This is a genomic window from Pseudomonadota bacterium (genome assembly GCA_016711215.1).
GTDB lineage: Bacteria > Myxococcota_A > Polyangia.
Genome location: JADJTL010000002.1, coordinates 691,561 through 922,246 on the forward strand (window position 1 = coordinate 691,561; position 230,686 = coordinate 922,246).

The window sequence follows — 230,686 nt, forward strand, 5'->3', positions numbered from 1 at the left end:
CGCGCCTGCTCGAGCGCGGCCACCGCCTGGCCGTGCTGGCCATCGACCCGTCCAGCCAGCTCAGCGGCGGCAGCATCATGGGTGATAAGACGCGGATGGAGCGTGTCGGCGCCGACCCACGCGCCTTCGTGCGTCCGTCACCGAGCGGCCGCGAGCTGGGCGGCGTGGCCCAGGCCACCCGCGAGGCGCTGCTGGTCTGCGAGGCGGCCGGCTTCGATGTGGTGCTGGTCGAGACCGTGGGCGTCGGGCAATCCGAGGCGACGGTGGCGGAGATGGTCGACTTCTTCCTGCTGTTGGCGCTGGCCGGCGCGGGCGACGAGCTGCAGGGCATCAAGCGGGGCGTGCTCGAGCTCGCTGACCTGGTGGCGATCACCAAGGCCGACGGTGAAAACGAGCAGGCCGCGCGCCGCGCGCGCCAGCAGACCGAGAGCGCGCTCCAGCTGATGCGGCCGCGCTCCGCGCATTGGCGGCCGCCGGTCGTCACCTGCAGCGCCAGGCAGGGCACGGGCCTCGATGAGCTCTGGGCCCAGGTCGAGGCGCACCGCCAGGCCCTCGAGGCGCAGGGTGAGCTGCAGGAGCGGCGCCGTCGCCAGCAGCTCGCGTGGATGTGGGGTCTGGTCGAGCGCGGCCTCCAGGAAGCCCTGCGCGCCCACCCGGAGGTCCGCGCCAACCTCGGCCCCCTCGAGCGCGCCGTCCTCGACGGGCAGACGACGCCCCTGCTCGCCGCCCAGCAGCTGCTGCGCGCCTTCGGTGTGGCCTCCGACTAGATCACCGCTTCAGCACCTCGCGTTTTCGAAGCCCTCTCCGACAATCGGGCCGCCCGAGGGCACGCTCCACTGCCTCGCTATGGCCCAAAAGCGCAAATAACTCGCCCACCGTCGAAACCTCGGCTCAGATGTTGCTGCGCAAAGGTTGCTAAGGGTGCAGCCAGCGCGGGCGCGACAGGGCAACCACACCAACAGGGGGCTAGCGACAGCCGGGGAGGCAAGAGATGGGCACAGTGGTCGTAGGATCTTCACGAGCCGAGGTGAATCCGCGCAGCACGCTGGGCAGGTGCCGGCGCGCGCCGCCCCGGCCCTCCCGGGCCGTCCTCCTGGCAGCCGGCCTCCTCGCGGCCGCGGGCGTGGCAGAGGCGAAGGTTGTGGAGCTCCCAGCAACGACCTGCTCACGAGCCGAGCCTCGAGGGATTGCCCAGCAGACGCCCTCCCGCCGACACTCGGAACCCAACCTCCTCGCCAGGCGATTTCCGCCGCACGGCACCCATTGGCGTCCGGCGACGCTGCTCGCCCACCCCAAGGGCGGATCGTTTTTGGTGCGCGACGCGGTGCTTGATTCCAGGGCCGGCGGCGCGCGCACGGAGGAGCACGTCGTCTGGCAGGTGGGCTGCTTCCGCGAGCCCAACGGCGCCTTCACCGTCTCCTATTGGCTCCTTGACGGAAGCGCAACCCCAACGGGGCCCATCCAGTACGGGGTCAGCTCCAACCTCCGCAAGGTGTGGGTTGCGGCCGCGGGCGTGGGCATGGCGGGAGCGTCTTCGGTGCAGGCGCAGACGGTCGACGGACGCCCCCCCCGTCAGGGCGATGCTGAGCCCTCCGTGCTAGCGCGCCTTCTTGGTCTCACCGAGGCCTTCAGGGCCGCGAAATCCCGGAAGCCCGGGCCTGTGATGGCCGAATTCATTCACGAGGCAGAGCTAGCCGCACTCACGCCTGCGCAGGGGCATGGCATGCTGCACAGTTGGCGAGGGCCCGAGCAGGCAGCGGCGAGTCACTGACCGGGCTCGTCCGGCCGGGGCCAAAGAAAGGGGCCCGGATCGAGTCGCCGCTGGATGGCGCCCCTTTCCCGATTGCCCTGCCGGCTGGACCCTCGGGGCGCCAGTTGGATCACCGGTCGGCCAGTGCGAGGTCATTCGACCCCACTTCTAAGCTATTGCTATTATGCTGTTTATTCGTCATGCCCGGGAGCGCTTCAGGGTTGCACGTCCCCGTCCAGGATCCGCTCATCGTTCGTATGACCTTGATTTTGCGAGCATAAACAGGTGGCCTGACGATTGCATTCTCTTCGCTACGAGCCGCCTCCCGGGGACGATCGAGATCCACGGTTGGCGGCGATCCTGGGTTCGCCGGATACCGGAGGCCCCTGGGCTGTGGAGGAGGATGTCATGAGGATCTGCAACAGGGACTCCAGACGCAGACGCTGGGGCACGCTGGCTGCCACGCTGACGCTGGCCGCGCTCGGCGCCTGCGGCGGCGCGGGCAACACGCTGGAGCCGCTCGGCTTCGCCCAACTCACCCTCCTCGAGTTCGATACCCGCGACATCACGATGCGCTACACGGATCCCAGTGGCTATGCGATCCAGACGGCGAAGATCCGCTGCGATCTCGTCGGCTTCAGCAACGGGGCGTTGCTCGAGAGCCGCGTCGGCGTGACCGATTTCGAGGGCAAGGCGCGCTTCACGCTGCGCGCACGTAGCGCGACGACCTTCAAGATCGTCTGCACCGCCGACGGCGCCGGCTCCAAGGCCAATGTGCCCGTGTTCATCTCCAAGGAGAACGGCGGCCAGCTCAAGGTCCAGATCAGCCGCAACGCTGCTGCCTCCTCGCTCGTCGCGACGGTCAAGCTGATCGAGAATTATCCGTGCGCCGGCTTCGACCCGTTGCGCTCGCCGGCCGCCAGCGCGCTGGTGCCGAGCTCGACGCGCGAAAACGTCGAGCTGAGCAACGCCGGCGTCGAGGTCAAGTTCGCCGGACTGCGCCCGGCCACGCAATACAGTATCGTCGGCTTCGGCCAGAGCGACGGCCAGACGGTGGCCGCGGGCTGTGTCGACGGTCTCTCGCTGACCCAGGCGGCGATCGACAACAACGTGATGATCACCGCCGTCGTCCGACTCGACGATTGGACGCCGGAGATCAGCGGCAACGCCCTCGCGATCACCACGCAGCTGACCACGGCGCCGCCGGCGTTGAGGGCCGTGGCCGGCTTCTACACGCGCCTCTCCGACGGCGACAACGATCCGGCCGACGAGCTGCTCGGGCGGACCCTTTCGCAGATGACGGGTGTGACGGCCACGCTGGTCCAGATGTACCGCTCGCAGATCGCCATGCTGCTCAGCTCGCCGGCCGAGCGAGCGGGGCGCGATCAGCTGCGCAAGATGGCGCTGGCGTTGAGTCAGGTCGCCAACCTGCAGCTCCATTCACAGATGCAGATTCGGGACGAGTCGGTCAGCTCCGATGGCTTCATCACCGGCGATCTGTCGATTCTGCACACCTTCCTGCGCTTCAGCGCGCAGGTCGGGGGCCAGTCGAGGAGCTACGAGCTGGAGCCCGCTCAGCGCACCCCGCGGGTGGCGACGCTACAGCATACCCAGGCCGATCGGATCTCGATCGGCGCGCATACGATGACGCTGCCAGTCGCCGACACGGTGGTGGGTGGGCTGATGCTCGAGAACCTCGGCAGCGCCAACCTCGAGGATGCGCTGGGCTCGATGGTGCGCTGCGACCGGCTGGCCACCGCCGTGACCGAGATCATCAACAAGAACTTCTACGTCGGGATGCTCGGCTTCAGCGGGCTGATCGACCTCGGCGCCACGCTGCTGACCTCGGCTGCAATCGCCGACCTCTGCAACACCCAGGTCAAGCAGATGGTGGCCGAGCTCAAGTACCAGCTCGACCTGGGGCTCTACGAGGCGCACCTCTACGACGAGATCACGCTGCAGGGCACTGCCGGCGTGTTGATGGAGCCCGACGGTCAGACGATCAAGAAGCTCGCCAGCGGTGAGTGGACCGGCGTCGGCAGCTTCAGTGGGGAGCGGCTGTGAAGCGCGTCGAAGGGGGCCGCGGGCCGCGCTCGCAGCGGGCGCGGGGCGGGTCGGCGCCGGCCGCGCTGCGCCAGCGGCTGGTGGTCGCGGCAGCGCTCGCCGCCACGCTCCTCGCCGCCACGTCCTGCGGTCCGGGCGTGATCGCCGAGTTGGGCGCTCCCCGCGCCAGCAAGGAGATCTGCGGCGACGGGCGCGACAACGATCTGGACTCCGCGGTCGATTGTGCCGACCCGGACTGCGCGGGCGGACCCGGCTGCGGGGTGATCACGGCAGGCCTCGGGATGCCGCTTCAGCCCCCCTGGGCGAGCTGCGGCGAGCTCGAGGGCGATCGCGGCCACACGCCGGTGGATATGATCTGGGCCGTCGACGGCTCGGCCAGCATGGATGACGAGATCGCGAAGGTCGTCCACAACATCAACAACTTCGCAACCTACATGCTCGGGCTGCGCGCGGACCTGCATCTCGTGATGCTGGGCGACAAGCAGTCGGGTGGCCGGGAGCAGCTCTGCGTGCCTCCGCCTTTCGGCGGGCCAGACTGCCAGGACGGTCTGCGTTACCGTCACATTCAGCGCTACGTCGGCAACGACGCCCTGCGCCAGATCCTCCAGCTCTACCCCGAGTACAGCTACTTCTTGCGGCCGAACGCCAAGAAGGTGCTGGTGATCGTCAGCGACTCCAACGCGGACGGCGTGACGCCCGATTGGTTCGACCAGGAGCTGCGCGCCCTGGGCGGCGGCACGATGTTCAACACCTATGTCGTCCACAGCATCGTTGGCTATGGTGAGCGCAGCTCGCTCGGCCATCCACGCGGCTGCCCGAGCGCGGCGGCAGAAGGCACGACCTACCTCGCGCTCAGCGACAAGACCGGCGGCACGAAGTTCTCGATCTGCGCTTCGTTCTGGGATCAGGCGGGCGAGGGCCTGCCGAGTGGCATCTTCGGCGAGCTGGGGCGCAGCGTGGCCGGTCTGGTCGACATCCCCTGCCGCTATGCGCTGCCCACCCTCGACGGTGATCGCGGCATCAACACGGCGCAGATCCAGGTCAACGCCGAGGGCGACGGTGGTTGGGCCCTGGTGCCGCAACACGCCGACGGCTCGGCCTGTAGCGCCAACGCGCCGGGTTGGTACCTCGACAACAACGCTGTGCGCATCTGCCCCTCGGTCTGCAAGGCGCTCTCGGTGGCGCAGCTCAAGCTGCTCTTCGGCTGCACCGACCTCGTACGCTAGCTTTCTGTCCTAGCGCTTTCCGTCGCCGCGCGTTCGAGCCGCCCGAGCAGCGCCACGAGCTGTAGCGCCCCCTCGCGCACCGCCGCGCATGCAAAGCCGGAGAGCTCAGCGCCGTAGGGGAACGCCCGCGCCGGCAGGCGACAGAGCCAAGCCGCGCCGGTGAAGCCATAGAGCTGGCGCGCGAGGGCGATGAGGATGGCCGGGCTCAGGTCATGGCTGAGCAGGTGGCCCTCGCCGCGACGCAGCGGCGTCGCCAGCAGCGGCTCGAGCGTCACGTCGCTAGCGGCGACGTCCGCGTCGAGGATCACCACGACCCGCGCCGCGGCGATCGTCTCGGCGAGCTCGGGTGTTAGACCGGGGACGGCGATCGACTGCAGGTCTGCGCGCGCCCCGAGCTGGTCGAGCACCGCCGCCGCTACCCCGTCGTCGCCGCGCAGGACGTTGCCCACGGCGATCAAGAGGGTGGACGCCGCCATGCGCTCGCGCCTCAGTTGCGCGCGACGCGCTCGAGCAACTGGCCCTGCTGGTCGCGGAGCTCGAGGATCAGCGGCATCTGGCCGAGCGCATGCGTCGAGCAGGAGAGGCAGGGGTCGTAGCAGCGGATGGCATGCTCGACGCGGTTCAACATCCCCTCGGCCGGGGTCTGTCCGCGCACGAAGCGCAGCGCGCTCTGCTTGACCGCCTGATTCATCGCCAGGTTGTTCTGCGCCGTGGCGATCAGCAGGTTGGCCGTGACGATGCGTCCCTGCTCGTCGACCCGGTAGTGATGAAAGAGCGTGCCCCGCGGCGCCTCGCTCACGCCGATGCCCTCCTGGTGATTGAGCATCGCCTTGGCGCGCACGTGCGTGTCCAGCAGGGAGGGGTCGTCCAAGAGCGCCTCGATGCGCTCGACGGCGTGGACCATCTCGATCAGCCGCGCCCAGTGGTAGTGGAAGGAGGCGCAGACGGTGCCAGCGGCATCCCCTGCATGATGGCGCAGCTCGCGCAGCTCCCGATCGGCGCGCGGCGTCCCGGCGGTCCTGGCGACGTTCAGCCGCGCCAGCGGCCCGACCCGATACATGCCGCCCGGGTAGCCCAGCGGCTTGTAGAACGGGTTCTTGATGAAGGTATAGGCCTCCGAGGCCTCGCCGAGATAGGTCGCGTAGCGCTGCGGCGACAGCCCGTCGGCGACGATGTTGCCCTCGCCATCGACGAGGCGGAGCGCGCCCTCGTAGTACTCGAGCTGGCCATCCTCATCGATCATCCCGAGGAAGAGCGAGGGGAAGTCGCCGAGGTGCTCGACCTCTTCGCGGAAGCCGTCGAGCAGCGGGCGGAAGCGCGCGCGCGCCAGCTCCAGCGTCGCATAGGCCTCGGGCAGCCAAGCGCGGGCCTCGTCGCGCGCGGCGAGCGGAAAGGCCTGATTGACGCCGCCAGGGGCCGACCAGGGCGGATGGACGCGGCGTCCGCCGAGCAGCTCGATCAGGCGCTGCCCGAACTGACGCAGCCGAATACCGCGGCGCGCGAACTCGGGGTCGGCGGCGGCCAGGCCGAAGATGTGGCGCGTCGCCGGGTCGGCGTCGAAGCCAAGCAGCAGATCGGGCCCCGAGAGGTGGAAGAAGCTCAGCGCATGCGACTGCAAGAGCTGGGCGTAGTTCGCCAGACGACGCTGGGCCACCGCCGCTGGCGGGATGTCGACGCCGAGCAGGCGATCGCCGGCCTTGGAGCTGGCGAGGATGTGGCTCACCGGACAGATACCGCAGACGCGCGCCATCAGCCCGGGCATCTCCTCGAAGGGTCGCCCCTCGCAGAGCTTCTCGAAGCCGCGGAACTCGGTCACATGAAAGCGCGCGTCGCGCACCGTGCCGTCGTCGTCGAGCTCGATCGTGACCTTGGCGTGGCCCTCGATCCGCGAGACTGGGTCGATCAGCAGTCGACGTGCCATCTCAACCGAACCTCCGCGTCAGCTCCGGCGTGCGTCCCTCGAGCAACGCCACCACCAGGTCGAAGATGCGGTCGGCGGCGGGCGGACAGCCCTGCAGAAAGTGATCGACCCTGACGAGCTCGTGCAGCGGTCGCACGCGGGGGAGCAGCCGCGGCACGACGCCATCGCCGCCCAGGGGTAGACCGGCGACCACCGTCGCCGACTGACGATAGACGCAGTCGAGCACGTCCTCGACCGCGAAGAGGTTGCGCATCGCCGTGACGTTGCCGGTGACGGCGCAGTCGCCGAAGGCGACCAGCACCTTGCTCCGCGCGCGCACGCGCAGCAGCACCTCGAGGTTATCCTCGTTGGCGACCGCACCCTCGACCAGCGTGATGTCGGCCGGGGGGAAGTCCTTGAAGTCGGTCAGCGGCGAGGCGCCGAGCTCGACGCGCTCGGCCAGCGCGAGCAGTCGCTCGTCGAGATCGAGGAAAGACATATGGCAGCCAGAACAGCCGCCGAGCCAGACCGTCGCCAGGCGGGGTTTCCCCGCGCGGTTCACGCTCGCCGGTGCTGCGCTTGTTTGCGCGCTCATTTGCGAATCCATTGGTGCTGCGCGCGGGCGGTGACGATGTACTGCAGGAAGGCGCGGTTCTTGGTCATCTCGCCGACGCTCGAGCCCTTGGCGAAGAGCGCGCCGGTCGGGCAGACCTGGACGCACTTTCCGCAGCTGGTGCAGCTCTCAGCGGAACCCCAGCTCTGGCCCAGATCGGCGATCAGGCGCAAGCTGGCGCCGCGCCCGGCGACATCCCAGGTATGCGCCCCCTCGACCTCATCGCAGACGCGCATGCAGCGCCGGCAGAAGACGCAGCGGTTGAGGTCGAGCGCGAAGCGCGGGTGGCTGGCGTCGACCTGACGGCGCGGGTGTTGATAGCTGACGCGAACGTGGTCGATCCCCAGGCTCGTCGCCAGGTCCTGCAGCTCGCAGTGACCGTTGGAGACGCAGACCGCGCAGACGTGGTTGCCCTCGGCGAAGAGCAGCTCGACGATCAGCTTGCGATGGGCGTGCAGCCGGGCGCTGTCGGTGCGCACGACCATCCCCTCCTCGACCTCGGTCATGCAGGCGGGCTGCAGCCGCGGGCGCTCGTCGATCTCGACCAGACAGAGGCGACAGGCGCCGAGCTCGGAGAGGCCGCCGATGTGGCAGAGGCGCGGGATCTGGATGCCGGCCTCCCAGGCGGCGCCGAAAACCGACGTGCCTGCCACGCCCGTCACCATCTTGCCGTCAATGGTCAGCGTCTTGACGCTCATGCGCGCTCCGTCGCGGCGTCGGCCGCCGGGCTCGCCGTGTCCCGCCGCAGGCCGCGCTCGAGTTCCTCGGGAAAGTAGCGCAGCACGCTCAGCACCGGGTTGGGCGCCGTCTGCCCCAGGCCGCAGAGGCTCGTTTCGCGCAGCAGCGTCGCCAGCTCCTTGAGCAGCACGAGGTCTTGCGCGTTGGCCGTCCCCGCGCAGAAGCGCTCCAGGAGCTCATGCATCTGCACCGTGCCGGCGCGGCAGGGGACGCATTTGCCGCACGATTCGTCGCGGCAGAACTCCATGAAGTAGCGCGCCACGTCGAGCATGCTCGTGGCCTCGTCCATCACGATCAGGCCGCCCGAGCCCATCATCGAGCCCGCGCCGACCAGTGATTCGTAGTCGACGGGTAGATCGAGCAGCCGCTCCGGGATGAAGCCGCCGCTGGGGCCGCCGGTCTGGATCGCCTTGACGCGGCCCCCGTCGGCGACGCCACCGGCCATCGCGTAGACGATCGTGCGCAGCGGCGTGCCCATCGGCACCTCGACGAGGCCGGTATGCGTCGTCTTGCCGGCGACGGCGAAGACCTTGGTGCCCTTGCTCCGCTCCGTGCCGATGCCCGCGAACCAGGCCCCGCCCTCGCGGAGGATCGGCGCGACGTTGGCGAAGGTCTCGACGTTGTTGATCAGCGTCGGCTGGCCCCAGAGGCCCTTCTCCGGCGGATAGGGCGGCCGCGGCCGGGGCTCACCGCGCCCCCCTTCGATGGAGGCGATCAGCGCCGTCTCCTCGCCGCAGACGAAGGCGCCCGCGCCGATGCGTAGGTCGACGCGGAAGCGGAACGCGCTGTCGAGCACGCGCGGCCCCAGCAGCCCCTCGCGCTCGGCCTGGCGAATGGCGCCCTGGAGGCGCTGAATCGCCAGCGCGTACTCGCCGCGGACATAGATGAAGCCATGGCTCGCGCCGACGGCGTAGCCCGCGATCGCCATGCCCTCGAGCACGCGATGGGGATCGCCCTCGAGCACGCTGCGGTCCATGAAGGCCCCGGGGTCGCCCTCGTCGGCGTTGCAGACGACGTACTTGGTCGTTCCGGGCTGTTTGGCGACGAGCTCCCACTTGACCCCCGTCGGGTAGCCGGCGCCGCCGCGCCCGCGCAGGCCGCTGGTCCGCAGCTCCAACAGCACCTCTTGGGGGGAGCGCTCCGAGACGGCGTGAGCGAGCGCGCCGTAGCCGCCCACCGCGAGGTAGGTGTCCAAGCGCTCGGGATCGACGCGCCCCGCGTTCTCCAGCACGATGCGCCGCTGATGCGCGAAGAAGGGGTGACTCGCAGTATCGATCCTCCTGGCGGCGAGCGCGGCTTCGGCGGCCGCGTCCCCCTGCAGCAGCAGGCCGGCCTCGCCCGGCTCGAGCTCGTGGAAGAGGGCGCCATCGGAGTCGCGGCGAACCAGCGGCCCGCGGCTACAGAGGCCGAGGCAACCGGTGCCCTCGACGGAGACCTGCTCGGCCAGGCCCCTGGCCTCGACCTCGGCGACGAGCGCGCGCTTCAGGCCATCGGCTCCGCAGGAGAGGCAGCCGGCGGCGGTGCAGCAGTGCAGCCCTTCGCGAAACCCCTGCTGCCGCTCGAGCTCGGCCGCGCCCCGTTCGTTGCGCTCCTCGGGCGTCATGCTGGAAGTCCGATCGCGTCGAGCGCCACCTCGAGCTGGGCGGGGGTTACGCGCGGCAGGATGCGGCCGTCGACCACCACGGCCGGTGCCAGGCCGCAGGAGCCGATGCAGCGCGCCGATTGGACGCTGAACTGCGCTGGCCCCTCGTCGTCGGCGTCCTTCGCCGCAGCGCAGGCACAGCGGCGGCGCTCGAGGGTCTCGAGCAGCTGCGGTGCGCCCGCCACGTAGCAGGCGGTGCCCAGACAGACCACGGCCGTATGTTGCGCTTTGGGTTCGAGCGAGAAGAAGTTGTAGAAGGTGGCGACGCCGAGCACCCGGCTCGGTGGCAGCTTGAGTTTGAGGGCCACCTCGCGCAGCAGCTCGGGACTGAGGTGTCCGAAGAGCTCTTGCGCCGTGTGCAACACCTCGATCAGCGCGTGGCCAGCATAGCCCTGGCGCGACATCGCGCGCTCGAAGAACTTCTGCCGGTTGTCCCTGACTCCGCCTGCGGCGAGCTCGGCGGTGTTGCGGAGGGGGCGTGTCATCGAGCCTCCAGCGCTCGCGTCGAGTGGGCCGCGCGAGCGGCGACGAGCATAGCGCCTACGGGGCTTTTTGTCCCGGCCCGCCCGTGCCCCGGCCGCCCTGCGTGCGGGAAGCTCGCGCCGCCCTGGCTAGCGCGCTCGCCAGCTCGCCCTGAGCCCCCTTTCTGGCGTGAACCAGGCGCACTCTCGCGAGCTTAGCGGATCCGGCTGGGGATCCGGCCGGCACGCGCCGACGGTCGGTGAGTTGGCCGCCTTGAGCACATAACTAACTGTGATTGCTTTGTTCATCGATTGGACCAGCGATTGCATATCCAGGGAGGAGCAGTGGCCGGCGAAGGCGCGGGGAGCGCAGCCGGCTCCAACCCATGGCCCCGCGGCACGACCAAGCGACGTGCGCGGCGGCTCAGGAGGTCGCCATGATCAGGCGAGCAAGTGGCAAAGGCTGGCGCGGGAGTGTGGCCCTGATCGGTCTCGTGTCGCTGGTTGCGGTGCAGCTTGGCTGCAGCAACGACGACAACGAGATCGAGCCCTACGGCTTCACCACCCTGAACATGCTCGAGTTCGAGACTCGAGAGGTCATGTTCCGCTACTCGAACGACGCCAACCTGCCCGTCGGCAACGCCAAGCTGCGCTGCGACCTCAAGGGCTTCAGCAACGGCGCGTTGCTCGATCGCCGCGTCACCCTGACCGATGCCAGCGGCGTCGGTCGGCTGACGATCAAGGCCAAGTACGCCAGCACCTTTCGCATCGAATGCGACGCCGAGGATGCGCGCGAGAAGGTGTCGATCGCCGTCTACGTCGCCAAGGAGTTCGGCGGCCGCCTGCGGGTGGTCATCTCGCGCAACTCCGCCGCACAGGCGCTGACGGCGCAGGTGATGGTCGTGGAGAATCTCCCCTGTGTCGCCTTCGACCCGCTGCGGCCGCCGGCGCCAAGCGGTGACATCCCGAACGCGAACGTGCCGGGCGTGCCCCTCGACGCCAACGCCGCGACGCTCAACTTCGTCGGACTGCGTCCGAGCGTGGTCTACTCGGTGGTGGCGATTGGCAAGCTCGGCGAGCAGATCGTGGCCGGCGGCTGTCGCGACCAGCTCTCGATGAACCAGGACCAGATCGATCGCACGACGCCGCTGACGACCACGGTCGAGCTCGAGGATTTCGTCGCCGTGCCGCCCGACCCGAGCGCGCTCGTCCTGACGACGCTCTTCGACTTCCAGCCGGTCGTGCTGCGCGGCCTCGGGGGCCTGCTCGAGCGGATGTCTGACGGGGTCAACGACCCCGCCGACTATCTCCTGATGCGCATGCAGCTACGCGACAACAACGGGCTGATGGGCAAGCTGCTGGCTGCCTACCGCTCGGAGGTGGCGACCTTGCTGGCACGCGACGCCACCGCCAGCGCCAACCGCATGAGTCTGCGGCGCATCGCGACCTCGCTGCAGAACGCCAGCAACATCCAGCTCCATACGACGATGCTGATTCGCGATGAGCTGACGCAGGACAACGGCACACCGCGCGGCCAGCTGACGGCGACGCATAAGTTCTTCAAGTTCACGGCCGATCTCGGCGCTGGGACGCAGCGCGACTTCTTCCTGCGCGACGGACAGCGCGTCTTCGGGGGCACCACGCTGCCGCGCCTCGAGGCGACCACGACGATCACGCTGCAGCAGGCGGACCGCATCAGCATCGCGCCCCATGAGCTGACCTTGCCAATCGCCGACGCGATCCTCGGCAACCTGCTGCTCGAGCAGTTCGGTACCGCTCGCTTCGATCAGGTGATCCAGCAGTCCGTGCAGTGCAGCAACGTCGCGACGGTCGTCGATCGGTGGATCAACTCGAACGTCGTCCGGCTGCAGAACATCATTGGCCTGGGCGTCAGCGCGCTGACCCGCATCTTCATCTCGGGGCTCTGCGAGGACGCGATCCAGGACGTGGCGTTGGAGGTCCAGCAGGAGCTGATGCGCGATCTGCAGGCCGCCCGCATCGATGAGACGCTGAAGCTCGAGGGCTCTGCCGGCGTCCTGCGCGCCGCCGACGGTCGCACGATCGACCGCCTCAATGCCGGCTCCTGGGTCGGGATCGGCTCCTTCTCCGGCCGCCGCCAGTAGCAGGCCGCCCCGCGGCGGCGCTCAGTCGCTCTCGCGGGGCCGCAGGCTGCGGAGGCGCGCGCAGAGCTCGTCGCGCATCTCGGCTGGCATCCTCTCCGCGGGCAGCTCGCTAAGCGTTCGGCGGAGCGCCTGAATCGTCAGGCGCATCTGCCGCAAGTAGCGGCGGCACGACCTGCATAGCGCGAGGTGCATGCGGAAACGCAGGCGCTGCCCGAAGGACATGCGCCCTTCGAGGTAGTCGGTGATGACCTCGGTCAGCTCCTTGCAAGTCAGCATCAGGTATTCGATCCGTCGTAGTAGGTCTCGAGCGCGCCGCGCAGCTTCGCGCGCGCCCGGTGCAGCAGCACCCGCTGATTAGTCTCGCTGACGCCAAGAACGCTACAGACTTCGTCGCTGTCACAGCCCTCGAGGTCGCGCAGCGAGACCACCGCGCACTGCTGTGGGGGCAGCTCCTTCAGCGCCTGCTCGAGCCGCTCGAGGGCGGCGTGGCGCAGCAGCAGCCGCTCGGGCGTCTCGTCCTCCCAGCGCCGCGGTCCTCGGCTCCAATGCCCGTTGGCGTCGAAGCGCTGCGGGTCGACCGCGGGCTCTCCCTCCTCGTCGACAGCATCGAAGGCAGAGAAGGGGAGCGAGCGCCCCTCGCGCGCGCCGCGCGTACGCGCGCGATTGCTGAGGATGCGAAAGATCCAGGTCTTGAGGCTCGAGCGCCCCTCGAAACGCTCCAGTCCGTCGAGGACGGCAACCCAGGTCTCCTGGACGACCTCCTCGGCGACGGCGCGGCTCGCGACAAAGGCGGAGGCGAGGCGCAAGAGCGGCCCTTGAAAGCGCTCCAGGAGCTCGACGAAGGCTGCCTCGTCGCGCGCCCGCAGCCGGCTGATCAGCGCCTGATCGGCGGGCGACAGGTTGGGCGCAGCCGCGGCCTGCGTGAGGCCCGGGTCCTCGGCTTCGCCCTCGGCATGCATCTCGCCACCCCCGCGATAGCTCGCGCCTCGCGCCTCATCGAAGGGCCCCTCGAAGGTCTGAGGTCGCCAACGCTAGCACCGGGCCAGCCGCAGTGCACGTCCGCCGCGGTCGGTCAGCGGGCTGAGGCTGTAACGTTTCGCCGCCGCGCTGGACTGTGAAGGGTCAGCAACACGATGCGGCCGCAGCGAGCGCAAGACGCCGCCGGCCCGAAAAGAAAAGGAGCTTCCTCATGTCACTGCGACCCAATGCCCCACGCAGCACGCTCGCGCGCAAGACCCTCTCGCTGGGCAGCCTCGCCATGGGCCTCAGCCTGGGCGGCCTGGGCCTCAGCCTCGGTGGCTGCGCCTCGACCCAAAGCCAGGCCAAGTCAACGCCGGCCGCGGCGGCCAAGGGCGCCGAGCAAAGCTGCGGCAAGGGTGCTGGAATGCAGGGCGCCCCCGGCAAGGGCGGCGAGAAGAGCTGCGGGCAGGGTAGCTGCGGTGCGAGCAAGGACAAGAAGGGCGGCGAAATGGGCGGCGAAAAGGGCGGCGAAAAGAGCTGCGGCCAAAGCAGCTGCGGCTAGGGTGGCTGCCGCTTGAGCCCTGCCATCACCGAGGGGCAGCGCGCGCTGCCCCTGACACGCCCCTCGGTGGGTGCCATGCGTTGGCGCGGCCAAAGTAGGTACGGCCTGCTGGGCCGGCCTGTTGGTGCCGGCCTGTTGGGCCGGCCTTTGGGTGCGGCCTGTTGGTGCCGGCGGGCCGCGCCCAGGGGAGAGGGAAGATGGCAGGCTCCAGGCCTCGGCGACACGATCACGCGGTGACCCTGCGTCGGGGCGTCGGCGCCTTCGGGGTCGGGCTTCGTCGCCCGCACTTCGAGCAGCTCGAGCAACTTACGCAGGCCGTCGACTTCGTCGAGATCGTCAGCGAGAATTTCTTTCGCTTCGGCGGCAGGCCGCGCCAGGTGCTCGAGTCGCTACGCGGGCGGCTGCCGATCATCCCGCATGGTGTAGGCCTCTCGATCGGTGGTCCCGATCCGCTCAGCGAGCGCTACCTCGACGATCTCGACGCCCTGCTGCGTTGGCTCGACCCGCCCTGGTTCTCCGACCACCTGAGCTACTCGTCGGCCTTCGGCGTCGAGTATCACGATCTGATCCCGCTGCCCTTCACCGAGCAGGCCGTGCGCCAGGTCGTGCAGCGGATCCAGCAGGTCCAGCGACGCTTGGGCCGACCCTTCATGCTGGAGAACCCCTCCTACTACCTCCGCATGCCCGGCGCTGAGATGACCGAGGCGGAGTTTCTGACCGAGGTCGTCGAGCGCGCGGACTGCGGGCTCCTGCTCGACGTCAACAACGTCTACGTCAACGCGACGAACCATCGCTATGACGCCGCCGCGTTCATCGACGCGATGCCCACGGACCGCGTCTGGCAGCTACACATGGCCGGGCATGACGCGAGCGGCGAGTTCCTCGTCGACACGCACGGGTCGGCGATCGTGCCCGCCGTGCTGCAGCTCTACGAGCATACGCTGCGACGGCTCGGCCCGACCTGGACGCTGGTCGAGTGGGACCATGACGTTCCGCCGCTCGCGCTGCTCTTGGCGGAGAGCGAGCGCCTATGCGTCACGGCCAGCCGAATCCTCGCGGAACCGCCGGCGGGCGCGGCCCATGCGAGCCCCGCGCCGACGCTCGCGCCTCCCAAGGCCGGGCACGGTCCACCGCCCGACGCCCAGCGCTCGATGCAGACGATGCACGCGCTGCTGCGCGGCCAGACTAGCGCTGAAGCGGCCGCCGCGGTGCTCGGTGCGCCGCTCGTGCGCCTGCGCGCTTACCAGCGCTTCGTGCGGGCGCATGTGCAAGGCGTCCTCGACAAAAACTACCCGACGCTGCGAGCCTTGCTCGGTGAAGCGCGCTGGCAGCCGCTCTGCGCCGCGTACTTTGCTCAGGTCCCCGCGCAGGAAGCCGAGCTCAACGCCGCGGCCGAGCAGCTCCCGGCCTTCATCGAAGCGCAGCTCGCGGCGGGCGCAAGCGCGCTGACTGCCTTCCACGCCGAGCTGGCCCTGGTCGAGTGGGAGGAGTTCGCTGCCTACGTCGACCCCGCGCGCATTCCGGCGCCCGGCGAGCTGCAGCACCTCGCGCTCAACCCGACCTTGCGCGCGTTGCAGCTCCGCCACGCAGTCGGCAGCTTTCTCGCCGACTGGCGCGCCTGGGAGCGCGGCGAGCGGGCGGCTGCTCCCCCAGAGCCCGACGCCACGACCGCAGGCGAGACGGTCTTCGTGCTGCGTGATCCGATCACCCAGGGCTATCGGACCTGTGTCGCGGACGCCGCGTTGCTCTTGGCGTTCAAGGCGGCGCACGATCAATTGACCGTGCCGGCCGCAGCGGCGCTCGCGGGCGTCGATCAGGGCCGCGTCGAGCGGGCCCTCGCCGAGGCCACGGCGCTCGGTGTGCTCGTGGCGCCAACCACCGCACCTGCCGAAGGGCCTGAGGCCTAATGCCTCGGGCCGCATGCCTCGGGCCTAAGCGACAAGCCTAATCGAGCAGCAAGGAGTACTGCGATGCGAAGCAAGAAGGGTGCGCCGGCGCTGCTGGCGCTGGCGGCGTTGTGGACGCTCGGCCTCGCTCCGGCGCAGGCCACGGCGGGCGCCAAGGGGGTGGTCTGGAAGCTCGATACCGTGCATTCCTCCGTGGGCTTCGCTGTCCGACACCTCGGGCTGAGCACGGTTCGCGGCCACTTCGAGGCCTTCGCCGCCGAGGTGCAGGCGGAGGCGCTCACCGGCAAGATCACGGCCCTGCGTGCCACGGCGCAGACCGCCACGATCAACACGGGCAACGCGCGGCGGGATGCGCACCTGAAGAGCGATGACTTCTTCAACGCGCCGGCCTATCCAACGCTGAGGCTCGAGCTTCGTCGCATCAACTGGAAGGGCACCGACTTCGAGGTGCTGGTCGACCTGACGATCCGGGACGTCAGCAAGCCCGTCGTCTTCAAGGGCTCGCTGATCGGCACTCACGACGTCGATTTTGGCGATGGGCGCCAGCGTCGCGCGGGCTATAGTGCGGAGGCGACAATCGACCGGCATGCCTTCGGGCTCAAGTTCGGCAAGCTCGCGGAGGGCGTTGCCGTCGTCGGTGCGCAGGTCAAGATCCAGATCGATCTGCAAATCTCGCGCAGGTTGGGCGCGACGCCCAGTCCCAGCGCGAGTCCCAGCGCCACTCCCACGGTGAGTCGTCTCGGCAAGAAGGGCTAACAGCCCGGCGATCTATTGCTCCCGTCCGACCCGGCAGGTCCTCTCAGAGCCAGGCGAGGAGCTCGTCGAGCTGGTCGATGGTGGCGTCGGCAGGGTGACGGAGGCCGAGCATGAAGACGCCGGCGGCGCGCGTGGCCCCGCGGTCGCTGGCTGAGTCGCCGACGTAGACGGCCTCTGCAGCCGCGACGCCGAGGCGGCTGAGCGCGAGCTGCACGAGCGCGGGGCTGGGCTTCTCAGGCGCCTCGCCGGCCGCCGCGGTGGCCTCGAGCAGCGGCGCGAGGCCCTGCGTCGAGAGGACCTCACGCGCGAGCTGCAGCGGCGTGTTGGTGACGACGGCGCGGCGTAGGCCGCGCTCACCGAGCGCCTGTAACAGCGTCAGCGCGCCCGGCATAAGGCGCAGCTCAGCGAGCTGCTGCGGAAAGGTCTCGGCGTAAAACGCGCTCACGCGCGCCACCGAACACCCAGGAAAGTAGTCGCGTTGATCGGCGTCGGGTCCCTGGCCGAAGGTGCGCGCGAAGGTCTCGAAGTCGACGACGTGCCCACCGTAGCGCTGGGCCCCGAGCACGACCACGCGATGCCAGGCGCGGGCCGAGTCGATCAACACCCCATCGAGGTCGAAGAGCACGGCGCGCAGCCTGGGAGGCCAGCCGCGCGCGGCTGCGGCTGCCGGCCCCGCATCCCGCGCGAGCGGCGCGGCAGGCGTGCTCATGGCTTGGCGCTGGCGCCTGCGCGAGTGCCAAGCGCCAGGGGTGGTCGCGACGGCAGCTCGCGCGCGCCGCCGGCCGCCCAGCGATAGGTGGGAAAGAAGCTGTACTCGTCGCAGTTGTGTCGCGCGTAGAAGTCGACCACGTCGCGCCAGCCCGCGGGATCCTCCAGCGTCTTGCGCAGCGTATCCCAGGGCAGCACGCGGCAGGGCTGCAGCTCCGCGAAGGTATGCCCCGCGCTCGTGCGCTCGGCCATTCGCAGGCGCGGCGGATCGAGGCGGCTGACGTAGTAGTAGCTGAGGGCCGGGAGCTGCATCACCTCGACCCGCTCGACGACGAGGCTATTGGCGTTGCGCAGCAGGCACTCGCTGCGAAACACCTGCTGCCGAGGCTTGAGCGCCAGGGCATTGTGCTCGATCGCCGCCTTGTTCTGGCAGGCGCCGGCCACGCGCGTGTCGATCCGATAGGCCAGGTAGTGCGGGGTGCGATTGGTGATGCTGAGCACGAGGTGCGGTGCCCGCATTCCCTGGCCCTCGGCCCCGACCCAAAGCCGTTTCGTCTGCAGCTGCAGCTTCAGCGAAGGCGTCAAGAGGACGCGCCGGCCCGCGAGCTCTTCCTCGCTGCTCAGCTCGGCGGCTGCGGGAAAGGCCGCGCGCATCGCTTCCGGGTCGGTCTTCGGCAGGTGGTACTCGACGCAGTCGGCCTCGAGCTGGGCGTGGAAGTAGCTCAGCTTGTAGCGGTAGGAGCTGACGGCCTCGCTCTCGGCGTCAGCCGGACCGGGTCGCGGCTGGGGCAGGGGGCTGTTATCGGTCAGCGCCCAGGCGATGCTGATCAGCATGATCCCGAGACTGAGCACACCCCAGGCGAGGCCGACTTGCCGTGGCGTCACCCCTGACCACAGCTCCGCGACGAGCCGCGCCAGGTCCCGCGCGCGGTCCAGGCTGCTGGGAGGCTGGTCGGACGCGTCAAGCTTCAGCGCGGCCATGAATCACTCGCTTCGATCGAAGATGATGCGCCGACGATAGCCGCAAGCATGCTCGGTGAGCAACTGGCCGCCGCTCGATCCGGACGCCGCCCTATCGGTCGCCGCGCGGGCGGCGCCCTGCCCACCTTGCGTTAGCCGGCCAGCGGCCCGACCGTCAGCGGCGGCAGCGACGCCGGCGCGACGGCGCTGGTGCCGCTCTCCCAGGATGGTGTGAGCGCGTGCGAGCGCCGCCGGCCGCGGGTCAGCAGGGGTCCCGCGGCGCCCCGTGGCCAGTGCTGCTCGATGTCCTCGAGGGCAGCGTTGAGCAGCAGCGCGGTAAAGTCCTCGGGCGTCAGGCCGGCGGCGACGGGCAGGCGCAGTCGCCGCGCCCAGGCGCGCCAGCGGGGCAGCGCCGCCTGCGCGACGATCAGCGCGCCGCCCGGTCGGAGCACGCGACGGGCCTCGGCGACGAGGGCCGCCGTCTGCTCGCCGCGCTGGGCCGAAAAGAGCACGACCGCGGCGCAGCGTCCCGGCGCCAGCGGCAGCGCGGCGGCGCCAGCGACGCGGAAGCACGCAATATGCGCAGCCTGCCGCGCCCGACGCCGCGCCGGGCGGCGCAGCGCGCCCCAGAGCAGACCGGGCAGCAAGCGCTCCAGGGCGAGCGCCAACGCCAGCGGTCCCAGCACCAGCACTGGAGCGCGATCGAGCCCGGTCGGCACGACGACCTGCGCTCGCAGCTCGCGGGCCAAGGCCCGCCAAGGGAGGGAGGACATCGGGGCTAGGCGCGCGTCACGGCGCGGCGCCAGTCCGCCAGGCGCGCGGCGCGCTCCGCGCTCGCCGCCTCCGGCTCAAAGGTTCGTTCGGCTTGCCACGCCGCGGCGATCGCCCCCTGGTCGGACCACACACCCGTGGCCAGCCCAGCGAGCAACGCCGCGCCCAGGGCCGTGGTCTCGGTGATCGCTGGCCGCACCAGCGGGTGTCCGAGCAAGTCGGCCTGGAGCTGCATCAACAGGTCATTGGCTGCCGCGCCGCCGTCGACGCGGAAGCTGCCTAGCGCGGCCCCGAGATCGCCCGCCATCGCCTCCGCGAGCTCGCAGATCTGGTAGGCGATGCCCTCGAGCGTGGCGCGCGCCAGGTGCGCCGCCGTCGTTCCCCGGCTCAGCCCGCTGATCACCCCGCGTGCCTCCGGGCGCCAGTGGTGCGCCGAGCCCGACGAGCGCGGGCACGAAGATCACGCCGCCGCTGTCGGGCACGCTGCGGGCGAGCGCCTCGATCTCCTCAGCATGGGCGATCAGCCCCAGGCCGTCGCGCAGCCACTGAACCGCCGCCCCCGCGATGAAGGCGCTGCCCTCGAGCGCGTAGCTGACCTCTTCGCCGAGGCGCCAGGCGACGGTCGTGAGCAGCCCGTGTTGCGAGGGCACCGGCCGCGCGCCCGTGTTGACCAGAAGAAAGGCTCCCGTGCCGTAGGTGCACTTGGCGTCGCCGCGCGCGAAGCAGGCCTGGCCGAAGAGCGCCGCCTGTTGGTCGCCCGCTGCCCCCGCCACCGGAATGCCGTCGGGGAGCCCCGGCACGCCTTGCGTCAGCCCATAGACCTCCGACGAGCTGCGCACGGAGGGCAGCAGGGCCTCGGGGATAGCGAGCGGGGCCAGCAGCTCGGGCTCCCAGCGCAGCCCCTCCAGGTCGAAGAGCAGGGTGCGCGAGGCGTTGCTCGGATCGGTGACGTGCACCGCCCCGCCGGTGAGCTGCCAGATCAGATAACTGTCGACGGTGCCGAAGGCGAGCTCGCCGCGCTGCGCGCGGCTACGTTGTGGATCGTAGCGGTCGAGCAACCAGGCGAGCTTGGTGCCGGAGAAATAGGGGTCGAGCAGCAGCCCCGTGCGCCGGCGATAGAGGGGCTCCAAGCCCGCCGCGCGCAGCTCGGCGCAGCGCTCGGCGGTCCGTCGGTCCTGCCACACGATCGCGTGGTGCAGGGCCTCGCCGCTCGCGCGCTCCCACAGCAGCGTGGTCTCGCGTTGGTTGGTCACGCCGATGGCGGCGATCGTTCGCGCGGCACAGCCGGACGCGGGCAACGCCCGCGCCAGCGCCGCGCCGACCGTCTGCCAGATCGCGCGCGGGTCATGTTCGACCCAACCCGGTCGGGGGAAGCGCTGCGGCAGCTCCTCGGTGGCCTTCGCGAGCACGCGCAGGGCCTCGTCGATGACCAGCACCGTCGTCCCCGTCGTCCCCTGATCAATCGCTACCACGCAGCGCGCCATGCGCTCGTCCCCCTCTCGGTCGCAGGCGCGCTCAGACCGCGCGCACGTAGACGAGCTTGTCGTCGCCCGGGGCGTAGAACTCGGCCAGCCGCGCCTCCAGGGCGTAGCCGGCGCCGCTGTAGAAGCCGCGGGTCGGCTCGTAGCGCGGCTGCGACGAGGTCTCGATGTAGACGCGGCGTCCGCCGCTCGCCGCGATGCGCGCCTCGGCCTCGCGCAGCAGCCAACGCCCGATGCCCTGGCCGCGCCAGCGCTCATCGATCGCGATCCAGTACAAGTCGTAGCTGCCCAGCGTGCAGGCGATCGGGCCGAAGCAGGCATAGCCCAAGCTGGCGCCCTCGCGATCGGCGAAGAGAAACTCGTAGCCGCTGGCGGCGCCCCGTCCGAGGCGCTCCTGCACCAGCTCGACGGCGACGTCGATCTCGTCGGGGCGAAAGAAACCGGTCGAGGTGACGATCGCGCGCACGCCCTCGAGGTCGGCGGGGCGCGGGGCCTCGCGGAGCACAATCCCCGCCAGGCCGGCGCTGGCTGGAGCAGCGGCGCTCACCTCGCGCCGCCCGGGCGCGCCGGCGCCCGCCCGCCAGCGGCGACGATGCGCTCGATCATCGCGTCGAAGCTCAGTCCGGAGCGAGCGGCAGCCGCGGCGAAGCCGGCGTCCGGCGAGAGGCAGGGGTTGGCGTTGATCTCCAGCACCCAGGGGCGCCCCGCCGCGTCGACCCGGAAGTCGACGCGCGCGTAGCCGCCGAGCCCGAAGAGCGCCCAGCAGCGGCGCGCCAGGTCGCTCAGCGCCGTCAGCAAGGGCGCATCCCCCTCCGGGAAGTCGAAGCGGCGCGGCGTGTGGTGATATGCATGCGAGCTGCTGTCCCACTTGGCGCGGTAGTCGACGATGTGCGGCTCGCCGAGAGCGAAGTCCTCGAAGAGGATCTCCGCCGGTGGCAGCAGCGCGCAGCTCGTCGCGTCGTCAGGCGCCGCCAGCAGGGCCAGGTTGAACTCGCGCCCCTCGATGAAGCGCTCCGCGAAGAGCGCCAGCCCGACCGCAGCGGCCCGCGCCGCGAGGGCGTGACGCAGCTCGTCGGCGCTGACCACGTCGACCAAGGCGCCCCGGTCGAGACCCACCGAGCCGTGCTCCGCGATCGGCTTGAGCAGGTAGCGCGCGGCCGGCAGCGCGACGCCCCGCGTGAGCTCGGACGCCGCGAACCAAGGGGGCGTGGGAACGCCGGCGGCGGCCAGCAGGCGCTTGGCGACCAGCTTGTCAGAGGTCTGAAAGATCGCGCTTGCGGCGCAGCCGGTGTAGGGCACCCCGAGGGTGTCGAGCATCGTGGGCACGAGGTGCACCAGGCGCTCCCGCTGAGCCAGGGACTCGACGAGGTTGAAGACCAGCCGCGGCTGCAGCCGCGCGACTTCTTGCTCGAGCGCCCCGAGGTCGAGCCCCACTGCTCGCGTTTGATTGGCGATCCCGCCCGCCCGCAGGGCTGCAGCGACCGCCTCGGCCTGGACGAGCGCGTCCTGCTCGTCGGTGCGCGCCGAGGGCGGGAGCGCGTCGTGAAGAATCAGCACGGGTCCACCAGCCGCTGGCGTCGGCGCTGCAGCGCTCGCGGCGCTGGCGCCAGGCCTCGCTGCTGCTGGCGCCGCTGATCGGCCGAGGTGCCAGGCCCCATCGCCGGCCCCGTCGCGCCCCGGGTCGCGCACGCGTTCGCTGGCCGAGGCGACGATTCGGCCGATCAGCGCCTCGTAGCTCAGGCCAGCGAGCTGGCAGACGATCGGCAGGTCGGAGTGCGAGGGGTGCAACCCGGGGAGCGGGTTCGCCTCGATGATCTGCCAGCCTCCCGCGGCGTCCTGGCGCAGATCGACGCGCCCGCCATCGCGGCAGCCGAGGCCTCGGTAGGCCGCCAGCGCGAGTCGTGCGGCCTGCGCGGCGTCGTCGTCACTGGCCAGGCGGTACTGGCAGAGCTCCTCGCAGAGCTCCTTGTTCTGGTAGGTGTAGGCGCCCGGTTCAGCGCCGGCGAGCAAGGCGACCTCGAGCACCCCGATGACCTCGGCGCGCGGCCCTGTCCCGAGCACGCCGACGGTAACCTCGCGCCCCGGCAGGTAGGGCTCGACGAGCACCGGCTGCGCGAAGTCGACCAAGAGCCGCTTGCAAACGCGGGCCAGCGCCGCCGCGTCGTCGGCGCGTGAGTCCGGCCCCACGCCCTTGCTCGAACCCTCGTGCAGCGGCTTGGCGAAGACGGGAAAGGGCAGCCCGAGGCGCTCTAGATCGCGCTCCTCTGCGATCACCACGAAGGGCGTCGTCGGCAGGCCGAGGTCGCGCAGCACGCGCTTCGCCGCGGCCTTGTCGAGCGTCAGCGCGCAGACCAGGGGGTCGCCAAAGGTGGCCGGAACGCCGTAGGCATCGAGCAGCGCGGGCACCAGCGCCTCGCGGCCGCGGCCGCCGCAGCTCTCGGCGAGGTTGAAGACCAGATCCCAGCGCGCCCCTGCGAGGAGCCGCTGCATCAGCTCGACGGCCCCGCCGATGCGCTCGACCGCGTGACCGTGCGCCGCGACTGCGCTGGCGATCGCCTCGATGGTGCTGCCGCGATCGAACTCCGCGACGGCGGCTTCGGTCCAGCCCCGCGCCAGGTAGTCATCGCGCAGGTCGTAGGTCAGCCCGATCTGCATCGCCTCAGCCCGCCCTATCTCTGGCCCGCTCTAGCGCTGGCGCGCGCGAGCCGCGCCAGCGCCAGCCGCCTCAATCGTTGCCGGGCGGCAGGGGGTCAGGATAACGGTAGGTGTCGCCCTTGAAGTTGCGCAGCACCAGCTCGTCGCCGTCGCGGCCCACCACGTAGTCGGGCGTCAGCGGGATCTTGCCGCCGCCGCCCGGCGCATCGATGACGAAGGCCGGTACGCAGTAGCCCGAGGTGTGGCCGCGCAACCCCTCCATCACGCGTAGCCCCGTCTCTACCGGCGTGCGGAAGTGGCTGGAGCCCGCGATCGGATCCGCCTGGTAGATGTAATAGGGGCGGACGCGGATGCGGACCAATCCGCGCATCAGCGTCTTCATCGTCTCGGGGTCGTCATTGATGCCGCGCGAGAGCACTGTCTGGCTGCCCAGCGGGATGCCCGCGTCAGCCAGCCGACCGCAGGACTGGGCGACCTCGGGGGTCAGCTCGGTCGGGTGCATGGCGTGGACGCTGATGAAGAGCGGATGGTACCGGCGCAGCATCGCGCAGAGCGCGGGCGTGATGCGCTGCGGAAGCACGACGGGGACCTTGCTACCGATGCGAATCAGCTCCAGGTGCGGAATCGCGCGCAGCCTCGAGATCAGCCACTCGAGCCGGTCGTCGCCCATCGTCAGCGGGTCGCCGCCAGAGATCAGCACGTCGCGGATCTGGGGCGTCGCCGCGATGTAGTCGATGGCGCGCTGGAACTGAGCGTTGTTGAAGTGATACTCGCCGGTCTTGCCGACCAGCCGAGCGCGCGTGCAGTAACGGCAGTAGGTCGCGCAGAAGCTGGTGACGAGGAAGAGCACGCGATCCGGGTAGCGATGCACCAGCCCCGGTACGGGCATGGCGTGATCCTCACCGAGCGGATCGGTGAGCTCGCCCGGGCTGACGACGAACTCGCCGCCGACGGGCACCATCGTCCGCCGCAGCGGATCGCGCGCGTCGTCGGGGTCCATCAGGGCGGCGTAGTAGGGTGTGATGCCGACGGGCAGCCGCTCGCCGAGGCGCGCCAACGCCCCGCTCTCGTCCTCGGAGAGCCGGAAGATGCGCTCCAGCTCCTCCCGATCGCGGATGCGGTGCCGGAGCTGCCACTTCCAGTCGGTCCAGTCGGCGTCGCTGACCGCGGGAAAGGCCCGTTCGCGGAAGGCGCGTGCCTTGTCGCCAATGAAAAACCCCGCGCCAGAGGCTGCGGGGTCGACGGCGGCGAGCGCGGGGCGACGGCTGCGCCCCTTTTGCCCGCGAGCAATGGTAAGCGGCGCCTGCAGCGGGTCGGGGTCGGCGTCATCGTCGCCGGCAGGTCGCTTCTGTTGCACGGGGCTCGTGCGTAGAGCATTGAGGGTCCGCGAGCGCATCATGACCATGGTGGCTGTTCTTCCCTTAAGCGCGGCTACCGGGGGATTGAGCGCACGCACAGCTCGCGCCGGCTGCAGGAGCTGCGTCGGAAATTGGTCGATCCAATCGGCATGCACCCTTGATCGCGAATATACTGCTAGCCGATCGGCGCGCAAGTTGTTTTGAGGCTTGCTCCAGGGCAAGCGAGGCAGGGGGGCGAAGCGGTGGAGGCTCTGGACTACGCTGAGGAGACGCGGCAGCTGACGCCTGACGCGCGGATGCTGCACCTGCGCCAATACAAGCTGGTGGTGCTCAACGGCCAAGAGCGCGGGCGGGAGGTCGTGGTGACCCACGACGCGCTCGGCATCGGCAAGGCGCCCGACAACGGTCTGGTGCTCAGCGATGATGCGATCTCGCGCCAGCATTGCGAGATTATCTGGGAGCCGCGCGGCTATCTGCTGCGCGACCTGCAGTCGACCAACGGCACCCGGCTCAACGGCGCCGAGGTGCGCGAAGCGTACCTGACCAGCGGAGCGGTGATCGGCATCGGCGCGATCGACCTGCGCTTTCGCCTGGCGGAGCGCCGCATCGAGATCCTGCCGAGCGAGCACGAACGGCTCGGCGAGCTGGTGGGCCGCAGTCTGGCGATGCGTGAGATCTTCGGCCTGATCGAGCAGATCGCGCCGACCGATGCCACCGTGCTGATCGCCGGCGAGACGGGGACCGGCAAGGACCTCGTCGCGCGCACGCTGCATCGACTGAGCCCGCGCGCTGCCGGCCCCTTCGTCGTCGTCGACTGCGGCGCGGTCAGCGGCTCCTTGATCGAGTCGGAGCTCTTCGGCCATGAGAAGGGCTCGTTCACCGGCGCCACGGCGGCGCGGCTGGGCGCCTTCGAGCAGGCCAACGGCGGGACGATCTTTCTCGACGAATTGGGCGAGCTGAGTCTCGAGCTGCAGCCCAAGCTGCTGCGCGTGCTCGAGCAGCGCGAGTTCCGCCGCGTGGGTGGAAATAGGCCGATCCACGTCGACATCCGCGTGTTGGCCGCGACGCGCAAGAACCTGCGCGCCGAGGTCGAGCAGGGCAACTTCCGCGAGGATCTCTTCTTCCGCCTCTCGGTGGTCCCGCTCTATGTCCCAGCGCTGCGCGAGCGCAAGCAGGACATCCCGCTGCTGGTCGCCGAGTTCGAGCGGCAATTCGCGGCCGGTGCCGGCGCCGTGCCGCCCGAGGCGCTCGAGATGATGCTCAATCACGATTGGCCGGGCAACGTGCGCGAGCTGCGCAATGTCTTCGAGCGCGGGATCTACTTCTCGAAGCAACTGGGTGCCGACGCCTTCGGCCTCACCGATCTCGTACCCTTCGGCTCGACCGCGCTGCCGGTGGCGCACGATCTCAGCTTCGATCCGCAGGCCTCCTACGGCGCCAACAAGCAGCACTGGAATGATGAGCTCGAGCGCCGCTACGTGGCCTGGCTGCTGCAGCGCACCAACGGCAACCTGACCCGCGCCGCGCGCGAGGCCGAGATGGATCGCAAGCATCTGCGCAAGCTGCTGCGCAAATACGGCGTGCGCGGCTGATCGCCGCCCGGTGCGGCGGCGGCGGCGGGCCCCTGCTCAGCCGACGACGCAGTTGCGGCCGGCGCGCTTGGCCTTGTAGAGGTTACCGTCGGCGCGCTTGATGAACGAGTGCACGTCGATCGTCTCACCTTCGATCGTCGCGACGCCGACGCTGGCGGTGACGTTGATCAGCTCGCCCTCGAATTCGACGGGATCGGTGCCAACCAGCCGGCGCAGCTGCTCGCCGAACTCGAGCGCGCCGATGTGGCCAGCCTCCGGGAGCACGACCACGAACTCCTCGCCGCCGTAGCGCGCGATCACCTCCTCGCGGCGGACCCGGCCATGGATCCGCCGAATCAGCTCGCGCAGCACATGATCACCCGTCAGGTGGCCGTGGTTGTCGTTGACCGCCTTGAAGTGATCGAGGTCGAACATCACGAGCGAGAGCGGTCGCTGATAGCGGACGCAGCGCGCCACCTCGCGCTCGAGGTAGTCGAGGAGGAAGCGCTTGTTGTGCGCGTCGGTCAGCGCATCGACGATCGTCATCCGATAGATCGCCTCGTGGTAGTCGGACTCGATGTTGCCGCCGAGCAGGAACTTGAAGATCGTGTTGCCGACCTGGACGAGGTCGCTGTTGCGCAGGGCCTGCCGCTTGACGGGGCGCTCATTGACGTAGGTGCCGTTGGTGCTGTCGAGGTCCTCGATCAGCACCTGATCGCCCTCCTTGCGCAGCCAGACGTGTTGGCGCGAGACGCAGTCGAGGTCGATCTGGATGTGGCAGTCTTGGCCGCGGCCGATGTACATGCTGCTGTCGCCGAGGGGGAAGCGCTTACCCATCAGCGGGCCTGGCGGATAGATCAGGACGAGGCAGGCCTCACCGGCCAGCGCCTCGGGCAGCTTGACAGCCGTGATCCTGGTTTTCCACTCTTCGGCCATCGACTGAACCGTCACCCCGCTCGCAGCATGCGCAGGGCCGCGGACGACCATTGATCATCCGCCGAGCGGGCCCAATGCGGCTACGAGTGTGGCATTGTAGGCTCAGCAGCGGTCGCAGCGCTACTCGCCTCTGCAAGCGCGGGCTCGGCCTCAGCGGGAGGCGAGGGCCTCGGCCGTTGGGCCGTGACGCACCCCGCCCTCGTGCGTGACGGCGCTGGCCGTGAGGATCTCATCCTGCCAGTCGAGCGCGAGCTGGCCGTCCTTGTCGAGCAGCGGCTGCGTGAAGGCGAGCACGTTGCGCGCGTAGAGCTCGCTGGCGTGCTGGGCGAGCGTGCTCGGCAGATTCGTCGGGCCGATGATCGTCACGCCATGGCGGACGATCGTCTGGTCGGCGAGCGTCTCGGCGCAGTTGCCGCCCTGCTCGGCCGCCAGATCGACGACCACGGCGCCCGGTCGCATGCGTTGCAGCAACTCGCTCGGAATCAGCAGGGGCGCGCGCTTGCCCGCGACGAGCGCGGTGGTGATCACGACGTCGGCCTCCGCCACGTGTTGGCCGACGGCCTCGCGCTGTTGCGCGAGCAACTCCGGACTGGCCTCGCGGGCATAGCCGCCCTCGTCTTGCAGGTCGGCTGCTCCGGCGACCGTGATGAACTTGGCGCCGAGGCTCTCGACCTGCTCTTTGACCGCCAGCCGCACGTCCGTCGCCCAGACCTGGGCGCCCAGTCGCTTGGCCGTGGCGATCGCCTGGAGGCCGGCGACACCGGCGCCCATGATCACGACTTTGGCCGACTTCACCGTGCCGGCGGCCGTCATCAGCAGCGGGAAGAACTTCGGCAGGGCGTTGGCAGCGACCAGCACGGCCTTGTAGCCCGCGATGTTGCTCTGCGAGCTGAGCGCGTCCATCTTCTGCGCGCGGGTGATGCGCGGGACGAGGTACATGGAGAAGGCGCTGACGCGTCCCGTGGCGAGCAAGCGCACGGCGTCGAGCTGATCCTGGGGGAGCAGCAGCGAGACCAGGATGGCTCCTGGTTTGAGGAGCTCAGCCTCGTGGCGGCCGAGCGCGGGGTTGTTTAGGGGTCCGCGCACCTTGAGCACGATGTCGGCCGCGGCGTAGCCCGCCGCCGTGTCGCCTTGTAGCTCGGCGCCCGCGCCGCCGTAGGCGCCGTCGGTGAAGTAGGCGCCCTCGCCAGCGCCGCTCTCGACGGTGACGCTGAGGCCGAGCTGCAGCAGCCGGCGCACTGTCTCCGGCGTGCCGGCAACGCGCTGCTCGCCCGAGGCGATCTCGCGGGGAATGAAGACGTTAAGCTTCACGGTGGCCGCTCTCCGTCGTTGGGGTGGGCCCTGGTCGGGGCGAGCACTCGCCCCAATCCCTGCCTTCTCTTGCCACGAAGGCATGGCCAGGGGCAACTGCGCCGCCGCCGCTGGGCTGGCAACAGGGCGGGTCGCTGCGCTAGCGCGTCGCGCGACCTGCCCGGCGGTGCTATCAAAGAGCGATGCCGACCCAACCCGCGCTCACGCTCCAAGTGGCGCCGACGAGGACCGCCAGGTGACCGCTCGCCGCGCTGGCCGCCTGCACCGCGCCGCGGTGTTCATCGCCCTGCTGATGGTCGCGCCGGTCGTGCGCGCCGAGTCCCGGTCGCGCCCTGCCGAGGGTCCGCCGCGCTCGCGGCAGCAGCGTTCGGCGTCCTTCACCGACGCCGCCGCCCAGGAGACCTTATCCGAGCTGGCGCGGGAGTCGCGCGGCAGCACCAAAGCGGCGGTCGCGGCCTGGCTGACCTACTGGACGCCGAACTTCCGCGTGCTGCACCGCGACCGTGCTGCGGCCGAGGCGGTGGGCTTGCAGGCCGAGCAGCTGCGCGACCAGCTCCTGCACCGCTGGACCGGCGAGCGCTATCCGGCGCCGTGGCTCAAGCGCGCGGACCTCTACCTCTTCCCGACCACCGATGAGATGAACGAGATGACCGGCGGCGAGGCCAAGGCGGGGTCGACGCTCGTGCGCCCCTCGCAGCTCTATCGCGGCCGCATCCTCTCGCGGCGCGTCAACGTAGCGCAGGACGACCGACAGCTGCGCCAGGCCACCTTGCCGCATGAGATCACGCACGTGATTCTCGGTGATCTGCTCGGCGGCCAGATTCCCCTCTGGGCCAACGAAGGCGCAGCGGCCGCGGCCGAGGTGGGCGAGAAGCAGGACTACTATGGGCAGGTGCTGCGCCGGTTCTTGCTGCGCCGGCAGCCCTACCGGCTGACCGACCTGCTGGCGATGCAGAGCTATCCCGACGGGCCCTTCAACGCGCTGTTCTATGCGCAGAGCTGCTCGCTGGTGCGGCTGCTGCTGCGCCTCGGCAGCTACGCCGACTTCCTGGGCTTCGTGCGCTATGCTCGCAGCGGCGGCTACGACGCCGCAGTGCAGCAGGTCTACGGTCTGGCCGGCCTGACGGCGCTGCAGCGCCGCTGGCTGGCGGAGCAGCGGGCGCGGCGATGAGCGCGAAGACCAAGACGACGTCCGCTCCCGAGGGCGGGCTCGCCCTTCAAGAGCGACCGGAGGTCCGGCAGCCGCGCCTCTACCAGGTGCTGCTGCACAACGACGACTACACGACGATGGAGTTCGTCGTCGGGTTGCTCATCGAGCACTTCCACAAGACGGAGACCGAGGCGACGCAGATCATGCTGAGCGTGCATCTGAAGGGGGTCGGGGTCTGCGGTGTCTACACCTTCGACCTCGCGGAGACCAAGGCCGCGCGAGCGACCGAGGCCGCCCGGCGCGAGGGGCATCCGTTGAAGTGCACGGTGGAACCCGAGTAGCGCGCAGCCCCTGTCGCCCTGCAGCCGCTCGAGGCCGGGGGCGCTAGACCTTGAGCGAGCGCACCTCGCTGGTCGGGCGACCGGCCAGGCGGGCGGCGAAGGTGGCGGCGCCGAGCACGACCGCGTCCTCTGGCTGAATTCCGCCGGCGGCAGCGACGGGGCCGATCCGCTCGACTTCGCGCTGCACGAAGGGCAGGCGGGTGACGCCCCCCGCCAGCACGATCGCCTTGAGGCGCGAGGGCAGCAGACTGGCGGCGCGGAGCCCTTCGGCGCAGGCCGCGCGCGTGCGCTCGAGGACCGGGCGGAAGAGCCGCTCGACGGCCTCGCGCTGAACCTGCTGGCTGAGCGCATCGGTCGCGGCCGTCGGGCAGGCGCTGCTGACGTCGATCAGCGTGACCTCGTCGGCGGAGAGTCGGCGTTTGGCGCGCTCACAGGTCTGCAGCAGCTTTTGCCAGATCAACCCGCTCGCGGGCAGCTCGATCCCACTGCGGCGCCGCAGCGTCTCGGCCACCGCCGCCGCCAGGGCGTGATCGAGCTGATCACCGCCGACGTCGGGTAGCGTCGCCGTGCCGAGCACCCGGTAGGCCGTGGCGCTCAACTCCAGCACCGTGAACTGAAACGAGCCGCCGAAGTCGTAGACGCCGACCACTTCGCTAGCCCCACGACCGAAGCCATGGGCGAGCGCGGCGGCGAGCGGCTCTGGAATCAGTGCCACCGCCTCGAGCTCGGCGCGCTGCGCGGCGTGGCGCAGGCCCTCACGCTGCGCCGGGCTGGCCATCACGGGAAACGTGAGCACGGCGCGGCGAATCGGCTGGCCGAGCTGTTCGGCGGCGCTTCGCTGCACGTGGCCGAGCACCAGGCCACAGACCTCCGTCGCGCTCACGCGGCGCGCACCCTGCGCGTCCCCCTGCTCACCGATGATCAGCACGGCCTCGCCATCTGGGCCGGGCTCGCAGCCGTAGGGCAACGCGGCGAGCTGGGCCGCCAGCGCGCCGTCCGCGAAGGGATGACCCAAGAGCCGCTTGGCACCGGCGATTACGCGACCCGGATGGTCGAGCTGCAGGCGGTGGGCGTCCCAGCCGACGACCGACTGCCGCTCCGCGCAGCAGCCGAGGCAGACCATCGAGGGATGCTGGGTGCGGCCATGGGCATCGGGAACCGTGTAGACCGTTTCACCGGCGGTTGCGGCGACGGCGCTCAGGGCGCTGCCGAGGTCGATGCCGACGATCGCGCCAACGGCCCCCGCGGGCAGCGAGATCGCGCGACGCGGCGGTGGCGTCGGCGAGCGGTCCAGCGCCAGGGGCCGCCTCGCCGGGCCGCTCGCCGGCGGGGCGGGCGCCTGGCGCAGGCGGGCGATCTCAGCCAGCGCGGCCAGCTCGTTGTGGTAGGTCGCATCGACCTCGATGCCGATGCCTGGCTCCGCCTCGGGCGCTTGCGACCCTGCCGCGTTGACGTGGCGCACCGTCGCTTGAATCGGCACGCGACTGCCATCGGGCAGCTCGACCGCGACCTCGACGCGCGCACCGACGCTGAGCCTGCGATCCGTGCGCAGGAACATCCCGCCGCGGCTGACGTTGGTCGCCGCGAGCTGCTCAGCGCTGGCCCAGTCAGGGCAGCGAATCGTGGCGCGCCAATCGACGGGGAGCCGTGGGTCCTCGCGAAGCGCGGGTCGCGCGTGATCGTCTGGCATCGGTGGCGGGAAGGTAGCATCCTTGCGCGCACGCCGGCCACAAGCGGCTCGCGCGCGCCAGCACGCCGCCCCGGTTCAGCAGCCCCGGGGGATGGTGATCACTCGGGGGCGGGGCCCTCGAGCGCGAGATCGAAGAGCACCTCTTGAGTGTCGATCGCGACGTGCCCCTCGACGCGGAGCACCCACTCGACGTGCGGGCGGAAGGCGAAGCGGCCCTTGTTCCAGGTCAACATCACGCGGATCGCCTGCCTGAGCTGTCGATTGAGCACCTCGGTCAGCACGGCCTCGGTGACGTAGCCGAGCGCGAGCAACGTCGTCCCGATCGTGCCGCGCTCCGCCGTCCGCGGTTGGGCGCGGGCGGTCTCGAGCTGCTCGTGCGTGAGCTTCCCGTCGGCGAGCAGCAACTCGACGACGCTGCTGCAGCCCGAGGCGCGCGCGGCCAGCAGTCGCCCATCGGCCAGGCGCAATACACCGTTGCCGCAGTCGGCGTTGATCAGCAGCGCCCCCGTGCGTTTGGTCGTCCGAAAGAACTCCAGCAGCTGTAGCGCATTGAGGGTGGCGAGGTCGCCGCTGAAGACCGCTGGGTCATCCTGCGTGCGCTCGTGTCCTGCGAAGTCCGTGATCGCCGGCAGGCCGGCGGACGAGCGGGCGAACTCGAGCTCGGAGGTCTGGCTGCGGGCTGCGGCCAGCAGCGTCGCGGGCAGCACCGGGGTCTCAGTCGTCGGCTTCGTCGTCGCGCCCTCGTCCACGGCCGGGCGCAGCCCCGCCCCCTCGCGTCGGCTCGCGCTCGCGCCGCGGGACCGCCGACAGCCTCGCGCCGCCCAGTCGATGGTCCAGGCCTCCAGCGCGCCGACCTGCTCGGCGACCAGCGCGTCGCTCCTGCGCCGAGCCACCTGGACACAGGCTAGCGCGGCGACCGTCGCCGTATGAAGATCCCCGTCCAGCGCTTCGCTGAGCAGCGCGAGCAGGTGACGCTCGGCGGCGTCGAGGTCGCCGAGCTGGAGCAACGTCCAGGCCAGCGCCTCGCGCAAGCGCAGCAGCTCCGGGGTGAGACCGATCAACACCTCGTATTGCTCGACGCGCGCGCGCGTCGCAGGTTGCCCGTGGAGCGCCATGTACTCGGCCGCGATGAAGGGGGGGATGGCGGCGCGGCGCGCGCGGGCCACGAGCCCCAGCCAGGTCCGCACCGTCGCGCTCGCCGGAATCGAACGCAGGCGCTTCTCCGCCTCGTCGAGGTCGCCGTTGGTCATCGCCGCGCGCGCGAGAAAGAGCGCAGGCTGGGGCCAGCGCGGGTCGGCCATCGCGGCGCGTTGGGCCGCAGCAACGCTCGCCGTATTCTCGTAGACCTCTTCCCCCTGGAGCTCTTCGGCAGCGAGGATGCGAGCCTCGACCAGCCACGCCAGCGCCATGCCGCCCCGATCGCCTTCGGCCTCGACGAGGGCCAAGGCCTGACGCAGGCGCTCGCGCGCCGCCGGCGCGCGCCCCTGCCGCGCCTCGAACTCGGCCAGGTGGCAGTCGGTCAGCGCCTGGGCGACGGGATCGAGCGCTCGCGCCAAGCGCTGCGCCTCAAGCAACGCCGGCTCGGCACGCTCTGCATCGTCGAGCTGCGCGCGCGCCAGCGCGAGGCCAAGCCGCCCCAGCCAGCGGAGGGAGGCGCTGACCTCAGGGCTGAGCGCCACGCGCTCGAGCAGGGGCAGCGCCGTCTGGACATCGCCGAGTTGGCTCGACTCGAGCGCGACCAGCAACAGCTGGAAGGCCTCGTCGAAGGGTCCGCCGAGCGGATCCGCGGGCCGTGCGCGCAGCACGACGCCCAGCAGCGCGCCTTGTTCGCGCGCCCGCCCGGCGTCCTGCCGCGCAAAGGTCGAGCGCAGCTCGCGGTGGGCGTGCTCGAGCCACTCGGCGACCAGGCCGCGTTGCTCGGAAAGCAGCCGCTTCAGGGCCTTCTCGTCGCTCTGAACGCTGAGCAAGGCCTTTGAAAAGGTATCGACGGTCTGCATGGCCCCTGACTGCCGAAGCTTGCGATCTGTGCCGGGGCGACGCGTCACGCTGAGCCGCCCCAACACTAAACTGCCGACTCCGCGCCTCTTTGTCGAGATTCTCTACCTTTTCCGCGCGTCAGTTCCCCTCGACCATCGCCGACCTCCGCCGGCCGGCGGAGGTGCCCCTCATCCCGTCCTCGCTGGCCGTGCCGCCGTGGCCTGTCGTAGCTCGGCGGCGATGGCGGCGGCGGCGGCCGCTGCCGCGCTGGCCTCGTAGATCGGTCGCCCGACGACCACATGAGTCGCGCCGGCCGCGACCGCCGCGGAGGGCGTGTCGACCCGAGCGTGGTCGTTTGCGCTGCCGCTGGCCAGGCGCACGCCGGGCGTGACGATCAGCAGGGCGGCCCCGCACGCTGAACGCACCGCCGCCGCCTCGGCAACGGAGCAGACGATGCCGTCGACCCCGCAGGCCTGCGCCAGGCGCGCCAGCCGCACGACCTGCGCCGCCCGCCCGTCCTCGATGCCGATGGCGGCCAGCTCGGCGTCGGGTAGGGAGGTGAGCGCGGTCACGGCAAGGAGCCGCGGGCGCCGCAGGCCCGCGGCGGCGGCGCGATCGGCGGCCGCCACGCAGGCCCGTAGCATCGTCGGCCCGCCGCTGGCGTGGATCGTCAGGAGCTGCACGTCGAGGCGCGCCGCGGCGCTGACATAGTTGGCCGCAGTGTTGGGGATGTCGTGAAACTTTAGGTCGAGGAAGACCTCGAGCCCGCGCCTGCGCACGGCAGCCACCAACGCCGGACCGTGGGCGAGGAAGGCGGCGTTGAGCTTGTAGTAGCCGGCGGAGCCGGCGACAGCATCGGCGAGCCGCTCGAGCGCCGCGCGATCCTCGAGGTCGGCCGCGACGACCAGCGCCTCCGTGCGGCCCGCGTCGCGGCTCGCGGCGGCGGCCTCAGCGGCATCGGCGGCCGCGGGGACCTCGAGCTGCCAATGCTCGGGATCGTCGCGCCAGCGGAGCAGCGACGAGACGGCCGCCTCAGCGAGCTGACCGCGCGCCTGGGCTTCCTGCAAGACCTCATCGAAGGCCACCAGCGCCGCCTGTGCAAGCCCGCTGGCGCGGAAACGCTCCGCTGCTGCCGCCATGCCGTAGCTGAAGATGGCCAGGACCGCGACGACCTCGGCCCCCGCGTCTCGCAACGCCTGCGCCGCGGAGACGGAGGAGCCGCCGGTCGAGATCAGGTCCTCAATCAACACGACCCGAGCACCCGCGGCGAGCCGCCCTTCGACGCGTTTGCCCTTGCCATGCCCCTTGGCGTCGCCACGCACGTAGACCAGCGGCAGGCCGAGGCGCTCGGCGACCAGCGTCGCGTGAGGAATGCCGGCCGTCGCCGTGCCGGCGACGACGGTCGGCCGCAAGGCCTGCGCCTCGATCGCGGCGACGAAGGCCTCGGCGACCTGGCGGCGCGCCGCTGGATCGCTGATCAGGAGCCGGTTGTCGGTGTAGATCGGGCTGCGCAGGCCCGAGGCGAAGGTGAAAAACGGCGGCTGCGCTCGCAGCTCGACCGCCCGCGCTGCGAGCAGCAGCTCGGCCAGACCATTCCTGCGTGGCACGGCAGTGGATCTCCTTTCGGCGCGTCGAGCGTCAGCGCTTCGCGCGGCCTTTGACCTCGCTCTGACCACGACGCTGGCGTTCGAGCGTCCGCATCTCGCGATCGATCGCCGCCCAGCGCGGCTCTTGATCCAACGCGAGCAGCAAGTGCCGTTGAGCCCGGTCGAGCTTGCGTTCCTGGCGCAGAAAGTGGCCGAGGGTCAAGTTGACCAGCGCGCTGCTCGGTTGCTGGCCGAGCAGCCGAGCAGCCAGGCGTTGGGCCTGCTCGCCGAGCTTCTTCGCCGCGCGCGCATCCGCCGCGTTGTACTTGAGCCAGGCGCTGCCGAGGGCGTACTCGACGGCCTCCGGATGCAGCGCTGCCGCGTGTTCGAAGCGCTCCAACGCCGTAGCGGTGTCATCGCGCGTCAGCGCGTCGCGGGCCTGCTGGTAGGCCTGTTCGGCCTCGAGCTGCCGCTGGCGCTCGCTGCTGTCCTGTGCGCCGCTCGGCCGCCGGATACGTGCGCCTTGCAGCAGGCGGTCACGCGCCAGGCGCGCGCGACCGCTCAGCGTATCGAGCTGCTGCTGCAGGGTCGCGCTCGCGTTGTCCGCGGCGCCAAGACCCTTGAGCTCGTCGGTGAGCTGCCGGTAGGCCTGCTCGACCTCGTCGGCGCTCGCTCCGGGCGCTATCCGCAACACCTCGTGATCCGGCCGGCCCGTGATGCGCAGAAAGAGCGCCATCAGGGCCGAGCGCGCCGGTTCCGGCGTCGCTGCCGCGGCTGGGCGTCGCCGGCCGCGGCAGCCGCGGGCATGGTGGCGCCCGGCGTCGGCCCCGCGCTGCCGTCGTCGGGCTGGCCGCCGCCCGCGCCCGGCCCACTCGAGGCGCTGATCGCCGCGTCGTGCAGCGTGACCAGCCCGAGCAGCAAGAGCACGGTCAGCACCTGCCGCGCGTGAATCCGATCGAGCTGCGCCGCGGCGCAGGCCTGGTTCACGGTGCGCTGCCCGGTCAGGCTGGTGACGAAGGCTTCTTCGCGCGCGGTCAGCCCCAGCCGGGCCCGAGACGCGTTCCAACCGTGCTGGCTCAACAGCGCGTAGCCCGCGCCGTGCGGCGCCAAGCCTGCTGCGAGCGCCTCGAGGGGGACCGTCTTCACGCCCTCGACGACGACCGACTCGAGTGCTTGGGGGAACTCGATCACCTCGGCCAGGTGGTCTTCGCCCGCGCTGAAGTCGGCGTGAAAACGCTCCCAGGCGAAGCAGGCGACGATCTTCTCGTGAACCTGCTTGGCGAGCGCCTCCATCACCTCGGCGCTGGTGAGCACCCCGAGCGCGACCAGCGCCTCGCCCAGGCGCATTTGCTCGTTCTCAACGATGTCGCTCGTGATCAGCGCGACGGCCTGCTCGAACTGCTCCCGTGTGATTTTGCCGCTGCTCAGCAGCTGTCGGCCGAGCGTTTGACCGAGGCTCCCCTCCTCGGCAAAGACCGGAATGCCCGCGCGCCAGAGGATCGTGGTTTGCACGCCGCGCGCGGTGAGGCGCAGCCGTCCCGTTTGGCGCTGGACGGCGAGCTGCAAGAGCAGGCGAGCAAAGGCGAGTGCGCCGTCGCCGCTTCCGGTGGGGCTGGCGCCGTGGCGCAGGAGCGCGTCCTCGACCGCGGCGAGCACCTGCGGCATCGGCGCGGGTTGCAGCACGATCAGCTCGGGGCGGGCGGTCTCGTCGAGTCGCGCGAGCTCGGCCCCAGGACCACGCGCGCAGAGCGCCACCAGCGCTGGACCGGCGCCGCCACGCCGCAAGGTCGCGCAGGCCGCGACGTCGGCAGCCGCGGTCGTCGGCTCGACAATGACGACGTCGGCGCGCTCGCGCTGCGCCGTTTCACTGGCGACGGCGATGCTGGCGACCGGCAGCGCGCGATAGCCCTTGTGGGACAGGTACTCGACCAGGCGGGCGCGCGCCAGCGCATCCAGCTGATGGACGACAATCGTGTTGGCCCCGACGGCGGAGAGGTAGTCGGTGGCCACGGCAGCGCTCCAGGGGTCGGGTCACGCAGCGTTCAGCGGCGCTGCTCGGCAACGACCATTCTAATCGATGGACCAGCGAGCTTACCATGCTCGCAATCCGTTGCCGCTCCGCGTACGCTGCCAGCGTCGTGACCCGCTGCGGCACGGCCGACCGCAGTCCCAGGGCCGACCGCAGTCCCAGCCGAGAGCACCAGCGCCTGCGCCGCCTCGTAGCACCGGAGTGAGACTCGCCATGAAAGAGCTCTTCGATCCCCAGACGCTGATCTTCGCCGCGTTGACCTGCACCGTGATCCTGATCACCCTGATCGTCCTCGCCGTGGTGACGCGCCGCGTAGGCTTCCTGATGAGCGAGGTCCAGGGCCTCCGTCGGGAGATGAAGCTGGTTGATGAGGCGTTGCAGACCGTGACCCATGCGCTCGAGCAGATGGGGCGGCAGCGCCAGCGCTGAGCTGCTAGCGCTGAGCGCGATCGTCGTGGAGGCGCCGCTCGGCCGCTCGGGCGTGCGCCTCGAGACCCTCCAGGCGTGCCAGCGCCACGGCGTCGGCGACCACCGCGTCCCCGCCCTCGTCGTCGAGGCGGAGCCAGGTGCGCGTGCGCAGGAAGGTCAGCACCGAGAGCCCCCCAGTCGTGCGCGCTGTGCCACCCGTGGGCAAGACGTGGTTGGGACCGGCACCGTAGTCGCCGAGAACCTCTGCCGCGCGTGTGCCGATGAACAACGCGCCATAGTGTCGGAGTCGCCCTGCCACGGCCGGCGCATCCTCGAGGTGGAGCTGGAGGTGCTCAGGCGCCAGCCGATCGCAGACCGCGACGCCGGCGGAGAGATCATCGACGAGCACGGCGAAGCCATGGGCGAGCGCGACGCGCGCGGTCGGCGCCGTGGGCAAGGTGGCGAGCTGCGCTTCGAGCTCGCCGCGGACCGCGTCGATCAGCGCCGCCTCGGTGGTCACCAGGACCGGCAGCGCGTCGTCGTCGTGCTCGGCCTGGGCCAGCAGGTCCGCCGCGATCAGCGCCGGATCCCCCGTCGCGTCGGCCAACACCACCAGCTCCGACGGACCGGCGAGCATGTCGATCGCCACCCGTCCGGCGATCAGCTCCTTGGCTGCCGTGACCCAGCGATTGCCTGGGCCGACGACGGCCTCACAGGCCGGCACTGGGCCGGCCCCGTAGGCCAGCGCGGCGATCGCCTGCGCACCGCCCGCCGCCAGTAGCGCATCGGCGCCGGCGACGGCCGCGGCGGCGAGCGTCACGGTGGCTGGCCGCGGGGAGGCGACCCAAACCGATGCGACGCCGGCGCTGCGTGCGGTCACGGCTGTCATCAGCACTGACGACGGCAGCGGAAAGCGGCCCCCCGGCGCGTAGCAGCCGGCGCTAGCGAGGGGCGTGACGTGATGCCCGGCCGCGCCCCCCGGCAGCGCGGTCGTCAGCGGTAGCAGGCAAGCGCGCTGCTGCTCGGCGAAGGCGCGGATGCGCGCGGCGGTGCGTTCGAGCAGCCCACGCGCGGCCGGCGCGAGGCCGTGAAGCGCCGCCTCCAGCGCGGCCCGCGGGATCACCAGCGCTTCGTCAGGGCGCAGGTCACCGAGGCGTTCGGCGTGCTCGCGCAGCGCCGGCAGCCCGCGCTGGCGTACATCGTCGACGATGCGGGCTGCGGCGGCGCGGGTGGCAGCGTCGACGGCGTCGCGCCCGAGCGCCGGCAGCTGCTCGGGCGTGAGGGTACGCAGCAGCGTGGTGGTCATCGGGTCGGCGCCTCGTCCGCCGCTGGTTTGGCGTCCCCCGGCCGACGGCTCAGGCGTAGCGCGCGGCGATCGAGCTCGCGCTCGACCTGCTCCAGCGGCACCCCCGCGCGGGCGAGCGCCACCAGCGCGAAGTAGATTACGTCGGCAGCCTCGGCCGCGACCTGCGCCGGTTCGCGGGCGGCAGCCAGCTCGGCGGCTTCCTCGAGCAGCTTGGCGCGGAGCAGCGTCGGATCGTCGAGCAAGCGCCGCGTATAGGAGCCGGCCGGTGCGTCAGCCTGACGTGCCGCCAGCCGGCGCGCCAGCTCGCCCACGCCCCCGCTCGGTCCCCAGCAGGTTCGGGTCGCGTTATGGCAGAAGCCAGCCCCCTGCTGGCGCACGACGAAGCGCAGCGCGTCACGGTCGCAGTCGATATCGATGCGCAGCAGCTCCTGCGTCGCACCCGAGGTCTGGCCTTTGTTCCAGAGCCCGCGTTGACGGGAGTGGTAGACGCCGCTGCGCGTGCTGGCGGCCGCGCGGACGCTCTCGGCGCTGGAATACGTCAGCCCCAAGGCCTCGCCGCGCTCGTCGACGACGACGGTCGGCCAAAGCCCGTCGCTGCGCTCCGAACGGAGCGGCGCCGTGATCGCGTCGGCGAGCTCGAGCTGTCCCTTGTAGAGGGCCATGCCGACCTGGGCATCGGCACCCAGCTGGTCGATCGTGGCGAGCTCTTTCGCCGTCGTCACCCCACCGGCTACCGTGACACGTACGTCGAGCCCGCGCACCGCCGCGAGCACCTGCTCGACGCGCGCGAGGTCGATGCCCTGCATGCGCCCTTCGCTCTCGACGAAGGTGACGAGGAAGCCGCCGACCCAGGGCGCCAGCTCGGCGATGCGCTCGATCACGCTGCGGCCGGTGCGCTTGCGCCAGCCCTCGACCACGACCTCGCCGTCGATCGAGTCGAGCGCGGCGATGACGCGTTCGCGGGGCAGCTCGCGCAGCAGCTCGGGCACGGCCGCCGTGCCGAGGATGACCTTGACCGCCCCAGCATTGAGCCAGCGGCGCGCCGTGGCCAGATCACGAATACCGCCGCCGACGCGGCAGGCCGCCAGCGGCAGCAGCTGCAGCACCAGCGCCTCGTTCGAGCCGCGGCCGAGGGCGGCGTCGAGATCGATCACGGCGATCTCCCCCGCCAGGCGGAAGCGCTCGGCGAGCGGTTGCGGGTCGCCGGCGTCGAGCGCCTTCTCGCGCCCGCCGACGAGCTGCACAGTCTGGCCATCCATCAGATCGATCGAAGGAATGATCACTGCCGCACCGCAATTCCTTGGGCCGCCAGCTCGCGCTTGAGCTGGGCCGGCGTGGTGTCGCCGTAGTGAAAGATCGAGGCGGCGAGCACGGCATCGGCGCCGGCCCGCAAGGCGCTCAGTAGGTGCGCCGGCGTATCGGCGCCGCCCGAGGCGATCACCGGGACGTTGACCGCGCTGGCGATCGCCGCGATCAGCGCGTCGTCATAGCCCGCCCTCGTGCCATCGCGGTCCCAGCTCGTCAGCAGGATCTCGCCCGCGCCGCGCTCGACGGCCTCGCGCGCCCAGGCGACGGCATCGCGGCCCGTGCGGCGCTGGCCGGAGAGCACGACGACCTCCCAGCCCGCGCCCGGATTCTGCGGGTCACGATAGGCTGCGTCGATTGCCAAGACCGTGCACTGCGCGCCGTAGCGCGTAGCGATCTGCGTCAGGACGGCCGGCTGATCGACGGCCGCCGTGTTGACGCCGACCTTGTCGGCGCCCGCTTCGAGCAAGGTGCCGGCGTTGTCGGCGTTGCGCACGCCGCCGCCAACGGTGAGCGGGATCGAGAGCTGCGCGCGGACGCGGCGCACCGTCTCGGCCTGCGTCGCGCGCCCCTCGGGTGTGGCGGAGACATCGAGCACGACGATCTCGTCGGCGCCCTGTTGCTCGTAGGCGGCAGCCTGCATCGCCGGATCGCCGGCGTCGCGGAGCCCTTGAAAGCGCACGCCCTTGACGACACGCCCGTCGCGCACGTCGAGGCAGGGGATGATGCGGACTGTCAGCACGGCGTGCTCCTGCGTCGTTGCTTGGCCTCAGCGCGTCGCGCTGGCCCGCGCGAGCCAGCGCCCGAGCAACGCCGCGCCCCAGGGTCCGGAGAGCTCGGGGTGGAACTGACAGGCGAGCACGGCCCCGCGCTCGAGCGCCGCCACGAAGGGGCCGCCGTGTTCGCTGCGCGCCCAGGCCCAGCCCGGGGGTGCGCTGTCGAGCCGGTAGGAGTTGGCAAAATAGGCGAAGCCGCGCTCGAGCAGGCCGTCCTCGGCCTGCGGCAGGACCTCGTTCCAGCCGAGCTGCGGCACGCGCACGGGCTGTGGGCCCTGCGCCGCCGGCGAGAAGCGCCGCACCGTGCTGGGCAAGACGCCGAGACCGGCGACGCCGGGGCTCTCCTCGCTGCCCTCGCAGAGCAGCTGCAGGCCCAGACAGACGGCCAGCGTGGGCTGCCCGGCGGCGACGCGCTCACGCAGCACGCCCTCGAGCTTGGCCTCGCGCAGCCGCTCCATGCCCGCGCCGAAGGCGCCGACGCCCGGCAACACCACGGCCCTCGCCTCGGCGACTGCCCGTGGGTCCTCGGTCAGGGTGGGCTCGGCCCCAAGACGGCGCAGCCCCGCCAGCACCGAGGCGATGTTGGCCACGCCCGTGCGAACAACCTGAACGACCAGAGGAGCGTCGGGGACCATCAGAGCACTCCCTTGGTGCTGGGCACGGCCTGCCCGCCGCCCGCGCTGCGGGCCACGGCTTGGCGCAGCGCCAGCGCCGTCGCCTTGAAGGCCGCCTCTGCGCGGTGGTGGTCGTTGGCGCCGCGCAGCACGTCGACGTGCAGCGTCGCGCGTGCCGCCACCGCCAGGGAGCTGAGCACGTGGCCGATGTTCTCGCAGGCCAGTCCGCCGAGCACGCCGCGCTCGAGCCCGAGGGAGATGGCCGCGAAGGGGCGCCCGGAGAGGTCGACGACCGCCCGGGCCAGCGCCTCGTCGAGGGGCGCGTAGGCCGAGCCGAAACGCACGATCCCGCGCCGCTCGCCGAGCGCCTGATCGAGCGCGCTGCCGAGGGTCAAGGCGCAGTCCTCGGCGCTGTGGTGATCGTCGACCTGAAGATCGCCAGCGCAGCGCAGCTCGAGGTCGAAGCCGGCGTGCTTGGTCAGCGCGCTGAGCAGGTGGTCGAGAAAGCCGATGCCGGTAGCCACCTCGCTCGCGCCCCGACCGTCGAGCACCAGCGTGGCCGTGATCGCGGTCTCGCCGGTCCGGCGCGAGACGCTGGCGCGGCGTGGTCCGGAGGCGGGGCTGGGCTTCGTGAAGAGCATCGGCGATCAGTCTCGTCAGCGGTCTCGTCGGCTGGCCCTCGGCTACGCTCGAGCACCAGCCGACGGCGCTCAGACCATGCGTCAAAGAGGGGCCGTTTTCAAGGGCGGTGCCGCCGCGTCGAGGAGGCCCGCGAGCTCCTCGACGCGCTCGAGCAGGCAAAGCGCGCCAGCCTCACGCAGGGTGGCGTGGGCCAGCGCGACGTCATCGCCCGGCGCGGCGATGCCGAAGGGGAGGACGCCGGCCGCCAGCGCGGCGCGCACGTCGTCGGGGGTATCACCGATGAACCAGGCCGTGGTGGCCTCCAGCGCGCGCAGGGCCAGTCGCACCGGCGCGGGATCGGGCTTGGCCGGCGCATCCTCCATGCAGACCAAGGTGCGAAAGACGCCGGTGATGCCGTGCTGCGCGAGAAAGCGCTCTGTATCGCGGCGCGGCCGGCCGGTGACCAGTCCCAGCGGTAGGCGCGCGGCCAGCTGCTCGAGCCACGCTCGCGCGACCAGCAGCGTCTCGCTCTGGCGCAGCCCGGGCGCGTCGGCCGTGCCCTGGTAGAGCGCCTCGAAGCGTGCCGTGACCGCGGCCTGCGTGGCCTCGACCCCGGCCGCGCCGAGCAGGCGCCAGGTCAGCTCCCAGTCGTTGTTGGCGTGACCGGCGGCCTTTGCCGCCCTGACCTGCTCGGCGCTGATCGTGATTCCGTAGGTCGCGCCAGTGTCGAGGATCGCGCGCCGGTAGGAGCGCGAGACGTCGGCCAGCACGCCGTCGAGATCGAAGAGCAGCACGGCCGGCAGCGGGTAGGGCCCGGCCATCAGGGCACGATCTGCGCCAGCTGGGTGACGACGATGTCCGTGCCGCCGCGGGCCTTGATCTCGGGGATCAGCCGCGGCAGCTCGTCACGCGGCACGGCCGCCTTGACCGCATAGCCGGCCGCGCCGTGGAGCGGCGCGATCGTCGGTTCGCGCAGGCAAGGCAGCGTTGCGACGACGGCCTCCAGCGCCTCGGCCGTCACATTGACCTCGATCATCACGCGCCGCCGCGCCTCGAGCACCGAGCGCAGCAGCAGCACGAAGCGCTCGATCGCCGCCGCGCGCGGGGCGTCATCGAGCACGCGTGGATGCGCGTAGAGGCGCGTCGAGGAGCGCATCAGCTCGTCGCAGATCGTCAGCCCGTTCTCGCGCAGCGTCGACCCGGTGGCGCTGTTGTCGACGATGCAGTCGGCGTCATCGGGCGGAAAGACCTCGGTCGCGCCATAGGAGCGGACGAAGGTCGCGTCGAGCCCGCGGGCGGCGATCCAGCGCCGCGTCAGCCGCTCGTACTCCGAGGCGACGACGAGGCGCCGCGTCGGCAGCTCGCCCTCGACCAGCAGGGCGCGCGGTACAGCGGCGACGATGCCGACCGGATCGAGGCCGGTGTCGAGCAGCTCGACCAGCTCGGCCTCGAGCTCGGCGACCCAGTCGGCGCCGGCGAAGCCGAGATCGCGCGAGCCGAGGTGCAGCATCTCGACGATGTTCTGCGGCTTGAGCATCTTCGTCTCGAAGCCGGCCAGCGAGAGCGTCGGCCGATAGCTGCGCCCGCCCCCTCGCACATGCACGCCCGCCTCGCCCAGCAGGCGAAACACCCCCTCCTGCATGCTGCCCTTCGGCAACGCCAGTCGCAGCACGGCGCCGGTCTCGTCCTTTGGAGTCTGCTCGCTTCGTTCCATCACTGGCCTCGTCATCAAGTGCCCCGCGGCGCGGCACCCTAGCATATGCGGCGTCAGCACATGTGGCGTCGGGCGCAGCTCGGGCCGCTGGCGCGCGCCGGCTCAGTCAGTCGACGCCGCCGCGGCTGGCTTGCAGTCCAGCGAGACGATCAGCGGAAAGGGCACCCTCATCCCGCGAGGCAGCGGTGGGAGCCACTGCTCGGCGGGATGAGCCCTCGGGCGCGAAGGGCCGCGCATCGGCCCGCGCAGCTCGGCGATCTTCTCCACATGACCGACCGCACAGTCCTGGCCCCAGCTACGCAGCAGCGCCTGTAGCTCGGCGTAGGCAGCGGACGCCTGTAGCAGCTCGAGCACCAGCGCCGCGCTCGCCGCGCCGCGTCGCCCCTGCTGCACGTGGCGACGCCAACCCGGCGAGGCTAGCGCGGCCCGCGCGAGGCGATCGGCAGCCTCCGGATACATCGGCGCAGCCACCGCGGCGACCCGCGGCGCGGCGCCCCCCCGCGCTCGCAGCAGCCGCTGCCAGAGCGCGTCGAGCCCGGCGCGGCGCGCGCTGAAGGGCAGCGGACAGCGCTCCTGCTCGACCTTGAGCCGAAGCGCCGGCTGCTCGGAGCGCTGCTCGACGCCGAGGAAGAGCTCGCAGCCCTCCCGCTCGGCCCAGAGGTAACGGGTCTGCAGCTCCCGCAGGCGAAAGGCCGGGGGCTCGCCAGCCACGAGGGGTCGCGGTGCGAAGAGCGCGACCCCTGCAACCAAGGACGCGAGCAAGGACAACCAGGGCGATGCGGGCTGCTTCATGAGTATCTCTCCGAAGACCCTCTAGCAGCGGCGGCAGCGCCTCGCAAGGCAGCCTGCCGCCGCGCTTGGGCGGCCTGCGAGCCGCTGCGGGCCAGCAGGCGCCTGTGCGTCCGCGCCAGCGTTGGGTCGCCGAGAGCGGTGGCCCCGGCCAGCAGGAGGCTGCTAGTGTCAGCGGGTGCAGCGGCGAGCGACGAGGACAGGGCGGCCGGCGAAAGAGGGCTCTCGCAGGCCGATCCGCGCCAAGCGCGCCTTGACCCAGGTCGGTGGCGCGGTGGCGCGCCGCGGGCAGCCCGGCTGGGCGCAGGCGCTCGAGCGCTGTCTGAGCGTGCGGCCCGCCGCGGGGCTGGAGCGCCTGACGCACGGCTTCCACACCTATCCGGCGCGGATGCATCCCGACACGGCGGCGAGCCTGGTGGCGCTGCTCGTGGCGCCGGGGCAGACGCTGCTCGACCCCTTCTGCGGCGGGGGGACGGTGCTGCTCGAGGCGCTCGCCGCGGGGCGGCAGGCGATCGGCCGCGACCTCAATCCCCTCGCCGTCCGCATCGCCGCGCTGCGCTGCCGCATCACCTCCGACACCGAGCGCCGCGCGCTGCGGGACAGCGCCTCGCGCATCGCCCTGCAGGCGCTGCGGCGCGCGCGGTTGGGGTCTGAACCGGCCGCGCTGCGGACGCCGCTGCTGCTCCCGCTCGCGGATGGCGCCAGCGCGACGCCCTCGTCCGTCTCCTCCGTGGCGCTGGCGCCCTGGCGCCTCGATCTGGCGGCGCTCTTTCCCCCGGTCGTGTTGCTCGAGCTGGCCTGGATCACCCACGGCGTCGCGCAGCTGGACGATGCCTTCGCGCGTGAGGCGCTCGCCCTCGTCGTCTCGTCGCTGCTGGTCAAGCTCTCGCATCGCGTCAGCGACACGGATGCCACCGTCGAGGAGCGGCGCGGCGTGACGGTCGGCACGGCGGCCCGCGCCTTTCGCGCCCGTGCGCAGGAGCTGTCGCTGCAGCTCAAGGGCCTCGCCGGCGCCTGGCGTGGGCTGGGCGGCGCGTCGGGCCTCCCGCGGGCCGGCGACCGCCCGCGCGTCGTCTCGGTCGGCGTCGACGACGCGCGCCGCCTCGCCAGCGTGGCCGATGGCAGTGTCGACGTGATTGTCACCTCGCCGCCCTACCCCAGCGTCTACGACTACGCCGACCAGCACGCCCTGCGCCTGCAGTGGCTCGGTCTCGACGCGGCGCCGCTCGCCCAGGGGGAGATCGGTGCGCGCCGCTCCTTCGTCGACGCGCGCGCCGGGCGCTCGAGCTGGTTGCGCGATGGTGAGGCCTGGGTGCGGGCGCTCGCCCGCGTCTTGCGTCCGGGAGGTCGCGCGGCCGTGCTGGGCGGCGACGGCGCGAGCGCGCTTGGCCCGATACCCTTCGATGGCGACCTCGCGGGTTGGGTCGCGACGGCCGGCCTCGTGATGCTGGCGAGCGCCTCGCAGGCGCGGCGCACCTTCGATCCATCGAGTCGCCACGCCTTCCGCGGCGGCACGCGGCGCGAGCATCTCCTGCTCTTCGAGCGGCCCACATGAAAGCGTTCCCATGCCGGAGGCTTTAGCAGCGTTGCTCGCCGCCGCCCGCGATCCTGGCTATACGCCGGCGGCCGCGGCGCTCGAGCCTCTGCTCGACGCGCTGGCGCAGGTCGACGAGCGCACCGCGCGCGTGCTGGTGCGCGTGCTCGCGCGTCGCGCTGCTGCGGCTGCAGCCTTGGCGGTGGCGCGCTTCGCATCGGCGCCCGCGGCGGCGCGGCCGTGGCTCTGCGAGCTGGTCGGTCGCGTGGCGAGCGAGGCCCGCGATCCGGCGCTCGCCGACGGGCTCGCCGACGGGCTCGCCGACGGGCTCGCCGAGTGGCTCGTCGCGCGACTCGATGACCCGGACGCGCGCAGCCGACGTCGGGCGATCGTTGCGCTGGGCAAGCTGGCCGATCCACGCCACGAGGCGGCGTTGCTGGCGCGTTGGGCGCAGACCACCGCGCTGCCTGAGCAGCGCGCGCTCGCGGCGGCCCTCGGCCGGCTGGGTCGTCAGGCGACGCTGCGGGCGCTGGCGCAGCCGCTGCCGACCGACCCCGAGCTCGAGCGCATCGCCGAACAGGCCCGCGCCAAGGTCGCCCGCGACGCGCTGCGCGCGACGCCCGGCCGGATCGACGACCAGGCCAGCGCGGCGCGGCCACCGACGCTCTTGCTGCACGTCCGCGCGGGGCTGGAAGCGCTCTTGCTCGAGGAGCTGCCCGCCGGACTGGCGCCGCGGCTGCTGGCCCCAGGACGCGTGGCGATCACCTTGCGCGGGCCCTTGCGGCAGCTCTGGGCCGCGAGGACCTTCCTCGACTGCGGCTTCCCACTGCCGCTGCAGCGCCTCGATCCGAGGGCCACGGCGCTGGCGACGGCGGCAGGGGAGGGGCCTCCGGCAGGGGAGGAAGCTGCTCCGCCCGCGCTGCCGGCCTTGGCGACCGCGGTGGTCGAAGCGCTGACCAGTCCGCTCGCGTTGGAGATCTTTCGCACCTTCACCAGCGGCCCGCCGCGCTATCGCCTCGAGTGGGCCCAGGGGGGCGCGCGACGCGCACTGACCTGGCGGCTCGCCGCCGAGGTGACGCGACGCGAGCCCTCGCTGATCAACGACCCGCGCGACGCGCTCTGGCAGGTCGTCGTTTCCGAGCGGGTGTATCGTGGGGCGCCGACGGCGGCGTTGGAGCTGTGGCCGCGCGGGCTGCACGATCCGCGCTTCGACTACCGCGTGAGTGCACTCCCCGCCTCCTCGCATCCGACCCTCGCTGCCGCGTTGGCGCGCGTCGGCGGTGTCGAGCCGGATGACGTGGTCTGGGACCCCTTCGTCGGCGCGGCGACCGAGCTGATCGAGCGCGCGCGCCTGGGCGGCGCCCTGAGGCTCTACGGCACGGATCACGATCCGGCGGCGCTCGAGGCCGCCGCGCAGAATGTGCAGGCGGCGGGGGTGGCGGGGGTCGAGCTGGTGCGGGCCGATGCGCGCACCTGGCGGCCTCCGGAGCCGGTCTCGCTGGTCATCACCAACCCTCCGATGGGGCGCCGGTTGCTCGCCGGTTCGGGCGTCGGCACGCTGCTCCAGGCCATGCTGAGCCAGGCTGCGGCGGCGCTGCGCCCCGGCGGACGCGTCGTGCTGCTCTCGCCGCTGCCCGCGCTCACGCTGCAGCAGGCCGAGCAGGAGGGGCTGCGCGCCACGCGGCGCCAGCGCGTCGACATGGGGGGCTTCAACGCCGAGCTGCAGTGCTTCGTCGCGCGCGGGCGCGTTGCTGCCCGCGGGACGCGAGGACCGGCCGGGCGCTCGGGGCCGCCTGCGGGCCCTGGTGGCGCTCGGGGCCGCGTGCTAAGAACCCGCGCGGAGTCCAGCTAATGCAGCAAAATGGCCGATTCGGTGAGTTTGGCGGCAGCTACGTGCCCCAGATTCTGGTGCCGGCGCTGGAGCAGCTCGAGCAGGCTTTTCTCGCGGCGCAGCAGGACGCGGCGTTTCAGCAGGAGCTTGAGGCGCTGCTGCGCGACTATGCGGGGCGCCCCACACCGCTCTATCGCTGTCGCAATCTCTGCGCCGCGACCGGCGTCAGGCTCTACCTCAAGCGTGAAGACCTCTTGCACGGCGGCGCGCACAAGACGAATCAGGTTCTAGGCCAGGCCCTGCTGGCCCGGCGCCTCGGCAAGACGCGCCTGATCGCCGAGACCGGTGCCGGTCAACATGGGGTGGCGACGGCGCTGGCGGGCGCGCTCTTTGGCCTGCAGACGCAGATTTACATGGGCGCCAAGGACGTCGCACGCCAGCAGCCGAACGTCTTTCGCATGCGCCTGATGGGGGCCGAGGTGATCCCCGTCGAGAATGGCTCGCGCTCGCTGAAGGATGCGATCAACGAGGCGCTGCGCGACTGGGCTCAGAGCTTCCCGACGACGCACTATGTATTGGGCACGGTTGCCGGTCCGCATCCCTTTCCGCTGATGGTGCGCGAGCTGCAGCGCGTGATTGGTCGCGAGGCGCGGGCCCAGCTCCTCGCGGCCGAGGGGCGACTGCCTGACGCCGTGATCGCCTGCGTCGGGGGCGGTTCGAACGCCATCGGTATCTTCTCCGACTTCGTTGACGACGCGGCGGTCGAGCTGATCGGCGTCGAGGCGGCGGGGCATGGTCTGGCGAGCGGGCGACACGGGGCGACCCTGCAGGCCGGTATCCCTGGCGTGCTGCACGGCTCGCGCACGATGCTCCTGCAGGACGAGGACGGTCAGATCATCGAGTCGCATTCGATCGCCGCCGGCCTCGACTATCCGGGCGTTGGTCCCGAGCACGCCGCGCTGCAGGCCAGCGGGCGCGCGCGCTACGTCGGCATCACCGACGGTGAGGCCCTCGCCGCCTTTCGCGCCCTGGCGCGCCATGAGGGGATCATCCCGGCGCTGGAGAGCGCCCATGCGCTCGCCTATGCGATGCAGCGCGCGGCCGAGGTCGCGCCTGAAAGCCTGCTGCTGGTCAATCTCTCCGGCCGTGGTGACAAGGACCTGCAGCAGGTGATGCAGCTCGAGCCCACGAGCGTGGAGGTCGGCCATGCCTGAGCGCTACGCTCCGCTCTTCGAGCGGCTGCGCGCCGCGGGCGAGGGCGCCTTCGTGCCCTTCAGCGTGCTCGGCGACCCCGATCCGGCGACCAGCCTCGAGATCGTGCGGACCCTGGTCGAGGCCGGAGCGGACGCGCTCGAGCTCGGCCTGCCCTTCTCCGACCCCGTCGCGGATGGCCCGACGATTCAGGCCGCCGACGTGCGCGCGCTCGCCGCTGGCACGCGCTTGCAGCACGCCTGGGCCCTGATCCGCGCCCTGCGGGACGAGTTTCCTGCGCTGCCGATCGGGCTCTTGGTCTACGCCAATCTCGTCGAGCGCCACGGCGCGCCGGCCTTCTACGCGACCGCGGCCGCCGCCGGGGTGGACTCGGTGCTGGTCGCCGACCTGCCGACCTTGGAGGCTCCGCCCTACGTCGCTGCGGCCCTCGCGGCCGGGATCTCGCCCGTGCTGATCGCCACGCCGAGCTGTTCCGACACGACCCTCAGCGAGATTGCGCGCCTCGGCGCCGCTTATACCTACGTCGTCGCGCGCAGCGGCGTCACGGGCGCCGACATGACCGCGCCCGCGCTCGATGGCCGACTCCTCGAGCGGCTGGCTGCGGTGCAGGCGGCCCCGGCCTTGCTCGGCTTCGGCATCGCGCATCCCGAGCATGTGCGCACCGCGCTCGCGCTGGGCGCCGCGGGCGCGATCAGCGGCTCGGCGATCGTGCAGCGTATCGAGCGCCACCTCGACGCCCCGAGCGAGATGCTGCGGGTCTTGGCCGCCTTCGTGCGCGAGATGAAGGCCGCGACGCGGCAGGCCGGCTAGGGCGCGGCAGCAGGATCAACGACGATGCAGGCCCTGGTCACCGGCGGTGCCGGCTTCATCGGCTCGCACCTGGTCGAGCGCCTGCTCGCCGAGGGCCATGCCGTGCGCGTGCTCGATAACCTGAGCACGGGTAGGCGCAGCAACCTCGATGCACTGCTCGGGCGCGTCTCGCTGACGGTGGGCGACATCCGCGACGCCGCGCTGGTCAACGCGCTCAGCACCGGCTGCGACTGGGTCTTCCACCAGGCCGCGATCGTCTCCGTGCCGCGCTCCGTAGAGGATCCGCTGGAGACCCATGCCGTAAACCTGGCGGGGACGCTCAACGTGCTCCAGGCCGCCCGGGACCAAGGCGTAGGCCGCGTCGTCTTCGCCTGCTCCGCCGCAGTCTATGGCGATGACGCCGACGGCGACGACGCCGATGGCGATGCCGCGCCGCCGCCGCAGCACGAGAACCTGCTGCCGGCGCCCGCGTCTCCTTATGGGCTGGAAAAGCTGACCGGCGAGCACTACTGCCGCTTGTTCCACCGGCTCTATGGGCTCGAGACCGTGGCGCTGCGCTATTTTAATGTCTTCGGCCCGCGCCAGGACCCGCGTTCTGCCTACTCCGGCGTGATCAGCATCTTCGTCGCGCATGCCCTCGGCGGCACGGCTCCGACGATCTACGGTGATGGCGAGCAGACGCGTGACTTCGTCTACGTCGAGGATGTCGTGCGCGCCAACCTGCTCGCCGCCACGGCGCCCGCTGCAGTCGGGCGCAGCTACAACATCGGCCGCGGCGAGGCGACGACGCTCAAGCAACTCGTGGCGGTGCTGGGCCACCTCGCTGCGTCGGGCCTTGCGCCCCGGCACGCAGCCGCACGCAGCGGCGACGTGCGGCACTCGCGAGCGGACCTCGCGCGGGCGCGCAGTGAGCTTGGCTATCAACCAACGGTAGAGGTGCGCGAGGGTCTGCGACGCCTCTTGGCCTACGAGCGCGCGCTGCGCTAGCGCTTGACGCTCTTGGTGGCGCCACGGCCACCCCCCACATTGGCGCCCCCATTGGTTGGGGCCTTGGCGCTGGCTGGGGCCTTGGCGCTGGCTGGGGCCTTGGCGTCGCTCTGGAGCGCGGCCTTCGGCGCCTCTTTGGCCGCCTTGGCGGTCTCCTTCGTGGCGCTGGCCTTGAGCGGCTTGGCCGCCGCGGCGGCGGTCTTGGCGCCGTTGCCCCCGCTGAGGCTCTTGGGGGCCGCCGCGGTGGCGCTCTTGGCTGCCGTGGCCTTCGAGGCGACCTTCTTCAGTCCGCTGGCCGGCGTCGGGTTCGCGGGCGCAGCCTTGCTCGCCGTGGGCGCAGGCGCGCGCTCGGTGTCGCCCTTCGGCTTTGCGCTGGCCGGCCTCGCCGCCTCGGCCGCCGCGAAGGGCAGCGCGTGATAGACGCGCTTGGTCGCCTCGAGGACCTCGCCGAGCGCCGGGGTGACCTCGGCGGTGCAGCGAATGCCCGTCTGCTGCACGCCCTTGAGGAACTCCTCCCAGCCGGCGTGATCCCAGCTGCCGCGCGTCTGGGCGACGAACTTCGCCGCCTGCGCCGAGACCGCGTGCAGGACCTCACCGACGCCGCGGCCAACGTCGTGTTGCGTGGCCGAGTCCTGCAGGCGCTTCATCGACTCCAGCGTGGCGCCGAAGCAGCGCTCAACGTCGCCGCTCAGCGCGACGCCCTTCTTGCGCACGTCGGCGACCAGGCCGCTCCAGGCCTCGTCGTCCCAACGGCCCTTCTGCTTCTCGACGAAGCTCGCCGCGCGCTTGAGCAGATCATCAAGGGTCACCATGAATCCGGCCTCCTGTCGTGTCTTGCCGGTGGGTGCAGTCGGCCGCAGCAGCCCGCACGCCACACGCCCTCGTGGTCCGCGGTGCTGCTGGCACCAGGGCCACCCTCAATACCCGCCGCTTGCGCGTTCTGGCCTGCGGGCAGAGGAAGAAACCCAAGGCCGAACGTACGGTTTTTCGCTGAACGGCAGAGCGCCGCTAGCATGAAGGCGCTCGCCCTCAGAAGTCAATGCTGAAGCGCCGCTTCGCCTCACGGGGGGCACGAACCTTCCTGCGCGCTCAGGGCGGGCTGGTGGCGCTGGGGAGCTTGCCCTATGCTGCGCCGCGGAGCCCCGCCGAGCCCTGCCGATGAGCCCATCCGCGCTGCAGCCCGATCGATGCGAAGTGGCCTGGCTCGATCAGCTCGAGCCGGGCTGCCTGCGGCTGCTGCGGCCACCCGGCGCGCTCGCTGGGGCGACCTTCTTCGTCGAGACCCCCGATGATCGCGTCACGGTGCGCTACGCGCTCCGCTCGGCGGATCGCGCGGTGCTCGGCCGCGTCTGGCTCGGGCCCGCGAGCCAGGGTCCGCCGGGTCACGCCCATGGCGGCGCGGTCGCAGCCCTGCTCGACGAGGCGATGGGCGCGGTGGCTTACTTGCGGCGCGGCTGCGCGGTGTTGACCGCGCGGCTCGAGGTCGACTTCCTGCGACCGCTGCCGGTGCGCCGCGGGGCGCTGCTCGAGGCCACGGTCGTCGAGGAGGATGGGCGCAAGCTGATCACGCGGGCGCGGCTGCTCAACGAGGCGCATCACGAGGTGGCGCGGGCGCAGGGCCTCTACCTCGAGCCGCGTACGCCGATCGCCTGGCGGCCCTTCGCGCTCGAGGCTAGCGCCTGATGCCCGGGCCTCCGCTGCCCGCAAGGTCGCTGGACCCCTCGCCGACGGAGCGCTGGATGGCGGGAGCCGGCGGCGCCCGCTGGCTCTGGCTCGCTGCTGCTGCGCTCGTGCTGCTGGCGCCGGTGCTCGTGCGCTGGCCCGCGACGCCGTGGGCGATCGACACTGGCCAGCCGCAGCCGCGAATTGTCGAGACCGATGAAAGCACCTTTTATCGGCACTACGTCGCCTATCCGCACCATCGCCCGGTCTATGTCGACCAGACGACGATGCACGCGCTCTTGCTGAAGCGGGTGGTCGCGGCAGTCGCGCGTTTGCGCGGTCAGCCCGTGGCTGCGCTCGAAAGCCCGGCCATCGGTTATCGCATCGGCCGCTGCGCGAGCATCGTCGCCTCGCTCGCGCTCTTGCTGCTCGTGCTGCTCGGGGGCGCGGCCTTCGGTCTGCGCTCCAGGCTCGAGCGCACCTTGGCCGCCGGGCTGCTTGCGCTCTCGCCCTTGCTCTCGGTCTACGGCCATCTCTTCCTGGCCGACGCGCTCAACGTCTTCTGGATCTACCTCGGCTGCTGGGTCTTCCTGCGCTTCGCCGCCAGCGGCAACGAACGGCTCCTGCTGCTCTTCGCCGCGATCGCCGGCTTCGCCACCGCGACCAAGTTCTCGACCACCTACTTCCTCGTCCCCGGTGTGGCCATGCTGCTGCGCGCCCGGCGACCGCTGGCGCTCTTGCCGGCGCTGGCGCTGATCGCCGCGGGGGCGTTCTGGCTGGGCAACGGCTTCAACTACGGCCCCGAGCAGCTCCAGGAGGCCGGCAGGTTCCTGCGCTTCGTTCAGGCCGGCGAGGGGCTGACCCTCGACGTGGCGGCGAACCTTCGCCGTCAGGGCGCCTACGTCGTGGCCGCGCTCGGACTGCCGACGACGCTGCTGCTCGTCGCCGCGCTGCTACCGGTGGCCGCCGCGCTGCGTGCTTATCGCCGCCGGCGCGTCCTCCGTGGCGCCGCGCCGCGCGCCGCCAGCGTGGCCGGATCGGCCTGGGCGCGGGTGCTGCCCCTGCTGCGGCGGCCGGCGCGTCTGCGGTACACGCTGGGGCGCGCCGTCGGCGCTCAGGCGCTGCCGATCGTCGTCGCCGGACTGCTCTTGCAGCTCGCCATCTTCGCCACCTCGGGTGTTGGCGGCTTCTTCGCCCGGCACGTCATCCCCTTCGTGCCGCTCCTGGTCTTCGGCGCCGTGCGCAGCCTCACCTGGCTGTTGCGTCGACCGGGCTACCGGGTCGCCGCCGCGCTGCTCCTGCTCGGCTATCAGCTCGTCCTCTGTCTCGACGGCGAGCGCGCCTACTACGCCGACCCGCGGCAGGCGGCGCGCGCCTGGATCGAACGCGAGCGACCGGCGCAGATCCCGATCTTCGCCGATTTTTACGCGCAGCTCGTCGTCGCTGGCCTGCCCCACAGCAGCGCGGTCAGCAGCATCGGCCCCTCGCCGATTCCGCCCTGGCGGCAGGAGCACTATTTCGTCACGCATCAGGCGACCTACGGGCGCTATCTGCTGGCCGACGCCTGCGCCGAGATCCTGCATTGCCTGGGGGGACCCTCCGCTCACCGCTTCTTCCGTCGGCTGCTCGCCGGGGAGCTCGAGGGCTATCGGCTCGTCCACGTCGCGAAGCCGGGCTACGTCATGCCCGAGCACCGCCTGCTGCGCTGGGCCGTGCCGACGCACCCCTTCCCGGAGGTCGGCGAGGTTCGCATCTACCACGTCAGCGCGGGGGCGGAGCCGCACGGCTGAGCGGCGCCGCAGGCCGCCGCGAGCGTCGAGCCAGCGCGGCGCGTGCAAGGCAGCTAGGCCGCGCGCGCGGCGCCGGTCGAGACCGCCAGCGCGGGTCCCGCTCAATCCTTCACCAGCGCCTCGACGCCGGCCTCGAAGAGGCGCTGGGCCTCGTCGGGGTTGGGGGCGATCGCCGTCATGCCGAGCTGCCCATTGACGCTGGGCATGGTCAGCATGTGCAACACGATGCCCTGCTCCCGCCGGTGGTCGAAGGCGAGCCCAGCGCGCGCGACGCGGCCGATCACCTCGTCAGGGCTTAGGCCCTGCAGCAGCGACAGATCACTCGTGGCGCGGTCCGCGGTGAGATAGCTCGTCGGGCGACCGGTGGCCTGGCTGAGCCATTCGCCGCGCTTCACGTCGTAGCGTCCGGGCACCCAGGCCTCGAGGCCGCGGCGTGCTGGCATCGGTCCGACCGTCCGCAGGTTGATCTCCAGGGCATGCTGCAGCAGACCCGCGGGACGCTCGCTGACCACGGCGTCCTGCCCGTAGGGGCCGAAGATCCCGCGCCGCGCCAGCTCCTCGCCGATCGCGAGCCCGCTCTGCTGCAGCGCGTCCCGGTCCGCCGCCGGCGCCGGGAAGAGGGCGCCGCGGTAGCGGCTGCCGCGCGTCGCAAAGGCCTTGGGATCGGCCGGGTCGATGAAGAGCTGCAGGTGGGTCGATAGCGCTTCGACCGCTCCATCGGGGTGGACGATGCCCTGGAAGCTCGGCGCGCGAATCGCATCGACGAGCTGCTCAGCGACGATGCCGACGTTGCGCGCCTCGGCGCTGTAGGTCGACCAGTCGGTGGCGGTGTTGGCCAGCTCCGCGCGCCCGGCGCTCAAAGCGTCGCGCAGCAAGGCGAGGCGCTCTCCCTTGGAGGTCGCGCGCTCGAACCCCTCCGGGAGCGCGAAGGCGGCGTTGCCCTTGCCGCAGCTGCTCACGCAATGCTTGAGCATCCAGGCGTCGGCCTCGGGCGTCTGACGGCTCAGCGCTTCGATCATTGGGGCGAGCTCGAGCACGTCGCGCGCCACCCTCGTCGAGGGCAGGCGCGGCACGCCCGCCGCGTCGATCAACGCGAAGCCGCCATGCTTGCTGCCCCAGCTCGTCTGATGCGGGAGCAGGCCGTTGAGCGGCGCGTCGAGCGCCAGGGCGACCAGCCACTCGTTCACCGTCGCATTGTAGGTCTCGAGGACGGTTGAACCCCCGCGCGCGAAGTCGTGTAGCTGCTCCAGCAGCTCCGGTTGCCCGAGGATGGTCTGCGCCAGCGCCTGCGTGCCGCCCTGCTGCGGCGAGAGGAAGTGAAGGCGGCGCCGCACCGCGTCGCCGTCGGCGAGCAGGCCGAGATAGTAGTCCTGGACGACCCGGGGCACGGGCTTCGAGCTGACGAAGAGCACCTCCTTGCCGCTGGCGGCCAAGGCGACGGCCTGCGGGAGCTGACGCGTCTCGAGGCCATGCGGTGTGTCCAGCTCCTCGGGTCTGAGGGAGAGCGAGGGCATGACGATGACGCGCTCGCGCGCCTCAAGGGGCTGCGTCGCCAGGGCGCTCCGCAGGTGGCCGGCCGCCATTCGGTCGGCGAGCGGTCGCAGGACCCGCGGAAGCCGCCCGCCTTTGCTGAGGAGCATGCTGCGCAGCAGACCGCGCCACGCGCTTGCGCCTGCCGCAGCCTCGCTGCGCCGAGGCGCGAGTGCGGCGTCCACGCCAAGCACCGCCGTATGCTCGCTGGGCGTCGCGCCAGCAGTGTGGGGGGCCAGGGTGGCGAGCCCCAGCGCGAGCGTGAGCGCGAGCACGCGCAGTCGGGTCGAGCTGGAGAGGAGCAGGGATCGCGGCGCTAGCATCGTTGAATCACCTTTCCGTGAAGCTTTCCGTGAATGAGCTTCCCGGCCGCCCCCGTCAGCACTAAGCGTGCCGGACGCGCAAGCCCCTCGGCGTCAGCCGCGCCCGCCCTCGCCAGCCGCGCCGAAGGTCTCGGAATTAGCAGTGATGCTCGTCGACCAGCGGTAGCCGTGGGCTGCGCGAAGCCTTCGTTCGTTGCTATCGCGTGGGTAGGAATCGCCGCTTTGCTGCGTCCGTTCCGACCTCGTCGTCGGAACGCGCGTGCGCCGGCTCAGAGGGGGTTCAGCAGGCACCGCAAACTGCAACGCGAGACGCGACGCTAGCTGCGACGCTCAGCGCAACGCTCAGCGCCAAATCGCGTGGTCGATGCCCTCGCCGAGCTCCGGGTAGTCCCCGGCGCGGAAGCGGGGCGCGTGGCCCGCGCGGCGCTGCCCGAGATAGTCGCGGGTCAACTTCACGACCGTCGGCGAGAGGAGCAGTATCGCGACCAGATTGATCGTCGCCATCAAACCCATCGAGGCATCGGCAGCGGCGAAGACCGTGGTCACGCTCTGCTGGGCGCCCCAGAGCACCATCGCCAGCGCGAGCACGCGGAGCACGATCAGCCCGCGGGTCTGACCGCGGCCGAGGAAGACCACGGCGTTCTCCGCGTAGGTGTAGTTGCCGATGATCGAGGTGAAGGCGAAGAAGAAGACCGCCACGGCGAGGAAGTACTTCCCGGCCGCGCCGAGATGCACGGTCAACGCCGCTTGGGTCAGCTGGGTGCCGGTCACGCCCGACGCGGGATCGAGCACGCCAGAGAGCAGGATCATCACGGCCGTGGCGCTGCAGACGAGCGGCGTGTCGATGAACACGCCGAGCGCCTGGACGAAGCCCTGCGACGAGGGATGGTGGGGGTCGGGGGTCGCGCAGGCGGCGATGTTGGGGGCGGAGCCCATGCCGGCCTCGTTCGAAAACATGCCGCGCTTGACGCCGTGCAAGAGCGCGGCGCTGACGCTGCCCGCCACGCCGCCAAGCGCCTGTCGCAGGCCGAAGGCCTTGGCGACGATGGTCAAGAGAATGCCCGGGACAGCGGCGAAGTTGGTGATGAGCACATAGATCGCGGCCAGCAGGTAGGCCCCGGCCATGAAGGGCACCATCACCTCGGCGACGCGCGCGATCTGCCCGAGGCCGCCGAAGATGACCGCGCCGGCGAGCGCCGCCAGGGCGATCCCCACCGCCGGCCTCGGCAGGCCGAAGGCGCCATGGACGGCATCCGCGATGGCGTTGGCCTGCACGGCGTTGAAGACCAGGCCAAACGAGACGATCAAGCAGACCGAGAAGACGGCCGCGGCCCAGGGCGCCTTGAGGCCCCGCGCGATGTAGACGGCCGGACCGCCGCGAAACTGCCCCGCGTCGTCTTTGACCTTGTAGAGCTGAGCGAGAGTGCTCTCGGCGTAGGCCGTGGACATGCCCATCAGCGCGACGACCCACATCCAGAAGATCGCCCCTGGGCCGCCGAGCGAGAGCGCGATCGCCACCCCGGTGAGGTTGCCGGTGCCGACGCGGGAGGCGAGGCTTACCGTCAGCGCCTGAAAGGGCGAGATGCCCGCGGTGTCGGGCTGCTTCGAGCCGCGAATGACGCGAAAGAGCTCACCGAAGTGCAGCACCTGCAGCGCGCGCAGCCGCAGCGTGAAGTAAATCCCCACAGCGAGCAGTCCGTAGACGAGGACGTTCTCCCACAGCAGGCGATTGATTGCATCGATGGCGGTAGACATCTGTTGCTCCAGCGGCGACCACGCTGATCGTCCCGCACCCTACGTGGCCAAGGGCCGCGGCACAATCCGCCCGCTGCACCCGCCTCACTCCCTCGCCCCGCGATAACCTCGGGGCGGTTCCGCTCGTTCGCCTTTCCGTTTTTGGCTCGGCGCGGTTCTGCTCTCGGACCGCCAACGGACGCACTCTGCGCGGTCCTCGACGCTCGTCCGCCCCTGAAGGAGTCCATCCCCATGAAGCTGCTTCGCCTGTCGCTGATTCTCGCTTCGACCTTGGCCCATGGGCTTGGCTGCAGCGACGACGCGCCGCGCGCCGATCGCGGTCTCGGCAAGGACGCAGCGCTGCACGATCTGGGCGCGACGACGCGCAACGATCGGGGCGCCGCCGGCGCTCGCGACGCAGCGGTGCGCGCGGACACCAGGGTCAGCGTCGATGCCCGTGCGGGCAGCGCTCCCGCGGTCGGTGATGCGTGCAGCGGCGACACGACCTGCCCCACGAGCTGCCTCACGGCGCAGGCGTACGGCTTTCCCGGCGGTTACTGCTCCGCGCAATGTTGCGGCAACGCGGCGGCCTGCGGCCAGGGAAGCCACTGCGGCGCGGCCGTCCAGAACTTCGCCTTCTGCCTGCGCGACTGCGCCAGCGCCGCCGACTGCCGCCAGGCTGCGAGCTATGTCCGCTTCGATAGCGACAACGATGGCAAGAAGGAGTGCATGCCGCAGGGCAGCGGTAGCGGCGTCGTTGGGGCGTCCTGCGCCACGACCGCAGATTGCGCGGGCGGCCAGCATGCGCTCTGCGCCACCGCGACGAACGGCGGCTTCGTCGGGGGCTATTGCTCGATCGCTCTCTGCCAGGCCTCGCCCCAGGAGACCTGCCCCACGGGGAGCCACTGCGTCGATCACAGCGTGGCCGGCCGCCGCGCGGCCTGCGGAAAAAGCTGCGTGTCGAACCCCGATTGCCGCGCGTCCGGCTACGCCTGCTACGACGCGGATCGCGACGGCAAGAAGGAGTGTGCCGCGGCGGCCGCCCGGCATCGGTTGACCCGCGCGCGGGCTTGCATTCCTGGGCTGGCCCCGACAGTGTAGGGGCCGATGGATCCCGCCGAAAGTTGCTCCTCCTGCCTCAAGCCCGCGTGGCTCTGCGTCTGTGCGGCGATCACGCCGGTGAGGGCGCGCACGCGGGTGTTGATCCTTCAGCATCCGCAGGAGCCCGACAAGGCGCTGGGTAGCGCGCGCCTGGCGCATCTCGGCTTGCCCGGCTCGACCCTGCGCGTCGGCCTTTCTTGGCCCAACCTCGCGGCGGCGCTCGGCGAGCCCGGGCAGGCCCAGGACAACAAGCAATGGCTGGTGCTGCACCTCGGCAGCGCGCGGCCCGCGCCGAACGCGGGGCCGCTGCAGCTCGTCGATAGGAAGGGTGCGCCCCTGCCAACCGACGCGCGCGCCGCGCCCCCCAAGGGGTTGCTGGTGCTCGACGGTAGCTGGAGCCAGGCCAAGACGATGTGGTGGCGCAACGCCTGGCTGCTCAAGCTCCAGCGCGGCGTGCTGCGGCCGCCTCGGCCCTCGCTCTACCGCGAGGCGCGCAAGGAGCCGCGTCGTGAGGGGCTCTCGACGCTGGAGGCGATCGGCCTGACGCTCGCGGAGCTCGAGCACGATCCGGCGCTGCTCGAGGCCCTGCTCGGCCCCTTCCGCGAGCTGCTGCGTCGCTACCGCCAGGGTCGCGCCGAGGCCGCGCCGACCCTCTGCGCGTAGCGCCGATCCTTTGCGCGTAGCGCCGATCCTTTGCGCGTAGCGCCGATCCTTTGCGCGTAGCGGTCCAGGGCGCGCGGCAGCCTAGAACGCCAGCCCCAACGCCAGGCCGCCGCCGCTGGGCAGCTGCAGCGGCGCGAGCGCCCAGCGGATGGCCACGGGCTCGGGCGCGGGCTTGAAGTCGGCGGCCTGATAGCGGCGCCAGGTCGCGACCAAGCGCGTTGGCTGCGTCAGGATCTGCGTCTCGCCGATCGCCCAACCCAGCCCGAAGTTGAGACCCGCCTGCCCCCAGCGCTGATACTGCAGCCCGATCCACAGGCTCAGACCGGCGTTGACCAGCAGGTTGCCGAGCTGGGTCACGATGCCGGCGCCAAAGGCCTCGCTGCGCGCGCCGCGGCAGAGCGCACGCTCGGCCAGCGCGAGCGTGGCGGCGTCGGCTTCCCCGCCCTCGCGGGCCAGCCGCGCCTCGAGGCGTGGGCTGTCGCCGATCACGGTCAGGGGCATCAGCCAGAGCGGCAGCACGCCGCCGACGCTGAAGGCCGCGCCCACGGCGAGGATCGTCCGATCCGCCCGCTGGTCGACCCAGGGCAGCGCGCTGAGCTGCGCGAGGGCGAGCGCGCTGTAGGTGCCGCCGAAGGTCAACGCCCAGGCCAACGCGCGACGGCGCTCGCGCTTGAGCTGCGCGCGGATGAAGGCGATCCGCGCCGCCCGCTCGCGCGCGCTGCGCAGGGGAGCGGGCAGGGGAGCAGGCGAGGGATCGCAGGGGCTTGTGGTGGCGCCGACCGAGGCGGCGACGAAGAGTGTGAGCAGCGCAGCGGTCAACGCTCCGAGGCGCAGGCTGCGGCGCCGCGGCTGCGATCGGAGCGGTGTCAATCGCGGGGCAGCGTCGCGCATGCCGCGCAGTATCGCCCGGGCCAGCGGGGGGCGTCGAATCCGCCGAGGCCAGGGTAAACAGACACCGCGCCGGTGGCGCGCCGCCCGCGGTCGCTGTGGCCGCGGGCTTGATCGGCCGGGGCGCGCATGAGAAGGATCGAGGCGGGTCGGGCGCTCGGTTGGCGTGGGAGGTCGGTATGGGGCAGAGGCGGAACTGTCCATGGTGGTGCGCGGCGGCCCTGCTGCTTGCCGCGCTGCAGACGAGCCGCACGGCCTGGGGCCGCGAGGCGCCCTTGGCACACGTCATCGGTGGCGGCCCGGCGGGCCTGGCGTCGGCGAGCGCGCTGGCAGAGGCGGGTTGGCGGGTCCACCTCTATCAGCATCATCCTGAGGCGCCGCCGCGGCAGCATCTCGCGGTGGTCGGCCTAAACACGGCGCGCTGGCTCGCATCCCAGGGCTGCCAGGCCTTGCAACCCGTCAGCGAGCGCGGCGTTTTCGACCTGGGTGCGCTTCGTCTTCGTCGCGTCGCGCTGGCGCAGCAAGCGCCGCCACGGGATTATCCGGATTGCTGGATCGCCGGGGCGAGCACGCATCTAGCGCCAATTGCGGCGATCGAAGCGGCTCTGCGCGAGCGAGCCGCGAGCCGCGGCGTGACGCTCCTCTCCGGCAAGCGCGTGCTCGACGTGCGCGCCGAAGAGGGCGGCAGCAGGTTGGTCCTCGAGGGTTCGCCCGACGCTCTTGAGACCCCGCCGGCGCAGCTCGTCGTCGATGCCAGCGGCCGCGGTAGCCGCTTGCCCTGGAGCGGGCAGGTGCCGCCGCGCGACGAGGCATCGGCGGCGAAGACGCTCTCCTCGTGGATGAGCCTGGCCCGCTTCGACGCGCAAGAGGGCGCGCCGCGTATCGTCGGCTCGGACGCGAGTCAGGGCCAACGATACCAGCGCGCACACCCTGGCCAGGCGGACCTGCTGCTCTTTCGTGTCGCTGATCCACGGGTCCCCAACGCCGTTGTGGTCGGCGGCGTGCAGCGCTATCGCGACGGCCGCGGGCAGCTCAGCGTGGAGCACCCTAGCCGGCGAGAGCGGCCCACAGCCGACCAGCGGGACGCGCTGCTCCTGGCCGTAATGCGCGAGCTGGGGCTCGACGGGAACGCCCTGCAGCTGGAGACGGCGGCCACCTTCTGGGCCGGGCTTTCGCGCCTCTCGACCTATTGGAACCGCAACCCCTTCGCGCCGATCGTGGTCGTTGGTGACCGCGCGATCGAGCCCCATCTGCGGATGGGATCCGGCGTGTCGTCGGCCGCCGCGGCGGCCGTACTCGTCGCCCAGTTGGCGGCGGCGCTGAATCCGCAGGACCGTAGCAGCACCCCTGACGCCGTCCGCATGGCTGTTGCCGCCTTCGAGCGGAAGATGGCACTCTTGGCCGACCGGCTGGTCGAGACGGCGGCCGCGTACCTCCCCGCCCATGAGAGCTGGCTCAATGCCTTTGTGCCCCGCAGCTTTGCCGTGCAGGATTGACTGAAGGCTGCAGGGAAGCGCGCGGACGATGAGGCCACGGAAGGGACGGAGGGCGGCGCGCGCGGCGCGCGCAGGCGCGCGCTCGCGCGAGGCGCTCCTGCCGCCCGGGCCAGCGACGAGCAGGGTCGAGGCCGACGCGCCGCCGCTGGCCCCGGCGGCCGGCCTCGACCGCGCGGCGGCCTGGCTGGGCACGCCCCTCGGTATCTTTCTCATCAGCCGCGCCTGGCTGCTGATCGCCTGCTACCTGGGCTTGCGGTGGGATCCGCAGCTCGCGCCCGATCCGCTGCTGCTGCCGCTGCACGACGGCGCGGAGCCCTATCGGGCCTTCCCCGGGGCGCTCGCGCTCGATGGCTGGGTGCGTTGGGACTCGGCCTGGTACCACGCGATCGTGCAACACGGCTACGCCTTCACGCCGGGCCAGCAGAGCAGCGTCGCGTTCTTCCCGCTCTATCCGCTGCTCAGCGCCCTGTTGGCCTGGCCGCTGCGCGCGCTGCTGCCGGCGCATCAGGCCTTCTACCTCGCCGCTCTCGTGCTCTCGCAGGGCGCCTTCTACCTCGCCTTGCTCGGGGTCTGGCGGGTCGCCGAGCCGCTCGTCGGCCGACGCGCGGCCCAGCGCGCGCTTTGGCTGCTCTGCCTCTTCCCCTACGCGTTCTTCTTCAGCGCGGCCTACACCGAGGCGCTCTATCTCGCGCTGGTGGTCTGGGCCCTCTACCTGGCGCGCCTGGGCCGCTGGCCGCTGGCCTGCGCGCTGGCGGCGCTGGCCAGCGCGACGCGCAGCACCGGTGTGCTCTTGCTGCCGCTGCTCGGGCTCGAGCACCTGCGGCGCCTCGGTTGGCGCCTTCAAGACCTCGACCGCCGCGCCTGGTGGCTGCTGCTCGCGCCCGCGGGCCTGCTGGCCTTCATTGGCTACCAATGGCTGCGGCTCGGCAATCCGCTCGCCTTCGTGCAGGTACAGGCGGCGTGGCAGCGCAGCTTTGCCCTGCCGAACGTCGCCCTGATGTGGCGCTACGCGGGCATGGCCGCGGTCGATCCGCTCTCGCGCCTCGACCTCGCGCTGCAGCTCGTGCTGGTCTTCGCCCTGCCGATCGGTGTCGTGCTGGCCTGGCGTCGCTGCGGCTGGCTGCTGGGCGCCTTCTGCGCCCTCAGCCTGCTGCCCGCGCTGACCGCCGGCAGCGCCGCGGCGCTGGGCCGCTTCACGGCGGTGGTCTTTCCCTTGTTCATCGCGCTCGCGCCCGCATTGAGGCGGCGCTGGCTGCTGGGGTCCGTCGCGCTGATCGCGCTGACGCTGCAGCTCGTTTTGACCTACGGCTTTTCGCACTGGCGCTCGCCAGTCTGAGGTCACGCGCGCGGTCGAGGCCGCTCGCCGGCGCGCGCCGGTCGCCTCAGCCGCGCGGAAAGACGCGCGAGTAGCTCGGCGGCGGGGGCCCGCAGAGGCCGTCGCGCTGCAGCAGCACCCATTCGGCGCGGGTGGCGATCGGACGCCAGCCGGTGGCCAGCGCGGCCAGCCCGCGGTGGGCCACGAGATAGTTGGCTGCCCTGCCCTCGGCGCCGAGGGTGCCGCGCTCGATCACCTGCTGCGGGACGATCGTAAAGAGCGGCACGTCGCGGTGCAGGTAGCTGTAGCCGCCGCTCCAGATCTCCTGCGTGCCGAGCAGCCCCAGGCCGCAGAGGTCTGGCCGCTGCCCGGCCTCGAGCAACAACGCGTTGACGGCGGCGGTGACGGCCCAGGGCGAAACGCCCACCTCGGGGCGCAGCGGATGCTGGCCGAGGTCGAGCTGCGTCAGTCGGGTGGCCCGCCAGGCCCCGCTGGCCGCCAGCAGCAGCCCGAGCGCGATCACCGCGCTCCGCGTCGGCGGGCGTCGCAGCCAGCGCGGCGAGAGCCGGTCGCCGAGGCCCAAGAGCCCGCTGGCCGCCACGGCGAGCCATAAGGGCAGCACGGGGACGATGAAGCGCAGCTCCTTATGCGGCACGAGGCTGTGGATGACGACGAAGCCCGCGACGAGCAGCGCCACGCCGCGCGCGCGGCCGAGCAGCGCCCCGCCCAGTCCTGCAGCCAAGGCGACGGTCAGCGCCAGCCCCGCGGCGGAGCTCAGGGTCGTCAGGTAGAAGCTCGCGGGCGAGACCCCGTAGGCCGAGGCGCGGCCCTCGAGCAGGTTGTAGCTCAGGTAGCGGCGAAAGGCGTGAAAGGGGGCGCCCCAGCTCAGCCAGTCGAGCAGGCCGCCGACGAGGGCGGCGATGACGATGGCGCCCGCCGCGAGGAATGCCGCCTCGCGGCCGCGCCGCTGGGCCAGCAGCCAGCCAAGGAGGCCGACGACGACGAGTCCGTTCTGAAAGCGCAGAAAGACCGCCAAGCCCGTCAGCAGACCCGCCAGCAGCGCCCGTCGCGGTCCCTGGCCAGGCGTCGGCGCTGCGCGGGGCGCCGCATACCACGCCCCGGCGCAGAGCAGGGCGGCGCTTGGCACCTCCGTCAGGCTGCGCCAGCCGAAGAAGAGCAGCGGCGGAAAGGCGAGGGCCAGCAGGCCGGCGAGCCAGACGGCGCGCGCTCCCGCCCAATGCCCCGCCAGCCGCAGCGCGAAGTAGAGCGCGGCGACGCTACAGGCGGCCAGCAGCAGTCTGGCGAGCGCCAGCAAGGTCTCCGCCTGCGTGACGCCGAGCGCGGCGGCGGCGCGCCAGAGCCAGGCGATCGCGCCGGGAAAGAGCCAGGAGCGCGCGCCGTCCGTGAACTCCCAGGAGACGAAGCCGTAGCCGAAGGCCGCGCGATGCGCCGGCTCGAGCGTCTGGAAGATCTCATCCGGCCAGAAGACCGAGTGATTGCGAAGGGCGAGCAGGGAGAGGGGCAGGGCGGCCAGCAGCGGCAGCAGCCATTGGGCACGCGCGCTGGAGCTGCTGGGTGGCGGCGACGGGGCTGGCGCGGACGCGCCCGCGCGTCGCTTGCGCAGGCGTGCCACGGGACGGTTACTTCGTGGACTTGAGGTACGCCAGCATCGTCTTGGCGTCCGAGACCTCGAAGGGATCGCTGCCGCAGTTGTCGCTGAAGCCGGCCTCGACGAACATCTTCTCGATCTTCTTGTCGTTGACCACCATCGAGTAGCGCCAGGAGCGCTGGCCGAAGCCGAGGTTGTCCTTGGCCACCAGCATGCCCATCTTGCGCGTGAACTCACCGGAGCCATCGGGCAGCAGGAAGACCTTGCTGGTCCCGAGATCCTTACCCCACTTGAACATCACGAAGGCGTCGTTGACCGCGAGGCAGATCACGCTGTCCACGCCCTGCGCGCGAAGCTGGTCGAAGAGCTCCTCGTAGCCCGGCAGATGGGTCGATGAGCAGGTCGGCGTGAAGGCGCCTGGCAGCGCGAAGAGCACGACGCGCTTGCCCTTGAAGAGCTCGTCGGTGGTGCGATCCTGCCAGCGGAAGGGATTCGCTCCGCCGACGGCCTCGTCACGCACGCGGGTCTTGAAGACGACATCGGGAACAAAACGGTCCATCGGTTACGCTCCTTGGTTGAGGGTTCGGTCTGAGGCCCTGGGGGCCACAGCCCGCCACGAGCCCTTGCCCGTAGCACAGCCCATTGCTCAGGACAACGTTGGGTCCTGCCCCGCGACGCGCGCCGTGAAGAGGTGCACCGAGCCGAGGCCCATCCGCCTGCAGCGAGGCTCTTGCAGGCCCGCTTTGGTGAGCAGGCCAAGGAACTCGGCCGGAGCGGGAAAGGCTGCCATCGAGCGCTGCAGATAGCGGTATTCGCGCGCGCCCGAGAGCCAGGCGCCCAGCACGGGGACGACGCGCTGCACGTGCCAGCGCGCCAGCGGGGCCAAGAAACCCTGGCGCGGCTCGCCGAGCTCGAGCACGGCGACGATACCCCCGGGGCGGGTGACACGCCGCAGCTCGCAGAGCGCGGCCAGCCGGTCCGGCACATTGCGGATCCCGAAGGCGACGCAGCAGCCGCCAAAGCTCGCCGCGCCAAAGGGCAGCCGCAGTGCATCACCGCGCGTCAGCTGCAGCCGGCCCGCGGCACGGGCGCCCTGCGCTGCCGGCTTGCGGGCGCCCTGCGCCAGCATGCGCGCGCTGGGGTCGAGGCCGACGACACGAACCTGGGTGTCGGCAGCGAGGAGCGCCAGGGCCACGTCGGCCGTACCCGTGGCCAGGTCGAGCACGGTCGCTGGGCTGCTGCCCTCGCCGAGCACCGCGCGCACGAGCTGCCGGCGCCAGCGGCGGTCGAGACCGAGGCTCATCAGGCGATTGAGCAGGTCGTAGCGCGCGGCGATGCCGTCGAACATCGCGCCACTACCCTGCGGCGGGTCGGTGGCCCTCGGCTCGCTCGCGCTGCCGCCCCCTGCCACGGCTAGCTCGGCCGAGCGAGGCAGAACTCGACGACCGCGGCCAAGGCGCGCCGGGCTTCGCTCTCGGGGAGGCGCTGCAAGGCCTGCGTCGCGCGCTGGGCGTAGTCGACTGCGGCGCCCCGCGTGGCGGCGAGCGCTCCGGTCGACGCGACCCGCAACAAGAGGGCCGCGCCGTGGGCCGCCTGATCGGCGGGCGGCTCAGTCGCGGCGCGCCGCAGCTCGGCCGCCAGGCCGGGATCGCGCTGCGCCGCCACCAGCAGTGGCCAGGTCAGCTTGCCCTCGCGCAGATCGGCGAGCACGTCCTTCCCCACCTGCTGCGGGTCGCCTTCCAGATCGAGGAGGTCGTCGACGAGCTGAAACGCCACGCCGAGAAAACGGCCAAAATCCCCCGCTGCCGCGACCACCTCGGGCGAGAGCTCCGCCAGCGTCGCACCGGCGCGCAAGCCCCAACGAAAGAGCGCCGCGGTCTTGCCCTCGACGATCTGCAGGTAGAGCTCGGGCCGCGGATCGAAGCGATGCTGCTGCTCGAGCTGCACCGCCTCGGCGCCGATCATCTGCTCGATCACGTCGAGCAGCTCGGCGAGCAGCGCGTGGCTGCCGTGGCCGCTGGCCTTGCGCAGCGCCTCGTTGAGCAGGTGGTCGCCGGCGAGGATGCTCGCGGTGTTGCCGAAGAGCATCCTCGACGACGGGGCGCCGCGCCGTTCCGTGCCGAGGTCGATCACGTCGTCGTGCAGCAGGGTCGCCGCATGCACCAGCTCGCAGGTCAGCGCCAGCTCGTTGAGGCGTCGACGCAGCGTGCCGCCGGGGGTCTGGTCGCCCAGACGGCCGGCGAGCAGCACGCAGAGCGGGCGGATACGCTTGCCTGGCTGGGCCAGCAGATGGGCGGCGGCCCGCTGCGCCACGTTGCGATCGGCGGCGCTGAGCTGCTTCAGCTGCTGCTCGATGTCGCCGAGGTCGTGGCTCAGCCAGTCACGTAGCTGATCGAGTTGAGCGCCGAGCTGGGCGATCGCGGGGGCCTCGCAGCTCGCGGCGAGGCGGCGCAGGAGCGTGTCGGGTGCAGTCGGCGCCTGCTCGCCGGCGCCGAGGGCCTCGCCGGCCGCCGCGCTCTGCTCGCTGGCGCGTTCGCGCAGCGTCGCTCGCGCGATCTTTCCCAGCTCCGTGCGCGGCAGCGCCGCGCACCAGTTGAAGGCCGCGGGCACCTTGAAGGCCGCCAGCCGCTCTCGGCACCAACGCGTCAGCTCCTCCGCGGGCACGCTCGCCTCGCGCGCCACGACGAAGGCCACCGGGCGCTGGCCCCAGCGCGGGTCGGGACGGGCCACGACGGCGACCTCGGCGATCGCTCTGTGGGTCAGGAGGAGCGCCTCGACCTCGGCGGGCACGACCTTCTCGCCGCCGCTGAGGATCACGTCGTCGGCGCGGCCGGTGACGTGGATGTGCCCCAGCGCGTCGAGGTAGCCGAGATCGTCGGTGAGCAGCTCCGCCTCGCGCACGGTCGGCCCGCGCACGGTCAGGCGCCCGTCGCGCTCACCGACCCGGGCGAAGGCCAGCGGCGGTGCCCCGTGGCCGGTCGCGAGATCGCCGGCGAAGCGCGTGGCCACCTGCGAGGCCGTCTCGCTCATGCCCCAGGTCAGCGCCAGGGGCGCGCCCAGGGCGCGGCAGCGCTCGAGCAGCGGCTGGGAGACGGCGGCGCCACCGACCAGAATCGCACGCAACGTGCTGGGAAATGGCACGGCCGCGCGCGCATCGAGCACGCGCGCCAGCATCGTGGGCACGAGCGAGGCCAACGTGACCGTGCCGGTGTCGAGCATCTGTGCGACCCGCTCGGCGTCGAAACGCGGCTCGAGCACGACACAGCTGCCGAACCAGGCGCAGCGCATCAGAATCGCGAGCCCGCCGATGTGGTGCAGCGGCAGGCAAGCGAGCCAGCGGTCGTGGACGTCATGGCCCAGCCGAATCGCCGAGCCGAGGGCATTGAAGAGCAGCTGCGCCGTGGTCAGCGCGACGCGGCGGGGCCTCGCGCTGCTGCCGGAGGTGAAGATCACCACCCGCACCTCGTCCAGCGGCCAGAAGCGCTCGGCCACGAGCTGGCTGGCGGCCGCGACCGCTGGTTCGGCGCCGGCCAGCGGCAACGACCGGAGCGCGTGTCCGAGCCCCGGGCGGGCGGCTTCGTCGGCGAGCACGGCCAGCGGCTCGAGCTCACGCAGCAGGCGCGCCTGCTCGGCGGGCGGTTGTCCGTCGGGGAGCGGGGCGGCGATCGCGCCGAGCCAGCCGAGCGCGTGAAACGACACGACCCAGTCGATCGAGGGCGCGCCGAGCAGGGCGACCACGTCGCCGACGGCGATGCCCTGTCCGGCGAGCCAGGCCGCACGTCGCGCGACGGTGAGTTGGAGTCGCGCGGCCGTCCAGATCGTCTCGCCGCAGATCAGCACAGGGTGCTCGGCGCGTGCGAGGGCCGTGCTCAAGAGCGGCTGCGGAAGGGCCAGTGGTGCGCGCTGCTCGGCGCTGGAGGCGGCGTCAGGCAATGGCCTGCCTCTCGGCCTCTCCCGGCGCGCGGATGGCGACGCCCAGCCCGGGGCCCACAGGAACCGTCAATTTCCCGCCACTGGCGTGGGGGCCCGGCGTCAGGTCGTCGGAGAGGAGGTTGTCGGACGCCAGCCCGCAGGACCACAGCCGCCCGGGGACGGCCGCGGCGACATGCAACGCCCCGACGCGACCGATCGAGGACTCAAAGGTCCCCGTCACCGAAACCGCCAGGCCGGCGGCCACCGCGCGGCGCGCCAGCGCCAACGTGCGCTGCAGGCCACCGCAGAGCATCGGCTTGAGCACGACGGCGTCTGCGGCGTTGCGTTGAATCACGCTGTCCAGATCCGCAGCCGAGCGCACCGCCTCATCAGCGGCGATCGGGACCGGGCTGAAGGCGCGCACCTCCACCAGGAGGTCGATGCGGTCGGCTGGTACCGGCTGCTCGACGCTCTGCAAGCCATGGCGCGCCAGCCGCTCGATCGCCGTCAGCGCCGTCGTCCGATCACCCCAGGCGCCGTTGGCGTCGAGCCGCAGCTCGCCCTGCTTGCCGATCGCGCGGCGAATGTTCCGCACGCGCACGTCGTCCTCGTCGAGGTGGCGCACGCCGACCTTGGTCTTGAAGCAGCTGAAGCCGTCGGCTGCGGCGCGTGAGGCGTCCTCGTAGCTGTAGACCAGCGCATGGACGGGCACGTGCTCGCGGCAGGTGTCGGCGAGCAGCCGGCAAAGCGGGATCCCCTTCTCTTGGGCCAGCAGGTCGAGCAGTGCCTGGTCGAGCGCGTGCGCCGCCGACGGGGGCAGCGCGAGCTGCAGCAGCAGCGCCTCGATCTCGGCGGCACCCTCGAAGCTGCTGTTGCGCAGAGGGCCGGCGCTGGCGAGCACCGCGCGCAGGGCCTCCTCCGCCTCCTCCAAGGTATCGGGGCTGAAGCCGGGCAGCGGCGCCGCGTCGCCATAACCCCGGCGACCCTGCCGGTCATCCAGCGCGAGGAGCAGTCCCGAGCGCTGTGCGATCGCGCCGCTGGCCGTCTGCAGCGGCTGGCAGAGGCTGAGTTCATAGCGGGTGAGCGTTCCGTGCTTGGCCTTCACCACTGGGCTCCAAGGGCGAAGAGCGCACCATACAACAGCGCCAGGCGCGCTGTCCCACCGAGGCTAGGGTTGAGTGCCGCGCCGTCGCGGCGAGACACGCGCCGCAGCTCTAGCAGGGCGGCGGGGGCCGCCAGGCCAACCCATAGCACCCCGGGCGGGAGGCGATCGAGGGCCACCGCGACCGGCGGCGCCAGGAAGGCGAGGGCCAGCAGCAGCGCATACTCCAGGCGGCAGGCGCGCGCCCCCCAGCGCACGGCGAGGGTGCGCTTGCCGGCCTGCGCATCGGTCTGCCGATCGCGCAGGTTGTTGACCACGAGGATCGCCGTACAGAGGGCCCCGGGCCCGATCGCCGCCCAGCCCAGCCCCGGCAGCCAGCGCTGGGCCTGCACGAGCGCCGTCCCGCCGACCGCCACGGGACCGAAGAAGAGCGCGACCACCAGGTCGCCGAGCCCAAGATAGCCGAAGGGCAAGGGGCCCCCGGTGTAGGTCAGGCCGCAGAGGATCCCCGCCAGGCCGATGGCGACGATCGGCCAGCCGCCGCGCCAGACGAGGTAGCTGCCGACGACCGCGGCGGCGGCGAAGACCAGGGCCGCCGCCAGCATCACCCGCCGAGGCGCGACCCAGCCCTGTTGGGTCACGCGCGGCGGACCGAGCCGCGCCGCGGTGTCCGCCCCACGCCGCCAATCGGAGTAGTCATTGGCCAGGTTGGCGCCGATCTGCAGCAGCAACGCGGCGAGCAGCGCGGCCAGCGCCGAGGGCCAATGCGCCGCGCCGGCGGCGGCCGCCAAGCCGCTGCCGACGAGCACCGGGCTGATCGCCGCGCCGAAGGTGCGTGGGCGCGCCGCCAGCCACCACAGGCGCCAGCCGCTGGGCCCGGGGCTCGACCCGGCGCTGCCGAGGGAAGACCCGGGGAGGCTCATGGCATCCGCGGGAACTTACGAAAGTTTGGTGGCCGCTTCTCCAGGTAGGCGTTGCGTCCCTCCTGGCCCTCCGCCGTCTGATAGAAGAGCATCGTCGCGTTGCCGGCGAGCTCTTGCAGTCCAGCCTGCCCGTCGAGCTCCGCGTTGAACGCTGACTTGAGCAGCCGCAAGGCCGTCGGCGAGTGCGCCAGCATCTCGCGACACCACTGAACGGTCTCCTGCTCGAGGCGCTCGAGCGGCACGACAGTGTTGACCAGGCCGAGCTGCAGCGCCTGCTGCGCATTGTACTGGCGGCAGAGAAACCAGATCTCGCGCGCCTTCTTCTGCCCCACGACGCGCGCGAGGTAGCTCGCTCCGAAGCCGCCATCGAAGCTGCCGACGCGCGGCCCGGTCTGGCCGAAGATCGCGTTCTCCGCGGCGATCGTCAGGTCGCAGACCAGGTGCAGCACCTGACCGCCGCCGATCGCGTAGCCCGCGACCATCGCCACCACCGGCTTCGGGCAGCTGCGAATCAAGCGCTGCAGGTCGAGCACGTTGAGGCGCGGCAGGCCGTCGTCGCCGAGATAGCCGCGATCGCCGCGCACGCGCTGGTCGCCCCCCGAGCAGAAGGCCAGGTCGCCCTTGCCGCAGAGGATGATCACCCCCGTCGCCTGATCGTCGCGCGCGTCGATCAGCGCGGCGATCAGCTGCATCACCGTCTGCGGGCGAAAGGCGTTGCGCACCTCGGGACGATTAATCGTCAGCTTGGCAATGCCCTCGGCCTTCTCGTACTCGATGTCGGAGTAGTCCCGCACCCGCTCCCAAGCGATCGTCATGATGCCTCCTCGTGCTCAACACGCAGCCCGGCCAGCGCGTCGCTGACGGCCGTCAATACGCGGCGGTGACGCGCGACGCTCTCCTCGCGGTCGATCGTCACCTCGACCACGCCAACGCCCGGGGAGCGCAGCTCCTGCCGCAGCGCGACTGGCAGCGCCGCGCTCGACTGCACGGCCTGCCAGCGCGCTCCGACAGCCGCGCAGAGCGCCTTCAGCGCCAGCCGCTGCGGCGCGAGAAAGAGACTGCTGAAGGCCGTCGGATGGGCGGCGATCGGCAGGTACTCGAAGATCCCACCGCCACCGTTGGCGACCACGACCAGCGTCAGATCGATGCCGAGCTGGGCCACCGCGGCCAGCCCGCCGAGATCATGCACCAGCGCCAGATCGCCGAGCAGGCCGACGACACGGGTGGCGGAGGCCTCGGACCCGCTGCCCGCGTCCAAGGCCCAGGCCAAGCCACCCGCGCTGGCCACGGTGCCGTCGATGCCGTTGGCGCCGCGGTTGGCGCTGACGAGGAGCGCGCCGGCGCCGCGACCGCCGAAGGTCTCCAGATCACGGATCGGCATGCTGCTCGCGACATGCAGCGCAGCGCGTATAGGCAGTGCCGCGAGCAGCGCACGGATGACCCCCGCCTCCCACAGTCCCTCCTCGGCGTGCGTCGCGAGCAGCGCGCCCGCCGTGGCCTCCACGCGCGCCCAGCGCTGCCACCAGGCCCTGGCGCTCGGGGCGGGCGGACCGTCCTCCGCGACGCGGGTCGCGAGCGCGCGGCAGAGCGCGCCGGGGGCTGCCGCGATCAGCGTCTCGGCGCCGCGGCTCGGATCATGCCACTGTCCGCCCTCGTCGATCAGCAGCGTCCGGCCGGCGGCGTGTCGCTCGAGCCAGCGTTGCACGGCCTTCGAGGTCGGCGTACGGCCCAGGCGCAGGACCAGCTCGGGCGCGAGCCAGTCGCCGACGGGCGCGGTGGCGAGCGCGGCATCCGCGCAGGTGATCAGCTGCGGACGCGCGCTGGCCCCGAAGCGCGCGGGCGCGGCCGCGTCGACCAACAGCGGCCAGCTCAACGCGGCGGCGAGCGCGGCCAGGGACTGCGTCAGCTCGAGCAGCGCCGCGCTGCCCAGGCCCCCGTGCGCCGCTGGCTCGATCGGGCCGCAGACGATCGCCCCGCGCGGGCACGCGCGCAGCCGCGCGGCCAGGGCGCCAATCGCGGCGTCGTCGAGCTGGCGCCGCCCATGGACCAGCCGCGTGGGGCGGGTTGAGGCCGCGTCGCCGCCGCCCGGCGTGCGGCAGCCGCTCGCCTCGAGCTCGGGGAGCCAGAGCGGCTCGCGGAAGGGCACGTTGAGGTGGACCGCGCCGCCCGGCGCGAGGTGGGCGTGGTGCCAGGCCTGTGCGGCGAGCTGGCGCCACCAGGCGGCGGGTTGCTGCGCCTGCGGTGCCTCGAGCGCGAACGACCAGCGCGCGTAGCCGGCGAAGAAGCGCTGCTGGTCGATCGCCTGCGGCGCTCCACACTGCTGCAACTCGGCAGGGCGATCGGCGCTGAGCAGCAGCAGCGGTATCGCGCTCTGCGCGGCCTCGACGACGGCCGGCCAGGCATGTGCGAGGGCGCTGCCAGAGGTGCATAGAAAGGCCGCTGCGCGGCCGTGGGCCCGCGCGGCCCCCAGCGCCACGAAGGCGGCTGCGCGTTCGTCGAGCACGGTCTGCAGCCGCAGGTCGGCCGACGCGGCAGCCAAGGAGAAGGCCAGCGCGAGCGGCGCGCTCCGGGAGCCGGGGCAAACCACCACCTCGCGCAGGCCGCAATCGACCAGGCCGCCGACCAGCGCCAGCGCTGCGTCGCGGTTGGCGCGGGCGTGTGCCGCCAACGCGCCGGCGGGTTGCTCAGCCTCGAGGGGCATCAGCTCGGCTCCGTCCAGGCCAGCGCCTCGGCGATCGTGCGCAGCTTGAGCCGCGTCTCCTCCCACTCGCCGAGCGGCGTCGAGCGCTGGGTCAAGCCGGCGCCAGCGAAGGCCCAGAGCTGGTCCTCGCGCGAGAGCGCGCAGCGCAGCGCGACGACGAAATGGCCATCCCCGCCCAAGTCGCACCAGCCGAGCGGTCCGGCGTACCACCCGCGCTCGATGCCTTCGTGCCGCGCCAGCCAACCCAACGCCGCCTCGGTTGGCCAGCCCGCGACGGCGGGGGTCGGGTGCAGCTCCGCGACGAGCTGTAGCACGTGCGCGGGTCGCGCCAGCCGCCCGCGCAGCGGCGTCTCGAGGTGCTGCAGCAGCGGAAGCTTGCGCACCTGGGGTTGCGCTGCCAGCGTCAGCTCGCCGCACCATGGTCGCAGCGCCTGCTTGATCGCGCGCACGACCAGGCGGTGCTCGGCTCGCTCCTTGACGCTCGCCGCCAACGCCTGCGCCGCGTCTTCATCGCGGCTCGGGTCACCATGGCGCGCGCCCGTCCCGGCCAGCGCGACGGTCGACACCTGGTCGCCGCGTAGCTCGACCAGCGTCTCCGGACTGGCGCCGAACAAGATCGAGCCATCGGCGCGGCCCAGCGCGTAGATCGTGCAGTCACCGTAGTCGCGCCGCAGGCGCGACAGCGTGCCCCAGAGGTCGGCGTGCCGCCCTCCCCTGGCAGCCCAGTGGGCCGCGCGCGCGAGGACGATCTTATGGGCCTCACCGCCAGCGATGTCGGCGCAGGCGCGCCGGGCCTGCGCGAGCCAGGCCTCCGGCGCCGGCAGCAGGCTGTCATGCGGCGTTGCCTGGGCGGCGCGCGTCTGCTGAGCGCTGCGCAGCGGCAGCGGCGTCGGCGCGTTGGCGCGGGCGCTCGCCGCTGCTGCCGCCGCCTCGATGCGCGCGCGTTGCTGCTCGAGGCGAGCGATCACGTCGCCAGCGCTGGCGCCACTGGCGACTGCCTCGCTCAGCACCAGCAGGAGCGGTCCACGCTCCTGCCTCGCCAGCAGGACGCTGGGCAGCACCAAGCGGCCGTTGGGCCAGCCGCGCCAGGGTCCACCCGCGTCCGCTCCCTCCGGTCGTGCCGTCTGCCCGAAGGCGAAGCCGCCGAGCAGGAAGGGCAGGCCCTCTTCCGCCGTGGCCGGCGTGCCGGCCGTGGCGAGCTGGGTCGTGCGCAGCGCCAGCGTCACAGCGGCGGCCCGCGCTTGCGCGAGCCGCTGCGGATCCGGCGCCACGAGCACCTCGGCGGCCTGCCCCAAGCCAGCGAAGCAGCGCCCTGTGCGGCCATCACGCCAAAGAAAGAAGTCCTCGCCTGGCCGCTGGAGCGCGCGCGCCACGACCCACGGGTCGCAGGTCGGCAGGCGCCGGATCAGCCTCAGATAGGCCGGCGCCTCGGGGCGCGCCTGCGCCAGAGCGTGGCGCACGGCGTCGGCGACGTCGTTGCCGACGGGCTCCGGGGTGGCTGATTGCATGGGTAGGTACATCGGCCGAAACACATCCGAGACGAGGGCGCCGCCAGCGACACAGGGCGCCAAGGCACTCAAGTCTCGACGATCTAGCGGTTTGCCGCACGCGCTTCAAGCGCAAAGCGGGCTCGGCGCTACCGCAGGCTGACGCGGCGAAAGCGCCGCTTGCCGACCTTGAGCAGGTAGCTGCCGCCGCGCTCCAGCGTCGCCGCAGCGTCGCTGACCCGAACCCCGTCGAGCTGAACACCGCCCTGCGACACCACCCGCCGCGCCTCCCCGTTGCTGCCGCAGAGGCCCGCGGCGACCAGCACCCGCGAAAGGAAGGGCTGCACCTCCCCGAGCGTCAGCTCGACGTGATCGACCGCATCGGGCTCGCCACGCTCTCCGCCGCCGGCCGGGTGCAGCCGCTCGAACTCCTCGGCCGCGCCGGTCGCCGCCGCTTCGCCGTGGTAGCGTGCGGTCAGCTCCAGCGCCAGCAGCCGCTTCGCCTGCTTCGGATGCAGCTCGCGCCGCCGCGCCAGCTCGCTGCCGTCGACGGCCGAGAGCATGGCGTAGTAGTGCCACATCAGCGGATCCGAGCTGCTCATCAGCTTGCCGAACATGCCCTGCTCGCCGCCCGGCGGATCTTCGACGCCGATGTAGTTGCCGAGCGACTTGGACATCTTTTCACCGACGAGCTGGCCCGCCTCGAGGACACCATCGGTGCCGATCAGCAGCTCGGTCGTGAGGATGACCTGGGGGGTCAGGCCATACTCCTTCATCACATCGCGACCGACGTTGAGGTTGAAGAGCTGATCGCTGCCGCCGAGCTCGACGTCGGCCCGCAGCTGCACCGAGTCGTAGGCCTGGAGCAGGGGATAGAGGAACTCGTGCAGCGCGATCGGCTGCCCGCCACGATAGCGTGTCTGGAAGTCGTTGCGCTCGAGCAAGCGGGCCACCGTATAGGTCGCCGCCAGCCGCACGAGCTGCTCGGCGCTCAACGAGCCGAGCCAGCTGCTGTTGAAGACGATCTCGGTGCGCGCGGGATCGAGGATCTTCCCCAGCTGTCGCTGATAGGTCACAGCGTTGCGCTCCACGTCGCCGCGCGAGAGCGGCGGGCGCGTGGCGTTCTTCCCCGTCGGGTCGCCGATCATCGCCGTGAAGTCGCCGATGACAAAGACGACGCGATGCCCCAGGTCCTGAAACTGCCGCATCTTGCGCATCACGACCGTGTGGCCGAGGTGCAGGTCGGGGGCCGTCGGGTCGAAGCCGCATTTGACGCAGAGCGGTCGGTCGGCCGCCAAGAGCGCCGCCAGCGGCCCGCGCATGTCGGCCCAGACCCGTGGGACGACGCCCCGTTGGAGCAGGGCGAGCTGCGCCTCGACGGCCTCCGCGTTCGGCTCTGCAGGCTTCAGAGACCCCACTGCTCACCCCCGTCCGGACGCGCGGCGCGGCGCTGGCGCTGCTGGCAGCGCGCCGCGCGCGCTAGCTCAGGCGCCGGCAGACGCGCTCAATCGCGCGTGCGCGTCCGCTGGCGACCTCGATCTCGATCAACGCGCCGCAGAGCCTGACATCGTGCTCAGCCACCGCGAAGCGCGTCGGCCGCAGCGTGAGAAAGCGCTCGAGCACGAGCTCCTTGCGCGTGCCAATCACCGAGTCGTAGGGCCCCGTCATGCCCAGATCCGTCAAGTAGGCGGTTCCCCCGGGCAGGACCTCCTCGTCAGCGGTCTGCACGTGCGTATGCGTGCCGACCACGGCGCTGACCTTGCCGTCCAAGAACCAGCCCAGCGCGCGCTTCTCGCTGGTCGCCTCCGCGTGCATGTCGACGACAATGATCGGCGTGCGCTCGCGCAGCGCTGCGATCGCTTCGCGCGCCGCCTCGAAGGGGCTCGGCACGGGGTCCATGAACACGCGGCCCTGCAGGTTGAGGACGGCGACCTCGACCCCGGCCGGGCTGCTGCAGATCGTGCTACCCGCGCCCGGCGTGCCCGCGGGGAAGTTATAAGGACGAAGGATGCGCGCGCGCTGCCCTTCGAGCAGCGCCTCGGCTTCCTTGAAGCGCCAGGTGTGATTGCCGCCGGTCAGGACGGCGATCGGCAAGGCCAGCAGCTCAGCGGCAGTGTCGGCCGTGATGCCGTTGCCGCCGGCGACGTTCTCGGCATTGGCGATGACGAGCCCGATGCCCAGCTCCTCGATCAGCGCGGGCAGCAGGCGCTTGACCGCGCTCCGCCCCGGCCCGCCGACGATGTCGCCGATGCAGAGGACCTTCAGCGTGGGTGCCGCGCTCGGCGTGCTCACCGCGCCATCTCGGTGGCGCGCGTCTCGCGAATGACATTGACCTTGATCTGCGCCGGGTAGGTCAGCTCGTCCTCGACGCGCCGCGCGATGTCCTTGCTCAGCAGCACCGCCAGCTCGTCGCTGACCTTCGCGTTCTCGACGATGACGCGAACCTCGCGCCCGGCCTGAATCGCGTAGACCTTCTCTACGCCCTCGAAGCTGCGGCAGATCGCTTCCAGCTGGTGCAGGCGCTGGATGTACGACTCGAGGCGCTCACGACGCGCCCCCGGTCGCTGCGCGCTCAGCCGGTTGGCCGCGTCGACGATGTGCGCGAGCACGCTCTCCGCCGGGACCTCGCCGTGATGCGCGGCGATCGCGTGGACGATCATCGGGTTTTCGCCATGGCGCTGCGCCAGATTGGCGCCGACGGCCGCGTGCGAGCCTTCGACCTCATGGCTGACGGCCTTGCCGAGGTCGTGCAGCAGGCCGGCGCGGCGCGCCAGCTTGATCGAGAGCCCGAGCTCCGCGGAGATCGCGCCGGCGATGTAGCCGACCTCGACGCTGTGCTGCAGCAGGTTCTGCGCGTAGGCCGAGCGGAAGCGCAGCTCTCCAAGCAGCCGCACCAGCTCGGGGTGGACGCGATGCAGGCCGAGATCGAAGACGGCCTGCTCGCCCGCCTCCTTGCAGCTCGCCTGCACCTCGTCGCCGCAGCGCTTGACGACCTCCTCGATGCGGGTCGGGTGGATGCGGCCGTCACCGACCAGGCGCGCCAGCGTCAGTCGCGCGACCTCGCGCCGCAGCGGATTGAAGGACGATAGAATCACGGCCTCGGGCGTATCGTCGATGATCAGGTCGACGCCGGTCGCCGCCTCGAGCGCGCGGATGTTGCGGCCCTCGCGCCCGATGATCCGGCCCTTCATCTCGTCGCCTGGCAGCGGCACGACCGACACCGTGCGCTCTGCCACGTACTCGCTGGCATGGCGCTGCACGGCTGTGGCGATGATCGTGATCGCGCGCTCGTGGGCCTCGGCCTCGGTCTCACGCTCGATCCGCGCGACCTCGGCCGCCGCCTGCTGCCGCGCCTCGGCGCGAACCTGCTCGACCAGCAGCGCCCGTGCCTGCTCCGCGGACATCTGCGCCAGCTCGCTCAGCCGCTTCTCGGCGCGCGCCAGCAGCTCGGCGGAGCTGCGTGCCATGGTCTCGGCCGCTTGCTCGCGCTGCGCGAGGTCCTTCTCTTTCTGCGCGGCCCGCTTCTCCTGATCCTGCAGCTCGTCCTCGGTGACCTCGGCCATCGTCTCGCGCTGCATGAGCTGCGCGCGCTGCGCCTGGAGGTCCTCGAGCTTGCGTTTGGAGTCGGCCTCGAGCTTGGCCTTGGCCTCCAGCACGAGCTCCTTGGCCTCGAGCTCGGCGCTGCGCCGGATCTCCTGCGCCTCACCTTGCGCGCGCTCGAGCAGCTCCGCGCTGCGTTGCTCGGTGGTGCCGCCGTCGGGGAGCTCACGGCCCCGGCTCAGCAGCCGTCCGATCAAGACACCGAGCGCGGCGGCGCCGAGCGCGGCGATCACGACGATGGTCCAATTCACGGGGCAACCTCCCGGGCGGCAGGCCGACGCGTCCGCAGGGCGTCATGCGACCCCCTGTAGCGCCCTTGCGCTGCGCCAATCACACCGATCGCCAGCCCACCGCGCTATCGACGGTCCACGCCTTGATCAACCGCAAGGCCAACCCGACCCGTCGCGCTCTTGGTCGCACTGCTCGCGCTCGGTGCACGAAGGAACAGAAATACAGGCACGGCCGGGTTCAGGAGACCGAACGGTCGCCGCTGAGGACAAGCACCGCAGTCGGATGCAGAGCCCACGGCGCCACCACTCGCCCCGCCCCCGAAGCGCATCCGTGCGCGGATTGTCTACCGGCAGGCGGGACAAAGGTCAAGGCGTGGACGCTAGTGGCCAGGGCGGCCCCGAGGCGTGGCGAGCCCCGGAGCGGAGCGGCGGCGGCGCGCGGCCTCAGGGCTCGTCGAGAGCGGCGTCGAGCTTCGTCCCCACCGCCTGCTCGATCATCCCCACGAGCGCCTCGGCGCGACCCGCGATCCGGGTCCGCATCTCCCCATGCTCGGCGCGCTCGCGAAAGAGCTCGTCGGCGATGTTCATCGCCGCGAGCACCGCCAGCTTCTGCATCGGCACGGCCTGGGTCGACTGCTGAATCTCCGTCATCCGCGCGTTGACGAAGCCCGCGAGCGTGCGGATGTAGGTCTCGTCGGCGTCGCTGCGCACCGTGTAGCGCTGGCCGCAGACGGTGACGACGACGGGGCGCTTGGCCATGATGCCCAGACCTCCAGAGGCAGCCAGCCATCCTAGAGACGGGCCGCCTGGCCTGTCAACGCGCTCCGCTCGCGTGCGCCTTGACAGAGCGATTGCGCGAGTGTTACGCGGGTCCGCCTAAGAGCCCATAGCTCAGTCGGCAGAGCAGTAGACTTTTAATCTATTGGTCGGGAGTTCGACTCTCCCTGGGCTCATGTCCCCATCGTCTAGCTCGGCCAAGGACACCGGCCTTTCACGTCGGTAACACGGGTTCAAATCCCGTTGGGGACGCTAGGTTTTCTTCACGATTCTCAATCGTTGCTATTTGGGTGCCTGGTCGGTGACCAAATGGTTCCCAACAGCAGGTGAATCGTGTCCATCGAGCACTGTGATTAGCTCCGCTCCGCCATCCGGTGCCAGGTGAACGTATCTGAACCTCAGGAAATCCAGTAGCGAGGACGTCGAAGACCTAGGTGCGGCGCCAGGCGCCTGGGCCTCGTGGATGCCGACCGGCGGCCGATCCGGGCGGCTCTGCTCGAGCTCCTGATCCACGGCGTGAAGTACGTCTTCGCCGTCGAGCGGGGCGGGATGACCAGGGGCCTGCCCACCGCGCACGCCGCCCCGCCACTCGCTGCCGAGATCGAGGCGGGCGACGACCCGCCGCCAGTCTGGCCAGACCCTGAGGGCACGGTCCGCGGCGAGGAGCTCAAGCCCCTCTACCGCTCGGTCGCGAAGGCGGCGCGCAACGACCCGAAGCTCTACCAGTGCCTGGCCCTGGTCGACGCGATCCGCGGCGGCCGAGCAAGGGAGCGCCAGCTCGCCGAAAAGCACCTCCGCAAGCTGCTAGGACCATGATCAACGAGAACATCGAGCGCCTCTGCCCGGTGGCCCGCAGGCTCGGCCGTCTACGTGAGCAAGTCGTCTTCCTCGGTGGTGCGACCACCGCGCTGCTGGTCACCAATCCGGCCGCGCCGGCGCTACGGCCAACGAAGGACGTGGACGTGATCATCGAGGTGGGATCGCGGGTCGCGTACAGCACCACGCTTCGCGAAAAGCTTCTCGACCTCGGCTTCCGCGAGGACGCCGAGGAGGACGCGCCGGTCTGCCGCTGGGTCGTTGAGCAGGTAAAGGTCGACATCATGGCCACCGAGGGCAACGTGCTCGGCTTCTCGAATCGCTAATACGGGCCGGCGATGCGCGAGGCCACGTCGCACGAGCGGGGGGTCGGGGACAGCTCCCCGTGGCCCTGCCAAGTCACGGTGGCCACTTGTTATCAAGGCCCCGCCCGAGCATCCTGGGGGCATGCGCAGAGCCGTGGCCGCCATCATGGGCGTTGGTCTCCTCGTTGCTTGCGACGACGGAAGAAGAGCGGAGCGGGACCTGGGCGCCGATGCCCTCGTGGTGGTGTCGCCGTGGCGTGACGCCGGAGCTAGCGGGCCGACCCCTGGCCAGTTCGCAGACGGCCACATCCCCACCGATGCCGCCGCAGAGGAAGGGCTCCAGACCGACGGTGGCAGCGCCGACGTCCGCTCCATCGACGGGGCCTCGCCCGAGGTGACGGTTCCGTCGGGCCCGCTTGTAATTTACCTCGCGCCAAGTGGACTGGACGCGCGGGACGGTCTCAGCCCTCAGAGCGCGATCCTCACCTTGCGCCGCGCCCAGAGCGTGCTTGAGGCGCTCAAGCCCGAGCGCGACGTCGAGATTCAGATCGCGGCCGGCACCTACTATGGCCAAACGGTCATCTGGACCTACACCACGCCGAGTCACCACGTCCGGTTGATGCCCTTTGGTGGCGGCAAGACACGGCCGATTTTCGATGGATGCCTGGAAGATAAGCCGACAGACGTTGTCGCTGGTTGTCCCGGAGGCACGTGGTTCACGCTCCGACACGCCAATGGAGAGCACACGAACCTCCGATTCGACTATATTCACGTCACGCGCTACCAAACCGCGATCAGCCTCGATGGTCTTCGCAACGCAGAGGCTACCTCGAACGGCGGCAACACCATCTACGGCTGCTACTTCAGCGATATTGGAAACCGCTACCAGCCGGGCCTCGCGAGTTCGACTGCGGCGCTGCGCCTGGTGAGCTCCGACGACAACCTCATCTCCAATACCCACTTTGTGGACATCATCAACGCTGGCAACACTGCCACCACTGGACGTTGCGGCAGGCTGCACGCCATTTACGTCGCCCACCTCTCCGACCGCAATCGCATCTTGCGCAACCGCTTCGCGCGAGGCTGCGGTGATCCGATACGCCTGCGCGACTTCTCTAATAACAACGTGATCAGCGAGAACACCTTCATCCAGATCGGGGCGACCGCGGCCTGCACCGATTGGTATTGTGACCATGACGTGCCTAACAACCCATGCACGAAGATCGGTCCGGAGTGCCCCTCCTGGAACAACGAGTTCCGGGACAATATCCTGGATAAAGACTGGAACTGTGAGCCTCTGGGCGTCTTTCACTACTTCCAAGGGGAGACGACGAGCGGCTGCGCTCCACCGAGCGCTGGCGCAGGGCGCCTCTTCACCAGCGGAAACACGCAAGCGAGCACTCCCTGCAGCCCAGCGCAGTGAGCTTGCAAAGCCCGACGCGCGACGCCTCCCGCCGGGCAGAGAATGCCGGTAGAGCAGCGGGCGGCCGGTCTACCGGGGGCGCTGGTCCGAGCATCGGATCGAGGGCGCAGCGCTTCGGGGGGAACCTTCAGGATCACCAAGCGGAGTGTTGGGCGCGCCGTCTGCCGTCGACCTGACGCTGAAGAAACCGCCGGTGCCGATGATTGATGGTAAGACGCTGATGGCGAAGCGGCGTGTTCGGTTGTCGTTCCTGCTAGCCGGCAGGGCGCCGGTAGGGCGCGCCCTCGTCCCGCGGACGTGGGGGACAGCTCCGCAGCGGTAACCGCTCAGCGGCGGGATGGGTACGGAGGGTGACGATGCGGAAGCGGCGGCATGGCGACGGGTCGCGATCGATGGCCCAGCACGGGCTGCTGGCTGCGGCTGCCGGCAGCGATGGCAGAGCGGTGCGAAGGACGTTGAGGAGAGCGCCTTTCGCGTTGGTCGGCGCTGTCCTGTCGACGATGGCTTGCGGCGGACCGGCGGTCGTTACGGAGTTTGGTCTGCTTCAAGCGGACGTGGAGAGCTACAAGCACCAGCGCCTCGAGCTGCATGGGAGACTCGTCGGGTGCATCGGCGATTCCATGGCGATCCTGAAGGACGAAGCAGGGGTTCGCGTGGTGCTAATCGACGACGATGCGATATTGAGCGCCGAAGAAACAAAGAACCTCGACTTCAGCGCTTTGTCCCTGATGCCCCTCGACCAACGGGCCCGTCTGATTCCACGCGATGGGCCGCGCGTGTCAGCTGTCGGCGTCTATTCCGGCGCCAGTATGATCGAGTTCGTCAGCCGCCCCGACGCGTCGCTGGTACCGGTCGCTGTGGTCCACCGGGTCGACTTCGAGGCCTGCCGCGATTCGTTCGTGGGTGCGTGACGCGCCGCCGGTTTCCGCATCGTGGTCCTGAACCCGCGAATGCACCATTGACCCTAGACAGCGCGCGAATGGCGCTGCCCAGCCCACCCATGCCGCGCGCGTCGTCCCGCGCGTCATATTAACCCGGGTCGGCGCCCTCACTAGGGTCGGCGCCCTCACTAAGGGCAAGTCCTACAGGAGCCAACGAACCGAGACCGCTTAACTCTCAACCGTGCCCAGGGTGGATCACTTCTTCCGTGCTGAAGTGGATCACTTCTTAGGCGTTGAATCCACCTTGACCACCCCGGACGACCACGAGAACTACGCACGCTCGAAGGACGCCGTAGGTACCGGTCATCACCCAGCCCTAACGATCGCCTACACGGAGGTCATCCGGTAGTCAGGGGCCAGCTGGAGGTCCTGCTGGGCTCACTGCGGCCGCAGCGGGGCGATCGGTGCCGCCCGGCGGCGGGGTGCCGCCCAGCACGAGGGTGACCCCAGGGCCCTTCGCTGCACCCTCGACGGCGGCCAGCAGTCGCAGCTGCAGCAGGTTCGGGTTGCCGTCGAGCAAACGAGCGCTGTTGGCCAGGCTGCGCAGCGCCGCCTGCTCGCCGCGGGCGCGCTCCAGCATCGCCTGGCCCTCCTGCCGGGCCAGGTAGGGGGCGCCGAGCGCTCGCTTCAGCTCGCCGGGGAGGATCACGTCCTTGACCGCCAGGTCACGGACCTCGAGACCTACCAATTGGGCACGAGCCCCGACGCGATCCCGCAGGCGCTCGCCCAGTGCGGTACGCTGCTGCAGCAACTCGTCCACGCTCAGCTCGGCCACAGCGTCCCGCAACACGAGCTGAATCGTCAGATACAGACTCGAGTGGTAGTTCTCCACGCCGTGCATGGCGAGCGCTGCATCGGTGACCGCGAAGCGAGACGCCGCGCTGAGCTTCACCGCAACGTGGTCCTTGCTCAGCAGTTCTTGGCTCGCCACCGTGACGATCGTCTCGCGCAGGTCGACGAGCTTCAGCTCACGCGCCCTGCGCCACACCCAGTGACCACCAGCCGCCAGGGTGTGACCGAAGCGTCCGCTCCGGTAGAGCAGCCCAACATGCGCCTCGGGCACCTGAGCGCGCCGCATACCCAACCCGCGCCAAAGCAGCCCAGCAGTCAGGGTCCCCAGCACGACTATGGGGGTCCCCATGACTACGATGGAAAGGAGCTCACCGAGTGGCATGTCCCATCGCTCCATCACGGTCGCGCGCGCCGCGCCTGCCGCCGAGAGTGAGCCATCTCGGGGGAACCGCGACCGCCGGGCGGGGGTGTGAACCCACGAAGCCAAGCGTCCGCTGCGCCAAGGCGCCAGCTCCCCCGAGACAGCCCGAGAGTGGGTGATGAGCCCGGCCTTTTCGGGAGGCACGGCGGGCCCGATGCGCAGGACCGAACCTGGCAACGCCAGGCGGCTGCTGGATCCCGCTCTGGTTCGAGCCCTAGCACGGACCACGAGGGCGCCGCTACTCCCGCAACACTCCCGCGGCGGTCCGCGACTCCGGGAACGCGGGTCAGCGACTCCCGTCAGGGACTCCTAGAGACGTGGCCAATTCACGCGGCGTGACGTAGGCGATCGACGACACTGAGGTTTTTCAGGGCGGCGTGGCGTCTAAGGTCGAAGAGGTTCTTTCTCAAGCTGCGGTAGCGAGCGCGGTTGCCCTGGCGATTGTGAAGCGCGGCGAGTGCGTGTTCGACGGCGATGCGCTCTCGCAGGTCCTGGCAACCTTCGGGGGTCTTCGCTCGACGACGCAGGTCGAGGTGAAAGGGCTCCTGGGGGTGGATGGAAAGGCTGCGACCGCGGCCGTTTTGGGCGCGTGTGCAGAGCGCTCGCCGAGGGCAAGAGCTGCAGCGCTCGGCTGGGAAGTGAAGCACGGCGCCACGCTTCAGCGGGACGACGGCACCGTCAGGACAGCGGACTGACTGGGCTTCGAGGTCGATCTCGAAGGCGCCTTTGTCGAAGCGCTCACCGTTGCGCAGTGGGTATGGCCTGCAATGGACGCGGAGTCCTTTGGCCCGCTGCGCCTCGATGGTTTCGTCGCCCAGGTAGCCGCGGTCGATGTAGAGGTCCTTCAGCGCGGGGTGCGTGCGGCTGATGTCCTGCAGCAGGGCTTTGGCTGCAGCCCGCTCCGGCTGGTTAGCGGGGGTCAACGCCACGGCACAGACCAGCCCCGGCGTGTCGAGGTCGACGGCGATGTGTCTCTTGTAGCCGTCGATCCGCTTGCGCTTGGTCTTGCGCCCGTGACGCATGTCCGGGTCGCTGATGCTGATGCGACGGTCCTTGGCGACGCCCTGGGTGATTCTGCGACCATCGCCCTGCGGACCAGGGTCGGGCTCGGTGTCCTGTGCGATGAGTCGCTGCACAAGATCCCACTGCTCGCGAAGGGGCGGCTCTTGCGCTTGCTCCTTCAGCTCCCGCTCGAGCCATGCACCGAGCGAGCGCACCTGCGCCAAGAGTTGCTGCAGCCCCTTGCTGCGTGCGTTGGGGTCGTCCCAGTCGAGGTCCAAGCCAGCCTTGATGCTGGTGTCGCTGCGACCACGGGGATCCCCGCCTCCTTGGCGACATCCTTGACGGGGCGCCCGAGTCGAGCCGCAGCTGAGCGGACGACGTGGAGTGCTGCCCGGCCAATGAGATTGAACGTGTCCTCGACGCGGCCCGCGCCATAGAGCGGGCTGGCGTCGAACGCGGCCCGCAGATGGGTCGCGCTGTCGCCCTTCGTTTCTCGCGCGAGCTGCACGGTCTTCTCGAAGAGCACCCCATCGAGTCCGTGCTCGATCATCCGTTCACGGAAGTTGAACAACGTGCCCTGCGCGAAGGGCGGCTCCTCGGCTCCGTGACAGTCCAACACCATCTGCCACCGTCGATCCATGACCGTCAGCTCCACGACCTCATGGTCTGGGACGTCGAGCATTGCCTGCAGCAGCACGGCCATCGCCAGCTGCGCCAGGGGCACAGCCTCTTTCCCGCCCTTCGCCTCGCTGTACGCTGCCACTAGCTTTTCCTGCAGCGCGTCGTCGAAGATGCGGTGCCGCATTTCCCGAAGAAACACGAAGCCACGCCGCTTGCCGCAACGCTTCGTGATGAATTTCTCGGCAGTTGTCAGCTCAACTCGCGGCTTCCAGTTCGTGACCATCTGAGGCACCTCCTGCCTCGCTTGGATCACGTTTCGTGGCCAGTTGTCGATCCCCCTGCCCAGGCGATCGTCATCACAGGCTTTTCGAACTGATCACGTCTCTAGGGACTCTGGGAGGGACTCTGGTGGGTCAGGGACTCTGGTGTCGACCGGACATTTCATTTGCTACAGCCACCGGACACTTCACTTGCTTGCTACAGGACTCTCGTGAGTGGGTTTGCCGCTCGACGCGGGTCGTGTTAGCAGAGCGGTGCTCTCGAGGGCTCTTGGACGCCGTGATGGCCTCGCGTGCCGCCGGGAGCGCCGTTGGCGAGGGCGGTAGCATGGCGGAAGGAGGCACCATGGCGGAACGAGCAACAGAGCGGGCGACAGCGCGGGCGGACGCCGAGCTCGTCTTGCCTGCTGCTCACGTGGCATGGCAGCGCGTGGGCTCGGAGATCGTGCTGCTGGACATCCCGAGGCGCCAGATCATCGGGCTGAACGGTGCCGGCGGGCTGCTCTGGGAGGCGCTCCACCGCGGCCAAGATCTGCTGGTGGGCGCGCGCGAGGTCGCTCGGGTCTTTGATCAGCCGGTGGCCCTCGTTGGGGCGCACGCCGCGCGCTGGGCGGAGACGCTGCTCGCGCGCGAGATCCTCTGCTCTCCAGGCGCTGCGCGTGCCGCGGCCTGCTCGGCGACGGCCCAGGCAGGTGCTGCGGTGCCTGCCTGGCCGAATGATGCGCCGGGCCCCTACGACCCGCCGGCGATCGCTTGGGAAGAGTCACTCGAGGAGGCCGGTGTCTATGCTGCCTGCGGCAAGGATGCGGGCGGCGACGTCGACCCGAACTGCCTGGCCTCGCCCTTCAACGCGGCATCCTGAGCGCCCTTCTCGACCATTGACATCACAACGACTCGGACGAAGCGGGCCGGATGCGTGATGGGCCGGCTGCGGCGCTCCGGGCGCTGAGGCGTTTCGCCGATGCGGTCGCCGTGCCAGCCTAGGCCGCGCGACCAGGAAATAAATCCGGTCTTTGAATGTAATTCGGGATACGTGTATGATGTTTTGAATATCTTTGCGCGGCCGTGCTCGAGGAGGTTCTCGATGGCGTACCCGAGATGGCTTCGGCAGGTGCGGGTTGTTTGCGGCTTGGCCGGCTGCGTGGGGCTCGGTTGTCAGGACGCAAGCACCACGAGCCCCGCCACCGGGTCGGACCGCGACCGACCCGCTGACGCGTCGAGCGCTGTAGCGCGCTCACCCGTTGCTGGCGACCCCGACACGCCCGGTCCCAGACCGAGCATTGACGCGGCGCTGCCCTGGCGCGCGCCGGCGCCAGCGATCAGCGGCAATCTGGTGTTCGCGGCGAGCGCCGAACCCTGCGACGCTTCGTGCCGGCAGACGCGCTTCTCCTACGAGGTCCCCGAGCTCCATGTTTCCACCCTTTGGAAAGGGCTCAGCGGGCGGCACTTCGAGTACCGTCGCTTCTATGGTCCGGACGGTAACCCCGTGCTCGAGCAGCTCGTGACCTTCGACACGACCCTCACGGAGCCCGCGCCGTTGGCGGGTCCGGCCCTGGGTCCCAATGCGACGGCGGTGCTGCCGGCGCCGCTGAACAACGCTGGCGAGGCGGTCGTACGGCACTGGGTGATGGTGCGCGGGACCGGCCAAGGCATGCACTACCCAGGCGTCTATCGGGTCGAGGTGCTGCGCGACAAGCTCAGCGGCGCGCCCGACCTGGTAGGTTCCTACACGCTGACGGCCTCCCCGTAGCGCAGCGCCGGTGTCGGCCTCGGGGTTGGGCGCGGAGGGATCGCGGAGCCGGGCGGGCTCTGCGGCTTTGCGCGCCCGGCCGCGAGCGAGCATCTCCGGCTCAGAGCGGGGAGTTGAAGCGGTAGATCGTGCCAGCAGAGGTGCCGACGTAGACCTTGGTCGCGTAGACGTCGTAGGAGGGGCTGCCGACGGCTGAGGCGCCATCACCCACCACGCGGCTGGTGACGACCGCACCCGTCGTCAGGTTCAGCTCGTAGAGCCGCCCATCGGAGGAGCCGACGTAGAGCCGGTTCTCTGCCGTCAGCACCAGCGGCGCGCTGGCCCCGGCGATGGCGGCGGCCGTCTGCCAGACATGCGCCCCCGCGCTGTCGATCATGCGCAGGTGGCCGTCCGCCGTGCCGAAGAGCAGTCGGTTCGCCAGCGCTCCGCTCCAGATGGCCACGGGCCCCGAGCTAATGGGGCTTCCCGCCGCACATTGCGTGGTGCGTCGCAGTGTGTTCGTTGCCACGCAGTAGACTTGGTCGCGCCCGCTGCCCGTCCACACGCTGGCTCCGTCCGACACCTGCAAGCGGAAGACGCGGCCCGCGTCAGCCCCGGCACCGGTGGCGAAGTAGAGGCTCGTCCGCGTGGCGTCGACGAAGGCAGGCGAGACGTCGCTGGCCCCCCGGTTGGCGCTCCAGAGCAGCGTTCCCGGCGTCGTATCGCCCGCGTCCACCGCCCACAGCGTCGAGCCGCCCGAGAGCTGGGTCGCCGCGATGAAGAGCTTCTTGGCGGTCGCGTCATGCAGCACGGCGCCGTTGATCTGCCCCAGGTTCTGCGTCGAGGTCGTGCCGTTGCACGCCCCGTTGAAGACCCAGCGACAGGCGCCGGTCTTGGCGTCGAAGGCGAACACCCGGTTGCGCACGCCCGACAGGTTGCGGGTCGGGAAGAACGCCAGGTTGCGCGTTGTCGAGATCACCGGCGCCGCGACCAGCGCGTCGCCGAGCGCCTGCGCCCCCGCCGCCCCGTTATTGCTATCGGTCGTCCAGCGTGGCGCGCTGCTCAGGGCATCGAACGCGTAGCCGAAGCCGTTCATCGTGGCCACGAAGAGCGTGGCGTTGCTCTCTCCCGCCAGCGGCACCGCCGGGCTGCGCCCGGCGATCGCCGCCGTCAGCGCGAGCGCCTCGTAGCGCAAGGTGCGGTTCTCGGGCTGGATGGCGTAGAGCGACCCGCTGCTATTGCCCGCGAAGACCGTGGCCGTGGCCGGGTTCGCGCTGGGCAGCAGCGCCGGGGGCGCGAGGCTCGCCGCCTCGGTCGCAAAGAGCACGTCGGCGGCCCAGTTCGGCGCCCGCTTGGCCACCACGCCGCCGGCGCCCACCGCGAAGGCGGTGTTCCAGTCGGCGCCCAGGCCTATGGCCTTGAGGCTGGCCGTCGTGCCGGCGTTTTCACCCAGCCAGGTGGCGCCACCGTCGACGGTGCGCAGCAACGTGCCGCTAGCGCCGGCGGCGTAGCCGTGCAGGGCATCCTGCCGGAAGCTGAGTGCGTAGAGCGCCGCCTGCACGCCCGAGCTCTGCGCGACCCAGCTCGTGCCGCCGTTGGTGGTCTTGAGGATCGTGCCGCCGTCGCCCGCGGCGTGGGCCGTCGACGCATCGACCGGCGCCACCGCGCGCAGCGCCACGCTCACGCCCGAGCTCTGGGGCGCCCAGCTCGTGCCGCCGTTGGTGGTCTTGACGATCGCGCCGCTGTCGCCGACGGCGTAGACCGTCGACGTATCGAGCGCCGCCGCGGCGCGCAGCGCCACGCTCACGCCCGAGCTCTGGGGCGTCCAGCTCGTGCCGCCGTTGGTGGTCTTGAGCATCACCCCGCCCGCGCCCACGGCCCAGCCCGTGCTCGCGTCGGCGAAGGTCACACCGTAGAGGGCAGCGCTCAGGCCCGAGCTCTGGGGCGCCCAGCTCGCGCCACCGTTGGTGGTCTTGACGATCGCGCCGCCGTCGCCGACGGCCCAGCCCACCTGGCCGTCCGCGAAGGCGAGGCCGCGGAGGGTCGCAGTCGTCCCCGAGGCCACGCTGGTCCAGTTCGCCCCCGCGTTCGTCGTCTGCAGCACGGCGCCATTGGCGCCCACGGCCACGCCCGCTATCGCGCTCAGCGGAAACGCCGCCGCCTCGAGGTCTCCGCTGACCCCCGAAGCGAGCGCCGTCCAGGCCGGCCCGCTGCAGGCGCCGCAGTCCGCCTCGCAGCTCGCGCAGCTCTCCGTGGCGTCGCACGTCGCGTTGGGACACAGCGGCGGCGAGACGCACTGAGAGCCCGCGTTACAAGTCAATCCCGACCCACAGCTCCCGCACGATCCGCCACAGCCGTCATCGCCGCATTGCTTGCCGGCGCAACTCGGCGTGCAGCCCCCGGCGCTGCAATCGCCGGCACACGTGAACGCGCTCTCGCCGGCGGCCGTATCGCAGCGCCCGTTGCCGCAGAGCTCCACCAGCGGCACCGGGGTTGGATTCGGGCAGTCCGTGTCGCAGTAGGGCAGGCTCTGCCTCGTGCAGTCGAGGAAGGGATCGCAGACCCCGTCGCCAAGGACCGGAGCGCAATCGTCGGCGCAGGTCGCCCGGTCGCGCTCACCGAGACTGCACTGCCCGTCGCCGCACCAGAGCACGGCTCCGATGCCGTCGTCTCCGAACCTTCCGAGCACCCCGTCGTCGCCGCGCCCCCAGCACCAGAGGGTGCCGTCGGTCTTGCGCGCGCAGGTGTGGCCAGCGCCCAGCGCGACCTCCACCACCGCGGTGCCGAGCGCCGACGCCCCGGCCCGCACTGGCGTCGTCCTGTTTGTGGTCGTACCGTCACCGAGCGGGCTGCCCGTTCCGTTCAAGCCCCAGCACCAGAGCGTGCCGTCGGTCTTGCGCGCGCAGCTATGGCTGCCGCCCAGCGCGACCTCGACGACCGCGCTGCCGAGCGCGCTCGCGCCGGTCCGCACCGGCGTGGTCTTGTTGAGGGTCGAGCCATCGCCGAGCGCGCCGCCGTAGTTGAAGCCCCAGCACCAGAGCGTGCCATCGGTCTTGCGCGCGCAGCTGTGGTGATCGCCGACCGCGACCTCCGCCACCGCGGTGCCCAGCTGACTGGCGCCCACTCGCACCGGCGTGGTCTTGCGCGTCGTCGTGCCGTCACCGAGTTGGCCGTATGAGTTGCCGCCCCAGCACCAGAGCGTGCCGTCGGTCTTGCGCGCACAGCCGTGGTAATAGCCCAGTTCGACCTCGAGCACTCCGGTGCCCAGCGCCGACGCCCCCGTCCGCACCGGCGCCGTCCTGAATACCGTCGTACCGTCGCCGAGCGCGCCGTCCCAGTTGTAGCCCCAGCACCAGAGCGTGCCGTCGGTCTTGCGCGCGCAGCTGTGGTGGATGCCCAGGGCGACGTCGACCGCCGCAGTGCCCAGCGCGCTCGCGCCGGCCTGCACCGGCGTGGTCTTGCTGAGGGTCGAGCCATCGCCGAGCTGGCCATAGGGGTTGTAGCCCCAGCACCAGACCGTGCCGTCGGTCTTGCGCGCGCAGCTATGACCTTCACCCAGCGCCACCCGACCGACGTTGGTACCAAGCTGCGCAACCCCGATGCGTACGGGCATGTCCCGGATCGTCGTCGTGCCATCGCCGAGTTGGCCGTACGAGTTGCGGCCCCAGCACCAGAGCGTGTTGTCGGTCCTGCGCCCGCAGGTATGCGCGGTTCCCAGCGCGACCTCGGCCGCGAGCGCGCAGTCGCTCGCACAGGTTTGCGGGGTTTCTCCAGCGGTGCACTTGCCGTCGCCGCAGCTCGGTGTGCGGCAGTCCTGCGGGCTCGTCGTGGGGGTCTCATTGACGCCGCAGAGGGCATCGCTCTCGTCGCAGCGCAGGGCCTGGGCCGCGACTGGCGTGAGGCTGGCGGCCTCTCGCGGCCGCCCGAGTTGGCCAGAACCGTTGTCCCCCCAGCACCAGAGCGTGCCGTCGGTCTTGCGCGCGCAGGTATGATCCCAGCCGAGCGTGACTGCGGCCACGGCGCTGCCCAGCGTCGCTGCCCCGGCCTGCACCGGCGTTGGACGCGGCGAGGAGATCATGCCGTCGCCGGTCTGTGCATGATCGTTGTCGCCCCAGCACCAGAGTGTGCCGTCGGTCTTACGCGCGCAGCTATTGTTGTGCTTGAGCACGACCTCGACCACCGCGCTGCCCAGCGTGCCCACGCCCGCCTGCACCGGCGTGCTCTTGGTGTTCATGGCCGTACCGTCACCGATCTGGCCGTAGTCGTTGTAGCCCCAGCACCAGAGCGTGCCGTCGGTCTTGCGCGCACAGGTGTGGTATTGGCCAGCGGCGACCTCGGCCACCGCGCTGCCGAGGGTGCTGGCTCCCGCCTGAACTGGAGTGAAGCGAGGGGTGTTCGTGCCGTCGCCGATCTGGCCGGAGTCGTTGTAGCCCCAGCACCAGAGCGTGCCGTCGGTCTTGCGTGCACAGTAGTGCTCGTAGCCACCCGCGACCTCGGCCACCGCGCTGCCGAGGGTGCTCGCCCCGACCCGGGTCGGCGTGCCCGCCACATTCGTCCAACACCACACCGTGCCGTCGCTCTTGCGGGCACAGCTGTCTTGGTAGCTGGTCGCGAGTTCCACGACCCCGGTGAGCCCCGGCACCTCGACCGCACGCCACTGTGGGCTACCAAAGACCCAATCGCTGGGCCATAGCCATTCGACATAGGAGCCCCAGCACCAAACGCTGCCGCCGGCCGTACGCGCGCAGGCTGTATCGGCTGAGACCGAGACCTCCAGAACGCTGCTCAGTGGGCTACCGTCGGCCTTGAGCACCCGCCGCGCGGTGTCGTTCGTGGCCATATCATTGCCGAGCTGGCCGCGGGCGTTGGAGCCCCAGCACCACACGGTACCGTCGGACTTCGCGGTGCAGGTGAAGTCGATTCCCGCGCTGAGCTGCCCAACGCAGCAGCTCTCGCCGGGCTGGCAGGTGGTCCAGCTCGGGCAGCGCCGCGCCGAGGCGTCACCGATGTTCATGCCGAGCACGGGCTGGCCACCGCCGCCGACCTTGAACACCGTGCAGCCGCTCGCCGTCTGCACCAGCGCTGGGTCGTAGTGCAGCCCCCAGTCCTCAGTCCAGGTACAGCCATTCGTCTCGTACCAGCTCGAGACGGTCAGGTCCTGCAGGATCCCGCCGCGGCTGTCGGGCAGCATCGCGCCGCTGGAGGCCATCTCCGGGTGGTCGAGGTACTGGTCGGGCAGCGCGCCGTTCTCGCACTGGTTGAGCTTGGCGACGTCGAACGCCTCGCCCCCCGTCACGTTGGCGTTGTTGTAGGGGCTGACCGCGTAGCCCGAGAAGTTCGTCGCCGTCTTCAGCGCCAGCGCCGCCAAGTAGTCGTCGGCCTTGCCCGTGTCGTTGGGGTTGAGGCCCCAAGCGTCGTTCAACGCGTAACCCGTGGCCGCGAAGGGGGCGACGATCTTCTCGGCGATCGAGCCGATGTGGCCCACGCGGAACTGGAAGTGCCGGTTCCAGGTGTTTCCGCCCCAGACGATCTCGCCGGCGTGGAAGGGCCGCGGCGAGTTGGTCCCCGCCTTGACCGCGTAGCCCGTCACGCCGCTGGCCAGCAGCCCCTTGCCGCAGCGGTAGCTCGAGGTCCCGCTCCCCGGGTCGAAGCTCTTGATGCACAGATAGCGAAAGTCCGTGGTGAAGGTTTCGAGCTGCCCGTTGCCGTTGGCGTCGGCCGCCTCCGGCCCGTTCGTCGGGCTGAGCAGGAACGGCCGGTAGCCTCGGTCGGCGCAGACCAAGCCGATGCCCGCATACACCTTGTAGCTCACCGGTGTCTCGCTCGTCCCGTCGCCGTCGAAGTCCTCGTCGATCGTCACCGTGAGCTGCGGCCCCGTCGGTTGCCCGTCCACCAGCTCGCGCACCATCTCCAGCTCGTCCTTCAACACGAGCCACCGCGGCAGCACCAGGTCGGCCGCGATGTCGTCCGCGGTGTCCCCCGGTGTGCCCCCGTCGAAGGTATACGGCAGCCGCGTCGGCGGGCAGAGCTGGTGGACCTGGTCGAAGGTGTAGTTGCCGAAGTCCGTGATCGAGGTCGACGGAATCGGCAGGTTTCCCGCGTCGACGCTGTTCATCGCGTTCATCGCGTTCATCGCGTTCATCGCGTTGACGCTGTTCATGGCGTTCATGGCGTTCATGGCGTTCATGGCGTTCATGGCGTTCATGGCGTTCATGGCGTTCATGGCGTTCATGGCGTTCATGGCGTTCATGGCGTTCATGGCGTTCATGGCGTTCATGGCGTTCATGGCGTTCATGGCGTTCATGGCGTTCATGGCGTTCATGGCGTTCATGGCATTGCCGGCGTTCGTCGCCGCACGCGCCTGCACCGCGATGTTCGGCGCGCGGGGGCCGCGCTCGTAGCCGCAGCCGGCCACCAGTCCAAGCAGCGCCATCATGCTGAGGAGCAGGTACGAGTTGCCGGCGCCACCGTGGTGTTTTTGTCGCATCACGAACCTCCGACTAGTAAGCGAGTCTACACTGCTAGCGCTATGCATGGCAATATATACGCAAGGCGACTTACCCACCGAAGCTCAATGCAATCCGGCGGTGCCCCACGGCTACGGTCAGTTCCGAAGCCGGTCCGTAGGCGTTCACGGCCCTCAATGCCGGCCTATCGCGTGCTGCACTCGGATCCACGGCACGGGTGCAGCACCAAGCACTCGCGCGGCGCACAGCCCGGACCTGGGAGGACCGGGAAACGAGACCGCGGGGCGCGAGCGCAGCGGTCTCGCGTTATGCGCCGGACTTGTAGGGGGTGGGGCGCCGAAGAGTCAGGCCTTTGCGGGGCGCGAGGCAAGTGCTGTCCCCGACTCGGGGCAGACGCCAGGGTGAGCGCATCTAAGCCTCAGGAAATCCAGTAGCGAAGACGTCGAAGACCTAGGTGCGGCTCCAGGCGGCGCGCTCCTCGGCGAACGTCTCGAGCGCCTCCCAACCATCGGCGCCGCAGATGGCCCCGAACCACGCCATCGTCAACACGTTGACCAGCGGATGAGCACGTGTTCGAGCCACACGCCGATCCGGAATCTCGGCGAAGACAGCGCGACCAAGGAATCGAGCCCGGGCGCCTTGGGGTAGCGTGCCATCGTCGCAATCGATCATGGAACGACACGCCCGTCGATCACCTCCTGCAAGTGATCGAAATGGATCGCGGTTAGATGCGCTCACCCTGGGGGCGCGGGTCAGGGTCTCGGGGCGGGCGCAGGCTGGCAGGCGCGGGGGAGCGTCCTCCCCCGGCGGGAGCGAGCGATCGACGGGCGCTCAGGCCGCCTTGGTCTCGACCTCGATGCGCATGCCGTAGAACGAGCGGTAGACGAAGACCAGTGCCACGACGAAGAAGGCCGCGGCTGCGCTTAGCCTGACGCTCGGCGCCAGCTCGATCGCCAGCTCGACGGCGAGCACGCCGAAGAGCGTGGTGAACTTGATGATCGGATTCATCGCCACCGAGGCGGTGTCCTTGAAGGGATCGCCGACGGTGTCGCAGATCACGACCGCCTCGTGCAGCGGGGTGCCCTTCTGCCGCAGCTCGGTCTCGACGATCTTCTTGGCGTTGTCCCAGGCCCCGCCGGCGTTGGCCATGAAGATCGCCTGGTAGAGGCCGAAGATGGCGATCGACACCAGGTAACCGATGAAGAAGTAGGACTCGACGCAGGCGAAGGCCAGCGTGATGAAGAAGACCGTGACGAAGATGTTGAACATGCCGCGCTGCGCATAGCGCGTACAGATCTCGACGACCTTCTTGCTGTCGCTGATCGAGGCGCGCTCGGAGCCGTCATCGAGCTTGATGTTGGCCTTGATGAACTCGACCGCGCGGTAGGCCCCGGTGGAGACTGCCTGGGTCGAGGCGCCGGCGAACCAGAAGATCACCGCGCCGCCGGCGATCAGCCCGAGCAGAAAGGGCGCGTGCAGGATCGAGAAGAAGTGGCCGACGCGCTCCAGCAGCTCGTTCATTTGCTCGAGCGTCAGCTCGCCCGCCAGCTCGCTGCCGGCGCTGCGTTTGGCCAGCAGCAGCAGAATCGAGAAGATCAGCGTCGTCGCGCCGACGACCGCAGTGCCGATCAGCACCGGTTTGGCCGTGGCCTTGAAGGTGTTGCCGGCGCCGTCGTTCTCCTCGAGGAAGTCCTTGGCCTTCTCGAACTGCGGCTCGAAGCCGAACTGCTGCTTGATCTCGGCAACGATGTTCGGCCGGGTCTCGATCGTCGACAGCTCATAGACGGACTGCGCGTTGTCGGTGACCGGCCCGTAGGAGTCCACCGCGATGGTGACCGGTCCCATGCCGAGGAAGCCAAAGGCGACCAGCCCGAAGGCGAAGACCGCCGGGGCCGACATCAGGTCGCCGAGACCCTGGCTGGCGACGCCGTAGGCGACGGCCATCAGCGCGAGCATGGCCAGCCCGAGCCAGAAGGCGCTGAAGTTACCGGCGACGAAGCCGGAGAGGATGCCGAGCGAGGCGCCGCCCTCCTTGGCGGCCGTCACGACCTCACGCACATGCCGGGACTGCGTCGAGGTGAAGACCTTGACCAGCTCGGGGATGATCGCGCCTGCGAGGGTGCCGCAGGTGATGATCGTCGCCAGCTTCCACCACAGCGTCGGGTCCTGGGCCGGTCCAAGCACCGGGATCAAGAGGTAGGAGACGAGGTAGGTCACGCCGACGGAGACCAACGAGGTCAGCCAGACCAGGGTGGTCAGCGGGGTCTCGAAGTTGAAGCGGTCGGCGTGCTTGAAGCGGGCCGAGGCGATCAGCGCATTGAGCCCATATGAGCCCGTGCTGGTGAGCACCATCATCACGCGCATGACGAAGATCCAGACCAGCAGTTGCACCTGGACCGCCGGGTCCTTGACCGCCAAGAGGATGAAGGTGATCAGCGCGACGCCGGTCACGCCGTAGGTCTCGAAGCCATCCGCCGTCGGTCCGATCGAGTCGCCAGCGTTATCACCGGTACAGTCGGCGATCACGCCCGGGTTACGTGCGTCGTCCTCCTTGATGTTGAAGACGATCTTCATCAGGTCGGAGCCGATGTCGGCGATCTTGGTGAAGATCCCGCCGGCGACGCGCAGCGCGGCGGCGCCGAGCGACTCGCCGATGGCGAAGCCGATGAAGCAGAAGCCCGCCAGATCGGCGGGCACGAAGAGCAGGATCGCCAGCATGATCAGCAGCTCGATGCTGATCAACAAGGTGCCGATGCTGATGCCCGCCTGCAGCGGAATGGCGTAGGTCGGGAAGGGCTTGCCAGCGAGGCTAGCGAAGGCCGTGCGCGAGTTGGCGAAGGTGTTGATGCGCACGCCGAACCACGCGACCGCGTAGCTCCCGGCGATGCCCACCAGGCTGAAGAGCACGATGATGATCACGTTGGCGGTGCCCACGGGCTTCAGCACGCCGAAGTAGACCACCATGATCACGCCGATGAAGGCCCAGAGCAGCATGATGAACTTGCCCTGCGTCAGCAGATACGTCTTGCAGGTCTCGTAGATCAGCTCCGAGACCTCGCGCATCGACTGGTGAACGGGGAGCGCCTTGACGCGAAAAAAGATCACCATGCCGAAGACCAGACCGGCGGCGCAGACGGCCAGCCCGGCGAGCAGCAGGTTGTGGCCGTTGATGCCGCCGAGGAAGGTCTGCTGGCTCAGGTCCGGCATGCGGATGTCGGCCTCGCTGGCCCAGGCTGCAGCGCTGGCCAGGAGCGGCGCGAGAGCCGCGAGGAAAGTGAGGAGCTGTCGGAGCCCGCGGGGGGCGACCGGCCGGTGCGGAGCAGATTTCATGGTGCCATTTCTCCATCAAGGGGGGGAACGGCGCGCATTCAAGCACCACGCGGGGCGAAGCTCAAGCGCTGAGTCAGGGGAAAGGGTGGCGGCCCGGACGGGGAGGGACGAGGGAGGGTATGCGTCAGCGCGCTAGCCAGCCTTGACTGCGACGCGGCGCGGTCGTAGCGCCTCCGTCTTGGGCAGGTGGAGCGTCAGCACCCCGCACTTGACCTCGGCTGCGACCTTCTCGGCGTCGACACCGCTCGGCAGCTGAAAGACGCGCCGATAGCTCGTCGCGCCGAACTCGCGGGCCAGCGGGGCCCCCGCGCCCGTGACCTTGCGCCGCCCCTCGATCAGCAGCTCCCGGCGATCGAGGTGCAGGTGCAGCCCGTCCTGCTGCACCCCGGGAAGGTCCGCAAGCAGCAGCCACTCCTGCTCGTTCTCATAGACATCAACCGGCGGCGCCACCCAGCGCTCCGCTTCGACCGTCTCCGCCGCGCGCTCGCCGCCACGTCCCGTTGCACGTCCCACCGCATGTCCCACCGCGCGTTGCTCGCGCGGGCTCAGCTCGTTGTTCATGGTCGTCGCTCCTTTCTTGCGGGCCCTTCCTGCGGGCCCTTTCCTGCGGGCCTTGATGGCCGCGCCCGGCCTAGCTCGCTCGAACCTTGATCTGTCGCGGTTGCGCCTCGCTGGCCTTCTCCAGGCTGACGGTCAGGACGCCGTCCTTGACGGTCGCCGCGACCCGCTCTGGATCGATCTTGCAGGGCAGCGCCAGGCTGCGACTGAACTCGATGCTGCTCCGTTCGCGCCGGTGCACCGAGTAACCCTTGGGCGGCGCGACCTGCCGCTGGCCGCTGAGGGTCAGCACGTCCTGATTCAGCGTCAGCCCGATCGCATCCTCGGCTAAGCCCGGCACCTCGGCCTCGAGCACGAGCTTGCTGCCGTTATCGTAGAGGTTGAGCGCGGGCCAATCACCGCCATAGAAGCCCCGCTCCTCGGTCGGACGATTGTAGTCCTCGAACAGGCGGTCCATTCGTCGCCGGTAGTCGTCCAAAGCGGAGAACGTCCGGTCGAACTCATTCCAACGCGTCCACATGACCCACCTCCTTTATTTCGGCCGCGCGGGCGCCGGGAGCCAATCCCGGGCACCCGTGCCAGCGACCACATCACGCCCCCTTCGGTAAGTCGGTCAGCCATGATGTCAACCGCGGGGAGCCCGCGCGAGGGCCGAGCTCGGCACTGCGCTCGGGCGGCCTACGCGCGAGTGTCGACGAACTCGAAGGGTGGAAGGACGTCGAGCTGATAGGCTCGCAAGGCCAGCGCGTCGATGCGCACGAAGTCGCGGCGCTCGAACGCAGTCGCCAAGGCCTGGGCTAGCCGTGGCTCGATGGCGCTCGGCGCTGGCAGGCGAATGCGCCGCAGGTATTGCGCTTGAAAGCGCAGGTACCCGCCGCGCATCTTCACGGCGTACGACCAGACGAAGAAGAGCGCCACGGTCGAGCTGAGGAGCGCCCCGAGCACCCGCAGGTCCCAGGCGGTGGAGGTGACGAAGTACAGGTTGTGGTGCGGATGAAAGCGCCCCTCGTCGAGCACCACCTGGTTCGAGCCGGCGATGTCAGGGATCAGCAGCTTGGGCACCGGCACGAGCTCGGGATAGACGCGATCAATGGTGCGGAACCAGCGCTGAGGGTTGCTTCGAGCGACGTGCCGCGCTCGCACTGCCTCGCTGTGGCGGGCGAGATAGCGCCCGAGCCGGGGGTAATCCGCGAGGTCGATCAGCCCGGACCCCGGCCGAAAGGTGTTGATCACGAAGCGCTTGGCATCGCGGATGCCACCCGCCACGAGGTCCTCGCGCAGCACCAGCGGCACCAGGCGATCGGCCTCAACGTCCGCCTCCGACCCGACGATATAGACCCTGTCGTTTCCGGTCGCGACGCCGATGCGCACCCGCGTGTCACCCGTTTCGAGTGGGGCGAGGCGAGCCTCAAGCTGGCGCAGCGTCGCCAGGTGCTCCGGTGAGCTGAGGACCCATGGCTCGTCGCCGCGGAACCACGATTCGTACGCGACCGCTGCCCCGTCGGAGCAGCCTTGATCCAGGGTCTTCAACGCCTCGAGCGTTGCCTGGCACTCGTCGGGCGTTGCGGTCTTGAGCGCGGCAACCTTGACGCGGGCGACCTTGCCCCGCCCGATCGAGAAGATGGCTGGATAGGCAATGACGGCGGACTCGAAGGGGGACGCCTGGTGCAGGTCAAGGTAACAGCGCACCCCGAAGGCCTCCGTCACCAGACGCCGCAAGGGTGCGCCGTACTTGTTGAGGGTCCAGCGATCGGCACAGACGAAGGAGAGGACGCCCTCAGGGCTAAGGAGCTTCAGCGCGCGCTCGATGAAGGCAACGTAGAGGTCGGCGCGATCGTAGATCGACGAGAAGCGCCGCCGGTACTCCTGTTGGAGCACCGGGGCGAGCTGCTCGATGCGGACGTAGGGGGGGTTGCCGACGATCACATCGTAGGCCGGTTGCTCCCGGGCGAGCAGGAAGTCACCCTCGATGACCCAGGCTGCGGCGAGCCGCTGCGCGACGCCACGCTTGACCCCGTGTGCAATCAGCAACGCGCTCACGGCGCGACGCGCGATCGCGACCTGCTCCGGATCGATATCGTAGGCTCGGATGGCGGTGCTGAGCTCGGAGGGATCGCGTCCGTGGCGGCCTGCGGCCTGCAGCAGGCGCTCTGCGGCCGGCAACAGGAAGGCGCCCTGTCCGGATGCCGGCTCGAGGAGGCGCAGCTGCGCTAGGTCGCGGTCGCTGGTGTAGCCTGCTAGCTCCAGAATCAGGTCGACAACATGGGGCTTCGTCAGCACCACGCCATGCGTCTCTCCCGACGCGCGAAGGCCGACGCGATAAGCCTCGCTGGGCAGTGAGGCCGGCAGATCGATGGTGAGTTGCATGCGCTAGAGCCGCGCCAGATAGGTCGCAGCGTGGCCAGCGAGCCCGACGAGGAGGCTACGCATCGAGAGCAGGGGGCTTGGTTCCGTGAAGTCACCGCCCCGACCGCCCGCCTCGGTCGCCAGGACCAGAGCGCCGCCGTCGTAGTGTTTCTCGAGCAGGAGCTTGCGCAAGAGCAACTCATAGCGCTTGGCGTAGGATGCGTCGCGGAAGTCCGGAAAGACGCTGAAGTGCGGTTCGGTCACCGCAACCGGCCTTCGGGAGGCCGGGCAGTCCTCGAGGAGGAGCGCCAGGCCGACCCATGGGCGCGGTCGGTCCGCCCCGAAGGCACCCTCGCGGTAGGCGGTCCACAGGTCGCTGGCGTTCCCCAGCGCCTCCTCAGTGCGGTTGTTGAAGTTGTTGCCGAAGGACGGCCCGCGCTGCGACTTGAGCTCCAGGGCGGCGATCAGATGGCCCTCGTGGACGACGATGAGATCCCAGGTCTTGGTGGCCCTAAAGAAGCCCGGGAGCTCGCGGTTCTGCTGCGCGAAGATGCTCGCGTCCGGGAGACCGTTCTCCACCAGCACCCAGCGTGCGAGATCGCAGAAACCGTCCATCTGCTTGCCACCCGTGACCCCAGAGCGCCGGCCGCGATCCGATGAGGGTCCGGTCCCCTGTTTGGCGGCCTGCCAGTCGAGGCAGCGCCAATAAGACGCAACAGCCCCGCGAAGCCGGTCCTCGAAGCTGGGCACCTTTGCCTGCACGGTGGGCATCATGACAGCACTTCGTTTTCGACGGTAGCGCGGTCTGGTTGCCTTCCTCCCGCTGCGCGCCGTCGCTGGGGGGCCCGGGTGGTGCTTCGCGGGGCGTAGCGGTTGGCGCTAGCGAGGGCCGCTGTCGCCGGGTCGAGCACCCTCGTGCGGTGTCCCCCCAGTGGGTGGCGCTGCGGGCCCCGGTGCGGGCGGGCGCAGCGCACGCACGAGCAGGCCCGCGCCGAGGAAGAAGCTGAGGACGGCGAAGTACTGACCGGGCGTCAGGCCCCAGTAGAGGCGGTCGGCGGTGCGTAGCCAGTCGAGGCCGAAGCGCAGGGGCGAATAGACCAGCAGCATCAGGGCGCAGAAGAAACCCGGCCCGCGCTGCACGCGGCGCAGGGCGTAGAGCAGGGCGGTCAAGAGCAGGGCGACGAACAGCTCGTAGAGCCCGAGGTTGTGGTGGACGACGCCGGCGCGGTCGGCCATGCCGAGCCAGAAGTCGGTGGGCAGGCCCTTATGGTCGAAGACGATCGTGCAGCCAAGGCGCCCGAGGATCCACGCGGGCACGAAGCCGAAGACGATCGCGTCGGCGTAGCGCAGCGCCGAGACGCCGTGCCGGTGAAAGAACCACCAGGCTGTGGCCACCCCGCCGAGGATGCCGCCGAAGGAGGAGATGCCGCTCCAGACGGCGATCAGCACGAGCGGGTCCTCGAGGATCTTCTCCGGGAAGTAGAAGACGACCGAGACGACGTGAGCGACGACGAAGCCGATCACCGCCATCCAGACCATGCCGTCGGCGCAGAGCTCTGGATCGAGCCCGACGAGCCGCGCGCGCCGCCGTCCGAGCCAATAGCCGACGGTCACCGCCAGCGCGACGAGCACGCCGAAGGGCTCGATCGGCAGCACGCCGAAGAGCTTGTAGCTCGGGATGAAGAGATTGGGCAGCACTTGGGTCTCCGTCGCTCCCTGGGGGGCGCTTCGTCTACGCCGCGCGCGGCCCCGTGCGGCCCTGAGCGCCCCGAGTGGCCGCCGCTCTCGATCGAAGGCTCGATCGAAGGGAGGTTGAATCCACCGGCCACCCGATGGTAAACGAGCCCGCCGGCGCGGGCGGGGGCGCGCGAGCAGCGCCTGAGCGCTCGCGCGTTCGGCCACGGGTTAGTTTGGCCACGGGTTAGTTTGGGCCAAAGTTCGGGAGCGCCGCTCGTCCCCGGGAATGAACCCGCGCGCGGCGTGTTGAGTAGCACGCCACGCCCAGGGCGGCATAGGGCCTAGAGAGGACGCCAATGATCGAAGCAAAGAGCCTGAGCAAGAGCTACGAGCAGGTACCGGCCCTGCAAGACGCCAGCTTCAGTATCGGCTCCGGTGAGGTGGTGGGCCTGCTTGGCCCCAACGGCGCCGGGAAATCGACGCTGATGAAGATCCTCACCGGCTACCTCCATCCCAGCGGGGGTTCGGCGGTCGTCGAGGGCATCGACGTGCTGGCCGACCCGCTGGCGGTGCAGCGGAGCATCGGCTACCTGCCGGAGAACGCGCCGGTCTACCCGGATATGGTGGTCCAGGAGTACCTGCAGTTCGTGGCCGACCTGCGCCAGCTCGGCGCCGACGAGCGCGGCGCGTTGATCGGCGAGGCCGTGCGGCGCACGGGCCTCGAGCATCACCTCGTGCGGCCGATCGGCCAGCTCAGCAAGGGCTACCGGCAGCGGGTCGGGTTGGCGCAGGCGATCCTGCATCGACCGCGCGTGCTGGTGCTCGATGAGGCGACCAGCGGACTCGACCCGAACCAGATCGTCGAGATCCGCGCGCTCATCAAGAACCTCGCCAAGCAGGCGACGGTGCTGCTCTCCACGCACATCCTGCCCGAGGTCGAGCTGACCTGCGAGCGCGTGCTGGTGATCAACGAGGGCCGCGTCTGCGCCGACGCCCGCCTCGATGCGCTGCGCGCCCGGGACGTGGCCGTCGCCCGCATCGACGCCCAACCCGATCAGGCGCGACCCGCGCTCGAGCGGATCGCCGGCGTCAGCGAGGTGCGCTCGGGCGCTCGCGCCAACGGCTTCACCAGCTTCCGCGTGACCGGCTCCGGCGAGCATGGCGCCCTCTGCCCCGCCATCTATGACGTCGCGCGCCAGCAGGGCTGGCGTCTCGCCGAGCTGCGCGACGATCCTCAGACGCTCGAGTCAGTCTTCCGCAGCATCGTCGAAGGACGCGCGCCCGCCGGCGCGTCGGGCGAAGCAGGAGCAGCAGCATGAGACAGATGCTCTCGATAGCGCGCAAGGAGCTGCGCGCGTACTTCCTCTCACCGGTGGCGTTGATCTTTCTGGCGACGTTCCTCTTCGTCGTGCTCTTCGTCTTCTTTTGGGTCAAGCCCTTCTTCCAGCGCAACCTGGCCGACGTGCGGCCGCTCTTCGAGTGGCTGCCGGTGTTGCTGGTCTTCCTCGTCGGGGCGCTGACGATGCGGCTCTGGAGCGACGAGCAGCGCAGCGGCACGCTCGAGCTGCTGCTCACCTTGCCCGTTCGCACCAGCCGCCTGGTGCTCGGCAAGTTCCTCGCCGGCCTGGCGCTCGTCGGCGTGGCGCTGGCGCTGACGATCGGCCTGCCGCTCAGCGTGTCGTGGCTCGGCGATATCGACTGGGGGCCGGTCTTTGGCGGCTACCTCGCGGCGCTGCTGCTCGCGGGGGCCTACCTCGCGATCGGGCTCTGCATGTCGTCGGCGACCGGCAACCCGATCGTCGCGCTCTTCCTGACGATCGGCGCCTGCGGCGGGCTCTACCTCGTCGGCTCCGATCTGGTGGCCAACTACGCGGGCAATCGCCTGGCCGAGCTGCTGCGGCTGATCGGCACCGGTAGCCGCTTCGAGAGCATCGGCCGCGGCGTGCTCGATCTGCGCGACATCCTCTATTACGTGACGCTGATCGCGGGCTTCCTCTTCCTCAACGTCGTGCTGCTCGAGAGCAAGCGCTGGAGCCGCGGGGAGAGCACCCGGCCGCGGCGGCGGGCGCTCAAGCTGAGCGCGGCCTTGGTCGTGGCCAACCTCCTGGCCCTCAACGTGGCGGTCGCCGCGGTCGGTGGCGCTCGACTCGACCTGACCGAGCGCGGGGAGTACAGCATCTCGCCGGTGACGCGCGGGATGCTGAGGGGGCTGACCGCGCCGCTGGTCATCCGCGGCTACTTCTCCGCCAAGACGCATCCGCTGCTGGCGCCGCTGGTGCCGCGAATTCGCGACATCCTCGCCGAGTATGCGGCGCTTGGTGGCAAGCAGGTGCGGGCCGAGTTCATCGACCCCCAGGAGAGCCCCGCCGCCGAGAAGGAGGCCAACGAGGACTTCGGCATCAAGAGCATGCCCTTTCAGTTCTCGAGCCGCCACGAGGCCGGCATCGTCAACTCCTACTTCAGCATCCTCGTCAAGTACGGCGACAAGTACGAGACGCTGGGCTTCGAGGATCTGATCGAGGTCAAGGTCACGGGAATGCGCGACATCGAGGTCAAGCTCCGCAACCTCGAGTACGACCTGACGCGCGCGATCAAGAAGGCCGTCTACGGCTTCAAGCCGCTCGAGGAGCTCTTCGCGCGGCTGGCCGAGCCGGCGCGGCTGACCTTCTATGCCACGCCGAAGACGCTGCCCGAGAACCTGCGCGCGCTGCCCGAGCGCCTGGCCAAGGTGGCCGGCGAGCTCGGCAAACGCGCCGGCGGCAAGCTGATCTTCGAGCAGGTGGACCCCAGCGGCAGCGATCAGCGGGCGCTGCGGCGCGAGCTGCTCCAGAAGTACGGCATTCGGCCGCTGGCGGCCTCGCTGCTCTCCGGCGAGTCCTTCTACCTGCACTCCGTGCTGCGGGCCGGCACGCGCGAGGAACCCCTGTTCTTCGCGCCCGAGCTGGGAGAGGCCGAGCTGCGGCGCGAACTCGAGGCGGCGCTCAAGCGCGTCGCGCCCGGCTTCCTCAAGACCATCGGCCTGGTGACGACGGCGCCGGCGAGCCCCCAGCCGCGCAACCCGATGATGCAGCAGCAGGAGCCGCCGCAGCAGCCGCAGTATCAGCTGCTGCAGCAGCGCCTCGGCGAGGGCTTCACCGTCAAGAACACGCCCCTCACCGATGGGCGCGTGCCTGGCGACGTCGACGCGCTGCTGGTGGTCGGCGCCGAGAACCTCGACGACAAACAGCGCTTCGCGATCGACCAGTATCTGATGCGCGGCGGCGCGGTGATCATCTGCGCGGGGGCCTATGGGCTGCAGCTGGGCCAGTACGTCGAGGGCCTGACCGCTCGGGCGATCGAGACCAAGCTCGAGCCGATGCTCGCAGCTTGGGGTATCGAGCTGCAGAAGAAGCTGGTGCTCGATCCGCAGAACGAGGCGCTCCCTGTCCCCGTGGAGCGCAACGTGATGGGGCTGACGATCCGCGACGTGCAGCTCCTCCGCTATCCCTTTTGGGTCGATGTGCGCTCGAACGGCATGGCCGAGGGTAGCCCGGTGGTCGGCGGTCTGCAGGGGGTCACCTTGCAGTGGGTCTCGCCGCTCAAGCTAAGCAAGCGCGAGGGGATCGAGGTCACGGAGCTGCTCAGCTCGAGCGCCGAGGCCTGGACCCAGGAGACGGCCGCGATCCAGCCCGACTTCGCCCGCTACCCGCAAGGGGGCTTCGGCCAAGAGGCCTCCTCGGGGGTCGGCCGGCAGGTGCTGGCCGTCACGGCCAAGGGCGCCTTCGTCAGCAGCTTCAAGGGGCAGACGAACCCGCTGCTGGCCGGCGCTGAGCCAAAGGAGGCCGAGGCTGCCCCGAGCGCGGTGGCGAGCGGTGATAAGAGCGCCGGGGTGATCGAGCAATCCCTGCCGAGCGCGCGCCTCGCGGTGGTCGGCAGCGCCGACTTCGTCCGCGATCCCGTGCTCAACCTCTCGCGCCAGACCGGCTCGGATCGCTTCACCGGCAATCTGCAGCTGGTGCAGAACCTGCTGGACTGGGCGGTCGAGGACGTCGACCTGCTGAGCATCCGCTCGCGCGGCGCCTATGCCCGCACGCTGCGACCGCTGGAGTCGGGGGCGCAGTCGACCTGGGAGGGCGGCAACTACGCGTTTGTCGCGCTGGCGCTCGGAGCGATCGTCGCGCTGACCCTGCTGCGGCGGCGCACGCTCAAGCCGATGGTCCTGCCTGGCGGCGGGGCGGGTCGGAGCAGCGCGGGCGCCGGTGATGCCGGTGCGAAGGAGGCTTGAGATGAGCAAGGCCAATCGCATCTTGATCGGGCTTTTTGCCGTGCAGCTGGCGATCATCGCGGGGACGCGGCTGCTCGGTGGACCTGCGGCTACCGTGGCGCCGCGCAAGCTCCTGCCGGACCTCAGCGCCGCGACGCTCGAGCGGCTCGAGATCGCCGATGGGGAAGCGCATCGTGTGGAGCTGGCTCGCGAGGGCGGGCAGTGGGTGCTGGCGAGCGGTGGCGGCTATCCGGTGACCCAGAGCAAGGTCACCGAGTTGATCGGCAAGCTGAGCGCGCTGACGGCAGCCGAGCCGGTCTCGACCCAGCCAGAGCATCAGCACGCGCTGGAGGTGGCCGCCGATAAGTTCACGCGGCGGGTCACCGTGACGCCGAGCGCCGCGGGCGCGAAGCCGACGACCTTCTTTCTTGGCACCTCGCCGGGCGTGAAGAAGGCTCACTTCCGCTTCGCGACGGAGCCGCAGACCTACGCCGCGAGCGAGCTCTCGAGCTGGGAGATCGGTGCGCAGCCGAGCGACTGGATCGCGCCCGAGTACTTCAAGGTCGAGCGCAAGGACGTGGTCGCGCTGACGCTGATCAACGCCAACGGCAAGATCGAGCTGCACAAGGGCCCCGACGGCAAGTGGACGCTCGCCGATATGGCGAAGGGCGAGACGGTCAACGAGGGCGAGGTCGAGTCGCTGCTCGGTTCGGCCAGCGCCGTCAACATCGACCAGCCCGTCGGCCAGAAGGTCGAGCCGGCCTTCGGCCTCAACCCGCCCAAGGCGCTGCTGACGCTCGTCACCTCTACGCCGGCAGCGACGCCGGCAGCGACGCCGGCAGCGACGCCCGCGGCCGCTGCTCAGCCCTCGCCCGCCCCGGCGGCGGTTGCAGCGCTGGAGAAGACGTTCGTGCTGGGGCTCGGCGCCAAGGATGGCGACCGCTACTACGCCAAGAGCGAGCAGTCGCCCTTCGTGATCAAGATCGCCTCCTGGAGCGGGGACCTCTTCTTCAACAAGAAGCGCGCAGACCTGCTGGCGAAGCCGCCGGAGCCGCCGGCGGCGGCCAAGGGCAAGCCCGGCGCCGCGAAGTAACGCCCCCAGTCCGCCTCTCCCAGTCCGCGCCCCTACAGCCAACGCGGCGCGCGCTTCCTCGATCTGCAGCCCGATCGCCTCGAGGTCCTCAACGCCGGACGCCGCCGGCTTGGCGGCAGACCGTCGACCGTCCTGCACGCGAAGCTGACCTTCCCCTTTGCCCAATGCTCGACCTGCGGCCATGCTTATCCAGCCCTGAAGACGGAGCCAACGGAATGTGGACCAGTGAGCGTCGCGCCCGGTGGTCGCGCAAGCGGCTGCCGCTGGGCTTGGCCGCGGCCGCCTTGGTGGCCACGCTAGCCCTGCTGCTGTGGCCGGTGCGGCCGGCGCCGCGGGCGCTTCCCGCGGCGGGAGGAGAACGCAAGATGGGAGCCGATGAACGCTACACGAAACCGAGCGCTGCAGAGCTGCAGCGCACCCTCAGCGCGGAGCAGTATCGCGTGACGCAGCAGGAGGGCACCGAGCCCCCGTTCCAGAATGCCTATTGGGACGCGCACGCGCCTGGCATCTACGTCGACGTGGTGACGGGGGAGCCGCTCTTCAGCTCGCTCGATAAGTTTGATTCGGGAACGGGCTGGCCGAGCTTCAGCAAGCCGATCGAGGCCGCGCGCGTCGCGCAGCGGGAGGATCGCAAGCTCGGCATGCGTCGCGTCGAGGTGCGATCGCGCGCGGGCGAGAGCCACCTCGGCCACCTCTTCGAGGATGGGCCCGGCCCCGGCGGGCAGCGCTACTGCATCAACTCGGCCGCGCTGCGCTTCATCCCAGCCGAGCGGCTGGAGGCGGAAGGCTACGGTCGCTATGCGTCGCTCTTCGCGGCTGCTGCGGCCCCGGTGGCCCCGGTGGCGCCGGTGGTTCCGGCGGCCCCAGTGGCCCCGGTGGCGACAAGACGCGAGCCCGCGGTCGAGGTGGCCACCTTCGCCGGTGGCTGCTTCTGGGGCGTCGAGGAGCTCGTGCGCCAGCTCCCCGGCGTGCTGCAGACAGAGGTCGGCTACAGCGGCGGGACGACGGCGGCGCCGCGCTACGAGGACGTCAAGCAGGGGCGCACGGGGCACGCCGAGGCCGTGCAGGTGCGCTTCGACCCGCAGCGGCTGAGCTACGAGCGGCTGCTCGGCTTCTTCTTTCGCTTGCACGATCCGACGACGCTGAACCGCCAGGGCAACGATGTCGGCACGCAGTACCGCTCCGTGATCTTCTTTCACTCCGAGGAGCAGCGCCGCGTCGCCGAGCGCGCAAAGCAGCAGGTCGACCGCTCCGGCAAGTGGTCGCGTCCGGTGGTCACCGCGATCGTCGCAGCCAGCAGCTTCTATCCGGCGGAGGACTACCACCAGGACTACCTGGTCAAGCACCCCGACGGTTACACTTGCCACTTCCTGCGCGACTGAGGCGCTGCCCTCGGCGCGCGCGTCCGCTGCGATAAACGCCGGGCGGGAGCGCAGCCCGTCGCGTACACTGCCGCGCGATGCTCAGCTTGGCCTTCACGCTCTTCGGCGCCGACGTCAGCTGGCTCGAGCTCGTGGCCTTCGTCTTCGCGCTCGGCTGTGTCAGCTGCAACGTGATCGAGCTGCATTGGGGCTGGCCGCTGGCCATCGTCGCCAGCGTGCTCTATGCGTGGCTCTTCTTCAGCAGTCGGCTCTATGGTGACGTCGCCGTCCAGGCCTTCTTCTTCGGCTCGTCGATCTGGGGTTGGCATCGCTGGTTGCTCGGGGGCGGCACGGAGAGCGCTCCCACGCGTTTGCGCGTGGCCCGGCTGAGCGGGCTGCAGCGCGCCGCGGTCGCCCTGGGCTGGCTCGCGCTCTGGCCCGCCTTCGGCGCCCTGCTGGCACGCTTCACCGACTCGGACGTGCCCTACTTCAACGCGCTGCCGACCGTGGGCAGCGGCATCGCCCAGGTGCTGCTCGCGCTCAAGTATGTCGAGACCTGGCCGGTCTGGGTCGTGGTCAACGTGGTCAGCACGGTGCTCTATGCGAGCAAGCAGCTCTGGCTCACCAGCCTGCTCTACGTGATCTTCGCTGGCCTGGCGCTGACGGGCTGGCGCCGCTGGCAGCGGAAGCTCCCATGAGCGCAGCGGTGCATCGTGTCGCGATCGTCGGCGCCGAATGCGTCGGCAAGACCACGCTGGCGCGCGCCTTGGCGCAGCGCCTGGGCGGGCTGTGGGTTGGGGAGTATCTGCGGGAGTTCTGCGACCTGCTCGGGCGCACGCCGCGGCCCAACGAACAGGCCGAGATCGTCGCCGAGCAGCTTCGCCGCGAGCAGGCTGGCGAGGCCGCCGCGCGCGCAGCCGGGCTCGGCTGGCTCTTCGTCGACTCGGTGCCGCTGGTGACCGCGGCCTATAGCGAGCTGTTGTTCGCCGAGGTCTCGCTGCACGCGGCTGCCCTGGCGCACCACGCCCGCTACCACACGACGCTGCTGCTGGCGCCGGATCTGCCCTGGGTGGCGGACGGCATCCAGCGTGATGGCCCGGCGGTACGGGCGCGCTTCCACGCGCTGCTGACGCGGGCGCTGGAGGTCGCCGGGCTGCCCTACACGCTGATCACCGGCAGCGGCGCAGCCCGCGAAGGGGCGGCGGAGGCGGCCTTGCGCTCCGGGCAGCAGGCGGCTCAGGGCCACGCCGCCGAGCCTCAGGGGGCGGCCTGCCAGCGCAGCGGGGTCCCAGATTTTGTCGAGGAAGGTGTTGGGGAAGCGCTGAAGGTCCGCGGCCGTGAAGACCAGGCCGAGCCGGTGTAGCGTCGTCACGAAGCCGATGTCGATGTTGGCGTGGGAGGTATCCTCGATCGTCGCTGGTCGCGCGGGGTCCTCAGCGAGCAGGGCGTCGGCGTAGCGCCAGACGTAGCGCTGAGCCTCGGGCGCAGCGACGAGGGCGGCCTTGAACGCCCGCCCCAGCTGTTCGGCGCGGGTCCTGTAGAGCGTGTTGCCCGTGAGCTCGAAGAGCAGGGCGACGAAGCGGCCAAAGGCGAGGTATTGATCGTGGGGCAGGGTCCGCGCGCCCAAGGCGCGGACAGCATCGATCGCGAGGTTCGCGCGCCCGCCGCCGCCGCCGCCGCCGCCGCGACAGCCGCGCAGCTAGCGCCACGGCTCGCGCGACGGCAGCGTCGCCGCCGTCGGCGTGGTCGAAAGCGCGAGATCCCCCAGCCGTTTCCAGCTGCGCTGGTCCGCGCTCGCGAAGACCAAGGCGCCGGGATTCGTGCCGCAATAGGAGCCTGAGCAGGTATCGCCGCAGAGCGTGTCGGGCATCGAGGAGTCGCCGACGGCCGCGGCCCGAGCCTCGATCCCGCCAAAGTCGACCTCGAGGCAGGCGGTGACGCCGCGGCGGTCCAACACAGCCACCCGCTATCGCCGAGTTCCTCTGGGTCGAGGTAGCGGCGACCATGGGCCGCGGCGTAGGCCGGAAACGCCTGCTCCCAGCGGCTCCATTCGTTCCTGACGTTCACGCTGAGCAGGTCGACCGACAGGTCGGGGTTGCTGGCAGGGGTTGCTGGCCCCCGCCCCGGGGCCGCAGCGCCCCGTCACCGACCTAAGGCAGCCGCCTGGCCCACCGGGGGGCCTAGCGGTCGTTTGAGCCAGCGCTGCGCGCGCCCCCGCGGCGCTGCGCCTAGGGGGCGCGCGCCCCCGCTTCGGCCACCGGTTCCTGCTCCGAGTGCTGCTCCGAGTGCCAGCGAGCGACATCGCTCCTGCCCTTCCCCGCCCCTCAGCCCAGGGCGCCCTTGGCCCCTGCCGTGGCGCAGAGCGCCTTGCAGCCGCCTCTGGGGCCGGCGTAGCGGGGCCGCGACCCTCCGCGGCAGGAGGGCCGATCGCTCCCTCGCATCGGACGTCCGGACGCTGGCGCATTTCGTGCTGTCACTGGGCGGCCCGAGCCATGACGGCTCGCTTTTCCGCAGCAGTCCGCAGCAGTCCGCAGCAGAAGGAGACATCATGTCGCATCGTTCCTGGGGTCCCCACGCGCGCGCAGGCGCCGGTTTGGCCGCTCTTCTGGGGGTCGGTCTCGCGGCGGGCTGTGGAGCCGAAGCCGCCGACAGTGGTGCACCATTGCCGACGGAGAGCGCCACCGAAAGCGCCGCCGCGCTGAGCGGCGACACCTCCTGTAAGCACGTCGGCGGGGTGGTGATGCTGCTGCCCGAGCCGGCCGGGAAGTGCACCATCAGCACCAAGCTGCCTGGCCCGACCTACGTCGGCAATCCTGATCCGACCGGAAATCCGGCCTGCTTCAGGGTGTTCGTCTTCGGCTCCCTGAACGGTTCGGGCTACGCCGGGCTGACGGCCGAGGCCCTGCAGTTCGGCGGCACCGCGACCCCGGCGACCTTGCATGAGTGGCCGGCGCCGCCGACGCTCCCAACGCGACTCGTGCTGACGGCGCGCTCGGCCCTGAAGTTTTCCGGCGGCTCGATTCAGACGCGGGACACGAATCTGATCGATACGGCCACCGGCACGATCACCGAGCAGATCATGATCACCGGCGGCGACGGCGCCTACGCTGGTGCGACCGGCGCGCTGGTGATCCTCGGCGACTCCCTGGGCAAGCCCGCACCGATCACCGGCCGCATCTGCGTGCCCAGGTCCTAGTCCGAGCGGGTTAGCTATATTCGCGTAGCGCCCGCCGCTCCCGTCCCTCTCACTTCTCCGGAATGAACTCTCCCGTGGCGCTGCGCCGCAGGCCCCGACGGACCCGCGGGACCATCGCCTCGCGCGTGACCGAGATCGGCTCGGCATGCCAGATGTCACGGTTGTATTCACGAATGGCGCGATCCGAGGAGAAGCGTCCGCTGCGGGCGACGTTGAGGATGGCCCGTCGCAGCCACCCCGCTGAGTTGGCGTAGGCCGCCGTCACCCGCTGCTGGGCTTCCGCGTAGGCCGCGAAGTCGGCGAGGACGAAGAAGCGATCGTCGTCAAGCAGGTCACGCATCAGGGGCTCGAAGAGCCCGCGCTCCTCGGGCGAGAAGAAGCCGTCGCGGATCATGTCGATCGCCTCGCGCAGCCAGGGCTGGCCCTCGAGGTGGGTGCGGGGCTGGTAGTGCGGCCGCAGCGCCGTCAACGCCTCTGTGGTGTGACCGAAGATGAAGATGTTGTCCTCGCCGACCTCCTCCAGCATCTCGATGTTGGCGCCGTCGAGCGTGCCGATCGTCAGCGCGCCGTTGAGCATGAACTTCATGTTGCTGGTGCCAGAGGCCTCGAAGCCCGCCGTCGAGATCTGCTCGGCCAGGTCTGCGGCCGGGATGATGCGCTCGGCCAGAGAGACCCGGTAGTTGGGCAGGAAGACCACGCGCAGCAGCTCGCTCGTGGTGGCATCGTTGTTGATGCGATCGGCGGCGCTGCAGATCAAGCGGATGATCAGCTTGGCCGTCTTGTAGTCGGGTGCGGCCTTGCCGCCGATGATCACCGTGCGCGGGTGGAAGTCCCCCGGACCGTCGTGCTTGAGCCTGAGCCAGGTGGCGATGAAGTGCAGCGCGTTGAGCAGCTGCCGCTTGTACTCGTGGATGCGCTTGACCTGCACGTCGAAGATCGACCGCGGATCGATCGTCAAGCCCGTCAGCGCGCGCGTCAGCTCGGCCAGCGCTCGCTTGTTCTGATCTTTGATCGTGGCGAAGGCCTGCTGCAGCTCCGGGTCCTCCGCCAGCGGCTCGAGCTGGCGGAGCTGGTCGAGCTCGAGGGGCCAGCGCGTGCCGATGCGCGCGCTGATCAGCGCCGCGAGCGCGGGATTGGCGGCCAGCAGCCAACGGCGCTGCGTCACGCCGTTGGTCTTGTTGTTGAAGCGCGTGGGCAGCAGCTCATGGAACTCGCGCAGCTCACGCTCCATCAGCAGCCGCGTGTGCAGCTTGGAGACCCCGTTGACGGAGTGCGAGCCGACGATCGCCAGGTGCGCCATCCGCACGTGCTTGTCGCCTTGCTCCTCGATCAGCGAGACGCGGCGCAGGCGGTCGTCGTCGCCGGGGTGGAGCACGGCGACCTCGCGGAGGAAGCGCCGGTTGATCTCGTAGATGATCTCGAGGTGGCGGGGCAGCAGGTTACCGAGCATCGATACCGGCCAGCGCTCGAGCGCCTCGGCCAGCAAGGTGTGGTTGGTATAGGCGAAGGTGCGGACGGTCAGGTCCCAGGCCACCTCCCACTGCAGCTCGTGCTCATCGATCAGCAGGCGCATCAGCTCGGCGATCGCCAGCGAGGGGTGGGTGTCGTTGAGCTGAATCGCCGCCTTGTCGGGGAAGGCCGTGAAGTCGCTGTGGCTGACGAGATAGCGGCGGACGATGTCGCGAATCGAGCAGGAGACGAAGAAGTACTGTTGCTTGAGCCGCAGCTCCTGGCCCTCGAAGAAGGTGTCGTTCGGGTAGAGGACCTTGGAGATGTTCTCGGAGAGGTTCTTCTCCTCGACGGCCTTGAGGTAGTTGCCGTGGTGGAAGTAGTCGAGGTCGAACTCCTTGGAGGCGCGTGCCGCCCACAGCCGCAAGGTGTTGACCGATTCGTTGCCATAGCCGTCGATCGGGTAGTCGTAGGCCATGCCGATCACGCGCTGCGTGTCGACCCACTCGACCCTGAGCTGCCCATCCGGCAGCTTGAGGTGACGGGTCTGCCCGTAGAAATGCACGACGTAGGCGCGCTCCGGGCGCGCGACCTCCCAGGGGTTGCCAGCCTTGAGCCAGAGCTCGGGCCGCTCGAGCTGGCGATTGTGGCGGATCACCTGCTCGAAGATGCCGAACTCGTAGCGAATGCCGTAGCCGTAGGCCGGCAGCTCGAGCGCCGCCATCGAGTCGAGGAAGCAGGCCGCGAGGCGACCCAGGCCCCCGTTGCCCAGGCCCGCGTCGGGCTCCTGTTCGACGAGGTCGGCCAGGTCGAGGCCGACCTGCTTGAGCGCCGTCCGCGTCTCATCATAGATGCCGAGGTTGATCAGGCTGTTGACCAGGGCGCGGCCGATCAGGTACTCGGCCGAGAGGTAGTACACGCGCTTGACGTCCTTGCGGTAGTAGGTCTGCTGCGTGTGGATCCAGCGCTCGACCATGCGGTCGCGCGCCGCCAGGGCCAGCGCGAGGTAGAGGTCGTGCGGCGTGGCGGTGAACTTATCCTTGGATAACGAGTACTCGAGGTGGCTGGCGAAGGAGCGCAGGATGCTCTCGCTGTCCATCCCCTTGTTGAACGTTTCCCAGCGCTGAAAGAGCGTGCTGTCTTGCATCGGAGCCCTCCCGGCCGCGGCCGATCAGGGCGATCGCGCGGCGAACGTGCTGCTGGCGCGGCTTGAGTCGAGCGCGGCGATCATACACGGGATCGCGCCGCGGCCGCACGCCTCCGCCGGCGCCTGGAACCGGTTGCCGCGGGAGCGAGGCTGGGGCACACTGCGCCGCCCGCGCTGGAGCTGGGCGGCGAAAGGAGTCGATGGCACATGACGGAGCTGCTGACGATGCTCGTGGATCTCGTGCTGCACCTCGATCGGCACCTGGGTGCGATCATCGCGCAGTACGGCGTCTGGACCCACCTGCTGCTCTTTCTGATCGTCTTCTGCGAGACGGGGCTGGTGGTGACGCCCTTTCTTCCGGGCGACTCGTTGCTCTTCGCGGCTGGCACCTTCGCGGCGATCGGCTCGCTCGACGTCCACCTGCTGGTGCTCTTGCTCACCGTCGCCGCGATCGCCGGCGACACCCTGAACTACTGGATCGGCGCCTGGGCTGGGCCGCGCGTGTTGAACGGTCGCGTGCGCTGGCTGCGCCAGGACTACCTCGAGCGGACCCACCGCTTCTACGAGAAGCATGGCGGTAAGACGATCATCCTCGCCCGCTTCGTGCCGATCATTCGCACCTTCGCCCCCTTCGTCGCCGGCGTCGGCGCGATGAGCTACCGGCGCTTCCTCCTCTTCAACATCGTGGGTGGGGTGGTCTGGGTCGCGCTCTTCAGCTATGCCGGGTACTTCTTCGGCAATATCCCGGTCGTACGCCGCAACTTCACCATCGTGATCATGGCGATCATCGTCCTCTCGGTGCTCCCGATCGTGATCGAGTACCTGCGGGCGCGTGGTCAGCGGAGTGCCTCCGGCGCCGGCGATCCGCCGCCGAAGCCTCAGACGGTGACGAGCGCCACCGAGTCGCGCTGACGACCCGGAGGAGCGCGCTCGCGCCCAAGGGCCAGCGCGTAGCCAGCGGGACGGACGCGCGAAGGTTCTTACGCGCAGGTTCTTGGCTGCGGGCTGCTTGCGGGGCCCGGGCCCGCGGCCGCGCGTTCAGCTTTGCCGGGCGGGGCCGAAGGAGCGCTCGAAGAGCTCGTGAATCGCGTTGCGGCCGTGCTCGGCGAGGCTGCGCGTGCCGGTGCCACACCAGCGGCGGGCGCGGATCAGCGGCGGCTCCTCGGCGACCCAGCGCGTCCCCTCCCAGGCGTACCAAGCGCGGCGCTCCTGGTCGTAGACGTGGACGGCCTTCTTCCACGACCGGCCCAGCTCCACGGCCCAGCCGGTGCCGCCCTTGACGGTCTCGTCGGGTTGGATGATCCCGACCGCGAAGACCTCGCTCGCCGTGTTGACCTGATGCCAGATGCTCTGCAGCGTGCGCCGGAGCTGGTCGCTATCCGGAAAGGTGCGATGCATGTGGGCCTGCAGGTAGATCGGGCTGACGGCACCCTGGGCCAGCTCCTGCTCGCTGAGCCAGAGGAGGTTGCGCGCGCGGGCCGGCGTGCGCCCGGCGAAGGTGAAGTTCAGCTCGCGCAGACCCCAGCGCTCGGCGCAGGCGCCGAACTCGCTCTCGGTGCCCGCGGCACCGCCGGAGAGCAGCGTAACCCCGCTGGCCGTCGTTTGCGCGCTGAGACCGTCGCCGACGACCTTGAACTCCTGCGTCACGAGCCGATGCGTGCGCGGCTGCAGCCGCAGCGCCGTCTCTGCCGGGGAGCTCTCGTTGTGGCGTTTGAGCAGGCGCACGGCCACGGCGCCGTCATGCGGCTCGAGGAAGAGCGCCACCTCGATCCGCTCACCCCAGGCGTCGGTGGGCGGCGGCATCCGCAGGGGATGCTGTCCCGTATGCTCGCGGTGCGTCTGCACCGCCATCCACAGCTCGGCGCCGAGCTCGGCGGCCTGGGCGAGGAAGCCATCGATCGCGCTGTGCTGTTCTTCGGTGCTCAGGCCATCGAAGTCGTAGCCGTCGATGATCAGCACCTCGGGTTGAAAGCGGGTCGTCGCGCGCAGCGCCGCCAGCGACTCCGCCAGCTTCTCCGGGCGCAGCCGGCGGTCCCCGAAGGTCAGAATGATGCGGCGGTGCGTGACCAACGCCTGCGTCGCCTCGAGCCGGCGCTCTTCCTCGTCGCCGGCGACGTGGTCGAAGAGCGCGTCATACCAAGACTGCACATGGTCGAGGGTGTGCTCCAGCGAGACGTGCAGCACCGTCTGGCCGCGCAGCAGGTGGCTGAGACTGATCTGCACCAGGCACGCGGTCTTGCCCTCGCCGGCGCGCGCCATCACCACCCCGAGGCGGCCGGCGCCCGGCCAGCCGTGCATCGACTGCGCCAAGAGGTGCAGCGGATTCTGCAGCGTGACTGAGTCCTGTAGCGTTGCCGAGCTCGCCAGCGCGGGCGGTTTCTGACTGTCCATGTTGCCTCCTCAGCGCGGTAAGCCGTTGCTCAGCCCTGCTGTTCGCGGCGCGCCTTCGCCACCAGCTCCTCGCCAATGTTGACCGGCACCTCGAGGTAGCGGCCGAACTCCATCGTGAACTCGGCCTTGCCCTGGGTGGCCGAGCGCAGCGCCGTGACATAGCCGAACATCTCCGCCAGCGGCACCTCGGCCTCGATGCGGGCCATCTGATCGACCTCCTGCGAGCCGATGATCATGCCGCGCCGCTGCACCAAGGTGGTCAGCACCGCGCCGCCGAAGTCGGCGGGGGTCTCGACCACGACGCGCATGATCGGCTCGAGGATGCGCGGCGACGCCTTCTCGTAACAGCTGCGCCAGGCACCGCGCGAGGCCTCCTGGAAGGCGATATCCGAGGAGTCGACCGCATGCGCGGCGCCGTCGTTGACGACCACGCGGACGTCGACCACGGGCACGCCGATCAACCGGCCCTTGGCCTGCATCGAGCGGAAGCCCTTCTCCACCGAGCTGATGAACTGCTTCGGGATCACGCCGCCGCGCGTCTCATCGTCGAAGGTGAAGCCCCCGCCGGGCTGCGGCTCGATGAAGCCGACCACCCGACCGTATTGCCCGGAGCCGCCCGTCTGCTTCTTGTGCAGGTAGTCGAAGTCGGCGCGGCGCGAGACCGTCTCGCGGTAGGCCACCTGCGGCGGCGAGACCTCGACGGAGACGTTGTACTCGCGCTTCATCCGCTCGAGGTAGATCTCGAGGTGCAGCTCGCCCATCCCGCTGACCAACGTCTCGGCGGATTCGGCGTCGGTGGTCACGCGGAAGGTGGGGTCCTCCTTGGTGAAGCGTCGCAGGGCCTTGGAGAGGCGCGTCTCCGAGGCGGTGTCGGTGGCACGCACGGAGAGCGAGACGACCGGATCGGGCACGTGCATCGCTGTCATCGAGACGTTGATCTTGCCGTCGGTGAAGCTGTCGCCCGAGTTGCAGTCGATGCCGAACATGGCGACGATCTCGCCGGGGCCGGCCTCCTGGATATCCTCCATCTCATCGGCGTGCATCCGGACCAGGCGCCCGACCTTATGCTTCTTGCCGGTGCGGACGTTGATCACGCTGTCGTCGCGCGCCATCGTGCCCTGGTAGATGCGCAGATAGGTCAGCTGGCCGTAGCGGCCATCCTCGAGCTTGAAGGCCAGCGCGATCATCGGCAGCGCGGGATCGCTGCGCACGGCGATCTTGGCCCCATCATTGTCGAGGTCGATCGCCTCGTTCGGCACCTCGCTCGGATCGGGCAGGTATTGGATCACCGCGTCGAGCAGCCGCTGGACGCCCTTGTTCTTGTAGGCCGAGCCGAGCAACACCGGCACGATTTTGAGGTCGATCGTCGCGCGGCGCACCGCGGCGCGGATCAGCTCGATCGTGACGCGGTCCTCGAGCATCGCCTCGGTCAACGCATCGGAGAACATCGACAGGGCGTCGAGCATCTCCTCACGGGCCGTGGCGGCCTCGCTGACCTGGTCGGCGGGGATCGGGCGCTCCTCGATCGTCTCACCGTTGGGGCCGGAGAAGCTGTAGGCCTTCATCTCGATCAGGTCGATCAGCCCCTCGAAGGCGTCTGCAAGGCCAATCGGCAGCTGCAAGAGCACGGGGTTGAGCGCGAGCGTCTCGCGCAGCTGATTGCGTACGCGCACCGGGTTGGCGCCGGCGCGGTCGCATTTGTTGACGAAGGCGAGCCGCGGCACGCCGTAGCGGCGCATCTGCCGGTCGACGGTGAAGGACTGGCTCTGCACGCCGGCGACGGCGCAGAGCACCAGAATCGCGCCGTCGAGCACGCGCAGGGAGCGCTCGACCTCGATCGTGAAGTCGACGTGTCCCGGCGTGTCGATGATGCTGATGTGGTGTCCGAGCCACTCGCAGTGGGTCGCCGCGCTGCAGATCGTGATGCCCCGCTCGCGCTCGAGGTCCATCGAGTCCATCTTCGCGCCGACGCCGTCCTTGCCCTTGACGTCGTGAATCTGATGGATCCGCTTGGTGTAGAAGAGCACCCGCTCGGTCAGCGTCGTCTTGCCGCTGTCCACGTGGGCTGAGATGCCAATGTTTCTGACGAGAGACCGGTCCAATAACATCATCGAACTCCGCGCTTGAGGAGAAGCAGCGCCAGGGCGCCGAGGGCCACGCGATAGTAGCCGAAGGCGCTGAAATCGCGTCGGCTGACATACGACAAGAGCCAGCGAATAACCAGCATTGCTGTAACGAGGGCCGTCACCAGCCCCACGCCGAGCGGCGCCGCGCCCTGGTCGGCGAAGAGCGTGTAGTGCCGCGCCAGGTCGTAGAGCGTAGCGGCGCCGATCGTCGGGATGGCGAGGAAGAACGAAAACTCGGTCGCGGTGGTGCGGCGTAGGCCGACGAGCAGGCCGCCCATGATCGTCGCGCCGGCGCGCGAAACGCCGGGGATCAGCGCCAGCGTCTGCGCCAGGCCGATGACCAAGGCCTGCCGCAGGCTGACCTGCTCGAGCTCGGCGACCCCGCGGCTATGATCGCGGCGCTCGATCAGCAAGATCGCCAGGCCCCCGGCGACCAAGGCCCAGGCCACCACCGCCGGATCGAAGAGGTGCAGCTTGATCGGGCGGTGCAAGAGCAAGCCGGCGACGGCGGCCGGCAGGAAGGCCAGCAGCAGCTTGGCGACGAGCAGGCGAGGGCCGGCCTGGTCGAGGCCGCGCGCGAGCTGCCAGAGGCGGCTGCGGTAGAGCCAGACGACGGCGAGGATCGCGCCGAGCTGGATCACGATCTCGAAGGTCGCGGCCAGCTCGCCCTCTTGGCCGAGCAGGTGGCCGGCGATGATCAGATGGCCGGTCGACGAGATCGGCAAGAACTCGGTCAAGCCCTCGACGACGCCGAGAACCACCGCGTCGCTCAAGCCGAGTGGGCGTACTGCCTGGTGCACGAGCCTTTCCTGCCACGCCAAGCCGCGCGCGGGGCCCAAGGGCTGGCGCGGGGAGGCGGGACATACCCGACTTGGGCGACGAATGCAAATGTCGCGGGGCCCATCCAGAGCGCGCCCGACTGACGCGCCCGACTGACGCTTGATCGGCGGCTGGCGCCGTGCGATAGGCCCACGCAAGGGGAGGGCGGGTATGGGACGCATGGCGAAGCTCGTGGCGAAGCAGATGGTGGCGAAGAAAATTGTGACGAAGAGGATTGTAACGACGCAGCCGAGTGGCCAGACGCGCGGGCGAAGGGGCGGGCCGGCGATGCTCGGGGCGCTGGTGCTGGCGGCCTTCGCCGCGGGCGGCGCTGCGCGCGCGCGGGCCTCCGAGCGGCCCGCGATGGGGCGGTCGGTTCCGCACCTCTTCGCCGCTAGCGGCAGGGCGCCGCTTCGGTCCTCTGGCGGTGAAATCCCCGCTCTCATCGAGGAGCATCGGGTCGACCTCAGCGGGACCTTTGCCGCCGGGCCGCAGCTCGGCCACTTCCTCAGCCCGGCGCTGCGGCGCGTGGTGCGCCTCGAGCGGATCACGGCGGAGCGCGCGTCAGCGCCGACGGTGACGCAGCGGGCCTTCTTCGAGCCCGGCTTTCCCGGCAGGCCCGAGCTCGAGTTCTCGACGCCGCTGCGGGTACCAACGAGGCTCGGGACCTCGCAGGGATCGCTGTGGACCGGTCTCAGCGAGGTCCGGGGTTCCGCCGGCAACCTGCTCGGGGTCTTCGGCCGGACCCTCTTCACCAGCCCAGAGCTCGTCGAGAGCGAGGCCTTCTGGATCGACGGCGCGGGGGGCGTCCATCCGCTGACCCCGGCCCGCTATCGTGAGGCCCTACGCGAGCACGATACCGTGGTGATCGCGGGCACGTCCGGCGATTTCGCCGCGCTGGTCGAGCGGACGCACTTCCCGGCGGCCGCGCTGCCGGCGGAGCATTGGTTCTCGCGCCAGCAGGAACCGACGACCTGGGTCGATCGCGAGGGGCAGCGGTGGGGCGTAAGCACGGAGACGCGGGGCCGCGCGGCGGCTGGCAAGGGGGCGAGCGCGGGCTCGCCGAGGAAGACGCAAAGGCTGCGCTTCCAGGGGTTGGATGGCGCCGAGCGCGCGATCGCGCTGCCCGAGGGGTGGGTCGAGCTGCGCACGAGGCTCTTCGCGCTTCAGGAGGCCGAGGGCGGGGCCAGGCAGCAGGCGGCGCTCGCCCCGACCGTGGCGGACTGGCGCTTCGTGTTGCAGCCTGACGCCGCGGGCAGCGGGTTGCTCGTGCCGCTCCCCGCCAGCGGCTTCGGCGTGACCGTGCCGGCGCATCAGGCCGAGGAACGAGGGCCGCGGGCTTCTTCAGCCGGTGGCGGGCGTCGCGAGCGGAGCGCAGGCGGCGTCGTGCCAGGTCTGGCACCCGAAGCGGTGAGCAGGGTGCTAGCCGGTTTCTGACGGCTACCTCCGGCGCCCGCCAGCAGCAGCAGGTGGCAGCAGCGCCGCGCCCCGGGCGGGTGGCTGGCGAGCACCTCCGCTCGGCCCGCGCGGGTTGCCCCGAGCGCACGGGCTGCGCTCAGAGCAGGTTGCACTTGGAGGGTGGGCAGAGGCCGTAGCGCTGAATCGCGCGGCCGGCGCCGACGCCGCAGAAGGGCAAGAAGCCCGGGGGCAGGCCGCCGACGCGGTAGGGCGAGGCGCCCGGGGCCAGCCAATAGGGGTGGGCGAGCACGAAGGCGACGAGGCTGGCGAAGGGCAGGGGCTCGCCGGCCGCGGGCGAGAGCTCGTCGTCGAACCACAGGCCATGGCTGCAGTCGTGGACGCACTCGACGAGGAAGTGACCGTTGGCGATGAGCACGGTCTCCAGCGCTCGCGAGGCGCTGGCGAAATCGATCGTCAGGCATTCGTCGCCCCTGCCGCCCCAGAGCACGAGCGCGGGCAGCCGGTGCGTGGCGCTGGCGCCTGGGTTGGACCAGGGGCGTAGCAGCAGGTTGCTCAGTGGCTTGGTGCTCTGCACGCCGCCCGAGAGCGAGACGAGCGAGGCCAGGTAGTCGCCGCGGGCCGCCGCGAGCTGCGCCGAGAAGAGCGCCCCGGCGCTGAGACCGATCGTGCTGACGCAGTCCTGGTCGATCGGCAGCTGGGCCGCGGCGCAGGAGAGCAGGTCGTCGAAGAAGACCAGCTCCTCCTCGACCCTGCGGTTCTCCGCCGTCGCCATGAAGGGCCAGGGTACGGACGCGAAGCCAAGGAGGCCGACGCCGCCGCCGAGGATCGTCACGTCGCCCTTGGCCTCGGGCGCGATGAAGACCACGCGGTACTGGTTGGCCGTCTGCTGCAGGCGGCCGCGCTCGACCATCGCCGCGGCCGAGCCCCCGAGCCAATGCCAGGCGAAGACCAGCGGGAAGCGCTCGTTGGGCCGCGCCGGCGTCGCTGGCAGCACCAGCAGGAAGTTGCGCTTGCTCGGTCCGGTCTCCATTTCATTCCGCCCCGCGTGCCAGGTCGGGCAGCTACCACGGCTGTAGCGCCGAGCGCTGGGGGCGCGTGTCGCCCCGACGGGGGCCGGGCTGCTGCAGCTCGCGGCGGGTGGCGGGGTCGTCCCCGCGTCAGCGCTCGGGCTGGCATCGGGTGGTCGCTGGGTGACGGCGCGATCGGCGCCGGCATCGGCCGCCGCGGGGCCCTCGGGCCGCCAGTAGGCCGCGCTATCCGGACCAAGGGCGACGAGGCCGTCGCGCCGAGACTGCGCTCGGCTGTCGCTGGCTGCCTGCGCGCCTCGGCCGCCGGCATCGACCGAGCCCCGTGTCGGGCCCGAGGAGAGGCCCGGCGTGCCGCCACCGCAGCCGGCGCTGAGGGTGAGCAGGGCGCTGAGGGCGAGCGGGGCGCTGAGCGCGAGCGCGGCCCGGCGGCAGCCCAGGCGAGGCTGGCGGCGCGGCCTGAGCGGGTCGAGCGACGGGTGCATGCGACGATGATGGTCGACGCCACCCGTCGCAGCAAGCCCCGCGGCCGGGCGCTGGGCGCGCCCCCGGAGGGCCGCCACCGGGCAGAGGCGTGCCTGCGGCTGCGGTGGACCGCGGCGCGCGCGCCGTGGTACCTGAGCAGGGTGCCAGGCTGAGCTGCGCGGCCGCTGGTTGTGGGGGCCCGAAGGCTGGGATTCGATCCCCGGCAACTCCGACCTCTGGGAAAGGTGGACTGACCATGTTTCCGAGCGTGTTTCCGAGCGTGTTTCCGAGCGTGTTTCCGAGCGTGTTTCCGAGCGTGTTGCGACGGCTCTTGCTCGTGGCAGGGGTCCTGGTGGGCCTGGGCGTGAGCGCGGGCTGCGGCGACGACGGCCTCTATCATAAGTACGGCGGCGACCGTTCGCGCTACGAGTGTGGGTTTTCGGGGAATGGTTGCTGGGGCAAGGATGGCGCGGCGCCCTCCTGCAACAGCGGCAACGTTTGCAACACGGCGCGCCAGGGCGAGGCCCTCGGCGTCGACCGCTGTCCGGCAACCGTCGGCGTTTGCGAGGTACGGGCCGACGCCGGCTAGCGCCCTGCGTCGTTCAGAGCGCCGCGACGGCCGCGCGAAAGACGCGACCGCGGTGCTCGAAGTCGCGAAACATGTCGTAGCTGCTGCACGCCGGTGAGAGCACGACCGCGTCGCCGGGCTGCGCGAGCGCGGCGGCGTCGGCCACCGCCTGCTCGAGGGTTGGCGCGCGGTGCAGCGGCACGGTGCCGGCGAGGGCGCTGGCGATGCGGTCGGCGGCGGCGCCGATCAACACGACGTGGCGGCAGACCTCCTCGACGACCGCCCGCAGCGGCGCGTAGTCGCCGCCCTTATCCTTGCCCCCGGCCAGCAGCACGACCGGCTGCTCAAAGCCAGCCAGCGATCCGGCCACGGCGCCAACGTTGGTCGCCTTCGAATCGTCGTAGAAGCGCACGCTCGCGCGCTCGCCGACCAGCTCCATGCGATGAGGCAAGCCGACGAACTGGCGTAGGCCCTGCTCGCAGGCCGCCACCGAGGCACCGGCGAGGCGCGCCGTCAGGAGCGCGGCCAGGGCGTTGAGGGTGTTGTGGCGTCCGGGCAGGCGCAGCGCGCGTCGTGGATAACGCTCGACCTCACCGCCGGGCAGCCGCAAGCAGAGGGCGCCCTCTGCTTGCCAGGCGGCCCTTTCGGCCCCGGGTGCGAGCGCAAAGCCGAGGCGCTGGGCCCGGCCCGCGGCAGCGAGCGCCCGAACCTCGGGTTGGTCGGGCTCGTCGCTGAGCAGGGCGAAGTCCTCGGGCCGCTGGCGTTCGAAGAGCCGCGCCTTCGCCCGTTGGTAGGCCAGGTAGCTCGGATAGCGATCGAGATGATCCTCGCTGAGGTTCAGCAGCACGGCGATATGCGCGCTGAACTGTTCGATGCGCTCGAGCTGGAAGCTCGAGAGCTCGAGCACCAGCAGACCCTCGGGTCCGGCGACCGGCTGGTCCACGACCTCGCTCAGCGGTTGGCCGAAGTTGCCGCCCCAGAACACCGGCCGGCCCGTCACGCGCAGGATTTCGCCCACCAGCTTGGTCGTCGTCGACTTGCCGTTGGTCCCGGTGATGCCGATGATCGGCGCGCGTACGCAGCGATAGGCCAGCTCGAGCTCGCCGATCAGCGGTACGCCGGCCGCCTCGGCCGCCTCGAGCTGGGGAAGCGGCGGCACGCCCGGGCTGACGACGACCAAGTCCGCCGATCGCAGCGTCTCGGCGCGATGGGCGCCGAGCTCGAGCGTGCAGCGCGTGGCCAGCTCGCCGAGCGCCGGCTGCACGGCGGCGGCGGTGCGAGCGTCACTGAGGGTGACGTGCGCACCGCGCGCCAGACAGAGCGCGGCAGCCGCTCGCCCCGACCGTCCCGCACCCACGACCACCACGCGCTTTCCTTCGAGCTGCATCACCCTCTCCCGCTGGTTGCGTCGCGCCGCTTGCGTCCCGCTGCTTGCGTCCCGCTCTTGCGCGGCCCTTGCTCAGTCCGCGGCGCCCGCCCGACGCGCGGCCGCAGGCCCGGCGCTAGCGCAGCTTGAGGGTAGCCAGCGCGAGCAGCGCCAGCATGATCGAGATAATCCAGAAGCGAACGATGATCTTCGGCTCGGCCCAGCCCTTGAGCTCGAAGTGGTGGTGAATCGGCGCCATGCGGAAGACGCGCTTACCGGTCAGCTTGAACGAGAGCACCTGCACCATCACCGACACGGCCTCGACGACAAAGACCCCGCCGAGCAGCAGCCAGACGAGCTCGTTCTTGGTCAGCACCGCGAGCATGCCGAGGCCGCCGCCGAGGGCCAGCGAGCCGACGTCGCCCATGAAGACCGAGGCCGGGTAGGTGTTGTACCAGAGGAAGCCGACACCGGCGCCGGCCATCGCGCCGCAGTAGACGGCCAGCTCGGCGGCGCCCGCGATGAAGGGGATGTTGAGGTACTGGGCGACATTGAACTTGTTGCGGCCGAGCACCGTCCCACCGGCGTAGGAGAGGAAGAGGAAGGTGCCGGCGCTGACGATCACCGGACCGATCGCCAGGCCGTCGAGCCCATCGGTGAGGTTGACGGCGTTGGAGCTGCCGACGACGACGAACCAGGCGAGGACGAAATAGAGGGGCGCGGGAAGGCGCAGCGGGCGGCGATCGAAGCCGACGAAGGGGAGGGCCAGGCGCAGGGCGATCGAGGGCGAGAACACGCCTTGACCCCAGAAGACGATCGCCAGCGCGACGGCGGCGACCCCGCCCTGACCGAGGAGCTTGAGCTTGCCCGGAAGGCCGCGGCTGCTGCGGCGCCCCAGCTTCAGCATGTCGTCGCCGAAGCCGATCGCGCCATAGCCGACCGTGACCGAGAGCACCAACCAGACGAGCTTGTTGCTCAGGTCAGACCACAGCAAGGTCGGCAGCACCAGGGCGAGCAGAATCAGGCTGCCACCCATCGTCGGCGTGCCCGCCTTGGCGAGGTGGCTCTGCGGCCCGTCGTCGCGCACCTGCTGACCGATTTGCCGCGACTGCAGCTGGCGGATGAACCACGGGCCGAGAAAAAAGCTGATCAGCATCGCCGTCAAGGTCGAGGCGATGATGCGCGTCGACGGATAACGGACGACGTTGAGCCAGCGTAGGCCGAAGTGGTGTCGCAGGGGATAGAGCAAGTGAAAGAGCATCCGCGCTCCCTTTTTCGTAGCTGCTTCAGCGCTGCGGCGCCGGACGATCCGCTGCCGCGTCTCTGCCCGTCGCTGGCGCCAGCTCGAGCAGCGTCTCGACGACGCGCTCCAGCCGCGCGCCGCGCGAGGCCTTGACCAAGATCCAGCCCGCTCGCGGCAGCAGCTCGAGCGCGCGCCGCGCAGCCGCCGCCGGATCGTCGGTCTCGACGATGCGCTGCGGCGCCAGGCCCCCCGCGCGCGCCCCGTCCGCGATCGCCCGGGCGGCAGCGCCGACGACGACCAACCCGGCGAGCGGTAGCTGCGCTGCCGCTCGACCCACCTCCTCGTGCAGCGCCTCGGCCTGGGCGCCGAGCTCGCGCATCTCCCCGAGCACGGCCACCGCCGGCTGCGTCTGGGCCAGCTCGACGAGCGCCGTCAGCGCGGCTCGGACCGCCAGCGGGCTGGCATTGTAGCAGTCGTCCAGCAGCGTCAGGGGCCCCAATCGTCGCACGCGACTGCGGTGGCCGAGCTCCGGTGGCCGCGACAAGCCGGCGATGATATGGCGGTGCTCGATGCCGAGGGCGAGCGCGATGCAGGCCGCCGCGCTGGCGTTCTGCGCGTTGTGGCGCCCAACCAAGGGCAGCATCAGCTCGAGCCTCTCCCCGCGCAGCGTGAGCGTCAGCCTCTGCCCCGCGGCGCCCGCGGGCTCGGTGGCCAGCAGGCGCGCGTCGGCGCCGGGACTGCTGCCAAAGCGAAGCCGCTGGCGGGCCAGCGAGCGGCGCAGCGGCGGGTCGAGCAGCGGCTCGTCGTCGGGGACGATCGCGCAGCCCTCGGGGCCGAGCGCGTCGAGCAATGCAGCCTTCTCGGCGGCGATGGCCTCGATCGTTCCGAGGCCCTCGAGGTGGACGGGCGCGAGCGCCGTGATCAGGCCCAGGTCGGGACGCGCGAGGCTGGCGAGGTAGGCGATCTCGCCGCGCGTGCTCATCCCCATCTCGACCACCAGATAGCGGGTGGCCTCGGGCAGCGCCAGCAGCGTCAGGGGCAGGCCGAGCTGGTTATTGAGGTTGCCGCGGTTGTAGTGCGTCGGGCCGGCGAGCGCGAGTATCTGTTGCGTTAGCTCCTTGGTCGTCGTCTTGCCGACCGAGCCGGTGATCCCGATCACGCGCGGGGCGACGGTCAGGCGCCAGGCCAGCGCCAACGCGCCGAGCGCGCGCAGCGTGTCGGGGACCAGCAGCACCGCGCAGGGCGCCGTGGCGAGCAGCTCGGCCGCGGGTGGGCGCTCGAGCAGCACCAGCGGCGCCCCCGCCGCCGCGGCCTGCGGCCAGAAGCTGTGACCGTCGACCTGCTCCCCGCGCAGCGCGACGAAGGCCGCGCCCCTGGGGACGTTACGACTGTCGGTAGAGACGGCGGTGCAGAGGCCCGTGGTTGCCCTTTGTGGCCCGATCAGCGCGCCACCGGTCGCCGCCAGAGCCTGCGCGATCGTCATCCGCACGACGCGCCCCCGGTCTTGCGCTGCTGGCGCGCGGCGAGGCCGAGCCGCGCGTGCTGGCGATCATCGAAGGGCAGGCGCTGGTCGCCGATCAGCTGGTAATCCTCGTGGCCCTTGCCGGCGATCAGCAGGAGCTCGCCGGGGCCGAGGAGCGCCGTCGCCGCCGCGATCGCCCGCGCGCGATCGGGTTCGAGCCAGTAGACCGGCCCGAGACCCTCGGCGCGCGCGAGGTGCGTCAGGGCGGTCGCGCCCGCGCTGGCCAAGCCCTCGACGATGCCCTCGACGATCGCCGCCGGCGCCTCGCCGCGCGGGTTGTCGGTGCTGACGATCACCAGGTCGGCCCCTCGAGCGGCCGCCTCACCCATCAACCGGCGCTTGCCACGGTCGCGTTCGCCGCCGCAGCCGAAGAGCAGCAGCAGTCGCCGCGGCTTGAGCAGGCGCAGCGTGGCCAGCGCGCGCGCCAGGGCATCGGGCGTGTGGGCATAGTCGACGAGCACCGCGTGCTCCTCGCTGCCGTCGTCGACGCGCTCGAGGCGACCGGGCACGCCGCCGAGCGCGCCGAGTCCCGCCGTGGTCTGCGCCAGGCTGAGGCCGAGGGCGTGCGCACAGCCGGCGGCCAGCAGCACATTCTCGGCGTTGAAGTCGCCGAGGAGCGGGACGCGGAAGGGCTGCTCGTCGGGGCCGAAGTGCAGCACGCCGCTCAGCCCGCTGAGCTCGAGCTTCAGCGCGCTCAGCCGGACCTCGGCGTGGCGGTCGTGGCGCGAGCAGCGGATCAGCCGCAGATCGTCGCGCTCGCGCACGGCGTCGGCCATCGTCTGGCCCCAGGGACCGTCGAGGTGGATGACGGCGGCGCCGCCCGGGCGCAGGTGCTGCTGAAAGAGCTGCCGCTTGGCCTCGAAGTAGCGCTGCATCGTGCCGTGCAGGTCGAGATGATCCTGGGTCAGCTGCGTGAAGGCGGCCACGGCGAAGGCAGCGCCCCCAGAGGCGCCCCTGCGCCAGGCCATGGGAGGAGACCTCGAGCACGGCGTGGTCGCAACCGGCCCTTGCCATCCGGCCGAGCGCCTCCTGCAGCACCGGGGCGGTCGGCGTGGTCAAGGGCGCCGGCTCGCTATGGCCGTCCCAGCGGTAGTAGACGGTGCCGAGCAGCCCGGGGCGGTGGCCCGCCTGGCGCAGCAGCGCCTCGAGCAGGAAGGCCGTCGTCGTCTTGCCGTTGGTGCCGGTAATCCCAACCAGCGCCAGGCGCGTGCTGGGTCGGTGATGCCAGCGGCTGGCGGCCTGGCCGAGCGCGCGCGCTGGATCGTCGACGACGACGCAGGGCACGAGTTGGCCCTGGGCGCCGCGCAGCGCCGCGGGCGTGCCCGCGACGACGGCTACCGCGCCGGCCCCCGCCGCTTGCTTGGCGTAGGCGAGGCCATCGTGACGCAGGCCGGGGAGCGCGAAGAACACCTCGCCGGGGCGAAGGCGGCGCGAGTCGTCAGCCAACCCCGCGACCGGCAGGGAGGCCCAGGCGGCCTCGCCGGCGGCGGCCTCCGGCAGCAGCTCGCCGAGCGTGCGGCTCGGGAGCGGTGGAGCACTCGGCTGCGGCGCGCGGTCCATCGGCAGCTCTACCTCGCTCAGCGACGGCGACCGAGGCTTTGCGCCAGCTCGCGCGCCACGTCGCGCTCGCGCGCCGCATGGCGCTTGTCATGCTGCTGTTTGCCCTTGGCCAGCGCCACCTCGACCTTCGCGCGGCCGTCGCTGAAGTAGAGCTCGAGCGGCACGAGCGTAAACCCGCGCTCCTGGACCTTGGTCTCCAAGCGCGCGATCTCGGCGGCGTGGAGCAGTAGCTTACGCGGCCGCAGGGGCTCGTGATTGAAGTGCGTGGCCTGCGGATAGGGGCCGATGTGCGCGTTGACCAGCCAGACCTCGCTGTTGCGGATCTCGGCGTAGGCGTCGCCGAGGTTGACGCGCCCGTCACGCAGCGACTTGACCTCGCTGCCGACGAGCATCAGGCCCGCCTCGTAGCGGTCGAAGATCAGGTACTCGTGAAAGGCCTTCTTGTTGCGCACGATGACCTTACGTCCCGCGCCCGCCTTGCCCCCACTGCTCGCTTTCGCCATGGCCGTGCCCCTGCGGGGGCGGACTGTAGCACCCCGGCGCCCTGGGACCACGCGATGGTTCTGTCGGGCCGCGCTCGCCGCTCAGCGCGGGCTCTCGGCGCGGGCCAGCGCCAGCACCTCGACCGAGGCGGCGCCGGCGGCGCTGACTGCCCGGGCGCAGGCGGCCGCGGTCGCCCCGGTGGTGATGACGTCGTCGATCAAGAGCACGTTTCGCCCGCCGACCCGCTCGGGCCGGGCGCTGAAGGCGTCGGCGACGTTGCGCTCGCGCGCGGCGCGCCCCAGCCCCACCTGCGGGCGCGTGGCGCGCGAGCGCCACAGCGCGCGGTAGTCGAGCTCCGCGGGGCAGCGACGGACCCACTCGGCGGCCAGCAACGCGGCCTGGTTGTAACCGCGGCGCACGAGTTGGGTGCGGTGTAGCGGCACCGGGAGCACGAGCAACCGCGCGCCGCACGCTTCCCCGCGGGAAGCTCGAGCGGCGGCAGCAGCAGCCCGAGCGGCCGAATCAGCTCGGCCGCCCCGCCATACTTGAGCCGCCGGATTGCCCGCGCCAGCGGTCCGCCGTAGAGCCACCGCGCCCGCGCGCGCCGGTAGGGCGGTCGGGAGCGCAGGCAGGGCCCGCAGAAGGCGCCTGCTGTCTCGGGGGCACCGCAGCAGCGGCAGGCCCGCTCGACAGCGACGAGCGCTGGAGCGCAGGCGGGGCAGAGCAGGTCGCGCGCGCCGACGATGCTGGCGCAGCCGACGCAGCGCGTGGGCAGCAGCAGCTCGAGCAGCGCCTCGCCGAGCCCCCTGCCGAAGCCTCCCCACCTCGAGCGCCAAGGGCGCCCCGCTCCTTCTGCCGACATGGTGGCGTTCTCGGCCCCGCGGCTCGCCCTGTTGCGTCCATGGTCGCTTGCTGCGCGGCGCACCGATCGACCCAGCGAGGCCGCGGACTGAGCTTCTCCGGTTCGGCGCTCAGCCGAGTTGATGGCGGCGCAGGAGCCGGCGGAGGTTGGAGCGGTTTAGACCGGCGCTACGCGCGGCCTCCGAGACGCTGTCATGACGCGCCAGCAGCTGGGTCAGGTAGCTGCGCTCGAAGTGCGCCACCGCCTGCCGCTTGGCCGCGGGGAAGGGTAGGTCGAGCAGCTCGGGCGCGACGCTCGCCTTGCTCGGCGCGGCGCCGCTGATCTGGGCCGGAAGGTCAGCGAGCGTGATGCTGCTGCCGCGCGCGAGCACCACGGCGCGCTCGACGGCGTTCTCGAGCTGACGGACGTTGCCCGGCCAGGCGTACTGCTCCAGCGCCCGCATCGCCGGCGGCTCGAAGCCCTCGAGGCGTCGGCCCATGCGCTGGGCGTGCTTGCGCAGCAGGTGCTCGGCGAGGAGCAGCACATCCTCCCCGCGCTCGCGGAGCGGTGGGACCTCGATCCGCACGACGTTGAGCCGGTAGAAGAGGTCCTCGCGGAAGCGGCCCTGCTGGGCCTCCCGCTCGAGGTTGCGGTTGGTGGCCGCGATCACCCGCACATCGACGAGGCGCGTCCGGATCGCGCCCACCGGCCGCACTTCGCCCTCTTGCAGCGTGCGCAACAGCTTGGCCTGCATCGCGGGAGAGATGTCGCCCACTTCGTCGAGAAAGATCGATCCCTGGTCGGCGGCGACGAAGAGGCCGGGATGGTCGGCGGTCGCGCCGGTGAAGGCGCCCTTGCTATGCCCAAAGAGCTCGCTCTCGAGCAGGGTTTCGGCCAGCGCCCCGCAGTTGAGCTGGACCAGTGGCTTGGCGGCGCGTGGGCTCAGCGCGTGAATCGCCAGCGCAACGAGCTGCTTGCCGGTGCCGCTCTCGCCGGTGATCAGCACGGTGGCAGGACTCGCCGCCACGCTGCGTATCAGCGCCGCGACCTGGAGGATCTGCGGGCTCTGGCCGACGATGCGGTGGAGCGCGTCACCCTGGACCTCGCGCTCGAGCTGAGCCAGGCGGCGCTCGCGACGGTGCAGCTCGGCCGCGCGCCGCACGGTGAGCTCGGCGGCCTCGTTGCCGGCGAAGGGCTTGCTGAGGAAGTCGAAGGCACCGCGCTTGATGGCCTGGACGGCATCGGCCACGGTGCCGGCGCCAGTCATCATCACGACCTCGACCTCGGGCCGCTCCGTCTTGATGCGGCCAAGCAGCTCCAGGCCATCAAGCCGCGGCATCCGCAGGTCGATTACGGCTACGTCGATCCGCAGCTCGGCCAGTCGCGCAGCGGCCTCGAGCGGATCGGCGAGCAGCGTCAGCCGGTAGTGCGGGTCGCGCAGGATGCTGCGCCAGGCCCGCAGCACCGCAGGATCGTCGTCGACGACCAAGACATCGACCGGCAACACCGCGCCTGGCGAGGCCGCGCCTGGCAGTAGGTCGCCTGGGGTTGGGCCTTCAGCCATCGAGCTTGCGCGCTCCCCTCGTCCCTCCCGCGGGCGGGGCGCCGAGCGCGGAGGTCTGATGCGTCGAGTTCAATGAGTGTCCTGTGGCCCAAAACATTTTTTGTCATCTACGACCGTCTGGCGCGTATGGTCGCTGACACAGCAAACCATACGTATTCCGTGAGCTTGCGCCTTTGTTCCAGCTCTCCAGCCACTATTTCACTTCATCTGACAAAGGGTGTCAATTTCGACACGTCTTAAATGAACAATAGTTACAGGATAATGAACTGAATTATCGGTTCCCGGCCTGGGTCATCTATGACACATAACTCGCTGCAATGACAATCACGGCGTATGTAATCACTGATACTTCTAAACAACAGGATTATGGCACGTCCGTTGCTCCACTTGGCCCCGACGGAGGCAACGATGACGATGCAGACGGTCCAACGGAGCGAGCTGGCGCGCGAGCTGATGCCGCTGGTGAACGACGTCGCGACGCAGATCGCCCGCCGCGTACCGATGCACGTCGGCCTCGACGATCTCGTGGCGGCCGGTGCCCTCGGGCTGGCCGGCGCGCTGACGCGCTTTGATCCGGAGCGCGCGGAAACCTTCCGTGGTTACGCGGAGTCGCGCATTCGCGGTGCGATCATGGACGAGCTACGCCACCGCGACATCATGTCGCGCGATGCGCGCATCGAATCGAAGAAGCTCCAGCGCTCGGTCGAGCAGCTTTGCGCAGCACGCGGTCGCGAGGTCGCCGACGAAGAGATCGCCGACCATCTCGGCCTCGATCTCGAGGCCTATTGGGCGCTGCAGCTGCGGCTGAAGTCGGCGCGCATGGTCTCGGCGGAGCAGCTCGAGCTGCTCGATGAGGCCGCGAATCCCTACGAGCAGGCCTGCGAGACCCAATCGCGCCAGCTCTTGGCGGACTGTATCCGCGCGCTCCCCGAGCGCCAGGCGCTCGTCCTCTGGCTCTACTATTACGAAGAGCTGCCCCTGCGCGAGATCGCGGCGATGCTCGGCGTTACGCCCTCGCGCGTCTGCCAGATTCGCTCCGAGGCGGTCGAGAGCCTGCGCCGCGAGGTCGAGGGGGAGCAGGCGGCGGCGATCGCGGCCTGAGCCCTTGGCGCCGGCCGCGCCTTCCCGTCCATGTGCCCATCCCGATGCCCGGCGGCGCTGGCTGCTAAACGCTGGGCGGCTACCGTCGATGATCCCGCCATGAGCCGGCGCAAGTCCCAGCGGCGAGCGAGCAACGAGCCAGAGGCGGCGCCCTCGAGCCTGACGCGAGAGCGGATCGACCCCGAGCTGCTGGCGGCGGTCCTACTACGCGCCGAGCCCTCCCTGCGCCAGGCGACCCAGCGCGCGCTGGGTCGGTCGGGTTGGGCCGTCGCTCGGCGGCACCTGCCCTGCCCGAGCTGACGCTGGCCTGCGGGCGGCGGCGCGCAGCGCTGACCGACATACTTCGGCGACCGCGGCGGTGGTGCTAGGCTGAGTCGGTGTTGCCCAGCGACGAGCGCGTGGCACGGCGCCGCGCTGCTGCCGTCGCCGAGTCGTGGATGACGCCAAACTGAAATGCAGCCAAGCACTCCGCAGACCTCACCGGCGATCATGTTGGTCGACGACGAGCCGCTGATTCGTACGGCGGTGAGCCGCCTGCTCGGGGCCGCGGGTTACCGAGTGGTGGTCGCGGCCGGGCCGGAGCAGGCCCTCGCCTTGTTGGCTGAGTCGGGGTCGCGGATCTCGCTGCTGGTCAGTGACATCAACATGCCGGGGATGGACGGTCTCGAGCTCGCGCGGCGCGCGACCGCGATGCAGCCGGCGCTGCGAACGCTCTTCCTCTGTGGCTCTCCACTGGAGGCGATCGAGGGTCTCCCGGCCGGTGCGCAGTTCCTCGAAAAGCCCTTCACGCAGGAGACGCTCCTGCGCGCCGTGCGCGAGCTCCTCGCCGCCTAAAGGCTGGTTTTGTCGGGGGCGGACTGCGCTGGGCAAGGCTCGGACCATGCGGTGGTCCCGGACCACCGCATGGCGGCCGAGTACAGCGACTACAGATCGTGCGGGCGGACGGTCGCGCGGTTGTTCGTGCGCGTGCGCTCCATCGCGGCGTCGAGCAGCGAGTAGATCTTCTCGCTCAGCGCGGGAACGACTTCCGAGCTGCTCTGCAGCTCCTGGGACTTGATGTAGTCCTTGACCTTGCTGGCCACGACTAGGACTTCACGCTCGGTCTTCTTGGCCTTCTTGGGGGCCGCTGCTGCCTTCTTCTTCGCCTTTGCCATCGGTACGCCCTCCTCAGCGTAGTCAGCTGCCTCAGCAACGATTAGCCAATCGCATGCTTCAGCAACAGTAAAACCAGTGCAATGAACAAAAACTTTTCGAGCATAAGCGCGACCATGTCAAGCGCTTTTCTCCGCAGGATGCCGAATTCTGGCATCTAGAGGGTGATCTAGGCACTTCTTGCCGCAGACTTCCGGCGTCGGATGCTCCCCTGCTCTGGGCGGAGAGACGGTCTCACTGCAGCTTCCCCGGCGTCAGCTCGAAGGTGTAGTTGCGCGATTCGCGCTGCTCGATGCGGGTGCGCAGCAGCATGTAGCCCGCTCGCGTCAGCACGAGATCGAGCGGCGTCCCCGGTTGCGCCAGCTCGAGGGTCAGCGGCGTCGTTCCGAGCAGCCGGCGGTGATGATGCACCTCGGCACCTCTGGGCACGGTCATCACGCGCACGACGATGCGCTGCCGCAGGGCCGCACCTTCCGCGGCCTCGCGCGGCCGGACGCTCGGTGGCGGCGGCAGCGACTCCGGCAGGGCGACCGGCCGAAGCGCGGCGAAGGGATCGTCGGCAGCCGGCGGCGAAAACACACTGGGTCGGGACGTCGCCGCCGCGAGCGCCGCTGGTGGCGGCGGCGACGAGGCCCCGTCGGGAACGCGTTGGTCTGCCGCGGTCGCCGGCTCGACGGGCATGGCCTCTGCCGCGCTGCCTGTCGCCCTTGGTCGGACGCCGCGCGCCACGGTCGCCGGGCGCGGCAGGCTGGGCGCGCAGCCGAGGGCCATGGTGAGCAGGCCGCAGCCCGCGATCCAGCCGTAACGCATTATTGCTCGGCAGCGCACGCGGCATTCGATCACAGCGGCCCGGACGCTGTCAATTCTGTCGGCGCCCGCCGCAGCGCAAGACCTGGTTGTGGCGAAACTTGCCCCTGCAGGGCGCCTGCTCCTAGATAAGAGGTTCTGCGCCCTGGCGAGCGCTCGTGGAGGTGATGGTGGAGTATCTCGAGGCACGTTCACACCCGCGTCGGGCCTGCCCAGGCACGCTCGCGCGGATGGCCGGTGCGCTGGACGAGGCAGTGGTGGGGCAGGCGCTCAACATCAGCCCGCACGGCGTCTTTATCACCGCCGCTGAGCTCTTCGACGTGGGCACCGAAGTGACCTGCGACCTGGCCTTCCAGGCCGACGATCCCATCAGCGTGCGCGGCCGGGTGGCCTGGCAGCGACAGAGCCCGAAGCGCAGCGAGCAGGGGATGGGGATCGCCTTTCTCGAGGGCTACACGGTGCGCGGCGCCACCCTGCTGGGACTCGGTCAGGGCGACCTGGTCAAGCCGGAGCTGAGCGAGGTGTGGTTCGAAGGCATGGCCGAGCCCGTGGCTGCCGAGTGGGTGCCCGAGGCGGAGGGCGGCCTGCTGCGCACCTGGCTGCCCTTCCTGCGGCCGCAGGCGCAGCTGCGTCTGGCGCTGGGCGGAGCCGGGACGGAGCCGGTCCAGGCCCTCGTGCGGCAGGCCGCGCTGCTGCAGCGCGCGTCCGACGCTGCGCCTTGCTTGGAGATCCGCGTGGCGCTGCCGCCCGCGCGCGACACCGCGCCTCCCTCCGCGTGGGCGACCGAGCTCGACGCGCCGATCGAGCTCGAGTTTGCTTCGGCCGAGCCCACGGCGCCGGGGCGGCCGGACGCGGGGATGCCGGCGGAGGAGGTTGCGTCGTCATCGTGGGGCGCGGGGCCCGACCTGCTGACGGAAGACCCTTCGCATTGGTCGCTCAGCGGCACTGGCTCGGACACGCAGCTCGACAGTCAAGCGCTGGCGGCCAACGCTCAGTTCTGGGGCGAGCGACCGCAGCGTTGGGGCCGTCCCTGGCTCTGGGTGGCGGCGCTGGCGATGGCGGCGGTCGCGGTCGCGACGACGCTCTACACCGGCCTCTGGGCCCGCCTCGCCCAGGCCCCAGCCACCGCGCCGGTCGTGGTGATGCAGCCTGATCCGGAGCTGCCGGATCCAGCGATGGAGCTCGATCCAGCGGCGCCGGCACGCGCCGCGGTCGCGGCGCCGGCACGGGTCGCTCCGGCCGCGCCGCGGCAGGCCGTCACGCCGCCACGGGCCGTCGGGGCGACGCCGGCCGTGCCTGTGCGCGCCGCTGCCGCCGCGCCAAGCCGGCCACCGGCGCCGCCATCACGCGCGGTCGCGCATCGGGCACCCGCTACCACCCAACCCCCCGCCGCCCGCCCGCGTGCCGCCACCGCAGTCGCCGCGGCTGGGCCGCAGGTCATCCAGACGCGCGCCGGCGCGGTGCTCAGCGTGGCCATCGCCGGCTCAATCGCCGGAGCCACGCATTACCCGCTTGCGCGGCCCGAGGGCGTCGTGGTCAAGCTGCCGCGGGCGCGGCCGGCCTTGCCCTTCGCGGACTACCAGCTCCCCTCAGCCGACGGGTTTCGCTTGCTCTGGGTGCGGCCCCACGATCAGGGGCTGCAGCTCCGCTTCCTCTTCGCCAAGCGCGACCAGCGCTACAGTGTGGCGATCGAGCCGCGGCGCGTGCGGGTGACGCTGCTCGATGAGCCGACTGCGAGGCTGCCCGAGCCGCTATCCGATGGCGCGAGCGCTCGACGCTAGCGGCCGTCTCAGGGCTGAGCGCCCTCGCCCGTCGCGACGCGGCGCGCGACCCGCGACGCCCCTGCTAACGCGAGCTGACCGGCGCCGGGGCGCGACCCTGCTCGAGATCGTCCGGCAGGGCGGCTAGATGGTTCGAGGCCACGCCCCAGCGGCTCTGGCGCCAGCGATCCTGGTAGGTCAGCAGCGTGCCCAGGGCGTCGGTGAGCCAACGCGTCGCCAGCGGGTGGCCAGCCGCGACGTCGGTGCGCTCGCCGCTCGGTTGGCTGAGGTCGAAGAGCCGCGGCTCGCCCTTGCCACCAACCCAGACCTTATAGTTTTCGAGGCGCAGCACGTGCGCCAGCTCGTACTGCGACGCGAAACCTGGTCGCGGATATCCGCGACCCACCCCCTGGCTCAGCGGCAGCAGCGAGGCGACCTGGACGGCCTCGGGAACCTTGCCGTCCAGCGCGTCGACGATCGTCGCCAGCGCGCCGGCAACCTCGGCGCCCTCACGCACGCGCACCCCGCGACCGAAGAGCGGCGGGTAGTGCACGATCAGCGGCACCTGGACGACCGTGTCGCGAAGCGAGCCGCCGTGACCGATGCGGCCGAGCTCCCATAGCTCCTCGCCGTGGTCGGCGGTGATCACGACCATCGTCTGCTCGGCGATGCCGCGCTCGGTCAGCGCCTGCAGCACGCGGCCGAGCTGCTGGTCGTTGTACGAAATCGTGCTGTCGTAGATCGCGGCGATGCGCTGGCGGTCACGGGCCGAGACACGCTCGGGATTGGCGGCCAGCCGATCCCACTCGGGGCCCATCATGTTGGTGGTGTATTTGCCCTGGTAGGGGTGGGGATCGTAGCGATCGAGCCAGGGCTGCCGACCACGCCACGAGACATGCGGGTCGATCGTGCCGAGATAGAGCAGGAAGGGCTGATCGCCCTGCTTGCGGATGTAGTCGATTGCGTGGTCGGCGAGGTCCACCGCCGTCAGACCGCCACCCTTATGCAGCGTGTTGCGAAAGAAGTCCCAACCCTCGCCAAAGCCCCAGAACTCGCTGATGTTGCCATTGGCGGTCCAGGCGACGGTACGCCGCCCGGTGGCTCGCACGAGCTCGGGCAGCGTCTTCCAGGCCAGGCTCAGCCGGGCCTTGGCGCCGATGAAATCGTGCTGCTTGGGGTAGACGCCGGTCCAGAGCGAGGCGTGGCTGACGCGTGACTCGGTGCCGACGATGTAGGAGCGCTCGAAGACGGTGCCGTCGCGGCCGAGCGCGTCGATCACCGGGGTCTCGACCCGCGTGCGAGGGTTGTAGAGCCGGAAGCGATCCGAGCGGGCGTTGTCGATCATCCAAAAGAGGACGTTGCGCGGCGGCTGGCCGCGCGCGACGACGGGGGCCGCTTCGGCCCGCGCGAGCGCCGCATCGGCGAGGGTCAGCCCGGCGCAGCCGCTGCCGCCGGCGCGCAGCTCGAGCCGCGCGACCTGCTCGCTGATCGGCGTCAGCGCGACCTCGAGCTCGCTCTGCGGGGCAGTCCCGCCGGGCAACGTGAAGCGCTGTTGCCCCGTGGCGCTGCTGCCGCGCTCGCCCGCGTAGCGCACGAGCAGCTCGCAGTCCGCCGCACCGGTCGAGGCCACGCGCAGGCGCAGCCGGGTCCCGGCATAGGGAAAGACGTAATACGCCAGGCCGCCGCCGCTCGGCAGCCAGAGCGCGCCCTTGCGCGAAAGCTCGGGAGCGCCAGTCGTGGGAGCCGCGTCCTTCGCGAGCAGGAGCCATTCCAGCGCGGCGTAGGCGCGCGCCTCGCCGGCGATCGGGCCGGGCTTGGCCCAGACGAACTCGAGGCGATTCTCGCCGCTGCGAAGCACGCCAGCGGGCAGGGCGAGGGCGAGGCGCTGCCAGCCTCGCTTGAGCGCCGTCAGCGGCAGCACGTTTTCGTTGAGCTTGACACGCAGCCCCTGATCACTGGGGCTGAAGAGCTGCAAGCTCAGGGTACGAGCCGCGCCCGCGCCGCTCGCCTGCTCAGCGCTCAAGGGCAGGACCAGCCAGCTCGTGCTGCGCGTCGCCACGGCCACGGCGTGTCCCTCATGGCGCGCGTTGATCGTCCAGGTGCGCCAGGGCCGGCCGAAGGCGAGGTACTTCGCGATGCCCGGCTGGCCGGCCAGGACCGCCAGACCATCCTGCCAGATCAGATGCGCGAGCAGGCGGTTGTCCGCCAGGGAGAAGACGTCATGCGAGGGCCCCGCGGGGCGCGTCGGCGCGGGCCGGGCCGCGAGAGCGGCGCCGCTCGCCGTCGCGGCAAGCGCTTCGCCGCCCTCCAGCGACGGCCGCTTCGAGCAGGCGGAGGCGGTGGCGACCAACATGCCGACGATGCCGATCAGCGCGACGATGCCGGCGCTCTTGCGCGGTGGGGCGAGGAAGATGCGATTCATGCTCGACTCGTTGTTTGGGCTGTTTGGGCTGTCTGCACTGCTTGGGCTGTCTGCACTGCTTGGGCTGTCTGGGCTGCTTGGGCTGTCTGGGGCGTGGCGCTTCGGTCCGTATGGCGCGGGGCAGCTCCTCGGGGGCTCTGCACCGCGGCTGCCTGGCGCCCTGCGGATGCCCTCAGGGCGTGGTCGACGCGAGCTCCTCGCGCACGGCCCACTCGGTCGTGCCGTTCGGGCGGTCCATCAGCTCGACGCCCAACGCGCTCAGCTCCGCGCGGAGCGCATCGGCTTGCTGAAACTCCCTGGCCTGGCGCGCGCTGCCGCGCGCGGCGATCATCGCCTCCACCTGCGCCGCATCGAGGCCACGGGCCAGACAGAGCTTGTCGCGTCGCCGCTGCAGGAAGGCCTGCGGGTCGTCGCCGAGCAGGCCGAGCGCGTTGCCGACCGCGACGAGTCCGGCGTCGGTGGCGCGCAGGGTGGCCCTGACGACGTCGCGCGCCTTTCCCTTGGACTGATCGAGGAGCTTGTTGGCCTGGGCCAGCAGCTCGGCCAAGAGGCCGAGCGCCACGGCGGTGTTGAAGTCATCGTCCAGCGCGGCGTGCAGGCGCTCGACGAAGGTATCTGCCGGCGGCAGCGCGGCGCCGGCGCCCTGGCCCTCGCCTGCCGGCGCCTGGTCCGCGGCGGCGCTCAGCGCGCTGCGCACGCGGAGGACGGTGCGGTAGGCGTAGCTCAGCCGCCGCTCGGCCTCCTCGAGCCCGGGGAAGGTCGCGCGCTCGCCCTGCGGGCTGATCTCGAAGGCGATCGGGTGGCGGTAGTGCGTGCCGAGGAGAAAGAGGCGCAGCGCCTCCGGCTCGTGATGGGCGCAGACCTCGCGGATGGTGAAGAAGTTGCCCAGCGACTTGGACATCTTCTCCTCGCCGTGATCGGCCGTGCGGACGTTGATGAAGCCATTGTGCAGCCAGTAGCGCGCGAAGCTCTGCGCGCCGCCGCTGGCGCGTGATTGGGCCAGCTCATTCTCGTGATGAGGAAAGACCAGGTCCATGCCGCCGCCATGGAGATCGAAGGTCGTGCCCAGGTAGCGCTGGCTCATCGCCGAGCACTCGATGTGCCAGCCCGGCCGACCAGGCCCCCAAGGGCTCGGCCAGGAGGGTTCCAGGGGCTTGGCGGCCTTCCAGAGGGCGAAATCGAGCGGGTTGCGCTTGCGCTGATCGACCTCGACGCGCGCGCCCGCCTGCAGCGTATCGAGCTGGCGGGCCGAGAGCGCGCCGTAGGCCTCGAACTGCCCGACCGCGAAGTAGACATCGCCCTCGACCGCATAGGCATGGCCGCTGGCGACGAGCCGCTCGACCAGCGCGATGATCTCCGGCAGGTGTCCGCTGACCGTCGGCTCGACGTCGGGCTCCAGGTTGCCGAGGCGCTGCATATCCTCGTGGAAGGCGTCGGTGAAGCGTCCCGCGAGGGCCAGCGGCTCCTCGCCGAGCTCCTGGGCTCGCCGAATGATCTTGTCGTCGATATCCGTGACGTTGCGCACGTAGGTCACCGCGAGGCCGAGCTGGCGGAGGTGGCGCACGATCACGTCGAAGGCGACGTAGCAGCGAGCATGACCGATGTGGCACAGATCGTAGACCGTCGGGCCACAGACGTAGATGCCGAGCTTGCCGGGTTCGAGGGGCTCGAGGGCGACCTTGGTGCGGGTGGCTGTGTCGTAGAGGCGCATCGTGGATCAGGCTCCGCGGCGGTGTGAGGCTCGGTAGGTTCGCAGCAGAACCCAGGCATTGGCAGCGATGAAGCTCAGCAGCAGCAACTGCAGCAGGGCGTAGGGCCACTGCTTGCCGGGCGTCTCCCCGGCAAGCACCACCATCGCCCGCGCCGGCACGCTGAAGGGCGTGCTCGTGCTCAGGTAGAGCAGCTCGTCGCGGCTGAAGCGCAGCGGCTGGCCGCGCACGGGCACCAGCTCCGCTGGCCCTCCGACCGCGACCGCGGGCCGGCGTGCGTAGCGCGGCGGTGCCGTCGCGTCCTCGAGCGCCAGCGTCAGCGTCGTCGCGTCCCAGCGGAGCTGATCCCAGCGCGCGGTATAGCCGATCTGGCGCCGCAGCAGGGCCCCGGCCGTGGGAATGCCATGGAGCCCCTGCAGCAGCCGCTGGAGCTCGGCGCCACGTGCCACCACGACGTAGCGCCAGGCGGTCGTCGAGGGCTCCGTGTCGCGCACATGCGGCAGCGCCAGGCGCGCGAGCAAGGCGTCGGCCTCCTCGACGCGGGCATAGCTGCGCCGCGGGAGCTGCACGATCCACTCGTCCGCGAAGGCCACGTTGATCCAAAACACCATGCCGGCCGTGAGCGCGACGCTGCGCCCCTGGCGATCGACTGCGGCCGCCTTGCCGCCCGTGCTCGCCGCCTGCAGCGGGCCAAAGTCGAAGTCGTGCGCCACCGACATCGAGCGCGCCAGGTAGTCGCGGACCGCGCTCGCGTAGCCCAATCGGTCGAGCGGCACGAGGCGCCCGACGTGGACCCCCGGCAGGCTCTTCGCCTCGCCCGCCGTCGCGCTTGCTGGCGCCCGCGACCAGTGCGCGAAGAGCCGATCGTCGGCGCCCATCAGCCGATAGAAGTGTTCTTGGCCGCCGAACCTGCCCTCCAGCAGCAGCGCGTGCTTGCGGTCGGGGACGCCCTCGACCCGCACGTGGTGATCAGCGAGCGCCATCAGGTTGGCGCTCGGGCGGCGCGCCGCCGCGCGGGCCTCGCCGAGGTCGACGGCGGTGCGTGCCGCGAAGAAGTAGCGCAGTTCATGCCAGTTATGGGCCGTCAGGTAGAGGGAGAGCGCGATCACGGCCACGCTGACGAGGGGATGGCGACCAGACCGCCGCCCAAAGCTCAGCCGCTCGACGGCCTCGTCGACCGTGCGCTGGCCTGACGCGTCGCCCGCCCGCTGGGGCGGGTCGACCGGCGCCGCTGCGCGGGGAGAGGGGGGTTGCTGCTGTTCGGCAGACATCTCACGCTCTAGCGGTTCAGGGGAGGCCCCGCGTCGGATCTCGCGGCGCCGCTCGGTCCTCAGGCCGGTACGAGGCTCACCGTCGCGTAGGCGGCGATCCCCTCCCCACGGCCAGCGAAGCCAAGACCTTCGGTCGTCGTCGCCTTGACGCTGACGCGATCGCGATCGATCCGCAGCGCAGCCGCCAGGCGCTCGCGCATGCTGCCGATGAAGGGCATCAGCTTCGGCGCTTGCGCCACGATTACGCTGTCGACATTGGCCACGCGGTAGTCCGCGCGCTCGACGAGATCGCGGATCTCCGCCAGCAGCTTGAGGCTGTCAGCGCCCTTGAAGCGGGGGTCGCTGGGGGGAAAGTGCTGCCCCAGATCGCCGAGCGCCGCCGCGCCAAGCAGCGCATCGCCGATGGCGTGGGCGAGGACGTCCGCGTCGGAGTGGCCGACGAGGCCCTTCTCGAAGGGGATCTCCACGCCACCGAGCACGAGCCGCTGCCCCGCCGCGAGCTGATGCACATCGTAGCCGACGCCGCTGCGCGGCAGCCGCACGCGGATCTGCTGCTTGGCGAGGATCGCCTCGGCGAGCGTCAGGTCCTCCTCGACGGTGACCTTGAGGTTGGTCGTCTCGCCGCTGACCAGGCGCACGCTGCCGCCGCCGCCGTAGAGCTCGACGACCTGCGCATCATCCGTCAATGGCGGGCGGCCAGCCGCTTCCCACTGGGCGTAGGCCTCGCGCAGCAGCGCCACCGAGAACACCTGCGGTGTCTGCGCCAGGTGCACGAGACCGCGCTCGAGCGTGCGTTCGACCTGCCCCTCGCGACCGACCTTGACCGTGTCGGTGGCGGGCAGCGCCGCCAGCGCCGCGCCGCTCTCCCCGGCGACGCGCACCACCCGCTCGATCAGCTCGGGGCTGACCAGCGGCCGCGCGGCGTCGTGAATCGCGACGTGGGTCGCCTCCGGGGGTAGCGCCAGCAGGCCGTTGCGCACCGAGTCACTGCGCTCCGGCCCGCCGTCGCAGAGCCCTTGGAGCTTGCTGAAGGCGTGCGACGCCAGCAGCTGCTCGCTGCGCGAGCGCTCCTCTGCGGGCACCACCAGCAGCAGCGAGTCGATGCGCGCGCAGCGCTGAAATGCGTCGAGCGCCCAGACCAGCAACGGTCGATCGCGCAAGAGGCGGTACTGCTTTGGCCGCTGGCCGCCAAAGCGGCGTCCACGTCCCCCAGCTACGATCAACCCACAGCAATGCATGGGCGGCTTTGTAGCCTAGGGCCCCGCGGCTGACAAGGCGGAGTCTCAGCCCGAGGGTGCGCTCCGCGAGCCCGCCGAGGTTTGCCTCACGCCGCGCTTTGCGGCTAGCCTGCCCAGCATGGCGCGACCGATTCGGTGCTCTCGCTCTCGTGTGGCGGCTGGTTGGGCGCTGGCCCTGGCGCTGCCGCTGCTGAGCTGTCGACCGGCGTTGCCCACGCGCGCCGAGGAGGTCTTCGTCGCCCTCGGCGAGGCGGCTCGCCGAGGCGACGCCGCGAGGCTCCTGAGCCTGCTCGACCAAGAGAGCCAATGGTCGCTGATGTCGGCGCTGCGGGCCCAGCGGCAGCAGCGCGATTATGTGCTCGCCTATTACCCGCTCGCGCGACGGGCGCGCGAGCTGCGGCGGACCCAGTGGATGGCAGAGGCGAAGGACGTGGCCGGTTACTTCGCCGCCTACAGTCGTCGCAGCGGGATCCTCGCGCGCTTGGCCCGCTTGGGCGCCGCGCCCGGGCGCGCGCCGCAGGGCGACCGCGTCGTTTGGCGCAGCGGCGAGCAGGAGGTGGTGCTCTGCCGCGCCGGTGCGCGGTGGGTCTTCTGTGGCCTGCGTGAGTCCCTCGAGCGGCTGAAGCTCAAGGCCACGCGGGACCTGGAGACGGTGCGGGAGAGCGTCGAGGGCGAGAAGGGCCGCGCGCCGTGAGCGGCGCCAGCGCCGAGGACCCGCCGTCGGCGCGTCCGCTGCAGCTTCTGCTGAAGGCGCGCCCCGAGCCCGTGCCGGAGGTTCACGCCTCGGCGCTCGATGAGCCGACCGTCTATCCGGTCAGTCAGCTCGTGCGGTTGGCGGCGCGCTGCGTCGAAGCCAGCTTCGCGCTGGTGTGGGTCGAGGGCGAGGTCTCCAACCTGCGCCGACCGAGCTCGGGCCATTGCTATTTCACGCTCAAGGACGCGCAGGCTCAGCTCGCGCTCGTGATGTTCCGTTCCGCCGCGCAGCAGCTCAAGTTCCGGCTCGAGGACGGCCAGCAGCTGCGCTGTCGCGGCCGGCTGACGATCTACGAGGGCTACGGTCGCTTTCAACTGACTGCCGACCACGCCGAACCGGTGGGGCTGGGCGCCTTGCAGCTCGCCTTCGAGCAGCTGCGACGCAAGCTCGAGGCCGAGGGCCTCTTCGACCCGCAGCATAAGCGCGCGCTCCCGCGCCTGCCGCGGACGATCGCCGTCGTGACCTCGCCGACCGGGGCCGCGCTGCACGACATCGTGCGTGTGCTCCACGATCGCTGTCCGGTGCGCGTGATCGTCTGCCCGACGGCGGTGCAGGGGGTCGAGGCACCGGCGGAAATCTGTGCCGCGCTGGCGCGCGCCGACGCGTTGGCCGCGGACCTGATCATCGTCGGCCGCGGCGGCGGCAGCCTCGAGGATCTGTGGGCCTTCAACGACGAGCGCGTCGCCCGCGCGATCTTCGCGCTGCGGACTCCGGTGATCTCCGCGGTTGGCCACGAGGTCGACGTGACGATTGCTGACCTCGTCGCCGATCGCCGGGCGGCCACCCCGTCGGCCGCGGCCGAGCTGGCGGTCCCCGTGCTGCGGGAGCTGCGCGACCAGCTCGGCCAATGGGGAGGGCGCCTGGCGCGAGCCATCCACCAGGGCCTGCAGCGCCAGCGCCTGCGGCTGACGCGCTTGGAGGCCGGCGTCATCTCGCCGCGGGGCTTGCTCGACCGCGGCCGGATGCGCCTCGACGAGCACAGCAGTCGGCTGCAGGCGGCCGAGCTGCGCCTGCTCGCCAGGGGTCGCCAGCGCCTCGACCACCAGCGGCAGCGGCTGGGCCAGGCGCACCCACGGACCCGCCTGGCGCGGGGCGCGGGGCGCTTGCAGCAGCTCTTGGCGGCGCTGACCGTGGCGGCACAGGCGCGGCTGCAGCGCGATCGCGCCGTGCTCGCGGGCAGCGTGGCGACGCTCGACGCGCTCAGCCCGCTGGCGGTGCTGGCGCGCGGCTACTGCCTGCTCCAGGACGACTCAGGGACCCTCATCCGTGACGCCGCAAGCGTGGCGGTCGGGGCGCGGGTGGAGGCGCGGCTGCATCGTGGTGGCTTGGTCTGCCGCATCGAGCGTGTCTGCAGCGAGGCCGAGGGCAGTGCTGCGGGCGCAGCCCGCGGCGCACCGGGCGCGCTTGACCGCGGCGGAAGCGGGCCCCTATAGTCGCCGACACTGCTCTCGTTGAGCGTGGTTTTGCTGATGAGTGAGCTACAGCGTTCGATCTTGGTCTACGAGCCGCAGGCGAGCGCGCTCAAGCGCACGCTGGCGCTGGTCAAGCAGACGGGCTATCGGGCCATCGCGGCGACCAGCGCCGAGCAGGCGAGAGGCGAGCTCGGCGACGAGTCGTTGGTCGCGGCGCTCGTCGCGGCCGGTCCGGCGGGCGTCGAGTTCTGCAGCGCTTTGCGTGGGGTCAGCGGGGCCCACCTGCCGATCGCAGCGCTGCTCGCGAGTGCCGACGAGCCGGATGCTGAGGGCCTGGCGCAGATGGGTGCCGATGGCTACCTGCGCCGTCCCTTCAGCGCGGCCGCCCTCGAGAGCTTTGTTTCGCTGGCGCGCCAGCTTGGCCGCGTGCGGCGCCAGCTCGTGGAGCTGCGAAGCTCCGTCGCCGAGCTCGAGCAGCGCTTGCAGCGCAGCGCCGGGCCACGCCGCCCAGGCAGCTTTCATAGCTTCGACGAGGTGAAGGAGCAGCTGGCGCTGGAGGTACGGCGCGCCAAGCGCTACGGCTATCCGCTGGCGATCATGGTCGTTGGGATTGATCCCCTGCCCACGCCCGTCGGTGGTGTGGCGCCCGCGCCGCCCCCGGCCGAGGTGACCGCGGGGCTGGCCTCGTCGATCGCCAAGTCGGTGCGGGCCATCGACATGCCGATCCACTTCGCCGCCGACCGCATCCTGGTCTTCTTGCCACACACGGATCTGGCCGGGGCCGAGGAGGTCGGGCGGCGGATCAAACGGCGCATCATGGCCATCACCTACCGTGGCAGCGGTGAGGCCGTGCGGCTGACGGCGAGCGTCGGCCTGGCGGGAATGGTGCCGGGCGACGATCTGACCTTTTCGCGGCTGGTCAAGAGTGCCCTGGTCGCGCTCAAGGCCGCCCAGCTCAAGGGCGGCAATCGGGTGATGAAACGTGTCACGCGAGGCACGGTGTTGTCTGACTTGGCGGGCGGCGGTAGCTAACGCGCGCTCGCGACGCGGGCGACTCGCCGGCCTTCCTCTGCGCCTTGCGCGCCGCCGGGCCAGCGCCCTGAAGTGCCCTGAAGCGCCCTGAAGCGCCCTATTCTGCGGGTCGGCGGCCCGCGAATCTATCCCGGAGGTCTGTTGTGCGTGTGGCGATCGTTATGGGCAGCGCGTCGGATTGGACCACAATGCAGCACGCGGCGCGGCTGCTTGGCGAGCTCGGGCTGGACTACGAGGCGCACGTCATTTCGGCGCACCGGACCCCGGACAGGGCCTTCGAGTTTGCCGCGAACGCGCGCCAGCGCGGGCTCGGCGCGATCATCGCCGGGGCCGGGGGCGCGGCGCACCTCCCGGGGGTGCTGGCCGCCAAGACGACGCTGCCGGTGATCGGCGTGCCGATCGACGCGACCGCCCTCAAGGGCCTCGACGCCCTGCTGGCGATCGTCCAGATGCCGGCGGGTATTCCTGTGGCGACGATGGCGATCGGCATCGCGGGCGCACAGAACGCGGCGCTCACCGCCGCGGCGATTTTCGCCGTGCATGACGCCGGCGTCGCCGAGCAGCTCGACCGCTATCGCCAGCGGCTGCGCGACAAGGTCGAGGCCGCCGAGCTTCCGCCGCTGGATTAGCGCGCCCCGCGGCTCCTTGCTGCGCGCGCCAGACGCGGCGCCGCGACCTCATCCTTGGCCGCATCCAAAGCGCGCCCTTTTGCGCGCGGGTCGGAGCGGGTCGGAGCGGGTCGGAGGGTCGGCCTGGCAGTCTGTTGCCGCGGCGGGTGCTGTGCTAGAAGCGCCCCCGCGAGGCGGTCGGCACGGCCGCCTGGATCGTCGCACCCGTCGTATCCATCACGCCAGAGCGGTGCAAAGGAGCTGTCATGGCCGATCTTCGTCCCTTCGCCGCGCTGCGGCCCCGCGCTGATGCCGCTGCCGAGGTAGCGTGTCCGCCTTATGACGTCGTGACCCGCCAAGAGGCGCTGGACGTCCTGGCGCGCAATCCGCACAGCTTCATGCGCGTGGCGCGCCCCGACGTCGAGCTGCCGGCCGAGCTCGACCGGTTCGATCCGCGGATCGACCAAGCGGGCCAGCGCAACCTGCAGGCGCTGATCGAGGAGGGCTGGCTGATCAAGGAGGCCGCGCCCGCGTTCTATCTCTACGAGCTGACGTTTGGGCATCACGTCCAGATCGGCGTCGTCGCCGCCGGCTCGCTCGACGAGTACGAGAACAACCAGATCAAGCGGCACGAGAAGACGCGCGCGCTCGAGCTCGAGGGCCGTACGCGGCACATCGAGGCGCTGCAGGTCAACAGCGGGCCGATCTTCATCACCTACCGCGCGCAGCCGGCGATCGACGCGCTGGTCGCGCGGCTGCGCGAGGGCGCGCCGGTCTACGACTACGTCCTCGACGACGGGGTACGGCACCGCTTTTGGGTCGTCGCCGACCCTGCTGCGGTCGCCGGGCTGCAACGCGCCTTCGACGCCGTGCCCGCCTGTTACATCGCCGATGGCCACCATCGCACGGCGGCGGCGGCGGCGGTGCGGCAGCGGCGCCTGGCCCAGGGGAAGGCCAGCGGACCGCAGGGCGGCGACTTCTTCATGGGGCTCTTCTTCCCACACGACCAGATGCAGATCCTGCCCTACAACCGCGTCGTCACCGATCGCGGTGGCCGCACGGCGGCGGCGCTGGTGGCCGCGATCGCGGCCGCGGGCTTCGAGGTGGCGCCGGCCGCGACGCCGCTGCCGGAGCGCGCGACGACCTTCGGCATGTATTGCGACGGCGCTTGGTATCGGCTGAGGGCGCGGCCAGGCAGCTTTCCGACCGACGACGTCGTCCGTCGCCTCGACGTCTCGATTCTCCAGGATAACCTCCTCGCGCCCATCCTCGGCATCAGCGAGCCGCGCACCGACGCTCGGCTGCAGTTCGTCGGCGGGATCCGTGGGAGCGCCGAGCTCGTCCGGCGGGCCGACAAGAATGGCGGCGTCGCCTTCACCGTTTTCCCGGTCGCGATCGACGAGGTGATGGCCGTGGCCGACGCTGGCGAGGTCATGCCGCCGAAGTCGACCTGGTTCGAGCCCAAGCCACGCAGTGGCATGGCCGTACGCAGCCTGGTCGACGCGCTTCCCGATCGGATTGCCTGATCAACGGGCTGTTAGCGGCGTCGGGAGCAGGCGCTCGAGCTGCTCCGGATCGGCCGTTGGCGCGGCGCAGCGGTGGTCGTGGCAGACATAGGCCGTGGCGCGCCCGCCGAGCCGCTGCATCGCCACCAGCGCTGGTCGTGCGGCGCCATAGGCCTCGCGCAGCGCCTCGTCCGCCAGCAGGAGCTCGGTGTTGGGCCGCCAACCGCGGCGCAGCACGGCCAGCAACGCCTGCAGCTCGGGCTCCTCGCGCTCGCCCACCAAGACGACAGTGCAAGGAGGGTGGAGCAGGGTGTCGAGCGCCACCAGGAGCAGCGGCAGCGCGCTCGGCGCCTGGCGCAGGTGTCCGGAGAAATAGCGCAGGCTGCGCTCGGCACGCGCGTGCCAGGCTGGGCGGTCGAGCAGCGCGTGCAGCCGCAGCAGTAGGCTGCAGGCCACCGAGCTGCCCGCCGGTTCGGCGCCATCATGATCATCCTTGAGGCGCAGCAACAAATCGGGGGCACCCTCGACGCTGGAGAAGAAGCCGCCCGCCGCCTCGTCGAAGAAGAGCGCGACGGCGCGGGCGCAGAGCGTGTCGGCGAGCTGCAACCAGCGCAGCTCGAGGCTGCTCTGGTAGAGGTCCAGCAGCCCCTCGGCCGCGAAGACGTAGTCGTCGAGCTGGGCCGTGCAGCCCGCGACGCCGGCCCGATAGCGGCGCAGGAGCCTGCCCTGCGCCGGCTGCCAGAGCGTTTCTGCGAGGAAGGTCGCGGCACGCTGGGCGGCGCGCAGCGCGTTGGCGTCGCCGAGGCTCGCGGCGGCGCGAGCGAGGGCCGAAATCATCAGGCCGTTCCAGCCGCAGAGCACCTTGTCGTCGCGCTGCGGTCGCGGGCGTAGCGCGCGCGCGGCGCGCAGGCGCTGACGCCCCTCGGCCAGCGTGGCCAGCAAGGCCTCCGGTGCCAGACCGAGCCGCGCGGCCGTGGTCGTCAAATCGCGCTGCTCATGGAGCACATTGTGGCCCCTCAGCTCGCCGTGGGGATCGTCCGCGTTGCCGGCCTCCGTCACGCCGTAATGCGCGGCGAAGGCCGCCGCGTCCTCGCCGAGCAAGCGGCGCAGCTCGCCCGCCTGCCAGACGTAGTACGCGCCCTCACGCGCGCGCCCTCCGTCGGCCGGGAGGCTGTCAGCATCCTCGGCCGAGTAGAAGGCCCCGGTCGCGCCGTCTGTCAGGGCGGCGGCGACGTAGCCAGCGGTGTCGCGGGCGATCTGCGCCAGCGCCGCCTCGCCGCTCAGTTGGTGGCCGACCAGGTAGCAGCGCAGGAGCTGCGCCTGATCGTAGAGCATCTTCTCGAAGTGCGGCACGTGCCAGAAGCGGTCGACCGCATAGCGGTGAAAGCCGCCCGCCAGGTGGTCGTAGATGCCGCCGCGGGCCATGGCCTGCAGCGTCGCCAGCAGCATCTGCGCCAGCTGCCGATCGCCGCTGCGGGCGAAGCCGCGCGCCAGCAGCTCGAGGTTCGCCGGGCGGGGAAACTTCGGGCCGAGGCCGAAGCCTGCGGCCTGGACGTCATAGCTCTCGATCAGGGCCCGGATCCCCTCGTCGAAGAGGGCCTCGTTGAGGGGCCCCGCGTCGGCCTCGACCTGCGCGTAGCGCGTCAGCTCGCCAAGCACGAAGGCGGCGTTCGCCTCGAGCTCTCTGCGCTGCTCGCGCCAGGCGCGCTGCACCTGCACGATCGCCTGGCGCAGCCCGATCTGCCCGTGCCGCGCTTCCGGCGGGAAGTAAGTGCCGCCGACGAAGGGCTCGAGGGCCGGCGTGAGCCAGACCGAGAGCGGCCAGCCGCCGTGGCCGCTCGTGGCCTGCACGAAGCTCATGTAGATGCGGTCGACGTCCGGGCGCTCCTCGCGGTCGACCTTGACGTTGATGAACGCGGCGTTGAGCAGCGCCGCGAGGGCCGGATCCTCGAAGCTCTCGCGCTCCATCACATGGCACCAATGACAGGTCGCGTAGCCGATCGAGAGGAAGATCGGCTTGTCCTCGGCGCGCGCGCGCGCGAAGGCGGCCTCGCCCCAGGGGTACCAGTCGACGGGGTTATGCGCGTGCTGCAGCAGGTAGGGGCTGAGCTCGTCGCGCAGGCGGTTGCCGGCGGCAGCGTCGGGGCGGCCCGGGGCGTCGGGCGTCTGCGGCGGAATGGCTGGCATCGAGGTTCCTTCTCGCGCTGTGGGCGGTGGCCGAGCGCGGCTGCTCAGCGCTCGAGGGCGAAGGGGCTGAAGTTGGTGTCGTGGTCGTAGACGTCGAGCCCCTCGGCGCGCTTGAGCAGCGCGACCAGGCGATAGGTCGCCGGCGTGAAGACGACCTCGACCAGGACCTTGATCACGTAGTTCGTCAGCATCACCGTCTGCACTTGGGCCCAGGGCCAACGCGCCTCCTCCATGCCGACCAGCAGCGGGAGCACGAGGAAGGCCAGGGGGTAGAACACGGCGGAGTCGACGGCCTCGCCGACGATCGTCGAGCCGATCGTGCGCAGCCAGAGGTGGCGGCCCGCGGACCAGATTTTCAGCTTCGCCAAGACGTACGAGTTGCAGAACTCGCCGCAGGCGTAGGCTGTCAGCGACGCCGCGAGCACGAGCGGGCTCGGCCCGAGGACCGTGTGAAAGGCCGCCTGGTGGCGAAAGGCGCCCGCGGGCGGCAGCCGGTCGCAGATGACGAAGATCAGGGCGGCGAGCGCCGCGCTGCCGAAGCCGAGCCAGATCACCCGCCTCGAGCGCCGATAGCCATAAACCTCGGTCAGCACGTCGCCGAAGATATAGCTCAGCGGAAAGACGAAGACCCCGGCGCCGAGGGTCAGCCCGCCCAGCGCGGTGGTCTTGGCCGAGACGATGTTCGACGCCAAGAGAGCCGTGATGAAGACGGCGGTGATTGCGTCGAGGTACTGTGGTTGGCTCGCGACGGGTTTCATGGTCAGCCCAGCCCGGGTGGAAGATGGCCGGCAAGCATACGGCAGGGGCCAGGGGTCGGCCAGGCGGCGGCTGCGTGCCTGGTCCGTGGTAGCATCCGCCGCGGTCGCGAGATGCGGCCCGTATGGCTGCTCGGCAAGCCAGCAGGACTCAAGCAAGCAGGACTCTTTCAAGGAGGACGGGCGATGAGATTCGCAGCGGGGATCGTGGCATTGGCAGCGCTGGGTTGTGGGTGTCTTGGCGCGTGCGGTGACGATGAGGGGGGCGTGCCCGCGACCACGAAGGTCAGCGAGCTGACGCCGGCGCAATGGACGAGTTGGTGCGAGGCCAACGCCGAGGCGTTCCGCCGGGATATGTTGCAGGCGACCTGCACGTTCACCGGGCTGGCCGCGGCGCAGGCCGGACGCGGGACCTGCGAGGCGGCCCGGGACGCCTGTCGGACCGACGTCGCGAGCTCCTTCGACTGCGAGCGTGCGCCGGCCGCTGGCGATGGCGGGGCGGAGACCTGCAGCGCGAGCGTCGGGGAGCTGCAGAAGTGCTACGACGACCTGATCGACGCCATCAAGCCGTTGCTTTCCGGCCTCAGCTGCTCGTCGAATCTCGCCGATCTCGCAAGCAAGCTCCAGACCTTGGGCAATCTCAACCCGGGCTCGTGCACGATCGTGGCGACGAAGTGCCCCGGTTACGCGCCAAGCCTCGGCGCCGATGATAAGTAAATGTTTGGTTATCTATATTTCAAAAATCCATTGACTCATTGACCGCGCCGCACGTAGACTGGGGCCTTAGCAACGCGCAGCTTTCGGCTTCCTTGAAACAGGGCAAACCCCGGGCGACCGGGGGACGCAAAGCCAGGAGACTCTCCGAGTCCGTCCGGCTACCAACGGGGGCGCAATGTCGACTTCTTCTCGTGCGTGGCCGCTCGGCCGCGCCGCCATGCGCTGGCTCAGCGGCGTCGCCGCGGCGCTGGCCCTGCTCACCGTCGGGGCCCCCGCTGCCGCGCGGGAGCCGAGCGCCGAGCCCATCGCGACCGTGCGGCGCGCCCCGGCCGCGCGCGGCCTCCAGATCGGCGCGCTGGTCGACGTCGGCGTGCCTGACCTCGTGGGCGTCTCGCTGGTGCTGCGCCCCTGGTCGTGGCTCCGGCTGCACGGCGGCGGCACCACCAACCTCTTCAGCTTCGGGTTGCGCGGCGGCGCGACCTGGGTGCCCTTCCACGCCTGGATCAGCCCCTCGCTGACGGTCGAGGGCGGGTACGTCTTCGAGGGCGATGCCAACACCCTGACCGAGCGCTTTGGCGTCACCTCGCCGATGCTCAAGCGGGTCGGCTATGGCTACGGCAATGCCCACGCCGGCCTGGAGCTCGGCTCACCCGATAGCTTCGTCTTCTTCGTCCACGCCGGCTTCAGCGCGCTGCACACGACGCTGCATGAGGCCGACGCGGTCCTGCGCGAGGAGCTGAACCAGCCCTCGCTCTCGTTTGCGGATCCCAAGGTCTGGGCGCTCGTGCCCTCGGCGAAGCTCGGCCTCCTGGCCTACTTCTGACGCTAGACGGAGCGCGCTCGCGAGTGCAGCGGGCGCGCCAAGGAGCGATGTCATGAGATCCCCTTCACGCGCTCGGACGACCGACCTTCGCGGCCTCTGCCTGGCGCTGGCCTGCCTGGCTGCCCCGGGCTGTGTCGCCGTATCCGCCGACATCGAGCAGGTCCGCCACAGTGTCCAGACCCAGCAGCTCACCTTCGAGGGTGCCGGACCCCTGGCGGGGCAAAGGGTCAGCGAGACGCGCGTCTTCGACGCGAGTCTGGGTAGCGAGCTGATGGACTACGTCGTCCACGCCAAGCTGACCGATCTGCGGGTCGTGCCGGCGAGCGGCGTCAGCAGTCTCGACTTCGTGCACGCGGTGCGCATCCGCCTGTTGGCGACCGGCGGCAACCCCGACGTGCTGCTGGCCGAGTTTTCGCGCGAGCGCAGCCCCGCGTCCGCCTCCGACGGCGCCTTGACGCTGCAGGTCAACGACGACTTCGACCACACGCGCTATGTGCGCGCCCGCGTGCCCTTCGAGCTCGAGCTCGAAATGGACGCGCCCGCCGCCCCCTGGAGCGTGGGGGTCGACCTCGGCCTCGATCTCGAGCTGGGCTACGAGCTACGCTTCTAGCGCCGGCCGACGACGGGAGCGCTCGCCGGTCGGCCGCGCCGGACCGCGAGCCCAAGGCCCTGTCCGCCGTTTGGCCCTCCGCGAGACCCGATCCTCGACCCCAGCCTCGCCGGACTTTGCACCGCGGCGATGCTATGAGTATCGTGCGCGCCGCGCGCGATTGGGCGCGCGCCCTTAGCCTGAGGAGCCCGCGATGCTGACGATTCGACGAACGACGACGACCCTGGCGGTGGCCCTGTTGCTGGTGGGGGCGGCCGCGACGCCGACCCTGGCCAAGCCCCGCGCCGCCGCGAGCGGGATGTCCGCGCACCAGCGCGACGCACGCAAGCTGCTCGAGCTGAGCGGCGCCCAGCAAATGGGCAAGCAGATGATCAGCCAGATGCTCGGCATGATGCGACAGAACGCGACCGACGTGCCGGCGGACTTCTGGCGCACAATCGAGAAGAAGCTCGACTTCAGCGCGCTGCTCGATGAGCTTGCGGGGCTCTACGCGCGGCATCTCAGCCACGACGACATCAGGCAGCTGATCGGGTTCTTCAGCAGCCCGGTGGGTGCCCGCTTCGTCGGCGTGCAGCCGAAGGTGATGCAGGACTCCGTCGCCATCAGCCAGAAGTGGGGCCAGCAGTTCATGCAGCAGGTGATGCAGGAGCTCGAGCGGGCCAAAAAGCGCGGCAGCAAGTAGGTCGCCCCCAGCAGCACGCGGGCTGCTAGCCGGCCCAGCTGCCCCTGTTGATCTCAGCCCACAGCTCGGCCGTCAGCGGGACATAGCTCTGTTGGGCCGCGTCGCGGGCGTAGAGCGACTCGCCCTCGCCGAGTCTCGCCGGGTCGAAGCTCCGCTCGCGGAGCTCGCGCTTGCGCGGTTTGAGGCTGCCCGTGAGCGGGAGCTGCGCCACCAGCCGCAGGAAGCGCGGCTGTGCTGAGGGCGGCAGCGCACGGCTGAGATACTCGTAGCAGCTCTCGCCGTGGAAGCCCGCGTCGCTGACGAGGGCGGCCATGCCGGCGCGGCCTTCGGCGCCGGGCACGGCCACGCCATAGACCGCGCATTGCTTCACGCCGGGGGCCTGGAGCAGCACCTCCTCGACCTGCTGCGCCGAGACGTTATGGCCCTGCCAGCGAAACGAATCACCGAGGCGATCGACGAAGTAGAGCCGATGCAGCCGATCGCGTCGCAGCAGGTCGCCGCTGTCGAACCAGCGGTCGCCGCGGGCGAAGACGTCGGTCAGCACGCGCTGCTCAGTGGCCGTCGGGTCGACGTAACCGTCAAAGCCATGCTGCGTGCTGATGGCACCCAGCAGCAGCGCTGGCTCCTCGGGCGCTGCTGCGACCGCGAAGCCCTTCGCGTCACGCACCAGGGCGTCGCGCTCGAGGTCATAGCGCGCGAGCGCCATCCGCCCGGGCACCAGCACGCCGCAGCTGCCCGGTGTGTTGAGCAGATTGAGCGTCTCGGCGTTACCCTCGGTCGAGGCGTAGAACTCGAGCACCTGGCGCACGCCGAAGCGCTGGCGCAGCGTCGGCCAGAGCTCGGCGCGCAGGCCGTTACCAAAGACGCGCGTGACCTTGTGGTCGCGCTCGGCGGGTCCCGCGGGCTGCTGGGCCAGATAGCGGCAGAGCTCGCCGACGTAGCTGAAGATCGTCGCGCCGCTGGCGTGGCACTCGTCCCAGAAGCGCCGCGCCGAAAAGCGGCGACCGAGCGCGAGGCGGCAGCGCTGCGTCAGCGCGACGGGGACGGCGATGATCACCGCCGTGCCATGGCAGAGGGGTAGGCAGTTGTAGACGCAGTCCTCGGGGGCGACGCGCAGGGCGGCCCCGAAGACCATGCCGGCGCGCCACAGGCGGTGGTGCTTGATCACGGCCGGTCGCGGCAGCCCTGTCGTGCCGCTGGTGTAGACATAGGCCATGACGTCGCCGAGCCGCCGCGCGAGGGTCTGCGGTGGATCGCTCGTCGCGCGCTCGGCGAGCACGCGCGCCCAGGCATGTTGCGCCGCCCCGGCGCCGGCCTCGTCATCGACCAGGATCTGGCCGCTGCCGAGCGCGACGGCGTCGCGGATCGCCTCGAGCGGCGCGCGCTGCGCCCCCGAAGCGACGAGGAGCTGCGGGTGGCAGGCATCGATCGCCTGGGCCAGCGGCGCCCCGACGAGCTGGGGGTCGAGCAGTGACGCGACGACACCGAGCTTCGCCAGCGCGTAGAAGTGAAAGAGATAGGCCGGGCGGTTGTCAAAGAGCAAGGCGACGACGTCGCCCGGCCGCAGACCGAGCGCGTGGTAGGCGTGCGCGTGCTGGTTGACCGCCGCGTTGACCGCGGCTACCGACCAGCGGCGCCCCTCGAACCAGAGCAGCGGATCGGCGGCGCGCGCGCGCGCCCATTGCTCGAGCTGCAGCGCGAGGGTCTGGTTCGAGTCGGGATCCCAGCGCAGCTGGGCCGCGATCGCCTGCGCGGTGCTGCGGAGCTGACGTGGCAAAGCACGCATCCCTGCTCCCTCTCCCTGCACGCGTCGACCCGCGTGCGCGTCGACCCTCGCGCTAGTCGATGCCGCGCAGCGGTCGCTGCAGCCAGCGGGCGCTGACGAGCAGCAGCGCGCCGACGCCGAGCGCCAGGTAGCCCAGGCGGGCGAAGACCGAGACATAGAGCTGTAGCGCGGCAGCGGCCGCGGGTGCTGTGGCGTCGGTGCCGGTGCTCGAGGGCAGCGCCGTCATCGCGGCGATCAGCCCGCCGAAGTGGTGCGAGTAGGAGCTGGCGAGGAACCAGGCGCCCATCAAGGTGCCGGCCAGATGGGGCGGCGCGAGGCGCGTCATCGCCGAGAGCCCGATTGGCGAGAGGCAGAGCTCGCCAGAGGTGTGCAGCAGGTAGAGCCCCAGCAACCAACGCAGCGCGACGCGGCCTTGGGCGTCGGCCCAAGCGGTGCCGGCTACCAGCACGAGGTAGCCGAGGCCCAGTTGAAGCAGGGCCACGCCAAACTTCGTCGGTACTGAGGGGTCGCTGCCCCGCCGATTGAGCGTCGTCCAGAGCGCCGCGGCGGGGAGCCCGAGCGCGAGGAGGAAGAGCGGATTGGCCGCCTGCAGCACCGACGCGGGCAGCTCCGGGAGCGGGGTTTCGGGCGCCAGGGTGCGAAACAGGGCGCCGATCGGGCCGTGGGCGAGCGAGCGATCGACGTTGCGCGCGGCGAAGAGCGTCAGCGAGCTGCCTGCCTGCTCGAAGAGCGCCCAAAAAACCGTCGAGCAGGCCATCAGCACGAGGGCGAGCAGCAGCCGCCCGCGCGTCTGGGCGTCCGAGCGCAGCGCGACCCAGACCAACCCGCCGTAGACCGCGGCGCCGGCGCCGTAGAGTAGCCAGGCGACGAGCTCCGGCCGCCGCAGCGCGAAGGCCAGCAGCGGCACGGCCGCGAGGCTGCCGAGCACGATCAGCTGCAAGGCGCTGCGCCCGAGCCAGCGCCTTGCCCTCAGCGCCTCGAGGCTGGGCGGCTCGCCATGGCCCTCGAGCGCCGCGCGGCCGCGCCCGAACCACAGCAGGGCGACGAGCATGCCGATGCCGGCCAGGCCGAAGCCCCAATGCCAGTCGACGCGTTCGCCGAGGCTGCCGCAAATCAGGGGCGCGAGGAAGGCCCCGGCGTTGATCCCCATGTAAAAGATCGTGAAGCCCGCATCGCGGCGCGGATCACCCGTGGCGTAGAGGCGACCGACCAGGCTCGAGATGTTGGGTTTGAAGAAGCCGTTGCCGAGACAGAGCAAGGCCAGCGCGACGTAGAGCGCGAGCTCATGGCGGATCGCCATCACGAAGTGGCCAAGAGCCATCAAGACGGCGCCGAGCAGCACCGCCACGCGATAGCCGAGCAGGCGGTCGGCGAGCACGCCGCCGGCGAGCGGACAGGCGTAGACGAGCGCACCGTAGGCGCCGTAGACGCCGTAGGCGCGGCGGTCCGAGTAGCGCAGGACACGGGTCATGTAGAGCGTCAGGAGCGAGCGCATACCGTAGAAGCTGAAGCGCTCCCATAGCTCGGTAATGAAGAGCACCCTCAGGCCGCGCGGATGGCGCCGGCGCCGCGGCCCGCCGGCGGGGAGGGCGTGCGTGGCCAGGGGGGCGGTGGCGCTGGCGTCTGGCTCGGGCATCGCGACTCCGCTCGGGGGGCCGCGCAGTGTAACTCAAGAACCCGCCGCGGACGGCCGTGTTATCGTCGGCGCCCGTGGGGCGGCGAGGGGCGAGGAGAGCGATGCCGGCACGCAGTCATGGCGACGGGCACTTCGACCTGGGTTCGTTTGCGCGCCTCGGCCAGGGCGTGGTCTTCGAGCCGGGCGTCCTGGTTTTTCATCCCGAGCAGATCGAGATCGGCGACGATGTTTACGTCGGGCATCAGACGATCCTCAAGGGCTACTATCGCGGGCGCCTGACGATCGGCTCCGGGACCTGGATCGGACAGCTCTGCTTTCTGCACGCCGGCGGCAACCTCACGATCGGCCGCGACGTCGGCATCGGACCCGGCGTCAAGATCGTCACCTCGTCGCATCGCCTCGATTCCACAGCGGTGCCGATCCTGCGCGCGCCGCTTGACTTCGCCCCGGTCGTGATCGAAGAGGGCGCGGATATCGGCGTCGGCGCGATCGTCCTGCCGGGCGTGACGATCGGAGCGCGGGCGCAGGTCGGCGCGGGTGCCGTGGTCACGCGCGACGTGGCGCCGCTGGCGATCGTGGCCGGCAATCCGGCGCGCGAGCTGCGTCGCCGCGCCGCGCCTTAGGTTCCGCCGCGTTGGAGGTGCCCCATTCGCTGGTTGCACGTGATCTACATCCCGCTGTGCCTGATCGTCGGCGCGTTCATCGGCTGGACCCTGGCCGGCAGCCGGCAGGAGGCGGAGCTTGCCCGTCTGCGAGCGCTCGTCGATGCGGAGGAGCGTCGGCAGGCCGAGCGTCGCCTCGAGCGCGCGCGCGGGGCGTCCTGAGTCCACGGCGGCCGGCGCGCACCGCCCCTCACCGCGGACGGTCCTCTTCCGCGGGTCGGCAGGCCGAGCCGCGGTGGGCGGCGTGCCCGGGCGACGCCGGCGGGCGACCGCCGGGCGCTTGCGGTAACTCGACGACCACGACCGAATTGTTGTAGAACACGGCTGACTGCTACGCACACCTGATCCGAGGGCGCCGACGCGCTGTTGCCGACGCGCTGTTGGTGACCTGTGGCCCCTTGGGTCGACTTCGGGTAACGGTGCGGCGGCGGAGAGCGGAGGAAGACGATGAGCATGGCCACCACGAAGAAGAACAACAGCAAGGCGGAGACCTCGAGCGCGGCGCTCGGCGCTGCCCGGGCTGCTGCCAGCGCGCCCCCCAAGGCCGCCGCTGGCGCGCCTCGTGGCGGACTGCGGCGCACACCGTCAAAGGAAGAGATCGCGACGCGAGCCTACGAGCTCTACCTCGAGCGCGGCTGCACCGATGGCCACGCCGACGAGGACTGGGCCGAGGCCGAGCGCGACCTCTCGGCCAACAAGAACTAGCGACGCCAAGAGCAGCGTGGGGCGGGTGGACGGCGCGCGCCGCGGGCCGCCTCGTCATCGGTGGCTGTGGCCGGAAGGCCGGGCGCTGGCGCTCATCTCGCCGCGCGCCGCTCAGCGGCTGTGCGCGCCGCTCAACGGCGCTGCGTCGCGATTCCTGATCGTGCGGCCAATCTGGCGTGCGGCCAATCTGGCGTGCGGCCAATCTGAGGCGGGGCTGGCGGGACCACGCTGGTCGGGGCCTTTCGTCTCGAGCGCCCCAGTCGTCGCCGCTGCTTGGCAGTCCCTAAGATCCGCAATAGAGATCAGCGTTAGAGATCAGCAATCGCGGCGCCATGGACAATCATGAGTGAGACATGAGTGAGAAGCTTGAGTCGACCACGCGCTTGAGCCTGGCGGCCGCCTTGCGGCATGTATTGGCGCAGGTCGCGAAGCTGTTGGAGCAGGACGATCCGCTGCCCCTGCTGCAGGCGGACGCGCCCTTCGAACTCGCGTTGCGGGGCTGGCGCAAGGCGGTCGAGGCGCAGACCGGCAGCGCCTCCGTCCAGCGCTCGCGCGAGCTCGAGCAGGCCAAGCTGGAGCTGATGGGCCGCGTCGCTCAGCAGCAGAAGGCCTGCGACGACCTCCAGACGCGCAACAAGGAGCTGCTCGACCAGCTCGTCAAGCAGAAGAAGCATGAGGACACGATCAAGCAGCGTCTGCTGGAGGCGCAGTTCTCCGGTGGCGGCCTCAAGGCCGAGGCCAAGCAGCTCGACCTCGAGATCCGCGAGCTCCGACGGCGCGTGCGCGAGCTCGAGGGCGGGCCGCCGCTGACGCCGGCCGAGGCCGCGCCGACCTCGAAGGCCGCACCCGTACAGGCCGAGAGTGCGCCGCCGGCAGGCGAGGGTGGGGCGGGCGCCGCGCCGGCGGCCACGCTCGGATCGGTCGCCGGCGCGCCGCTGCAGCCGCCCCTGGCGCTGGCCGTCTCCGACCGCCGTGCGGCAGCGGAGCAGGCGTTCCGCGATCTCTGGAAGCCGAAGCCCGTGGAGGCAGCGCCCTTGAGCGTTGCGCCGGAGGGCGCGGTTCCCCTCGAGCTCGGGGCTCAGCCCGGGGGCGCGGTCCAGGTTGCCGCGGAGGTCGCGGCCGAGGTCGCGGCGCAGGTCACGGCCGAGTTCAGGGTCGAGTTCAAGCCTGAGTTCGAGCCCGTGCCAAAGACCAGCGCCGAGGCACGTCCCCAGCGGAGCGCGCTGGCCACCGCCAAGGCCGCCAGCGCGTCAGAGCCCGCGAGCGCGTCGAGGCCTCCCGGGTCGCCCAAGTCGGCAGCGACGGCATTGATCCGCACGCACGGGTCGCAGGCGCGCGCCTCTGCTGGTCCGCCGCGGAGGACCGGCTCGCCGAAGAGAGCGGCAGCCCGGACCAACGCGGTCAAGCCGAGCCCGGCCCGGCCCAGCCCGGTCAGCAAGAGCGCGAAGCAGGCGGCACCGAAGCAGGCGGCGAAGCAGGCGGCAGTGAAGCGGTCCGCGAAGCAGGCGGCACCGAAGCAGGCGGCGAAGCAGGCGGCAGTGAAGCGGTCCGCGAAGCAGGCGGCACCGAAGCAGGCGGCGAAGCAGGCGGCAGTGAAGCGGTCCGCGAAGCAGGCGGCGCCGAAGCCGGCGGCGAAGCAGGCCGCCGCGAAGCAGGCGCCGAAGCAGGCGGCGCCGAAGCGGTCCGCGAAGCAGGCCGCGGGCCGCAGGCCGAGCGGGTCGAGGAAGCCGAAGTAGCGCACGTGGTCGCGGTCAGCGTCGGCTTGGCGTTGCGCACGCCCGAACCACGCCCACACGCCCACACCACTGGCGGGACATTCGTTGACAGCACCGAGCCGATGATCTACACCACGCCCCCAGTTCGGCTGGCGCGGCGCGACTGACGCGCCGCGCGACTGACGCGGTTGAGGGAAGGTGATCTGATGGCCTGGCGCTGTAGCTTGACCGGTGCACGTCCGAACGTGGCGAACACCGTCTCTCACTCCAACATCAAGACGAAGTCGCTGCAGCTACCCAATTTGCGCAACAAGCGCTTGTGGCTCGAGTCGCAGCAGCGCTTCGTGCGCGTCCGCCTCTCGGCGCGGGCGCTGCGTACCGTCACCCGGCAGGGCCTCGATCGCTTCTTGGCCGAGCAGGGGCTGCGTCTCGGCGACGTTACCTAAGCAGCGCTAAGCAGCGCTAAGCACCCGCTAAGCACCCAGACCCCCCCGTCGTCGCGCCGATCAGCAGAGCTCAGCCTGGGCGCAGCCGGCGGAGCTGGCGTGCCAGCCTCAGCTCGTTGACCTTCTGGCCGAGCGTAGCATCCCGAAGCAGGCGGCGAGCCAGCGCGGCGCTGCCCAGCCCGACGTGTGCGGCGACCGCGCGAACCGAACACTCGCAGGCCACGAAGAGGTCGAGCAACGCCGCGATGGCGGAGGCGTAGCCGGCACTGCGGGGCCCCGGCGGTGGTGCGGCGGCCAGCCAGGTCGACAACGCTGCGGGTGGGCGATAGTCGGCAAGCGCGACCGGGGCGCGCCATTCGAGCGCCAGCCGCAGCCGCAGCGCCCGCAACGCCATACGCCGATTCTCGTGCTGAGACCGCGTCCGCGTCGCCTCGGCCGCCAGCCCCGTCGGGCGGTGGTGTAGGCGCACCGCGCTGCTGGTCTTGTTGCGCTTCTGACCACCTGGTCCGGAGCCGCGAAAGGTCTGAAGCTCGCACTGTGCGAGCAGGGCCGCGTCGCTGAGCGCGAGAAAGGCCGCCGCCGGCAGGGCGAGATCGCTCATCAGGGAAGCATCGCCGATGCGCCCGAAGGCCCGCAACCCGGCCCCGCGACGCCCGCCCCGCGGACGGGTCGCGGCGCGCCCGCCCCCGAGAGTTGACCCCTTCACCGCCGGTCCGGCATGGTCGCTGCTGGGATGATGCGACTGCTCCTCCGCGCCCTGCGATTGCTCCTGGTGCTCTTGCTGGCGCTTGGCGCCGCCCTGACCTGTTGGCTGCGCTTTGCCCCCGACGATCTGCTGCGCCGCGCCCTCGTCGTTGTCGCCCGTCGGGCGCTCGCGCTTCCCGCGCTCGACCTCGAGGCGCTGGAGCTGCACCTCGGTCTCCGCGGCGCGATCAGACTGCGTGGTCTGGTGGTTGGCCCGCCGCGTGGCTTCACGCTGTCGACGCTGACCCTCGAGCGCCTGACGCTGCGCTACGACCTGCGGGGCCTGCCCCGGGGCGTGATCATCATCAGCCGCTTCGAGGTCGAGCGCCCGGTCGTGCGCCTGGAGCGGCGGGGCGAGCGCGCGAGCTGGCTGGCCTTGGCGGGGGCTGCGGCGCCGGCGCCCGTCGCAGCGCCAGCCGAGCCTGCACCCACGGCAGCGTCGCCGGTGCCGGCGGGTCTCGACCTGCGCCTGCGAGCGGCGCGGCTGCACGGCATCGCGATCTACTTCGATGACGGCGCCCGGCGCTTGGTGCTCGATGGGTTAGAGCTGCGCGCGCGGGCGCGGCTGGTCGGTGGTGGGGGGCAGGCACGCGTGGTGGTGGCGCTCGCCCCACCGTCGACGCAGCGCAGCAGCGTGGGTCTGGCGCTGCGCGCGCCGGTGGCGCTGCGCGCGACGCTCGACACCCGCTTGCGCGCGGTGCTCGACGTTGAGGCCATCGCGCCGCTGCGGGCGGCGTTGAGCGCGCGCCTCGACCTGCGCACCGAGACGCTCGCGGCGCCCTGGGCCCTGCCCCCGACCGCGCTGGCGCTGCGCTGCGATGCCGAGGCCGACCAACGCAAGGGCCAGGCTCGCTTGCGCCGCTTGACCCTGGATCTCAACGGCGCGCGCCTCTTGCAGCTCAAGGGGAGGGCAGAGGGTCTCAATCGTCTGACGCGCGTGCGGGCGGAGCTCTCACGGCTCCTGCTGCCCTTGGCGGCGCTCCTGCCCTATGCGCGGCTCCTCCAGCCTGGGCTGCGCGCGACGGGCACCGTGGCTGCCAACGCGCTCCGCGCCGAGTTCTCCCTGCCCTCGGGCGGGCAAGCGCGGCTCAAGACGCTGAAGGGTACCGTCTCATTGGACGCCGTGGGTGGCGCCTTGCCGACGGCGGGGGTGGCGCTGCGTGGGCTCGATGGCCGGCTCGACTTCGACGTCGCGCCCGGCCGTGCGGCGCTGACGCGGCGCAGCGGGCTGAAGGGCTCGATCGCCCATGATGGCGCCGCCCGGCTGCGGCTCAGCTGGCGCGAGCTGCGCGCCGGTCCTGCCGCCGTCGGCGATCTCACGCTGAAGCTGCGGGGTGGCTTCGACCTGCAAGACCTGCGGCCGACCGCCTTCGACGCCGACGCCGAGCTGCGCATCGGCTCCCTGCGGCAGCAACACCCGCGCTTCGGCTTGCTGCAGACCAGCGCGCGCCTGAGCGCCCACCTCAGCGGCCAGGCGGAGGAGCGGCGGGCGGAGCTCTCCGCCCTGCGCCTCCAAGTGGGGCGGCACCTGCGCGTCGCTCTTTCGGCCTCGACCCGCGATTGGGCCGCAGCCGCGGGTGAGGCGCGCCTGGAGCTCGAGCCCTTGGCGCTGGCTGGCCTCTGGCAGGAGCTTCCCGGCCCGTTGCGCCAGACCCTGCCGCTGCGCGACCTCGGCGGGGAGGTAACGCTGACCGCCACCCTCCGCGGGGCGCGCCCCGCGGCCGGCACCTCGCCCCTGCGCCTGCCGCTGGAGCTGAGGGCGCGGCTTGGCTTGCGCGAGGTGCGCCTCGCCCAGCGCGCGTCGGGTACCGAGCCGGCTGCCGATCGGGCAGGGGACGCGGCGCTGAGCCTCGCCGGCCTGAGCGGCGAGGTCAACGCCGCCAGCGCGCGCGGCCACGCGAAGCTCGACGGCCGCCTGGCCGTGGCCAGCCTCCAGCAGCCTGGCCGTGGGCTGCGGCTCCGTGGGCTCGCGCTGCCCTTCGCCCTGACCTTGTCCCCGCGGGCCATCAACGCCGAGGCGCAGCTGGCCGTCGGACGTCTCGAGCAGCGGCAGGCCGGGGCGACCCTGCGCCAGCGTGAGCTGGCGCTGACTGCGCGCGCCAGCGCTGCGCTGCCGCTCGAGCAGCTCCTGGCGGGCCGCACGGTGGCGCTGCGCCGCGCCAGCCTGGCCCTGACCTTGGCGGCCGCCCAAACGGCCGCCACCCAGCAGGGCGTCGACCTCGTCCTCGATCGCCTGCGGGGTCGCCTCGACGCCGAGCTCGATCCGCGCCGGGCCGCCGCGCCGCTGCGCTGGGAGGCAGGACTGGACCTGGGCGCGCTGCGCGAGCGTGTGCAGGGTGCGCGCCTCGCTGCCCTGGCGCTCAAGCTGCGCGGGGTAGCCGGCGGTTGGCGGGCGCGCCTGCCAATCTCCGTCGTCACGCCCGCCGAGCTTTGGGGAGGGCTGGAGGGCGAGCTCACCCTCGGCCGCTTGGCGCATGGTGCGCTGCTGCACCCGCTGGTGGCGACGCGGCTCGGGTTGGCGGCACGACTGGTCTCGCAGGGGCCCTTCGAGCTGCAGCGGCTCGAGCTTGCGCTGCCTACGCTCGGCCTGAGCGCCGCCGCGTCGGGCACCCTCGAGCGACCGTGGGAGCTCCTCGCTGCCGGCGGCCGCTACGCGGAGCTCCCAGGCTTCGACCTGAGGCTGCGCGGCGACCTCAGCAACCCCAGCGCGAGCGAGTTCGCCGCCGCCCGCGCGTTACACCATGGGCTGCGAAGTGCCGGTGCGCTCGGATTGCAGCTCCACCTGCGGGCCATCGATCCCACCCGCTTGCAGGTCGAGGGATGGCTCCGCGCGCGCCGCTTCAGCCTCTGGCTCGACGGTCCACCCCAGGCGATCGCCGCGGCCGGGCCGCAGGGCGCCGGCTGGCTACGCTCGCGGCTGCACCTCGCTGGCCTCGACGCGGAGGTGCCCCTATCGCAGGTGCTCGTGCTCCGCGCGGGCGAGGGCCTTCCCACCCTGGCCCTGCCGCCGGCGCGGCACTCGACCTTCGAGCAGACCGAGGTCGGCGCGGCCTACCGTCTCGTGCGGCCCTTCATCGGTGGGCGCTCGAACCTCTCGTTCGACGCCTTTACGCTGCGCAGTCAGCTCGTCGACGCCCCCCAGGGCCAGGCGCGCATCCGCTCGCAGAGCGAGCTGCGCCTCGGCCGGACCGTCCTCGACCTGGCGTTGCGCGACGGCACGCTCTGGCTCAACCATCTGGCGTTACAGGCTCTCGGCGGGGACCTGGTAGGCGACCTCCAGCTCCAGCTCCTGCGCTTGCAGCCGCTCGACCTCCGGCTGCGCGCCGACGCGCGCCTGACCAACGTCGACCTCGCCCGCCTCGACGCGCTCGCGGCGCGGCGCGGACGCCCCAACCCCCTCTCGGCGCTCGTCGCCCTGCAATACCAGCTCTCGAGCCAGGGCCTCTCCGGCCAGTTGCTCCTCGATGACCTCTCGCTCGCCACGCTCGATAGCTTGCTCGCCTATCTCGACCCGCACGGCCTCGACCCTTCCGTGCAGGCCAATCGTCGCCTGCTCAACGCCTGGTATACGCGCTGGACGCGGCCTCAGGTGCAGCGCGTGGCGGTCTGGATGGCACACAGTCAGCTCAACCTCGACATTCGGCTCGGCGCGATCTGGCCGCTCGGCGCGGTGCTGCGGCGCGCGCTGCATGGCGTGCGGGTGCGCCGCATGTCGCTGCGGCCCTTCCTGCCGCCGGGCGACGATCCTCCGCCCGCCAGCCCGCCGCTGGCGCCCGCGCGACCCCGCTCGGGTCATTGGGAGCGGCCCACGGGTCTCACCGTCGAGTAGGCCGCGCTGGGGTAGGCTGTCCCCGCCAGCGCTGGCGCCGGCAGCCAACAGCGGGCCGGGCCTGCAGGTATTGCCCAGCTATTCTAGGTCGGCACGGGCTACGATCCGATAGGCATGCTGCTTGCAAGGTTTGCGGACGTGTCACCCTCTGCATCACCACGCTCCCGCTTCGCCCCGCGCTCCCCGCGGACCCCACGGGGGGCGCGCCGCGGCTACAGCGCCACGCCGGGCTCCCTGTTGCTGCTTTGCTTGCTGGCCGGCTGCGCCGCGGACACCTCGCCGGAGCGAGCGGCTAGCCTCGCTCAGGCGATCGCCAACGGCAGCGCCGACGCGGGCCATCCGAGCGTGGGGGCCTTGCGGACGCCCGCTGGTGCGTTATGCACCGCCACCCTGGTCGGCCGGCGCACGCTCCTTAGCGCCGCGCATTGCGTGCAGCTCTTCGGCCGCGAGGCGGCGGCCTTTCAACTGGGGCGAGGGTCCTACGCGGTGGTCGCCGCGACGATGCATCCCGACTTCGACTTCGCGACCGGCGCCAACGACCTCGCGGTCCTGACGCTGGATCGGGCGCCCGCCGAGGCTCCCCTGGCGGTGTCGAGCCAGCCGCCCTCGCTCTTCGACCAGGTCGTGCTGGTGGGTTTCGGGCGCACCGAGGAGAGCGCGATCGATTCGCAGGGGATCAAGCGCCAGGCGACCAACCGCGTGCTCTGGAAGACCGCGACCACCTTCGGCTACTTCACCACCTGGGGCGGATCGGGGACGATCTGCCCCGGGGATTCGGGCGGGCCGGCGCTGCTCCATCTCGCCGACCGTGACGTCGTCGTCGGCGTGCACTCGACCTACGGGATCGACACCGCGCTGACGCGGGACCTCGGCATTCTGCGCTCCTGCAGCACGGCTGGCTTCGACGTGCGCACCGACGCCTATCTCCCCTGGATCAGGCAGGTCGCGGGGGGCGACGTGGGCATCGACGAGGCCGTACCCGCGCCTCCGGCGGAGGAGCAGGCCAGCGTCGGCACGAGCGCTGGCGCCGCGCTCGGTTCAGCAACAACTGCGGCGCGCGCGCCCGTGAGGATCGTCGCACCGGCGAGCGGCAGCGTCGTGGCTGGCGGGCGGGTCCAGGTGCAGGTCTGGATCGACGACGCCTTCGCCGCGACCCGCGCGGAGCTGCTGGTCAACGGCGCGGCGGCGCAGGCGCTGAACGCGCCCCCCTTCGCCTTTCCGGCGACGCTGGCTCCCGGCAGGGCCACCCTCGAGGTGCGCGCCTTCGGTCCCGACGGTCGCGTCTCCTCGGCGGTGGTGCAGGTCGAGGTCGTGGGCGCGATTGGCGCGCCTGCGGCGGCCGTCGCGGCGGCGAGCGCCGGCATCGGCGGGCCCGTCAACGTCGCCGGCTCGCCGGCCGAGGAGGGCGGCTGCGCCCTCGGTGGGGCGCCACCGCTGCGCCTGAGCGAGGCCTTGCTGGCGTTGCTCTGGCTCGCGGGACTGCGGCTGCGCGCGCTGGCGGCGCGATCGCATCGCCGCAAGGCCGCTTGACCGCACCCCCCGCTCCTGCCGGGTCCGCGCCCCGCGGCCCCGCTGCCGGCTGGCCACGACCCGCGCGCTCGTGATACCTAGACGCGATGGACTCAGACACGAGGTTGGCGCGAATCAGCGGCGCGACGCCGCGGGTGGGCCCCAAGGCGCTGGCGGTGCCCGATCTGCGCCGGTTGCGGGTCAGCATCCGCTCCAAGCTGATCTTGCTGAGCACGCTCTTGCTGGCCGCGGCGATCAGCCTCTTCGGCGCCGTCAACGCCCATCAGACGCGGCTCAACATCGACCGCTACTCGGAGCGCCTGCGGCGCACGATCACCGAGGCGCTGCACCAGGCCGGTCGCGCCCAGCTCTCGCTGCTGGGCACCGCAGCGCGCATCGCGATCGTGCAGAGCGACTACGGCTCGCTAACGACGATGGTGGCCGACGTGCAACGGCAGGACGCGCGGATCACGCACGTCTCGATTCGCGGCCCCGATCAGCGCGTGCTGGCCGAGGTCGGCGGCGCGCTGCCCTCGCCGCTGCTCGCCACGCTTGCTGGCCTGAAGGGGCCGACGACGCATAGCGCGCTGCCGGTGGGCGGTCAGCGCTCGATGGTCTTCGTCACGCCGATCACCTACAAGGACCGCGCGGAGCCGCTGGGCAGCGTCGTGATCGCCTTCACGCTCCGCTCGCTCGAGGCCGAGTTGGCGAAGGCCGAGGAGACCAAGAGTCAGGTCGCCGCGGCGAATCTGCGCAACATCATCCTCGTCGGCCTGGTCGCCGTGCTGATGGGCACGCTGCTGACGATCGTGCAGGGCATGCGCATCTCGCGCCCGATCCGGGCGCTGGCGACCCAGGCCAAGCACATCGCCGACGGTGATTTCAGCGGCCGCGTGCAGATTCCCGGGCACGATGAGATCGGCCAGCTCGGCGACATGATCAATCACATGTCGGGGCAGATCGTCACGCTGATGCAGGGCGCGCAGCAGAAGGCGGCGCTCGAGCGTGAGTTCGAGATCGCCAACTCGATCCAGAACTCGCTCGTCCCGCAAGCGGACACCGTCGCGCTGCGCGGCATCGAGCTGGCAGGCTTCTTCCGCTCGGCCTCGCAATGCGGCGGTGACTGGTGGGGCTACTACGATCTCGGTCGCCAGCAATCGCTGCTGGTGATCGGCGACGTGACGGGCCACGGGGTGCCCGCCGCGATGATCACGGCCTTGGTCAAGGGCGCCGCGAGCACGATGGTCTCGGTGGCCGACGGTAGGTTCGACCTCCAGGCCTTCATGCAACGGCTCAACGCCGTGGTCTACGAGGCCGGCGGCCGCCAGTTCTTCATGACCTTCTTCGCGGCGCTCTACGACGCTGAGCGCCACGAGATCGCCTTCGCCAACGCCGGCCACACCAGCCCCTACGTCGTCGCCGCCCAGGGCGGTGAGCTGACGCCGCTGCTCGCCCGTGGGACCTGGCTCGGCTACTACCCGACCCAGGAGTTCGAGCTCAACCATGCGCCGGTGAAGCGCGGCGATCTCATCGTTTGCTACACCGATGGCATCGTCGAGCTGGAGAACGCCAAGGGCGCGGTCTACGGCGATTCGCGCTTTCGTCGCCTGGTCAAGAAGCACGCCCGCTTGCCGCTCTCGTCGCTGAAGGAGCAGATCGTCGGCGATGTCTACGGCTTCGCCGACGGTGAGCCCCAGCAGGACGACATCACGCTCTTGGTGGCCCGTATCACCACTTGAGGGCGGTGCCGCCGCTTTCGGGGCCCCGCACCAATCACTCCTCGGCCGCAGGCCCCGCAGAAAAAATTGCTCCAGGCGTAGGCTGCCCGCTATAGTCCCGAGGACTTTTTGTCCAGCAGTAACAGAACGCGTGTTCCGCGGGCTCGGGGTCACCCCCTATGGGGCGACGACGGCATGGCCGTGGAGTCGGTGCGCAGTGGTCTAGTCCGCCGGCAGGCGGGGGAAAGGTGTAGCATGAGACTCGCGAGTACCTGGTTCGCTCGGCGGTTCGCTTCGCGCCTCGTTCGGCGCTTCGCTGGTTTGGGCCTCGCTGCCGGGCTGAGCCTGGCGCTAGCCGCTGGCTGCAGTGACAGCGGCACGGGCACCAAGGACGCCGGCGTCGACCGTGCGGACGGCGGCGTGGCCACGAAGAAGATCACCATCGGCATGACCGAGCAGCTCACCTCGCTCGACCCGGCGCTGGCCTACCAGACGGGGGCCTTCGAGCTGCTGATGAACATCAACCAGACGCTCTACGTCTGGGATGCGGCGAAGCTCGACCACGTGCCCGGCTTGGCCGTCGGCGAGCCCGAGGTCGCCACGCAGCCGACGCCCGATCCCGAGGACGGCGATGCCACCGAGCAGACGTGGACCGTCACCTTGCGCGAGGGCCTGACCTTCGCCGACGGTACGCCCTTCAACGCCGATGCCGTCAAGTACAGCATCGACCGCGTCGCCTCCCTCAACCTCGAGGACTCGGGGGCCTCGCTCGTCACGGGCAACGTCACGCGCGTGGACAAGGTCAGCGAGTACAAGGTGCGCTTCGCGCTCGCGTCGCCGAACGCGTACTTCAAGGCTCTGCTGGCGACCCAGCCCTTCACGCCGGTGAACCGCTCGATGTACCCGGTCGCGCGGGCGCTCAATACGCCCTTCACCGTCGAGGCGCAGACGCCCGACGCCAAGCCGACCGATGGCAAGTCGTGGAACGAGCTCTACTTCGACCAGAACCTCTTCGTGCCGGCCAACCTGCTCGGTCTCGGGCCCTACACGCTGGAGACCATCAGCTTCGACGACACGAAGGATCCGGCCAAGGGTGACTATGGCCACTATACGGAGATCACTCTGCTCGCCAACCCGAAGTACGACGGTGGGCCGAACGGCGTGACCGCCCGCACCGAGCGCATCGTGCTCAAGTACTTCCAGAATAACGCCGCGCTGGAGCAGGCGCTGAAGGACGGCACGGTGCAGGTCGCCTGGAACACGCTCTCGTCGGCCTTCGTCGAGTCGCTCGCGGCCGACAGCGCCAACTACAGCGTCTTCGACTCGGATGGCCTGATCACCGAGGTGCTCTTCCTGAACCTGCGCGTTCCGCCCTTCGGCGTCGCGCCGACCGCGACCGCCGAGGAGAAGGCCAAGGCGCTGAAGATCCGCAAGGCGATCGCGCTTTCGGTCGACCGCCCGGCGATCGTCAGCTCGATCTTCGGCCTCGCCGGCAAGCCACTCTACTCGATGGTTCCGCAGGGCCTGTGGTCCTACTCCGAGTCGTTCAAGACGGAGTTCAATCCGGCGCCGCCCAACCTCAACGAGACCAAGCGCCTGCTGACGGAGGCCGGCTACAGCGAGAGCAACAAGCTCAGCTTCGGGATCTCGTTCAGCAGCGATTACCCCGAGAACGCACCGATGACCGATAAGATCAAGGCGGACCTCGAGTCGACCGGCATCGTCAGCGTGACGAAGCATGACGTCGGTGGCTTCGACGGCTACGCGACCACCCTGCTCGGGACTGGGGCCGACGGCAAGAAGAACCATGACCTTGAGGCCTTCTGGCTCGGGTGGGCCGCCGACTTCGGTGATCCGGATAACTTCCTCTACTCCTTTGGGCATTCGAGCCAGGATCTGGTTGGCAGCTCGCTCTACAGCGCGGAGCCCGAGAAGGCCGCGCAGATGGACACCCTGCTCGACGAGGCGAAGACCGATCAGAGCTACCAGGTTCGCCTCGAGAAGTACAAAGCGGTGCAGAAGCTCTGGGCCGAGACGATCTCCTCGATCCCGGTGGCCCAGCGCAGCAAGCAGGCGGTGGCGCGCAAGGGCTTCACCCTGACGCCCGCGGGTCCCACGACCCTGATGAACTACGCGACGGTCGCGGCGGTCTCCGCGAAGTAGCCGCGCCTCTCCGATCGCCGACGATCGGGGCCACCGTACGCTGCGGTCGGCGACGGTCGTCGGCGCGCCACCAGCCGGGGGGCGGCCCTTCTTGCAAAGTCTCCCCTACCTCCTCGCCGCGGCGGTCACCACCACGCTCGCCGCGGCAGCCTCCTCCGCGAATTTTCACCTTCGGCGGCGCTGGCCGGCCGCGGCCGCAGCCACGAGCGGTCCGGCTCGCCCGCTCCGCACGCGCCGGCGCACCATTGCCCCCCTGCTCGCGGCCCTGTGCTGGATCGTGCTGCTGCCCGCGCCGAGGTCCGCGTGGGCCCAGGACCTCGAGGATCTCGGCGTGCTGCCGGCCGACGACAGCGGCGAGGTCGGCCTGGGCAGCCTCCTCGATGTCATCGACGTCGTCGTGACGGCGACGAAGAAGGAGCAGTCGGTCGAGCAGGCGCCCTCGATCGTCAGCGTGATCAAGGCGGGCGAGTTGCGCGAGAACGGTTATCGCTCGTTGGCCGATGCCCTGCGGCAGGTGCCGGGTATCTACGTCCGCGACGACCTGATTCATCCCAACATCGCGATGCGCGGGATCGACGCCGGCCTGCGCGCCTGGAGCCGCAGCATCAAGGTGATGATCAACGGTCAGCCGATCGCCTACCGGGGCGACACGGCGAACTGGCTCGGCCCAGAGTTGCTGCCGATGGAGGCGGTCTCACGCGTCGAGGTCGTGCGCGGACCGAGCTCCACGCTCTATGGCGCCAACGCCTTCCTCGGCGTCGTCAACGTGATCACCCGCAGCGGCTACCGACGGAACTGGGCCACCGCTACCGTCGAGTCGGGCGTCGCCGCGGCGGCCTGCGCCGACGTCAACCGCCGTGCGCGCGCTGGGGAGCAGGTGACCGACCTCTGCGCCACGGCGAAGACGCCGCTCAATCCCTCCCTCACCAGCAACCTGGCGATCGGCCACCACCTCGAGCTGACCCGCCGCACGACGCTCGATTTCCTCGCCAGTGCGGCAGTCGGCTATGCCGATCGCTCAGGGCTGATGCTGCCGTCGACCTCGCCGCATTTCGCGACCTCGGGGCCGCGCTACTTCGATGGCAGCGCGGAGAGCGTCAGCTCGAAGGACGATCGCGATCTCTGGGGCAGCGCCTTCGGCCAACTGAGCCTGACCAACGAGAGCTGGGGAACGCTGCGCCTCGAGGGCCACTACAACGAGTTCGCGCGCAACGGCGAATTCACCGATTGGGGCGTGCTGACCCACGAGAACCGCGTGGGTATGCGCAACTGGTACGTCCGACTGGGCCATGACCGGCGCCTACGCGTCTTGCCGCTGACCTACCGCCTGCAGGTCAGCCTCGCCGGTGGGGGCCATACGGGGGCGAACCACCTGCAGATCGCCCAAGGCAATCCCTTCTGGGTAGAGAAGGTCGGCGGCTATCTTGGCTACGACCTCAACGGCGAGGTGACCTTCGACCTGACGCCGGCGCTGACGCTGATCGCCGGGACGACCCTGACGCAGGACTTCCACGACCTCCCCTCGATCTACAGCGTCGAGGGCGGCGCCGCCGGAGCGGCTTCAGTGAAGCTGCCCTCCTACGTGCTCGGCGACGTGGACTTCGTCAACTTCGCCGCCTTCGGTCAGGTCCTCTGGACGCCCGTCGAGTCGCTCTCCTTGATCGCGGGGACCAGCTTCGAGCAACACAACGTCTACGGGCGCTGCACCTTCAGCTCCTGTCCCGGCTTGAACGCGCGGCTCGGCGCCTCCTATTCGCTGATTCGGCGCAGCGAGCTCTCGCTCTACAGCAAGCTGCTCTACGGCAGCTCGTTCAAGGCGCCGCCGGCGGAGTTGCTCTACGGCACGCCCTACGTGCTCTCGGGGATCAGCGGCAATCTGCGGCTCGATCCCGAGGTCGCGCACACCTTCGAGGCCGCGCTGGGCAGCGGGATTCTGCTCTTCGAGCGTGAGCTGCGCCTCGACGTGCTGGTCAATGGCTTCCTCAACCTCGTCAACGGCAAGGTCGAGTACGTCCAGGCGGGGAACTTCACGCGCGCCGAGAACTCCTCCGACCTGCGGACGATCGGCGTCGAGTCGGGCCTGCGCGCCCGGCTGCGCGAGCAGCTCAGCGCCTATCTCAACTTCTCCTGGCAGCAGACCGCCACCCGCGCTTGCTTGCTCGCCGACGTCTCGCTCTGCCAGCGCCAGGCGGAGATGAATCCACTCTATCCGACGACCCTGCTCAGCTTCGGCGCCGCCTATCGACTGCCGGCGCTGAAGCTGCGGGCCTCCCTCTACGGCGCGTACGTCGCCCGGCGCTGGGCTTCGCAGGCCAATCGCGCGGAGAACGTGCCCTTCGCGGGCGGCGGGGGCTTCGACAGCAAGGCCTACCGCTTGCCTTCGTATCTGCTGCTCAACCTCGTCTTGTCGACCCCCAGTCTGAGCTGGGGTCCGCTGCGGCGCACGGCTTTCTCGGTCGGCGCCTACAATCTGCTCAACAGCGGCCTGGTCGAGCCCGGCTTTGGCGGCATCGATACGCCGGGCTTGGGGCTGACGGCGCTGGCCTCGGTGCGCCAGCGCTTCTGAGGGTTGCGCCGTGGCTCTGTTATAGCCGTCGCTCTGTTATAGTTGGCGTGGGTGGCATCGCCGATGGGTCAAGTATCAAAGATAGTCGAGCCCCTGCTGCGTGGCTTCACCGACGCCGCCGTCGTGGTCAATCGCGAGGGGCGGATCGTCTTCCACAATCCCCCATTCGCGGCGATGACCGGGCTCAGCCGGCGCGCGCTGGCTCAGCGGTTGAGCGCGGGGACGGACGTCTTCACCCTGCTCGGCGCGCCCACCCAGGTCGATCGCGAGGCGATCGCGCGCTGCTTCGAGAGCAACCGCGTCTTTCGCCTGGCCGAGATCGCCGTCGAAAGCGCCGACGCTCAGCAGTACATCGTCTGGCTCTCGGTCAGCCCGGTCACCGACGAACAGGGCGGCGTCGTCGCGGCGATCGCGCAGTATCGCGACGTCAGCGCCGAGGCGCGGATGCAGACCCGTTTCCGCGAGCTGCTCGCGCTTTCCCATGCGCGCGCCGAGGATCTCGAGCGCCTGGTCGAGGTGCGGACCCGCGAGCTTCACGCCGCCTTCGAAGAGGTCCAGCGCCTCTCGCGGACCGATCCGCTGACGGGTCTGCTCAATCGACGCGCCTTCGGTGAGGCGGCGATCGCCGGGCTGACCGCCGCCGAACGCCATCAGCGCTCCGCGGCCCTGCTGATGTGCGACCTCGACAACTTCAAGCGGGTCAACGACCAGCACGGCCACGGTATCGGCGATCTGGTCTTGACGACCTGTGCCCAGGTCTTGCGGCGCTCCTTTCGCAGCATCGACTCCGAGGGGCGCTTCGGCGGTGAGGAGTTCGTCGCCTTCCTCAGCGATACGACGCTGGAGGGCGCCTTGGAGGCGGCCCGGCGCTTCAGGGTCGCCCTCGAGGCCACGCCGATTCAGGACGGTGAGACGGTGCTGCCGCTGGTGCAGACGGTCAGCATCGGTGTCGCCGTCTACCCCCAGCACGGCAGCAACCTGGATGAGCTGGTCGGCGCGGCCGATCGGGCCCTCTACGCCGCCAAACGGATGGGCCGCAATCGGGTCGTGCTGGCGGGCACGCAGGGGCCGACGGTCGAGGCCGGCGTGCCGATCAGGACGCCGACGCCGACGCCGCCCGACGGGCGCGGGCTCCGTCCCCGCCGACCCACGCCCGCGGAGGCCCTCCCGCGCGCGCTGGCGGTCGAGCGCGTCCTGATCGTCGAGTCCGACCCGGGGCGCCAGCAGCGCTACCGTGAGGTGCTGCTCGACGGCTTCGAGGTGACCCAGGTCGGCGGCCTGGCCGAGGCGCTCGAGCTCTGTCGCCGCGACCAGTACGGTATCTGCGTGGCCGATATGGAGCAGGGCGACGACAGCGGCCTCTTCGTCCTCGGCGAGCTGATGCGTCAGCAGCCGGGCGCCGTGCGTGTGCTGATCGTCGAGAGCCAGCAACCCTTCGAGCAGCTGCTGGGCACGAACCTGGCGATGTTGGATTACGTGCTGCTGCGGCGCGACCTGCACCATCTGCCCTCGGCGATCGAGAGCTGCCGCGCGCGGCGTGACTCCTACCGCACGCATCCGCTGGCGCGCGGACCGCAGCCTTCACGCTGGTTGGCCCAGGCCCAGGAGATGGCGCGCATCGTCAGCGAGAAGCGCTTCAGCGTGGCCTATCAGCCGATCGTGCATGCCGCGGACTCGTCGCTCTTTGCGCACGAGGTGCTCTGCCGGGTGGCGCCGGGATCGACGGTGGGTCTCGTCGATCTCTTCGATTGGGCGCTGCGCGAGGGCGAGATCTGGAACCTCGGACGGGAGATCCGTCACAAGGCCGCGCATCGGCTCGACGAACGCCCGGACGCGCTGCTCTTCTTCAATCTCCACCCAGCGGAGCTGCTCGATCCAGAGCTGACCAACCGCGAGACGGAGCTCGATCGGCACGCGCAACGCGTCGTCTTCGAGATCACCGAGCGGGCCGCGATCGGCGACTTCACCCGGATGCGCACGGCGATGCGGCGGCTGCGCCAGCGGGGCTTTCGCTTCGCGATCGACGATCTCGGCGCGGGCTATGCCGGGCTCAACTCAGTGGCGATGCTCAGCCCCGATTTCATCAAGGTCGATATGACGATCATCCGTGATATCGACCGCATGCCGATCAAGGCGCGCCTGCTCCGGCGGATGGTCGAGTTCGCCGATGAGGAGGGGGTCAAGATCGTGGCCGAGGGCGTCGAGACCGAGGCGGAGCGTGCGCGGGTCTGCGAGGTCGGTTGCCACCTGATCCAGGGCTTCCTGATCGGGATGCCGCTGGAGGAGGGGCCGGAGGCGGTCCTGGCGCCGGTGCCGGCGCTGGCAGAGGACGACGCGACCAAGAAGGGGTGAGCGGCCCTAGAGCGTGATCGCCACCGACTCCTTCTGGCCCTCGCTATTCTTGAAGACCACCTGCCCGTTCTCTACCGACCAGAACGAAAAGCTGCAGTTGATCGGGTCGCCGTTGAGGTCGAGCTCGAGCGCCAGCGAGCTCGCGCCCTCGTAGTTGAGCCCGCGCCCGGCCGCCAGCGCTGCCATCGCCTTGGCCCACTCGCCCGGTAGAATCGTGAGGTCGTCGCCGCCGTTCTTGTTGGTGACGTCGAGCAGCGCTTCCGTCAGCCGATCGACGTTCCAGCTGCCGCCCTGCTTGTCGAGGCCCTGCGGACGATCGCGAAGCACCTGCGCCAGCGCGAGGGCGAAGGCGAAGGTCGCGTCGTAGGCGTTGGCCGTGTAGATGCCGGGCTCGACCCCGTCGCCTGCGCTGCAGTCGCCGTCGGGCCGTTCGCAGCGGCAGTCGGGTGCATGGGCGCGACAGAAGGCCTCCGTGAAGATGCTCGCCCCGCGGCCGACGCCGTTGCCGCCGGGGAAGACGCCGTTGACCGGCTGCTCCTCGAGCTGCTTGACCGTCGTCGGGTCGAGGCTGGAGAGGAAGTAGTTCGACATCAGAGCGTCGGTCAGCAGCAGGGGCGTGGTGGCGTGTTTGCGCGCCCATTCGGTCAGCGCGATCCTGCCATCGGCGCCGTAGGCGAGCACGAGCAAGAAGTCCGGCGCTTGGCCGGTGCGCTCGCGGACGTCGGTGAAGGCGCGGTCGATCGTCGCGTTGACGTCCGTCACGCTGCTGGTCTCGTAGTAGTGCGGGCGCACGACGTAGTCGACGCCGGCCGCCTGGAAGCGCTGCTGGAACTCCGCGAAGATCGCGGGCGTATTGATGTCGCGCACGCCGACCGCGGCGCCGACGCGAAAGCCGAGGGCGAGGGCCTTGTCGGCGAGGATGCGGCCCTCGAGATGCGACGAACAGACGGTGCGGTAGAAGAGGTTGTATTGCGCGTCGAGCAGGCCGACGAACTCGCGCGAGGATGCGGCCGGGGAGATGATCGGAATCCGCTGGCCATAGGTCAGGTTGTTGCGAGCGAGCTCGACCAGCAGCCGCTTGCTGACATTGTCGGAGGCGTCACCGAGGATCCCGACGACGTCGCGGTTCTGCTGGTAATAGAACCGCACCTCGGCCAGCCCCGCTTCCTCATCGCTGTGGCTGTCGGCCGTGATCAAGTGCAGGGGCCGCCCGAGGAGGCCGCCATTGGCGTTGATCTCGTTGGCCGCGAAGCGCATGGCATGCTCGAGCGCCGGGCCCATGAAGCTGAGGCTGCCGGTGATCGGGTTGGCGGCGAGCACCTTGACCGCCCCCTCGGGCAGCGGAGGCGTCGGCGGGGCCGTCTCGCAGGCTGCCAGCGCAAGCAGCAACGTGAGCGCGGCCCGTGCGGCGGGCGGCCGGAGCTCCACCAGCGCCCGTCGCGCCCGTCGTCGGCCTCGCGTGGGGCGGTCGCGGTTCATCAGCCGCCTTAATAGGAGAGGAAGTAGAAGTAGCGCGCCGGCAGCTCGTCGAGCGCCATCGTTTCACCGCACTCGCCGCAGGCCGGCGTTGGCAGCTTGGGCGTGTTGCCCTCGATCGCCACCTCCGTCGACAGCTCGTGGCCGCAGGCCTCGCAGTAGTAGGGCGCGATCACGGACTCGACCTGCGCGGTGCCGCGGAAGTTGTCGATCATGTTGAGCTGCGCCACGATCGCCGCCGAGCAGCGAAAGAGGTGGTGTGGTCCCTTGGGGTTCGTGGCCTCGACGAAGCGGAGCCATTCGCGGACCCCCGTGGAGTTGATGCGCGTCACACCCGAGAGATCGAAGCGCACGGGCCCCTTGATGTCCGGCACCAGGTCATCCAAGCCCGCGTCTTCACCGACGATGCCCTCGACCACGCAGGTCGGCAGCTCTACGCCGTCGACGAAGCGCCAGGTCAGGTTGCGTTTGGCCTGCATCGCGCGTCACTCGCCTTTCTTGGGTCGCTTGGTGCGGAAGTAGCACAGCGATCGCGAAGTCCCCGGATTCTCGCCCGCCGCCGGCTTGGGCGGCCGTCCCAGCCGAATCAGCCCGATCACCTCGGTGCGCACGCCCGGGTCGACGTTGATCACGAACGAGGAGACCGAATTGAAGGCCATGTAGAGCCCCAGGCCGGCGCCGCCCGTGTTCTTCGACACCTGCTGATCATTGCGGCGAAAGCACTTGCGGATGTAGCGCACGGCCAGATCTTGATCGAGGCGGCCGAAGTTATCGGCGACGCTGACGCCGAAGAGGTTGCCATCGCTGCCGTAGCGGACGGTGACATGCTCGTTGGCAGCCAGCGTCACCGGCTGAGCTCGTGATTTGTCGGCGTAGCGCGGCTGACCCCCGGCATCGACCGGCGCGTCCCAGACCGCGTTGGTGCAGAGCTCGTCGACCAGCAGCCCGAGGCTCGAGAGCTCGCGTTCGGGCATTCCGGCGCGCGCCGCATCCTCGCAGGCAGACTGCACGATCCCCTCGGCCTCCGACGACGCGCGGATCTCCTGCTCGCGTATCGCCGCGCCCCAGCCCATGTACTTCTCGAGGCCGAAGATGTCGCCGGTGAAGAGCTTCGCGACCGTCGTCACCAGCTCGCGGGTGGCTACCGGGTCGTTGGCGTCCGGCACCGCGACGAAGCTGCTGACGATCATGCTCGACATCGGCAGGTCCATGATGTCTTCGGCATAGCGCTCGAACGCCGGCCGGTCGGTGAGCAGGACGACCTCGATGCGCGGATTGAGCTTGACCGCCTGCTGGGCCAGCGGCGCGTTCTCCCAGTCGACGACCAGGACATCGAGCGCCGTGCTGAGCAGCGCTTGCGTGCTCTGCTCACCGGTCGGGGGCGCGGCGCAGCTTGCACCCGTGGCGGCGATGGCGCGGGCCGTGAGCCGGCGGGACTTGGGCGAACTCTGCAGCACCAAGACCGATTTCTCACCTGGCTTTAGCATGCTCTTCTCTGTTCTCTCGGAGGTCTTTGAAGCTGGTGGCGAGGGCCAAAGGCGCCGACGCCGGTCAGAGCCGCCGCGCCGCCCGTCCCGCCTTCGCAAGGGCACCGAAACGCGACCCCGGGACGCGCCGGAGGCGCGCTCGCGCTCGCTCGCCGTCGAGCACCTGCTGCCAACTCAGGAACCAAAAACATAGTCCTGTAGCGCGATGATCGCGTCAAGTTTGGGGTACTGGCCGCCGCGCCGCCGACAGGCCTTGAAGAAATCGTGGGCCTTCTCGGGTTGGCCGGTGTTCTGCTCGTGGGCCGCCAGATTGCAAAGCGCTAGCGGGACGAGCTCGGTCAGCGCCTCGAGCGCCTTCAGCGCGGCGCCGGTCTGACCCTGCTGATAGCTGGCGATCGCGAGGTTATGCTTGAGGGCCGGTGGCGCCGTGGGTTGTAGGCGGCTGGCGTCCGCCAGCAGGCGCATCGCGGTGGCGCCGCCCCGGTGTTGGCCCAGCTCGAGGTAGGCGGCCTGCTGCAAGGCCGCGGCCCCGGTCTGGCGCGGCAGTCGATCCTCGGGCGGCTGCACCAGCGGGGCCAGCTCCACGAGCTTGCGGCCGCCTTCGACCTTCCGCGCGGGATCCGTGGCCTGGCAGTCGAGCAGGGCGGCCAGCAGCGCGCCTCCGGCGCCGCGCAGCGGCTCGAGCAGTGCCTGGCCCATCACGGCGCCGTGGCTCGCGATCAGCGCCCGCGCCTCCGGCAGCCGGCGCGCTTGCAGCGCGGCGAAGAAAGCCCGTCCGAGCAGCGCTGCGCGCTCGCCTTCCGGCAGCGCGCCGCTCTCGGCCACGGCGCGCTCGACCCGCGGCCAGGCCTGCGCGGACTTCTTCTGGGCCAAGAGCTTGACCCCCGAAATCAGGGCGAGGCGCACTCGGTTGCGGCGCAGGAGCAGCGCGGCTGGCGTCTCCGCCGGGCCGAGCTCGACGCGCGCCAGGCGCGCCGCGGCGTTGACGAGGTCGCCGGCGCGGGCCAGCGCGACGGCCGCTTCCTGCTGCACCAGTGCATCGATCGCCGGGTTGCCGGCCGTGGCGAGCTTGCTGTACTCGCCGTAGAGCTTGAGGGCGTTTGCTGGCCGTCCGAGGGCGAGCTCGGCGCGGCCCGCGAGCCAGAGGGCGCGGCGATTGCGCCGGTCGCGTCGCAGCGCGGCGAGCGCGTGCTTGAGCGCGGGCTCGGCCGCCCCGCGCCGGAGCTGGAGCAGGGCCAGGTCCTCGTCCAGAACACTCCAGCCGCCGTAGGAGGGGAGGCCCTGCAGGCGCTCCAGGCGGCTGATCGCCAGCACCAGCTCGCCGACGCCGGCGTCCTGGCGCGCTTGAATCAGCCAGACGTGCGCGAGCTCGCGCTCCATCGCGCGGGCCCGCGGCAGGGCCATGAACGCACGCTCGAGGAGCGGCGCAGCCCGCTCGAAGCTCCCCATCGACTTGAAGGCGACGCCGACCACGAAGTGGTCGTCGGGATCGAGCTCGCTGCGGCCCAGCAGCCGCTCCGCATAGGTCCGCGCGGCGGGCTTGTCGCCGGCGCGAAGCGCGGAGCGAATCGCGAGCCGGAGCAGCGCGTGCGGCGCGGCGGCGTCTTGCAGCGCTGGGGCCAGGCGCGCCAGGCTCTCGCGGTAGCGCCCATGCGCAAAGTGCAGCTCGGCCAGGGCGAGACCGACCTCGGCGGGATCCCCGCCGAGTCGCCGCGCGAGGTCATAGCTGGCCAGTGCGCGTTCGTCGCGGTGCAACGCCCGCAGCGCGCGGCCCCGGACCAACGCCGCCCGCGTGAGCTGGCGGAGCAGCGGGCGGTCGGGGTAGCGCACGCGCCCACTGAGCTGCGCGTCGACGCGCTCCCGCTGGCCGGCCAGGTAGCCGTCGAGGGTGGCTACCGCCAGCGCCTTCTGCCCGGCGCAGAGCTGCGCCTCGCCGAGCTCGACCCGGTAGGCGCGGCTGCTGCGGTTCAGCTCCTCGTAGGTCTTGAGCGCGCGCCGGCAGTCACCGCGGCGCAGCTCCAGCTCGGCGCGGAGGGCCGCGATCTGGCGGTTCTTCGGTGCCTGCTTGGTCAGCCGCGCCAGCTGGGTCGCGGCTGCACGCAGGTTGCGCTGCCTGAGCAGCGCGACCGCGTAACGCAGCCGCAACGGCAGCTCAAGCGCGCCGAGTCCCTGGGGCGCCGCGAGCGACTGGCGCAGGGTCTGCGCGGCCAGCGTCCAGTTGCCGTCGTAGAGCAGGCATTCGGCAGCAAGGAATTGCACCGCGCCCCGCTTCTTGATGTAGGGCTCGACTTGCTTGAACTTGGCCAGGCCCGTACGCGTGTCGCCGATCCAGCAGTAGTAGACCCCGAGGTAGGCCTCGAGCTGCGGATCGCGGGGATTATGCTCGAGCCCGCGCTGCAAGAGCGCGGCCGTTTCGGGCAGCCGGCGGCGCTTGAGCAGCAGCGCGGCGTACTTCTTGATTGCGTCGACGTTCTTCGGCCAATCGCTGATCGCCTTCTTCAGCTGCTCCTCGGCGTCGTGCTCACGGCCCTTGCGAAAGAGCTCTACGGCGCGCGCGAGGCGTCGATTCGATTCCTCCTCGGCATACTGCGAGCGCTGGGCAAGCGCGGTCGGCGCCCACCCCAGCAGGCTGGTGAGGAGGGCGGCCAGGCCAAGCTGCAGCGCCAGCGCGCAGCGCCCGCGGCCCCGCGCTGAGGCGGCGCATTGCATGGTGCAGCTCATGGCGGGCGCACCGCCACGAAGAGATCCGACAGCGCGAACTCAGGCAGCTCGAAGTCTACCGTGTGGGGTGCGAGCCACTGAGCCTGGCGCAGCGGGACGGTCTCCGGGACCATCGGCAGCAGGGGAAGGCGCTGGCGCCGCCGGTTGGCCGCGAAGCCCTGATAGGTCCGTAGGTCGCCCGTGACAAAGCCGGCGGCCAGCCGCTTGCCGCCCTTGAAGCTCAACACGGCCTGCGTCAGGGACGCGACCAGCTCGGGCGCAAGATCGGAGGAGAGCAGCACGACCCCGGCGGGGGGCACGCGCAAGGTCTTGGGCAGCAGCGGCACGAGCCCCTTCGTGTCCACCGGCGCCAGGACGGCGACGGCCGCGCCGACGCGAACGGCCTCGACCGCCGAGAAGAGACCGGGTGAGCTCACGACCTTGAAGAGCTTCCGCGGGTTGGCATTGCCCTCGAGCAGCCCGAACTCGACGAAGTCGGCGACGGCTGGGCTGACGTTGGGGAGCTGGAGCACCTGGCCGCTGACGGCGCGAAGGCTCGTTTCCTTGGCCGCCATCAAGGACCAACGGCTGCTCTCCGCCGGTCCGCTGTCGGCCACGGCCAGCAGCTTGACCACCCCCGACATCGACGACAGGTGGAAGCCGCCGATCAGCGCGAGCTGGACGCGGTTGGCCCGCAGGTCGGCGGCGAGGTCGCGCGGCACCTTGTAGCTGCGGCCGACGACGGGCTGGCCGAGCGCCGTCGCGAGGTGGCGCGCCAGCCGATCGACCTCGTCGAACTGCTCATAGGGCGTGAGGCCGAGCTCGGGCGCGAAGAGGCCGATTCCGAGCTTGATCGCCCGGCCCTCGGCCGGCAGCGCACTCGACACGACTGCCGCGAAGACGAGCCAGCGCCCGAGGGCATGGACGACGGACACGACGACCTCCGGTCGGCGCGCGACGGCACCAGGCCCCGGCAGCGGCTAGCAGCCGAGGCGCGGGATGGGCGACAGCGCGCGGCGAAACGGGGCGGAATGTAGCACGCTCGGTCAGGGCAACGAAGGAATGCGCCCACCGCGGGTAAAGCCGCAAACCCTTGGATGGCCTGGGGCGGGGGCGAGGCGCAGGGCGACGAAAGGCGGGGCCGGTCGTGGCTTCGAGGGGGCACGGCGGGGGGCCAGCGGACGACGGCTTGACGGATCGGGGCTGGGGGCGGACACAATCGCGCCATGCTCGACATCAAGTTGATTCGTGAAACACCGGAGCTCGTGCGCCACTCGCTGGAGCGGCGCAACCTGCATGCGGCTCTGCCCGACCTCGAACGCCTGATCGCCATCGACGCCGACTGGCGCGCGCAGCAGGGCCGCTGTGACGAGCTGCGCGCCCGTCGCAACGAGGTGTCCCAGTCGATCCAGCGGCTCGGCGCCGGCGAGCGCCAGCGAGCGATCGACGAGATGCGTCAGCTCAAGGACGCCCTGGCGCGCCTGGAGGCGCAGGTCGACGCGCTCCACGCGCAACGCGATACGCTCTTGCGCGCGCTGCCGAACCTGATCGCCCCCGAGGTTCCGGCTGGGCTCAGCGACGCCGACAACGTCGAGATCGCTCGCTGGGGCGAGCCGCGCGCGCTGGGGTTCGCGCCGCGCGACCATCTCGCCCTCGGCGAGCTGACCGACACGATCGACTTCGAGCGCGGCGCCAAGCTCGCGGGCAGCGGCTTCTATTACCTCAAGCGCGAGGCGGCGCTCCTCGAGCAGGCCCTCTGCGCCTTTGCCGCGGCGAGCCTGATGCCCGCCGGCTTCGTGCCGATCAGCACGCCGGACCTGGCGCGTGCGCGCGTGCTCGAGGGCATCGGCTTCGCACCCAATGGTCCCGAGCAGCAGATCTATACGGTCGACGATGGTGACCTCTGCCTGATCGCCACCGCGGAGATCACCGTCGGCGCCTATCACGCCGAGGAGGTGCTCGAGGCGGCCCAGCTTCCGCTGCGCTACCTCGGCTTCTCGCACTGCTTTCGCCGGGAGGCGGGTGCGCACGGCCGCGAGTCGCGTGGGCTCTATCGCGTGCATCAGTTCACCAAGGCCGAGATGTTCGTGCTCTGCACGCCCGAGCAGGCGGAGCAGGAGCACGCGATGATTCGCGCGCTCGAGGAGCAGCTGCTGCAGGCCCTCGCGATCCCCTATCGCGTGGTCGACGTCTGTGCCGGCGATCTCGGCGCCCCCGCCGCCAAGAAGTACGATCTGGAGGCCTGGATGCCTGGCCGTGGCTGCTATGGCGAGGTGACCTCGTGCAGCAATTGCACCGACTTCCAGTCGCGGCGGCTGAACATCCGCTGGCGCCCCGACCCGCAAAGCAGCCCGCGCTTCGTTCACATGCTCAACGGGACGGCGCTGGCGGTCAGCCGTACGCTGCTGGCGATCTACGAGAACTACCAACAGGCTGATGGCTCGGTCGAGATTCCGAGCGCGCTGCGACCCTGGCTCGGTGGCCTCAGCGTCATTCCCGCGCGCGCCTAGGAGCCCGGCGATCGATCGCGAACCGAACGCGGCGCGGAGGTGCGGTCTGCGCGCCGGCGTCGTGTTGCTTGCTCTGGTCGGCCCGGAATTGCACAATGGCGGGCCGACAAGCCATCCCGGGAGCGCGAGCTTGGAGGGCGCAGCCCTGCTCCTGCCGGCTCCTAGGCACCTGGCTCGACTTGCCGGACGGGCTTGCGCCCAATCCCCCGGAGTAGCCGATGAACATCGCTTGTGAGAAATGCGGCACGGCCTACGTGGTCGAGGACGCGCGGATCCCCGCGGGTGGGCTGCCGATGAAGTGCAGCGTCTGCATGCATAGCTTCACCGTGTTTTCCTCCGAGGGCCTGCCCGCGTTTGAGCTGGAGCGCGGCGCTGGCGCGACGATGATGGGCTGGGCTGGCAGTGCCGGCGCGCTCGAGCTCGATTCGCCGGCGCCCCGCGCCTCCGGGGAGGGCTTGGACGAGTTCGCTGACCTGCCCGCGCCGCGCGGTGCGGGTCCGGAGCCGACCGCCGAGGTCGTCGATCTGCCGGCGCCGCGTGGTGCGGCGTCGCTGCCGCCGGGGATCGTCGACCTGCCGGGCCTACCCGCGGCTCGCCCGGGGGCGAACCGTGCCGATTTGCCGGGCCTGCCGCAGCGCGGCAGTGAGGCTGGTCGCGCGTCCGCGCTGCGGCCTGGGCGCGCTTCGGCGCAGCCACCACCGGGTCCGGCGCTCGTCATGCCGCCTGCGGGGGGCGCCACCATCATGTGGGGTGCGTCTGCGGCTGAGCCCCTGGCGCCGCCGGCCCCCTACAGTCCGTCGGCCCCGCTTCCGCCGCTGCTCGACGAGTTGCCGCCCGGCGCTGAATTGCCGGCCCCCAAGGTTGCGGTGCCGGCCGCCGGGACGCGCGGTGGAGGGGGCATCGATCTCTCGGGTTTCGACCTGTCGGCGAACCCGGGTGAGTTTGATCCGCTGGCGAGTCTGCCCGCGCCTCGCGGCCTCGTCTCGCGGCCGGCCGCAGCGCGTGCCATCGCCGATCTGCCGGCGCCAGCGGGCATCGTCGACCTGCCGGGTCCAGCGGGCATCGTCGACCTGCCGGGTCCAGCGGGCGTCGTCGATCTGCCGGCCCCAGCGGGCGTCGTCGATTTGCCGGCCCCGGCGGGCTTCACCGACTTGCCGGCCCCGGCAGAGGTCCGAGATCTCCCGGCCCCCTCGCGCAATATCGACCTGCCGCGGCCAGTCCGCACGCCGGTCGGCACGGGCTTGGACTTCGGCAACGTCGCCCTCTTCGGCGACCTGAGCCAGGAGGAGCCCTCGGCGATCGACCTGGAGGACCTGCCCTTCCGGCCAGGCGCCGCCCCGCCGCCGCCGCCCGTCGCCTCGCGGCCCCCGCCGACCCCGCGACAGGCCGCAGCGCCGCCGCCGCCGCCGCCGCTGCCACCGCCCGCTTTGGCGCCGGGCGGTTTCGCACTTCCGGCGGGGCTGCTCGATCTGCCCAGTCTCAATCTGCCCAGTCTCAATCTGCCCAGTCCGCCCGCGGAGGGCGCGTCGGCTGGGCCGGGCGCCACCCCGGGACGTTCGCCGTCGTCCTACCGCTATGCGGCCGCGCCGGGGACCGGGAGCCCCGAGGGAAGGGCGGCGACGGGGGCGCAGGATCACGGGTTCTCGCCCGCCGACGCCCAGGACCCGGGGTCCCACGCAGGCGGCCCCGAGGTTATTCGCGATGCGCCGTCGCCAGAGGCGGCCGCGCTGCGCCTGGGGCGCAACCCGTCGAGCGCCGCGCTCAAGGTGGCGCCAGCGCGCGAGCGCTGGCTTGCTCCGAAGCTTCAGGCGCTCAGGACGCTGCTCGCGCCGCTGCGCGAGCGCCTCGGCGCCAAGCTCTGGATGGTGGGTGCCGCTGCCGGAGTGCTCGTCCTGCTGCTCATTGGCACGACGATCGGGCTCGTCACCGAGCATGGGTTCTTCGCGATCAACCTGCTTACGGGCAAGAGTGCGCGGCTCGCGGCGATTCGCACGAAGCTGGTCGAGGCGCGTCAGGAGCTCCTCGCCGACGGCTACCCAGAGCTGCGCAGCGTGGGTGACGCGCTGGCCGCGATACCGGAGGGCGACGTCACGCCCGCGGTGACGGCGCTGCGGGCTCAGCTTCTGGCCGCGCAGGTGGTGCGTTTTGGCGCGCCGCCTACGGTGCTCGCCGACGCGGAGCAGCTGCTCGCCACGCTGGCGCAGGTCGAGGAGCCCTCGGTGGACGTGCTGCGCGCGCGCGGCATCGTGACCCTGGCCAAGGGTGACGCCAACGCTGCCAGCGACCTGCTGGCGGGCTTGGAGGCGCAGGGTGACGCGGCCGGCGGTGTCTACCGCGGCTGGGCGCAGCTCCAAGCGAAGAAGCTCGCGGACGCCGAGCGGACCTTCGCCGCCGTCCTCGGTCGCGACCCGAAGCTTCCGGCCGCGCTCTACGGTGCGGGTGCGGTCCAATACGCTATGAACAAGCCGCAGTCGGCGCTGGCCTGGGCCGATAAGGCGCTCAGCGCGCGGCCGGCCTACACCAGCGCCCTGCTGCTCAAGGCGCGCGTCCTCCTCGCGGCCGGCAGCGATCGCGAGGTCGAGAAGCTGCTGGGTCGGCTGCTCAAGCTGAGCGCCAAGGGTCCTGCCACGGAGCAGGCCGCCGCCCTGCTGCTGCTCGGGGAGCTGGCCGAGCGCCGCGGCCAGCTCAATGCCGCGCGCGAGCAGTACGACCGCGCGGTGCGCGCCAGCCCTACCGACGCGGCGGCCCTGCTGGCGAGCGGCCGGGTGCTGCTGCGCGCCGGCCAGCACCAGCAGGCGGCAGAGCGCTTGCGGCAGGCGCTGGCGCTGGCGCCCACCAGCGTGCCTGCGGCCGTGCTCTTGGCCGAGGCCGAGCTGGCGCTCGGGCGGCCGGTAGACGCGCGTAACGCGCTCGTCCTGCTGCAGCGCAAGGTGCCCAAGAACGCGGCCGTGCGCACGATGCTCGGGCGCGTCGAGGAGTCGGCGGGCGCGCTCGAGGTCGCGGCCAGGCTCTACGGCGAGGCGATCGGGCTCGACGCGAAGTTTTTCGACCCCTACCTTCACCTCAGCCGCTTGCAGCTGCGGCGCCAGCAGCAGACGCTGGCCTTCGAGACGCTGCAGCAAGCGGTAACCGTGATGCCCGGCGCCCTGACCCGCAATGCCCTGGGCGAGGCCTACCTCGCGGTCGGCGACCTGGCGCAGGCCCACAAGTACTTCGAGGAGGCGCTGGCGCTCGATGACCGCCTCAACGCCGCCCTCTTCAACCTCGCCGAGACGCTGCGGCGGGAGGGACGCGTGGAGGAGGCGCTCAAGCACTACGAGCGGCTGAAGCAGCGCGACGAGGCCTATCCTGGTCTCGGCGCCGGGATGGGCCAGCTCTTTCTCGGGGCGGGGCGCTACGCGGACGCGGCCCGCGCCTTCGAGGTCGCGATGCGGGCCGACAGCCCACCCGTCGAGGTGCAGCTCGCGGCGACGCGCGCCTTCATTGGCGCGGGTCGTTACAGCGACGCCATTACCCGCGCCGACCTGCTCTTGCGCGACCAGCCGACCTTGGCCGAGCCGCGGGCGCTGCGCGCCGAGGCGAACTTGGGCGCCGGCCGGGCCGCGGAGGCGCTGGTCGAGATCCAGAATGCGATCGGTCGCGAGCGCCAAGCGAGCTACCTCGTGGTCCAGGCGCGCATCCAGGAGCAGCTCAGACGCTACCTCGATGCGATCGAGAGCTACAGCGAGGCGCTGCGGCTCGACGGCGCGCGCATCGATTGGCGTCTCGAGCGCGCGCGCTTGTTGGTCCGCGCGGGCACGGTGCGCGATGGCCTGAAGGAGCTGCAGCAGGTGCTCCAGGCGCAGCCGAAGCTGGCCCTGGCGCGCCTCTTCATGGGCATCGCCCACGCCGATCTCGGCGAGGAGGCGCAGGCCCTCGCCCAGTACGAACAGACGCTGGCGCTCGACCCGCTGCTCGGCGAGGCCCACCTGCGCCTGGGGCAAATCTTGCTCGATCGAGGGCGCGTGCCGGCGGCCTATGGCCACGTGCAGGAGGCGGCGAGGCTGGCCAAGGACGACGACCCCTGGCGCGCCGAGGCCTTCTACCGGCTCGGCCTGGCGGCGATGAGGCTACAGCTCAAGAAGCCGGCCATCGCGGCGCTGCAGCGTTTCCTCGCGCTCGCGGGCGCAAGCGACGGTGGCCGCGAGGAGGCGATCAAGGCGCTCGGCGAGCTCGGCGTCGTGGTCGCGCCCTCGGAGCAGGAGGCGCCGCCGCCGAGCCCCGCGCTTCAGAAGAAGTAGTGCACGGCCGAGCCGGCGTAGAGCGCGTTGCGAAACCCGCCGTCGACGCGCAGCGCGAACGAGTCGCTGAGCTTGAAGCTCAGCCCGACGAGCGCGTGGAGCAGCGGGAAGACTGGCGGCACGCGACTCTCGCGCCAGAGCTTGGGTGACTCGACCGAATCGTCGGCCTTGACACCGCCGTTGGCTGGGTCGTTGACCCAGCGCTCCGGTTGGGTCGGATCCATCCCGATCGGATGACATTGGCCGAGATCGCCGACATTGTCGGCAGTGCAGCCGGCGTTGCTCGCGCGGAAGACGTCGCCGAGCACGAGGCTCAGCCCCACGCCCGCGCCCCAGATGAAGCTCATCCAGGGCAGTATCTCCTCGTGGCGAATGAAGTGCATCGCCAGCGTCAGGGTGCTGAGCCCGTCGAAGTGAATATAATCGGTCTTGCGTGCCGGGTCGTCGCCGCTGCCGAGGTAGTTGCCGTCGGGGGGGCTGTAGAAGGCGAAGTCGAGCGAGGCGATCAGGTCGAGCCCATCCTTGCGCCGCACGCCCTCGATCCCGAAGCCCGAGGAATAAAGCGCGGTGCTGGCGTCGAGGAAGGCCCCGAGCATCCAGGTCGGCACGAAGGTCGCGCGCAGCTCGACGCCGAGCCCGTATTGCGCGGCGGCCGTCGCCTGCGCCCGGGCCTTGGGCGCCTGAGGCGGGGCCTGCGGTTCGCCCGGGGCGGCCGGCGCCTGCGGCTCCCCGGCGGCCTCCGCGGGTGCCGTGGGCTCAGCCGCCTCGCTGGCCCCCGCGCTCTCCCCCGGCGCTGTCGGCTCGCCGTCGGCGTTCAGCGCCAAATAGAGCGGCGCCGCCGGCGCGGTCGTCGGCTCGCCCCGCGCGCTGCCGGGCGCGGCCGCGAGCGCCACCACTACGAGTGCTACGAGCGTTACCCAGCGGAGCCTGACCGTCGCCAGGCGCCACGCCTTGATCGTCCGCGTCATCTTTGACCTCACTGTGAAGAAGGGGCCGATGCTACGGCAACTCGGCGGCGGCGTCGACGGCGAACTCGGGTGCCGCCGCGAGGGCCGGTGGGGGCGGCCGCCGCTCCGGCGACGTGGCGACGCGCCGACGAGCGCGGGCCGCTCTTGTGTTGCGTGCGCGCCAGTGGTAAGCGGGGCCCGTCGGCGCGGAGGCGGCGCGCCAAGGTAGCTACGACGGGCTCTTTTGCGAGGGGAAGCATCATGTCGACGGGAATCGGTTGGCGCGCGCTTGGGCGCGGTATTCGGCGGGATACGAGTCGGGGCGCAGCTTGGTCGCTCGTGGCCGGACTCGCCATGGTCGGGCTGCTGGGCGGCTGCAAGCCCACCTATCCGAAGTGCGACAAGGACGCCAACTGCAAGGAGGGCGAGTTCTGCGTCAACGGCCAATGCCAGCAATGCCGCGCTGACAACGACTGCGGCCCCGGACAGCGCTGCAACGCTGGACGCTGCGATGCGATCGAGGGCTTCTGCGAGCGCGGCGAGGATTGCCCCGACGGCCTGGGCTGCAAGGGCAAGCGCTGCGGCGCCTGCGATAGCGACGCCGAGTGCGGCGCCGGGCGGCGTTGCCGTGAGGGTCGCTGCCTCTCGCCGGGGCAGTGCGTCGCCGATGAGGACTGCCCCGAGGGGCAGGAGTGCCAGGGCGGCACCTGCGCCGGTCCCTCGGCCGATCGCAGCGTCCCGGGCTGCCAGCCGGAGACGGTCTTCTTCGGCTTTGACCAGCACGTGCTCTCCTCACAGGCCACGGGCACGCTCCAGCGCAACGCGCAGTGCATTCGCTCGGTGACGAATCATGGGCTGCGCGTCGAGGGCCACTGCGACCCGCGCGGCACGGAAGAGTACAACCTGGCGCTTGGCGATCGTCGCGGGCGCTCCGTCGTCAGCTACCTCGGACGGCTCGGTGTCGACACCAGTCGCCTGCGCGTCGTCGCCAAGGGCAAGCTCGAGGCTGTCGGCTCGGATGAGGAGAGCTGGGCCCGCGACCGCAAGGCCACCTTCGTTTGGGAATAGCCGCCAGCATGTCGCGCCCCGGCTCGATCGATCCTTCGTCGCCCGCGCGGCGGGGCTCAGGCGCGCGGCGGCTGAGCGCCCGGCTCGCCGCCACCTGCGTCGCGCTGCTGGTCGGCGGATCGGGCTGCCTGAGCCATCAGGATGGTGCGGCCCTGCGGCGCGATATCGATCGCGTGCAGGCCTCGCTGCAGCAGGAGCGCGATCGGGCGGGCCGGACGCGCGAGCAGCTACGGCAGGTGATCGAACGCGCGACCGGGCTGCTGACGCGCAATAGCGCGGATGTCGGGGCGCAGGTCGAGGCGCTGCAACAGCGCCTGGCGCAGCTCGATGGCTCGATGGAGCAGCTGCGCAAGCAGCTCGATGACCTGCAGCGCGTCTTCGACGAGATCCAGAAGCGGCTCGATAGCGGGCCGAAGGGTGGAGCTGGGGCGAGCGCCGCCGGCGAAGCGTCCTCGCCGGCAGTGCCCGAGGGTGCCGACGCGCTCTTTGCGCTGGCGAACGAGAAGTTGGTGGCCGGCGAGGCAACGCTCGGTCGCCAGCTGCTGCGCCAGTTCATCAGCCGCTTCCCGCGCGACGCGCGATCGGCTGGGGCGCAGTGCACGCTCGGAAATGGCCTCTTCGCCGAACAGAAGTATGCGGCGGCGATCCAGGAATACCGCAAGGTGGTCGAGCAGTACGCGCAGAGCGCCAGCGTAGCCGAGGCGCTCTACCAGATCGGGCTCTCCTTTCATCAGCTCAAGTACTGCTCCGACGCGGAGGGCTTCCTCGGCGAGCTGCTGAAGCATCACCGGGCCAGCCCCTTCGCCGAGAAGGCCAACACGCTGCTCAAGCTGATTCGCCGCTATCGCGGTGATAAGCGCATCTGCAGCTCGTAGCGGCTTACTGCAAATCGAAGGCGTAGCTGAAGCGGATGACCTCGCCGCTGAAGCGCGGGAAGCTCACCGTGGTCAGCGCGCGCTCGGCGCAGCCCGCCGTGGCGGTGCCCGCCAGCGCGCCCACCACTTCGCCGCTGGCGCGGCCGTAGGGCTGGATCGCCACGCGCAGGCCAAGCCGGCCGGGTTGGTGGTGCTGGTCCAAACAGCGCTGCACACGGGTGCGGAGCTGCCGCATGACGGCCGCCACCTGCGCCTTCTTCAGCGTGCGGGGCAGCTCTCCCGCGTCGTCGTCGTCCCCGGACGCGCGCGTGGTGCGCGCCGTCCGGGGCGCCGGGTCGTCTCGCGCTGGGTCGTTCCGCGCTGGGTCGGCCCGCCCTGAGGTCGCGCCGGCGCCGACCGAGAGCAGCTCATCGACGTCGACGCGTCGCGTCGACTCCCCAGCGCGACGCCGCGGCGCGGCCGGCGGCAGGCCGATATCGAGCTCTGGACTGAGCGCGGCTGAAGCGCTTTCGGGCCGAGCGCTGGTGCGCGAAGGCCGCGGCGCGGCGCGCGCGCTTTGGCGCTGGGGACGCGCCGCCCTTCGTCGCGCCGGCGCAGGCCGCGCGCGTGCGGGCGCTTGGGTGCGGCCGGCCGCGCTCGGCTTGGGCAGGACGGGTGTCTGCGTCGGTCCTGCGCCAACCACGGCAGCCGCGGCAGCGGGCTTGGGTCGCTCCTCCGACCTCGCGGCCTGGTGGGCGCTGGCGTCAGCGGCGGGCGGCGAAGGCGCAGCCGCTGGGGCCAGCGGCGCTTCGCTCCGCCGCGCTGGGGGCGTGGCGCTGCCGAGCGCGGGTGGCGTGTCGGGCGCTGGGGCGCGCGTCAGGAGGTAGGCCAACGTGAGGCCCCCCACGCCGAGCAGCAGCGCGAGCGCGCTGGCGACCGTGACGGCCGTTCGCCGCGCCGACCAGAAGCGCGGTCGCAGTGGCAAGAGCAGGTTCGGCGCTAGCGTGACGCGACCCGCGGGGGGGAGCGGCGGTGCATAGAGCGGCGCGAGCGCCAGCGCTGAGGGGCCTCCCGCCGGGACCTTGGCCACGACGCCGCCGCGGTAGCCGGTCGGGAGGCGCGCGGAGGCGACGATGCCATGATCGGGTGGGAAGCCGCGGGCGAAGTCGTCGAAGCGGGCAGCGTCATCGGCCGTATCGCCCTCCCATCCGAGCGCTGCTTCGCGTGGCGCAGCGCTCGGACCACTCGCGCGCGCGGGTCCCAGCGCATCGTCGGCCGGTCGCCTTTCGATGGTGGCGCCGTGGCCGGAAACCGGCGCATCGTCGTCGACGGGCTGCGGCCGCTTGGCGCGGACCGCCGACCAGCCGCGCCGGTCCGTGTGAGGATCGGAGGCGCGGTCGGCTGCGCCCGCGGCGCCGCGCAGGTGCGCCTGAGCGAGCGAGCCGCGAAGGGTGCCGACCCGTCCAGGTGAGACGCCCCAGCGTGGGTCGATCTCGCGGCTCCACTCACGCGCGCTCTCCACCGCCTGCGCCAGCCGATAGGACGCGGAGTCGAGGTTGCCGGGCTGGCTGTCCGCCGCGCTTCTCCGCGGCGCATTGATAGGCAGGCGCGTGCCCTCCGCCTCGGGCTCATAGGCGTGCGTAACCTGCAACGGGTCCACGGCTGAGGTCGCCGGCTGGTCCGGGACGGTGCCCGCACGCTCGACCGCCGAGGTCGAGCTTCGGCCGCGGCTGACGACCCCGCTCAGCGCCGCGTCGTTCTCAGCGAGCTCGATTGTATGGGTCAAGGGCCGCGCTGCAGCGGAGGCGGATGCGGCGGAGAGCTCGACGGTCGAGGGCGGTCTGGTCGGCAGCGCCTGCCCGAGGTCGGCGCGCCAGTAGGCCGTCGCCCCGTCCGAGACCGTCGAGACGCTGCGATCGGCGGTCTGGTAGAAGCGCGTGCTCTGGCTCTCGCCCAGCACCTCGCCGAAGCCCTCGCCGAGCCGCTCCACCAGCACGGGCAGGGCCGCGAGACGTTGCCAGCCACTGCCGGAGGGCGACCAGATCTGCGCGTCGCCGTCGAGCTGGTGTTCATGCACGAGCGCGACCAGCGCGGACAACCCGAGCGGCCCGTGCGGCGCCTCGCCCAGCATCACGTACCAGGCCTCGGTCGCGTCGGCCCCGCTTCCGTCGGTCTCGCTCCCGTCGGCCCCGGTTCCGTCGATTTGGGGTTCGGCGTAGTCGGTCTGGTCGTCGGGATCGGCGCCCGCCTCGGCGGCCGCCGCCGTCGAGAGGGCGCTCTGGGGTAGCATCGTCACGGCGCCCGCGTCGCAACGCGCGACGACGAGCTGCTCGCAGCGACGGCAGGTGAAACGAAAGACGCGGCCACGGACCCGCGCCATCGGCACGAGGTAACGTGCGCCACAGTCGCCGCAGGCGATCTCGATCTTCGCCGCTGACGGGGAGTCGGCGCCGCCGCGCATGCCGCCCTTGCTCGTCGTTTGGCCGGAATCGCCAAGACCCCGCGCCCGTCCACCGCTACCGAGCCTGAGCACGCCTCTCGCGTGGACTCCCTCGCGGCGCCGCGCAAAGTGTAGCACAGCGCCCTTCCGCGCCGCACGCTCGCCACCACTCGCGCTGGCAGCGCCGCCCGCTCGCGGGGCGCGCCTCAGCCCGCGCTAGTGGCCTCGTTGCTCGGCTCAGCGCTGCTCCCGGCTCCGGTCTCACCCTCGCGCGGCAGCCGCGGCGCTTGGCTGCCCGTCGGGACGGTGCCCTCTGCGCCCGCGCGCTCGATGATCGCGCGCGAGAGCGGCTGGCGCACGCGCACGCCGAGCTCGACGAAGGCCTCGGCCTGGCGAATCAGGTTGCCGCGACCCTGGGTCAGCCGGTTCAGCGCGCCCTGATAGGTGCGCTGGGTCAGCTCGAGCTGGCTGCCCAGGCGCTCGAACTCCTCGACGAAGCCGCGCAGCTTGTCATAGACGGCCCCGGCGCGCTCGGCGATCAGGCGGGCGTTCTCGCTCTGCCGCTCGAAGCGCCAGACACTGCTGACCGTGCGCAGGGTGGCGAGCAAGGTCGTCGGCGTCACGACCACGATGCGTTGCTCGAAGGCCGCGCCGAGCAGCTTCTCATCGTGCTGGAAGGCCAGCATGAAGGCCGGCTCGATCGGCATGAAGAGCAGCACGAAGTCGACCGAGCGCAGCCCTTGCAGCGCGCTGTAGTCCTTGGCGCCGAGCGTGGTGATGTGGTCGCGAACCGCCTGCACGTGCGCCTCCAGCGCCGCGAGCCGCCCTGGATCGTCGGCGGCATTGAGGTAGTCCTGATAGGCGAGCAGCGAGACCTTGGCATCGACGACGATGTCCTTGCCCTCGGGTAGGTGGATCACCACGTCGGGGCGAAAGAGCTGGCCCTCGCGATCGCGATAGGAGCTCTGCAGGTCGTACTCGACGCCCTTGCGCAGACCCGACTGCTCGAGGACGCGCTCGAGCACCATCTCGCCCCAGTTGCCCTGGACCTTCTTGTCGCCCTTCAGCGCCCGCGTCAGGTTGCGGGCCTCGTCGTTCATCTGCTGGTTGAGCTGCGCGAGCAGCTGAAGCTGCTCGCGCAGCGAGGCGCGCTCCTGGGTCTCCGTGTGGTGGATCTGTTCGACCTTGGTGCGAAAGCCGTCGAGCTGCTCGCGCAGGGGCTTCAGCAGCGCCTCGAGGCCGGCGCGGCTCGCCTCGCCGAGCGCGCGGCCCTTCTCCGTGAGGATGCGATTGGCGAGGTTCTCGAACTCCGTGGCCATCCGCTGGGCGCGCCTGGTCGAGCTCGACCAGCCGCTCCGCGTGATGCTGCTGGCGCTCCGCCAGGCGCTCCTCGTGATGGCGCTGCTGCTCCGCGAGCCGCGTGCCGAGCGCGGCGAGTCGCGCTCGCTGCTCGGCGGTCTCGGCGGTCAACGCGCCGCGCTGGGTCTTGAGCGCCACCAGCTCGGCCTGCAGTGGCCCGAGCAGCGCATCACGCTCGCTCGTCGCCGCCGCGAGACCGGTCGCGAGGCGCGCATTTTCGACGGCCAGCGCCGCGGCGCTCTGGCGAAGTTGGTCGAGCTCGATGCGGGCCTGATCGCGCTCGCTGCGCAGCCCCTCGCCCTCGCGCTGGCTGGCGCCAAGGCGCTCGGCCAGCACGGCCGCCTCGCGCTGCGCCTCGACCTGCCCGGCCTCGCGCCCGCTGGCCAGCGCCTCGGCGATGCGCCGCAGCAGCAGCGCATAAATCGCCAGCGCGCCCGCCAACGCTCCGCAAGCCACGCATGCAAGTTCGATCATCGTCGCCAACCTCGTCCGCGTGCCGCGCCCGGCCGGAGCGCCGCGCGCAGGCCGCGCGAGACTAACGCGTCGCGGGCGCTTCCTCCACCGAGGCGTGCGCCGCTTCGCCTCAGCAGCGCTCACCTCAGCAGCGGCAATCGACGAGGGCGGTTTGCGGCGACCACCATCGCGCACCATACTTCGCCCGCGGCCGAGCTCGAGCCGCGATTTTGTGCAGCGCGATTTTGTGCAGGAGGTGGATCATGTTTGTCATCGCCGGGGTGACCGGTCACGTGGGATCCGTCGTGGCGACGGAGCTGTTGGCCAAGCAGCAGAAGCTCAAGGTTCTGGTGCGCGACCCGAAGCAAGGCGTCGCGTGGTCGCGGCGGGGAGCGGAGGTCGCGGTCGGCACGCTCGATGATCGCGCCTTCCTCGCTGGCGCGCTGCGCGGCGCCAGCGGCCTCTTCACGCTGCTGCCACCGAACTTCGCCGCAGCAGATTTCTTCGCCTACCAGCGACAGACCAGCGACGCGATCGCCGGCGCCGTGCGGGACGCCGCCGTGCCGCACGTCGTCTTGCTGTCCTCCGTGGGGGCTGAGTTGCCAGCCGGCACCGGGCCGATCAAGGGGCTGCACTACCTGGAGAATGAACTGCGCGCGACGGGCACCCTGCTGACGGCGATCCGCGCCGGATTTTTCCAGGAGAACCTCGGCAGCGCGCTGACCCCGGCGAAGGAGCAGGGCATCTTCCTCAACTTCACGCCGTCCGCGGACTACCCGATGCCGATGATCGCCACGAAGGACATCGGCGTCCTCGCGGCGCGCTCGCTGCTGAACACGCCGCGGACCAGCGAGGTGATCGATCTGCACGGCCCCGCCTACTCACAGCGGCAGCTCGCCGAGCGGCTAGGGGCTGCGCTGGGCAGGCAGCTAGAGGTCGTCGACATCCCGGAGACGGCGTGGGTCTCGACGCTGACGCAAGGCGGGCTCCCGCGGCCGGTGGCCGAGACCTTCGCTGAAATGTACAGCGCCTTTGCCAAGGGCATCGTCAGGCCCTGTGGCGATCGGTCGGTGGCCGGGGAGACGCCGATCGACGCGGTGATCAAGTCGCTGGTCTAGCGTTCAGACTCTAGCCTCCGCGTCCGACCTCTAGTAGCAGCACCTTAGCAACCGTAGCAGCACCGTAGCAGCAAGCGGGAGAGCTCAAACCATGCCGATCTTCAATCCACGCTACGACCTTGGCATCCGGGCGCTGCTGCCGAAGTGGCGGCGGATGGTCTCGCGCGAGCACCTGCGTGGCGATGTCCTGGCCGCCCTGACGGTGGCGTGCATCGCGATCCCCTTGTCGCTGGCCATCGCCCTCGCCTCCGGGGTCAAGCCGGAGACTGGTTTGATCACCGCGATCGTCGGCGGCCTCGTCGGCGCGCTCTTCGGTGGTGCACCCCTGGCGGTCAGTGGGCCGGCCGCGGCGATGGCGGTGTTGGTGGCCTCGGTCGTCGAGCAGCATGGCCTCGGTGGCCTCTTGGCGGTGACGGCCACCTGCGGATTGCTCCAGGTGGCGACGGGCGCCTTGGGCCTGGGGCAGTTCATGCGGCTGGTGCCGCTCCCCGTCGTCGAGGGCTTCACCGCGGGCATTGGCGCGATCATCCTCGTCGGTCAGCTCCCGCGCGTGCTCGGCCTGCCGCCGCCGAGCAACGCCCAGGTCTTGGAGGTCCTGAAGCACATCGGCGAGGTGCTCGCCCACGCGCGACTGGTGCCCTTCGTGATCGCCTCGGGTGCCCTCGGCCTGACGCTCGGCCTGAAGCGGCTCGGGCCGCTTTTCCCCGGCCCCCTGGTGGCTGTGGCGCTGCCAACGGTGGTGGTGGCGGCGCTGGGCCTCGACGTCGAGCTGATCGGCGCGATTCCTCGGTCGCTGCCCTTTCCGACGGCACCGGCGATGCCCGCGCTCTCCGAGCTTCCCTCGATTCTCGCGCTGACCTTCATCGTCTATGCGCTGGCCTCGCTCGAGTCGCTGCTCTCCGCGACGGCCGTCGATAAGCTCTCACGCCAGGGCAAGCACGATCCGGATCAAGAGCTGGTGGGGCAGGGCCTGGCGAACGTCGCCTCGGCGCTCTTCGGCGGCATTCCCGTGACCAGCGTGATCGTGCGCTCGACGCTCAATGTCCAGGCAGGCGGCCGCACCCGTCGCGCCGCGCTCCTCCATGCGGTCGTCGTGCTCTTGGTCGTCTATCTGATTGCGCCGGTGCTCGGGCGCGTGCCGGTGGCGGCGTTGGCTGGGCTGCTGGCAGCGGTAGCCCTGAGGATGCTGGCCGTGCGCCGCTTCATCGCGCTCTGGCGCGAGTCGCGCAGCGAGGGCGTGGTGTATTTGTCGACCTTCGCGGTCATGCTCTTCGTCGACCTCGTCCAGGGCGTGCAATGGGGCGTCGTGGCTGCGCTGGCGATCACGGCGATTCGACTCGGCCGGATGCCCCATGGACCGCTGGTCACCGGCGACGACCCCTGTCGCGTGCAGCTCGCGGGACCGCTGACCTTCCTCTCGTCGCTCGGGCTCCACTCGCTGCGCAAGCAGGTCGAAGAGCTCGAGCCTGGACAGCGTCTGGTGATCGAGCTCGAGGAGGTCAACACCATCGACACCTCGGCGGCCGAGCAGCTTGCCGACCTCGCGGGCACGGCGCGGGCGCGCGGCGTGCGGATGGCGCTGCGCGGGTTGCACCCCGAGCTGGCGCGCCGCGTCGTCGCGGTCGATCACGCCGGGCTCGTGCAGGACGTGCTGGCGCAGACCGACCGTGACGTTTTGACCGTGCTGGCCTCGGAGAAGCCGATGTCCGCGCGTCAGCGGCTGCAGTTCGGGGTCGACCACTACCGGCGCGATTACCTGCCGCGCTATGCGGCGCTCTTTCGCCAGCTCGCGCCCGGTCAGAGCCCCCATACGCTCTTCATCACCTGCGCCGACAGCCGCATTCAGCCCAACCTGATGACCTCGTCCGACCCCGGGGAGCTCTTCCTGATCCGCAACGTCGGCAACATCGTGCCGCTGGCGACCGCGGACTACGCCGGCTCGACGGGCGCGGCCGTCGAGTACGCGGTGGGCGTGCTCGGAGTGTCGCAGATCGTCGTCTGCGGGCACTCCGGCTGCGGCGCGATCGCGGCGCTGAGCAATCCCGCGGGCATCGCCGAGACCCTGCCCGCGCTGCGGCGCTGGGTCGGCTCGACCAAGGCCGCCGAGCTTTGTCAGGCCCTGCCCTCGGGTGCTGCGCAGGACGAGATCGCGCGCCTCAACGCTCGGAGCCAGCTCGACAACCTACGGGGCTACGGCGTGGTGCAGCACCGTAGCGACGAGGGGCAGCTAAAGCTCCACGCCTGGTTCTTCGACATCTTCAGCGGGCAGATCGAGGAATGGAACGTGGAGCAGGGACGGTGGATCGCGGTCGCCTCGCGGGCCAGCGGCGCGAGCTGATGACGGCGCCGCACATTTCCGGCAGTTTAGAGAGGTCGGAGGTGAGGCATGCGGCATGGAGCGGCGCGGTGGCGCCTGAGGGGTAGTGCTTGTGCGCGGCGGCTCTTGCTCGCCGCCCTCAGCGCAGCGATGGTGGGCGGCGGCGCGGGCTGCTCCAGCAGCCTGAATGGAGGCGCAGCGGGCGACGCCTCGCGCAGGGAGACCGGATCGGGCGCGCGCGACGGGAGCCTCGCGGACCTGCGCCGCAGCGACGGGGGCCTTAGGGATCGGGGCCTTAGGGATCGGGGCCTCGCCGATCGGGCCCTCGCCGATCGGGCCCTCGCCGATCGGAGCTCGGCGGGCGCCAGCGACGGAGGCGTGCGCGATAGCGGCCTCGTCGACGCTGCCCTGGGCACGAGCGATGGCGCGGCTCGGGTCGATGGCGGTGGTCCTACCGATTCGGGAAGCGTGACGGACGGCGCGCTTGCGCCGACGGTCAGCACGCGGCGGACGACCTACCAGGTCGGCGAGGCGGTTGAGGTGGACTTCAGCGGTCTGCCGGGCAACGCCACCGACTGGATCACGATCGTCCCAGCCTCCGCTGCCGACGATACCTACGGCGAGTACTTCTACTCCGACGGCGCGGTGCAGGGGACCTTTACCTTTGCAGGCCTCACGGACGCCGGCGAGTACGAGGTGCGCGCCTATTTCAATTGGTACGACGGTGGCGGCGGGGGCTACACTGTTTGGGCCCGCTACCGCTTCACGGTTAAGCCGTGACGGGGTTCTGATGGCGCCGTGATCAGGCAGCCATTGTCGGTGTCGTCGCTCCCGGGTTATTCTGTTATTTAACTCGCAAAGGAGCGCGCATGCAACGCACTGGGCTTGCGGTATTGGCCCTCGCGGGCGGTCTTGGGCTCGTCGTTGCGTGCGGTAGCAGCTCCGTTCGACGCGGCGGCGATGGGGGCCCTGGGGCGGGGAGCGACGCGAACTCGGCCGGGCCGCGGGATGGCGGCCTGGGTGGCGCCGGCGCAAGCCAAGCACCGGTACGCCTCTCCTGCGAGGTCGCCGGCGTCGAGAGCGACCTCGACGGCGACGGTTTGCGCTACGCTGCGGACAACTGCCCCTGCGTAGCCAATACCAGTCAGCGCGACGGCGACGGCGACGGCGTTGGCGATGCCTGCGACAACTGTCGCTCGAAGGCCAACGCCCCACAGGCCGGGGCTGTCCAGCTCGACGGCGACGGTGATGGCATTGGTGACGCCTGCGACAACTGCCCGCGGGTGGCGAACTACCAGCAAACGGACAGCGACGGCGACGGCACCGGCGACGCCTGCGCGCCGGCGACGGGCGGGCGGCCGCGCGCCGATGCCGACGGCGACGGTCGGGAAGACGGCGACGACAATTGCCCGACTCAGGCCAACCTCGGCCAAGAGGATCGCGATCAGGACGGCGTCGGCGACGCCTGCGACAACTGCGTGGCGGTGGCGAATCGCTTCCAGGAGAACGCCGACGGCAATGATCTTGGCGACGCCTGCGAGCCGGCCCTCGATCTGCCGGCCGCGACGCCGATCTGCGCCGACGCCACGGCGGCCGCGCAGTGGATCAAGCCCAACCTCTACCTGCTGCTGGATGCCTCGCTCAGCATGGACAACCCACCCGGCGGCGCGACGCGCGGCGACTCACGCCTGACCATCGTCAAGCGCGGCCTGGACGCGCTGGCACCTGCCCTGACCGCCGACTTCAACGTCGGCCTGGGGGCCTTCGGCAACGCGACGAGGCCGAGCAACGGCGCCTGCCAGGCGGCCAACCTGCCGCGCCAGCTGCTCGCGACGGGCCTGCATACGGCGCGGGAGCTGACTGAGTCGTACGGGAGCCTCGACGCGGAGACCTACACGCCCACGGCGCCGGCCCTGCGTCGCGTCCTGGCGCTGGAGCTCTACGGGCTGGCCGCCGATCCCTTGGCGGCCTCGCGGGGCAAGGCCGTGGTGCTGATCACCGATGGCGCGCCCAACAGCTCGGACGAGACCTGCTATGCGAATGGAAGCGAGACGGACATCAAGAACTCCGTCGCCGCGATCGAGGCCCTCGCCGATGCTGGGGTGCCGGTCTACGTGTTGGGCATCGCCGGGACGAACGAAGCCGTGATGGAGCGCTTTGCCCAGGCGGGAGGCACGAGCAACCCGGGCGATCCCAGCCGGCATTGGTTCCTGGTCTCGGACCAGAGCAGCCTGACGCAGGCGCTACAGGCGATCGCCAGCGCCACCGTTAGCTGTTCGGCGACGCTCGCGCTGGCCTCCGGCGCGGGGCAGCCGGATTATTCGCGCGTCACGGTGGCGACGACGATAGAGGCCCAGCGCAGCGTCGTGCCGCGAGGGACGCCCGACGGCTGGACGCTGCAGCCCGGCACGCCGCCGGTCGTGACGCTAGGGGGGGCCTCCTGCCAACAGCTCCGCGCCGCCGCCGCGGCGGGCAAGACGGTCCAGCTCGCGGCGCGCGTGGCTTGCCTCTCGAGCTGCGCCTCCGATCATGAGCTCTGCGGCAACCTGCTCGACGACAACTGTGACGGGCGGGTCGACGAGGACTGTCCAGCAGGCGGCGCGCCGGCCTGCACCTGCACGGCGACCGAAAGCTGCAAGGGCGGCTGCCCGCCCGTCTGCGCCCTCGCGCCGGAGCTTTGCGACGGGCTCGACAACAACTGCAACGGCGCGATCGACGAGGGCTGTGCCGGTCCCGTCGTCGTCTACTGAAGCCCGCGACCGCCAGCCGCGGAGGGCCCCTGCTGCCTCGGGCGGCGCTCTTGCCCGCGGCAAGCCCTTAGGTCATAAGTGACGCCGCTTCCGGCCGCGCAGCGCGGGCGGAGCAGGGGGGCGGTCAATGGCGAGGGCTTCGAGGTGGCGGCGTGGGCTCGCCAAGCGGGCTGGGGTCGGGCGCCTGGGCGGGTGGTGGGTCGCGGCGCTATTGTCGCTCGTGGCGGTGGCCACGCAGCCGCGCCCGGCGGTGGCCGAGGGGCGCTCCGCAGGCGCGGCGCGACGCTCCCAATTCGCGTGCCGCCTGGCCCGGCTTCGGCCAGCAGACGTCCAGGGTGGGCCCCGCGGCGTCGAGGTCGAGCTGCAGCGCGTCGTCAACCCCTCGGGTCAGCTCTCGACGAGGCCCCACCCCTCCGGGCTGGGCCATCCACTGACTCATGCTCTGATTACCACCGACTTCGCCGAATCGCAGCTCGAGCTGATCACCAAGCCACACCCATCGAACGACGGTGTGTTGGCGCAGCTCCAGGTGCTCCATGGCTTTGTCGCGCGGCACCTTGAGGGGGGCGAGCTGCCCTGGGCTGACAGCATGCCGGGTCCCCTGATGGGTCGTGGCAGTCTGCCGCTGGCGCAGCTCGGTACGTCCTATGCTGCTCGCCTCAAGGGCCTCTACCGCGCCGGCCTGGTCGCACGTTACGGGGATCTAATGCAGGCGATCTCCGGCGTTCATTTCAACTACTCCTTCCCGACGGGCCGGCTCGGGGCCGAGGGCCGGGGTGCTCTCCAGGCCGACGATCGGGGCGGGTTCTGGCAGACGCTGGCGCGGCTCCGCGGCGCGGAGGTCGCCGATCCGCCTTTCATCTCCGAGCAATACTTCGGCGTGCTGCGTAACTACCGCCGCGTGGCCTGGCTCACGACCTACCTTTTCGGCGCCTCGCCGGCGATCGACGCCAGCTTCCTCGATGGCGCCAGGCCGCCCGCTTATCTCCAGCCGGGCGTCGGCGACACGCTCCTCGCGCCCTTCGCGACCTCGCTGCGGCAGAGCGGCGACCTCGGCTACGGCCTCAAGGGCGCGGGCGCCCCGCGGGTCTCGGTCAATAGCCCGCGGCAATATCTGCGCGACCTCCAGCGCGCCCTACGAACGCCAAACCCCGCCTTCGCGCCCCTCGCCGGTCCGCTGACCGACGCTCAGCTCCAACAGGAATCGGAGCTCTACGGGCCCGCTCGCCCCAAGCACACGCCCGCGCCTGGTCAGCGGGTCATGCACGCGCTCGCGAATGGCGTCGAGTACGTCGAGCTGCGCAACCTCGACCGCAATCCCTTCCTGGCGACCGCGATCGATCCCGCCTCGATGGACTTCCTCGAGGCCCTGCTGGTCGCCAGCGCGCTGCATGAAAGCCCGCCCTTGAGCCGCCGGGAGGAGCGGGAGCTTGCGGCCAATCTTCAGCGCGTGGCCTGCGAGGGCCGCAGACCCGGCCTGCCGCTGCGTCGCGCTGGGCGCGAGGTGGAGCTGCGCGCCTGGGCGCTGGCGCTGCTCGACGAGCTGGTTGGCGTCTGCGCGCTGCTCGACGCTGGTTCTGGCGAGCCGGGGGCCGGGCGCTATCGCCGCGCCCTGGCGGCCCAGCAGGCCAAGCTCGAAGACCCGACGCTGACGCCCTCCGCGCGCGTGATCGCGGCGCTGAGTGAGCGCTCCTTCGTCGACCACACGCTCGAGCTCTCGCGCGCCCATCAGGCCGCGCTGCTCGGCGCGCCGCTCTCCGCCGAGCGCGTGGCGACGCTCGCGGCCGCGGCCGCGGACTCGAGCGCCTTGGAGCGCGCCATGAGGGAGGGTGATGCGGCGTCCGGTCGCAGCTTCGAGCAGTACGTCCTGAAGTATCTCGCCCAGACGAAGACCCCACCCGCGGCGTGGTTGCTCGAGGCGCGAAGCCCTGCTCCAGTCCGCGGGGCGCACGCAGCACCGACACCCGCCCTCGGCGCCGCCCCGTAGTCGCGGGGCGGCGGTCGCGCGGGCCCGTCCGGCGCACCTTCCTCCCAGGAGCCAAGGCTGATGAAACGCATACGCTACCAAGCCGCCGGCCTCGCGCTGCCGCTGGGCGCCTTCCCCGCGGTGGCGCTGCGGGCCGCGCTGCGCGAAGGCTACTCGGCTGCCCATCTGAAGCAGGACGTGCTCGCGGGCCTGGTGGTGGGCATCGTGGCCTTGCCGCTCGCGATGGCCTTGGCGATCGGCGTCGGGGTGGCGCCGCAGCACGGCCTCTACACCGCGATCATCGCTGGCTTCGTCGTCGCCGCGCTCGGCGGCTCGCGGACGCAGGTCTCGGGACCGACGGCGGCCTTCATCGTGATCCTCGCGCCGCTGCACGCCAAGTTCGGGATGGCGGGCCTGCTGCTTGCGGGGCTGCTCGGCGGCGCGATTCTGATCGCGATGGGGGTCTTTCGGCTGGGGCGTCTGATTCAGTTCATCCCGCATCCGGTGACGACGGGTTTCACCGCGGGCATCGCCACCGTGATCGCCACCCTGCAGCTCAAGGACCTCTTCGGCCTGACCCTGGCGGGTCAGCCCGAGACCTACGTCGAGCGGGTCTTGCTGATGGTGCGGGCGCGGGGGACGGCCTCCTGGGCAGAGCTCCTCCTGGGGCTGCTCACGCTCGCCATCCTCGTCTTCTTCCCGCGCGTTACGCGGCGCCTGCCGGCGCCCCTGGTGGCGCTGCCGGTGGCGGCCCTCAGCGCCGCCGCGCTCGCCCGCTGGTGGCCGGGCTTTCACGTGGCGACGATCGCGAGCCGCTTTCAGACGACGGTCGGCGGAGCCGTGCTCCACGGCATCCCGCAGCTCCCGCCGCTGCCGCAGCTCCCGTGGCATGCCAGCGGTCCTGGCGGCGCCGTCTTCAGCCTGAGCTTCGAGGGCTTCCGGGCGCTGCTGGCGGGGGCCTTCGCCGTCGCCATGCTGGGCGCCATCGAGTCGCTGCTCTCCGCCGTCGTCGCCGACGGGATGGCTCGGACGAAGCACGATCCCGATGCCGAGCTGATCGCCCTCGGCGTCGGCAACCTGCTCGTGCCCTTCTTCGGCGGGATCGCGGCGACCGGGGCGATCGCCCGCACCGCGACAAATATCAAGGCCGGCGCGCGTTCACCGATCGCCGCGATGGTGCATGCGCTGACGATCCTCGCCGCGGTGCTGCTCTTCGCGCGCGTGCTGGGCTACCTGCCGATGGCGTCGCTCGCCGCGCTGCTGCTCCTCGTCGCCTGGAACATGTCGGAGGTGCGGCACTTCCTCCACACCTTCCGCGTCGCGCCGAAGAGCGACGTCGCGGTGCTGCTGACCTGCTACGGGCTGACGGTGGGCTTCGACATGGTGATCGGCGTCGCGGTGGGGATGGTCTTGGCGGCGCTGCTCTTCATGCGCCGGATGGCCGAGGTCACCGACGCTCATCTCGCCAGCGAGCGGAGCCCGCAGATCAGCGGCGCCATTCCGCCTGGGGTGGCGGTCTACGAGATCTCGGGGCCGCTCTTCTTCGGGGCCGCGCAGAAGGCGATGGCCGCGCTGGAGATCGTCGCGGGTGAGACCAAGGTCGTGGTGCTCTTGATGGAAGGGGTCAACGCGATGGACGCCACCGGGCTCGTGGCGCTCGAGAGTGCGCTTGGTTCGCTCCGCACCCAGCGCTGTCTGGCGATCCTCTGCGGGGTCCACGGGCAGCCCCTCGGGCTGTTGCAGAGGGCGCAGCTCGAGGCCCGCGAGGGTCTGCTCCTCTGCCCGAGCGTGCCCGAGGCGCTGGCGGCCGCGGCCGCCCACGTCGGCTCCTAGCGGCGCTCGGCGGCGAGCGCGCGGATCAGGCGGACGACAGCGGCAGCGGCCTCCGGGCGGGCGGCGGCGCGCATCGCCTGGCTCATCGAGGCCAGGCGCGGTGGGTCGTTGAGCAGCGCGGCGAGCAGGGCGGCGAGGTCGTCGGGGTTGAGGGCGCCCTGCGGCAGCAGCAGGGCGGCGCCGGTCTGGGCCAGCTCGCTGCCGTTGGCGGTCTGATGATCGTCTGCCGCGTGTGGATAGGGCACCAGCACGGCGGGCAGGCCGGCGACCCTAAGCTCGGCGATCGTCGTCGCCCCGGCGCGGCTGAGCACCAGGTCGGCGCCGCGATAGGCCTTGGCCATGTCCTCAATGAAGGGCTCGACGCGGGCGGCCACGCCAGCGCGTTGGTAGCGCTCGGCGACCCAGGACGCATCGGCCGGGCCGGTCTGGTGCGTGATCAACAGGGCGGGCAGGGCCCCCGCGAGCCGTGGCGCGGCCGCGCTGATCGCCTCGTTGAGGGCCCGCGCACCCTGGCTGCCGCCGAGCACCAGCAGGGAACGTCCGACTCCCGCACCCGGCGGCTCGCGAGGCTGCTGTAGGGCGGCGACGAGCTCAGGGCGCAGCGGGTTGCCGAGCAGGGCGGCCCGGCCCGCCGGCAGCCGCCGCGCGGCCTCGGTGAAGGCCACCACGACGTGCGTGGCGCAGCGCGCCAGCAGGCGGTTGGTCAGGCCGGGAATCGCGTTTTGCTCGAGCAGCAGCACGGGAAGGCGGGCGAGGGCCGCCGCCGCCACCAGCGGGCCGGAGGCGTAGCCGCCGACACCGACGACGACCTGCGGCGCGAAGTCGCGCAGTAACGCGCGGGCGCGCAGCAACGCGGGCGGGAGGCGCGCGAGGGTGCGCAGGCGGCCCATCGTCGTGGCACCCTTGAGGCGGCCAGCGGGCAGCTGGACCAGCTCGAAGCCATGCGCGGGGACGAGCTCGCGCTCGAGGCCCTCGGCGCCGACGAAGAGGATGCCGGCAGCCGGTTCGGCGGCGCGCAGCGCCTGGGCAACGGCGAGCGCCGGGAAGACATGGCCCCCGCTGCCGCCGCCGGCGATCAGCACGCGGAGCTGCGGCGCGGCTGGCGTGGCTGGGGCGGCTGGTGCGGCTGGCGTGGTCATCGCGAGGTCCTCCTGGCCCGAGCATCCTGGCGCGGGCCGGCGGCGGCGACGCGCGGTGGCCGGTCGCTGGCCCCCGCTAGCAGCCCGTGTCGGCGTCGACGCCTGGCCTGCCCCGCGCGATGATCACCCGTGGCAGACGCCGGCGATTGCCGCGCGTATCCCAGCGGTCGCGCCAGCGCAGCGCCGGAGCGCTTGGCGGGGGATGCCGGGCCGCGATGTTGAGCAGCACGCCGATCGCGAAGAGCTGCACGACCAAGGCCGAGCCACCGTAGGAATAGAAGGGGAGGCCGATCCCCTTGGTCGGCACCATGCCGAGCACCACGGTCATATGCAGCACCGCCTGCAGCCCGATCGTGGCGCTGAGGCCAAAGGCGAGATAGGTGCCAAAGAGGTCGTGGGCCCCCAGCGCCGCGCGCATGCCGCGTACGACCAGCAGCGCGAAGAGCAGCACGACGGCGCCCAATCCGACCAGCCCGAGCTCCTCGCCCGTGATCGCGAAGATGAAGTCCGTGTGGGCCGCGGGGAGAAAGAGCAGCTTCTGCTTGCCGCTGCCCAGCCCGAGCCCGAAGATCCCGCCTGAACCGACGCTGATCAGCGACTCGCTGATCTGATAGCCGACGTTGCTGCGAAAGGCCCAGGGGTCGATGAAGGCGATCATGCGCCGCAGTCGCCAGGGGGTGCCGACGATTTGCTGATAGGCGACCGGCGCGGCGCTGAGCACGGCGATCAGCAGGTAGCTGACGCGGGCGCCGCTGACGAAGAGCAGCAGCAGCGCCACCCCGAGCAGCAGCGCCGCGGTGCCGAGGTCCGGCTGTTTGAGGACGAGCCCCGCCAGCAGGCCCGCCACCAGCAGATGGGGCAGGAAGCCGACCGAGAACGAGCGGATCTGCTCCTGCTTTGCCGCCAACGAGTGCGCCAGGTAGAGGATCAGGCTCAGCTTGGCGAGCTCCGACGGCTGAAACGAGACGCCGCCCAGCCGAAACCAACGCGTGGCGCCATCGACGTGGGTGCCGAGGCCCGGCACGAGCAGGCCGACAAGCAGCGCGAAGGTCGCCAGCAGCGCCGGATAGACCCAGCCGCGGTAGGTCCGGTAGTCGATGCGCCAGCCGGCCCAGAGCGCCAGCAGGCCAACCGCCGCGAAGGCGAGCTGACGGCTGAGGAAGTGTGACATGTCGTGATAGCGGGCCTTGGCGAAGACAGCGCTGGCGCTGGCGACCATCACCAGGCCGAGCGCGAGCAGCGCCAGCGTGCAGGCGAGGAGCACGAGGTCGAGCCCACGCGCTGCGGCTGGCGCGGGCACCGCCAGCACCGGATCGGCGTCGCTCTGGATCGTTGAGGCCTTGAGCGCGGGGAGGCTGAGCGCAGCGTCGAGCGGCATGGGATCGACCCAGAGTGCCGCCGGACGGCGCCTCGGGCAATTTTTCGGATCGAGACCCTGGCCGCTGGGGTGGCCGCCCGGCGCCAGCGGGCTGCTAAGTGGCATCACCGTGACGATAGAGCCAAACGTACCAGTCGGCCGCTTCCGCATCGAAGCCGCCGATCGCGGGCGCGTGGGTGATGGCGAAGGCGCGGTAGGGCCGGTCGCCGACGAAGGCCGAGGTCAGGTTCAGCCGGCGGACGGCGGCAATCGCGTCGGCGCCGGTGGATGTGGCGGTGCTGCCCAGCGGCAGGCCCGTGGTGACCACGCGCACGCGCTCCGGGGCGGTCGCGGTCGCGGTGCAACCGAGCGTGTCGGCCGGGGCGAAGCCCGTGGGCAGCGGAAAGTCGAAGCCTCGCCGCTGCTCGTCGGCCCAGACCTCGGGCTCGGCGAGGAGCACCTGCCCGGTCGGGCGGAAGATGATCACCAGGTAGCGGTCCTGGCTCGCCGTGAAGACCAGCGAGCAGTGGACGAAGTCGTCATCTTGCTCGCAGTCGAGGCTGTCGGGTGGCGGGGTGCCGAGGGTCTCGACGAGATGGCCGCGGGCGCGCTCCTCCGCCTCGGCGAGGGTCAGGGCTGGCGTATCGCTGAGCTCGAAGACGCGAAAACCGCGCGGCTCGACGCGCACGTAGTCGATGGCGACGGCCGCCACGCAGCGACCTTCAGGGCAGCCCAGCGCGAGCGCGGGGCGATGGTGGCACCAGCTCGGGGCAGCAGCGCCGCCACAGGCCGCGAGGACGCAGCCCGAGGTCAGCGCGGCGACCGCCAGCAGGCGCCGCAGCAGCAGGGCAGGGCCACCCGGGTCGCCCACGCCCCGGGTGGGGGCGTGGAGCGGGTGCCGGCGGCCGCGCGCGCTCACGCGCCGAGGCGCTTGGCCAACGCGTCGACCTCGCGCTGGAGGCCCGCCGGCAAATGGTCGCCGAACTGCGCCAGGTGCTCCCGGATCTTCGGCAGCTCGGCCAGCCACTCCTCGCGATCGACGCGCGTCAACGCGTCGAGGTCGGAGGGCGTGAGGTCCAGCCCTTCGAGGTCGATCGCCCCCGCCGCGGGGACCAGGCCGATCGGCGTCTCGACGGCCTTGGCGCTGCCCTCGAGGCGCTCGAAGACCCACTTCAGCACGCGGATGTTGTCGCCGAAGCCCGGCCAGAGGAAGCGGCCCGTGGCGTCCTTACGGAACCAGTTGACATAGAAGATGCGCGGCAGTCGCGCCCCGGCGCGCTCGCCGAGCCGCAGCCAATGGCCGAAGTAATCGCCCATGTTGTAGCCGCAGAAGGGCAGCATCGCGAAGGGGTCGCGGCGCAGCGCGCCGACGGCGCCGGCGGCCGCCGCGGTGGTCTCGGAGGAGACGATGGCGCCCATCAGGGTGCCGTGCGCCCAGCTCGTGGCCTCGTGGACCAGCGGGACGACCGTGGAGCGCCGGCCGCCGAAGAGGATCGCCGCGATCGGCACGCCCCGCGGATCCTCCCAGCGCGGGTCGATCGTCGGGCACTGTTGGGCGGGCGCCGTGAAGCGCGCGTTGGGATGCGCGGCCGGGCGCCCGCTCTCGGGGCTCCAGGGCTTGCCGTGCCAGTCGATCAGGGCGGCGGGGGCCTTTTCGCTCATGCCCTCCCACCAGACGTCGCTCTGGTCGGGACTGAGGGCGACGTTGGTGAAGATCGAGTTCTTGGCGAGCGAGGCCATCGCGTTCGGGTTCGAGCTCATCGAGGTGCCCGGGGCCACGCCGAAGAAGCCCGCCTCGGGGTTGACGGCGTAGAGCTGGCCGTCGGTGCCGAACCTCATCCAGGCGATATCGTCGCCGACCGTTTCGACCTTCCAGCCCGGCAGCGTCGCGGTAAGCATCGCCAGGTTGGTCTTGCCGCAGGCGCTGGGGAAGGCGGCCGCGATGTAGTGCTTCTTGCCCTCGGGCGAGGTCAGGCCGGCGATCAGCATGTGCTCGGCCAGCCAGCCCTCATCGCGCGCCATCACCGAGGCGATGCGCAGCGCCATGCACTTCTTGCCGAGCAGCGCATTGCCGCCATAGCCGCTGCCAAAGGACCAAATCTCGCGCGTCTCCGGATAGTGGACGATGTACTTATGGTCGGGGTTGCAGGGCCACGCGCTGTCTTTGGCCCCATCGAGCAGCGGCTGGCCCACCGAGTGGACGCAGCGCACGAAGCGCCCCTTGCTGCCCAGGGCGTCAAGCGCGGCGCGACCCATCCGCGTCATGATGCGCATGTTGCAGGCGACGTAGGCCGAGTCGGTCAGCTCGACGCCGATCTGCGCGATCTCGGAGCCCAGCGGGCCCATCGAAAAAGGGATGACGTACATCGTGCGGCCACGCATGCAGCCGCGAAAGAAGCCATCGAGCTTGGCGCGCATCTCGCGCGGGTCGGCCCAGTTGTTGGTCGGGCCGGCGTCGACCTCACGCTCGGAGCAGATGAACGTGCGGTCCTCGACGCGCGCCACGTCCGCGGGGTTTGAGCGGCAGTAGTAGCTGTTCGGGCGCTTGGCATCCGAGAGGCGCTGAAAGGTGCCAGCCTCGACCAATTGTCGGGCCAAGCGGTCGTACTCCTCCGCTGAGCCATCGCACCAATGAACGGCGTCGGGCCGGCAGAATTCGGTGATCTGGGCGACCCAGGCATCGAGTTGAGCATGTTGCGACATCGGGACCTCCTTGGGGCAATTTTTGTCGCCCAGGCGTATACCAGCGCCTCGACCGTGGCGCAACTTGCCCCAGGTCCCGGCCCTGCGCTAGCATTCGGCGTTTATGGAAGAATCCGTCGGGCCTGGCCCCGGCAGCGTGAGCGCAATACGTGCAGCCGTCAGCGGCCAACGCCATTCGCACCAAGCACAGCCGCTATGAGCTGCTGGAGCGGGTAGGTAGCGGGCATCTCTCCGAGGTCTTCAAGGCTCGCGCCACCGGTGTGGCCGGCTTCGCGAAGATCGTGGCGATCAAGCGCCTGCTGCCGACGGTGGCGCGCGACCCCGATTGCGTCGCCCTCTTCAACGAGGAGGCCCGAATCGGCGCCGCCCTGAGCCACGCCAACATCGCGCAGGTCTTCGAGTGTGGCGCCGACGACGGGCTTCCCTTCCTGGCGATGGAGTACCTCGATGGACGCGACCTGGCGTCGATCTTGGCCGAGACGCGGCGCCGCGCGCAGCAGCTTCCGCTCCCCGTGGTGCTCTACATCGTCGAGGCCGTCTGTCGCGGCCTGGCCTTCGCGCACGCGCGCACCGACGCGGCGGGGCGCGCGCAGCCCGTGCTGCATGAGGGGCTGAGCGCGCGATCGATCTTCATCTCGCACGAGGGTGCGGTGAAGCTCCTCGCCTTTGGCGCCGCCGCCGCCCGTCGACGCAGTCCGCGCGGGGCTGAGCTGCGGCCGCAGGCACCGCTTTGCCCCAGTCCAGAACAGCTGCGCGCCACGGAGGTGGACGTCCGCACGGACCTCTTCGCGGTTGGCGCCGTGCTCTACGAGGCGCTGACCGGGCGTCCGCCATTTTCCGGCGACACGGCCGAGCAGATCTGCGCCGCGGTCCTCGCCGGGCAGTTCACGCCGCCGCGCGCGCTGCGCCCCGAGCTCTCGGAGGAGCTGGAGGCGATCGTCGTCAAGGCGCTGGCCGCCAGCGCCGGCGAGCGTTGGCAGAGCGCCGACGAGCTGGAGCATGCCCTCGTGCGTTATGCGCACCAGGCGCGCGTCACCTCGAGCATCAAGCAGATCGGCGTGTGGATGAGGGCGACGCAGCGGCCGCTGACGCCGCAACAGCTTGCGGATACCGATCGGCGCGAGCTGGGCGTCGACGCGCGGCCGCTGGCGTCCGCGCTCGACGACGAGCCGACACCGATGCCGACGCCGATGCCGACACCGACGCTCGCTGGTGGGTTCGAGCGCGCTGCCAGCGCGCCGCTGCGCCACACCTTGCGGGGCTACGCGCCGACCGCGCCCGCTGGCGCCCGACGCGACGAGGGGGCGCGCGACGACGTCACGCACGACGAGCCGACCACGATTCGTCTCGCCGACGACGACTCGTCCTTGGAGCGGGCGCTCGAGGACATGACGCCGACGCCGGTCGATTCGGTGCTGCAGCGTTACCTGGCCCACCCCTCCCTGCCGATCTCGGATGCGACGGTCGTCGTGCCCGAAGAAGACATGGTTGCTCAGTTCGGGCTCGTGCCCGAGCCCGTCGCCGATCCGTGGGCCGATGGGCCGACGGTGATCGACAGCGGCCGCGCGCCGGCGCGTGAGGCCGAGGACCTGCCGACGCCGGTTCAGACCGAGGTGGCGGAGTCCTTGGCGCGGCGAACGGGCCCAGTCGCAGTCGCTGAAGCAATAGCGGCAGCGGCAGCGGCAGCGGCAGCGGTTCCGGCGGCGAACACCCCGGTGCCCGAGGGCGCCGCAGGCGATCCGACCGGCGCCCCGATCGATCGCGGTGGGGTGTCGTCGCCCGCGGGCTCCGCCGCGCCGCTGGCTGCGCCGGTGCCCCGAGCTGCGGCGGAACGTGCGCGTGGGCGGGGCGTCCCGACTGGGCGCAGCGTCGTGCCATCCACGCGGCGGGCGGCGACCACGCGGCCCCTGTCGCGGCCGGCGCTGGAGGCCGGCGTGGGACGTTGGGTTCTGCTGGGCGCGCTCCTCGGGATTGCGCTCGTGCTCCTCGTCGTCGCCGCGGTTTTTTGGCGCACCCGGGCTCGGCGTTCGCTCGGCGCGCGCGCCGTCATCCAGCGCACCTCACGACCCGATTGGCGACCCGAGGTGGTCGTGCTGCCGGAGGATTCCCCGCAGCGGCCGCGGCGCGATGCCAGCGCGGCCGGCCCTGCGGAGGCGCCCCGTCCTCGACCGGCGCCTCGGGCGACGCCTTCGCGCAATCGGCGCGCCCTCCGTCCTGCGGCGACGCGGCCACCAAGCCGGCCCGGACCATAGCGTCGACGCGGCGATGATGAGCGGCCTCTACCCAGCCCTATTCGAACACGTCCTGCGCCGCGTCGAACCCGAGCGTGCCCATGCCCTGGCGCTGGCCGGACTCGCGGCGCTGGCGCGGACCCCGGGCGGGCTGGCGCTCTTGCGCTCGCGGGCGGCGCCCGCCGATCCGAGGCTCGAGGTCAGACGCTGGGGCCTGCGCTTCCCCAACCCCCTCGGGCTGGCGGCCGGGATGGATAAGGACGCGCGCGCCTGCGAGGCGCTGTTGGCCCTGGGCTTTGGCCATCTCGAGGTCGGGACGGTCACCCTGCAGCCGCAGCCGGGGAACGCGCGCCCGCGCCTCTGGCGGCTGCCCGATGAACGGGCGCTGATCAATGCACTCGGCTTTCCGAGCGGCGGTGCCGCGCTCGTCGCGCAGCGGCTGAAGCGCCTGCGCCAGCGCTCGCTGCTGGGGCGTAAGGGCGCCTGCGGCATCGTTGGATTGAACCTGGGCAAGAATCGCGCGACCGCCTTGGCCGATGCGGCGGCCGACTACTGCGCGCTGGTCGAGGCGCTCGACGCCGTGGCCGACTACTTCACGGTCAACGTCTCCTCCCCGAACACGCCGGGGCTGCGACAGCTCCAGCTCGCCGACGCCTTGGCGGAGCTGTTGACCGCCGTCCGGCAGGCCGCCGATCGCGTCGCCGCGGCGCGTGGCGGCGCCAGGCGACCGCTGCTGGTCAAGGTCGCCCCTGACCTCGACGAGGCTGAGCTCGAAGCGATCGCCGACGCCGCGATCCGAGCCGGGGTCGATGGCCTGGTCGCCACCAACACGACGGTCGCGCGGCCCGCGGCGCTAGCCGAGGCGCTTCGCGCCTTGCCCGGCGGGCTCAGCGGTCCGCCCTTGCTCGAAGCGGCGCGGCGCGTGATTCGACGCCTCTACCGCAGCGTGCGTCAGCGCCTGCCGATCATCGGCGTCGGGGGCGTCAGCAACGCCACCGAGGTGCTGGACCATCTGCGTGCCGGCGCCTCGCTGGTGCAGCTCTACACGGCCTTCGTTTACGGCGGTCCGGGGACGGCTGGCGCAATCGCCCGCGACCTCGGCGCGGCCGCCGATCGCGAGGGCTGGCGCGCGATCGACGAGCTCGTCGGCAGCGATCTGCGCTGAGGTCGAGGGACCCGCCCGGGCTCGCCGTGTCCTGCGTCGCCGCGGCGGTTTCCTTGCGCCCTCGTGTCGGGGCCGGAGCGAGCGCCGGCTGCTAGCGCACGTCGCGCGGTGCGGCGGGTCTGCGTCCCTGCCTTGAACCCCCCGGTGGTGCGGCGCTGGGCGTCGCGCGGCGCGGCAGCTTCGGGGTGACGCTCGCGTCGGGCGCGTCGGGGTCAGAGGCTGCGGGGGGCGCCGCGAGCACGGGCTCACGGCTCGCCGATTCCTGCACGGGCCGTGGTCGGCCCTCGCGATAGACGCTCTCGATCTGCGCGGTCCAGGCGATATGCTCGAGCGCGCCGACGCGGATCACGAAGTAGCCGTCGCGGTTGTCACGCACGATGGTGCCATGCAGGACGACGCCGTTCTTCAGCACGAGCTGATCGTGGCTCGGCAGGTTGCGCCGCTCGTTGCGCTGCCAGACGATCGCCGCGACCTCGGCGCGCTGCAGGGCGCGATACTCGCCGAAGCGCTCGACGACCAGCGCATCGAGGTTCTGTGCCATCACATGCGCCACCAACTCGCCGCCCTCGGCGAGGCGCACGACGTCGGCGAAGGGGGCGCAGCGCGGACAGGCGTCTCTGACGGCGCTGAAGGGCTTGAAGGCGGCGAGCGGCACCACGCTGCCGACGAGGGCCAGCGCGACTGCGGCGCGCGCCAGGCCGCCGCGCGGGGCGCTGAGGTCGGGACCGGAGAGGTTAGGTCGCATCGGCGATGGCTCCTGGCTGGAGGCAGCGTGGACTCTTGGTGCGCTCAGCGCTTCGCGCGCGGCGCGCACAGTAGCATTGAAGGCATCGAAGCCTCGGGGCGAGCCTCCGGGCCTGCGCATGGCTCAGGCCCTCGCATGGCTCAGGGCGCCCACTGTCGTACATGCTGGCCCCCACAGGCGTGCATTCTACTGCCGCGTGCGCCGCGGACCAAGCCGGTCCCACCGGTCAAGGTACACCACCGGTCAAGGTGATTGATAAGCGCTCGCTCGCATGGAATACTCACCGCTCCTCCGGAAGATTGATGACCACCACGCACCTCTCGTGCCCACAATGCGGCCGCCGCTACGCTGAGCCCGCAGATCGCTGCGCGGTCGACGGGGCTCCGCTCTACGGCCCCGAGGTGATGCAGCGACTGGGCCTGACGCTCGGGAGCTACAAGATCCATCACATCCTCGGCGAAGGCGGGATGGGCGTGGTCTATCGCGCCGAGCACGTAATGCTCGCCAAGCCCGTCGCGGTCAAGGTCCTGCACGAGCGCTTCGCCCGACGGGAGGGCGCGCTCGACCAGTTCCTGCGGGAGGCGCGGGCTGCCAGCCGCATCCGCCATCCCAATATCGTCGACGTCACCGACTTCGGTACCGTGCCGGACGGTTCGGTGTACTTCGTGATGGAGTTCCTCGAGGGTGAGAGTCTCGAGGACGTCTTGGGTCGCCAGCGGCGCGTCGAGCTCTTCGAGGCGGTCAACATCGTGCGGCAGGTGGCGCAGGCCCTGGCTGCGGCGCACGACCATGGCATCGCGCACCTCGACCTCAAGCCGGAGAACGTCTTCCTGATCGAGCGCGCTGGTCGACGACGCGTGGTGCGGCGCGTGGCCGATGGCGGCGGGCGCGACTTCGTGGTCGAGCCCGAGGGCAAGTTCGACTTCGTCAAGCTGGTCGACTTCGGCGTCGCAAAATTCATCGACCACGCGATGAACTTCGGGTTGCACGGCGCCGCTGGCGTCGTCTTCGGCACGCCGCAGTACATGTCGCCGGAGCAGGCGCGTGGCGATCGCGTCGACGGTCGCAGCGATGTCTATGCCTTGGGCATCCTCTTCTACGAGATGCTCACCGGCGACGTGCCCTTCGACAGCGAGGATCCAACGGAGATCTTGAACGCCCATGTGGCGTCGCGCCCTGAATCACCGCGGCGCCGCGCGCCGGAGCTGGGGCTCGACGACGCCACCGAGCGAACGATTATGCGCTGCCTCGAAAAGGACCCGCAGCGGCGCTTTCAGGCGATGGATGAGCTGCTCGACGCGCTCGTCGATTGCTTCACCGATCGCGTCTTCCTGCGCCACGCGCATCGCCTGCCAGGGGCGGTCGAGGCCGGGATCGTCGTGCCACCGGAGCCGCCGACGCGGCCGGAGCAGGCGGTGGTCGCCGGCGCGAGCCTGACCGACGAGCTGGCCGAGTTGCTGACGGTCCCGCCCCAGGGGCGCGCAGCGGGCCCCCAGGGACGTGGGCCCTCGCTCGAGGACCTGACGCCCACGGCCGACGGGCAGCCGCGCGCCGCGCTGCCCGCGCCGGTCATCGCCAGCGGCGCGAGCGCGATCGACGACGACACCCCGACCTCCGAGTTCGCGGAGGTCAACTCCGTGCGGACGGCGGTCGGCATCGGCCCGCTCGCGCCAGCACGCGGTGAGGGGGCGCCAGCGGGGAGCCAGCCGGCGGCACCGAAGCGTCGCTGAGGCCTCAGCGGTACGCGCGTGGGTTGCGCCGCGCAGGCTAGCGGCCGAGGGACGACGATGGCTCAAGAGCGCGGCTACGATGACCCGACGACGGTGCGGCACGTTGTGCCAGCCAGTGGCGCGGGGGCGCCTCGGCCCAGCGATCACGATACCCCCGCGCAGCCGCTACCGCCCGTGCCGGCGGGCATTGCCCTCGCGGCCGCGCCAACGGCCGCCCCAGCGGCTGCGCCAGTCGATCCACCGGAGAACGCGCCAGCAGCAGCGCCCGCGGCTGTGCCAGCAGCAGCGCCCGTGGCCCCACCCGCGGACGCGCGCGCCGGCGGGACCGCCAAGCTCGGGGTGGACGACGCCTGGGGCGCGGCCGAGCCGGCCGAGCTCACGCCGACGGATTGGACGGACCCCGGGTCACCCGCCGACGACGATCTTCGCCTCGGCGAGCCGCTGAGCGTCGAGGCCAGCGCCGCCCCGCTGCAAGGCATGGCCACCGCGGCGACCGGTGCCAGCCCGCTGCCGCCGGTCGAGACGCCACCGCTGCCGGCGGACCTCGCTCCGCCGGCGACCGGCCCCTCGTGGCTGACCGATGTGTCGCGACTGCAGCGTGAGGCGCAGCGCCTGGCGCGCGCCGGCCGCTGGCGCGATTTGCCGGCGCTCTATGGCCATGCGCTGCGCCACGCGAGCTACGCCAGCGGCGTCGCCCGCCGCGTCCTGCTGCTCGAATTGGCGCAGCTCTATCGCGATCGCTTGGGCGATCCGGCCCGCGCCGAGCAGGTCTTCGTCGCCCTCGCGCAGCAGAATCCGGCGAACGCCGAGGCCCTCGCCTACTTGGCAGCCACCTATGAGCAGCGCCATGAGTGGGACGCGCTCTACGCGCTCTACTTCGCGGCGGTCGAGGCGACCTGGGATCCGCACCATCGGCTGGAGTGGACGCGCCAGGCGGAATCGATCGCTACCGCAGGACTCGGCGACTTCGACCTGGCGATCGCCGCCTGGGCGCAGCTCTGGCGGCTCGGTGATGGCGAGCCGCACGCGTCGCGCGCGCTGAGCCGCTACTACCGCCAGACCGCGCGCTGGGGTGAGCTGGCGCAGTTTCTCGAGCAGCGCCTTGGGCGCGCCAGCGGCCCGGCGCAGCTGGTGGTGTTGCGTGAGCTGGCCGAGGTGGTGCTCTCCGGCCTGCACGACCCGGAGCAGGCCGCCGCGGTGCTCGAGCGCATCCTGGCGCTCAGTCCGGCCGACCCTGTGGCCCTGCTACAGCTCGCTCGTCTGCACGCGCAGGTCGGTGATTGGGCGACGCTGGCGCGCCTAATCGACTTCGCGCAGTCCGCGACCCTCAGCACCGAAGCGGCGCTCGATCTGCTGCGCTTCGCCGCCGACGCGCTTTGGCAGGCCGACCGCTTGGACCAGGCGATGATCGCCGTCGATGCGATTCTGCAGCGCCGACCGCTCGAGCCCGCCCAGCTCGGCCGCAAGCAGCAGTATCTCGTGCGCAGCGGACGCCACGAGGAGCTGCTGCAGCTCCTCGTGCTGCGGGCGGAGTCCGCTGAGCCCGCCGAGCGCGGCCTGCTGCTCGAGCAGGCCGCGCGGCTGGCCGAGCAGCAGCTTCAGCGCGTGGCCGAGGCGGCACGCTTGTGGGAGGCCCGCCTCGCGCTCGAGCCGCGGCATCTGCCGGCCTACGACGCGCTGGCCCGCCTCTACGAGCTGCTCGGCGATCCTGTCAGCGTGGCCAGAGTGCTCTCCGAGCAGCGGGAGCTGGTGCGCGCGCCGGCCGAGCGCCTGGCGCTGCTGCGCCGCCTGGGGGAGCACTACGCCGCGCGCCTGGGCGACGACGCTGGCGCCGAGCGCTGCTGGAAGGAGATGCTCGACCTCGACGCCGAGGACGAGGGCGCGCGCGATCAGCTCGCCGCGCTGCACCGCCGTCGCGGCAACTTCGAGGCTCTGAACTCGGCGCTGCTGCGTCAGATCTGGCTCGCGCGCGACGCCGAGCGAGCGCTGGCGCTCTGCCGGCAGGCCGCGCAGAACATCGAGGATAACGTTCGCGAGCCGCTGCGCGCGGTCGAGGCCTGGCGGCGTGTGCTCGACTTCGCCGCGGACGACCCCAGCGCGCTCCGCGCCTTGGCCGGGCACTACGCCACGCTGGGCGAGACGCGTCAGCTCGTCGCCGTGCTCGAGCGTCAGCTCGCCGTCGCCAGCGACGCGGGCCAGCGACTCGATCTCGGCCTGCGCTGCGCCACCCTGCTGCAGCAGCTCGGGCTCACGCGTGCGGCGATGGCCGTCTATGAAAGGCTCCTGCGCTCGAGCCCCGACGCGCCGCAGGTCTACGAGCCGCTGCACGCCCTCTACCTCCAGCAGGGCTGGCGCGGCCTCGCTGCCGGCGTGCTGGACTTCGTCGCGGCGCACCAGGAAGCGCCCGCGCGCGCGGCGCTGCTGCGGGCCTCCCTCGAGCTGAATGCCGGCCCTGAGCGCGCGGAGCGCTGGGCGCTGCTGCGCCGCCTGCTCTACCTCGGCGAGCCTGCGGCGCCGCTGCTGGCCGAGCTCGCAGCGTTGGCCGAGGGGCAGGCGGACCTGCAGCGCGAACGGGCGGCGTTGCTCGCGGAGCGGGCCGGAGAGCAGCAGGACGCCCTGGCGCGCGCGGAGCTGCTGCGCGAGTTGGCCGGCATGCTCGAGCACGAGCTCGCGGCGCCGGAGCGAGCCTTCGTCGTGCTGGGGTCTGCGCTGCTCGGCGTGCCGCCGACGGCGGAGCACGCCGCCGAGCTCGAGCGCCTGGCGCAGGCGACGCGACGCTGGGAGGACTGGCTCGCCGTGCTTGACGTGCAGACGCAGCCCGATCAGCCGCTGGCCGTGCGCAAGGACGCCCTGGCCCGGCGCGCGCGCGTCTGTCTCGAGGCCCTCGGCGACCCGCTCCGCGCCTTCGATGAGCAGCGCCGGCGCTTGCGCCTCGACCCGCACGATGCCTCCGCGCTCGCCGACCTCGCGCAGCTCTGCGAAGCTCAGCACGCGGCGGCCAACGACGGACCGCGCGAGCGCCGCGACGCACCCGCCATGCGGCGCACGGGGGCGTGGCAGGCGGCGAGCCAGCTCTGGCTGCGACTCGATGCCGTGCTGGTGGAGCTCAGCGACCGTAGTGAGAGCGTCGGGGAGCGCTGCGCGCTGCTGCGCCGACGCGAGGAGATCGCGCGTCGCTACCGCGGCGACCTCGGCGCGGCCTTCGAGCTGATGCTGGCGCGCTTTCGCCTCTCACCGGACGATCCGGGACTGCGGCAGGAGGTGCTCGACGCGGCGGCGACGCAGGGGGGCTGGGCCGCGGCGCTCCCCTTGCTCGAGGCCGTGCAGCGCAGCGCCGCCGCAGGCACGCCGCAAACGACGCCCTACGCGTTGGTCCAAACCGCCTCGCTCTATGAGACCAAGCTCGGCGACGAGGCGCACGCGCTGACGCTCTACGGGGTCGCGTTCATCGCCGAGCCTGGCGCGCCGGCGCTGCTGGAAAAGCTCGGTGAGCTGGCCGGGCGGACGGGGGCCGCGGAGGCGCTGGTCGATGTGCTGCGCACGGCGGCCGCCAAATGCGGCGACGAGCCGCTGCGCGTCACGCTGCTGCGCAAGATCGCCCGCAGCTATGAGACCAGCCTCGGCGCGCCCGAGCGCGCGATCGACATTCATCGCCGTTTGCTCGAACTGAAGGCCGACGAGCTGGCCTCGCTCGAGGTGCTGCTGGCCTGGCACCGCGAACGCGGTGAATGGCGCGACCTCCGGGATCGTCTGCAGCAATGGGTTGGACTGCAGGGCGAGGACGACGAGCGGTGGCGCGGTTGGCTGGAGATCGCCGAGATCTCCCAGCGCCTGGGTGAGCCGGAGGCCGCGCTCGAAGCCTATGATCAGGTGGTGGGCGAGCAGCCCGACCAGCGCCAGGCCTTGGAGGGGCTGCAGGCCCTCCAAGGCGCGATCCAAGACAAAGCCCTGCGCCGGCGGCTGCTGCGGATGGAGATCGTGCACGCGACTCCGGAGCGCGCGACCGAGCTCCACCTCGAGCTGGCGCGCCTGCAGGAGGAAGAGGATAGCGACCCAGCGACCGCGATCGCCACCTTGCAGCCGCTCGCGGTCGCCAATGGCGGCTCGCCCCCCGTCTTCGCCGCGCTGGCGCGTCTGCTGCGCCAGGAGCAGCGCTGGGCGGAGCTGCTCGCGTTGTTTTTGCACCGAGCGGAGGGACTCGACGCCGCCGACGCGCGCGCCGAGCTGCTCGACCAGGCGCTGCTGCTCGCCGACGAGCAGCTCGGATCGGGCGAGGTGGTGCTCCGCGAGCGGCTCTATCGTCTGCTCTTGGCGCTGCGGCCGAGCGACGCGGCGCTGCGCTCTCGGCTGCTCGTCCTGCTGCGGACGATGGAGCGGGGCCGCGATCTGGCGCAGGCGCTCGAGCAAGAGCTCGAGCGGGTCGATCAGCCGAGTGAGCGCGTCGCGCTGATGTACGAGCTGGCGCGGCTCGAGGCGCACACCCTGGCGCAGCCCACAGCGGCGCGCGGCTGGTATGAGAGCATCGTCGCGCTCGCGCCGGGCGAGGAGGGCGCGATCCTCGCCCTGGCGCAGCTCGCGCTGGCCGCTGACGACGGCGCGGCCTATGCGGCGTGTCGCAGGCAGCAGGCGGAGCTGCTCGAGCCGCCTGAGGCGGCGCTCGTGCTCTGTCACCTGGCCGAGGTTGCCGATGAGCGCGGGGAGCCCCGCGAGCAGCTCGTGGCCTGTTATCGCGAGGCTCGGGCGCTCGATCCGAGCAACGTGCCGGCGATGGAGGCCCTCAAGGGCATCGGGCGCCGGCTCAAGTCGATTCGGCCCATGGCGGCGCTCCTGCCGCTGGAGGGTGAACGCGAGCTGACGCGCGCCGATCGGGCGCGGCGGCTGCGCGCGCTCGGCGACGACGCGGCGAGCAGCGATTCGCTGGCCGCCCTCGAGTGGTACCGGCGCGCGGTCGCCGTCGACCCCGAGGACGCGGCGAGCTGGTCCGCCCTGGCGCAGGCCTACGAGGGCGCCCAGGAGCCCGTCGCGGCGCTCCGCGCCTGGCGTCAGTGGCTCTTGGCGCAACAGCGGCGCGAGCCGCTGCGCGCCGAGCGCCTGCGCTGGGAGGCGGCCTGCCTCTTCGACGTGGCGCAGGCGGCGCGCCGTGCTGGCGAGGAGGAGGAGTACCAGCGGCTGGTGCGACGGGCGCACCTCTGGTCGCCGGGCTACGTTCCAGCCGCGCTGACGGCCGCCCAGTTCGCGCTCGAGGAGGGCCGGGCCGAGCACGCACGGCGCTTGCTCGATGAGGTGCTGGCGCCCGGCAGTGAACAGCTCGAGGCGCGCGAGCGCGCCGAGGCGCTCTACCTGCGCGGCAGCGCCTGGCGCCGACTCGGTGAGCCCACGCATGCGCTCGACGACCTGCAGCAGGTGCTGCAGCGGCAGCCGCTGCATGCTGGCGCGCTCGTCGCCGCCGCCGAGCTCCTGGCGCTGGAGCAGCGTCCCTCGGCAGCGCTTGAGCATCAGATGCGCGCGCTGATGGTCGTTGACGCGCCCGAGGCGCGAGCCGGGCTCTATTACCAGGCGGCCCTCTTGCTCGAGGACGCGCTGGCGCGCCCCGAGGAGGCTGGCGCCTTCTTCGAGCTGGCGCTGGACGAGGGCCTGCAGCAACACGAGCTGCTGCTGCGGCTGATGCGCTACTACCAGCGCAGTGGTCGCACGGCCGAGAGCTTGGCCGTGCTGGACCGCTTGATCGCCGGGGCCACGGCAGCCGACGAGCTCGCCGGGCTGTGGCTGGCGCGGGCGCAGGTGCTGGTGCAGGACGCCGAGCGTGAGCGCGAGGCGATCGAATCGTTCGACATGGCGCTGAGCTACGATCCGAGCCACGCGGAGGCGCGGGCCGGTCTGGCCGCCGCCCTCGAGCGGCGCGGGGACTGGGGCCCGCTGCTGCAGGTGCTCGAGGCGAGCTGTGACAGTGGCAGCCCGGCCGAGCAAGCGCAGAGCCTGCGGCGCATGGCCGAGATCTGTCGCGTGCAGCTCCATGCCCCCGAGCGCGCCGAGGGCTACCTGCGCCAGTCGGTCGCGCTGCAGTCGACCCGCGAGGCCGTCGCGCAGCTCGAGCGCCTCTACGCGGGCGATCCGGCGCGCACGAGCGATCACCGGCTGATGCTTGGTTTGCTGGTGGCGCATGGGCCGCCGTGGTTCGAGCGCGCGATGGAGCTCGGCCGCGCCTTGCTCGGGGACGAGAAGCGTTGGGCCTGGTGTCTGCTCTCGCCGCTGCTCGGGGTCAGCCAGGTCGATCCCGAGCTGCGCGCGGTGCTGCAGGAGATGCGCAAGGACCACGAACGCCCGCCGCTCCTCGGCGTCGAGGCCGAGGGCTACTCGCTGCTGGTCCACCCGCAGGTTTCGCCGCGGCTCTCCGAGGTGCTGGCGGAGCTCAATGCCCTGCAGCCCGCCTGGCCCGAGCCCTCGACGGCGTTGGCGGACGCGCTGGCGGCGGCGTCGGTGGTCGGCCCGCAGACAGGGCTCGGCAAGAAGTTCGAGGCGGTCGCGCGGGCGCTCGGGCTCGGGAGCTGCAGCCTCTTGCGCACCCAGAATCTCCCCGAGCCGCTGATGGTGCTGCAGCCGCGTGGCGCTGGACTGCAGGTCGTCGTGCGGACGGAGCTCTTGCAGCAGCTCGTCCACGCCGAGGTCGGCTTCCTCTTCGCCCACGCGCTCGAGCTAGCGCGCCCGGGTCACCGCCTCGCCGCGGCGCTCCCGCCGACACTGCGAGGCGACCTGCTGCCCGCACTCTGGTCGGTGCTCGGTCTGGCGGCGCCTGGCGCCGCGGGCGAGGCCGAGTCGGTGCTGGCGAGCGCAATCGCGGAGGTCGTCGACGAGCGGCGCCGCCTGCGCTGGCGCCAGCGCCTCGACGCGCTCGAGGGCCAGGACCCGCGCCCGCTCGGGGAGCGGTGGTGGCAGGGCGTGACCTTCACCGCGTACCGCGCCGGGCTGGTCGCGGGCGCCGATCTGCGGCAGGCGCTGCGCGTGATCGCGCGGCTCGATGAGAGTCTCTCGCGGCCGCGGGTGGTGGCGCGGCTCGACGAGCTCGATAGCTACGCCAGCGGTTCGGCCGCGCTGCGCGACCTGGTCGCCTTCGCTGCCTCACCCGCCTTCGGTGAGCTGCTGCGCAGCGCCACCGTGCTCGAGCGCGAGTAGCGCCCGCCCGCGCGACGGGGTGGCTAGCCGCCCAACCCCTCCTCTTCGGCGCGCCGGGCTGCGCGGCGGGCGCTGCCGCTGGTGAGCCAGCCCTTGCGCCAGAAGAACGTGAGCAGCGCGCCGACGGTCAGCAGCATCAGCCCGAGGGCGAAGGGGTAACCGTAGCGCCAGTGCAGCTCGGGCATATTGAAGGGTGAGCCCCCGGGGTCGAAGTTCATTCCATAGAGTCCGGTGATGAAGCTGAGCGGAATGAAGATCGTGGAGATCAGCGTCAGGACCTTCATCACGGCGTTCATCCGCTGGCTGACGTTCGAGGCGTGCAGCTCCATCAGGCTGGCCGCGAGATCGCGGCAGGCCTCGAGCAAGTCGAGCAGCTGTATCGTGTGGTCATGGCAATCGCGGAGGAAGGTCCGCGTCTCCGAGGTAATCGGCGCGCTGTCGCCCCGGGTGAGTTGGGCGATCATCTCGCGCGTCGGCCAGAGCACGCGGCGCAGCGCGTGGAGATCATGGCGCAGCGCATGGATCTCTGCGACCCCGCGCTGGTCGACGAACTGCGGCATCTGCGTCTCGATTTGATCGAGCTGATCGCTGAAGCGCTCGAAGAGCGGGAAGTAGGCGTCGATCACGGCGTCGGTGAGGGCGTAGGCGAGGTAATCGGCGCCGGTGGTCCGCAGGCGTCCGAGCGCGTTGCGCCGCAACCGCTCGCGAATCAGCTCGAGACAGGGATTGTCCCGGTTGACGACCGTCACGACGAAGTCGCGGCCGAGAAAGATCCCGAGCTGCTCGAGCTCCAAATGCTCCCCGGCCGCGGGCATCCGCAGGGCGATGAAGAGCGTCTCGCCGTAGTCATCGACCTTCGGGCGTTGGTGCAGGTGAATCGCGTCCTCGAGGGCGAGCGCGTGCAGCCCGAAGAGCTCGCCGAGCTGGCGAAAGATCTCGGCGTCACCGGTGCCCTCGACGTCGACCCAGGTCACGGGGGCGCTGCCGCGCCGGAGCTCGCCGACGCTGGCGACGCGACGCTCCTCGACCGTGTCCGGCCCATAGGTCATCACGCGAAGGCTCGGCGCCGTGGCGTCGGGGCGCGCTGAAAGGGTGCCCGGTGGCGTTCCCAGCGTTTCGCGGCGGGTCGACATGATCGCCGATCGCCGCCCACGGCGTCGACGTTTCTTGGCCATGGCCTCTACGCTCCTATCGGGCTGCGGCGGCCGGCTCGCGGCAGGCGCTCCGGCGCGTGGCGCCGATGATAGGCAGGCCCGCAGCCCGGCGCTACCCCTGATCCTTCGTCGCCCACAGCGGGGCCGCGCCGACCCGCGATCGCCGCTTGGATGCGGCGCTCGTGCGGTCGCCCGTGCACCGACGCTGCCTTCAACGCTACCCACCGCCCAGCGGCGTGCTTGGCAGCCGCAAGCGAGTGTGTTACCCGAGGTACCGGATTTCCGAGCGCCCAGTGGCGGTAGGGTTCGTGACGCAGCGTTTGCACCCGATTACGGTCGATCGCATTGACGGGGACGCGGCCAAGGTCGTGCGGCGCCTGAGCCAGCACGGCCACCAGGCCTTCCTCGTCGGTGGCTGCGTGCGCGACCTCCTGCTCGGGCACGCGCCCAAGGACTTCGACGTCGCCACCAGCGCTACGCCGGAGCAGATCCGCCGCGTGTTTCGTAACAGCCGGATCATTGGGCGGCGCTTCCGCCTCGCGCACGTCTTTTTCGGCAGCAAGGTGATCGAGACTGCGACCTTTCGCAGCACCCCCGAGCAGCCCAACGAGGGCGTGCCCCTGATCTGGCAGGACAACCAGTTCGGCACGGCCGAGGAAGACGCGCTGCGCCGCGACTTCACGATCAATGGCCTCTTCTACGACCTCGCGTCGGGCAAGATCATCGACGTCGTCGATGGGCTGAGCGACCTCCGGGCGCGCTTGGTGCGCACGATCGGCGATCCCGACGTGCGCCTTCCCGAAGACCCGGTGCGGATCATTCGAGCGATCAAGTTCGCGGCGCGCCTGGGCCTGGAGATCGAGCCGCAGACCCGCGCCGCCGCGGTGCGCCATCGGGGGTTGCTCGCGGCCTGTTCGGTCGCGCGGGTGCTCGAAGAACTCTACCGCCTGCTGCGCAGCGGCACGGCGACGAAGACCTTTCAGCTGATGCATGAGCTCGGCGCGCTGGCCGTGCTGATGCCCGAGATCGCCGCCGTCTTGCCCGCTCCGGCCTTGCCCGAGGCGGGAGTGCTGGCGCCGGTGCTGCGGGCTGGCCGGCGCCTCGGATCGGCGCCGCGCCTCGAGGCCTCGAGCGAGGGCAGCGAGGGCGACGATCCAGCGCAGGAGGCAGAGGGTCTCTCGGCGAGCGAGGCTGCCGCGGCGCTGCGTGCCTTGGTGGCGGAGGTCGCCGAAGCCGATAGCGTGGCCGAGTCGCCGCCGGATCCGGAGGCGGAGGCGCCGCCCAGCGCAGCGCAGCAGGCGTTGGAGCGGCTGCTCAGCGCCACCGAGATCGACGAGGGCGCCTTGGTCGAGCGGCTGCTCGGCCTGCTCGAGCTCTCCGATCCGATGGAACGCCGCTCGACGGGGGCGCTCGTCTGGCAGCAGCTCGAGGTCCTCGATCAGCTCGTGCGACAGACGGCGCCGCCGCCCGCCGATCCCTTGTTGCTGGCGGCGCTGCTCAGCCCGCTGGTGCGGCGCTCGCTGCGGCGCGAGCTCAAGCTCGCCGTCACCGTGGAGCAGGTCGACGCGCTCGTGCACGTGGTCGGGCAGCGGCTGCAGGTCGCGCGGCGGCACCGCGAGCGAATACGGTTGATCCTCGTCGCGCAGCGGCGGCTCGAGCGCGCACGCACGCGCGGTGCGGTGGCCCAGCGTGGCTACTTCGCCGAGGCGCAGCAGCTGCAGCAGCTGCGTCGCGCTGCGCTCGGGGAGGCCGCTCTCGCCGACGATGAGGGCGCGGCGGAGGCGGAGGGCGCCGCGCCGCGCAGTGGGCGGCGGCGGCGCAGGCGGCGGGGCCCGCGCCGCGACGGCGCCACAGCCGCCACCGAGGTGCCCGCCCAGGCGCTCGCCGAGGCGCCCAGCGACAACTGAAGCACGGGCCGCTACCACCCGCGAGACGACCACCCGCGGGACGATCACCAGAGGGACGATACCTTGAGCAAGCTCAACCGCTACAGCGCGCGCATCACCCAGTCCAAGTCGCAGGGGGCCTCACAGGCCATGCTCTACGGCGTGGGCCTGACCGAGGCCGATATGGCCAAGGCGCAGGTCGGCATCGCGAGCATGTGGTACGAGGGAAATACCTGCAACATGCACCTCCTCGACCTCGCGGCGGAGGTCAAGGCCGGTGTACAGGCGGCCGGCCTCGTCGGGCTGCGCTTCAACACGATCGGCGTCAGCGACGGCATCTCCATGGGCACCGACGGGATGAGCTACTCACTGCAGAGCCGCGATTTGATCGCCGACTCGATCGAGAGCGTGATCGCCGCCCATTGGTACGATGGGCTGATCGCGCTGCCCGGCTGCGACAAGAACATGCCGGGCGCGATGATCGCGATGGGCCGACTCAACCGCCCGGCGCTGATGGTCTACGGCGGGACCATTCGCGCGGGCTGCTGGAAAGAGCGCAAGCTCGACATCGTCTCCGCCTTTCAAAGCTACGGCGAGCTGGTGGCCGGAACGATCGGCGAGAGCGAGCATGATGCCGTCGTGCGCCACGCCTGTCCCGGGGCTGGGGCCTGCGGTGGCATGTACACCGCAAACACGATGGCCAGCGCGATCGAGGCGCTCGGCATGTCGCTGCCCGGCAGCGCCTCGATTCCGGCGACGGCGCCTGAGAAGCTAGAGGAGTGCCGGGCGGCCGGCGCGGCGTTACGGGTCTTGCTCGAGCGCGACCTCAAGCCGCGCGACCTGATGACGCGCGGCGCCTTCGAGAACGCGATGGTCGTCGTGATGGCGCTTGGCGGCTCGACCAACGCGGTGCTGCATCTGATCGCGATGGCCCGCGCCGTCGAGGTGCCGCTGGCGCTCGAGGACTTCCAGCGCGTCGCCCGCCGCGTGCCCTTCATCGCCGATCTCAAGCCGAGCGGGCAGTACGTGATGGAGGATCTGCACCAGGTCGGCGGCATTCCCGCGCTGATGAAGTACCTCTTGGCCGAGGGGCTAATCGACGGGAGCTGCTTGACCGTGACCGGGCGCACGATCGCCGAGAACCTCGCGTCGCTGCCGGGGTTCAGCGCGGGACAGCGCGTGATTCTCCCCCTCAGCGCCCCGATCAAGGCGACGGGGCACATCCAGATTCTGCGGGGCAGCCTCGCGCCCGATGGCGCCGTCGGCAAGATTACGGGCAAGGAGGGCGAGCGCTTCTCCGGCCCGGCGAGGGTCTACGACGCCGAGGAGGCGATGCTCGCGGGGCTCGAGCGCGGCGAGATCGCCAAGGGCGACGTCGTGGTCATTCGCTATGAGGGACCCCAGGGTGGGCCTGGGATGCCCGAGATGCTGACGCCGACCTCGGCGATCATGGGCGCGGGGTTGGGCAGCGAGGTTGCCCTGATCACCGACGGGCGCTTCTCCGGCGGCTCGCACGGCTTCATCATCGGCCACGTCACGCCGGAGGCGCAGGTCGGTGGTCCGATCGCGCTCGTGCAGGACGGCGATCGCATCACCATCGACGCCGCCGCCAACCGCATCGACCTCGAGCTCAGCCCCGACGAGTTCGCGCGGCGGCGCGCTTCCTTCGCGCCACCGCCGCTGAAGGCGACGCGCGGCACGCTCTTCAAGTACATTCAGCGGGTCAAGTCGGCGGCCGAGGGCTGCGTTACCGACGAGTGAGCGCAGCGAGAACGCATGCAGCAGCGAGGGGGCGGCGCTATGGCCAATCGCGAGTCGAGTGCCCAGGGGCGGAATCGAACCACCGACACGGGGATTTTCAGTCCCCTGCTCTACCGACTGAGCTACCTGGGCGTCGGGCGGAGGCGCTCTCCGGGCTGCGCTGGCCAGGCCGGGAAAGCGCTCGAGCACGGCCAACGTGGCAAAGCGCCCGAGCGCAGGATGTCTAGCAGGTCAGTTCGAGCTGGTCAATGCGGCGCTCGCGACGGGCATCGGCTGCCGGTCGGCCGGGCCGAGGCAGGGCGATGACGCCGGCTCGGCCCGCGCCGCGCGTCCGGCGGCTGACGGCCCTGGCCCTGGCCCTGGCCCTGGCCCCGGCGCCGACGACCCATGCGGAGCCCGCCGCCGCTGGCGCTGGGGCACCCGCGCGCCACCGCGCCGGCGCTGCTGCGGGCGCTGCGGGCGCTGCGAGCGCTGCGGCGCCCGCGCTCGAGGATATCGTCCTCGCCGCGATGACGACGCCGACCACCGTGCAAGAGGCGCCCGCCATTGTCACCGTCATCACCAGCGAGCAGATCCACCAACAGGGCTTTCGCTACCTCGCTGACGCGCTGGGCATGGTCCCCGGCTTCCTCAACCACGGTTGGGGCTACAACGTCGTGGCGACGCCGCTGACCCGCGGGATTCTCTTCGGCGCGCTCTACCTGCAGGACGGCGTCGATATGTACGACCCGATCGGCTTCGTGCTGCTGCCCGCGGCCTTCCCCGTCGAGACGCTGCAGCGGGCCGAGGTGACGAGTGGTCCCGGCGGCGTGCTCTGGGGCTCCAACTCCTTCGTCGGCGTTGTCAACCTGGTGACCAAGACGGCCGACGATCTGGACGGCCTCGAGACCCACGTCAGCTACGGCGGTGGACCGTCGGGACGCCGTCACGAGACGCGCCTCTATGTAATGGGCGGGACGAAGCTCTTCGCTGGCAAGCTCAAGCTCTTCGGCCACGCGGCCTATCGCGGCTGGACGGAGGGCGGCTTTGGTATGCCGCTGCGGATCGTGCTCGGCAACCTCGCCGCGGGGCCCACGATCATGGAGCCGAACTTCACCGGCGCGTCGGGCTACGCCCGCCAGCTCGATCTGACGGGCAACGCGCAATAC

At 71.0% G+C, this 230,686-nt stretch carries 173 protein-coding genes, 3 tRNA genes, 5 pseudogenes and 1 riboswitch (2 of these 182 running past the window's edge); of the genes and pseudogenes, 82 read left to right on the forward strand and 99 right to left on the reverse strand.

Annotated elements, in window-relative coordinates:
* The 3 genes from meaB to IPL40_07840 form a co-directional block, all read left to right on the forward strand.
* Positions 1–767, forward strand: the 3' portion of a protein-coding gene (meaB, locus tag IPL40_07830; protein ID MBK8481073.1) for a methylmalonyl Co-A mutase-associated GTPase MeaB. Its footprint begins 238 nt before the window's first position; only the last 767 of its 1,005 coding nucleotides appear in the window; its start codon lies off the left edge, out of view; its stop codon occupies positions 765–767.
* Positions 768–2,158: 1,391 nt separating this feature from the next.
* Positions 2,159–3,814 carry a hypothetical protein gene (locus tag IPL40_07835; GenBank protein ID MBK8481074.1) on the forward strand — a complete coding sequence of 552 codons (1,656 nt, stop codon included), beginning with the start codon at positions 2,159–2,161 and terminating at the stop codon, positions 3,812–3,814.
* The gene (locus IPL40_07840; GenBank protein MBK8481075.1) at positions 3,811–5,040 is read left to right on the forward strand and encodes a VWA domain-containing protein; all 1,230 of its coding nucleotides are present in this window, start codon (positions 3,811–3,813) and stop codon (positions 5,038–5,040) included. Before IPL40_07835 ends, IPL40_07840 begins: the two co-directional genes overlap by 4 nt.
* On the opposite strand, the gene IPL40_07845 is transcribed toward IPL40_07840, so the two are convergent.
* Genes IPL40_07845 through IPL40_07870 form a run of 6 tightly spaced genes read right to left on the reverse strand, consistent with a single transcriptional unit; the run spans position 5,037 to position 10,418 of the window.
* Positions 5,037–5,516, reverse strand: a complete 480-nt coding sequence (locus tag IPL40_07845) for a hypothetical protein (GenBank protein MBK8481076.1) — start codon at positions 5,514–5,516, stop codon at positions 5,037–5,039. The two genes, IPL40_07840 and IPL40_07845, sit on opposite strands and share 4 nt — an antisense overlap.
* 11 nt (positions 5,517–5,527) lie before the next feature.
* A complete protein-coding gene (locus IPL40_07850; protein MBK8481077.1) occupies positions 5,528–6,961 on the reverse strand; it encodes a Ni/Fe hydrogenase subunit alpha in 1,434 nt (477 codons plus the stop codon).
* Between the two features lies 1 nt (position 6,962).
* Positions 6,963–7,535 (reverse strand): NADP oxidoreductase, encoded by a 573-nt coding sequence (locus IPL40_07855; GenBank protein ID MBK8481078.1) that lies wholly within the window; start codon positions 7,533–7,535, stop codon positions 6,963–6,965.
* The gene (gene hoxU, locus IPL40_07860) at positions 7,532–8,251 is read right to left on the reverse strand and encodes a bidirectional hydrogenase complex protein HoxU (protein MBK8481079.1); all 720 of its coding nucleotides are present in this window, start codon (positions 8,249–8,251) and stop codon (positions 7,532–7,534) included. The genes IPL40_07855 and hoxU overlap by 4 nt, the downstream gene beginning before the upstream one ends.
* Complete coding sequence (locus IPL40_07865) at positions 8,248–9,894, reverse strand: NADH-quinone oxidoreductase subunit L (GenBank protein MBK8481080.1); 1,647 nt, start codon at positions 9,892–9,894, stop codon at positions 8,248–8,250. Before IPL40_07865 ends, hoxU begins: the two co-directional genes overlap by 4 nt.
* Positions 9,891–10,418 carry an NAD(P)H-dependent oxidoreductase subunit E gene (locus tag IPL40_07870; GenBank protein MBK8481081.1) on the reverse strand — a complete coding sequence of 176 codons (528 nt, stop codon included), beginning with the start codon at positions 10,416–10,418 and terminating at the stop codon, positions 9,891–9,893. Before IPL40_07870 ends, IPL40_07865 begins: the two co-directional genes overlap by 4 nt.
* 413 nt (positions 10,419–10,831) lie before the next feature.
* Between IPL40_07870 and IPL40_07875 the strand changes: the two genes are divergently transcribed.
* Positions 10,832–12,517, forward strand: coding sequence for a hypothetical protein (locus tag IPL40_07875; protein MBK8481082.1), 1,686 nt, complete (start codon positions 10,832–10,834; stop codon positions 12,515–12,517).
* 21 nt (positions 12,518–12,538) lie between these two features.
* On the opposite strand, the gene IPL40_07880 is transcribed toward IPL40_07875, so the two are convergent.
* Both IPL40_07880 and IPL40_07885 read right to left on the reverse strand, forming a co-directional pair.
* Positions 12,539–12,793: a zf-HC2 domain-containing protein gene (locus IPL40_07880; GenBank protein MBK8481083.1), complete on the reverse strand. Its 255-nt coding sequence runs from the start codon at positions 12,791–12,793 to the stop codon at positions 12,539–12,541.
* Complete coding sequence (locus IPL40_07885; GenBank protein MBK8481084.1) at positions 12,793–13,476, reverse strand: sigma-70 family RNA polymerase sigma factor; 684 nt, start codon at positions 13,474–13,476, stop codon at positions 12,793–12,795. The genes IPL40_07880 and IPL40_07885 overlap by 1 nt, the downstream gene beginning before the upstream one ends.
* 230 nt (positions 13,477–13,706) lie before the next feature.
* On the opposite strand from IPL40_07885, the gene IPL40_07890 reads away from it, so the two are divergent.
* The 3 genes from IPL40_07890 (at position 13,707) to IPL40_07900 (ending at position 16,702) form a co-directional block, all read left to right on the forward strand.
* Positions 13,707–14,039 carry a hypothetical protein gene (locus IPL40_07890; GenBank protein ID MBK8481085.1) on the forward strand — a complete coding sequence of 111 codons (333 nt, stop codon included), beginning with the start codon at positions 13,707–13,709 and terminating at the stop codon, positions 14,037–14,039.
* A gap of 197 nt (positions 14,040–14,236) precedes the next feature.
* Positions 14,237–15,946 (forward strand): DUF692 family protein, encoded by a 1,710-nt coding sequence (locus tag IPL40_07895; protein MBK8481086.1) that lies wholly within the window; start codon positions 14,237–14,239, stop codon positions 15,944–15,946.
* A 63-nt stretch (positions 15,947–16,009) separates the two neighbouring features.
* Positions 16,010–16,702, forward strand: coding sequence for a YceI family protein (locus IPL40_07900; GenBank protein MBK8481087.1), 693 nt, complete (start codon positions 16,010–16,012; stop codon positions 16,700–16,702).
* Positions 16,703–16,745: 43 nt separating this feature from the next.
* Here the strand turns inward: IPL40_07900 and IPL40_07905 are convergent, their stop codons facing one another.
* The 8 genes and pseudogenes from IPL40_07905 to IPL40_07940 all read right to left on the reverse strand — a co-directional run bounded on the left by IPL40_07905 (position 16,746) and on the right by IPL40_07940 (position 24,673).
* A complete protein-coding gene (locus IPL40_07905) occupies positions 16,746–17,411 on the reverse strand; it encodes an HAD family hydrolase (GenBank protein ID MBK8481088.1) in 666 nt (221 codons plus the stop codon).
* The gene (locus IPL40_07910; GenBank protein ID MBK8481089.1) at positions 17,408–18,391 is read right to left on the reverse strand and encodes a hypothetical protein; all 984 of its coding nucleotides are present in this window, start codon (positions 18,389–18,391) and stop codon (positions 17,408–17,410) included. The genes IPL40_07905 and IPL40_07910 overlap by 4 nt, the downstream gene beginning before the upstream one ends.
* Before the next feature lie 131 nt (positions 18,392–18,522).
* Entirely contained in the window at positions 18,523–19,143 is a 621-nt protein-coding gene (locus tag IPL40_07915; protein ID MBK8481090.1) for a methyltransferase domain-containing protein, read from the reverse strand.
* A 5-nt stretch (positions 19,144–19,148) separates the two neighbouring features.
* A pseudogene (gene glpK / locus IPL40_07920) lies at positions 19,149–20,625 on the reverse strand (glycerol kinase GlpK).
* 31 nt (positions 20,626–20,656) lie between these two features.
* Positions 20,657–21,139, reverse strand: coding sequence for a GNAT family N-acetyltransferase (locus tag IPL40_07925; GenBank protein MBK8481091.1), 483 nt, complete (start codon positions 21,137–21,139; stop codon positions 20,657–20,659).
* Positions 21,140–21,165: 26 nt separating this feature from the next.
* On the reverse strand, positions 21,166–22,179 hold the full coding sequence (locus tag IPL40_07930; GenBank protein MBK8481092.1) for a D-alanine--D-alanine ligase: 1,014 nt from the start codon (positions 22,177–22,179) through the stop codon (positions 21,166–21,168).
* A gap of 129 nt (positions 22,180–22,308) precedes the next feature.
* Positions 22,309–23,277 (reverse strand): annotated as a pseudogene (locus IPL40_07935) (D-alanine--D-alanine ligase).
* Between the two features lie 70 nt (positions 23,278–23,347).
* Positions 23,348–24,673 (reverse strand): KamA family radical SAM protein, encoded by a 1,326-nt coding sequence (locus tag IPL40_07940; protein MBK8481093.1) that lies wholly within the window; start codon positions 24,671–24,673, stop codon positions 23,348–23,350.
* 258 nt (positions 24,674–24,931) lie between these two features.
* Between IPL40_07940 and IPL40_07945 the strand changes: the two genes are divergently transcribed.
* A complete protein-coding gene (locus tag IPL40_07945; protein ID MBK8481094.1) occupies positions 24,932–26,227 on the forward strand; it encodes a sigma 54-dependent Fis family transcriptional regulator in 1,296 nt (431 codons plus the stop codon).
* A gap of 36 nt (positions 26,228–26,263) precedes the next feature.
* On the opposite strand, the gene IPL40_07950 is transcribed toward IPL40_07945, so the two are convergent.
* Both IPL40_07950 and IPL40_07955 read right to left on the reverse strand, forming a co-directional pair.
* Positions 26,264–27,142: a GGDEF domain-containing protein gene (locus IPL40_07950; protein MBK8481095.1), complete on the reverse strand. Its 879-nt coding sequence runs from the start codon at positions 27,140–27,142 to the stop codon at positions 26,264–26,266.
* A 150-nt stretch (positions 27,143–27,292) separates the two neighbouring features.
* On the reverse strand, positions 27,293–28,537 hold the full coding sequence (locus tag IPL40_07955) for a Re/Si-specific NAD(P)(+) transhydrogenase subunit alpha (protein ID MBK8481096.1): 1,245 nt from the start codon (positions 28,535–28,537) through the stop codon (positions 27,293–27,295).
* A 151-nt stretch (positions 28,538–28,688) separates the two neighbouring features.
* Here IPL40_07955 and IPL40_07960 point away from each other — a divergent pair, with 151 nt between their 5' ends.
* Together IPL40_07960 and clpS are read left to right on the forward strand one after the other, a co-directional pair.
* Positions 28,689–29,624 (forward strand): hypothetical protein, encoded by a 936-nt coding sequence (locus IPL40_07960; protein ID MBK8481097.1) that lies wholly within the window; start codon positions 28,689–28,691, stop codon positions 29,622–29,624.
* Positions 29,621–29,944: an ATP-dependent Clp protease adapter ClpS gene (clpS, locus tag IPL40_07965; protein MBK8481098.1), complete on the forward strand. Its 324-nt coding sequence runs from the start codon at positions 29,621–29,623 to the stop codon at positions 29,942–29,944. Before IPL40_07960 ends, clpS begins: the two co-directional genes overlap by 4 nt.
* A 43-nt stretch (positions 29,945–29,987) precedes the next feature.
* Here clpS and IPL40_07970 read toward each other — a convergent pair whose 3' ends face one another.
* From IPL40_07970 to IPL40_07990, 5 genes are all read right to left on the reverse strand, one after another.
* The gene (locus tag IPL40_07970) at positions 29,988–31,634 is read right to left on the reverse strand and encodes an Hsp70 family protein (GenBank protein ID MBK8481099.1); all 1,647 of its coding nucleotides are present in this window, start codon (positions 31,632–31,634) and stop codon (positions 29,988–29,990) included.
* 98 nt (positions 31,635–31,732) lie between these two features.
* A complete protein-coding gene (locus tag IPL40_07975; GenBank protein ID MBK8481100.1) occupies positions 31,733–33,631 on the reverse strand; it encodes a DUF4388 domain-containing protein in 1,899 nt (632 codons plus the stop codon).
* Between the two features lie 168 nt (positions 33,632–33,799).
* Entirely contained in the window at positions 33,800–35,218 is a 1,419-nt protein-coding gene (gene pyrF, locus IPL40_07980; protein ID MBK8481101.1) for an orotidine-5'-phosphate decarboxylase, read from the reverse strand.
* A 31-nt stretch (positions 35,219–35,249) separates the two neighbouring features.
* Positions 35,250–35,933, reverse strand: coding sequence for a hypothetical protein (locus IPL40_07985; GenBank protein ID MBK8481102.1), 684 nt, complete (start codon positions 35,931–35,933; stop codon positions 35,250–35,252).
* Entirely contained in the window at positions 35,933–37,207 is a 1,275-nt protein-coding gene (locus tag IPL40_07990; protein ID MBK8481103.1) for a hypothetical protein, read from the reverse strand. The genes IPL40_07985 and IPL40_07990 overlap by 1 nt, the downstream gene beginning before the upstream one ends.
* Before the next feature lie 232 nt (positions 37,208–37,439).
* On the opposite strand from IPL40_07990, the gene IPL40_07995 reads away from it, so the two are divergent.
* A complete protein-coding gene (locus IPL40_07995; protein ID MBK8481104.1) occupies positions 37,440–37,655 on the forward strand; it encodes a hypothetical protein in 216 nt (71 codons plus the stop codon).
* Positions 37,656–37,659: 4 nt separating this feature from the next.
* Here the strand turns inward: IPL40_07995 and hisD are convergent, their stop codons facing one another.
* The 8 genes from hisD to IPL40_08035 all read right to left on the reverse strand — a co-directional run bounded on the left by hisD (position 37,660) and on the right by IPL40_08035 (position 44,762).
* Positions 37,660–38,940: a histidinol dehydrogenase gene (gene hisD, locus IPL40_08000; protein MBK8481105.1), complete on the reverse strand. Its 1,281-nt coding sequence runs from the start codon at positions 38,938–38,940 to the stop codon at positions 37,660–37,662.
* Positions 38,937–40,223, reverse strand: coding sequence for a phosphoribosyl-ATP diphosphatase (gene hisE, locus IPL40_08005; GenBank protein MBK8481106.1), 1,287 nt, complete (start codon positions 40,221–40,223; stop codon positions 38,937–38,939). The genes hisD and hisE overlap by 4 nt, the downstream gene beginning before the upstream one ends.
* Positions 40,220–40,987 (reverse strand): imidazole glycerol phosphate synthase subunit HisF, encoded by a 768-nt coding sequence (hisF, locus tag IPL40_08010; GenBank protein MBK8481107.1) that lies wholly within the window; start codon positions 40,985–40,987, stop codon positions 40,220–40,222. Before hisF ends, hisE begins: the two co-directional genes overlap by 4 nt.
* A 27-nt stretch (positions 40,988–41,014) precedes the next feature.
* The gene (hisH, locus tag IPL40_08015) at positions 41,015–41,656 is read right to left on the reverse strand and encodes an imidazole glycerol phosphate synthase subunit HisH (GenBank protein MBK8481108.1); all 642 of its coding nucleotides are present in this window, start codon (positions 41,654–41,656) and stop codon (positions 41,015–41,017) included.
* On the reverse strand, positions 41,656–42,276 hold the full coding sequence (gene hisB, locus IPL40_08020; protein MBK8481109.1) for an imidazoleglycerol-phosphate dehydratase HisB: 621 nt from the start codon (positions 42,274–42,276) through the stop codon (positions 41,656–41,658). The genes hisH and hisB overlap by 1 nt, the downstream gene beginning before the upstream one ends.
* 81 nt (positions 42,277–42,357) lie before the next feature.
* Positions 42,358–43,077 (reverse strand): TIGR01548 family HAD-type hydrolase, encoded by a 720-nt coding sequence (locus IPL40_08025; protein MBK8481110.1) that lies wholly within the window; start codon positions 43,075–43,077, stop codon positions 42,358–42,360.
* The gene (gene hisG / locus IPL40_08030) at positions 43,077–43,970 is read right to left on the reverse strand and encodes an ATP phosphoribosyltransferase (protein ID MBK8481111.1); all 894 of its coding nucleotides are present in this window, start codon (positions 43,968–43,970) and stop codon (positions 43,077–43,079) included. Before hisG ends, IPL40_08025 begins: the two co-directional genes overlap by 1 nt.
* 102 nt (positions 43,971–44,072) lie before the next feature.
* On the reverse strand, positions 44,073–44,762 hold the full coding sequence (locus IPL40_08035; protein MBK8481112.1) for a hypothetical protein: 690 nt from the start codon (positions 44,760–44,762) through the stop codon (positions 44,073–44,075).
* A gap of 250 nt (positions 44,763–45,012) precedes the next feature.
* Between IPL40_08035 and IPL40_08040 the strand changes: the two genes are divergently transcribed.
* Genes IPL40_08040 through IPL40_08060 form a run of 5 tightly spaced genes read left to right on the forward strand, consistent with a single transcriptional unit; the run spans position 45,013 to position 51,133 of the window.
* Entirely contained in the window at positions 45,013–46,314 is a 1,302-nt protein-coding gene (locus IPL40_08040) for a hypothetical protein (protein MBK8481113.1), read from the forward strand.
* A 10-nt stretch (positions 46,315–46,324) separates the two neighbouring features.
* Positions 46,325–48,145, forward strand: coding sequence for a methyltransferase (locus IPL40_08045; GenBank protein ID MBK8481114.1), 1,821 nt, complete (start codon positions 46,325–46,327; stop codon positions 48,143–48,145).
* Positions 48,145–49,338, forward strand: a complete 1,194-nt coding sequence (gene trpB / locus IPL40_08050; GenBank protein MBK8481115.1) for a tryptophan synthase subunit beta — start codon at positions 48,145–48,147, stop codon at positions 49,336–49,338. The genes IPL40_08045 and trpB overlap by 1 nt, the downstream gene beginning before the upstream one ends.
* Entirely contained in the window at positions 49,331–50,146 is an 816-nt protein-coding gene (gene trpA / locus IPL40_08055; GenBank protein ID MBK8481116.1) for a tryptophan synthase subunit alpha, read from the forward strand. The genes trpB and trpA overlap by 8 nt, the downstream gene beginning before the upstream one ends.
* Before the next feature lie 24 nt (positions 50,147–50,170).
* Entirely contained in the window at positions 50,171–51,133 is a 963-nt protein-coding gene (locus IPL40_08060) for an SDR family oxidoreductase (protein MBK8481117.1), read from the forward strand.
* On the opposite strand, the gene IPL40_08065 is transcribed toward IPL40_08060, so the two are convergent.
* The gene (locus IPL40_08065) at positions 51,130–51,945 is read right to left on the reverse strand and encodes a hypothetical protein (protein ID MBK8481118.1); all 816 of its coding nucleotides are present in this window, start codon (positions 51,943–51,945) and stop codon (positions 51,130–51,132) included. The genes IPL40_08060 and IPL40_08065 overlap by 4 nt on opposite strands.
* Before the next feature lie 346 nt (positions 51,946–52,291).
* Here IPL40_08065 and IPL40_08070 point away from each other — a divergent pair, with 346 nt between their 5' ends.
* Together IPL40_08070 and IPL40_08075 are read left to right on the forward strand one after the other, a co-directional pair.
* Complete coding sequence (locus tag IPL40_08070) at positions 52,292–52,816, forward strand: PaaI family thioesterase (GenBank protein ID MBK8481119.1); 525 nt, start codon at positions 52,292–52,294, stop codon at positions 52,814–52,816.
* Positions 52,817–52,872: 56 nt separating this feature from the next.
* On the forward strand, positions 52,873–54,585 hold the full coding sequence (locus tag IPL40_08075) for a hypothetical protein (GenBank protein MBK8481120.1): 1,713 nt from the start codon (positions 52,873–52,875) through the stop codon (positions 54,583–54,585).
* 101 nt (positions 54,586–54,686) lie between these two features.
* Here the strand turns inward: IPL40_08075 and IPL40_08080 are convergent, their stop codons facing one another.
* Together IPL40_08080 and IPL40_08085 are read right to left on the reverse strand one after the other, a co-directional pair.
* Entirely contained in the window at positions 54,687–56,438 is a 1,752-nt protein-coding gene (locus tag IPL40_08080) for a hypothetical protein (protein MBK8481121.1), read from the reverse strand.
* A 342-nt stretch (positions 56,439–56,780) separates the two neighbouring features.
* Entirely contained in the window at positions 56,781–58,193 is a 1,413-nt protein-coding gene (locus IPL40_08085; protein MBK8481122.1) for an alanine:cation symporter family protein, read from the reverse strand.
* A 231-nt stretch (positions 58,194–58,424) separates the two neighbouring features.
* On the opposite strand from IPL40_08085, the gene IPL40_08090 reads away from it, so the two are divergent.
* Entirely contained in the window at positions 58,425–59,273 is an 849-nt protein-coding gene (locus tag IPL40_08090; GenBank protein ID MBK8481123.1) for a hypothetical protein, read from the forward strand.
* Positions 59,274–59,279: 6 nt separating this feature from the next.
* Positions 59,280–59,936 (forward strand): DTW domain-containing protein, encoded by a 657-nt coding sequence (locus IPL40_08095; GenBank protein ID MBK8481124.1) that lies wholly within the window; start codon positions 59,280–59,282, stop codon positions 59,934–59,936.
* An 81-nt stretch (positions 59,937–60,017) separates the two neighbouring features.
* Here IPL40_08095 and IPL40_08100 read toward each other — a convergent pair whose 3' ends face one another.
* A complete protein-coding gene (locus tag IPL40_08100) occupies positions 60,018–60,806 on the reverse strand; it encodes a hypothetical protein (GenBank protein ID MBK8481125.1) in 789 nt (262 codons plus the stop codon).
* Positions 60,807–61,003: 197 nt separating this feature from the next.
* Here IPL40_08100 and IPL40_08105 point away from each other — a divergent pair, with 197 nt between their 5' ends.
* On the forward strand, positions 61,004–62,320 hold the full coding sequence (locus IPL40_08105) for an FAD-dependent monooxygenase (protein MBK8481126.1): 1,317 nt from the start codon (positions 61,004–61,006) through the stop codon (positions 62,318–62,320).
* Between the two features lie 28 nt (positions 62,321–62,348).
* Positions 62,349–63,656 (forward strand): hypothetical protein, encoded by a 1,308-nt coding sequence (locus IPL40_08110; GenBank protein MBK8481127.1) that lies wholly within the window; start codon positions 62,349–62,351, stop codon positions 63,654–63,656.
* A gap of 46 nt (positions 63,657–63,702) precedes the next feature.
* Here IPL40_08110 and IPL40_08115 read toward each other — a convergent pair whose 3' ends face one another.
* From IPL40_08115 to IPL40_08175, 13 genes are all read right to left on the reverse strand, one after another.
* Entirely contained in the window at positions 63,703–65,268 is a 1,566-nt protein-coding gene (locus IPL40_08115; protein MBK8481128.1) for a hypothetical protein, read from the reverse strand.
* Between the two features lie 7 nt (positions 65,269–65,275).
* Entirely contained in the window at positions 65,276–65,803 is a 528-nt protein-coding gene (locus IPL40_08120) for a peroxiredoxin (protein ID MBK8481129.1), read from the reverse strand.
* Positions 65,804–65,890: 87 nt separating this feature from the next.
* Positions 65,891–66,592: a ubiquinone/menaquinone biosynthesis methyltransferase gene (locus IPL40_08125; GenBank protein ID MBK8481130.1), complete on the reverse strand. Its 702-nt coding sequence runs from the start codon at positions 66,590–66,592 to the stop codon at positions 65,891–65,893.
* 65 nt (positions 66,593–66,657) lie between these two features.
* On the reverse strand, positions 66,658–69,177 hold the full coding sequence (locus tag IPL40_08130; protein MBK8481131.1) for a polyprenyl synthetase family protein: 2,520 nt from the start codon (positions 69,175–69,177) through the stop codon (positions 66,658–66,660).
* Entirely contained in the window at positions 69,170–70,261 is a 1,092-nt protein-coding gene (gene menC, locus IPL40_08135) for an o-succinylbenzoate synthase (GenBank protein ID MBK8481132.1), read from the reverse strand. Before menC ends, IPL40_08130 begins: the two co-directional genes overlap by 8 nt.
* Positions 70,258–71,181 carry a 1,4-dihydroxy-2-naphthoate polyprenyltransferase gene (locus IPL40_08140; protein MBK8481133.1) on the reverse strand — a complete coding sequence of 308 codons (924 nt, stop codon included), beginning with the start codon at positions 71,179–71,181 and terminating at the stop codon, positions 70,258–70,260. Before IPL40_08140 ends, menC begins: the two co-directional genes overlap by 4 nt.
* Positions 71,178–71,996, reverse strand: coding sequence for a 1,4-dihydroxy-2-naphthoyl-CoA synthase (gene menB, locus IPL40_08145; protein ID MBK8481134.1), 819 nt, complete (start codon positions 71,994–71,996; stop codon positions 71,178–71,180). The genes IPL40_08140 and menB overlap by 4 nt, the downstream gene beginning before the upstream one ends.
* A complete protein-coding gene (gene menD, locus IPL40_08150) occupies positions 71,993–73,882 on the reverse strand; it encodes a 2-succinyl-5-enolpyruvyl-6-hydroxy-3-cyclohexene-1-carboxylic-acid synthase (protein MBK8481135.1) in 1,890 nt (629 codons plus the stop codon). Before menD ends, menB begins: the two co-directional genes overlap by 4 nt.
* Positions 73,882–75,390, reverse strand: a complete 1,509-nt coding sequence (locus IPL40_08155; GenBank protein MBK8481136.1) for an isochorismate synthase — start codon at positions 75,388–75,390, stop codon at positions 73,882–73,884. The genes menD and IPL40_08155 overlap by 1 nt, the downstream gene beginning before the upstream one ends.
* A 128-nt stretch (positions 75,391–75,518) precedes the next feature.
* Positions 75,519–76,778 carry a tyrosine--tRNA ligase gene (locus IPL40_08160; protein MBK8481137.1) on the reverse strand — a complete coding sequence of 420 codons (1,260 nt, stop codon included), beginning with the start codon at positions 76,776–76,778 and terminating at the stop codon, positions 75,519–75,521.
* 70 nt (positions 76,779–76,848) lie between these two features.
* Positions 76,849–77,634, reverse strand: coding sequence for a TIGR00282 family metallophosphoesterase (locus tag IPL40_08165; protein ID MBK8481138.1), 786 nt, complete (start codon positions 77,632–77,634; stop codon positions 76,849–76,851).
* A 23-nt stretch (positions 77,635–77,657) separates the two neighbouring features.
* The gene (rny, locus tag IPL40_08170) at positions 77,658–79,220 is read right to left on the reverse strand and encodes a ribonuclease Y (GenBank protein MBK8481139.1); all 1,563 of its coding nucleotides are present in this window, start codon (positions 79,218–79,220) and stop codon (positions 77,658–77,660) included.
* Between the two features lie 423 nt (positions 79,221–79,643).
* Positions 79,644–79,958, reverse strand: coding sequence for a cell division protein ZapA (locus tag IPL40_08175; GenBank protein ID MBK8481140.1), 315 nt, complete (start codon positions 79,956–79,958; stop codon positions 79,644–79,646).
* Positions 79,959–80,079: 121 nt separating this feature from the next.
* On the opposite strand from IPL40_08175, the gene IPL40_08180 reads away from it, so the two are divergent.
* The 6 genes from IPL40_08180 (at position 80,080) to IPL40_08205 (ending at position 83,431) form a co-directional block, all read left to right on the forward strand.
* Positions 80,080–80,152 (forward strand) — tRNA-Lys (locus IPL40_08180).
* 1 nt (position 80,153) lies between these two features.
* Positions 80,154–80,228, forward strand: a tRNA-Glu gene (locus IPL40_08185).
* 207 nt (positions 80,229–80,435) lie between these two features.
* On the forward strand, positions 80,436–80,792 hold the full coding sequence (locus IPL40_08190) for a hypothetical protein (GenBank protein MBK8481141.1): 357 nt from the start codon (positions 80,436–80,438) through the stop codon (positions 80,790–80,792).
* Positions 80,789–81,118, forward strand: a complete 330-nt coding sequence (locus IPL40_08195; protein ID MBK8481142.1) for a hypothetical protein — start codon at positions 80,789–80,791, stop codon at positions 81,116–81,118. The genes IPL40_08190 and IPL40_08195 overlap by 4 nt, the downstream gene beginning before the upstream one ends.
* Before the next feature lie 121 nt (positions 81,119–81,239).
* Positions 81,240–82,520 (forward strand): right-handed parallel beta-helix repeat-containing protein, encoded by a 1,281-nt coding sequence (locus tag IPL40_08200; GenBank protein ID MBK8481143.1) that lies wholly within the window; start codon positions 81,240–81,242, stop codon positions 82,518–82,520.
* A 554-nt stretch (positions 82,521–83,074) separates the two neighbouring features.
* Positions 83,075–83,431 (forward strand): hypothetical protein, encoded by a 357-nt coding sequence (locus IPL40_08205; protein ID MBK8481144.1) that lies wholly within the window; start codon positions 83,075–83,077, stop codon positions 83,429–83,431.
* Positions 83,432–83,810: 379 nt separating this feature from the next.
* On the opposite strand, the gene IPL40_08210 is transcribed toward IPL40_08205, so the two are convergent.
* From IPL40_08210 to IPL40_08220, 3 genes are all read right to left on the reverse strand, one after another.
* Positions 83,811–84,602, reverse strand: a complete 792-nt coding sequence (locus IPL40_08210; GenBank protein MBK8481145.1) for a slipin family protein — start codon at positions 84,600–84,602, stop codon at positions 83,811–83,813.
* Positions 84,603–85,000: 398 nt separating this feature from the next.
* Positions 85,001–85,954 carry a transposase gene (locus tag IPL40_08215; protein ID MBK8481146.1) on the reverse strand — a complete coding sequence of 318 codons (954 nt, stop codon included), beginning with the start codon at positions 85,952–85,954 and terminating at the stop codon, positions 85,001–85,003.
* Positions 85,855–86,580, reverse strand: a complete 726-nt coding sequence (locus tag IPL40_08220) for a transposase (protein ID MBK8481147.1) — start codon at positions 86,578–86,580, stop codon at positions 85,855–85,857. Before IPL40_08220 ends, IPL40_08215 begins: the two co-directional genes overlap by 100 nt.
* Positions 86,581–86,921: 341 nt before the next feature.
* Between IPL40_08220 and IPL40_08225 the strand changes: the two genes are divergently transcribed.
* Both IPL40_08225 and IPL40_08230 read left to right on the forward strand, forming a co-directional pair.
* On the forward strand, positions 86,922–87,437 hold the full coding sequence (locus IPL40_08225) for a PqqD family protein (GenBank protein MBK8481148.1): 516 nt from the start codon (positions 86,922–86,924) through the stop codon (positions 87,435–87,437).
* A gap of 222 nt (positions 87,438–87,659) precedes the next feature.
* A complete protein-coding gene (locus IPL40_08230) occupies positions 87,660–88,325 on the forward strand; it encodes a hypothetical protein (GenBank protein ID MBK8481149.1) in 666 nt (221 codons plus the stop codon).
* A 100-nt stretch (positions 88,326–88,425) separates the two neighbouring features.
* On the opposite strand, the gene IPL40_08235 is transcribed toward IPL40_08230, so the two are convergent.
* From IPL40_08235 to IPL40_08270, 8 genes are all read right to left on the reverse strand, one after another.
* Complete coding sequence (locus IPL40_08235; protein MBK8481150.1) at positions 88,426–94,791, reverse strand: hypothetical protein; 6,366 nt, start codon at positions 94,789–94,791, stop codon at positions 88,426–88,428.
* 430 nt (positions 94,792–95,221) lie between these two features.
* Complete coding sequence (locus tag IPL40_08240; GenBank protein ID MBK8481151.1) at positions 95,222–95,443, reverse strand: transposase family protein; 222 nt, start codon at positions 95,441–95,443, stop codon at positions 95,222–95,224.
* 159 nt (positions 95,444–95,602) lie between these two features.
* A complete protein-coding gene (locus IPL40_08245; GenBank protein MBK8481152.1) occupies positions 95,603–98,101 on the reverse strand; it encodes a sodium-translocating pyrophosphatase in 2,499 nt (832 codons plus the stop codon).
* A gap of 132 nt (positions 98,102–98,233) precedes the next feature.
* Positions 98,234–98,662 (reverse strand): Hsp20/alpha crystallin family protein, encoded by a 429-nt coding sequence (locus IPL40_08250; protein ID MBK8481153.1) that lies wholly within the window; start codon positions 98,660–98,662, stop codon positions 98,234–98,236.
* A gap of 70 nt (positions 98,663–98,732) precedes the next feature.
* Positions 98,733–99,179 carry an Hsp20/alpha crystallin family protein gene (locus IPL40_08255; GenBank protein MBK8481154.1) on the reverse strand — a complete coding sequence of 149 codons (447 nt, stop codon included), beginning with the start codon at positions 99,177–99,179 and terminating at the stop codon, positions 98,733–98,735.
* A gap of 158 nt (positions 99,180–99,337) precedes the next feature.
* Positions 99,338–101,026: an Eco57I restriction-modification methylase domain-containing protein gene (locus tag IPL40_08260; GenBank protein ID MBK8481155.1), complete on the reverse strand. Its 1,689-nt coding sequence runs from the start codon at positions 101,024–101,026 to the stop codon at positions 99,338–99,340.
* Positions 101,027–101,029: 3 nt separating this feature from the next.
* Positions 101,030–101,767 (reverse strand): restriction endonuclease, encoded by a 738-nt coding sequence (locus tag IPL40_08265; GenBank protein ID MBK8481156.1) that lies wholly within the window; start codon positions 101,765–101,767, stop codon positions 101,030–101,032.
* 117 nt (positions 101,768–101,884) lie between these two features.
* A complete protein-coding gene (locus IPL40_08270; protein MBK8481157.1) occupies positions 101,885–102,703 on the reverse strand; it encodes a prolipoprotein diacylglyceryl transferase in 819 nt (272 codons plus the stop codon).
* Between the two features lie 335 nt (positions 102,704–103,038).
* On the opposite strand from IPL40_08270, the gene IPL40_08275 reads away from it, so the two are divergent.
* From IPL40_08275 to IPL40_08300, 6 genes are all read left to right on the forward strand, one after another.
* A complete protein-coding gene (locus tag IPL40_08275) occupies positions 103,039–104,001 on the forward strand; it encodes an ATP-binding cassette domain-containing protein (protein MBK8481158.1) in 963 nt (320 codons plus the stop codon).
* Positions 103,998–106,946 (forward strand): Gldg family protein, encoded by a 2,949-nt coding sequence (locus IPL40_08280; GenBank protein MBK8481159.1) that lies wholly within the window; start codon positions 103,998–104,000, stop codon positions 106,944–106,946. Before IPL40_08275 ends, IPL40_08280 begins: the two co-directional genes overlap by 4 nt.
* 1 nt (position 106,947) lies before the next feature.
* Positions 106,948–108,018, forward strand: coding sequence for a DUF4340 domain-containing protein (locus tag IPL40_08285; GenBank protein MBK8481160.1), 1,071 nt, complete (start codon positions 106,948–106,950; stop codon positions 108,016–108,018).
* Positions 108,019–108,233: 215 nt separating this feature from the next.
* The gene (locus IPL40_08290; protein MBK8481161.1) at positions 108,234–109,400 is read left to right on the forward strand and encodes a bifunctional methionine sulfoxide reductase B/A protein; all 1,167 of its coding nucleotides are present in this window, start codon (positions 108,234–108,236) and stop codon (positions 109,398–109,400) included.
* 77 nt (positions 109,401–109,477) lie between these two features.
* Entirely contained in the window at positions 109,478–110,077 is a 600-nt protein-coding gene (locus IPL40_08295; GenBank protein ID MBK8481162.1) for a nicotinamide mononucleotide transporter, read from the forward strand.
* Positions 110,074–110,742 (forward strand): ATP-binding protein, encoded by a 669-nt coding sequence (locus IPL40_08300; protein ID MBK8481163.1) that lies wholly within the window; start codon positions 110,074–110,076, stop codon positions 110,740–110,742. The genes IPL40_08295 and IPL40_08300 overlap by 4 nt, the downstream gene beginning before the upstream one ends.
* 336 nt (positions 110,743–111,078) lie before the next feature.
* Here IPL40_08300 and IPL40_08305 read toward each other — a convergent pair whose 3' ends face one another.
* Entirely contained in the window at positions 111,079–111,342 is a 264-nt protein-coding gene (locus IPL40_08305) for a hypothetical protein (protein ID MBK8481164.1), read from the reverse strand.
* Positions 111,343–111,927: 585 nt separating this feature from the next.
* Between IPL40_08305 and IPL40_08310 the strand changes: the two genes are divergently transcribed.
* A complete protein-coding gene (locus IPL40_08310) occupies positions 111,928–112,575 on the forward strand; it encodes a hypothetical protein (GenBank protein ID MBK8481165.1) in 648 nt (215 codons plus the stop codon).
* 49 nt (positions 112,576–112,624) lie between these two features.
* Here IPL40_08310 and IPL40_08315 read toward each other — a convergent pair whose 3' ends face one another.
* Positions 112,625–115,171 carry a glycogen/starch/alpha-glucan phosphorylase gene (locus tag IPL40_08315; GenBank protein MBK8481166.1) on the reverse strand — a complete coding sequence of 849 codons (2,547 nt, stop codon included), beginning with the start codon at positions 115,169–115,171 and terminating at the stop codon, positions 112,625–112,627.
* Between the two features lie 207 nt (positions 115,172–115,378).
* Between IPL40_08315 and IPL40_08320 the strand changes: the two genes are divergently transcribed.
* Complete coding sequence (locus IPL40_08320; GenBank protein MBK8481167.1) at positions 115,379–116,083, forward strand: DedA family protein; 705 nt, start codon at positions 115,379–115,381, stop codon at positions 116,081–116,083.
* Positions 116,084–116,209: 126 nt separating this feature from the next.
* Here the strand turns inward: IPL40_08320 and IPL40_08325 are convergent, their stop codons facing one another.
* The 3 genes from IPL40_08325 to IPL40_08335 are packed head-to-tail and all read right to left on the reverse strand — an operon-like array spanning position 116,210 to position 120,689.
* A complete protein-coding gene (locus IPL40_08325; protein ID MBK8481168.1) occupies positions 116,210–117,562 on the reverse strand; it encodes an AAA family ATPase in 1,353 nt (450 codons plus the stop codon).
* A gap of 29 nt (positions 117,563–117,591) precedes the next feature.
* Positions 117,592–119,670 carry an elongation factor G gene (locus IPL40_08330; GenBank protein ID MBK8481169.1) on the reverse strand — a complete coding sequence of 693 codons (2,079 nt, stop codon included), beginning with the start codon at positions 119,668–119,670 and terminating at the stop codon, positions 117,592–117,594.
* Positions 119,670–120,689, reverse strand: coding sequence for an undecaprenyl-diphosphate phosphatase (locus IPL40_08335; protein ID MBK8481170.1), 1,020 nt, complete (start codon positions 120,687–120,689; stop codon positions 119,670–119,672). Before IPL40_08335 ends, IPL40_08330 begins: the two co-directional genes overlap by 1 nt.
* Here IPL40_08335 and IPL40_08340 point away from each other — a divergent pair.
* Positions 120,679–121,944, forward strand: coding sequence for a hypothetical protein (locus tag IPL40_08340; protein MBK8481171.1), 1,266 nt, complete (start codon positions 120,679–120,681; stop codon positions 121,942–121,944). The two genes, IPL40_08335 and IPL40_08340, sit on opposite strands and share 11 nt — an antisense overlap.
* A gap of 118 nt (positions 121,945–122,062) precedes the next feature.
* Here the strand turns inward: IPL40_08340 and IPL40_08345 are convergent, their stop codons facing one another.
* Positions 122,063–123,436 (reverse strand): hypothetical protein, encoded by a 1,374-nt coding sequence (locus IPL40_08345; GenBank protein MBK8481172.1) that lies wholly within the window; start codon positions 123,434–123,436, stop codon positions 122,063–122,065.
* A 236-nt stretch (positions 123,437–123,672) separates the two neighbouring features.
* On the opposite strand from IPL40_08345, the gene IPL40_08350 reads away from it, so the two are divergent.
* Complete coding sequence (locus tag IPL40_08350) at positions 123,673–124,005, forward strand: hypothetical protein (GenBank protein ID MBK8481173.1); 333 nt, start codon at positions 123,673–123,675, stop codon at positions 124,003–124,005.
* A gap of 13 nt (positions 124,006–124,018) precedes the next feature.
* Here the strand turns inward: IPL40_08350 and murD are convergent, their stop codons facing one another.
* From murD to IPL40_08390, 8 genes and pseudogenes are all read right to left on the reverse strand, one after another.
* Positions 124,019–125,350, reverse strand: coding sequence for a UDP-N-acetylmuramoyl-L-alanine--D-glutamate ligase (gene murD / locus IPL40_08355; protein ID MBK8481174.1), 1,332 nt, complete (start codon positions 125,348–125,350; stop codon positions 124,019–124,021).
* Between the two features lie 136 nt (positions 125,351–125,486).
* Complete coding sequence (locus IPL40_08360; GenBank protein MBK8481175.1) at positions 125,487–126,611, reverse strand: phospho-N-acetylmuramoyl-pentapeptide-transferase; 1,125 nt, start codon at positions 126,609–126,611, stop codon at positions 125,487–125,489.
* Between the two features lie 25 nt (positions 126,612–126,636).
* Positions 126,637–128,076, reverse strand: coding sequence for a UDP-N-acetylmuramoyl-tripeptide--D-alanyl-D-alanine ligase (locus tag IPL40_08365; GenBank protein ID MBK8481176.1), 1,440 nt, complete (start codon positions 128,074–128,076; stop codon positions 126,637–126,639).
* On the reverse strand, positions 128,073–129,083 hold the full coding sequence (gene murE, locus IPL40_08370; protein MBK8481177.1) for a UDP-N-acetylmuramyl-tripeptide synthetase: 1,011 nt from the start codon (positions 129,081–129,083) through the stop codon (positions 128,073–128,075). Before murE ends, IPL40_08365 begins: the two co-directional genes overlap by 4 nt.
* Positions 129,055–129,423, reverse strand: a pseudogene (locus IPL40_08375) (UDP-N-acetylmuramoyl-L-alanyl-D-glutamate--2,6-diaminopimelate ligase). The gene murE and the pseudogene IPL40_08375 overlap by 29 nt, the downstream one beginning before the upstream one ends.
* Before the next feature lie 269 nt (positions 129,424–129,692).
* A complete protein-coding gene (gene smpB / locus IPL40_08380) occupies positions 129,693–130,178 on the reverse strand; it encodes an SsrA-binding protein SmpB (protein ID MBK8481178.1) in 486 nt (161 codons plus the stop codon).
* 81 nt (positions 130,179–130,259) lie between these two features.
* A pseudogene (locus IPL40_08385) lies at positions 130,260–131,020 on the reverse strand (ComF family protein).
* A gap of 109 nt (positions 131,021–131,129) precedes the next feature.
* Positions 131,130–132,563 (reverse strand): sigma-54-dependent Fis family transcriptional regulator, encoded by a 1,434-nt coding sequence (locus IPL40_08390; protein ID MBK8481179.1) that lies wholly within the window; start codon positions 132,561–132,563, stop codon positions 131,130–131,132.
* A gap of 408 nt (positions 132,564–132,971) precedes the next feature.
* Here IPL40_08390 and IPL40_08395 point away from each other — a divergent pair, with 408 nt between their 5' ends.
* The 3 genes from IPL40_08395 (at position 132,972) to IPL40_08405 (ending at position 134,498) form a co-directional block, all read left to right on the forward strand.
* Positions 132,972–133,664 (forward strand): FliA/WhiG family RNA polymerase sigma factor, encoded by a 693-nt coding sequence (locus tag IPL40_08395; GenBank protein MBK8481180.1) that lies wholly within the window; start codon positions 132,972–132,974, stop codon positions 133,662–133,664.
* A gap of 99 nt (positions 133,665–133,763) precedes the next feature.
* Positions 133,764–133,964 (forward strand): hypothetical protein, encoded by a 201-nt coding sequence (locus IPL40_08400; GenBank protein MBK8481181.1) that lies wholly within the window; start codon positions 133,764–133,766, stop codon positions 133,962–133,964.
* 153 nt (positions 133,965–134,117) lie between these two features.
* Positions 134,118–134,498 carry a response regulator gene (locus IPL40_08405; protein ID MBK8481182.1) on the forward strand — a complete coding sequence of 127 codons (381 nt, stop codon included), beginning with the start codon at positions 134,118–134,120 and terminating at the stop codon, positions 134,496–134,498.
* Between the two features lie 89 nt (positions 134,499–134,587).
* Here the strand turns inward: IPL40_08405 and IPL40_08410 are convergent, their stop codons facing one another.
* Both IPL40_08410 and IPL40_08415 read right to left on the reverse strand, forming a co-directional pair.
* Positions 134,588–134,818, reverse strand: coding sequence for a hypothetical protein (locus IPL40_08410; GenBank protein MBK8481183.1), 231 nt, complete (start codon positions 134,816–134,818; stop codon positions 134,588–134,590).
* Positions 134,819–135,050: 232 nt separating this feature from the next.
* Positions 135,051–135,626, reverse strand: coding sequence for a PEGA domain-containing protein (locus tag IPL40_08415; GenBank protein ID MBK8481184.1), 576 nt, complete (start codon positions 135,624–135,626; stop codon positions 135,051–135,053).
* A 155-nt stretch (positions 135,627–135,781) separates the two neighbouring features.
* On the opposite strand from IPL40_08415, the gene IPL40_08420 reads away from it, so the two are divergent.
* Positions 135,782–137,404, forward strand: a complete 1,623-nt coding sequence (locus IPL40_08420; GenBank protein MBK8481185.1) for a PilZ domain-containing protein — start codon at positions 135,782–135,784, stop codon at positions 137,402–137,404.
* 64 nt (positions 137,405–137,468) lie between these two features.
* On the opposite strand, the gene IPL40_08425 is transcribed toward IPL40_08420, so the two are convergent.
* From IPL40_08425 to IPL40_08440, 4 genes are all read right to left on the reverse strand, one after another.
* Positions 137,469–139,805: a sulfatase gene (locus IPL40_08425; protein MBK8481186.1), complete on the reverse strand. Its 2,337-nt coding sequence runs from the start codon at positions 139,803–139,805 to the stop codon at positions 137,469–137,471.
* Positions 139,806–139,977: 172 nt separating this feature from the next.
* A complete protein-coding gene (locus IPL40_08430) occupies positions 139,978–141,516 on the reverse strand; it encodes a cysteine--tRNA ligase (protein MBK8481187.1) in 1,539 nt (512 codons plus the stop codon).
* 6 nt (positions 141,517–141,522) lie between these two features.
* Positions 141,523–142,785 carry a hypothetical protein gene (locus IPL40_08435; protein ID MBK8481188.1) on the reverse strand — a complete coding sequence of 421 codons (1,263 nt, stop codon included), beginning with the start codon at positions 142,783–142,785 and terminating at the stop codon, positions 141,523–141,525.
* A 59-nt stretch (positions 142,786–142,844) separates the two neighbouring features.
* Complete coding sequence (locus IPL40_08440) at positions 142,845–144,008, reverse strand: 2-C-methyl-D-erythritol 2,4-cyclodiphosphate synthase (protein ID MBK8481189.1); 1,164 nt, start codon at positions 144,006–144,008, stop codon at positions 142,845–142,847.
* A 166-nt stretch (positions 144,009–144,174) separates the two neighbouring features.
* Between IPL40_08440 and IPL40_08445 the strand changes: the two genes are divergently transcribed.
* From IPL40_08445 to IPL40_08465, 5 genes are all read left to right on the forward strand, one after another.
* On the forward strand, positions 144,175–144,717 hold the full coding sequence (locus IPL40_08445) for a hypothetical protein (protein ID MBK8481190.1): 543 nt from the start codon (positions 144,175–144,177) through the stop codon (positions 144,715–144,717).
* Positions 144,714–146,210, forward strand: a complete 1,497-nt coding sequence (xseA, locus tag IPL40_08450; protein ID MBK8481191.1) for an exodeoxyribonuclease VII large subunit — start codon at positions 144,714–144,716, stop codon at positions 146,208–146,210. Before IPL40_08445 ends, xseA begins: the two co-directional genes overlap by 4 nt.
* 36 nt (positions 146,211–146,246) lie before the next feature.
* Positions 146,247–147,221, forward strand: a complete 975-nt coding sequence (locus tag IPL40_08455; GenBank protein MBK8481192.1) for a diguanylate cyclase — start codon at positions 146,247–146,249, stop codon at positions 147,219–147,221.
* 161 nt (positions 147,222–147,382) lie between these two features.
* Positions 147,383–147,850: a 5-(carboxyamino)imidazole ribonucleotide mutase gene (gene purE / locus IPL40_08460; protein ID MBK8481193.1), complete on the forward strand. Its 468-nt coding sequence runs from the start codon at positions 147,383–147,385 to the stop codon at positions 147,848–147,850.
* 245 nt (positions 147,851–148,095) lie between these two features.
* Entirely contained in the window at positions 148,096–149,355 is a 1,260-nt protein-coding gene (locus tag IPL40_08465) for a DUF1015 domain-containing protein (GenBank protein ID MBK8481194.1), read from the forward strand.
* Here IPL40_08465 and IPL40_08470 read toward each other — a convergent pair whose 3' ends face one another.
* Positions 149,356–151,521: a thioredoxin domain-containing protein gene (locus tag IPL40_08470; GenBank protein ID MBK8481195.1), complete on the reverse strand. Its 2,166-nt coding sequence runs from the start codon at positions 151,519–151,521 to the stop codon at positions 149,356–149,358.
* 44 nt (positions 151,522–151,565) lie between these two features.
* Complete coding sequence (locus tag IPL40_08475; protein MBK8481196.1) at positions 151,566–152,279, reverse strand: queuosine precursor transporter; 714 nt, start codon at positions 152,277–152,279, stop codon at positions 151,566–151,568.
* A gap of 264 nt (positions 152,280–152,543) precedes the next feature.
* Here IPL40_08475 and IPL40_08480 point away from each other — a divergent pair, with 264 nt between their 5' ends.
* From IPL40_08480 to IPL40_08495, 4 genes are all read left to right on the forward strand, one after another.
* Positions 152,544–152,993, forward strand: coding sequence for a hypothetical protein (locus IPL40_08480; GenBank protein MBK8481197.1), 450 nt, complete (start codon positions 152,544–152,546; stop codon positions 152,991–152,993).
* Positions 152,994–153,084: 91 nt separating this feature from the next.
* Positions 153,085–153,159: riboswitch (cyclic di-GMP riboswitch) on the forward strand.
* Between the two features lie 9 nt (positions 153,160–153,168).
* Positions 153,169–153,816, forward strand: a complete 648-nt coding sequence (locus IPL40_08485) for an autotransporter outer membrane beta-barrel domain-containing protein (GenBank protein MBK8481198.1) — start codon at positions 153,169–153,171, stop codon at positions 153,814–153,816.
* Positions 153,817–153,868: 52 nt separating this feature from the next.
* A complete protein-coding gene (locus IPL40_08490; protein MBK8481199.1) occupies positions 153,869–154,426 on the forward strand; it encodes a hypothetical protein in 558 nt (185 codons plus the stop codon).
* A gap of 193 nt (positions 154,427–154,619) precedes the next feature.
* Positions 154,620–155,108 carry a DUF2059 domain-containing protein gene (locus tag IPL40_08495; protein MBK8481200.1) on the forward strand — a complete coding sequence of 163 codons (489 nt, stop codon included), beginning with the start codon at positions 154,620–154,622 and terminating at the stop codon, positions 155,106–155,108.
* Positions 155,109–155,133: 25 nt separating this feature from the next.
* Here the strand turns inward: IPL40_08495 and IPL40_08500 are convergent, their stop codons facing one another.
* Together IPL40_08500 and IPL40_08505 are read right to left on the reverse strand one after the other, a co-directional pair.
* On the reverse strand, positions 155,134–156,894 hold the full coding sequence (locus IPL40_08500; GenBank protein ID MBK8481201.1) for a long-chain-acyl-CoA synthetase: 1,761 nt from the start codon (positions 156,892–156,894) through the stop codon (positions 155,134–155,136).
* Positions 156,895–156,946: 52 nt separating this feature from the next.
* Positions 156,947–158,530: a peptide MFS transporter gene (locus IPL40_08505; protein ID MBK8481202.1), complete on the reverse strand. Its 1,584-nt coding sequence runs from the start codon at positions 158,528–158,530 to the stop codon at positions 156,947–156,949.
* Positions 158,531–158,631: 101 nt separating this feature from the next.
* On the opposite strand from IPL40_08505, the gene IPL40_08510 reads away from it, so the two are divergent.
* The 5 genes from IPL40_08510 to rpmB all read left to right on the forward strand — a co-directional run bounded on the left by IPL40_08510 (position 158,632) and on the right by rpmB (position 162,058).
* Positions 158,632–159,153, forward strand: coding sequence for an acyltransferase (locus IPL40_08510; protein MBK8481203.1), 522 nt, complete (start codon positions 158,632–158,634; stop codon positions 159,151–159,153).
* Between the two features lie 39 nt (positions 159,154–159,192).
* Positions 159,193–159,354 carry a hypothetical protein gene (locus IPL40_08515; GenBank protein MBK8481204.1) on the forward strand — a complete coding sequence of 54 codons (162 nt, stop codon included), beginning with the start codon at positions 159,193–159,195 and terminating at the stop codon, positions 159,352–159,354.
* A gap of 285 nt (positions 159,355–159,639) precedes the next feature.
* A complete protein-coding gene (locus IPL40_08520; GenBank protein ID MBK8481205.1) occupies positions 159,640–159,897 on the forward strand; it encodes a DUF2934 domain-containing protein in 258 nt (85 codons plus the stop codon).
* A 353-nt stretch (positions 159,898–160,250) separates the two neighbouring features.
* Positions 160,251–161,633: a hypothetical protein gene (locus IPL40_08525; GenBank protein MBK8481206.1), complete on the forward strand. Its 1,383-nt coding sequence runs from the start codon at positions 160,251–160,253 to the stop codon at positions 161,631–161,633.
* A 185-nt stretch (positions 161,634–161,818) separates the two neighbouring features.
* Positions 161,819–162,058 carry a 50S ribosomal protein L28 gene (rpmB, locus tag IPL40_08530; protein MBK8481207.1) on the forward strand — a complete coding sequence of 80 codons (240 nt, stop codon included), beginning with the start codon at positions 161,819–161,821 and terminating at the stop codon, positions 162,056–162,058.
* Between the two features lie 70 nt (positions 162,059–162,128).
* On the opposite strand, the gene IPL40_08535 is transcribed toward rpmB, so the two are convergent.
* The gene (locus IPL40_08535; protein MBK8481208.1) at positions 162,129–162,659 is read right to left on the reverse strand and encodes a peptide chain release factor-like protein; all 531 of its coding nucleotides are present in this window, start codon (positions 162,657–162,659) and stop codon (positions 162,129–162,131) included.
* Between the two features lie 135 nt (positions 162,660–162,794).
* Here IPL40_08535 and IPL40_08540 point away from each other — a divergent pair, with 135 nt between their 5' ends.
* The 6 genes from IPL40_08540 (at position 162,795) to IPL40_08565 (ending at position 176,939) form a co-directional block, all read left to right on the forward strand.
* Positions 162,795–166,631, forward strand: coding sequence for a hypothetical protein (locus tag IPL40_08540; protein MBK8481209.1), 3,837 nt, complete (start codon positions 162,795–162,797; stop codon positions 166,629–166,631).
* A gap of 237 nt (positions 166,632–166,868) precedes the next feature.
* A complete protein-coding gene (locus IPL40_08545; GenBank protein ID MBK8481210.1) occupies positions 166,869–168,161 on the forward strand; it encodes a trypsin-like serine protease in 1,293 nt (430 codons plus the stop codon).
* Positions 168,162–168,247: 86 nt separating this feature from the next.
* Positions 168,248–169,879, forward strand: coding sequence for a SpoIIE family protein phosphatase (locus IPL40_08550; protein MBK8481211.1), 1,632 nt, complete (start codon positions 168,248–168,250; stop codon positions 169,877–169,879).
* A gap of 234 nt (positions 169,880–170,113) precedes the next feature.
* Positions 170,114–172,021, forward strand: coding sequence for a hypothetical protein (locus IPL40_08555; GenBank protein MBK8481212.1), 1,908 nt, complete (start codon positions 170,114–170,116; stop codon positions 172,019–172,021).
* Positions 172,022–172,112: 91 nt separating this feature from the next.
* Positions 172,113–174,587 carry a TonB-dependent receptor gene (locus IPL40_08560; GenBank protein MBK8481213.1) on the forward strand — a complete coding sequence of 825 codons (2,475 nt, stop codon included), beginning with the start codon at positions 172,113–172,115 and terminating at the stop codon, positions 174,585–174,587.
* 63 nt (positions 174,588–174,650) lie between these two features.
* Entirely contained in the window at positions 174,651–176,939 is a 2,289-nt protein-coding gene (locus tag IPL40_08565; GenBank protein MBK8481214.1) for a diguanylate cyclase, read from the forward strand.
* Between the two features lie 6 nt (positions 176,940–176,945).
* Here IPL40_08565 and IPL40_08570 read toward each other — a convergent pair whose 3' ends face one another.
* The 5 genes from IPL40_08570 to IPL40_08590 form a co-directional block, all read right to left on the reverse strand.
* Complete coding sequence (locus IPL40_08570; GenBank protein ID MBK8481215.1) at positions 176,946–178,418, reverse strand: ABC transporter substrate-binding protein; 1,473 nt, start codon at positions 178,416–178,418, stop codon at positions 176,946–176,948.
* 8 nt (positions 178,419–178,426) lie between these two features.
* Complete coding sequence (locus IPL40_08575; protein ID MBK8481216.1) at positions 178,427–178,894, reverse strand: hypothetical protein; 468 nt, start codon at positions 178,892–178,894, stop codon at positions 178,427–178,429.
* 6 nt (positions 178,895–178,900) lie between these two features.
* Complete coding sequence (locus IPL40_08580; GenBank protein ID MBK8481217.1) at positions 178,901–179,902, reverse strand: hypothetical protein; 1,002 nt, start codon at positions 179,900–179,902, stop codon at positions 178,901–178,903.
* A 174-nt stretch (positions 179,903–180,076) separates the two neighbouring features.
* Positions 180,077–182,623: a hypothetical protein gene (locus tag IPL40_08585; protein ID MBK8481218.1), complete on the reverse strand. Its 2,547-nt coding sequence runs from the start codon at positions 182,621–182,623 to the stop codon at positions 180,077–180,079.
* Complete coding sequence (locus IPL40_08590) at positions 182,620–183,537, reverse strand: hypothetical protein (GenBank protein MBK8481219.1); 918 nt, start codon at positions 183,535–183,537, stop codon at positions 182,620–182,622. The genes IPL40_08585 and IPL40_08590 overlap by 4 nt, the downstream gene beginning before the upstream one ends.
* Before the next feature lie 291 nt (positions 183,538–183,828).
* Here IPL40_08590 and serS point away from each other — a divergent pair, with 291 nt between their 5' ends.
* Positions 183,829–185,112 (forward strand): serine--tRNA ligase, encoded by a 1,284-nt coding sequence (gene serS, locus IPL40_08595; GenBank protein MBK8481220.1) that lies wholly within the window; start codon positions 183,829–183,831, stop codon positions 185,110–185,112.
* A 218-nt stretch (positions 185,113–185,330) separates the two neighbouring features.
* The gene (locus IPL40_08600; protein ID MBK8481221.1) at positions 185,331–189,392 is read left to right on the forward strand and encodes a zinc-ribbon domain-containing protein; all 4,062 of its coding nucleotides are present in this window, start codon (positions 185,331–185,333) and stop codon (positions 189,390–189,392) included.
* On the opposite strand, the gene IPL40_08605 is transcribed toward IPL40_08600, so the two are convergent.
* Complete coding sequence (locus IPL40_08605; protein ID MBK8481222.1) at positions 189,380–190,360, reverse strand: hypothetical protein; 981 nt, start codon at positions 190,358–190,360, stop codon at positions 189,380–189,382. The genes IPL40_08600 and IPL40_08605 overlap by 13 nt on opposite strands.
* A 240-nt stretch (positions 190,361–190,600) precedes the next feature.
* On the opposite strand from IPL40_08605, the gene IPL40_08610 reads away from it, so the two are divergent.
* Both IPL40_08610 and bamD read left to right on the forward strand, forming a co-directional pair.
* On the forward strand, positions 190,601–191,407 hold the full coding sequence (locus IPL40_08610; protein MBK8481223.1) for an OmpA family protein: 807 nt from the start codon (positions 190,601–190,603) through the stop codon (positions 191,405–191,407).
* A gap of 8 nt (positions 191,408–191,415) precedes the next feature.
* Positions 191,416–192,282, forward strand: a complete 867-nt coding sequence (bamD, locus tag IPL40_08615; protein ID MBK8481224.1) for an outer membrane protein assembly factor BamD — start codon at positions 191,416–191,418, stop codon at positions 192,280–192,282.
* Between the two features lie 4 nt (positions 192,283–192,286).
* Here bamD and IPL40_08620 read toward each other — a convergent pair whose 3' ends face one another.
* Positions 192,287–194,722, reverse strand: coding sequence for a DUF4339 domain-containing protein (locus tag IPL40_08620; protein MBK8481225.1), 2,436 nt, complete (start codon positions 194,720–194,722; stop codon positions 192,287–192,289).
* 185 nt (positions 194,723–194,907) lie between these two features.
* Positions 194,908–196,020: a DNA recombination protein RmuC gene (locus IPL40_08625; protein ID MBK8481226.1), complete on the reverse strand. Its 1,113-nt coding sequence runs from the start codon at positions 196,018–196,020 to the stop codon at positions 194,908–194,910.
* Here IPL40_08625 and IPL40_08630 point away from each other — a divergent pair.
* The 7 genes from IPL40_08630 to dauA all read left to right on the forward strand — a co-directional run bounded on the left by IPL40_08630 (position 196,013) and on the right by dauA (position 206,497).
* Entirely contained in the window at positions 196,013–196,798 is a 786-nt protein-coding gene (locus IPL40_08630; GenBank protein MBK8481227.1) for a hypothetical protein, read from the forward strand. The genes IPL40_08625 and IPL40_08630 overlap by 8 nt on opposite strands.
* Complete coding sequence (locus IPL40_08635) at positions 196,777–197,631, forward strand: NmrA family NAD(P)-binding protein (GenBank protein ID MBK8481228.1); 855 nt, start codon at positions 196,777–196,779, stop codon at positions 197,629–197,631. Before IPL40_08630 ends, IPL40_08635 begins: the two co-directional genes overlap by 22 nt.
* 91 nt (positions 197,632–197,722) lie before the next feature.
* Positions 197,723–199,969, forward strand: a complete 2,247-nt coding sequence (locus IPL40_08640; GenBank protein ID MBK8481229.1) for a bifunctional SulP family inorganic anion transporter/carbonic anhydrase — start codon at positions 197,723–197,725, stop codon at positions 199,967–199,969.
* 357 nt (positions 199,970–200,326) lie between these two features.
* Positions 200,327–200,728 carry a hypothetical protein gene (locus IPL40_08645; GenBank protein MBK8481230.1) on the forward strand — a complete coding sequence of 134 codons (402 nt, stop codon included), beginning with the start codon at positions 200,327–200,329 and terminating at the stop codon, positions 200,726–200,728.
* An 89-nt stretch (positions 200,729–200,817) separates the two neighbouring features.
* Complete coding sequence (locus IPL40_08650) at positions 200,818–202,698, forward strand: thrombospondin type 3 repeat-containing protein (GenBank protein ID MBK8481231.1); 1,881 nt, start codon at positions 200,818–200,820, stop codon at positions 202,696–202,698.
* A 127-nt stretch (positions 202,699–202,825) separates the two neighbouring features.
* On the forward strand, positions 202,826–204,685 hold the full coding sequence (locus IPL40_08655; GenBank protein ID MBK8481232.1) for a glutamate--cysteine ligase: 1,860 nt from the start codon (positions 202,826–202,828) through the stop codon (positions 204,683–204,685).
* A gap of 60 nt (positions 204,686–204,745) precedes the next feature.
* The gene (dauA, locus tag IPL40_08660) at positions 204,746–206,497 is read left to right on the forward strand and encodes a C4-dicarboxylic acid transporter DauA (protein ID MBK8481233.1); all 1,752 of its coding nucleotides are present in this window, start codon (positions 204,746–204,748) and stop codon (positions 206,495–206,497) included.
* Here dauA and murG read toward each other — a convergent pair.
* From murG to IPL40_08680, 4 genes are all read right to left on the reverse strand, one after another.
* Positions 206,494–207,636: an undecaprenyldiphospho-muramoylpentapeptide beta-N-acetylglucosaminyltransferase gene (gene murG / locus IPL40_08665; protein MBK8481234.1), complete on the reverse strand. Its 1,143-nt coding sequence runs from the start codon at positions 207,634–207,636 to the stop codon at positions 206,494–206,496. The genes dauA and murG overlap by 4 nt on opposite strands.
* A gap of 76 nt (positions 207,637–207,712) precedes the next feature.
* Positions 207,713–209,014, reverse strand: coding sequence for a putative lipid II flippase FtsW (ftsW, locus tag IPL40_08670; GenBank protein MBK8481235.1), 1,302 nt, complete (start codon positions 209,012–209,014; stop codon positions 207,713–207,715).
* Between the two features lie 94 nt (positions 209,015–209,108).
* Entirely contained in the window at positions 209,109–209,912 is an 804-nt protein-coding gene (locus IPL40_08675) for a hypothetical protein (protein ID MBK8481236.1), read from the reverse strand.
* Complete coding sequence (locus IPL40_08680) at positions 209,909–211,696, reverse strand: phosphoenolpyruvate carboxykinase (GTP) (protein MBK8481237.1); 1,788 nt, start codon at positions 211,694–211,696, stop codon at positions 209,909–209,911. The genes IPL40_08675 and IPL40_08680 overlap by 4 nt, the downstream gene beginning before the upstream one ends.
* A gap of 149 nt (positions 211,697–211,845) precedes the next feature.
* Here IPL40_08680 and IPL40_08685 point away from each other — a divergent pair, with 149 nt between their 5' ends.
* Entirely contained in the window at positions 211,846–213,948 is a 2,103-nt protein-coding gene (locus IPL40_08685; protein ID MBK8481238.1) for a serine/threonine protein kinase, read from the forward strand.
* A 16-nt stretch (positions 213,949–213,964) separates the two neighbouring features.
* Positions 213,965–215,092 carry a quinone-dependent dihydroorotate dehydrogenase gene (locus IPL40_08690; protein ID MBK8481239.1) on the forward strand — a complete coding sequence of 376 codons (1,128 nt, stop codon included), beginning with the start codon at positions 213,965–213,967 and terminating at the stop codon, positions 215,090–215,092.
* Between the two features lie 91 nt (positions 215,093–215,183).
* Here the strand turns inward: IPL40_08690 and IPL40_08695 are convergent, their stop codons facing one another.
* On the reverse strand, positions 215,184–215,837 hold the full coding sequence (locus tag IPL40_08695; protein ID MBK8481240.1) for a hypothetical protein: 654 nt from the start codon (positions 215,835–215,837) through the stop codon (positions 215,184–215,186).
* 302 nt (positions 215,838–216,139) lie between these two features.
* On the opposite strand from IPL40_08695, the gene IPL40_08700 reads away from it, so the two are divergent.
* Both IPL40_08700 and IPL40_08705 read left to right on the forward strand, forming a co-directional pair.
* A complete protein-coding gene (locus tag IPL40_08700) occupies positions 216,140–217,567 on the forward strand; it encodes a protein kinase (GenBank protein MBK8481241.1) in 1,428 nt (475 codons plus the stop codon).
* A gap of 57 nt (positions 217,568–217,624) precedes the next feature.
* Positions 217,625–224,737 (forward strand): hypothetical protein, encoded by a 7,113-nt coding sequence (locus tag IPL40_08705; GenBank protein ID MBK8481242.1) that lies wholly within the window; start codon positions 217,625–217,627, stop codon positions 224,735–224,737.
* 23 nt (positions 224,738–224,760) lie between these two features.
* Here the strand turns inward: IPL40_08705 and corA are convergent, their stop codons facing one another.
* Positions 224,761–225,912 carry a magnesium/cobalt transporter CorA gene (gene corA, locus IPL40_08710; protein ID MBK8481243.1) on the reverse strand — a complete coding sequence of 384 codons (1,152 nt, stop codon included), beginning with the start codon at positions 225,910–225,912 and terminating at the stop codon, positions 224,761–224,763.
* Between the two features lie 173 nt (positions 225,913–226,085).
* Between corA and pcnB the strand changes: the two are divergent.
* Both pcnB and ilvD read left to right on the forward strand, forming a co-directional pair.
* A pseudogene (gene pcnB, locus IPL40_08715) lies at positions 226,086–226,931 on the forward strand (polynucleotide adenylyltransferase PcnB).
* A gap of 930 nt (positions 226,932–227,861) precedes the next feature.
* Entirely contained in the window at positions 227,862–229,538 is a 1,677-nt protein-coding gene (gene ilvD, locus IPL40_08720; protein ID MBK8481244.1) for a dihydroxy-acid dehydratase, read from the forward strand.
* A 59-nt stretch (positions 229,539–229,597) separates the two neighbouring features.
* Here ilvD and IPL40_08725 read toward each other — a convergent pair.
* Positions 229,598–229,670, reverse strand: a tRNA-Phe gene (locus tag IPL40_08725).
* Between the two features lie 170 nt (positions 229,671–229,840).
* Between IPL40_08725 and IPL40_08730 the strand changes: the two genes are divergently transcribed.
* Positions 229,841–230,686, forward strand: the beginning of a protein-coding gene (locus IPL40_08730; GenBank protein ID MBK8481245.1) for a TonB-dependent receptor. The gene runs 1,521 nt beyond the window's last position; only the first 846 of its 2,367 coding nucleotides appear in the window; it begins with the start codon at positions 229,841–229,843; its stop codon lies off the right edge, out of view.

Coding starts and splice junctions, on each gene's coding strand:
- IPL40_07835 (MBK8481074.1), top strand. CDS start 2,159: ATGAGGATCTGCAACAGGGACTCCAGACGCAGACGCTGGGGCACGCTG.
- IPL40_07845 (MBK8481076.1), bottom strand. CDS start 5,516: ATGGCGGCGTCCACCCTCTTGATCGCCGTGGGCAACGTCCTGCGCGGC.
- IPL40_07850 (MBK8481077.1), bottom strand. CDS start 6,961: ATGGCACGTCGACTGCTGATCGACCCAGTCTCGCGGATCGAGGGCCAC.
- IPL40_07855 (MBK8481078.1), bottom strand. CDS start 7,535: ATGAGCGCGCAAACAAGCGCAGCACCGGCGAGCGTGAACCGCGCGGGG.
- hoxU (MBK8481079.1), bottom strand. CDS start 8,251: ATGAGCGTCAAGACGCTGACCATTGACGGCAAGATGGTGACGGGCGTG.
- IPL40_07865 (MBK8481080.1), bottom strand. CDS start 9,894: ATGACGCCCGAGGAGCGCAACGAACGGGGCGCGGCCGAGCTCGAGCGG.
- IPL40_07870 (MBK8481081.1), bottom strand. CDS start 10,418: ATGACACGCCCCCTCCGCAACACCGCCGAGCTCGCCGCAGGCGGAGTC.
- IPL40_07875 (MBK8481082.1), top strand. CDS start 10,832: ATGATCAGGCGAGCAAGTGGCAAAGGCTGGCGCGGGAGTGTGGCCCTG.
- IPL40_07880 (MBK8481083.1), bottom strand. CDS start 12,793: ATGCTGACTTGCAAGGAGCTGACCGAGGTCATCACCGACTACCTCGAA.
- IPL40_07885 (MBK8481084.1), bottom strand. CDS start 13,476: ATGCATGCCGAGGGCGAAGCCGAGGACCCGGGCCTCACGCAGGCCGCG.
- IPL40_07890 (MBK8481085.1), top strand. CDS start 13,707: ATGTCACTGCGACCCAATGCCCCACGCAGCACGCTCGCGCGCAAGACC.
- IPL40_07895 (MBK8481086.1), top strand. CDS start 14,237: ATGGCAGGCTCCAGGCCTCGGCGACACGATCACGCGGTGACCCTGCGT.
- IPL40_07900 (MBK8481087.1), top strand. CDS start 16,010: ATGCGAAGCAAGAAGGGTGCGCCGGCGCTGCTGGCGCTGGCGGCGTTG.
- IPL40_07905 (MBK8481088.1), bottom strand. CDS start 17,411: ATGAGCACGCCTGCCGCGCCGCTCGCGCGGGATGCGGGGCCGGCAGCC.
- IPL40_07910 (MBK8481089.1), bottom strand. CDS start 18,391: ATGGCCGCGCTGAAGCTTGACGCGTCCGACCAGCCTCCCAGCAGCCTG.
- IPL40_07915 (MBK8481090.1), bottom strand. CDS start 19,143: ATGTCCTCCCTCCCTTGGCGGGCCTTGGCCCGCGAGCTGCGAGCGCAG.
- IPL40_07940 (MBK8481093.1), bottom strand. CDS start 24,673: ATGCGCTCGCGGACCCTCAATGCTCTACGCACGAGCCCCGTGCAACAG.
- IPL40_07945 (MBK8481094.1), top strand. CDS start 24,932: ATGCTGCACCTGCGCCAATACAAGCTGGTGGTGCTCAACGGCCAAGAG.
- IPL40_07950 (MBK8481095.1), bottom strand. CDS start 27,142: ATGGCCGAAGAGTGGAAAACCAGGATCACGGCTGTCAAGCTGCCCGAG.
- IPL40_07955 (MBK8481096.1), bottom strand. CDS start 28,537: ATGCCTTCGTGGCAAGAGAAGGCAGGGATTGGGGCGAGTGCTCGCCCC.
- clpS (MBK8481098.1), top strand. CDS start 29,621: ATGAGCGCGAAGACCAAGACGACGTCCGCTCCCGAGGGCGGGCTCGCC.
- IPL40_07970 (MBK8481099.1), bottom strand. CDS start 31,634: ATGCCAGACGATCACGCGCGACCCGCGCTTCGCGAGGACCCACGGCTC.
- IPL40_07975 (MBK8481100.1), bottom strand. CDS start 33,631: ATGCAGACCGTCGATACCTTTTCAAAGGCCTTGCTCAGCGTTCAGAGC.
- IPL40_07985 (MBK8481102.1), bottom strand. CDS start 35,933: ATGGCGCTCTTTCTGCGCATCACGGGCCGGCCGGATCACGAGGTGTTG.
- IPL40_07995 (MBK8481104.1), top strand. CDS start 37,440: ATGAAAGAGCTCTTCGATCCCCAGACGCTGATCTTCGCCGCGTTGACC.
- hisD (MBK8481105.1), bottom strand. CDS start 38,940: ATGACCACCACGCTGCTGCGTACCCTCACGCCCGAGCAGCTGCCGGCG.
- hisH (MBK8481108.1), bottom strand. CDS start 41,656: ATGGTCCCCGACGCTCCTCTGGTCGTTCAGGTTGTTCGCACGGGCGTG.
- hisB (MBK8481109.1), bottom strand. CDS start 42,276: ATGCTCTTCACGAAGCCCAGCCCCGCCTCCGGACCACGCCGCGCCAGC.
- IPL40_08025 (MBK8481110.1), bottom strand. CDS start 43,077: ATGGCCGGGCCCTACCCGCTGCCGGCCGTGCTGCTCTTCGATCTCGAC.
- hisG (MBK8481111.1), bottom strand. CDS start 43,970: ATGGAACGAAGCGAGCAGACTCCAAAGGACGAGACCGGCGCCGTGCTG.
- IPL40_08035 (MBK8481112.1), bottom strand. CDS start 44,762: ATGAAGCAGCCCGCATCGCCCTGGTTGTCCTTGCTCGCGTCCTTGGTT.
- IPL40_08045 (MBK8481114.1), top strand. CDS start 46,325: ATGCCGGAGGCTTTAGCAGCGTTGCTCGCCGCCGCCCGCGATCCTGGC.
- trpB (MBK8481115.1), top strand. CDS start 48,145: ATGCAGCAAAATGGCCGATTCGGTGAGTTTGGCGGCAGCTACGTGCCC.
- trpA (MBK8481116.1), top strand. CDS start 49,331: ATGCCTGAGCGCTACGCTCCGCTCTTCGAGCGGCTGCGCGCCGCGGGC.
- IPL40_08060 (MBK8481117.1), top strand. CDS start 50,171: ATGCAGGCCCTGGTCACCGGCGGTGCCGGCTTCATCGGCTCGCACCTG.
- IPL40_08065 (MBK8481118.1), bottom strand. CDS start 51,945: ATGGTGACCCTTGATGATCTGCTCAAGCGCGCGGCGAGCTTCGTCGAG.
- IPL40_08070 (MBK8481119.1), top strand. CDS start 52,292: ATGAGCCCATCCGCGCTGCAGCCCGATCGATGCGAAGTGGCCTGGCTC.
- IPL40_08075 (MBK8481120.1), top strand. CDS start 52,873: ATGGCGGGAGCCGGCGGCGCCCGCTGGCTCTGGCTCGCTGCTGCTGCG.
- IPL40_08080 (MBK8481121.1), bottom strand. CDS start 56,438: ATGCTAGCGCCGCGATCCCTGCTCCTCTCCAGCTCGACCCGACTGCGC.
- IPL40_08085 (MBK8481122.1), bottom strand. CDS start 58,193: ATGTCTACCGCCATCGATGCAATCAATCGCCTGCTGTGGGAGAACGTC.
- IPL40_08090 (MBK8481123.1), top strand. CDS start 58,425: ATGAAGCTGCTTCGCCTGTCGCTGATTCTCGCTTCGACCTTGGCCCAT.
- IPL40_08095 (MBK8481124.1), top strand. CDS start 59,280: ATGGATCCCGCCGAAAGTTGCTCCTCCTGCCTCAAGCCCGCGTGGCTC.
- IPL40_08105 (MBK8481126.1), top strand. CDS start 61,004: ATGGGGCAGAGGCGGAACTGTCCATGGTGGTGCGCGGCGGCCCTGCTG.
- IPL40_08110 (MBK8481127.1), top strand. CDS start 62,349: ATGAGGCCACGGAAGGGACGGAGGGCGGCGCGCGCGGCGCGCGCAGGC.
- IPL40_08120 (MBK8481129.1), bottom strand. CDS start 65,803: ATGGACCGTTTTGTTCCCGATGTCGTCTTCAAGACCCGCGTGCGTGAC.
- IPL40_08125 (MBK8481130.1), bottom strand. CDS start 66,592: ATGTTCGACGGCATCGCCGCGCGCTACGACCTGCTCAATCGCCTGATG.
- IPL40_08140 (MBK8481133.1), bottom strand. CDS start 71,181: ATGAGCCTCCCCGGGTCTTCCCTCGGCAGCGCCGGGTCGAGCCCCGGG.
- menB (MBK8481134.1), bottom strand. CDS start 71,996: ATGACGATCGCTTGGGAGCGGGTGCGGGACTACTCCGACATCGAGTAC.
- menD (MBK8481135.1), bottom strand. CDS start 73,882: ATGCCCCTCGAGGCTGAGCAACCCGCCGGCGCGTTGGCGGCACACGCC.
- IPL40_08155 (MBK8481136.1), bottom strand. CDS start 75,390: ATGCAATCAGCCACCCCGGAGCCCGTCGGCAACGACGTCGCCGACGCC.
- IPL40_08175 (MBK8481140.1), bottom strand. CDS start 79,958: ATGGCCAAGCGCCCCGTCGTCGTCACCGTCTGCGGCCAGCGCTACACG.
- IPL40_08195 (MBK8481142.1), top strand. CDS start 80,789: ATGATCAACGAGAACATCGAGCGCCTCTGCCCGGTGGCCCGCAGGCTC.
- IPL40_08200 (MBK8481143.1), top strand. CDS start 81,240: ATGCGCAGAGCCGTGGCCGCCATCATGGGCGTTGGTCTCCTCGTTGCT.
- IPL40_08210 (MBK8481145.1), bottom strand. CDS start 84,602: ATGGGGACCCCCATAGTCGTGCTGGGGACCCTGACTGCTGGGCTGCTT.
- IPL40_08220 (MBK8481147.1), bottom strand. CDS start 86,580: ATGGTCACGAACTGGAAGCCGCGAGTTGAGCTGACAACTGCCGAGAAA.
- IPL40_08225 (MBK8481148.1), top strand. CDS start 86,922: ATGGCGGAACGAGCAACAGAGCGGGCGACAGCGCGGGCGGACGCCGAG.
- IPL40_08230 (MBK8481149.1), top strand. CDS start 87,660: ATGGCGTACCCGAGATGGCTTCGGCAGGTGCGGGTTGTTTGCGGCTTG.
- IPL40_08235 (MBK8481150.1), bottom strand. CDS start 94,791: ATGCGACAAAAACACCACGGTGGCGCCGGCAACTCGTACCTGCTCCTC.
- IPL40_08240 (MBK8481151.1), bottom strand. CDS start 95,443: ATGATCGATTGCGACGATGGCACGCTACCCCAAGGCGCCCGGGCTCGA.
- IPL40_08245 (MBK8481152.1), bottom strand. CDS start 98,101: ATGAAATCTGCTCCGCACCGGCCGGTCGCCCCCCGCGGGCTCCGACAG.
- IPL40_08250 (MBK8481153.1), bottom strand. CDS start 98,662: ATGAACAACGAGCTGAGCCCGCGCGAGCAACGCGCGGTGGGACATGCG.
- IPL40_08255 (MBK8481154.1), bottom strand. CDS start 99,179: ATGTGGACGCGTTGGAATGAGTTCGACCGGACGTTCTCCGCTTTGGAC.
- IPL40_08260 (MBK8481155.1), bottom strand. CDS start 101,026: ATGCAACTCACCATCGATCTGCCGGCCTCACTGCCCAGCGAGGCTTAT.
- IPL40_08275 (MBK8481158.1), top strand. CDS start 103,039: ATGATCGAAGCAAAGAGCCTGAGCAAGAGCTACGAGCAGGTACCGGCC.
- IPL40_08280 (MBK8481159.1), top strand. CDS start 103,998: ATGAGACAGATGCTCTCGATAGCGCGCAAGGAGCTGCGCGCGTACTTC.
- IPL40_08285 (MBK8481160.1), top strand. CDS start 106,948: ATGAGCAAGGCCAATCGCATCTTGATCGGGCTTTTTGCCGTGCAGCTG.
- IPL40_08290 (MBK8481161.1), top strand. CDS start 108,234: ATGTGGACCAGTGAGCGTCGCGCCCGGTGGTCGCGCAAGCGGCTGCCG.
- IPL40_08295 (MBK8481162.1), top strand. CDS start 109,478: ATGCTCAGCTTGGCCTTCACGCTCTTCGGCGCCGACGTCAGCTGGCTC.
- IPL40_08300 (MBK8481163.1), top strand. CDS start 110,074: ATGAGCGCAGCGGTGCATCGTGTCGCGATCGTCGGCGCCGAATGCGTC.
- IPL40_08310 (MBK8481165.1), top strand. CDS start 111,928: ATGTCGCATCGTTCCTGGGGTCCCCACGCGCGCGCAGGCGCCGGTTTG.
- IPL40_08315 (MBK8481166.1), bottom strand. CDS start 115,171: ATGCAAGACAGCACGCTCTTTCAGCGCTGGGAAACGTTCAACAAGGGG.
- IPL40_08320 (MBK8481167.1), top strand. CDS start 115,379: ATGACGGAGCTGCTGACGATGCTCGTGGATCTCGTGCTGCACCTCGAT.
- IPL40_08325 (MBK8481168.1), bottom strand. CDS start 117,562: ATGGACAGTCAGAAACCGCCCGCGCTGGCGAGCTCGGCAACGCTACAG.
- IPL40_08330 (MBK8481169.1), bottom strand. CDS start 119,670: ATGTTATTGGACCGGTCTCTCGTCAGAAACATTGGCATCTCAGCCCAC.
- IPL40_08340 (MBK8481171.1), top strand. CDS start 120,679: ATGGGACGCATGGCGAAGCTCGTGGCGAAGCAGATGGTGGCGAAGAAA.
- IPL40_08335 (MBK8481170.1), bottom strand. CDS start 120,689: ATGCGTCCCATACCCGCCCTCCCCTTGCGTGGGCCTATCGCACGGCGC.
- IPL40_08345 (MBK8481172.1), bottom strand. CDS start 123,436: ATGCACCCGTCGCTCGACCCGCTCAGGCCGCGCCGCCAGCCTCGCCTG.
- IPL40_08350 (MBK8481173.1), top strand. CDS start 123,673: ATGTTTCCGAGCGTGTTTCCGAGCGTGTTTCCGAGCGTGTTTCCGAGC.
- IPL40_08360 (MBK8481175.1), bottom strand. CDS start 126,611: ATGCTCTTTCACTTGCTCTATCCCCTGCGACACCACTTCGGCCTACGC.
- IPL40_08365 (MBK8481176.1), bottom strand. CDS start 128,076: ATGACGATCGCGCAGGCTCTGGCGGCGACCGGTGGCGCGCTGATCGGG.
- murE (MBK8481177.1), bottom strand. CDS start 129,083: ATGGCCTGGCGCAGGGGCGCCTCTGGGGGCGCTGCCTTCGCCGTGGCC.
- smpB (MBK8481178.1), bottom strand. CDS start 130,178: ATGGCGAAAGCGAGCAGTGGGGGCAAGGCGGGCGCGGGACGTAAGGTC.
- IPL40_08390 (MBK8481179.1), bottom strand. CDS start 132,563: ATGGCTGAAGGCCCAACCCCAGGCGACCTACTGCCAGGCGCGGCCTCG.
- IPL40_08395 (MBK8481180.1), top strand. CDS start 132,972: ATGACGATGCAGACGGTCCAACGGAGCGAGCTGGCGCGCGAGCTGATG.
- IPL40_08400 (MBK8481181.1), top strand. CDS start 133,764: ATGAGCCGGCGCAAGTCCCAGCGGCGAGCGAGCAACGAGCCAGAGGCG.
- IPL40_08405 (MBK8481182.1), top strand. CDS start 134,118: ATGCAGCCAAGCACTCCGCAGACCTCACCGGCGATCATGTTGGTCGAC.
- IPL40_08410 (MBK8481183.1), bottom strand. CDS start 134,818: ATGGCAAAGGCGAAGAAGAAGGCAGCAGCGGCCCCCAAGAAGGCCAAG.
- IPL40_08415 (MBK8481184.1), bottom strand. CDS start 135,626: ATGCGTTACGGCTGGATCGCGGGCTGCGGCCTGCTCACCATGGCCCTC.
- IPL40_08425 (MBK8481186.1), bottom strand. CDS start 139,805: ATGAATCGCATCTTCCTCGCCCCACCGCGCAAGAGCGCCGGCATCGTC.
- IPL40_08430 (MBK8481187.1), bottom strand. CDS start 141,516: ATGCGCCTCTACGACACAGCCACCCGCACCAAGGTCGCCCTCGAGCCC.
- IPL40_08435 (MBK8481188.1), bottom strand. CDS start 142,785: ATGTCTGCCGAACAGCAGCAACCCCCCTCTCCCCGCGCAGCGGCGCCG.
- IPL40_08455 (MBK8481192.1), top strand. CDS start 146,247: ATGAGTGAGCTACAGCGTTCGATCTTGGTCTACGAGCCGCAGGCGAGC.
- purE (MBK8481193.1), top strand. CDS start 147,383: ATGGGCAGCGCGTCGGATTGGACCACAATGCAGCACGCGGCGCGGCTG.
- IPL40_08465 (MBK8481194.1), top strand. CDS start 148,096: ATGGCCGATCTTCGTCCCTTCGCCGCGCTGCGGCCCCGCGCTGATGCC.
- IPL40_08470 (MBK8481195.1), bottom strand. CDS start 151,521: ATGCCAGCCATTCCGCCGCAGACGCCCGACGCCCCGGGCCGCCCCGAC.
- IPL40_08475 (MBK8481196.1), bottom strand. CDS start 152,279: ATGAAACCCGTCGCGAGCCAACCACAGTACCTCGACGCAATCACCGCC.
- IPL40_08485 (MBK8481198.1), top strand. CDS start 153,169: ATGTCGACTTCTTCTCGTGCGTGGCCGCTCGGCCGCGCCGCCATGCGC.
- IPL40_08490 (MBK8481199.1), top strand. CDS start 153,869: ATGAGATCCCCTTCACGCGCTCGGACGACCGACCTTCGCGGCCTCTGC.
- IPL40_08495 (MBK8481200.1), top strand. CDS start 154,620: ATGCTGACGATTCGACGAACGACGACGACCCTGGCGGTGGCCCTGTTG.
- IPL40_08500 (MBK8481201.1), bottom strand. CDS start 156,894: ATGCGTGCTTTGCCACGTCAGCTCCGCAGCACCGCGCAGGCGATCGCG.
- IPL40_08505 (MBK8481202.1), bottom strand. CDS start 158,530: ATGCCCGAGCCAGACGCCAGCGCCACCGCCCCCCTGGCCACGCACGCC.
- IPL40_08510 (MBK8481203.1), top strand. CDS start 158,632: ATGCCGGCACGCAGTCATGGCGACGGGCACTTCGACCTGGGTTCGTTT.
- IPL40_08520 (MBK8481205.1), top strand. CDS start 159,640: ATGAGCATGGCCACCACGAAGAAGAACAACAGCAAGGCGGAGACCTCG.
- IPL40_08525 (MBK8481206.1), top strand. CDS start 160,251: ATGAGTGAGAAGCTTGAGTCGACCACGCGCTTGAGCCTGGCGGCCGCC.
- rpmB (MBK8481207.1), top strand. CDS start 161,819: ATGGCCTGGCGCTGTAGCTTGACCGGTGCACGTCCGAACGTGGCGAAC.
- IPL40_08535 (MBK8481208.1), bottom strand. CDS start 162,659: ATGAGCGATCTCGCCCTGCCGGCGGCGGCCTTTCTCGCGCTCAGCGAC.
- IPL40_08540 (MBK8481209.1), top strand. CDS start 162,795: ATGCGACTGCTCCTCCGCGCCCTGCGATTGCTCCTGGTGCTCTTGCTG.
- IPL40_08550 (MBK8481211.1), top strand. CDS start 168,248: ATGGACTCAGACACGAGGTTGGCGCGAATCAGCGGCGCGACGCCGCGG.
- IPL40_08555 (MBK8481212.1), top strand. CDS start 170,114: ATGAGACTCGCGAGTACCTGGTTCGCTCGGCGGTTCGCTTCGCGCCTC.
- IPL40_08565 (MBK8481214.1), top strand. CDS start 174,651: ATGGGTCAAGTATCAAAGATAGTCGAGCCCCTGCTGCGTGGCTTCACC.
- IPL40_08570 (MBK8481215.1), bottom strand. CDS start 178,418: ATGAACCGCGACCGCCCCACGCGAGGCCGACGACGGGCGCGACGGGCG.
- IPL40_08575 (MBK8481216.1), bottom strand. CDS start 178,894: ATGCAGGCCAAACGCAACCTGACCTGGCGCTTCGTCGACGGCGTAGAG.
- IPL40_08580 (MBK8481217.1), bottom strand. CDS start 179,902: ATGCTAAAGCCAGGTGAGAAATCGGTCTTGGTGCTGCAGAGTTCGCCC.
- IPL40_08585 (MBK8481218.1), bottom strand. CDS start 182,623: ATGAGCTGCACCATGCAATGCGCCGCCTCAGCGCGGGGCCGCGGGCGC.
- serS (MBK8481220.1), top strand. CDS start 183,829: ATGCTCGACATCAAGTTGATTCGTGAAACACCGGAGCTCGTGCGCCAC.
- IPL40_08600 (MBK8481221.1), top strand. CDS start 185,331: ATGAACATCGCTTGTGAGAAATGCGGCACGGCCTACGTGGTCGAGGAC.
- IPL40_08605 (MBK8481222.1), bottom strand. CDS start 190,360: ATGACGCGGACGATCAAGGCGTGGCGCCTGGCGACGGTCAGGCTCCGC.
- IPL40_08610 (MBK8481223.1), top strand. CDS start 190,601: ATGTCGACGGGAATCGGTTGGCGCGCGCTTGGGCGCGGTATTCGGCGG.
- bamD (MBK8481224.1), top strand. CDS start 191,416: ATGTCGCGCCCCGGCTCGATCGATCCTTCGTCGCCCGCGCGGCGGGGC.
- IPL40_08620 (MBK8481225.1), bottom strand. CDS start 194,722: ATGCGCGGCGGCGCCGACTCCCCGTCAGCGGCGAAGATCGAGATCGCC.
- IPL40_08625 (MBK8481226.1), bottom strand. CDS start 196,020: ATGGCCACGGAGTTCGAGAACCTCGCCAATCGCATCCTCACGGAGAAG.
- IPL40_08635 (MBK8481228.1), top strand. CDS start 196,777: ATGTTTGTCATCGCCGGGGTGACCGGTCACGTGGGATCCGTCGTGGCG.
- IPL40_08640 (MBK8481229.1), top strand. CDS start 197,723: ATGCCGATCTTCAATCCACGCTACGACCTTGGCATCCGGGCGCTGCTG.
- IPL40_08650 (MBK8481231.1), top strand. CDS start 200,818: ATGCAACGCACTGGGCTTGCGGTATTGGCCCTCGCGGGCGGTCTTGGG.
- IPL40_08655 (MBK8481232.1), top strand. CDS start 202,826: ATGGCGAGGGCTTCGAGGTGGCGGCGTGGGCTCGCCAAGCGGGCTGGG.
- dauA (MBK8481233.1), top strand. CDS start 204,746: ATGAAACGCATACGCTACCAAGCCGCCGGCCTCGCGCTGCCGCTGGGC.
- murG (MBK8481234.1), bottom strand. CDS start 207,636: ATGACCACGCCAGCCGCACCAGCCGCCCCAGCCACGCCAGCCGCGCCG.
- ftsW (MBK8481235.1), bottom strand. CDS start 209,014: ATGCCGCTCGACGCTGCGCTCAGCCTCCCCGCGCTCAAGGCCTCAACG.
- IPL40_08680 (MBK8481237.1), bottom strand. CDS start 211,696: ATGTCGCAACATGCTCAACTCGATGCCTGGGTCGCCCAGATCACCGAA.
- IPL40_08690 (MBK8481239.1), top strand. CDS start 213,965: ATGAGCGGCCTCTACCCAGCCCTATTCGAACACGTCCTGCGCCGCGTC.
- IPL40_08695 (MBK8481240.1), bottom strand. CDS start 215,837: ATGCGACCTAACCTCTCCGGTCCCGACCTCAGCGCCCCGCGCGGCGGC.
- IPL40_08700 (MBK8481241.1), top strand. CDS start 216,140: ATGACCACCACGCACCTCTCGTGCCCACAATGCGGCCGCCGCTACGCT.
- IPL40_08705 (MBK8481242.1), top strand. CDS start 217,625: ATGGCTCAAGAGCGCGGCTACGATGACCCGACGACGGTGCGGCACGTT.
- corA (MBK8481243.1), bottom strand. CDS start 225,912: ATGGCCAAGAAACGTCGACGCCGTGGGCGGCGATCGGCGATCATGTCG.